Origin of the sequence: Paraburkholderia sp. GAS33 (genome assembly GCF_050436645.1) — a bacterium.
GTDB lineage: Bacteria > Pseudomonadota > Gammaproteobacteria > Burkholderiales > Burkholderiaceae > Paraburkholderia > Paraburkholderia phenazinium_B.
Map to the genome: position 1 here is coordinate 110,995 of NZ_JBNDMP010000007.1, position 229,545 is coordinate 340,539.

The window sequence follows — 229,545 nt, forward strand, 5'->3', positions numbered from 1 at the left end:
GGCACGTTCACACGCACGATGCCCGATACCCGGCGCGCAAATTCTTCGTGGCGCAACCGCGCCGCCACGGTGCCCAGGCGCTCGAACGCGGTGCTCACTTCGCTCAGCAGCGCGGCGCCTTCATCGGTAAGCACAACGCCGCGTGGACGGCGCTCGAACAACGGCAAGCCGAACCAGTCTTCCAGCAGCCTGATCTGCTTTCCGACGGCCCAGTGCGTGACATGCAAATCGGCTGCGGCGCCAGCGAAGCTGCCGTGCCGGGCTACCGCTTCGAAATTGCGCAACGCGTTAAGTGGCGGCAGGTTGTCCCAGCCCTTCGCAGTGGCGCTGTCTCTGCCCATGACGTGACTTTTTCTCTCCATTGACGCGATATTAGCTCAATTGAAGTACATCGTCGCCCTGTCATAAAATTGCCACATGGAGCCTGAACGCCCAACGGCGACGGGCCTTTCCGGTTCGCCTTGTGACAAGAGGATTGATATGCGCTTGCCCGATTTTTCCCCGTCGCTTACACAGCAGACCGACTCAGCGGATCGACAGGCCGCCCCGTCACGCTCGCGCGTGCTGTGGCTCTCGTGCGTCGTGCATGCGATGCACGATGGCTACACAGACATGATCTATGCGTTGCTGCCCGTGTGGCAGGCGGACTTTGGTCTTGATTTTGCCGCCCTGGCGATCCTGCGCGGTATTTATGCCGGCACCATGGCTACCCTCCAACTGCCTGCCGGGCGCCTCGCGCAGTGGCTGGGCAGCCGTGCCACGCTGGCCCTCGGTACTTTGCTGGCTGCGCTCGGCTATGCCGTCGCCGGGATGTCAGGCGGCCTGCTTGGTCTGTGCGTGGCTTTGGCGATTTCGGGCAGCGGTTCGAGCACGCAACACCCGATCGCTTCGGGCGCCGTCTCCCGTACCTACGGGCGCAACGCCCGAGGACCTCTGAGCATCTACAATTTTTCCGGAGACGTTGGTAAATCCGCACTGCCGGCCGCCATCTCGCTGCTCGTGACCATGATGCCGTGGCGCCACGCGTTGTGGATGGTGTCCGCATTGGGCTGCGTAATTGCTGTGGTCATCGCGCTATTTTTCCCGTCTATCCCGCGCGCTGCGCCGGTGGACGTAGAGGCGCCCGATCACCGTCGCAGCACCGCGGGAAGCGGTTTTTCCCTGCTGTTCGCGATTGGTGTGCTCGATACGGCCGTGCGCATGGGGCTGCTCACCTTTTTGCCGTTCTTGCTTAAGGCAAAAGGCGTCTCGCTGCCGATGGTGGGGACTGCGCTAGCGCTGGTGTTTATTGGCGGTGCGGCCGGCAAGTTCGCTTGTGGCTGGCTTGGAGCACGCATGGGCGTGATAGGCACGGTGCTGGTCACCGAGGGCGGTACAGCAGCCTGCATCGTCGCCGTGATGTTTCTCCCACTGGCGCTTACCATGGTGCTGCTGCCGCTTCTGGGCGTGATGCTCAACGGTACTTCCTCGGTGCTCTATGGAACAGTTCCGGAAATGGCGGCCCCCGAACGTACTGAGCGTGCATTCGCGTTGTTTTACACGGGCACGATAGCGTCGGGTGCCATTTCGCCGGTTATCTACGGTCTTCTTGGCGACCGGATCGGCGTACACGGCGCCACTTTTGCCACGGCCCTGACCGCGTTGGCGATCTTTCCGCTGGCGCTCGCACTGCGCCCGCATCTGGCCGTCGAGGAAAGACGGTGAGTCCCGCTCGTGAAGCTGGCGACGCGTATCGCCCGCGCCGCGAACAGCAATCGGCCACCGCTTGCTCCTACGCCTCCCGCTTGCTGCGCCCATACAGGAGCAGCATCGCCGCGATCACCACGCCGTAGATAATCTGGCGTCCTGCCTCTGGCATCTGCGCGACCGAGAGGATCGACTGCAGCAGCGTGATGAGGATCGCGCCGGCGACCGTGCCGAGGTACGAACCGCGGCCGCCCAGAATCGACGTGCCTCCAAGCACGACCGCCGCGATCGCCGGCAACAGGTAAGCATCGCCCATCGACTGCGCCGCTTTCGATGCATAACCCGCGAGCAGCACGCCGCCGAACGCCGCGAATCCGCTGCACACGGCGAAAGCGGCCACTGTCACGAGCCGCGTATTGATGCCTGAAAGATATGCCGCGCGTTCCGTATTGCCGATCGCGTACAGCGTGCGGCCAAAGGTGGTGCGCGACAGCAGGAATATCGTGGCGGCGCCGATCAGCACCCACAGCGCGACGGCATTCGGCACGCCCGGCACGAGCCAGCCTGCAGCGAGCCATCGCATCGCGTGTGGCGCGGAATCCTGCGGCGACGATCCCCCCGTGTAGACGATCATGATGCCTTGCGCGACCGCATTGGTTGCGAGCGTCGCGATCATGGACGGAATGCGTAGCAGCGCGACAAGGATGCCGTTGACGATGCCGATCAGCACGCCGCAACCGATCCCAACCGGAATCGCGAGGATGCCCCCGAGTTCGCCGTGTCCCGCGACGGCGCACGCCATCATCGCGCCGACCGTGATCGTCCACGGCAGCGACAGGTCGATGTGGCCGAGAAGTATCACCATCATCAGGCCGGTCGCGATGATGCCGAGGAACGCGCCCACCTTCAGCTGCAGCAGAATGTATTCCGGCGACATGAAGCTGCGCGAATACATCCCGCCGACGAGCAGCAGCGCGACGATGCACGCGAACGCGATGACGATCGGACGATCGACTTTGCGCGTGAGCCTCGACAGGAACGTGGTCCGGCTGCTTGCGGAAACGTCGCTCATTGAAACCACTCCAGACGGTTGCGCACCCTGAATAGCCCGCATGCTCCGATCGCGACAGCGAGCAGCAGAATCACACCCTGAAAGAGCGGCTGCCAGAGCGCATCGACGTTGAACACGAACAGCAGGTCGCCGATGGAGCGGAATGCAAATGCGCCGAAGATCGCGCCGATCGCGCTGCCTTTGCCGCCGAGCAGCGACACGCCGCCGATGACCACGGCGGCGATCGAGAACAACGCATAGGAGTTGGCACTGCCGAGGCTCGCTTCTCCGGTGTCCGTGAAGAACGTCAGAAAGAGGCCGCCGATCGCGGCGAGCAGGCCAGCCAGCGTATAGCTCGCGAACTTCGCGCGCTGGATCGGCATGCCGGACAGAAAAGCCGCGGACTCGGACGAGCCGGTCGCGTACGCTGCGCGCCCGATTACCGAGCGTTTGAAAGGAATCCAGACGATCACCACAGTCGCGAGCAGAATCAGCAGGCTCGCCGGCACGCCGCCGGTGACCTTGCCGGTCAGTGCGTCGGCGAGGTCCTCGTTGATCGATCCGCCGGGAACCGGGCGCAGCAGTAGCGCCAGCCCATAATAGACGGCGCCCGTCGCGATCGTGGTCACGATCGGCTGCAGACGGCCGAAAATGATGATGATGCCGTTGAGCGCGCCGCACAGCGCGCCGACCGCAAGCACGCCGACGATGCCGAGCGCGCTGTGCAGCGCATCACCCGTGACGATCCACGATCCGACGCAATTCGTCAGCACGAGCGTCATGCCGATCGACAGGTCGATGCCGGCGGTCAGCACGACCAGCGCCTGGCCCATCGACACCAGCGCCAGCAATACCGCCTTGTTCGCTGCCGTCTGAAAGACATTGGACGACAACGTCGATGGATAGTTGAAGAGATAGATCGCGAACATCAGCACGAACAGGCCGAACGCGAACGTCGTCCCGCGATTTTCCGCATACCAGTAACGCAGCCCGCTCATAGCGCGACTCCCGTGGAAGGCGAAACCTGGCCGACGGGCAGGTCCAGTGCACTTGCAATCAGGTTCTGCTCCGTGATCTCCGGCCCGGCAAGTTCCTTCTTGATCCTGCCTTCGTAGAGAACGAGCACGCGATCGCAGCAGCCGATCAGCTCGTCATAGTCGGTCGAATAGAAAACGATGGCGGCGCCTTCATCGGCGAGACGCCTGAGCAATTGATAGATCTCCTGTTTGGTGCCGACGTCGATGCCGCGCGTCGGATCGCTGAGCAGCAGGATTCTTGGCTGCCGGATCAGCCACTTCGCGATGACTACCTTCTGCTGATTGCCGCCCGACAGCGAGCCCACAGCCGCATCGACGCTGAACGACTTGATCGCGAGGAGCTCCATCATCCGGTCGACGAACGACTGCTGGCGATCGCGATCGATCACGCCTGCGGTGGACATGCGATCGAGCGCGGCAAACGACAGGTTCTCGCGCACCGACATCGGCAGCATCAGGCCTTCGGTTTTGCGGTCCTCCGGAATCAGCGCCATACCGATCTGGTTGGCGCGCGCGACCACGGGGCTCGTGATTGACACGGCTTCGCCGTCGATCTCGATCTTGCCCGTGCAGCCGCGCAACACGCCGAATAGGGCGAGCAGCAGTTCGCGCTGACCTTGTCCGTCGAGGCCGCCGAGCCCGAGAATTTCACCGGGCTTCAGCGAAAAGCTGATGCCTTGCAGCGTGTCGTTCCACGCGAGATCGCGACAGGCGAGAACCGGTTCGGCGGCGAGGCGCCGCCCGGGCTCGTCCGCGGGTTTATCCGGGAAGGCGTGCTGATATTTCCGGCCAATCATCATTTCGACAACGTCATTGTCGGTACGCGTGCCCGCCTCGAAGCTCATCACATGACGGCCGTTGCGATACACCGTGCATTCGTCCGCGAGGGCTTTCACCTCGTGCATCCGGTGCGAGATGAAGAGTATCGCGAGTCCCTCGTCGCGCAGACGTTTGAGCACTTCAATGACACGCGCCACGTCGGCCGCGGTCAGGGCCGACGTGGCCTCGTCGAGGATCAGGATGCGCGGCTCGTGCGCCAGCCCCTTCGCGAGCTCGACCATCTGCTGGCGCGACAGCGGCAGGTCGCGGACTTTGGCGAGCGGATTGATGTCGGCCGCGCCTGCGCGGGCGAGCGCTTCCTCGGCCTGGCGACGCTGGGTCCGGCGGTCGATCATGCCGTAGCGTCGCGGCGGATTCGAAGCGAAGATATTGTCCGCCACGCTCAGATCAGGGATCAGCGAGAGCTCCTGATACACGCAGACGATGCCCGCTGCGTTCGCCTCGGAGGGCGACGCGAAGGAGACCTGACGACCGTCGAGGTGCATGGTTCCCTCGTCAGGTTGCACGACGCCGGACATCACCTTCAGCAGCGTGGACTTGCCCGCGCCGTTCTCGCCGAGGACCGCATGGATGCGGCCGCTCTTCACCGCGAGATCCGCGCTATCCAGCGCGACGGCGCCGCCGTAGCTTTTCGACACGCCGGACATCTGAAAGAACGGCTGCTCCTCGTCCTGCCGCATGCTTCATCTCCTGTCCCATGCAAGATGGTTGCCGTCACGTCACAGCACCAACCCGATCACTGGTTGCCCTGGCTCTGCTTCATGATTTCCTGCGCCGAGAAATTGATGCCGCAAGTCGGAAACGAGTTGCCGACGAAGAAGTTATCGGACTCATCCGGGAAATAGTTGACACCTGCTTTCAGTTTCGAATCGTCGGTGACGTCGAGCGGCAGCTTGATCGCGACCGGAATCGTCTGGCCGTCCAGCGCAGCGAGCGCCGTCTTGATCGCCACGGCCACCTGCGCGGGACCGCTACCCGCCGACGTGCACTTCAGGCCCTGGCTCCCATACTGCGCACAGAGCTTGCGAAAGCCGTTCTCCGTTTCGCCGCCGAACGGCACGAAAGGATGCTTCGCGTCGAGCATCGCGCGCACGACACCGGTGTCGCCGCCTTGCGCGGAGATGCCATCGAAATGGCCCTGCACGGCAATCGCGTCGGCCACGGCCTTCTGCGCGACGCCGTCGTCCCACTTGCCGTAGACCTGGACAACGTTCCACTTCTTGCCGGTCGCGTTCAACGTGTTCTGGAAGCCATTGTGCCGGTCGGTATCGACCGATGTGCCCGCCACCCCGCGAATCTCGAGCACCTTGCCTCCGTTCGACACATGGGAGGCCAGCCAGTTGGCCCACAGCACGCCGAGCCCATACTGGTCGACGTCGACGTTGATCGCGTCCTCGCTGTCGAGCGTATTGTCGAACGCGATCAGCACGACACCGGCCTTCTTCGCGCGACGGATCGCGGGTCCGAACGAGGCGGGATTCTGCGCGTCGACGATGATCGCGTCATAGCCGGCATCGATGAAGTTGTTGACGGCCGAGATTTGCGCCGGCACGTCTTCGCCGGTCGAGACGACCTTGAATTCCTTGAGCCTGGCGGCGACGGCTGGTTGCGCCGTGTAGGCCTTGGCTGTCTTGATCATCTGGATGCGCCAGGTGTTCGCGATATAGCCGTTCACCAGCGCGATCCGGTAGGGCCCGCTCTTCTTCGGATATTTGACGAACTTCGTGTCGCTCTTCCATGGGACCATGCATGTGGGATCGCTGGGCGGCCCGGGAACGATCGATGCCTGCGCGAAAGCCGTGCTCGCGCACAGCGCCAATGTCGCGGTCGCCGCCGCTCGAAGCACCTGGATTCCTGAAAGCATGTTGTCTCCTGTCTGTTGGATTGAACTTACCGATTGCCAGCGCACATGGCTTGTCGGGAATGACCGGCACGGTGTGCGTATCGCAGGGAATCTTGCGGACGTGCTGCAGCGGGACTGAATCGGACTCGCCGATCAACGGAATGACCTCTTCAAAGACGTCTCCTCGAGGCAAAACGAAGGATGCGCCTACGCTCCCTATTCGACAGTACTGGCATACCAATCCGCGCGCGATAGTGGTTTACCAGTGCGCACGACGAACCACCCGATCGGGCTGAAACCCGCGCCGGTCATGCGCTTGACGGCCGAAGCCTGCGGCACGAAGACACGGCGTGACATGAAATTGGTGTACCATTTTGGCGAACTTTAGCCGCCACCAGACGGCTTCGACGATTTCGGGAATCCTGGATGGCCGATCTTTCGCACACGCCACCCGGCCGCGCCGCCGACGCGGACGCGGCCGACCGTTCCTATGTCGGGCTGGCAAGACAGATCTACGATCTGATCGAGGGCGGCGACGTTGGGCCGCGTGCCCGCCTGCCTTCCGAGCGCACGCTTGCCGAGCGTTTCGGCGTGAGCCGCACGCAGGTGAGGGAAGCGATCATCGCGCTGGAAGTGCAAGGCGTGGTCGAGGTGCGTGTAGGCTCGGGCATCTATGTGGCCGAAGCACCCGAGGCGCGCCCGGTCTCATTCGAACTACCGCGTGGACCAGGCCCGATCGAGACGCTGCGTGCGCGGGTGGTGATCGAAAGCGAGATCGCTGCGCTCGCCGCGACCGAACGCAAGGATTCGGACCTGGACCGGATCTTCGCCGCCTTACGCGCGATGCGTGAAAACATGGACGACAAGGCCGCGAACGAAGCGGCCGATCGCGAGTTCCATCTCTCGATAGCGCGGGCGACGGGAAACGAAGTGCTCCGCCTCGTGGTCACCGCGATGTGGGACAACTCCCGGGCCGACCCGCTGTGGAAAAAGATCGAGGAGCACTTCCATACGCCCGCGTTGCGGGTAGCTTCACAGGAAGATCATCAGCGCATCTTTTCGGCCATCATGGCGCGCGACGTGACCGCTGCGCGCACGGCAATGCAGGCGCACCTCGCGCGCGTGATCGGAGAATTCACGAAGGCCTGGCGCTAGCCGGATTTTCCCGTTCCAGCCGGCGCGGCGGAGTGGCTCGTGTTACAGCCTCACAGAGTCAGACGAGCACTTGCGGAGTGCAAGAATCGCGGGCATGGCCGCGAGCGAATCGATCAAACCATCGCATTCCAGGGCCGCCGGGCCGTCCGGTCCGGCATAGCCATAGGTCACAATAAACACCGGCAGGCCGGCCGCCCGCGCGGCAATTACGTCGACCGGAGAATCGCCGACCAACACGCTGTTTTCAGGCGCCACGTCGAGCAACCGGCACGCGTGCCACAACGGTTCGGGATCGGGCTTCATTCTGGCGATTGAGTCCCCGGCAACCAGCACATCGAGATAGCGGGCGAGCCCGGTCGTGAGCAGGAGCCGCGCGGCCAGCTCCTGCGGCTTGTTGGTGACGCAGGCAAGCCGGTATCCAAGCCGCTGCAGTTCGCCAAGACCGGCGGCCACGTTGGGAAAAACATGGCCGAGGCGTCCATTGGTCCGCACATAGTGGCGATGGAACACGTTCAGGGCATGGTCTTCGTCGACTCGCCGATCCAGCCCGGCCGCTTCCAGCGAGCGTCGAACCAGGTTGGGCACGCCCTTGCCGATAAAGCCGCTGACTGTCGCGAACGGCAACGGCGCTGTAGCGAATTCGTGGAGCATGCGGTTGACCGCCTCGACGATGTCCGGCGCGGTGTCGACCATCGTGCCGTCCAGATCGACCAGCACGGCGCGGGGGCGCATGCCGGTCACGAAAGACTTCCGCTGCGCACTCATGCCAGCTCGGCCAGCGCGTGGCGATGCCACTGACGCAAGGTGGCCAGGTCGACCCAGCCGGCCGGTTCATCCGGCACAGACGAAGGAATCGGCGCATGGGGCTCGCCCAGGTGAGGCAGCACGGCCAACGCGCCGTCGAAGTCATCCTGCGACGTGTACGCGGTCGGCGTCACGACCGTCGGGACACCGGCTGCGCGTGCCGCGCGCAGCCCATTCGCGGAGTCCTCGAAGGCAACGCAGTCCGCGCCTTTCAGCCCGAGTTGCCGAAGCACGTCGAAGTAGACGTCGGGCGAGGGTTTCTTCGTGCGGGTCGTGCCGGCATCGCAAATGGCGGCAAAGCGGGTGCGCCATGCAGGGCCGAACGGCGCTTGCAGCAGGGCGTCGAGGTTTGCTGGCGTAGTGGTGGTTGCGATTGCCACGGGAAGGGCGGCGGCCTGCGCCTCGCCAATCAGACGCGCAATGCCAGGCCGCAAGGGCAACCCGCCATCCCGCACGCGCGCTGCGTAATGACGGGTCTTGATTGCATGCACGGCGTCGATCACCTCGCTCACGCGCATGCCGTCCGCTTCTTCCGGATCGGCGACGTGCCAGTAACGCAGCAGGCGCTCCTTGCCGCCCGCCACCTTGAGAAGACGCGTATAGAGCGCCTCGTCCCAGAACCAGTCGAGACCGGCTTCGGCGAATGCGGCATTGAAGGCCTGCAGATGGACGGTCTCGGTATCGGCAAGCGTGCCGTCGACGTCGAAGATCAAGGCGTGCATGGTCCGGTCCTCTCGCTGGTTCACGCAGTCACGATAGCGGAGACAGGTGCCGGTTTGAATTCAGAAATTCTTTCGACTCCGATAAGACATCCTTTAATTTGTCGCGGCGAGCGCCTACCGCATCAATTCGGGAAAATCTCCCGTCCGATGCCCGTTGTCAAACGGTCACCCGATGGACTACTTTGCTTGAATGACGCGAGTTTTCGCGGCGCAGCGCTTTTACTACGGAGTACAACAATGCTGGAGACACGGTTTCGTATCACAACCCGCAGGCGTTTTCTCCCTTTCGCGGTCATCCCGGCTGTTGCCACTTCGGTTACCACCGCAGTCACGACGTTAGCCACCGCCGTCACTGCGATCGCGTTCGCCGCGAGCACGGCCTGGGCCGCCGCTCCCACGGCCTACGTGACGAGCGAGAAGGCCGGTGTCGGCGTGATCGATCTGGACCAGATGTCGCTGACAAAGACGTTTCCGGTCGGCGCAGACGGCCCGCGCGGCTTGAGTCTGAACAAGGACGGCAGCCGGCTTCTGGTCGCCAACAAGAATACCGGCGACATGGCGGTGATCGACACGGCTTCGGGCCAGGTCGTGCAGCGTGTGAAGATCGGCAAAAACCCCGAATATGTGCGCGTGCACAACGGCTACGCCTATGTCACCTACGAGCCCGGCGAAGAGGGCGGTCCGCCCGCGGCGAGCGGGGCCAATGCGGGCAATGGCAAACCGGGTGCCGACGACGATGCCAGCAAGCCGCCTGCGGAAATCGCAATTGTCGATATGAAGACGTGGCACGTGATTCGTTCGGTGACGAGCGGCCATGAAACCGAGGGCATCGAATTTTCACGCGACGGCAAGTGGATGCTCGTCACCAACGAGGGCGACGACACGATCTCGGTCTATCAGGCTCGCACGGGCGCGCCGGTCAGAACCGTGAAGCTCGCGGCGGGCGGCCGTCCACGCGGCATTCGCCTGTCGCCGGATGGCAAGGTTTATATCGTCACGCTCGAGTCGCTCAGCAAGTTCGTCGCGGTCGATGCGCACACGTTCGAGGTCCTCAAGACCGTCGATACGAAGCTCGGGCCGTACGGGGTCGCGTTCGGACCGAATGGCAAGCGGCTCTTCGTCGCTGCGGCGCGCGACAAGACGGTCCAGGTTTTCGACGGACACAGCTACGAGCATATCGCCGACGTCCCGGTCGGACAGCGTTGCTGGCACTTCAGCTTCACGCCGGACGGCACGAAGCTGCTGGTGGCGTGCGGGCGCTCCGATGCAGTCTATGTGCTCGATGCGCAGAACTATCAGCCGATCAAGCAGATCGGCGAACTGCCGCTGGCCTGGGGCATCGTTACCTATCCTGCCAGCGACGGATCGATTGAATCGCGCTAGTCCCACGCGTAATGCAGGCCGACGTAGAAACCACGCGGCGCGCCCGGTCCGACGAACTGTTCGTTGATCGGGTTCGCGCCGTCGAACGTATGATTCGGTCCGTTGAAGAAGTTCTCGCCGAGTACGCCGAAGCTTTCGTACTGTTTGTTGAGCAGATTCGATATGGTCGCGAAGATCTGCAGCTGTTTCGTCACCTGGTATGAGCTGTCCAGATCGATCAGGAAGTAGCCGGAAATCTTGCCGTTCACATCCTGATTGTTCTCGTCGCCCTGCGCGTAAATGCCGCCGCGCCAGGTCAGGTTGGTGCCGATGTTCCACTTCGAAAAAGGCGTGTAGTCGAGCCGCAGTTTGACCGTATTCGCCGGAATGCCGGGGATATGGTCGCCCGGCTTGACGGTGATGTTGCCGTTGGCGTCGGCGCTCGAGTTGCTCGGGCTGCTCTCGGTCCAGGTCGAGCGGTAGGTGGCGTCGACGTAGCTGTAACTGGCGCTCACGCCGACCGGCCCCATCTGGCTGCGCCCGGCCAGTTCGACACCCTGGCGGCGGGTCCGCCCGACGTTCTGGAAAAAGCCCTGCGTGCTCGTCGCGCTGCTGATGAACTCGATATCGTTGTCGAGCGTCGTGCTGTACGCCGCGGCGCTCCAGCTCGTGGCGCTGCCGATGCGCCCGCGTGCGCCGATCTCGAAGGTCTTTGAGATCACAGGCTGCAGCGCCGGGTCCGCGACGAAATCGTTCGGCAGCGAGCAGGGGGCGGCCGGATCCGCACAGGTCAACTCGATGGCGGTCGGCGTGCGCATCCCTTCGTTATATGTCGCGTAGGCCGTGAAGTTGCTGGTCGGATTCCAGTTGACGCCGACGGCCGGATTGAAGCGTGAGAACGTATCGTGGCCATCGAGTTGCGGTTGCTGGCCGCTCTCGTCGCCGATATTGGCCTCCGCCCAGTTGTAGCGGCCCGCTACCGTCACCGACCACTGCCTGGTGATGGACAAGGTGTCGGTGAAATAGACACCATAGTTGCCGTCATGGGTTCGGGCATCGGTCTGCTGGGAGAAGCTGCCCACGCCGATCGTGGCACGCGTAGGCGTGAAAAACGCATCCTGCTCCGATTCCGTGTAGTGGGAATTGGCGAGGTCGGCGGCCACGCCTGCGACGAACTGGTTTTGCATGCCGCCAAGCTGCCCGAGCAAGGTCAGTTGCAGGCTTGCGCCGTAGCTCTGGGTGGAAACCGTCGATTTCGCGTTGGTGGCCTGGAGCGTATCGACCGTTCCATCCGGATTCAACGAGCCGAAATCCGTGTTGTTGTTGCTGCTAATGTTGGTGTTGAGGAACTGCCGGTAATAGACGTTACCGCTCAGTTCGACATGGTCGTTGAAGAAGTGATCGCCGGAAAGCGTGGCATAGCCGACGCTGTTCTCATTCTGATCCGGGTAGGTGTAGGGTTGCTTCGGATTGCCAAGGAACGAGCGCGGAATGGTTTGCGTGCCCTGCAGGTCGTTGTCCGCGCCGCCTGCTGAGAACGACAGCGTGGTGTCGGCGTCGGTGTAGCGTAGCTTGCCGAAGGCCTGGCGCAGCCGGCTCGGATTGCGCTCGGCCCAGCCGTCGTCGTTCTGGGCGTCGGCCGTCACGTAGTAATCCAGATTATCCCCAATCGTGCCGCCCTGTTCGATCTGGGCAGTCTTGCGGCCCCACGAGCCGGCCGTCACCTCGGCATCGCCGCCGGGGCTGGTCTTGCCGTTTTTCGTCGTGATCGAAATCGCCCCGCCGAGCGTGTTGAGCCCATAGGTCGGATTCGAACCCGGAATCAGCTGGATCGTGTTGACCGCCTGCTGCGGAAACAGATCCCAGTTCACGACGTCGCCGAAAGGCTCGTTGATGCGCACGCCATCCATGAACACCGAGAGCCCCTGCGGCGTGCCGAGCAGCGGCGATGCGGTGAAACCGCGATAGTTGATGTTGATCTGATTGGGGTTGCCCTGGGCATCGGAGATATCGACGCTCGGCAGGTTCTTCGCGAAGTAATCGACCAGCGTGCTACGGTGCTGGCGCTCGATGTCCTGCGCACGCACCGTCTGCACGTTGGCCGGCACTTGCGACAAGGGCGTGCCGATACCGAGCAGCGGTGTGGTGCCGACCACCACGATGGGCGCGAGCTGCACCGTGGGGGCGCCCGGACTTGCGCCGGCGGCCGCAGGAGACGATGCCGCCACTGGCGGCGCCGTCGTTTCGGCCTGAGCCCACGCCGTGGCGGGAAGGCCCGCCAGGGCGCCGCTGAAGCAGAGAGTGAAGCCGGCACGCCGCCGGAAACGGGGTAAATCCGATAAGCGGGGCGGGCGGCGGGTGCGGGATGGCACGTTCATGGTTTTGTCTCCGGCCGGATTGACGCTATCTTCGATAACGCAGCCGCGTTGCGGCATGCGTAGCGCTTTCTTTCTATGTGTAAAGCTTCGCATACGCCGCCGCGCGAAGCACGGGAGCTTTTCCCGATCTCGGGGGGAAACGTTCCCAAACGCGCCGCAACAAACTGCCGTGTGCGAGCGGCCTGAGTAGAATGCAAACGTGACGGATGCAAAGGTGATGGCAAGCGACCCCTCGAACCCTTCTTCAGCGCGACCCGTTTCGCCGCATTCGACGGTGCGGCGCGACCTTGCGTGGGTGCTCGCGTTGACGGTGCTCGCCGCCGCATTGAGCGTGACATTCGATTTCAGTGAACGCGCCTATCGCTGGACGCGGGGCCTCGAACGCTTCCAGCTCGACGAATTGCCGGGCACGCTGTGTGTGCTCTCCATCTGTCTTGCCTGGTTCGCATGGCGCCGCTATCGCGAGACACGCCGCGAGCTGAGCCGCCGTTGCGCGCTGGAGGAGCAGGCCGAACGCCTGCTCGCCGACAACCGGCGTCTCGCCAATCAGGCCTTGCAGGCGCAGGAACACGAGCGCCACCATCTGGCGCGCGAACTGCACGATGAACTGGGCCAGTACCTGAATGCGATCTCGCTCGACGCCGCGCGCATCCGCGATCTGTCCAGCGGACGCGAGCCGGAAGTGCATCGCGTGTCGCTTGGTCTGATGCAGAGTGCGAGCCATGTCTATCGGCAGATCGGCGGCATGATCCGGCGTTTGCGGCCCATCGGGCTCGACGAGTTCGGCCTGCCGAGCGCGCTCGAGCATTGCGTCGACGGCTGGCGCGAGCGGCTGCCGGATGCGTCGTTCTCGCTGACGATCGAAGGGGATTTTGCGGACCTGAGCGATGCGCTGACCATCACGCTTTACCGGCTCGTTCAGGAAGGGCTGACCAATGTCTCGAAGTTTGCCCGCACCTCACGTGTGGAAGTGTTCATGGTGCGTGCGCCGCGCGAAGCCCGGGAGCCTCAGGACCGGCACGACGCCGGGCGCATTGACGAGATCGTCGTCACGATGGCCGACGACGGTCCCGGGACCGATCTCGAGAAGCCTCGCAGCGGACTTGGCCTGATCGGCATGCGCGAGCGCGTCGAGGCGCTCGGTGGCGAATTTCACGTGGCGAGCAAGCCGCAAGGCGGATTCCTGTTTTGCGCGCGGGTGCCCGCTCATGCAGGGCTTGCCGAACCCGTGAACTGAAGCCCCAGACGATTCGCCATCTGTGCGAGTTGTACGCCGTTGTCGGCGCCGAATTTCTGCCGGATCACGGACTGGTGATTGGCGACCGTCTTCTGGCTGAGTCCCAGTTTCTCGGCGATGCTCGGCAGCGTATAACCCTGCACCAGCAGACGCAGTACCTCGAACTCGCGCGCCGATAACTGCCGTCCGGGCGGCCCATCGCTGAACGCGTTGCGCAGCGCGAGCGCCTGCGAGATATCGGGGCTCAGATAGCTCGCGCGCCGGGCGATGTTGCGCACGGCTTCCACCAGCACGTCGGGCGCACTGGCCTTGGTGACGTAGCCGAGGGCGCCCGCGTCGAGCGCGCGGCGCACGAAGATCGCCTCCTCATGCACGCTGAAGATCAGCACGCGCGCGTCGGGTTCACGCGCGAGCATGCGCCGCATCGCCTCGATGCCGCTTGCGCCCGGCAACGAAACGTCCATCACCACCACGTCGGGCCGCAGCGTGCAAAAACGCTGATAGGCCTGCGCAGCATCGGCCGCCTCGCCGCATACGTGCACGTCGGCATTCAGTTCGAGCAGGCGCCGGTAGCCTTCCCGCACCACCGCATGGTCGTCGACGAGCAGGACGGAGATGTCTCCCGCTGTCATGGTCAGCCTCCTGTGTGGCCGTGGTCGCGGCCGCTCATCTTGCCGCCGGTTTCGCCGCTCGCCGCAGCAGACGCGAGCCGCCGCGAATTGGCGTCGTTGCGAAACAGGATCGGCTGCTCGTGCGGTGGGGTGGCGGCGGCCGCGTGCCGTGCCATGCTCACAACCTTCACCACGCTGTCGTGCGATGGCGATTTGTCGCAGACCGGATCGGCATTGGCCGGGTCGCCCGTCAGCATATACGCCTGGCAACGACAGCCGCCGAGGTCGTGTTCCTTTTCATCGCAACTGCGGCAGGGCTCCTTCATCCAGGCGAGGCCGCGAAAGCGGTTGAACGCGTCGCTCTCGTACCAGATCTCGCGCAGCGGGGTGTCTTTCACGTTCGGCAGCACGAGACCGGGCAGACTGCGCGCGGCGTGACAGGGCAGCGCCGCGCCGTCCGGGGCGACGCCAAGAAACACTGAGCCCCAGCCGTTCATGCAGCGCTTCGGGCGCCGTTCGAAATAGTCCGGCACGACAAAAAAGATCTTGCAGCGATCACCATGCGTGCGGCGGTACCGCTCGACCACCGCTTCGGCTTCGTCGAGCTGTTCGCGCGTCGGCATCAGCTGCGCTTCGTTTTGATGCGCCCAGCCGTAGTACTGCGTGTTGGCGAGTTCCAGATACTCGGCGCCCATCGCCAGCGCCATGTCGATGATCTTGTCGACGTGCGGCAGGTTGTAGCGATGCAGCACGCAATTGAGCACCATCGGAAAGCCGTGCCGTTTGATCGACGCGGCCACGCGTTGTTTCAGCTCGAAGGTGCGGGTGCTGCTGAGGAAGTCGTTTAGCTGCTGGGTCGAATCCTGGAACGACAACTGGATATGGTCGAGGCCGGCTGCCTGCAGGTCGTCGAGACGCTTATCGGTGAGACCGACACCTGAGGTGATCAGATTCGTATAAAAACCGAGCTTGCGCGCCTCGCCCACCAGCACTTCGAGATCGTCGCGCACGAGCGGTTCGCCGCCTGAAAACCCGAGTTGCGCGGCGCCGAGCGCGCGCGCCTCACGTAACACGCCGAGCCACTGCTGCGTGCTGAGTTCGCGGCTGTGATCCGTGTAGTCGATCGGGTTGTAGCAGAACGCGCAGTGCAGCGGGCAGCGATACGTCAACTCCGCAAGCAGCCAGAGCGGCAGCGGGATCCCGCTTGGGACCGCTTGAGACTGGGCAGCGGCGGCAGGCTGTGACAGGTCCGTCATGGCGCTACTCCAGCCAGCCGCGCGACTGCGCGTCGGCGACGAACGCACGCACTTCGGGACCGAGGCCGGTCGTGTTGAACGCCTGCTCCAGGTCGGCAATCAGCGCATTCAGATCACGCGTGCCGTCGCAACGCTTGAGAATCTCTCCCGCGCTCTGATTGAGCTTCACCATGCCCTCAGGATAGAGCAGCACGTGAGCGTTCTGAGCCGGCTCCCATTGCAGGCGAAAGAGCTTGCTGATCGTCAGACAATCGGCGGTTGGCGTGGCGCCGCCGGCGCGTGGCTGGTCGTTCATTGCGGGAAAGCCTTTTCGATCGAGTCGAGCATGGTCCACAGGATGTCGAGCTTGAATTGCAGGATGTCGAGCGCGCGTTCCTGCTGCTCGCGCCGCGTGAAATGATCGAGCGTGACTTCGAGCCCGTGCTGCACGTCGCGCTGCGCAAGCGAAATGCGCGAGCGGAAATACGCAAGACCCGAAGGCTCGATCCATGGATAGTGTTCCGGCCAGCTCGCGAGCCGGTCGCGATGCACCTGAGGCGCGAACATTTCGGTAAGCGACGAGCAGACCGATTCCTGCCACGGTGCGCGGCGCGCGAAATTCACGTAGGCGTCGACGGCGAAGCGCACGCCGGGCGTCACCTGCTTCAACGACCACAGGTCGTCACGCGACAGGCCGACTGCATCGCCAAGACGCGCCCATGTTTCGATACCGCCTTCCTCGTCGCCATAGCCGTCGTGATCGAGAATACGCAGCACCCAGCGGCGGCGCGTTTCGCGATCCGGGCAGTTCGACAGCACGGCCGCATCCTTTAGCGGAATATTGATCTGGTAATAGAAGCGATTGGCGACCCAGCCGCGAATCTGTTCGCGCGAGCAGCCACCGCTATTCATCTTGACGTTGAATGGATGATGGATGTGATACGCCGTGCCTTTCGCGCGCAACTGTGCCTCGAATTCCTCGCGGGTCCAGGCGGGCTGGCTGCCATCTGCGCTCGTCCCTTCACCCTGCTGCGGCGCCGTACCCAAGATGTCTTTTGCGTTCATGCCCTCTCCGTTTGTACTTTATCGCTGCGTTTTCAGACTCCAGCCTGGCTTCGCAGCCTCACGTCATATCTCGAACGTCATTCCGTCGTATGCCACTTCGATTCCGTGTTCAGTGAGGATGCGGCGCTCGGGGCCGTCCTCGACGAGAATCGGATTGGTGTTGTTGATGTGAATCAGCACCTTGCGGACGTGGTGTGCTTCGGGTGCCTCGAGTGAGTCCAGTACTTCGATCATGCCGCCCGGGCCGGACTGCTCCAGATGACCCATATCCGCAGCGGTTTTCTTCGAGAGACCGAGGCGGATCATTTCATCGCCGGTCCACAGCGTGCCGTCGACGAGCAGCAGATCCGCTTCACGCATCGCGGCGAGCACGTGCGCTTCGATCGCTCCGAGTCCGGGCGCGTAGAACGCGCGTTTGCCGGTTTGCCGGTTCGTGAAGACCAGTCCGATGTTGTCGCCGCGCTCGGGCGCATGCCGATGCGGCGAGTAGGGCGGCGCCTTGCTCGACAGCGGCAATGCGTCGATCTGCACGCCGTTAAGGGCGGCAACGGCTAGCGGCGCGCCGTCGAGCGCGATGCGGCGATGCTCGACGCCGCAATAATGCGAGAGGATCGGTGCGACCGGAAAGCCGCTGCGCAGGTCCTGCCATACCGCATCGGTTGCGTAGAGCGGCAGTGGCGTGTCGCGTTCGCGCAGCATCAGCAAGCCGGTGACGTGGTCTATCTGCGCGTCGATCACCAGCACCGCGGCAATCCCGCTATCGCGCGCGCGGCGGGCCGGCTGCAGCTCGGGGTTGGCGGCGATCTGCGCGAGCAGATCGGGTGACGCGTTGACCAGCAGCCAGTCCTCGCCGTTCGCACTCACCGCGATCGACGATTGCGTGCGGCGGGTCGCCTTCAGCGTGCCGCGCCGCACGCCGTCGCAATTGCGGCAATTGCAGTTCCATTGCGGGAAACCGCCGCCCGCCGATGAGCCGAGTACCTTGATCTTCATGGTGCGCGCCGCATCATGGCAGCATCCTCGCGAGCAGGTTGTCGCGATCGATCCATTGGTGCTTGAGCGCGCCCGCGACGTGCAGCGCAATCAGTACGATCAGCGCATAGCCGATTGCCTTATGAAGACCGAAGAACAGTTCGCGCAAGCCCGCATCGTCCCAGCCCCACTGCGGCAGCGCGAGGCCCCAGAAGCGCGTCCCGAAGCGGTTGAACGACGAACCGAGATACCCGCACAGCGGCATCGCGACCATTGCGACGTATAAAAGGCCCTGCGTAGTGCGCGCGGCGGCGCGTTGCCACGGTCGCATCGGCGGCAAGGGCGGCCGGTGGAGGGCCACACGCGCCATGATGCGAAGAAGCACCAGCAGGAAAACCGTCAGTCCGACCGACTTGTGAAGGTTGAGGAGCGTCGCTTTGAGAGGCCAACCCTTTGGCAGTCCGACCATATAGAGTCCAAGCGCGAGCAGGCCGATGATGCCAAGTGCAATCAGCCAATGCAGTGCGATCATCGAGCCGGCATAGCGCGGCGCGGATGCGTCGGCGCCCGGCTGTGCGGGGGGAGAATGCGCCATCGTCATGCCTGTCTCCTTCGTTATCGGGTGTTTCTGTCGAACACTGTCTGACTGCGTGTCATGCGTGTCATGCGTGTCATGCGGGGCGTGCTTGGGGCGGCTAGCTCACGACCAGGATTTCGCCTCGTCCGTCGACCGCGAGATCGCCCGTATAGCGCGTCGGCAAACTCGCTGTGCGCCACTGCGAAAAGGGTGCGATCTCATCGGCGAGACTGCGTACGAGGAGTGCCCAGAACACATCGAAACCGCGACCGCCCTCGGCAAACGTCGGCGGCAAGTGCATGGGCCGCTGGGTGAGCAGGAGGGTGCCGCGCCTCATACCGTATGCATAATGCGCGCCCGCTTGACCGGCAATCCCAATAGTGCCTGCCACAAGCCGCGATGCGGCAAAATCTCCCGCGTTGCCGCCAACCAGCACGAGTCCGCGGCGCATGCGATCGGCGAGCCGCGCGCCCGCGTTGCCGTGAATCGTCAGCGTGCCGCCCGTCATGCCTTCCATGTCGCCGGCGAGGGCGCCGGCGGCGAAGTCGCCGCTATGCCCGGTCACCGTCAGACGGCCGCCGCGCATTTCGCAGCCGGTAAAGTGACCCGCATCGCCCTCGATGTGCAATACGCCGCCCGCCATCTGGAAACCGCTGTAATCCCCGGTCGAGCCGTGCACGACGAGGTGGCCGTCCGCCATGCGCGCGCCGACGCGGTCGAGCCATGGCGCTGCGTTTTCGATCACCAGGGTAGCGCCGGTGTGCGGCGCAGCAGATTCAGCGGCGGCTTCACTGCGCGACACGTCGAACACATCGCCCACGTTACACCTGTCATTGCCCGCGGGTAGGACAATGCGCTCGATTTCCGCCGTGCTCATCGCCGCCAGCGTCGCCGGCAGCAAGGCGGACGCGTCGACGCGGAAGCCGGGTGGCGTTGTCACGCGCAGGGTGATGCGAAGACTCATGCGCGGCTCCCGTCGAAGTCCGCTGCGGCGCTCGCCGCGAGGCTGTGCAGATGGAAGTGGTAAGGTCCCAGCTTGCCGCCGTAGTTGCCCGCCGAAATGCGCAGCAGGCCCGCCGCGCTTCCGAGCCTGACGGCCGCGGCGATACCCGCGCTCATCGCCGCACCGACATCGGCGTCGGTGAGCCCGTCAATCACGATTTCGAGCACGCACCCGACTTCCGCGCCCAGTTCGCTGCGCGCGGAGAGACCTGTGAGGGTTGGACAGAACGCGTCGTTGGTGGACGCGCTCGCGCCCTGGTATTTCGAGCCGACCTTCGATCCCGACCGGACCACGCCGCCGGGGAACGGCATGACCACGTTCGGCAGCCTGCGCATCGCCGCGACCGCGGCTTCGGCGGCGGCGAGTGCGGCGTCGATATCGCGCGCCAGCAGGATCAGGTTGCCGCCGCCCACGGCTTTGACGGTAAGCGCCGTCTCCTCGCAGACGAACTCGCCGTCCATCACCGGCACACGCCAGTAACGCGTGTCGCCGAGCATCTTCGAGATCTGCCAGCCGTCGCCGAAAAAACGCAGCCCGCTGCCGAGCGATGCCCGATCGGAAAGCGGTGCGCGGCTCGTCTCGGGATCGATGCCGCCATACACGGCGGTGGTCGGACAAGTGAGCACGCATTGTCCGACGCGCCGTTCGATCTGTTTGGCCAATTCCTTCGACGACACCGCGAACAGCAGCACCGTCACGCCAGGGCGGCCATCCGGTGTTTCTCCGGCGCTCAGCGTTCGTTCGACGCCGGCCTCGCAGCCGCAGCCGATCACCGAGGTCGCGAACCCTGTCAGCGAGATGGCGGCGTTCATCGCCCACGCCGGCGTGTGGGCGGTGATGACGAGCCGGGTCGCCTTCATCGGAAACGCTTCCGCGAAAGTGGCGTCGATCGTGGTGCCGTTGATCTGCAGGGTCGCCGGGGCGCTCATGGTATGTGGGCCATTGGGTCAGCCGTTCGCGAGACATTCGACGGGCAGCAGCCTGCCGCCGCGGCAGCAGTTGCAAACCTCGTCGTCGCTGATCGCGGCGTGCGCGAAGTTGCTCGCGAGGTTGGCGCCGCTATAGGCGCGCAGTGTCTTCTCGATGCCGCGGTCGAAGTCAGGCGAGACGAAATGGATGCCGCCCGTCGGCGTGGCGACCAGCGTGCCGTCGCAAGCGACGAGTTCGCCGTCCTTGAATACATAGGCCGGCGAGGTGAACATCCGCTCGCGATCCGGGTCGTCGCGATAGACGGCGATGTCCGCCGCAGCGCCTGCGGCGAGATGGCCGCGGTCGCGCAGGCCGAGCAGGCGTGCCGGTCCTGCTCGCGTGATGATGGCAATTTCGTACAGCGAGAACTCGCGCGTCAGTTGTGCCAACGCGCTCGCCACCTGGGCGTCGGCATTAAGCTTTGCGAGCTGCTCATCGCGAAACGACTTATCCATCAGGAGACGGATCAGGTGCGGATAGCTCGTAAACGGGCCGCCGTTCGGATGATCCGTCGTCATCGCGACGCGCCACGGGTCGTCGACCAGCAGGAAGATCTCGAGGCCGACAATCCACTGCAATGCATTCACATAGCTCTGCTCACGATAGCGGAACGGCACCACGCCGCAGCCCGCGTCGCATTCGATGTCGCCGACCACCCACTTGTGCGGCCGCCCGAGCGGTGTGTTGCGGAACTGCATCATCGTGTCACCCGAGGCCGTAACGGTCTGTCCGAAGATGATCTGGCCGACGTCGATCGACACGTTCGGCCGTGCGTTCACCGCCTCTGCGATCTGCCGGGCGCCCGACGAGAATTTTTGCGGACCCTCAGTGCCATAGCTATGAAACTGGATATGCGTGAGATGGATCGGCAGACCGTCGGCGGCATCCATGGTGGCGATGGTCGAATCGATGTTGCCGGGCACGCCCAGATTGCTGGCGTGTACGTGCAGCGGGTGCGGTACGCGCAGCTCGGTCAACGCGCGCGACAGTGTGTGCAGCACATCGCGCGGCGTGATGCCGTAATGCACGTGCGGCTCGTCGACGTTCAGCGAGCGCTGGTTGAACTTGAACGCGGAGATGCCGCCAGGGTTGACGACCTTCACGCCGAGCGCCTTGCTCGCATGGATCGTCCAGCCGATGTAGTCGCGCAGACGCTCGAAATCGTCGCGGGCGGCGAGCATCTGCAGGAACAGCTCGTCGTTGCCGAGCATGACGTACGCGCCGTGATCGATGATCGGGGTGTCGCCCATCTCAAGGTGCGTATGCCGCGCGTTGGAGGGCATCATGGCCGGCTCGAAGGCGGCCGTATAGCCCATCTCGGCGTAGCGGTAGCCGGTCGCGAGCGTGCCGGGCGCGCAGACTCCACATGACGGCAGCCTCAGGTAGCGGCCGTTTGCGTCCTGCACCGCGTCGTACGCGGGTTCGCGCACAGGATCGTTACGATGATCCTCGGGGAGCAGCAGGCGCGCGAGATTGGTCTTGCCGCCGCCGATATGCGAGTGCATGTCGATGCCGCCTGCCATCACGATCATGCCGGTGGCGTCGTATTCGCGATCGGCTGGCGTCGTGGCGGGCACGTCGACGATGCGGCCGTCGCGAATCGCCAGATCGCGGCGCTCGCCGTCGACGCCGTTGGCCGGGTCGAAGATCCTGCCGCCCTTGAGCCGGATGAGACTCATGGCTGCACCTGCGGGGCAGGCGGGGCATCGAGTTGCGCCGCCAGGCGCTCCGCGATCGTTGCCACCGAGGGCAGTCCAACGCTGCGTGCGCAGGCGAGCGGCATCACGACCGGGCCGTCGACGCGAAACAGATGACCGGCGCTATCGATCCCAGGCGTGGCGACCGGAATAAAGACGGTAGCGGCGCCGCGCGCTTTCGCGGCTTCGGCCAGAGCAGGATGGCCAAGCACGATCAGAGGCACCGTCTGATCTAGCGCTTGCGGCCAGACCGGCGGCGCGAAGCTGGCGACCCACAGCAGCGCGTCGATCTCGCCGTTGGCAAGCAGCCGCCCGGTGCGATACCGGTACGGATCGTAGTCGAGCGGCGCCGTGCCGGCGGTCCGCGAGGGCGTCGAGACCCGCGTCCGCAACGGCAGACCCGAGAGCCACGCCACGGTCTGGTTGACCGTCAAGGCGCCGTCATCGCCGCCGAGCGCGAGACAGCCCGCGCGCACGGTGCGGTTGGCTGCCTTGACGATCCGGTTCAAGGCCTCGATGAGCAGGGCTGCGTGCGGACCGGGCAATGCGGCGGGCTCGTAGACCAGCACGGTGTAGTGGGCAGCGGCGATGCGTGCCTGCAGGCGGGCGAGTTCCGCTGCCGTGTCTGCGGCGCTGTCGTACAGCGCACGAGCCGCGCGTCCTTCGCAAAGGGCGGACCAGAGCGCGAGCGTGTCAAAAGGATCGTTGTCCGGAAGAATCGCTTCGGCTCGCGTATTCGCCAGGCCGGCCGCGGCGGGATCGGGCGGACAGCCGACGAACACCAGCTCGCGTGTCTGTTCTGTGCCTGCCAGCGCGCGTGTGAAGAAGCGCGGATAGCGCTGCGACGGCTGGCAATTGAAAAACACCAGCAGGTCTGCACGCGAGCGCACCTCGGACAGCGTGGTGAAGAACGATCCGCGATCCTGCAACGCAAGCGTGGCCGCGCTCATCGCATCGCCGTGCCAATGATCGAGGATGGCGCCGCAGCCCGCGGCCAGCGTGTACAGCGCGCGGGTCCCGGCTACATCGGTGGTCAGCGCGCCGAATAAAGGGCGGCGTGCCGACGACAGGATGCGCGCCGCGCCAGCCAGCGCGGTATCGAGATCCGCGTCGTGTCCGTCGACGCTGCTGCGGCACTGTGCATCCGCGCTGCTGTAGCAGGCGAGCGCCTGGGTGAGGCGCCGGCATTCGGTATCCGGCACGGTGAGCGTGGCGTCGTCATGCGACTCGACTACGAGGTCGTCGCACAGCAGCGGGCAGAACGGGCAAGTCCAGTCGCGCGTTAGCGACGAGGCAGGAACGTGGGCCGTGGCCGATGGGGTCGTGGACGATGGATCGATGGGCGAGAGGTGCATGGCCGCACTTTTAGCAAGCTCCATGCCGATTTGAGTCCAGATGCCATAGCGAGGTGCGCGACGCATCGCGCGCCGCTTATGTGGCCTTGCGCTTAAAAGGATCGATACCGTCGCGATATGCGCGCTGCCCTGCACGCAATGTGTCGGCTGTGCAACGGGCGCGCCGCATTGCTCCGCACAGGTTGTGTGTCAATCTGGAGCAGAGTGTCACAAACGGCACCTTTAGCTTGCCGTTTGTTTACAGCCACGGCTTCTCCGGCGATTGGCATGAAAGTTGTATAGCACGCCTATGTTGATTCGACGAATGGCAGGCCTATACGGCGATCGTGCAGCGCAGACGCCACAAGCCATGCCGAAGCGCCGGTACGGGCCGCCGCTGCCATGTCCTCGCGATGGCGAATGCCGCCCGCGCCGATCACGGCGGTATGCGTGGGAGCATGGGCACGGATACGCTCGAACGTGGCGAGGTCGGGACCGTCGTAGCTGCCTACCTGATCGAGCGTCATCGCGATCACCCTGCGAGGCCACCATGCCGAGGTGTGCCCGGCTGGGGTGAGCGAAGACGTAGCCGTGATCAGTTGACCGGCGCGGTGGTCGAGCGAAAGGATTGGAGAAAGCCCAGCGGTTTCGGCGGCGCGTAGTGCGTCGATGTCGTGCAACGACTCGCTGCCGAACACCGGCACGAGCGTCGCGAGACCGTGCGGAGCAGACTGGCGAGTGCCGTCGAGGCTGTTGCGCCGGATCGTTTCTTCGATACGCGCGAACAGCGCATGCATCGACGCATAGTCGGAATAGCCCGCGTCGAGCCAGATGTCGGTGCCGGGCAGGGCGGCACGTAGTGCAGCGAGCGTCTCGACGTGAGCGCCTTGCTGAAGGATCGCGCCGAGGTCGGCGATATAGAGCGTCCGTGCGCCGCTTGCAGCAAGCAGGGCGCGGGCGATGTGAAGCGGCTCGCTGGTAGCGGCAAGTGGCGAGTGGATCGGCTGATAGGCTGTCCGTTCGCCGCGCACCGCACGTACCACGTGGCCGTCGAGCAGATCGAGAACCGGTATCACCTGCATGGGGGCGCGCTCCTTTGACCAAGATCTTTGTCTTCGAGTATCTCACCGGTGGCGGCATCGATCCGGCACATGCCGGCGCGGGAAGTCTGGCCGACCTGAGCGCGCTGATCGTCGAAGGCCGGGTGATGCGTGACGCACTGGTGAGCGACCTGCAGGAACTCGACGGAGTGGACGTGAGCTTCGCGAGTTCCCGTTTTGAAACCGTCGCATCGTCGCGCGTTCATTGTAGGGCCGCACAAGGCGAGTCGATGACCGCCTTTGTCGCGAGGGTAGCTCGCGAGCACGACTACGCGTGGATCATCGCGCCGGAGTGCGACGGTTTGCTGCTGCATCTGTACGACGCGGTGGGCGCCGCGCGCTGGCTTGGCTGTTCGAAAGAATCGATCCGCGTGGCGTCGAGCAAGAGCGCGACTGCGGCGTGCCTGACGGCGCACGGCATCGCCACGACGCCGGCTGTCGAACCTGGACAGCTCGCCGGGCAGGCCGCCGGACAACCGGGCAGCGGTTGGGTCGTGAAACCGGATGACGGCGCGGGCGGTCTCGATACCTTCGTATTCGACAATTTTGCCGACGCCTGCGCCGAATACGACGCACGTGCCGCCGCCGCGCGCAATCCGGTGCTGCAGGCATGGGTCGACGGCGAGCCGCTCAGCCTCTCCCTGATCTGCCACGGCGACGGCGTTGAACTCGTCAGCATCAACCGGCAGCAAATCAGCCTGAGCGAAGGCGATGCGGCGCAGCAGCAACCGCACATCGTGGAATTCGATGGCGTGATGGTCAACCAGATCGACCTGGCCGGCGACCAGGGCCGCATGCTCGGCGCGCTCGCGCAGCGCGTGGCTCAGGCGCTGCCTGGGCTGCGCGGCTTCGTCGGCATCGACGTGGTGTGGCATGCGTCGCGCGGCCCGATTGTGATCGAGGTCAACCCGCGTCTGACGGTGGCGTATGCCGGGCTGTCCGAGGCGCTCGGCGGCAACCTCGCGCACGCCCTGCTTGCTGCCCACGGCGTGCGTATCGTGGGGTCCGGTCCGGCGGCGCGCAACTGTGGCGCACCGCCCGCCTGCGGAGCGCAGCGATGAGCGCCGGGTTCGGCGCCGATGCAAGCGTCGCTACGGCGGATGGCGCGGCGGTATTCGGCTGGGATGTCGGCGGCGCGCACGTGAAGGTGTCGATGGCCGATGCCGCGGGCGCGGTGCTCGATGTCGCGCAGTGGGCTTGTCCGCTATGGCAGGGCCTCGACCATCTCGAGCGAACCATCGACCTTGTCTTCGAGCGCTGGCCGGCCGCCCGGACTGACGCCCCGCTGCACGCGGTGACGATGACCGGGGAGATGGTCGACCTCTTCGAGGACCGCGCGCATGGCGTGCAGGCCATCGCTGCTGCGCTCGCGCAGCGGCTCGGGCCGCGCTTGCGTTTCTACGCGGGCGACGCCGGCTGGCTCACGCCGCAGTCCTGCGCGGACGGTTGGCGCAGTGTCGCCTCGGCGAACTGGTTGGCCACCGCGAGCTGGATCGCGTCGCGTGTACCCGATGCGCTGCTGATCGACATTGGCAGTACCACCACCGACATCATTCCGATCGCCGGCGGTGGCGTCGTCGCGCGTGCTGCGACGGATGCCGGGCGGCTCGCCACCGGCGAACTCGTGTACCAGGGCGTGGTGCGCACGCCTTTGTGCGGCCTCGCCCAGCGCATCGAGTTCGCTGGGGAGACCGTCAACGTGATGAACGAATGGTTTGCGACCACGGCGGACGTTTACCGCCTCACGGGCGAACTGGCGCCGCACTACGACCTGTATCCGAGCGCCGACCAGGGACCGAAGACGGAAGCAGCCAGCCGCACGCGGCTCGCGCGGATGATTGGCCGGGACGCCCATGAAGCGGGTTCCGGCGAATGGCGCGGGTTCGCGCTGCGTTGGCGCGAACTGCAGTTGCGCGAGATCGGCGCCAATCTGGCGCGCGTGACGGCGGCTCACCCTGAGCTCGCCGCCGCACCGCTGGTCGGCGCAGGGTGTGGACGCTTTCTCGCGGCGGCGCTGGCCAGTATGGAAGCCAGTGAAGCGCCACGCGCGTACATCGATTTCGGCACGCTGGCGGGTGTGCCGGCGAACCGGTCGGACTGGGCCGCAACGTGCGCGCCGAGTGTGGCGATAGCGCTGCTTGCGGCGACTCGCCACTGGGAAGCCGGTGATGCCAGCCGCAGCGGAGCAGCGCGGGCGGCCTTGAGCAGTTGAAGGGAAACGAGCGGAAACGCGCGGAAGAGGACAACGATCATGTGGGTGGTCAAGATCGGGGGCAGCCTGAGTCACGATCCGATGCTTCGCAAGTGGCTCGTCGAGCTATGTGAGGTGGGGGGCGGGCGCGTCGTCATCGTGCCCGGTGGCGGCGACTTCGCGGACAAGGTGCGGCAATACCAGAGCGAGTGGCGCTTCGACGATCTCGCCGCGCACAACATGTGTCTGCTTGCCATGACGCAATACGCGATTCTCATGCAAGGGATATTGCCTGAACTCGTGCTCGCTTCGAGCGAGGCGAAGATCCGCCGCGCGTTGCGCGACGGCCGCGTGGCCGTGTGGGTGCCGACCTCGCTGATGCGCGATACGCCGGACGCGATGAGCAATTGGGACACCACCTCCGACAGCCTTGCCGCATGGCTCTCGACCATGCTCAACGCCGAGCGGTTGATCGTGGTGAAGTCATGCGCCATCTCGGAGAACGAGCGGCTCGAGACGCTGGCGGCCACGGGCGTGGTCGACCGCCGTTTCGTCGACCATGTGATCGAGGCCAATTACGTGGTCGAGATGTTCAACAAGGACAGTGTTGCGCTGATGCGCGACCGGCTGCTGAACATCCCGGTGATCTAGTATTCGTGCCTATTGCTGCGCGGTCTTTTGCGGCATCCTGGGTGCGAGGCAACGGCTTGCGCGCAATCAGGTGCATTAAAGACGTGCAGCGCCGGAGGCCTGGGTGTTCGCCGCGGCGAGCGCGCCGCTTGTCTCTCCAGCAGGACGGTGCAGTGCGGTGGCCCATTGCGCCACGCGTTGCGGATCGAGTCGCGAGCGCCTTCCATCGACACATAATGCCGTGCGAAAACCCGCCACGTCCGGCGCGAGCGCCCGGATCTGCTCGAACTGCGCCCAGCCGAGCGAGCCGGCGATGCCGCTCATCGCGCCGCGCTCGCGCGTGAGCCGCAGCCATTGCGCGAGCGAATCGCCATCCACGTAATCGAACAGTGTGCGGCCGTCCTTGCCGGCGGTGTCGAACATCACCCCGACAAAACCGAGCGTGGCCGTATAGGCGACCAGTTCGCTTTCCATGCCGCTGTCGCACAGCAGCACCGGCACGACCGCAGCCGGCAGATTGGCCAGTTGTTCGAGACAGCGTCGTGCAGACGGACCGGGCGCCACACCCACTTTCACGTAGTCGATGCCTGCATCGCTGACTTCAATGACACGGGTGGCGATTTCATCGAGCGCGTCCGCCGGCACGTCGCCAATCGTTGCGCTAATCGGCTTGACTGGATAACAGGCGCGAAGCTGGCGGACGATATGCGTGATATCGCCGATCGACAGACCGCCGAGCGCGCCCGCGTTCGGTTCCTTCAGGTCGATCAGTTCGGCGCCGGCACGAGCGGCGTCCAATGCTTCGTCGTCCGAGCGGACGCTCGCGAGCAATGCGGTCATCGATATTCTCCGAAAAGGCGGGACAGACTAGTGCGCTATGAGTTCGGCGGCTGAACCGCCGGAAGATTCGAGGCTCTCGCGATGCCGCGCGATCGCGGCGGTGAGCCACCCCCAGGCAGTGAGTTCGGCATCGCCGGCGGTTTTGTCGATGGCGATCTGCAGGTAGGCCATTTCGCGGTCCACCTTGTCGGCCGGCAGCATGAAAAGCCGGCTCACGAGAATCGCGCCTTCTACCACCGCGGCCTGGGCGCGGTTAAAACCGGTGAACGGCGCATGGTTTTCGCGGTGCACGCATTTCATGCGCAGCACCGGGCGCTCCTTGTCGTCGCGCAGTTCGTCGAGTTCGAGTTCAGCGTGCGCCAGCGACCCGGCGAGCCTGATGCTCGCCACACGGCTGGCGGCGACGGTGGGCCAGTCGCTCGCGCAATGCGTGACGCAGCCGGCGAAGATACGGACGTCGGTGGTGAAGTTCAGCACTGCAGCCCGCGACGCGACGATATTGTCGAGCGTGACCGACGGGCGAAACGGCGAGAGGATGACGAAGTCGTCCTCGTAACGGGCCCCCATGGGCGCGATATGAGGACGGCCATCGCACGCTGCTGTGGTGACGATCGTTTCGTGGATCATGGATGGGAACGCGTGTCCTGGCAGCGCCGAAAAGCCGGCCGGTTAGTCAGGGATTACCGCAAATCCGCCGAAGGGCCGCGTGTCGCGGCCCTGGCGGGCTTAACGCGTAGCGACGTACATCGTGATTTCGTAACCAAGACGTATATCGGTGTAGCTCGGAGTCGTCCATTGCATACGTGTTTCCTCCATGTGTTGGTACAGCGTTGCGCCGTCGGCCCGGCGTGATGCCGGACTTCATTGGCGTTGGTTACTACGCAAGCTCCATGCCGGGTTTTCGATGACCTGGCACAAGCGACGTGTGGGCGCGCCGCAATGCAGCGTTTGCCGAATTGCGCCGGTGCGACCACGGTGTGCGCAGCGCGATGCGCTCGCGCCGCGCACTGTTCCGGGAATGCAGCAAAGTGTTCCATGCCGGGCAGCACGGTCCTGTTCTCCTGTCACCCGGTGCTCGCCGATCCCATGCAGATCATTCTCCATCGATCGTTCGCGCATGTGTTGAAAAATCGCTTCGCGTTGTGCAATCGATAACGGATCGGTTAAGTCTGCCAAATGAAATCGTGAATTCTCAGTGACTGCGTTCCTGCATACAGTGCAAACAAGCGCTCCGTTCTTCCGGCAGCGCACCTGTTCACCTTCGAGGATATGTCATGAACGATTTCAGTCAACCGGTCATTGATTCCATACACAAGCCGCGCGACGCGCAGAAACCTCGCGAACGGTACGCCGCGGGCGTCATGAAGTATCGCGAGATGGGCTACTGGCAGCCGGATTACACGCCGAAAGATACCGACATCATCGCGCTCTTTCGCATCACGCCGCAGCCCGGTGTCGATCCGGAGGAGGCGGCGGCAGCTGTGGCCGGCGAATCGTCGACGGCAACCTGGACCGTGGTATGGACCGATCGCCTGACCGCCTGCGACATGTACCGTGCGAAAGCCTACCGCGTCGATCCCGTGCCGGGCGTGAGCGCCGGCGAGCCGCAGTATTTCGCGTACATCGCCTATGAACTGGATCTGTTCGAAGAGGGTTCGGTCGCCAACCTGACCGCCTCGATCATCGGCAATGTGTTCGGCTTCAAACCGCTCAAGGCGCTGCGTCTCGAAGACATGCGCATACCTGTTGCTTATCTGAAGACCTTCCAGGGGCCGCCGACGGGCATCGTCGTCGAGCGCGAGCGGCTCGACAAGTACGGCCGGCCGTTGCTTGGCGCGACCGTCAAGCCGAAGCTCGGTTTGTCGGGCAAGAATTATGGCCGGGTCGTATACGAAGGATTGCGCGGCGGCCTCGATTTTCTGAAGGACGACGAAAACATCAACTCGCAGGCCTTCATGCACTGGCGCGACCGTTTTCTGTTTTCAATGGAGGCGGTGAATCGCGCGCAGGCGGAAACGGGTGAAGTCAAAGGCCACTACCTGAACGTGACGGCCGGCACGATGGAGGACATGTATGAGCGCGCCGAATTCGCGAAGCAACTGGGTTCCTGCATCGTCATGATCGATCTCGTGGTCGGCTGGACGGCGATTCAATCGATGGGGCGCTGGGCGCGCCGCAACGACATGATTCTGCATCTGCATCGCGCGGGCCACAGTACCTATACGCGGCAGCGCAATCACGGCATCTCGTTTCGCGTGATCGCGAAGTGGCTGCGCATGGCGGGCGTCGATCATGCGCATGCGGGCACTGCGGTCGGCAAGCTCGAAGGCGATCCGCTGTCGGTGCAGGGGTATTACAACGTGTGCCGCGAGGCGCACAACGAGGTCGATCTGTCACGCGGGATTTTCTTCGACCAGCCGTGGGCGGGTTTGCGCAAGGTGATGCCGGTGGCCTCGGGCGGCATTCATGCAGGGCAGATGCATCAACTGCTGGACCTGTTCGGCGACGACGCGATCCTGCAGTTCGGCGGCGGCACGATCGGTCATCCGGCCGGTATCCAGGCGGGCGCGGTAGCGAATCGCGTTGCGCTCGAAACGATGGTGAAGGCGCGCAACGAGGGCCGCGACATCGTGCACGAAGGGCCGGAGATTCTCGAAGCGGCGGCGCGCTGGTGCACGCCGCTCAAGCAGGCGCTCGATACGTGGCGGGATGTGACGTTCAACTACGCGTCGACCGACACGCCGGATTTCGCCGCCACGCCGACAGCGGCCTGAGCGGCGGCTATCCAGAGCGGGTAGCGGGTATTCAGGGTTTCTCAATGCGGGTCCGGTAGCAGTGCAGCCGCACTGCGCGGAAAACCGTTGGCGCCGTTTCCGAACGATGCATTCATCAACGAGGTACGTCATGCGTATTACACAGGGTACGTTTTCCTTCTTGCCGGAACTGACCGACGAGGAGATCAGCTTGCAGATCGACTACGCGCTGGGCCAGGGCTGGGCCTGTTCGGTCGAGTACACCGACGATCCGCATCCGCGCAACACCTATTGGGAAATGTGGGGCCTGCCGATGTTCGATCTGCACGATGCGGCCGGCGTGTTGCAGGAAGTGAAGGCGTGCCGCGCGGCGCGGCCGCAGCACTACATCAAGATCAACGCCTTCGATTCGGTGCGCGGCTTCGAGACGATGCGTCTGTCGTTCATCGTCAACCGCCCGGACGAGGAACCGGGCTTTCGCCTCACGCGCCAGGACGGGGTGGGACGTGTGCAGCGTTACGGGCTGTCCGGCTACGCGGGCGACCGGCCCTCGGGTGAGCGATATGTACCGGGGCGCTAGAAGATGAACTGCGCACAGGTGCCCAATGTCGATCTCGCCGCGCTCTATCGCGACTCCGGCATCGGCGACGTGCTGGCCGAACTCGATCGCGATCTGGTCGGGCTCGCCCCGGTGAAGACCCGCATTCGCGAGGTCGCGGCCCATCTGCTCGTCGAGCGGGCCCGCGCTTCGCTCGGCCTCGCAGGCGGCGCGCCGACCCTGCATATGTGCTTCTCCGGCAATCCCGGCACCGGCAAGACCACGGTCGCGCTACGTATGGCCGAAGTGCTGCACCGGCTGGGCTACATTCGCCGCAATCATCTGGTTTCGGTGACGCGTGACGACCTGGTCGGTCAGTACATCGGCCATACCGCGCCGAAAACGCGCGAGGTGTTGAAGCGCGCGATGGGCGGCGTGCTTTTCATCGACGAAGCGTATTACCTGTATCGCCCGGAAAACGAACGCGACTATGGTCAGGAGGCGATCGAGATCCTGCTGCAAACCATGGAAAACCAGCGTGACGATCTCGTCGTGATTCTCGCTGGCTACGCGGCGCGCATGGAAGTGTTCTTCGAGAGCAATCCGGGCTTTCGTTCGCGGATTGCGCATCACATCACGTTTCCCGACTACGACGACGCGGAACTGCTCGACATCGCCGAGCGGATGCTCGCGACGATGCATTACCGCTTCGACGCCGACGCGCGCCGCGCTTTCGCGGACTATCTCGCGCTGCGCACCCGCCAGCCGAATTTTGCTAACGCCCGTTCGGTGCGCAATGCGCTCGACCGTTCGCGGCTGCGTCAGGCCAATCGCCTGTTCGCCACGGCGATGCGGGACGGCGCGGCCATCGACGCCGCCGCGCTCACCCTGATTGCGGCCGCCGACATTCGCGGGAGCCGTGTGTTCGCCGAAACGCTCCCGGCAAGCGACGGGGTGCCTGCGTCCTCTCATACGACGCACGCCGTGCTGGCGCCGCCAGGCTAAACGAAAACCATCCCTCAGGAGATCGCCATGCAAGACGGACGTACGACCCTCTCGAAGTTCCTGATCGACACGCTCGACCGCCAGCCTGGAGCGCAGAACGCGGGCCTTTCGGCGCTCCTGATCGACGTGGCCGCGGCGATCAAGTCGATCTCCGCGATGCTCACCAAAGGCGCGCTTGGCGGCCACTACGGCTCCGCGCATAGCGTCAACACGCACGGCGAGGAGCAGAAGAAGCTCGATGTCGCGACTAACGAGATCTTCGTGCAGCAATGCGAATGGGACGGACTGCTCGCGGCGATGGCGTCCGAGGAAATGGAGGCGGTCTACCCGATTCCGCCGGGCTATCCGCGCGGCGACTATCTGCTTGCCTTCGATCCACTCGACGGTTCGTCGAATATCGACATCAACGGCGTGGTGGGATCGATCTTTTCGGTGCTGCGCAATGAAAACCCGGCGGATTCGCAGGCGCCGGTGGGCGAGTCCGCGTTTCTGCAGCCGGGCCGCGAGCAGCTCGCAGCAGGCTACGCCGTCTACGGGCCTTCGACGATGCTCGTGCTCTCGGTCGGCAACGGCACGCATGGCTTTACGCTGGAGCGCGACATCGGCAACTTCGTGCTCACGCATTCGAACATTCGCATTCCAGAAGACACGGTTGAATTCGCCATCAACGCGTCGAACGAACGCTTCTGGGAACCGCCGGTGCGCCGCTACGTACAGGAGTGCAAGGACGGACGCAGCGGTTGCCGCGCAAGCGACTTCAATATGCGCTGGATCGCATCGATGGTCGCCGAGGTGCATCGCATCCTGATGCGCGGCGGCGTGTTCATGTACCCGCGCGACTCGAAAATACCGGCCATGGAAGGGCGCTTGCGGCTGCTGTACGAAGCCAACCCGATGAGCTTTCTGATCGAACAGGCCGGCGGCCTTTCGATCACCGGGCGCGAACGTATTCTCGACGTCGTGCCGCGCACGCTGCATGGGCGCGTGCCGGTGATCCTCGGCTCGAAGAACGAGGTGGAGCGCATCGAGCGCTATCACGGTGAATACGACCGGGGCGAGGATCGACCCTTCACGTCACCGCTCTTTAGCCGGCGCTCGCTGTTTCTGCCCGGCTTCACGGCTTAAATCATCCGGAGACAAACGCATGTCAAGCAAACACCCGATCGTCGCGGTGACCGGTTCGAGCGGCGCCGGCACCACGACTGTGATGAAGAGCTTTACCCATATTTTCCGGCGCGAAAAGATCAACGCGCAGATCGTCGAAGGCGACGCCTTTCATCGTTATGACCGCAACGGCATGCGCGAAGCCATGAAACAGCACGAGCGGGATGGCGCACCGAACTTCAGCCATTTCGGGCCGCAAGCGAATCTGCTCGAAGAGCTCGAGGCGCTCTTCGCCCGTTATGGAGAAAGCGGCACCGGGAAGTTGCGCCACTATGTGCACGACGAGCCCGAAACGCGGCTCTACAAGCAGGACGCCGGAACCTTCACGCCATGGGAGGAGGTGACGCCGGACACCGATCTGATGTTCTATGAAGGCCTGCACGGGGCGGCGGTGACGGACAGCATCGACATCGCGCGGCATGCGGATCTGCTGATCGGCGTCGTGCCGATCATCAATCTCGAATGGATCCAGAAACTGCATCGCGACCAGACCATGCGCGGCTACTCGCATGAGGCCGTGGTCGATACGATCCTGCGGCGCATGCCTGACTACGTCAACTATATCTGCCCTCAGTTCTCACGCACGCATGTGAACTTCCAGCGCGTGCCGACCGTGGACACGTCGAATCCGTTTACCGCCCGCGAGATTCCGCAGCCGGACGAGAGCTTCGTCGTGATCCGTTTCGCGCGGCCGAAGGGGATCGACTTCCAGTATCTGCTGACGATGCTGCACGACTCGTTCATGTCGCGGCCGAATGTGATCGTGGTGCCAGGCGGCAAGATGGGCCTCGCGATGCAGCTGATTTTCACACCGATGATTCTGCAACTGATCGACCGGCGCTCGCGCGCCTGAGGCGCTGCGCCACATGGTGGGTTGATTTCGTGCAAGGAGAGCTTCGATGAGTACTGTCGCAAAATCCATCGCCACATCCGCAGCATCCGCAGCACCCGTAACACCTGCAGCCGCGGCGACCCGCCTGATGGCCGACGCGCTGCGCATGCTCGCGATCGATGCGGTCGAAGCGGCGAAATCGGGTCATCCGGGCATGCCGCTCGGCATGGCCGAGATCGCCGTCGCGCTGTGGGATCGCCATCTGAAGCACAGTCCGCGCAATCCTGCGTGGCCCGATCGCGACCGCTTTGTGCTGTCGAACGGGCATGGCTCGATGCTGTTGTACGGACTGCTGCATCTCACCGGCTACGACCTGCCGATCGACGAACTCAGGCGCTTCAGGCAATTGCACAGCAAGACGCCGGGGCATCCCGAAGTGGGCGTCACGCCCGGCGTCGAGACGACCACGGGGCCGCTCGGGCAGGGACTGGCCAATGCGGTCGGCATGGCGCTCGCCGAGGCGCTGCTCGCGCGTGAATTCAATCGGGCCGGCCATGCGGTCGTGGACCACCGCACTTACGTGTTTGCCGGAGACGGCTGCCTGATGGAAGGCATCTCGCACGAGGCGGCCTCGCTCGCCGGTACGTTGAAGCTCGACAAGCTCACGGTGCTGTACGACGACAACGGCATCTCGATCGACGGCCACGTCGCGCAGTGGTTCAGCGACGACACGCCGGCGCGTTTTGCGGCCTACGGCTGGCACGTCGAGCGTGACGTGGATGGACACGACGTCGAGGCGGTCGATCGGGCATTGTGTGCTGCGCGCACAGCGGGCCGGCCGACGCTGATCTGCTGCAAGACGGTGATCGGCAAAGGGTCGCCATCGAAAGCAGGGACGCACGATGTGCACGGCGCGCCGCTCGGTGCCGATGAAGCCGCGAACACGCGACGCGCGCTCGGCTGGGAGCATCCGCCGTTTGCGATGCCGGCCGAGGTCCATGCGCTCTGGGACGCCGGCGAGCGGGGCGCCACTGCTGAAACCGACTGGATGAAGCGATTCGAAGCCTATCGTAAGCACTATCCGCATGAAGCCGCTGAGTTCGAGCGCAGGGCGCAAGGCACGCTGCCCGCGCAGTGGCACGATGCGGTCCGCGCGATGTTGCGCGACGCGGACGGCGCGGCGGAGTCGATTGCGACACGCAAGGCCTCGCAGCAGGCGATCGCCGCACTCGCCCGGACGTTGCCGGAATTGCTGGGCGGCTCGGCGGACCTGACCGGCTCGAATCTGACCAACTGGAAAGGAGCGGTCGACGTCCATGCGGACGATAGCGGCCTGCAAGGGGGCAACTATCTGCACTACGGCGTGCGCGAGTTCGGCATGAGCGCGGTCATGAACGGCATCGCGCTGCATCGTGGCTATATCCCGTTCGGCGGCACCTTCCTCACGTTTTCCGATTATTCGCGCAACGCGTTGCGTATGGCTGCGTTGATGAAGCTCCGTTCGATCTTTGTGTTCACGCACGACTCGATCGGCCTCGGCGAAGATGGGCCGACGCATCAGTCGGTGGAACATGCGGCGAGTCTGAGGCTGATTCCGGGGCTCGACGTCTGGCGCCCGTGCGACACCGTCGAAACTGCGCAGGCGTGGGCCTGTGCAGCGGAGCGCGGCGGACCGTCATGCCTGCTGCTGAGCCGCCAGAATCTGCCGTTCGCCGCGCGCAGCGGCGCGCAGATCGAGGCGGTCGCGCGGGGTGGGTATGTCTTGCGCGACTGGGCGGATGCGTCGGCGCAAAACCGCGTTGTCCTGCTCGCCACCGGCTCGGAAGTGTCCCTTGCGCTCGACGCCGTCGCACCGCTGGCCGAAGCCGGTATTGCCGCGCGCGTCGTGTCGATGCCGTCCACCAGCGTGTTCGACCGCCAGCCCGGCGCTTGGCGCGACGCGGTCCTGCCGCCAGGCGTGCCGCGCATTGCGGTCGAAGCGGGGGTTCGCGCGTTCTGGCGGCAATACGTGGGCCTCGAAGGCGGGGTTGTCGGCATCGATACGTTCGGCGAGTCCGCACCCGCTGCCGCGCTGTTCAAGCATTTCAATCTGACCGTGCAGGCGGTGGTGGATGAAGCCATCCGCGTCGTGCAATGCGCGCAACTGGCGCCATCGACATGAACAGGCGCCCACGCGGCGAGCTGATCCGATTCGATTCGACTTCGAGGAGTTTGCAATGGCCTTCATCGCACTGCGGCAACTATTGGACCACGCGGCCGAGCACGGCTACGGCGTGCCCGCGTTCAACGTCAACAATATGGAGCAGATCCAGGCGATCATGCGGGCCGCCGAGGCGACCGCGAGCCCGGTGATCCTGCAGGCGTCGGCGGGCGCCCGCAAGTATGCGGGTGAACCGTACCTGCGTCATCTGGTGCTCGCCGCGCTCGAGGCGCATCCGGATATCCCGCTCGTGCTGCACCAGGATCATGGTGCGAGCCCGGCGGTGTGTCAGCAGGCGATCCGCTCGGGCTTTACGTCGGTGATGATGGACGGCTCCCTGTTGCCGGACCAGAAGACGCCCGCTGCCTACGAGTACAACGTCGACGTGAGCCGCCGGGTTGTCGAGGCGGCGCATGCCGTGGGTGTATCTGTCGAAGGTGAGCTGGGTTGTCTCGGTTCGCTCGAAACCGGCGCGGCGGGCGAGGAGGACGGCGTCGGCGCCGAGGGGCAACTCTCGCGCGACGAGCTGCTCACCGATCCGCGCGAGGCACAGTTTTTCGTGGAGGCGACCGGCGTCGACGCGTTGGCGATTGCGATCGGCACCTCGCATGGCGCCTATAAATTCAGCCGTGAGCCGACAGGCGACATTCTTGCCATCGACCGGATCGTCGAGATTCACGAACGGATTCCGAACACCCACCTCGTGATGCACGGCTCGTCGTCGGTGCCGCAGGAGTGGCTCGCGGTGATCCGCGAATACGGCGGCGAGATTCCCATGACGTACGGGGTGCCCGTCGAAGAAATCCAGCGCGGCATTGCGCATGGTGTGCGCAAGGTCAATATCGATACCGACATCCGGCTCGCAATGAGCGGCGCTATGCGCAAGTCGCTGGCCAATGCCCGCTCGGAGTTCGATCCGCGCGCCGCGTTGAAGGCGGCGACGGCGGCCGCGAGCGCGCTTTGCATCGAACGTTTCGAGGCGTTCGGATGTGCGGGCCAGGCCTCGCGCATCAAACCGCTGCCGCTCGATGCGATGGCGCGCCGCTACCACTAGGTGTGCAGCAGGCCACCGGCGCATGGGCAGTGATGTGATGAATCGGCGCGGCTGGGTTAGCCCTCAGCGCTTTTTCATCGTCTCGCCTGGCGCTTGCCACGCCATGAGATCCTGTTCAGGCCGGTCGATCGCGCAGCCCCAGTCGAGCGGCTGATCCTGATCGAAGCGCTTGCCGAGCCGCCAGGCGATCTCGGCGCGGGCGAGCTGGACGCCCATATAGAACGCGTGGCCGCCGTCGGTTTCGAGATTCAGGTCCGGGTAGAGCGCGAACGGGTCGCCCGCCTGGCGATGTCCGTCGCGGTTGTAAACGTGAATGCCGTCCGCGCTGACCTGGACGCGAAAGTTGGGGTCCCGCACCTCGCGCGCAACCTCGGCGATTTCGGCGGTGCTATACGGAAAAGGGCGTTTGGCGTGAACCGTCGCGAGATCGCTGTTGATGCCCTTAGGCAGCACCTGTGCTTCGCGGGCGGCGTACATCACCCTGCGCGCGACATCGGCTTCCCGGACCGCGCGCCGTGCGTGCAGGCTGACTGACGTGGTGAGCACTGCGCTCACACGTAGCTCCGCTGCCATGCCAAGCAGCACCGCGTTGATGCCGCTCGTATCGGCCTCGGTCAGTTCAGTCACGTTGCCGATGCCCATCATGATGTCGATATCCGGGTAGCGTTCGCGCAACCGGACATAACGCGCAATCGATGCGGCGAGACCGAACGGAATCGGATCGAGAATGGGGTCGGCGAGAAACGCGCGGCCGCGTGCGGCGAGCAGCTCGATCGCGACATCGAGCGAGGCCGGATCTGCCGGCTCGCGGGCGACGAGGATCGGCGTGGACGGTACCTCGTCCGCAATCCAGAGCGTGTCGAGGTTCAGGCTCATCAGATAATCCGCGCCCGCGCGGCCGCCACGCAGCAGTTCGTCGCTGCGCATCGAATCGACGCTCACGCGATACCCCTGAGCTTTGAGCAGGCGCACCGCGTCTTCGAGATGCGGAAACGGCGTTTCGGGCAGGCAACCGATGTCGATTACATCAGCACCTTGCGCGACATACTCGCGCGCACGTACGGCGATGCTATCCAGATCGAGCCGCGGCGCATCGACGATCTCGGCGAAGATACTGGTCTCGTAACGCGTCAGATCGAACGGTTGCGCCTCGCGGCCGAAGAATTGCGGCAAATCCTTGACCTCTTCCGGACCTCGCTCGAACCGCACGCCGTAGTGCCCGGTCAGCGCAGCGAGGTCGCCACGGCAACGCCCGGGCACGATGACCCGCTGCGCCACGAGCGGGACGGGGATGCGGCGGCGAATCAGGTCGGCCGTCATGAGCGCTGCGACCTGCAGGCCGATTTCGCGGATTTCCCAACTGAACGGAGTCGGCGCCATGCTTTCGAGCGTGTGAATCAGGCTCTTTTCGGCGAGCCGGCCAGTCAGGAAGACGATATGGTCCATGTCAATGCACGGCCGGGCAGCGATCGCAGGGAGCGTGGGGGCTGTTCATATAGTCACGCGCGACAGGCGCTCACCGAGCGCCGCTTTCAGTTCATCCAGCGAGCGCACGAGTGTCGTGTATTCGAAGCGCGACAGGCGCTCAACGTTGTCGAGTTCGATCGCCCGCGGACGCAGTTCGACCCATTCGTTCGGGCTTTGCGTCACTACGGTCGGCTCCGTGTCGCACGCAAAGACAATGCCCGGAATGCACTGCTTGCCCGCCTGCGCGTACATGTTGGTCGGTAGCGTGTCGGAGATGCCGAATGCGCATTTGGCCACGGTGTTGCTGGTGGCCGGCGCGATCACCACCGTGTGGTACATGCCGTGGTAGAGCATACCGACCGGCACGCCGCTCGCACTATTGTCGCGAAACACGCGGAAGTGCTTGCGCAGCTTCGGCAGGGGCCAGCTATAGAGCGGCAAGACTTCCTCCGCGGCTGCGGAGAGGAAGAGATCGACGCGCGGCAGTTCGAGCGCGAGCGCGATCGACTCGTCGAGCAGATGGCCTGAGCCTGTTACGCACCAGGCGAAGCGCGCATCGGGCTTGAACTCAGCGAGACGACGAGCGGGCGTCTGGGTCATGCGTCGTCGATGGGCGGCGACTCTTTGGAGAACGAATCGTCGGACGGCATCTCGTCGGCCGGCTCGCCGGCGATTGCCGAGCCGTCGTGCGACAGACGGATATGCAGCCGGCGCATCTTCCGGTACAACGTGTTGCGGCTGATGCCAAGCGCCTTGGCGACGTTGCTGACGTTCCAGCGGTGCTCGTCGAGCAGCGTCAGAACGGTCCCGCGTTCGTTCAACTGGATGGCGTTGAGCGCGGAAAGATCCACTTCGTCGTCCGGATGCGGGTCGACGTCCGGCACCGCCGCGCGCAAAGCCGCCACCGGCCCGTTTTCCGGCATACGTTGGGTGATTTCGCCAGGCAGGTCCTGGCAGCGGATGGGTTGTCCATCGCAAAGCGCAATGGCCATCTGCAATACGTGACGCAACTGGCGTATATTGCCGGGCCATGCATACGTCAGCAATGCCTGCTCGGCTTCCGGGGTCAGCTCGGGCGGATCGTTGTTCGTTTCTTTTTCGAGCAGATGATGGATCAGCGCGAGCTTGTCGACCCGTTCGCTGAGTGGCGGCAGATTCAGTTCAACACCCTTGAGCCGGTAATACAGATCCTCGCGAAACTGTCCGCCATGCACAAGTTCGAGCAGATTGCGGTGACTGGCGCTGATGAGCTGGAAATCGACCTTGATGGTCGTTTCGGCGCCGAGCGGCGTGACCTCGTGTTCCTCGATCACGCGCAGCAGGCGCGCCTGCAACGCGAGCGGCATGTCGCCGATTTCATCGAGGAAGAGCGTGCCGCTATTGGCCTGCACGATTTTGCCGCGCCGTCCTTCGCGCTGTGCGCCGGTAAACGCGCCCGCCCGATAGCCGAACAGTTCGCTTTCGATCAGATTTTCGGGCAGCGATGCGCAATTCACCGGCACGAACGGACCGGATGCGTGTGGGCTGATGCTATGCAGCGCTTGCGCGAAGACTTCCTTGCCGGTACCCGTTTGCCCTCTGAGGATGATCGGAATCTTGCGCTGGACCACTCGCGCCGCGAGCTGGATTTGCGAGGCCATGCGCGGATCGCCGAATTCCAGGTGCGCGATCTGGTCGAGCCGGGCCGGCGCCGGCCGCTTCTCGGGCGCGCTGGCACGCGTCACGGGCGCTGTCCCCGCCACTCGCACGCCACGTTCGGCGCTGCTTTGCGGCGTCTGCGCGACGAGAAAGAAGCGGTTGGTCGCGTTAGCGCTATACACGGTGACCGGATGGAACGACCCGCGGATGCTGCGCGCGATCATGTCCTCGAGCGAAGCATTGAACGCTTCCTCGATGCGCCGGCCACGCAGTTCGCGCAGCGAGCGGAAGCCGAGCTGGAACAGCGCGCTGCGGTTTGCGGCGAGCACCGTGCTGTCGTCCGCCACCGCCAGTTTGCCGCCGTGCAGCGTACCGACGAATTCCGGGCGGCTGTGAAAATGGATCATGTTCGCGTGCCGGTAACGCGCATCCAGCAGACGGTTTTCGATCATCTGCCGCGACATGCCGACCAGCACCAGAGAATGCTGCTGCAGCAGCTTCGAGCGGCTCGTCACATCCAGCACACCGGCAATTTCGCCGCTGTCGTCGAAAATCGGCGCGGCGGAGCAGGTGAGCGACGTATAGCGCGGATAGAAATGCTCGTGCTGGCAGACGGCGATGCAGTCGCGTTCGGCGAGGCACGTGCCCATGCCGTTCGTGCCGGCCTCGCGTTCGCTCCATAGAGCGCCGACGCGAAAGCCGTCTGCGGCGACCGCTTCGGCGAAAGGCACCGACGAAACTTGATGGACGATCATGCCGCCGGCATCGACCAGCACCACCGCAAGTTCGGGATCGGCTAATTGCTGGTAAAGCGTGGTCATTTCGAGCTTCGAGCAGGCGATCAGATCGCCCATTGCCTCGCGGCGCGAACTGAGTTCGTAGTCGGTCAGAACAGGGGGCACGACAAAGCGGGAAGGGTCGAGCTGGAATTCGTTCATGCAGCGCGCCCATGATTGAGCGACGGGGTCGCTCGTCGGGCGGGTCGCCAATTGATGATTGACGACGTTCAAAACTTCACGGACGTGCATGGTGCTGTCAGTGAGCAACGACATGGGGTTTGTCTCCGTTGCGTCAATTCGTCCGTGCCGGCTCACACTGCGTTGCTGCTGCCTTGCTTCGCCATGCGCGTACGAGTGCCGCTTTATCGATACCGTCTTCCCCTCGCGCTACGGTTCTGGGTCCATATGCGCACCGAGTGATTAGTCCTTATACCAAGCATCGGCTTAAAACTCTACGCCGGATGTCGCTCCCGTTCAATAAAAAAGTCGCAATAGCCCTGGATAGCGTGCGCGATTTTTGCTTTTCTCATCATCGTGCCCGAATGACTTCCTCTGCTGGCCGAAGGCGAGGAGAGTGTTGCAGCTTCGGCGCAGAGTGCTTCGCGTGCTGTCACACCTGTGCGGCTACGCGTTTACCCGAGGCGCGTCTTGCAGCGCGGCTTCGGGCCTTTTGCCAACTCGTTTGCAGATTATTTGCCGCGCCGCGGCGGAGTACACCATGGATCGTCTCGATGCCGTTCGTCTTGCCAGTTTCTCCGCTGCCGGGGTGCCGGGCGCCACTGCGCCGTTCGACGCGCCCTCTACCGCCATGCCGTCCGGGCGGATGGACATCGTCTTCATCGAAAACTTTGTTGGTCAGACGATCATCGGTATCGACAGCAGCGAGCAACATGTCCCGCAGCCGGTACGGATGAATCTTGCAATCGGTGTTCCCGCCATTCGTGCCTGCACAACCGACCGCATCGAGGACACGATCAATTATGCGGCGGTACGTAGCGCGCTACATGGGCTCCTTGCGTCGCATGGCGTGCGTTTGCTCGAAGCGCTTGCCGAAGCGGTGGCGCGCCTCCTGATCACCGAGTTCGGCGCTCACTGGGTGCGCGTCGCGCTAGCCAAACCCGCCAAGTTCGATGATGTGTCGGCGGTCGGTGTGCAGATCGAGCGGCAGCGTAGCGATATGCCGCAAACGGCCGCAGGCGTCACAGGTTATGCGTTGCTCGGGACAGGGCTGATTCCGGACTGAGCGCAAAAACGCCGCACGGTGCTGTTGCCAGCACCGTGCGCGCGATTCGCTATTTCAGACGGCCCCGCACATTGGCTCGACTACTTCGCCGCCGTCTTTTCGTGCCCTAGCCCACAACTGCGGTAGGCATCGGTCTGCAATGCGCGGAATTTCTTCGTCTGAGCTTTCGCCTGATCGACCCGAAACTCTGAGCCGCCTTCGCCGCCCAACGTTGCGTACTTGGAGAACGTCGACTGATCGACGAACTCCTCGTAGGGCAGCGCGGTGGCCATCTTGTCGATCACGCACGAACATTTATAGACGTTGGCGAAATCGTGTCCGTTGTCGTCCATGCATCCCAGCACATATTCGACCCGGCCCTGCGTCGGATAGTTGTAACCTCCCGCCGGGGCCGCCGCCGTGGGCGTGTCGCCATCCGCCCACGCGAGCGGTACCGCGAGCGTGATGCAGGCACAGGCTGCCAGCGCACGACATCGTATGCTCATCTCTTGCCTCTATGAGAGGGTCGCTTCACAGCAAAGGTCCGCGCGAGCGCGAACCCTTGCTGCCCCACGCAATCCGGCGCACCGTCAGTTCGGTGCAAACGGATGCGCGACGCTGCCCTTCTTCGCCACGACTTCCGCCGCGCTCGGTTCACCGGCGACAGCGCGCTTGATTGCCTCGCGCGTCGCCTGGTAGTTGAATTCCTGAATCTTCTTGTCGTCGTCGGCCTGCCAGTGAATAAAGACGCCAACGCACAGGAACAGATCGTCCGCTTCGTCCTGCGGGATCGTGCCATCCTCGACGCTGTCCGCCACGGCGAGTGCAACGGCATGCTGCGCAGGACCGAACATCTGCACGGCCTGCTTGGCGCCCTTGATCGTCACCTTGTTGAACAGAATCGTATTCGGCTTGGTGAGCAGGTTCGGCGCGACGACGGCAAGCAGCGATGTGAAGCCATCCTTATTATTGGTGAGTGCATTGCAGAATGCAGTTTCCGCCGCTGAACCTCGCGGTCCCATCAGCAAGTCGATATGTGCGACCTCGTTACCGTCGCCGACGAGCGACTCTCCTATCAGGACGCGATTAATCTTGGCCATTCTGTTCCTCCAATGAGTGGAATAGTGACTTGACGACTGACTGACATGCTCCAGTGACGATGCTGTTGCCCGATCGCCAACTGGCGGGTGAATGCGCAGTGGCACTAACTAACAGGATCCGTGCCAATGCGCTGGCTGCCCGGCTGGTATGAGCTGGGGCCGGCGCCGTCGACGGATGCAAGGCAGCCGGCGACGAACAGCGTCGCCACGGTCAAGTCCGCGCTGGTGCCGGGGTTGATGGCACTAGCCTTCAGTTCTGCGTCCCATGCATCGAGCGGCTGACGCATTTCGTCGGAACGGTTTTGCGCGAGCGAGTGGCGCCACGTCGCGTGCCGTTCGCGTGCCGCAAGCGTGACACTCTGCGCCACGGCAATACCCTGCTTACGCACAATGTGAGAGTCGGGCCACGCGCCGAGGAACGTGAGAAAGACGTTGAGCGTGGCGTTCCGCGGCTGATCGGCAGGCATTTCGCGGAACGCGGCAAGGCCGCTGTCGAAGATGTCGCGAAATCCTTCCGCATATTGGCGCGCGATGCTGTCGCGCCCGGCAGCGAGCGTCATCGCTTCGCGCAGGCCGACCGTCGGCGGCGTGTGGACCGACTGTTCGGGCGTCTCGCCGAGACCGCCGGGATTAGCGAGCGCGATCGCGCGGTACGCGAGGCGCGTGTCGTCGATATCGAGCCGCGCCAGCACGCGTTCGGTCGCGTCGCGCCAGCGGTCGGCCGACAGTGGGCGCAGCGCCGCCTCCAGCGCCGCGGCGAGCGGCGCGACTAGCAGCAGGATGCCGAGGTTCGTGTTGCAGCCGACCGCCTCGCGCGTGCGGGTGACCGCATCGAACACGCGCAGGCCGACCGGCGCGCCGCGTGCGAGGAGCGCGGCGGCGGCCGCTTCCGCGCTGGTGATGAACTGGGCCGCGCGCATGCCGTGTCCGGCGCTTTGCACGCTGACGTTGCCGGGCTTCGGGGTTTCCACATCGAGCCGGCAGGCCGCAAGGAAAGCGGCGTGAACGGGTCCGTACGCGACGGAACAGGGCAACTCAGCCATGGTGTCCATGAAGCGCTACAACGGCCGCCTCATCGGTCTGCGCGGCCCCGGTAACACCGTGGCGCTGCGCGGGCAGCCTGCGCTGGAGCAGGTCGTCGGCGAGTGCTGCCGCGAGATCGATCGATGTGACCGATTGCAGGCCGCGCCATGCGGCTACGCCGTTGACTTCCAGCACGAGCGGCCGGGTGGGGTCATGGGGATCGGGAATCAGGTCGACGCCTGCGTAGTCGAGTCCGAGCGCCTCGGTGGCGCGCACGGCAGTCTGCGCAAGCGGCGCATCGAGTTGCGCCGCTTCACACGCGGCGCCCTGAGCGAAGTTATGGATCCAGCCCTTGCCGCCGACCCGCCGCATCGCCGCCACGGCACGGCCGCCAACCACCAGCACGCGCCAGTCGAAGCCCGGACGGCCGCCATCGATATAGCGCTGCAGATACGCAACCTGCTGATAGGGCTTGAGCGAAGGCAGAGGCGTCAGCGCGCGAGGTTGAGCGCCGCCGCGCGCGCCGAGCCGTTTAAGCCCGTGGCCTTGCGAGCCGAACAGCGGCTTGAGCACGACCTGGCGTCCAGCCGCTGCTTCGCGCATCAATACGCGTTGGGCAAACGCCGCGGATTCGCCGGCCCACGTCGCGGGCGTCGGTACTCCGTTGCGGTGCAGCAGAAAACTGGTCATCGATTTATCGACGCTGCGCTCGATCGCGCGCGCGTCGTTGTAGACGGGGACACCGCATTCGCGCAGCGCATGCAGGATACCGAGCCGCAACGTGACCTGCTCAAAGGTGCCGCCGGCAATGCCGCGCACGAAGACGGCGTCGGGCAGGCCGTGGCCAAAGCCTGGCAGCATCAACCCATGGGGTTCCCATGTCGTGTCGATCCGGCAGTCCGCCAGATCGATGCAGCGCGCCTCCACGCCGCGCGCGCGGAAGGCCTTTTTCAGGCGCCCGGTGTGCCAGCCGGATTCGTCGGTCATGATCGCAATGCGCAGCGCCGCCCGCGCATTGACGGGGTCTACGCCAGAGAAAGAGCCTGGTGCCGGAATGGTCATGGCTTGCCGTTCCATTGCTCGTGCAGCAGCGCCGCGTCGACCCGTCCGCCGTGCCAGGTCGCGCCGCTTTCGAGGCTGCTCACCCACACCTCGGCCGGCGCGAACAGCGCGGGATCGATCTGGTAGAAGTCGTAGTTGAACGAAGTGAAGATGTCAGCGAACGGGCGGCCATAATCGCGCGAGGTGGAGGCGGGCAATTCGGCGGCGAGCTGCTTCGCCACCGCGTCGTGCTTCACGGTGAGATGCACGCGTCCGCCATACAGGATCGCGTCGTTGGTGCGGCCCATCGCCTGGATGCCGTCCGGCGCGGGCGGCGGCAAGGGCGCCGAGCCGCCGCCTTCCACGACTTCGTCGAGCGGTACGCCAAGCACATGGGTTTTGTGCAATGCAACTTCAACGACGCGCGCCACCACCTGTACCGTTCCCGCGACAGAGTGTGTCGGCGTGGTGACAAGCGTTAGCCGCTCGGGCGCGAGGCCGCAATCGTGCAGCACCTTGTCGATCACGACCTGTGGCGGCAGGCGATCCACCTCGAGGACCAGCACACCGCGCTCATGGCGGTCGCGGTAGCCGAGTTCGGCGAATAGCGGCTCCTTCACGGCCAGCGCGCGCGCCGGGCCCGAGCCAAGCGAGAAAAACTTCTTGCCGCCGGTCTGTTCCTTGGTGGCCGACAGGCTCCATCCGGCGTACTGGCTGCCGAGGCAGGCGAGCACGGGCCACGAGGTGCGCACCTCGATCGTGCTGGGCCAGAGCGGCTGCGCATCCAGGTTCTCGCGCACCGTGACGTGGCCGAGGCCACCCATGCAGATGCGCGCAATCAGCACGCCCGCCGCGACGCTGCCGGGCGCAACGACGCCCGCATCCACCAGCACAGTGCCGTTTTCCGTGCGGCTGACGATTGCGCCGAAGCGCGCGGCGTCGTCGACTAGGCGGCTGACGAGACGCTCGCCAAGCGCATTGACGCTCAGCGCGGCAGCGCCGGCGAGCGGTAGCTGAGGGGCCTCAGGAGTGGCATTGGATGAAGGCATAGTCGGGCTCATGGCAGGTTTCGATTCGTTGCAGAACGAGCGCGCGTTGTTTTTCGAGCGCGTGCCGCACCGCGTCCAGCGAAGCCGCGCGCACGAGCAGCGTGCAGACCGGCTGGCCGGCTTCGATCCACGTGCCGGGCATGGGCACGTCGCGGCAGCATGGATCACGCAAACAGGCGTCGCTGAAGCTTTGGGAGACGACGAATGGACGCGGCGCGAACAGCACCTGTTGACCTGCGCGCCACGCTGCGGGCGCCGGCGTCTCAGGCGATGCGGGCGCGGGCAGGCGGCCGTGGCGGCATGCTTCGATATGACACGCGAGCAGTCCGTTCGGCCAGGCATCGGGCGAGGCGGTCTCGTAGAGCGTCATCGTCGACGAGGGGCGGGTGTTGATTTCGAGCAGCTCGAACGTGTCGCCGTCGAGCAGAAAGTCGCAGCTATTGATGCCGGCGAGGCCGGTTTGCGCGCACAGCGCCGCAATCGCTGCCCGCACGCGCGCCTCGACGGCGGGCGGCAGATCGGCCGGACCGAGCGGCCCAATCGATCCAGCGTGGACGAACGGCAGATTGCCCATCTTGCAGGTGAGTTGCTCAGCGAAGCCGAGCACGCGCGCGCTGCCGCGAGCGGCGATAAACAGCGCCGAGAGCGAGCGGCCGCTGCTTCGGCGCTGAAAATATCCTTGCGCAGGCACGTGCGAATCGCTGACCGCCGTGGCCGGTTCGATATGCGTGCCACCGCAACCGTCCGCGTGTTTGATCAGCCAGCCTTGCGCTTCATTGGCCACATCATTGGCGCCTTCATTGGCCACATCAGCGGGCCGCGTGAACGCCACCGGCGGATGCGGAATACCGAGGGCATCCAGCAGCGCAAAAAACCGCCGGGGTTCGCGCACGGCGGCGCTGGCCTCCGCAGGATTGCCGATGAAGCGGGGCAGGCCTCGCGTGCGGCACAACTGCGCGACGAACGGCTCGAGCCCGCTGCCGTCGATCCAGCCGATCAGCCCCGGCAAGCGCGCGGTGCGTTCGAGCGCCGCCACCAGCCGCGCGTAATCGATCGACAGCTGGCCGGCGCCGATGTCGAACCACAGTTCGGCGGCCTCGCGGGTATCGCGGTCGCCGAACACATCGAGCGCGGCGACACGCAAGCCCGCGCGCGCGGCCGACTGCGCGAGCATCCGCGCGGACAGTCCCGCCACCGCGACGAATGGCGCATGCGAGAGCGATGGACGCGAGTTCATGGCGGCTCCGGTCGCGATAGCAATGGCGCGCAGATCGTCACGGGGCGCGCGCTCAACCGAGGCCGGCCGCGACGGCGCGGGCTTCGTCGAAGGCTTGTGGAAAGCCGAGGTAGACCGGCTTGCCGCCCGTGCGCATCTGAATGAAGAGGCGATGCTCCACCTGATATTTGACGTTGCCGATCGCCAGCGCCCCAATGCCGATGGCGCCGCCGGCGGTCGGCACGCCCTCGATCGGCTTGCCGTCGTTCATCACGTTGACGCCCGCAATGCCTTCGGGCGGCACGGCGTTCACATCCGCGGCAATCAGCAGATGGGCGGCATGCGCCAGATCGGCCGTGCTGACCACCTGAACGCCTGCGACGGCAGTGGCGAGTACGATCTCGGCCTCGCCTAACGCCGCGCGCAGTTCTGCCTGCGTTGTCGTGCCCACCCCTTTGGTGACGATACCGAAGCGTTGATTGATATCGTCGCTGACACGCACCGCGCGCGCCTCCCCCGAGTGGCTCGCAATCGACACGTCGGCGCCGAGCGAAGCCGCCATGGCCGCGGCCACGCGACCGACCGCGCCGGTGCCGCCGAGAATCAGCACGCGCTTGCCGCCCAGCTCCATGCCATAGGCCTTGGCCAGATGCCGCTCCACCAGCGCGACGAGCGCGGCGGCAGTCGTGTACGACCCGCTAGGATCGGCGAACACCGACACTTCGAACGGCGGAACCATGGCTTTGCGAGCGGTCTCGAGCATGTCGGCCGCAAGCAGGACATCGCGCCCGCCAATGAAGATGCCGGTGCGTGACACACCTTTCGGACCGCGCGAAAAAATCGCGTCCTGGGTCAGGTTCGCGACCATGCCGGCTTCGACGCTGCAATACGGCACGATGATCTGATAGCCGGCGTCGGCGGCCATGTTCACGTCGAACGGACTCATCTGCGGCGTAGCCGTCAACATGTGCAGGATATAAGGCCTTTCAGTGGGTTTTTCAGTGGTGTCGGACATGGCAGGAGGCTCGTTCAGTGGCGTATCTCATGCAGGGCGCAAGGGAAGGGCTCAAGGCTGCGTGTGTTGCGTGCGGCGGCGTTCGACTGTCCGCGGCGGTGTGGGACCGTGGTGCGTCATGCTGCGTCGATGCGCTGCTGCTGCGGGGCAACGACGCCGCGCACCGTCGCGCCGCGATTGCGTCCCGTGACAATCGTGCATTCGATGTGCGGCATACCGCGCGTGGCGTCGCGGGCCGTGGCGAGCGCACCCTCGGCCTCGCGTGCGTCGGCGACGATCGCAAAGCCGGTCGGCCCCCACGAACTCTGGCCGATGCCCGCGGTTCGCTCCGCGGCCACGGCGCGCAGCGCGCGCTCGACATCGGGGCTTGCGAACACGCCGCCTTGCACGGGGGCAAAGTATTCGCCGATGGTCTGCTGCATTTCCGTCAGGCCCTGCGCGAACGGCACCAGGTTTCGCTCCGCGACGCCGGGCAGAATCTTCATCAGCACGAGGTGGCACAGATGCGCGGCGAGTTTTTGCGGAAAGGGGGCGAGCGCGGCGAGGCCGCGGCGTTCTTCAGCACCGTGCAGGCCTTCGCGGGCGTTGTCGCTGACGAGCAGCACGCGCCAGCTATCCGGAAACGGCTGACGTGCGAGCAGAGGCGGCACACCCGGGTGCAGGTCGCCCGAGGGTCCGCCATCCACCAGCAGGCCGCCGCAGTCGAAGCCGAGCACGCCAATGCCCGAGCGTGCGCCGCGCCCGAGGAGGCTCGCGAGTTCAGCGCTGGTCGCGGTATGGCCGAGCAGACGAACGAAGGCACTGCCGACCGCGAGCGAGAGTTGCGTGCCCGATCCCAGGCCGCTGTGCGCGCGCGGCGTCCGGGTTACCTCGATCGCGACGGGCGTCGGGTCGTAGGCGGCGTGCAGCCGGTCAAGACAGATCGCAATGCGCTCGCGTTCCGCATCGGTCATCGTGCCTTCGATCTGGTCGTGTGCGGCGCGCCGCGCTTCGACCTGGGTGCCGGCGGAATCGATCACGAGTCCGAGGCTGCCGAACGCGCGTCCCAGCGAGGCGTTCGGATCGAGAAAACCCAGATGCAGCCGCGCGGGCGCATCGACCATCACGCAGGCGTCTGGTTGGAGGCGGCGACCGGGAAGCTGCATTGTGCGTGTCCTTATTCGTGCCTGACTTGCCGTGTATGAGCGGGCGCACCCGAAGGGCCGTCGCGGTAACGGCGCGTGCCGTGGCGCAGCGGCCCGGCGGGGCACTTCAAGCGAAAGCCGTACCAGGTGCGCGGGACGGTGCCCTGCGTTAGCTTCCTGACGTGCTTTTCGGCGCGTCGTACTTGATGTAGCGGAAGCGCTGGTCGTCCGTTGGCGTGCCCTCGAGTGGGCCCCCTTCGGTTCCCGGCTGCCACTGGATGAATGATTCGATCTTGCTGGCGAGCGCGAAGTCTTTGTCCGTGATGCCCTTCGCGGAATGCGTCTTCAGTTTCACCGTCACGAATGCATAGGAGACCGTGAGATCCGGGTGATGCCACGCGGCTTCCGCGAGGTGGCCCACCGCGTTCACCACCATCAAGGTCCCTTTCCAGCCCTCGGTGCGATATTTGCGCCGCAACCAGCCATCTTCGAGATACCAGTGCTGTAGCGGGCCAACGAGGCGTTGCTGGATCTCCTCGTCGGAATAGACCTGTTCAGTGTTTGCCATGACCGTTGCTCCGCTCGTGATGAACCGCTCGTAACCGCATGATGCGCTGCAATAGGCGGGCCAGTCACGTGATCGGCTGCGGGCGGAGGGGTTTTGTCGCGGCTTGCCTCCCGACGGACACGCTTCGTATCGCGCAGTGACACAGAATGTCCCACGTGGCGCGACGCAGCCGGTCACGGCCGTGACACCGCTGCGCCGGATGGTGAGTGATCCGAAGCTAACGCGAGGGGGTGGCGCGAATGGACGCAAGACGTGTAGCGAGCGCCGCGCGGCGTATATCGACGAGCTTGTGGCGGCGCGCGATATGCACGCCAGTTCGATTCCGGCATGGAATATGCGTCGGCCGTCATGCGCCGCAAAGTCCGACAATGATCGGGTGAGGGCGCTGATCGTTACCCGCATCCGAGGAGGCGCGCCCGATGCGACGAGGTAGCGTGGGTCATTCGTGAGTTGAACAGCAAGACCATTCTGGAGGAGACATGAACTTACGCACCACGGTTCTTGGGCTCGCGATCCTCGCGTCGGCAGCCTTGAGTTCTATCATTGCACAGGCCGATCCGCAGCTCGACGAGGCCTTGAAGAGTCCGTCCAACTGGGCGGCCCAGGCGGGCGATTATGCGAACCATCGCTATAGCCCACTTAAGCAGATCAACGAAAGCAACGTCGGGAAACTACAGGTCGCATGGACCATGTCGACCGGCGTGCTGCGTGGCCACGAAGGCTCACCGCTCGTGATCGGCGACACCATGTATATCCACTCGCCGTTCCCTAACAAGGTTATTGCAATCAATCTGAAAGACCAGACGTTCATCTGGCAGTACCTGCCGAAGCAGGATGACCAGGTGGTGTCCGTGATGTGCTGCGATACCGTCAACCGCGGGCTCGCCTATGGCGACGGCAAGATCTTCCTGCAACAGGCCGACACCAAACTCGTTGCGTTGAACGCGAAAACCGGCGATGTGGTCTGGACCGCGCAAAACGGCAATCCGAAAGCGGGTGAAACCAACACCAACGCGCCGCACGTATTCGGCGACAAGGTGCTGACCGGCATCTCGGGCGGCGAGTTCGGCGTGCGCGGGCGTCTCATCGCGTATGACATCAAGACCGGCAAACCGGCCTGGACGGCCTACAGCACCGGGCCCGACAAGGACATGCTGATCGACCCCGACAAAACGACGACCTACGCCGACGGCAAGATGGTGCCGGTGGGCGCGGACTCGTCGCTGAAGTCCTGGAAGGGGGACCAGTGGAAACTGGGCGGCGGCACCACCTGGGGCTGGTATGCGTGGGATCCGAAACTCAATCTTGTCTACTACGGCACCGGCAATCCGGGTACATGGAACCCGACGCAACGTCCGGGCGACAACAAATGGTCGATGTCGATCTTCGCGCGCGACCTGAATACCGGAGAAGCCAAGTGGGTCTATCAGATGACACCCCACGACGAATGGGACTATGACGGTGTCAACGAAATGATCCTCTCCGACCTGACGATCGACGGCAAGAAGGTGCCGGCCATCGTTCACTTCGACCGCAACGGTTTTGGCTACACGTTGAATCGTGAGACGGGACAACTGCTGGTGGCCCAGAAGTTCGACCCGGCGGTGAACTGGGCCGACCGTGTGGATCTGCAAAGCGGCAAGCCGATTCGCAACGCAGCGTATTCGACCCAGGCGGCGGGCTCCGATCATAACGTGAAGGGCATCTGTCCGGCGGCACTCGGCTCGAAGGACCAGCAACCGGCGGCGTACGACCCGAACTCGAAGCTCTTCCTCGTGCCGACCAACCACGTGTGCATGGACTACGAGCCGTTCGATGTCGATTACGTGTCGGGCCAGCCGTATGTGGGCGCCACGTTGTCGATGTATCCGGGCCCGAACGACAACAACTCGATGGGTAACTTCATTGCCTGGGATGCTTCGAAGGGCAAGATCGTCTGGTCCAAGCCGGAGAAGTTCTCGGTATGGTCGGGCGTGCTGGCTACTGCAGGCGGAGTGGCGTTCTACGGCACGCTGGAAGGCTACATCAAGGCGGTTCGCATCAGCGACGGCAAGGAACTTTGGCGCTTCAAGACCCCGTCGGGGATCATCGGCAACGTGTTTACCTACGAGTACCAGGGTAAGCAGTTCATCGGTGTCTACTCGGGTATCGGCGGCTGGGCCGGCATCGGCATGGCGGCAGGCCTCGAAAAGTCGACTGAGGGTCTCGGCGCAGTGGGCGGTTACCGCGAACTTGCGAAGTACACGGCGCTGGGCGGCACGCTGTTTGTGTTTGCCATTCCCGGCGGTACTAGCTGAAGGGCAAATCCATGACGGGCTGGCCCACGCCGGGCTGGCTCATCACGGACCAGCCCAGATTGAAACGCGCGACCGGTTTGCTGCCCTTGCGGAGGACTGGGGCCGGTCGCGCCGTCGTCAAACGAGTCGTCTACGGGTCATCTGGCCCGCGCCATGTCACGGATGCGTCGCCAAAGCGCGTCGGGGTGTGGCCTTAATCTGAAGGGAGACATCTGCATATGAAAGGCCGAGCTATCTTGTTGCGGGCGGCATTGCCCGCCGTTTTCCTCGTGCTGCCTGCTGCGTTTGCCCAGACCAATCCCGCGATTGCCCAGGTAACGTACAAGGTGCAGGACGGCAACAAGGTCGACAGCAACACGCTGCAAGGATGGAAGACCTGGCGCGCGCTCGACTGCGAACGCTGTCACGGCGCGCAGCAGCAGGGTATGGTCGGACCATCGCTGATCGACGCGTTCAAGACCCTGGATACGACCGAGTTTCACCGCACCGTATTCGGCGGCCGGGTGGACAAGGGCATGCCCGACTTCAGTTCGAGCCAGATGATGCAGAAGAACTGGCAGAACCTTTACGCGTATCTGAAAGGACGTTCCGATGGCCAGATCAAGCCGGGCGATCTGCAGGCTATCGACGCGAAATAACGCCTACGTCCCTACCTCAGGAGCTTATTGATGCGTCATGGCAAACGAATGCCCGCGCACGTCGCGATCGTCGCGGCCGCGCTGTGCTATGCGGCGATGGCAAGCGCCGCGGTGCAGGCCCAGGGCGAGGCATTGCCCAATAACGATGGCGCCGATGGTGTGCTGCGGGTCTGTGCCGACCCGAACAACATGCCTTTGTCCAACAGCAAAGGCGAGGGCTATGAAAACCGCATTGCGAGCCAGATGGCGAGCGATTTCGGCTACAAGCTCGAGTACACCTATTTTCCGCAACGCATGGGTTTCGTGCGCCATACGTTGCGCGAGAAGGTGCCCGATTCCGACCAGTACAAATGCGATCTGATCATCGGCGTGCCGAAAGGTTACGACATGACCTCGACGACGCAGCCGTATCTGCGCTCCACGTATGCGATGGTATTTAGCAAGCGGCCTGAACTGGCCGGCATCAATACGCCGGACGATCTGCTCAAGCTGCCGCCGGACCAGTTGCACAAGCTGCGCTTCGGCATTTTCTCGCAGACGCCTGCGGTCGACTGGCTGCTCAGTCACAACCTGATCGATCAGGCCGTCTCGTATCAGGTGCAAAGCGGCGACCCGCAGGAATATCCCGGCCAGATGATCGAACACGATCTGCAGGCGGGCAATGTCGACGTGGTGTTCCTGTGGGGGCCGATTGCGGGCTACTTCGCCAAGCGTGCCGGCGATACGGTAAAGCTGGTGCCGTTCCCGCCCGATCCTGGGATCCGCTTCGACTATACGATCTCGATGGGCGTTCGCTACGGCGAAAAAGCGTGGAAGGACAAGGTCGATCAATGGATCGGTGCGAACCATGACAAGATCGACAGCATCCTGACGAGTTACGAAGTGCCGCTTCTAAAGCCCATCGACACGCCGGCCGCCAAGCCCGCGGACGGGTCGCCATGAGGGGTGCAGCGAGGTGCTTGCGCCGCGACTGGCGGCGCGTGCTTGCAGGGTGCATCACGTGCGTGGCCTGTCAGATGCACGCGGTGGCGTTTGCTGCCGGCACGGACGAAATCTCGGCCGCCGAGAAGCTCATCTTCACGACGGATCATCTGCATGGCATCGAACAGCAAACCGAACTTGACTATGCTTTCCTCAGTTCGGACCAGCCGGCGCACAGCACGGATGTCGTCAGGGTGCTGGTGGTCAGTCCGGACAACGCCAAGGGTGACGCCCAGGTGTCCGATCACAGCGGAGCTGTGCCGTTGCCCGATGGCGGTCTGCAGTGCAACCCCGTGATTGTCTATTTCCTCGAGCGCGACATCGCGGAGATGGAGCGTCTGACCGGCGGCCAGCGCCGTTATTTCCAGCAGCGCCTGCGACTCGCGCTCGCCGCGGGGCCGAAGATCGAGACCGTGACGAGCCAGATCGGCGGCAAGTCCGTGAAGGCCCAGCAGATCGTCGTGCAGCCGTACCTGAACGATCCCAACGCAGACCGCTTCGCTCAATACACCGGCAAGCGCTACACGTTCCAGATTGCCGATACCGTGCCCGGCCAGGTCGCGCTGATCCGTACTGACGTACCCGGCGCAAACAACGATTTCGCGCACCCGCTGCAGACGCAGACGTTGAGCTTCCAGGCCGCGTTGCGCAAGCTGCCGCCGCCGCCAAATGCGCCTAATGTGCCCATGAAGCCTTCGGACGGCCCGCGGGCGAGCCGTTAGCGGGGCCGCGCCAAGGTGAATTTCATCCGCTCGCTGACCTTGCGTCAGTTGCAGATCTTCGTCGTGGCGAGCCGTTATACGAGCTTCGCACGAGCCGCGGAGGAACTGCATCTGACCCAGCCGGCGGTGTCGATGCAGATTCATCAACTGGAGGAGGCGGTCGGACTGCGTCTGTTCGAGCGCATCGCGCGCAAACTCACCATGACCGAAGCGGGTGAAAAGCTAAGCCATCACGCGAGCCGGATTCTCGGCGAGATCAAGGATGCCGAAGACGCGATGACCTCGCTCAAACAGGCCGATAGCGGCTCCATCGCCGTGGGCATCGTCAGTTCTGCGACGTATTTCGCGCCGAAGCTGCTGGCCATGTATTCGCACCTGTATCCCAAGGTCGACGTGCACTTCTCCGTTGGTAACCGTGACGCGCTGCTGCGCCTGTTGCAGGACAATGCGATCGATCTCGCCATCATGGGGCGGCCGCCGCCGGAACTCGATACCACGACCGAACCGCTCGCGTGGCATCCGCAAGTGGTGATCGCTCCGTTGAGCCATCCGCTGTGCGGTGCGCAGCGCTTCGATCTGCAGGAACTGCGCGGCGACACCTTTCTGTTGCGCGAACCCGGTTCGGGAACGCGCATGGCTGCGGAGGAAATGTTCAGACAGCATCTTTTCACACCCGCGAAGGTCGTCACGCTCGGCAGCAACGAGACGATCAAGCAGGCGGTCATGGCGGACATGGGGGTGAGCCTGATTTCGCTCCATACGTTGCTATTGGAATTGCGCACGAAGGAAATCGCCTTGCTGGATGTGAACGGCACACCGATCGAACGTACGTGGCAGATCGTGCATCTGCGGGCCAAGCAGTTGTCTCCGACCTGCGTGGTATTCAGGCGGTTTCTGCTCGAGCAGGCCGCCGCCTATCTGGAGCGCGAGTACGCGCCATTCGTCACGCTGCCCGCGAAGTGGGGAGTTCTGAAATGAGCGTTGCCGTTCGGGTACGTACGGCGCTCGCGCGCTGCGTGACGGTTGCTGGCATGGTCTGCGTGACATTCGCCGCCTCGCAGGCGCTCGCTGCGCCGACCTCGATCGCGCTCATGGACTGCGTGCTGATCGACGATAACGCGGCCTACAACGACGCCGAGATCAACCGTATCCAGCAGGCGCGCCTCCAGATGGTCAGTACTGCCTTGCGTGAGCAGTTGCGTACCGGCGGGCGCTATGAGGTCGCCGACAATGGCCCGGCTGCCGGCCTGATCGCTCAACTCGGCGCGTCGCAGGATCTGAATGCGTGCGCCGGCTGCGCGCGGCAGGTAGGCCGCAAGCTCGGCGTCGAGCAGGTCGGCAGCTGCTGGGTCCAGAAAGTCAGCAACCTGATCCTCAATATCAACCTGCACGTCGAAGATGTCGCCAGCGGGACGACCGTATTCCAGCGCTCGGTGGACATTCGCGGCAATACCGATCTGTCCTGGCGCCGTGGCGCCACGGCGCTGGTCGGACTGATGCTCGGCAGTGCAGCAGCGGGCTCGCCGGGTAGCAGCGCATCTCCGCAATAGCGATCAGGATTTTGCAGTAGCGGAACACTCTGTACTTGAAAGGTGTGACAGGGTGACATTGTTTTCCGCGCGAGCGCGTCTGCCGTACGAGCGGGCGCGCTGGCACAGAGTATGCGTCGCTGTCCGGAGTTTTCCGTGAGAAGCCCGTTCGTCTCGCGGCTCAGCCGACACGTCTGCTTCAGCACGACTGCTATAGGGGATTGCATCGATGGGTTCTGGCGAACTGCTTCAGGACTGGCGTCTGCATGCACTGCAAATCGAAGACGAGATCTCGAGAGTCGTGATCGGCCAACCGCAAACCATCCGTCTCATCAATGTCGCCTTGTTTGCCCGCGGTCATGTGCTTCTCGAAGGCGGCGTCGGGGTCGGCAAGACAACCGTGTTGCGTGCGTTTGCGCGGGTCGTGGGTGGCGCATTCGAGCGTGTCGAAGGCACCATCGACCTGATGCCGGGCGACCTCGTCTATCACACGTACGTGGACGCCGAGGGGAAGCCGCGCATCGATCCCGGTCCGCTGCTTCGACACGGCGAGCAGTTGACCACGTTCTTCTTCAACGAAATCAACCGGGCCCGTCCGCAGGTTCAGTCACTGCTGCTGCGTGCGATGGCGGAACGCTCGGTGTGGGCGTTCGATCGCGAATATCGCTTCCCGCATATGACGGTGTTCGCCGACCGCAACAAGGTCGAGAAGGAAGAGACCTTCGAGCTTGCCTCGGCCGCTCGCGATCGCTTCCTGTTCGAGCTTGCCATGCCTACGCCGGCTGAGCCCGACGTGCGGCGCGCGCTGGTATTCGATGCGGCGTTCCATGACGTCGACAGACTGCTTGCACGGCTCTCGCCTGGGATCGTTCCGTGGGAGCAACTGAACCAGGTTGGCGCGGCGATTCAGGAGAGTGTGCAGTCGAGTGAAACGATCGAGCGTTATGTTCTGGACATCTGGCAGGCAACGGAAAAGCCGCAGCTGTTCGATATTGCGCTCGACGGCGTCGATATGGACCGGCTCATCCTGGCAGGGGTAAGCCCCCGAGGCATGAGCGCTCTGTTGCGGGCTGCCCGCGTGGTGGCGTGGCTGGCCAACCGTTCGCATCTGGTTCCCGAGGATATTCACGCGGTGCTGATGCCTGCGCTTGGGCATCGCGTATTCTTCACGCCGATTTATGAACTGCGCCGTCAGGAACTCGCTGAAGCCCTCACTACGCAAATCATGAACAGGCTCGCCGTACCCTGAGCCATGAACGGGACCGCGGAATTTCACTACCGTTTGCCGATGCGCGCCGGCGGATTTCGCCCCGGTTCGCACCCCGGATCAAGCTTCGGCGCCGGCCAGGAATTCGCGATGCACGGGCGTCTGTTCGACTACCCGGATCCGCGCCGCCTGGATCTGCGTGCCAGCCTGCGCGCCGCACGCTCGGAGTGGCTGGTGCGGGTTCATCTGCAGCGCGCCGCGGTGCCGGTGCAGGTGATCGTCGATGTCTCTGCGTCGATGCACTTCGGCACGCGCCAGACGAAGCTGCAGGTAGCCGCGGACTTTGTCGAGGCGTTGGGATACAGCGCATTTCGCGTCGGCGATCAGTTGGGCATGCTGGCCTTCGATACACACGCGCGCGACGATCTCTTCATGCCGGCGCGCTATGGCCGGGGCGTCGGCAATCTGCTCGCGACGAAGTTGCGCGAGACGACGAGCGATGCAACGGGAAGCGGCAGTCTTGCCGGGTTGCGGCGCGCCGCTTCGACGCTGGCTGGAAGGCAGGCGCTGGTCTTCCTCGTTTCCGACTTTCACTGGCCGCTTGTGGAATTGCCCACTGTACTCGACCTGCTGGTGCATGCCTGCGTGGTCCCGATGGTGGTCTGGGACAGCGCTGAGATCGCACCGCCCAGCGGTGGTCTGCTGCTCGCGGTCAACGATGCCGAGTCGGCAGGGCAGCGCACGCTATGGTTGAGAGACAGCGTGCGCGAGCGTTGGTGTGAAGCGGTTGCGCGGCGGCGTGCGGAACTCTCGAAGCTATTCGGCGTGCGCGGCATGCAGCCGTTTTACGTCGAAAGCGCTTTTGATCCCGAGGCCATGTCACGCTACTTTCTGGAGGCGATCGCATGAGACAGCGTGGGCGTCCGATTGGCAGAGCAGGGCGTTTGCATCGCCGGACATGGGTCGCCACGATGTTGACCATCTCGCGAGCGTTCGCATTGCCGTTGGCGTGCGCGCTGACGCTGACGCTGACGCCGGCGATGAGCGTCGACGCGGCCTCGGGCAAGCTCTTCCAGCCGGCGGTTCAGGAGCCGCGCGCATACGGCTACCTGCTCGGCGATGTCCTCACGCAACGTATTCTGTTGCCAACCGGCGCTAACGATGCGGGGCCGGTGGCGCCGCCGTCTATCGGCCGCACCGGTGCGTGGCTCGAGCGCCGGCCTGCCCGCTACGAAACCGATGCTGACGGTCGCCGGTGGATGGCGATCGACTACCAGGTCGTCAACGTCGCACCCACGCTCACGAGGATCGCCTTGCCCGCGCTGAGGTTGACCACGGCATCCGGTGCGACGCTGCAGGTTGCCGAGTGGCCGATTAGCATTGGTCCAATGACGTCCGCCGACGCCTTCGATGCCGGCGATCTGCAACTGATGCAGCCCGACCGGCAAGCTCCTTTGGCGCCGACCGCGCCGCTGCGGCGCCAGGCGAGCGTCGCACTTGGCCTGTTGCTGCTGACTTTGCTCGCGTGGCTGGGCTGGTGGCTGTGGCGCAACTGGCGCGAGTCGGCCCAGTTGCCATTCGCACGCGCCTGGCGGCAAATGCGGCGGCTCGACGGGCCAGGCGCCGATACGTCGGCGGATGCATGGCTCTGCGTGCATCACGCATTGAATGAGACGGCCGGTCATGTCGTTCACGCGGGTTCTTTGCCGAGCCTGTTCGCGCGAGCGCCGTATTTGCAGCCGCTGCGCATACAACTCGAACAGTTCTATCAGCAATCGACCGAACGATTCTTTACGCCTGCGTCGACGGCGGCCTCTTATCCACTCCGGGGGCTATGCCGGTCACTGTATCGCGCCGAGCAGCGCCATGAGCGATGAACATGGCGTTCGATTTGACCTATCCGTGGCTGCTCGTCCTGCTGCCGCTGGCCGCGCTGCCGTTGTTGCGCCAGCGCGCCGACGCGCTCGCCTTCTCCTGGATCGCATGGCTGCCGGACGATCGGGTCGGACAATGGATCGGTTGGATTGGGCGGGGCAGTGCGGCGCTGGCGATGGCCGCCATCGTGCTGGGTCTGGCCGGTCCGGGACGCTCGCATCGCGAGGTGTTGCGTACGGGCAGCGGGGCGCAGATCCTGATCCTGATGGATCGCAGCGCGAGCATGGACGAAACGATGAATAGCAAAGGCGTGGAGTCGCCGGGAGGCGAGTCGAAGAACAAGGTTGCGCGTGCTTCGTTGACGAACTTCATTGCCCAACGGCCCAACGACCGGCTCGCCTTCATGATGTTCGGCACGAGCCCTGTGCTGGCCATGCCGTTTACCTACGACCACCGGGCGATCGACGCGGCAATCGCGGCCACGGCGGTGGGGCGCGGTATGCCCGATACGGAACTCGACCGTGGGCTGCTGGCGGCGATCGGTGAGTTCAATGGGGCGAGGTTCTCGGGCCGCCGGGCGATCGTCCTCGTCTCGGACGGTGGCGCGAAACTCGACGCGCCGGTGCAGCGGCTCATCCAGGATGGACTCCTGCGCAACCAGATCGCGCTTTACTTTATTTACTTGCGCAGTGGCGTCTACAGCCCCGATCTGAACGCCGCGCTTCCCGCGAGCGAGTCTTCAGCCGAGGCCGAACTGCATCGCTACTTCCTGTCGTTAAAGACTCCTTATCGGCTTTTCCAGGCCGGTGATGCACAGGCGATGAAGGACGCGATGGCCGAGATCAACCGGCAACAAAATGCGCTGACTTCATTTGTCGAGCGTTTGCCGCGGCAGGATTTCAGCCCGTATTGTTTCGCCGTGGCGCTTGCAGGCTGCACGCTATTGCTGGCGTTGCGGCTGTTTCAGGTGCGGACCTGGGCATGAAGCGCGCATCGATTCACCTCATCTTCGCGGCCGCCGCGCTGTGCTGCGCCGGGTTGGCGGCGTATGACGGGGTGCGCCTGTGGCACGCACAGCACATCACTCAGGCGATGGCCGCAGCTGCAGGTGAAACAGGCCCGGTAGCGGGCACCACGGCCACGACCGGCACGGCAGGCGCCCCGCGCTACGAGCGAAACGACGGCGCCGCCCGAGAGGTCAGGCTCGCACGCGCGATTGCGCTCTCGAAGGCGGGTGCCTACGATACGGCAGGCCCGCTCTTCGAGGATCTGATCCGCGAGCAGCATCTCGACGAGGTCGGGCGCGCGGCGCTGTTCGATCTTGGCAACATGTACCTGCGTGAGGGCATGGGCCACAGTCCTTCCGGCACGCTCCAGTCGGTCGCCATGGTCGAGGAGGCCAAGGCGCGCTACCGGACTTTGCTGCGTTCGACCCCGGACGATTGGGATGCGCGTTACAACCTCGAACGGGCGCTGTGGCTCGCGCCTGAAGCACGTGCCACGGCCGACGCGCCAGAGGTCAAGGAGCAGCACAACGTCCACCTGCGCGATGCGCAGAGCCAGGATCTGCCGTGAGCTTGCGCGCACTGACACGCGGACTTTATGGCGGGCGCCACTGGATGACATCCGTGGCGCTTCTGTTGCTGCTCGCGGCGGTTGCCATGCCCCGCGTGATACTGCCGCGCGACACGTTCAGCTACATCGTCACCTTCGATATTACGCAAAGCATGAATGTCGAGGACGTCGCGTTGAATGGCGTGCCGGTGAGCCGCCTCGTGTTCGCACGGGCGGCGATGCGAGACGCGCTGGGCCAACTGCCTTGCGGCTCGAAGGTGGGATGGAGTGTGTTCACGGGGCAGCGGACGTTGCTGTTGCTGCCCCCCGTCGAAGTTTGCAGCAACTTTGATGCGCTGTTGTCGTCGCTGGAGGGGATCGATGGGCGCATGCGCTGGACCAACTGGAGCCGGATTGCCGAAGGCGGTATCTATTCCGCCACGCGCGTGGCGCAGGACGTCGGCCAGGGCGCGGCCGTCGTGTTCATCACCGACGGCCAGGAGGCGCCGCCCGTCCTGCCGTCCGATGCGCTGAAGCGGGACATCAACCCCGCTCAGGTCAAGGGCTGGCTGATCGGCGTGGGCGGCGATCAGGCCGCGCCCATTCCGCACACCGACGCCGAGGGTAACCGTGACGGCTACTGGCAGGCAGAAGATGTGATCCAGGTGCCGCCCGTGCCAGGTTCCGCAACGCAGGCCGAAAGTCACGAGGAACTGTCCGAATTGCGCGGGCATTACCTCGCTGCAGTGGCCGGAGGGATCGGCTTTGGATATCGCCGCCTCTTGAGTGCGGAGTCCTTGCGCGAAGCCATGATCGATACGCGATTTGCTCACCGCGAGCCGGTGCCGACCGATTTGCGCTGGTGTCCCGCGCTGCTTGCCTTGCTGTTGCTCACGTGGCGATTTGCGCCGGGCTTCGGCTGGGCCTGGCATCGCGTAACCGGCAGACGCGCGAACCCGTCATATGCAGGCGGTCGCATTTCCTGAAACCTGTCGAGAGTCTGGAAAATCACGTGCGCATCGCCTACGCTTAAGCGAGCCGGCCTTTTCGGACGTGAGGGCATTTCCCCCCATCCATCTATGCGCAGCCGACCCATCCTGACAAAGCAGATTAACGGTTCTAAATCGTACGCTTTTGTTGTTTGAGAGGGTTGTGCCATCCTGTTTTTCTACGCCGACGGTAGCGTGGATGAATGCCGCACTCCAGCGCTGAAATTCTTGAACAACAAAAAGCCGAGGAGACGCTCATGCCATTTATTCGCATTCCCCATGTTATTGGTCTTGTCCTGTTCGCCATCGCATTCGGCTCGTCTGCCGCTTACGCGGCGGACGAGGTTCAAAACAGTTCGACCACGACGACCTCGCCGGTGCCGTCGACGCTGGAGCCCGTGAGCCAGGAACAGCTCGACAGGGCAGCCACCACGTCGAACGACTGGCTGCATTCGAACGGCTCGTACGCGCAGACGCGCTACTACCGTGGTGCACAAATCAACAAGACGAACGTGTCGAAACTCAGGCCAGCTTTCATATTCCAGACAGCTGTCAACGAGTCGATGGAAACGGCGCCGATCGTCTCGAACGGCGTCATGTTCATTACCACTTCGTTTAACCACGTGTATGCGGTCGACGCGGTAACGGGCAAGGAATTCTGGCATTACAGACACAAGATGGGTTCGGTCACGACGTTTTGTTGCGGACCCAACAATCGCGGCGTAGCCATCGCGGGCGAGCGGCTCTACATGGGCACACTCGATGCGAAACTCGTCGCGCTCGACACCAAAACCGGCAACGTGCTGTGGCAAACGCAGATCGCCGATCCCGATGAGGGCTACTCGGAAACGATGGCGCCGGTGGTCGTCGACGGCAAGGTGCTGATTGGCACGAACGGCGGCGAGTATGGCATTCGCGGGTTCCTGAAAGCGTTCGATGCCAACTCCGGTCAATTGCTGTGGACCTTCTATACGATTCCGGAAACCGGCCAGGAAGGCGTGTGGGCCACGAAGGATGCAACCGGCCGCGACGAGAAGCGCGACATCGATGCGGAGAAGAAGCAGTTGAGCGACAAAGGCGGCGACTTCTACAAGACGCTTGGCGGCGGGGTATGGATGGCGCCGGCAGTCGATCGGCAAACGCATACCGTGTTCTTCGTGGTCGGCAATCCGTCGCCTGACCTGTATGGCGCAATCCGGCCGGGAGACAACCTCTATACGGATTCGCTGGTCGCAATCGATCTGGATACCGGCAAATACAAATGGCACTACCAGTATGTGCCGCATGACGTGTGGGACCTGGACGCCGTGAGCCCGCCGATGCTGATCGACGTGCGCGACGAAAACGGCAAGATGATTCCGGGCGTGGTGCATGCGGGCAAGACCGGCCACGTGTACGTTCACGATCGCGCCACCGGACGGCTGATCCGCTATTCGCAGGCGATGATTCCTCAGGAGAACATGTGGACGTTGCCGACCGCCGAGGGCGCGCGGATGCTGCCCGGTGCGAACGGCGGGGTCGAGTGGTCGCCGATGGCGTTCGATCCGCATACGCGTCTCGTCTATGCGGCGAATCTGAATCAGCCGATGACGTATCAGGTCGAGGATGCCGCTTATCCGGGTGGCAGCAAGCTATGGCTGGGCGGTGCGTTCAAGACGATCCCGACCGAGCAGCAATGGGGCAAGCTGTCTGCTGTGAACGTCGACACGGGCAAGGTGGTGTGGGACTACAAGACCGAACAGCCGCTGATTGGCGGCGTGTTGGCAACCGCGGGCGGCCTTGTATTCAACGGCGAAGGCAACGGCTTGTTCCGTGCATTCGACTCCACCACCGGCAAGAAGCTCTGGGAGTTCCAGTGCGGCGCCGGCGTCAATGCGCCCGCGGTGTCGTACATGGTGCATGGTAAGCAGTACGTCGCAGTCGCGGCGGGCGGCAACACACAGCTCGATTTCAAGCGCGGCAATACCGTTCTCGTTTTCGCGTTGCCATGACGATGCGGACGCTGCGCGCAGCAGTGGGTCCGGCTCGCCGCTTATGGACGGCACTCCTGTGCGGCTGGTTCGCCGCCGTGTGGCTGCCGTCGGGCGCGCACGCCGACGCCGAAGCGGGCCAGGCGAAGGCGCAAGCGTGCGTGGCCTGTCATGGGCCGATGGGCAATTCGACCAATCCGGACTATCCGATTCTTGCAGGTCAAAACGCGCGCTATATCTATCTGGAGCTGAAAGACTTCAAGGAAGGACGGCGCAGCGACCCGCGCATGTCGCCGATGGCGGCCAACCTGTCGAAAGAGGACATGCAGGATCTCGCCGACTACTTCGCCGCGCAAAAGCTGGTGCCGGTTCCGTTCAAAACGGACAGCGCCAGCATTGAAGCAGGAAGGAAGAAATCCGCCGAGGTGCTATGCACGATGTGCCATCTGGGCGGCTTCTCAGGGCAGAACGAGATTCCGCGCGTGTCGGGGCAGCAGTATCAATACATCGTCAAGCAACTGCAGGATTTCCGCTCGCACACGCGGACCAACGATGCGGGCAACATGACCAGTGTGACACGCAATCTGACTGACGACGACATTCGCAATCTGGCTGCTTACATCAACAATCTCCAGTAGCTCCAGTGGCGCGGAGGGATACCATGAAAAAGACCGTCATCCGATATATCGCGACTGTGGTTCTGTTGCTGGCCGGTGCATTCGGCGTGTACTTGCCCGTGCATGCGCAGGGCGACGGCGTCGGAGAAACCAACCGGCAACTGCTGGCCGCCGCGAAGGACGGCGACCAGGCGTCGGTTCTCGCGGCGCTTCAGAACGGGGCGGCCGTGGATGCCATGAACCGCATCGGCGACACCGCACTGATCACTGCGTGCAAAAAAGGCGATGTGGCGATGGCGCGCATGCTGATCGATCACGGCGCGAACGTCCAGCACATGGATGCGCCGGGCGTTACACCATTGATGGCCGCAGCGTACGGCGGTTTTGACGAGATCGTTGCGCTGCTGCTCGGGCACGGTGCGGATCTTTCCGCCACGGATCGCATTGGCAAGACCGCCATGGAGTACGCGGCCGGCCAGGGACAAACTAAGGTGGTGAGCCGGTTGCTCGATGCCGGGGTCGACGTGAATCGCACTTACAGGAATGACCTCACCGCGCTGATGTGGGCCGCGGGATACGATCGCGCGGACACCGCCCGGCTGCTGATTGCTCGCGGTGCGGATCGGACGTTAAAGGACAATCGCGGAATGACGGCGCAAGATATCGCAGTGCAGACCAGATCGGATCAGGTTGCCCGTCTGCTTTCTGCGGGCTAGGGCATGCGAGGGCGAAGAAACATTTGAAAAGCCAATGCGTATAATGACCCGACCCATTTACTGGAATAGCGTGGAACGCTACGGAAACCATGATTCGACATATTGTGATGTGGAAGTTGAAGGAATCGGCGGAGGGCGCTTCGCGCGCGGAGAATGCCGTCAAGCTGAAGGAAAAGCTGGAAGGTTGCCGCAACATCGTGCCTGGCATCCTGCATCTGGAAGTGGGTCTGGCCGGAGCAGGCCTCGACTCCACCTACGACGTCGTGCTGGTCTCCGACTTCGCCGACAAGGCATCGCTCGACGCCTACCAGGTTCACCCGACTCACGAAGCGCTCAAGAGCTTCGTCGGCGCAGTGCGCGAATCGCGCGAATGTGTCGACTACGAAGTCTGAGCCGCGGCAATGACTGATTCGCAGAAAGCGGGGGCCGGCGATCCGGGCGAGGGTCGCGATGCATCCGCACCCGCTGCAACCGTTGCCCCCAACGCGCTGCCGGTGCTCGAAAGCCCCTTTGTCGACCATCTCGGCGTGCAACTCGTCAGCGCGGCGGACGGCGTGAGCGAAGTCGTCCTGCCGCTCGCGCCCGATCACATGAACACCTGGGCCGTCGCGCACGGCGGCGTGACGATGACGCTTGCCGATGTCGCGCTGGCAATGGCCGCCCGCAGTCTCGCGGGCGACGGCGTGGGCGTCGTCACGGTGGAGATGAAAGTCAACTTCATGCAGCCGGGGCGCGGCGAATTGCGCGCCACCGCACGCGTGCTGCATCGTTCGACCACAATGGCCTATTGCGAAGGCGAAATCCGCGACAGCGAAGGCCATTTCGTCGCGAAAGCGCTCGGTACTTTCAAGTACATGCGCCGCCTTGCCGTGGGCCGCGAAGTAACGCATCAGCGTCTGCGCAGCGACCCGTCTGCCAAACCCGGTCCTAGCGACGGTTGAACGCATGGCGGGACGTGCCGCTTTGCACGTTCCGCTATGCACGTTCCGCTTTGCGTACCCGCAGATTCACGCTACATCCAGACAATCAAGGAGACGATCGACATGCCCCAGATCAACCGTCAATTCGTGCTCGCGTCGCGTCCACAAGGCGCGGCTACGCCCGACAATTTCAGGCTCGTCGAAACGCCGCTGGAACCGCTTGCCGAAGGCCAGTTCCGCGTGCGCAATCACTATCTGTCGCTCGACCCGTATATGCGCGGCCGTATGAACGACGCCAAGTCGTACGCGGCGCCGCAGCCTCTCAACGAGGTGATGGTGGGCGGGACCGTGGGCGAAGTCATGGAGTCCAGACATCCGAAGTTCGCGGTGGGCGACAAGGTGGTCGCGACGCTTGGCTGGCAGGAATTCGGCACGTCCGATGGTACCGGCGTGCGCAAGGTGGACGACACGCATGTCCCGCTCGCTGCTTACCTGGGTGCCGTGGGCATGCCCGGTGTCACGGCCTGGTACGGTCTGAACCGCATCATCCAGCCCCAGTCCGGGCAGACGGTGGTGGTCAGTGCGGCGAGCGGGGCGGTCGGCGGCGTGGTCGGGCAACTGGCGAAGCTGGCGGGGGCACGCGCGGTCGGCATCGCCGGTGGGGCGGACAAGTGCCGCTATGTAGTCGAGACGCTCGGCTTCGATGCCTGCGTCGACTACAAGGCCGGCAATCTTTATCAGGACCTGAAAGCTGCGACGCCGGACGGTGTCCACGGCTACTTCGAGAACGTCGGTGGCGCGGTGCTCGATGCGACGCTCGCTTGCATGAATGCGTTCGGCCGGATCGCGTTTTGCGGGATGATCGCCGGCTACGATGGCGAGCCGGCGCCGCTCAAGCATCCGGCGCTGATCGTCAGGCAGCGTCTGCTGGTGCAAGGCTTCATCGTCACCGAGCAGCTGGACGTGTGGCCCGAAGCGCTCGCGCAACTCGGCACGCTCGTCGCGCAGAAGAAGCTGCATTACCGCGAGAGCATCGCGCAGGGCCTCGAGAGTGCGCCCGAGGCGTTTATCGGTCTGCTCAAAGGCAAGAACTTCGGCAAGCAGCTCGTCAAGCTGATCTGAGTCGAGTTGATCGGGCTAGGCCCCATTGGACCTCGTTTGAATTTTGACAGGCAACTAGCGGAGACACCTGATGTTCCAGTTCGACGGCAAAGTGGCCGTGATCACCGGCGCGGCGAGCGGTTTCGGGCGTGCCTTTGCGGAGAAGGGCGCGGCCCTGGGCATGAAGCTGGTGCTAGCCGATGTCGACGGCGCCGCGCTCGCGCGAACCGTGGATGATCTGCGCGCGGCCGGTGCCGACGCGATCGGCGTGCCGACCGATGTTTCGGACGCCACCCAGGTCGAAGCACTGGCGCTCGCGGCGCTCGACGCGTTCGGCAAGGTGCATCTGCTGTTCAACAATGCAGGCGTGGGCGTCGGCGGTTTCGTGTGGGAAAGCACCGCGCGCGACTGGGAGTGGGTATTCGGCGTCAACGTGATGGGCGTCGCGCACGGCGTGCGCGTCTTCACGCCGATCATGCTGCGGCAGAACGAACCGGCGCATATCGTCAATACGGCGTCCGTTGCCGGGCTGCTGTCGCCACCGGCGATGGGCGTCTACAACGCGTCCAAGCACGCAGTCGTCTCGCTGACGGAGACGCTCTACAACGATCTGCAGAACGCGGGCGGCCAGGTGAGTTGCTCGCTACTGTGCCCGGCCTTCGTGCCGACCGGCATCGCCGATGCGGAGCGCGCCCGTCCTGAGACCCTGCGCAACGACACGGGTCCGACACGCTCGCAACTCGCCGCCGGCAAGCAGTTGCAGCGGGCAGTGCAGTCGGGCAAGCTGAGCGCGAAGGACGTCGCCGAGATGACGTTCGAGGCGATCGACGCAGGGCGCTTCTACATCATCACGCACGCGGCAATCCTGCCGACTGTCCACCTGCGTCATGAGGACATCGAACAGTTGCGCAATCCGACTGACCCGCTATCGCTCAAGCCAGAGGTCAAGGGACAGTGAGTCGATGCCGCTGAATCCGAAGATCGAGCAGGTGCTCGAGTTGATTGCGCGGACGAAGCGCCCGCCGTACCACGAACTTACCGCGCAACAGGCGCGCGCCTCTTACGAGAAAAGCGCGCCGATTCTGGAGATCCCGTCCGCGCGGATGTTCGCCGTCGAAGATCTGAAGGTGCCGATGCGCGACGGCGCGACGATCCGCGCGCGGCTCTACCAGCCGGCCGAACCGAGCTGGGCGCAGCCGTCACCGGCGCTCGTCTACTACCACGGCGGTGGCTTTACCGTAGGCAGCGTCGATACGCACGACGCCCTGTGCCGGATGTTCGCGCGCGACGCGCAATGCGTGGTGCTCTCGGTCGATTATCGGCTTGCGCCGGAACATAAATTCCCCACTGCAGTGGACGACGCGTTCGATGCGTTGAGCTGGCTTCATGCCAACGCGAGTCTCTATGGCGTCGACCCGGCGCGTATTGCGCTTGGCGGCGATAGTGCAGGCGGCACGCTTGCTACCGTCTGCGCGGTGCTGGCGCGGGACGCCGGATTGCCGAAACCGGTGCTGCAGATGCTGATCTATCCGGGCACGACGGGGTATCAGCAGACCGATTCGCATGCGCGGCTCGCGGATGGTTTTCTGTTGTCGGCTGCGACGATCCAGTGGTTTTTCGAGCAATACGTGCGCGACCCGGGCGATCGCGACGACTGGCGCTTCGCGCCGCTCGACGGCACACGCGATGCGCCTCGATTCGACGGTGTAGCGCCCGCGTGGATTGCGACGGCCGAGTACGATCCGCTCAGCGACGAAGGCATTGCCTACGCGGAAAAGCTGCGCGCAGCAGGCAACGAGGTCACGCTCATGCGCTATGCAGGCATGATCCACGAGTTCTTCAAGATGGGCGGTTTTGTGCCGGACGTCGCGCGGGCTCATGCCGATGCGGTCGCTGCCTTGCGTTCGGCGTTTGGTATGGAGCTGGACTAAGCGCGTCAAGCGAAGTCTTCCCGGCGGTGGCGTGCCTCAGCGTTCGATATTGAACGCGAAGCTACGCTCGAAGTCACCTGGGCGCACCACGCGGTGCGAGCCGTTGTCGTCGCTGCGTTCGACGACCGCCGCACTCAGATGTTTGCCATGCGTGTCATGCGTACCGTGGATGCCGTTCGCCACGACCCGCAAGGCCGTCGTACCGCGCGTGCCGTAATCCGGCGATTCGATAAACGCCGCCGACAGCACCCGCTCCCGTTCGAGCGGGATGCCGGTGGAGGGCAACTGGTCGTCGCGGGCGAGGCGGGTATCGCGCATCAGTTCGATTAGCCCTTCGAGCGGCACGAGCGGGTCCGCCGCGACCAGCGCGCCCAGCTCGGCGCGCTTTCGCACAAGCTTGGGCCACGGTGTATCGAGCACGGCATTCGAGATGCCGTGCGTGCCGGCTTCGAGCAACGCCGGCGGCATGGCCGAGCGGTTGCAGTACCAGCCAAGTTCGCGCCGCGACCAGTCGCCGACCAGCAGGTTAAAGCCGTTGTAGATCTCACCGTCCTGCGCAACCCGCTGCAGGTAATCGAGCGGTGTGAGTTCGGCGGATGGCTCGCCCAGCAGCCAGTGGCTGACCAGCGTGCCGCGTGTGGGCGCATCGGCGCGCATTTCATGGGGCGCGCGGTAATTCGTCAGCGCTGCAAAACGGCCGTCGCGCGTCATGCCAAGCCATGTGCCGCCGCCCACCAGGTCGCGCCCGGCCAGAAGGCTCGGCGCTTCGGTCCACCAGTGCATCGGATCGGCGGTGCGGCGCAAGAATTCGTCGCGATTGGCGGCGAGTGTGAAAAGCGGACCCTCGGCCGCATCGGGCCGCCAGTCGAAGACGATCAGGCACATCGGGGGCAGTCTCCCGCGCCACGGGCATTCGCATCGTTGCGGTCAAACCTGAAATCGGTCGGCAGCGTGCCGCGGAAGGCGCGCAGGCGGGCGAGGAGTTCTTCGTTGGGAGGCTTCGTTTCCAACCTGAACACCGTATCAAACCTCAGTCGGCAACGTATACGGCAGTGCCAGGAAAGTCAGCGCCGGCCCATCAGCCGCGCCAAGGTGAACCGACCCCGACTCGAGCGCGGCGAGCTTGACCTCGACCAGCACGTCCACACCGCCATCCGGCGCCGAAGCGGCATTCACCACCATGCCGCAAGGCTGGCCCGGATCCGCCGAGTGGAACAGCTCCATAGCCGGCGCAACCGTCGCCAGTTCACCCGCCACATTGGCCAGCGACGTGCGCCGTTTGATCGTCCCTCGATACTGGCTGCGCGCCACGACTTCCTGCCCCGGATAGCAACCCTTGCGGAAATTCACGCCGCCGAGCACATCGAAATTGACCATTTGCGGCACGAACTGCTCGACCACCGGCTGGGTGATCCGCGGCTCGCCGGCGCGAATATCGAGCCAGTCCCATACCGCCGCCGACGCACGCGTGAGCTTGCCGTCGAAGAGCGGCAAACGTGCTTCAACCTCGGCTTTCGGCCCGACCCACAGGTAACGCAGCTTCCCGAGCGCATCCGGCACGCGGATCAGCGAGCCGGCGGGCCCGTCCACCTTCACATGCACGCCATCGGGCAGCGCATCGAATACGCCCGACAACACCTTGCGCACGTCGCCCGCGAGGCCCACTACAGCCAGCTCGCCGCTCGCATCCGAAAGCTTCGCTTTAGCGCGCAGCACGAACATCGACAGACGCTTCTGCACGGCGGCCTGAATGTCCTTCGACACCAGCAGGCGGATCGTCTCGCCGCTACGCCAGTTCAGAAACGACGCCAGCAGACGCCCCTTGGCCGAACAGTAGCCCGCCAGACGTGCATTGGCCGCGTCCAGATGCTGGGTATCGTTGGTCAGCTGACCGTGGAGGAAGCTGGCCGCGTCGTCGCCGGTCGCATCGATCACGCCGAACTGCGTGAGCAGCATATAAGCGCCGTGCGCGCCGACAGCGTCGAATTCCTCACGCGAGGGGCGCGGCAGCGGAGGCAGTGCGGCCGGTGCGGCAGCGGCGGTGCCGGGGGCAGAAGCGAGCGGTGCATTCATGGATTCGGGGAACAGTCAATTCTGACTTTGGCTAAGGCAAGCAAGTATTATATGGACTTCAACCAAGCCATGTTCCGCATGTCCCTCCTGAAGAAATGTCTCGATGCCGGCACGATTGTCGTTGCGCTGGCTGCCGCCGGTGTTGCTGGCGTATATCACTGGGCCAACAGCCCGATCAACCTGACACCACCGCAACTCGACGTCACCGTCAAACCGCATAGCAGTCTGCGCAGCGTCACGCTGCAGCTGAACCGCGGCGGCGTGCCGGTCGAGCCGGAACTGTTCGTCGTCATGACGCGCGTGCTCGGGCTGCAGACCCAGCTCAAATCGGGCAACTACGAGTTCAAGAGCGGTGTGACGCCCTACGAAGTGCTGCAGAAGCTTGCCCGCGGCGACGTCAACGAATACGTCGCGACGATCATCGAAGGCTGGACCTTCAAGCGCATGCGTGCCGAACTGGACACCAATCCGGCCCTCAAGCACGACACCGCCGGCATGAGCGATGCCGATCTGCTGAGCGCGATCGGCGCACCGGAAGCCGCAATCGGCAATGGCGAAGGGTTGTTTTTCCCCGACACCTACCTGTTCGACAAGAACACCAGCGACCTCGACGTGTACCGGCGCGCCTATCATCTGATGCGCGAGCGCCTCGACGAAGCCTGGATGGCACGTTCACCAGGGCTGCCGTACAAGACGCCGTATGATGCACTGACGATGGCATCCATCATCGAGAAGGAAACCGGCAAGCCCTCCGACCGGCCCATGGTCGCGGCGGTGTTCGCGAACCGGCTGCGTGTGGGCATGCCGCTGCAGACCGATCCGACGGTGATCTACGGGATGGGTGACGGCTACACGGGCCATCTGCACAAGCACGACCTGCTGGCCGACACGCCCTACAACACGTACACGCGCATGGGCCTACCGCCAACGCCCATTTCGCTGCCGGGCGTCGCGTCGCTGCAGGCGGCGCTGAACCCGGCGCAGAGCACGGCGCTGTACTTCGTGTCGCGCGGCGACGGCAGCAGCATTTTTTCTGACACACTCGGCGATCACAACAAGGCCGTCGACAAATATATTCGAGGGCAATGATGGCGCGGGGCAAATTCATCACATTCGAAGGCATTGACGGGGCGGGCAAGACCACCCATCTCGCGTGGTTTCGCGAGCGCCTCGAAGCGCACATTGCGGCGAGCGGCCGGACCGTCGTCATGACCCGCGAACCTGGCGGCACGGCGCTCGGCGAGTCGCTGCGCGAGATTCTGCTGCACCAGACGATGGACCTCGAAACCGAGGCGCTGCTGATGTTCGCCGCGCGCCGCGAACATCTGGCGCAGGTCATCGAGCCGGCGCTCGCGCGCGGCGACTGGGTGCTGTCCGACCGCTTCAGCGACGCCACGTTCGCCTATCAGGGCGGTGGCCGCGGCCTGCCGCGCGACAAGCTCGAAGCCTTGGAGCGCTGGGTGCAGGGCGGCTTTCAGCCGGACCTGACGCTGTTGTTCGACGTGTCGCCGGACACTGCCAGCGAGCGCCGCAGCTCGGCGCGCGAGCCGGATCGCTTCGAAAGCGAATCGGATGCGTTTTTCACCCGTACGCGCGCCGAATATCTGCGCCGGGCCGAAGAAGCGCCGTACCGGTTCGCTATCATTGACTCCACGCAGAGCATTCCGCAGATTCAGAAACGACTTGAAGAACTGATTACAACGCTTTGATTTTCAATAAATATTAATCAACGTTATAACGGCCCGAAAGTTCGTGTTTTACCTGACAAAACAACGACAACCGATTGAATTTAAAGAGAAACAATGATTTATCCGTGGCAAGCCGATGACTGGAACCGTCTGCAACAGCTACGTGGGCATTGGCCACATGCGTTGCTGCTCCATGGGCAAGCCGGGATCGGCAAGCTGCGCTTTGCGCAGCATCTGGCGCAAGGGCTGTTGTGCGAGGCCCAGCTTCCGAACGGCGAGCCGTGCGGGACGTGCGCCGCGTGCAACTGGTTCGTGCAGGGCAACCATCCGGACTACCGGATCGTCGTGCCCGAAGCGTTAGCCGCCGAAGCCGGTCTCGCCAGCGCGGCCGCTGATGAAAAAGCTGACAAGGCCGACGCCGACGACACCAAAAAGACCCGCGCGCCGAGCAAGGAAATCAAGATCGAGCAGGTGCGCGCACTGCTCGATTTCACTGGCGTGGGTTCGCATCGCGGCGGGGCGCGCGTCGTCGTGCTGGCGCCCGCCGAGGCGCTCAACGTGGCCGCCGCCAACGCGCTCCTGAAAACGCTCGAAGAGCCGCCGGCGGGCGTGGTGTTTCTGATGGTGTCGGCGCGCATCGACCGACTGCTGCCGACCATCATCAGCCGCTGCCGCCAGTGGCCGATGACAGCGCCCGCGCCGGAGATCGCGACGCCGTGGCTCGCCGCGCAGGGCGTGGCCGACGCGCCGGCGCTGCTCGCCGAGGCGGGCGGCGCGCCGCTCACCGCGCTGGCGCTGGCGAGCGACGAGAACCGGACCTTGCGCGACTGGACCCTCAAACAGCTCGCTGCCGGCCCGCAGTGCGATGCGTTCGCGTGCGCCGAGGCGCTGCAAAAGCTGCCGGTGCCGCTCGTGCTCGGCTGGCTGCAGCGTTGGCTGTACGACCTGCTGGCTCAGCGGACCGCTGGGGCACCGCGTTACTTCCCGCAGGCTGCGGCGGCATTGGACCGCTGCGCCGCGCAGACGGATGCCACGGCGTTCGCCCGCTTCATCAAGACCGTGACGCGTCAGCGCGCGGTGGAAAACCATCCGCTGAACGCGCGGCTGGTCTTCGAGGAACTGTTTATTGGCTACCGCGATCTGTTCGCCTGAGGCGGCTGGCCGCCTCCGCTGATCGCTGGTCGCTGGCTCGCTGACACGTCGGCGGGCGAGCGGCGAGGCGGGCCGTACGCGGCCCTGGCCGCGGCGTAGCGCAATGACACGCGATTCGCGGCCCGGCTAAGCCCCGATTGCACCTGTCCATACCTGACTTTTTTCAGAACCACCACCCGACACACCCGCCATCATGAGCCTTTCGTACCGCGACGCCACACTCGACGATCTGCCCGCCATCGTCGCCATCTACAACTCGACCGTGCCGTCGCGCCTGGTCACCGCGGATCTGGAGCCGGTGAGCGTCGAGAGCCGGCTCGCCTGGTTTCACGCCCATGGTCCGGAAAAGCGGCCGCTGTGGGTGGTGGAAGACGGCGACCGGATCATCGCGTGGCTGAGCTTTTCGGATTTTTACGGCCGCCCGGCCTATCTGCGGACGGCCGAGGTCAGCATCTATCTGGACGAAGCAGCACGCGGCAAAGGACTCGGCAAGCAGTTGCTGGCCGAGGCACTGTCGGCCGCGCCGGGGCTCGGCATCCATACCGTGCTGGGCTTCATTTTCGGCCACAATGAAGCGAGCCTGCGCCTGTTCCGCGGCTTTGGCTTTGGCGAGTGGGGTGCGCTGCCGCGCGTCGCGGTGCTGGACGGCATCGAGCGCGACCTGTTGATTCTCGGCCGGCGGATCGATTCCGCTGCCTGATGCACGCTGGCTGGCCCTACACCCATTCGATTCACCGCAGGACACCACCATGTTTGTCGATTCGCACTGCCACATCAACTTCGAAGGACTCGGCGACCGCCTCCCGCAGGTCATCGAGAACATGCGTAGCCACTCGGTCACGCATGCGCTGTGCGTGTCCGTTGACCTCGAAAGCCTGCCGTCCGTGCTGGCGGTTGCCGAGGCGTACGAGAACGTCTTCGCCTCGGTCGGCGTACACCCCGATCATGAGGATGCCCAGGAGCCGAGCGTGGCCGAGCTGGTCGAACTCGCCAGACATCCCAAGGTGGTGGCGATCGGCGAGACGGGCCTCGACTACTACCGCCTCGAAGGCCGCACGATCGCCGACATGGAATGGCAGCGCGAGCGCTTTCGCACTCATATCCGCGCCGCGCATGCCACCGGCAAGCCGCTGATCATCCACACACGCTCGTCGTCGGAAGACACGCTGCGGATCATGGCCGAAGAACGCGCGGGCGAGCCGGGCGGCGTGATGCACTGCTTCACGGAACCGTGGGCTGTCGCCGAACAGGCGCTGGCGCAGAATTTTTACATCTCGCTGTCGGGCATCGTCACGTTCAAGAGCGCGACGGAGGTGCAGGACGTCGCTCGCCGCGTGCCGCTCGAGCGTTTGCTGATTGAAACCGACTCGCCGTACCTCGCTCCGGTGCCTTATCGCGGCAAGCCGAATGAACCTGCGTACGTAAGTTATGTCGGACGCTTCATCGCGCAACAACGCGAGATGCCGGATGCGGCGCTGGCCGCCGCAACGACCGAAAACTTCTTCCGGCTCTTCAGGATTCCCGCAGCAGCCGCCGCGTGAATCTGGAAATTGAATATTATCAACAAGATAGGGACGATTCCTAAAGCTATATATGAATAAATATCTGATCCAGGCCAACGCCCAGAACGCTTCGTCCTCCGTTGTAAACGCCAACTGCACCGGCATGCTCGCGTCGCTGCGCCGAGGCGCTGCCCGCGTGTCGCGCGTCGCGCTGGCCGGCGGCTTCGCCTGCGCGGCGCTCGCCGCTTTGCCGGCTCACGCCGCCCCGGCCGATACGATGATCAAGGCCGTCAAATTCGACGATGTCAGCGAGGTCAACAAGCAGCTTTCGCACGGCATGGACCCGAATCTGACCGATGACCAGGGTATCCCGCTGCTGGTATTGGCTGCCCGCGAGAAGTCCGACAAGGTTGTCGCGGCACTGATCGCCAACCCGAAGACCAACATCGAGATCACGGATAAGGCCGGCGAAAACGCCATGATGATGGCCTCGCTTAATGGCGACATCAACATCGTGCAAACGCTGATCGCGAAGGACGCCGAGGTCAACAAGAAGGGCTGGGCGCCGTTGCACTACGCGGCCGCCAACGGTCACGACGACATCGTCAAGCTGCTGCTCGACCACTCCGCTTACGTCGATGCCGGCTCGCCGAACGGCACCACGCCGCTGATGATGGCTGCGCGCGGCGGCCATGTGTCGACGGTGAAGCTGCTGCTCGACAACGGCGCCGACCTGAATGTAAAAAACCAGATTGGCATGAACGCGCTCGACTTTGCCAAGCAGTACAAGGAACCGGATGTCGTCGAGGGCCTGACAGCGAGAATGCAGCAAACGCAGCAGAAGTAACGTGCCGGCATGCCTCGCATGCAGAAAAACAGTGCAGAATAACGGCTACGGCGCGCTTTGGGGCGCGCCGTTTCTATGCGGCATCAGACCGCTCGATAATCACCCTGGAAGGATCACCATGCTGCGGGCTTTGATTTGCGCCAGTGCGCTTGCCGTACCGCTAACGGCAGCCGCATTCACGGGAGGCGACCTCAACAAGCTGTGCGAGAAAACGGATGTGGCATCGCGTAGCGCGTGCGCTGCGTATATCGAAGGCGCGGCCGACGGCGTCTTCAACACGATCGACGCGATCGGCGGCACCACCGGTCCAAGGGTCGGCCAGTATTTCTGCCTGCCGCCGGACGCGCGCTCGCAACAGCTGACCGATGCGGTGCGCAAGTACATTGCAGAGAATCCAAACGCGGTGGGTTATAACGCCAGCACCGCGATTTCGCTGGGGCTCGGCAAGGCATTTCCCTGCCGAAGCGGCGAGTAACGCGCCGGCTGAATCCACTTCGGAACCGGCTGCGTGAAGCCAGTCCGAGGTGTGCCTGAACCCTGTCTGCGGCCACTGCATGGGGCCCGGCTCCCACCGGGCTTGCAACTGATCGTCCTCGCGACCGGTCGAACTGTCATTTCTTAGCCGCGAACCAGGGCGCCGCGCCAGCGCGCGAGGCCCTCGGAACCAGGAGGACAATAGACATGGGCAGGCTGATCGTCGTATCGAATCGTGTGGCAACCCCGACGGAAACCAAAGGATCGGCCGGGGGGCTAGCGGTCGGCGTATTCGGTGCGTTGAAGGACGCGGGGGGCGTGTGGTTCGGCTGGAGCGGCGACGTCGTCAGCGAAACGGTCGCTAACGCAGGTCCGACGCTCGAGCAGGAAGGTGCCGTGACCTTCGCTACCGTCGGGCTCACGCGCAAGGACTACGATCAGTATTACCGCGGTTTTTCGAACGCGACGCTGTGGCCGGTCTTCCACTATCGCAACGATCTGGCGCGCTACGAGCGCGAAGAATATGCCGGCTACCGGCGCGTCAACGCGTGGCTCGCCCACCGTCTCATCAAGCTGCTCGAGCCCGATGACATCATCTGGGTCCACGACTACCATCTGATCCCGTTCGCCGAAGCGCTGCGCTCCGAAGGCATCACGAACCGCATCGGCTTCTTCCTGCATATCCCGTTTCCCGCGCCGCAGATCCTGCTCAACATCCCGCCGCATGAAGAGCTGGCGAAGTCGCTGTGCTGCTACGACCTGCTCGGTTTCCAGACTGCCACCGACGAGCTCGCCTTTCACGACTACCTCGTGCGCCACGCGCGCGGCAGCGTGACGGCCGACGGTCACGCGGAAGCCTTTGGACGCCGCCTGCGCACGGGTGTCTACCGGATCGGCGTGTTCCCCGACGAGATCGCCGAGCAGGCGCAGCGCTACGAGAGCCGTCAGCATGTGCTCGATCTCAAGCAGAGCCTCGAAGGACGCAAGCTGATCATGAGCGTCGACCGGCTCGATTATTCGAAAGGCCTCGTCGAGCGGTTCCGCGCCTTCGAGCATCTGCTGGAACGCTCGCCGGAGTGGCGCGGCAATGTCACGCTGGTGCAGATCGCGCCGCCCACCCGCTCCGACGTCGCCACTTATCAGCAGATCCGCCAGGACCTCGAATACGAAGCAGGGCGCATCAACGGCCGCTATTCGGGCCTCGACTACACGCCGATCCGCTATCTGAACCAGCGTTATGACCGCTGGAAGCTGATGTCGCTGTTTCGCGAGTCGCAAATCGGCTTCGTCACGCCGTTGCACGACGGCATGAACCTGGTCGCCAAGGAGTACGTGGCGGCGCAGAACCCCGACGATCCAGGCGTGCTGGTGCTGTCGGTCTTCGCGGGCGCGGCGGCTGAACTGAGCGGGGCGCTGCTGGTGAATCCACATGACGCAGTGGGGATGTGCGAAGCGCTGCAGCGTGCGCTGTCCATGCCGCTCGAGGCACGCCAACGGCGTCACGAGATCAATATGGAAGCGCTGCGCAAGAACGATCTCGGTGTGTGGCGCGATTCGTTCCTGCACGACTTGCGCAGCGTCCCGCTGCATGGGGCGGGTGCCGCGGGGCGGTCGTCCTGATGGGTGGCGCGCGGGGTGGCGCGAGCGATGCATCGATGAACGCCGTGTGGCCGGAGGCTTCATGCTGACCACGCTGGCGATTGCCAACTATCGTTCGCTGCGGGAAGTGATCGCGCCGCTCGGTCCGTTGAATATCGTTACCGGGCCCAACGGCAGCGGCAAATCGAGCGTGTATCGCGCGTTGCGGCTACTGGCGATGACGGCGCGCGGCGGTGTGATTGCGTCGCTGGCGCGCGAAGGCGGCTTGCCATCGACGCTCTGGGCCGGCCCCGAACGCTTCTCGCGCGCCATGCTGAGCGGCGATCTGCCGGTGCAGGGCGTGCGGCGCGACGATCCGGTCAATCTGCGGCTCGGCTTTGCCGGCGACCAGTTCGGTTACGCCATCGACCTCGGCTTGCCGACCATCAAGCCGACGACGACGGCGTTCTCGCTCGACCCGGTCATCAAGCGCGAATGCATCTGGAGCGGTCCGCTGCTGCGGCCCTCGGCGATGCTGGTGGACCGCCACGGCCCGACGCTGCGCACCCGTGACGACAGCGGCGAGTGGCAGACCATCCCGCAGCCGGTGGCGAGCTTCGACAGCATGATGACGGAGTTCTCCGACCCGCGCACCGCGCCGGAGATGATCGCGGTGCGCGAGCAGATCCGCTCATGGCGCTTCTACGACCATTTCCGCACCGATAGCGAATCGCCCGTGCGCCTGCCGCAGATCGGCACGCACACGCCGGTGCTGGGCGACGACGGCGCGGATCTCGCCGCAGCGCTGCAGACTATTCGCGAAATCGGCGACGCCGCCGCGCTCGACGACGCTATCGACGACGCGTTTCCCGGCGCCAGCATCGCGGTGATCAACCTCGACGGCCGCTTCGAAGTGACGATGCATCAGCACGGGCTATTGCGTCCGCTCAAGGGCGCCGAGTTGTCCGACGGCACCCTGCGCTATCTGCTGCTGGTGGCCGCGTTGCTGACGCCGCGCCCACCCGCCTTGCTGGTGCTGAACGAACCGGAGACGAGTCTGCATCCGGATCTGCTGCCGGCATTGGCACGGCTGATTGCCCGGGCCTCGCGCCATTCGCAGGTGCTGGTGGTGTCGCACGCGGCGCGCCTCATTGCCGCGCTCGAACGGGAAGAGGGCAGCCAGTCGATCGTGCTCGAAAAGCAGCTCGGCGCTACCCGGATTGCCGGAGCGGATGCGCTCGATATGCCGCCGTGGAAGTGGCCCTCCCGATAAGCCGGGATGTGTTTCCTGACTGTAACAGCGCATAGGAATTGAAAGGTTTGTGGGCTTTTTTGTACGCGATCGGCAATAATCGGCAGTAACCGGTGAAATAAGCCGGCGAAATAAGCGGGTGCAATAAGTACACAAACTGGCGCGAGCAAACGCAACGCCGGTCATTACATTGATTGGAGACATAGGCGCTGGCATACTCGTGCGCCGCTGACATGGCCGTTGCAGGCTGCTGCGCTGGATGTCCGGGCTCAGCGTGGCCAGGCCGTCAGTTTCACGGAGAGACACGATGAGAATTGCTCAGATCGCCCCCTTGACCGAATCGGTGCCGCCCAAGCTATATGGCGGGACCGAGCGCGTCGTGTCGTACATCACCGAGGCGCTGGTAGACCTCGGCCACGACGTGACGCTGTTTGCCAGCGGCGACTCGGTGACCTCCGCAAAACTCGAGGCTGTGTGGCCGCGCGCCCTGCGGCTCGACCCCGGCATCCGGGACCGCATCGCGCCACATATGCTGCTGATGGAACTGGTGCGCCGCCAGGCGGACCAGTTCGACGTGCTCCATTTTCACATGGACTATTACTCGTTCTCGGTGTTCAAACGCCAGGACACACCGTTCGTTACGACGCTGCACGGCCGCCTCGATTTGCCCGAGCAGCAGCCCGTGTTCGACACGTTCAACACCGCACCGGTGATCTCGATATCGAATTCGCAGCGTCACCCCTTGCCGCAGGCCAAATGGCTGACCACGGTGTATCACGGACTGCCCGAGAACCTCTACACGCCGCAACCGGTGGAGCAGAAGTATCTGGCCTTCCTCGGCCGGATCTCGCCGGAAAAGCGCGTCGACACGGCGATCCGCATTGCGGGCCGCTGCGGCCTGCCGATCCGGATCGCAGCCAAGGTCGACAGTGCTGACCTCGAATACTTCGAGCGCGATATCAAGCCGCTGCTGGATCTGCCGTATGTGGAATTTATCGGCGAGATCGCCGATAACCAGAAGGCCGAATTTCTGTCGGGCGCGCATGCGCTGCTGTTCCCGATCGACTGGCCCGAGCCGTTCGGTCTCGTGATGATCGAGGCGATGGCCTGCGGCACACCGGTCATCGGCTTCAATCGCGGGGCCGTGCCGGAAGTACTGGACGACGGCGTGACAGGCTTTATCGTCGAGGACGAGATTGGCGCAGTGGCTGCCGTGAACCGTCTGCACAAGGTGCCGCGTGCCGGCGTGCGCGAGCACTTCGAAGCGCGCTTCACGTCGCACCGGATGGCGCAGGAGTACGTCCAGGCGTATCAGTCGGTGATTCGCGCGCAAAAGCGTTCACGCTTCAAGGTGATCGACACGACCACCACGCCGCGTTGATCCCGGCGCGCGTCTAACAAATAAAAACGGCGATGCCTGCAGCATCGCCGTTTTTGTCTGGGATCGCATCAAGATGCGCGACCCCGGATCCTGCCCGCCTAGATATGCAGGCGCGACACCTTCGTGCCGTTGATCGAGACGTCGCCCATCAGACCAGCATTGGTGAGGATGAACACTTCGACCGGTGCGGTGGCCGTAGTGGTGTCGATCGCGCCGTTCGCGCCCATCTTGACGAGAGCGACTGAGGCATCGCCGCCTGCCGACCAGCCGTCGGTATTGCGGAATTTGTCGAGTGCGTCCTGCGTCATGAACAGGAAGATGATGGCCTTCGACTGCGCGCCGGCCTGCAGGCCGAACGAGCCCGAGACCGTGCTGTAGTAGCCGACCGTGCCGCCGCCGACCTTCAGCGAGCCTTCGCCATACTGGCCGCCGACGATAAAGCCGGCTTGCAGCACCGACGGGAATACCAGTACGCCACGCGCCTTCGACACGAGCTCACGCGAGCCGGGCACCGTCTGGAAGAGGCGCGACATCGTCCCATCGACGCTGGAGTCAATCGACTGCCGCTTCGACATGTTGGTCGCCGCGTTGTCGGGGGTGCCTGACGACGTGGTGCATCCAGCGAGTGCAAGGCTTCCGAAAGCTAGCGCAGCGGTAGTCTTCAGCATGAAGTTTCGTCTTTGCATCGTTTTTCTCCGTCACGGTTCCTGGGTGCAACCACGCTTTTTTACCGGGCTGCCAGGTTAGTTATATCACACGCACGAGTAAAGGGTGCGTTCCCGCTTGCGACGAAAACCCTTGTGGGACGGGCGTTTGCGGCAAATATGAAAAGTCATTGGGGTAACTATGACCGATCACTGGACCGCCTTCGAAGGGCTTCGTACGCACGGAAGGACGCAGAATTTGTGCCTGAGATGGCGGCTCGCCAGCACCGGCGGAGCGGTGTCTTTCGTGCACCCGGCAGGTCGCTTTTTACCGATTTTCAGCGCGACACAGGGCGGTTGAAATAAATATGAAAGGTTAAAGGGTGTGTTGCGCGCACGCCGCAATGCCGACGGTGTTGCGCGATCGTACGGACTCGCCGCGATACCTGACGCCAGCGAGCGGGTGCACGTGCACCCTTCAATGATTCTGCGTGCTTTTGATGGGTGGTGGAGGGCGGCGTAGCGCGCGGCGAACGCCGCCGATCAGCGCCCCGAGGAGAAACAGCGTGATGGCCGGCACGATCCAGTAGCCGACGAACGCGTGCCACAGATACGCGAACAGCGTAGTACGGCGCAAGGAGTATTCGTCGCGGGCCTCCTGCTGACGGGGTGCGTTGGCGCTCAGCACGTCTGCCGGGCAACCTGCCGCGCGTGCCTCATCCGGCTCGCCATGACAGCGGGCGGGGGCACCGGCGGCGCGTTGCGCGTCGGTGAAATTCCACGTGGTCAGGGCGCGATCGAGGTCGACGGCGTTGTAGGCCATTTCCTCCTGGATCTCGCGCACCGCGACGATCGCGACCGGCACCGCCCAAAAGACGATGACGACCAGCCACCGCCTGAACCAGCGGTTTTTCTGTCTCCATACCATTCTTGCCTCCGATCAATGCTCTGTGGCATCAACGACAAGATGGCGGCCCGATGGCGCATGGTGTTTTATAGGTGGGCCGTCTCCGCAGCCATCATAGAAGAAAATGCTGCAATCGGGGCGAACGGACTTTGAAAGGCGGGAAAGCAGCGGGGAAGCCGGGCGCTGCTGATGGCGCAACTAGCGCTGACTGGCGCGGCGGCCTTTATGGTGGCGAGATGGCGGCGCGACAGGCGTGCTCTGCGGACAGTGGCGTCGCGGAGGTGGCGCGGTTCTAACCGCGCCGTGCCTCCGCTACAACGCCCAGAAGAGCCTGGATTCAGCTCTTGTTGCTCAGGCAGGTCGACATGAAGGCCTTGCGATCGTCGCCTTTCTTACCGGCTGCTTGTGTGTTGCACGCCTTCATCTTGTCTTGCTGGGACATCGGCGCGGCGGCCGGTTTCGCCGACAGGCACGATTTCATAAAGGCCTTGCGGTCGTCGCCTTTCTTGTCGCCGGCCTGCTGGTTGCAGGCGGTCATCTTCGACTGCTGACTGTTTTGAGCGAAAGCGGGCGACGCCAACACGGCGCCGAGGACGAGGGCTGCGAGCGCGGACTGGATCTTCATGGGACACTCCATCGGTAGTGAAACTGTTATTGGTAGTCGTACAACCGGGCGTCACAGGCATCCGTTTGCCCATCGCCGTCGTTATTATGGCAAAACTGTCAGGTAAAACGGATGGCAATGTTGGCTGGTTGACAGGCGGCGGGGCAGGTTTTCCCTGGGCGCCCATCCGCTGGCGATCGCCCGTCAATGACACTCAAGACACGCCTGGCATGAGCAAAATGCGCAGATAGTTCGGAATGCAGAATGAATGACGATCGATAACAATACCTTTCAATTTGCTTGTCACGTTTCCCGGTGAACAGAAGCGCGCCCGCATTGGTATAAGCTCGATTCGATCGGTTTCAATTGAAATCCGGAAGAAAATTCCGCCGTTATTCTAAAGCCGCAATATTGACGTGATTGGCTAAACCGGAAATATTTATCCGCTAATTCAGGAGGGATATCCATGCATTACCTGTTGATCTACGACCTCTGCGACGACTATCTCGAACGCCGCGCAAGTTGGCGCGACGAGCATCTGAAACTGGCGCGGGCCGCGGTCGCGCGCGGCGAACTACAGCTTGGCGGAGCGCTCGTCGAGCCGGCTGACAACGCCATCCTGCTATTCGAAGGCGATTCGCCGGCTGCTGCCGAAGCCTTTGCAAACGCCGATCCGTACGTGCGGGAAGGGCTCGTTACGCGCTGGCGCGTGCGTGGATGGATGACGGTGGTGGGTGAGCACGCATCGAATCCGGTCACCTGATCTACGCTGCGCGGCGGTCCCAAACGTGCTCCCGCGCAGAGGCACGGGAGCGGATCGCCAGCCGGCTCGTTGCGCCCTCAACGTGTTGCGGTACCGATACACACGTCTATCAGGCCATAAAAAAACAGTAAAACTTTTCCGTATTCATTTGGCTGAAATAAAGCAGTTCTTTCATCGTGGATGTGCCGCGCGATAGACGGTTGTGCTGTTGCCACTGACGGCATTTCTGCCCCGGCTATTGGAAAATCAACGCGGCAAAAAGCACAAGTTTGTTTCCATCCGTAACACTTGTGTTTGGGATATTCACGGAAACCCTGGTGATGGTATGCTTCCTGCACAATTTCTCCTATGCACGAGTGAGACCACGTTTTGTGCTTCGCGGTGGGGAACAATCGCACTAACGCAGTGCGAAATTCGCGAATCGGCCGGGACGTAAATACATATTTGTGCAACCGAGGACACTACACGGATCGTGAACGCTGAATTCGTGAGATGTCCAAAGCCGCGGCCTGGCCAGGCTGCGTGGAGAACCGCATGTTTTTCGATGAGCTAAGCAATGACGAATGGGCGCAGCTCGCAGCGCTCGTTTCCGATGAGCCGGCGGTCCGTCTCAACCGACGCGGCCGGCCGCGCGCCGAACCACGCATCGTGGCAAATGCAGTCCTCTGGATTCTGACAACCGGTGAGCCCTGGTCGAAACTGCCAGGCCGCTATCCGTCGGGTCCGACCTGCCGTCGCCGTTTTGAGGAATGGCAGGTAAACGGCACGCTCGCCGAAATGGTCCGGCTGCTGTCGCAGACCGGGCGCACTTTCGTGTATGTCCCGCAAGCATCGCCGCCGGCTGCTGCAGCGAACCCCGTGCCGCAACTGGAAACCGTGAGCGTGCGCGACGACAGTCTGCGCGGCGTGTCGTGGAAAAGCCCCGAGTCGTGGCAGACGCCTGCCAATGCGACGCGCGGCTGGCCCTCGCTCGACCCGCTCGCCGACATGACGCGCCAGCTGTCCGGCACGGTGCCGCCGGATGTCGGCGTGCGCACCGAGCCGGCCGTAAGCCGGGCAGCGGAACTGGGCGCCGTACCGCGCCGCTGCGACCATCCGCTGGACACTCCGCAACGTCCGTTGCCGATGAGCCTTGCGGCGCGCGGCATGCAGGTCGTCGACCGGCGCGGCTACGTGATCTACGTCGCGGCTGAACGCGTGCCGAGCGCCATGTATCGCGCGTGGGCGGAGATCGAGCTGGACGGCCGCCGCGTCGAGCGCTCCGGTCTGGTCGGCCCGCGCTTTGCCGACCCCGATGGCGCGCAGGAGTATGCGCTGGAGTGGGCGCGTCAATGGATCGACCGGCAGTATCGCACGGTGGGCGCTGCGGCGAATGTCGCAACCGTCGCGAACGTGGCAGGTGCGGCGTCGTCGGCCGTTGCCGCAGGTGCGGGAAGTGTCGCAGCCGCTGCAGGTTATTCGCGGCCCTTGCCGGCCACCCGTACGATGCCCAATGTGCCCACCGTCAGTTCGGCAGGCGTGCATGCGGACGCGCCGCCAGCTGGGCAAGCACGTGGACAGGCAGGACAGATGAGTGGTCCTAAGAACGGACAAGCGGCGGACAACCAGCTGAATGACGGCCACGTTGGTCAGGCCAGCATCCACGCGCAGGGCCATCATCTGAGCGGTTCTCTTGGTGGGCCGATAAATGGGCCAATAAATGGTCCGATCAGCGGTCCGCTTGGTGGTCCACTGAACGGCCCTATCAATGGCCAGCTGCACGGTCCCTTGCATGGCCCGATCAGCGCACTGCGCGCACCGCTGCGCCGCTACCCCAGCGAAACGCCGGCCGACAACAGCACGTCCGAGCGATTCCCGATGTCCTCAGAGCTCATCTCCCACGCAGGGTGAGCCAAAGAGCAGCCCGCGGCCGGTAGGAGCAACCGCCGCAGGATCCGCATCAATAGCTGGTGATTCGCCGTCAAGGTTACTGGCGTCCGTAAGTGTCGTCGAAGCGCACGATGTCGTCTTCGCCGAGATAGGAGCCGGACTGCACCTCGATCATTTCCAACGGCATCTTGCCGGGATTCTCGAGGCGGTGAGTCGTCCCAAGCGGAATATAAGCTGATTCGTTTTCGGAGACGATAAAGCGCTCTTCACCGCGGGTGACGAGAGCTGTGCCGCGCACGACGATCCAGTGTTCTGCGCGGTGATGATGCATTTGCAGCGACAGACGTGCGCCCGGATTCACGACAATGCGCTTCACCTGGAAGCGCTCGCCGCTGTCCACGGAATCGTAGTGCCCCCACGGACGATGCACCTTGCGGTGATTCGCGGCCACCGCGCCACCCTCGGCGCGAATCCGGCCGACAATCTTCTTCACGTCCTGCACGCGCGATTTATCGGCCACCAGTACGGCGTCGGCGGTCTCGACAACCACGAGGTTCTGCGTGCCGACGCAGGCAATCAGGCGTCCTTCGGAGTGTGCGAAGGTCGACGTCGAGCCTTCGAACATCACCTCGCCGCGTCCCACGTTGCCGGTTTCGTCCTTCGGCAGGATCTGCCAGATCGCATCCCATGAACCCACATCCGACCAGCCGGCCTGCAACGGCAAAACCACGCCGGTCGCAACCGACGGATCGCCGCCAAGCTGTTCCATCACCGCATAGTCGATCGAATTCGACGGCGACGCGCTGAACGCTTCGCGCTGCAGCCGGAAGAAGTCGCCGTCCGCCTTGCCGCCCGCAAAGGCCGCGTCACAGGCTTCGTAAATGCCCGGTTGAAAATGTTTGATCGCCGCAAGCCAGGTTGAGGCGCGCATGATGAAGATGCCGCTATTCCACCAGTACTCCCTGGATTCGACGTAGCGCTGCGCGAGTTCGAGATGCGGCTTTTCGACGAAGCGGTCGAGACGGTGCGCATCGAGTGCGCCGTCACGCTCGAGCGGTGCGCCCAGACGGATATAGCCGTAGCCGGTTTCCGCATGTGTCGGCACGATGCCCATCGTCACGATATGGCCTTCGTAGGCGTGCTGCACGCCGGCGGCGACTGCCGCGTGAAACGCTTCGACATCGGTGACCGCGTGGTCGGCGGGCATGACCACCATGATGCCGTCGTCGTCCTGCGAGGCGATCGACAGGGCGGCTACCGTCAGCGCCGGCGCGGTGTCGCGGCCGGCCGGCTCGAGAATCAGCCGGCTTGCCTTGCCGCTCACGCGCAGCTGCTCGGCGGTGGTGAAGCGGTGTTCTTCATTGGCGACCACGATCAGCTGATCGGCGAGCGGATGCCCGGCATCGAGCGCGTCGAGGCGCCTGGTGGTCGATTGCAGCAGCGAGTCGTCGCCCAGCAAGCCGATCAGCTGCTTCGGATACTGCTCACGCGACATGGGCCACAGGCGGGTGCCAGAGCCGCCCGCCAGGATGACGGGATGAACCTTCAGCTTGACCTTCAGGGATGGGGCGGCGCCTTGCCGGCTGTCGCCGACGGATGCCGTGACCGTTGCTGTCATGGTGATGTGCTCCTCGGGGCTGGGTGAGTACGTCGATTTGTATCACGGCGTAAATAGCCAATAAAAGCTTGATAAATCGAAGTTCCAAAAAACTAATCAAAAGAACCCGCAAAAAATCTCGAAATAATTGATGGTTTATTGCGGCGCAGCAAAAAATCAAAAAAATATTCGCAAAGAAACGTCCTGGATTTTTTTCGGTGGTCAGGCTGCCTAAAAAAGGGGCAGCACAGACAGGTGTCATGACGTGCAAACTTTGCCGAAAACTGTCCGATAAACGCTAGAAATGCCCCCGCCGAGGCGCCAAACAGCCTCCGAATCAGAAAAAATTACCTAAATAATGCAGAAAAAATATTGCATTTCTGACCGATACAATTTGAGATTTTTTACGATCTTGCAGTGCGATTTTTAATGCCCCCTTATCTAGTCCTGTACGGGTATTCACTCATTCTGACTTAGGCCTCTTTTGAATTGGCTTGTAAAGCGCGGTGTGCATGCCCGCTTATCTGACGGACGGAACTTGACTGACCAACTGAGGTGCCGCGCATGCTGAGCGTCCTATCGAGAATCATCGACATCGCCATGGTCGCGCTCGGCGCCGTGCTCGCGGCAGCGCTGCACAACGGCAAATGGCTGTGGCTGGATGACATGCAGAGCGTTTCGCTGGCGTTCGACTGCCTGCTCGTCGTGGTGTTCTTTCCCGCGCTGGGCATTTACCAGTCGTGGCGCGGCAAGCCGCTGATGGACCTGTTGTTTCGCGTCTGCGGCGGCTGGGTGATGGTGGAAATCACCGGCGTGCTGATCAGCTTCAGCCTGCACCGCTCGGACCTGCTGTCGCGCCTGTGGCTCGCGTATTGGGCCGTCGCCACGATCGTGCTGCTGATCGTCACCAAGGCGCTCGTCTACACGATCCTGAAGGGGCTGCGTCGCGAGGGCTTCAATCACAAGGCCGTGGCGATCGTCGGCGGCGCGCCCTACGGCAAGTTTCTGATCGAGCAGATGCGCATTCGCCCGGAGGCGGGCTTTAGCCCCGTGGTGGTCTACGACGAGGACGCCACGATCGATCCGTATCAGGATCCGGACACGGTGCAGGCGATCGAAGGCGTGCCGGTGGAGCGCGAGTTCGCCACGATGATCCAGCTGGTGCGCGGCCGCGCCATCAAGGAACTGTGGCTCGCCTTGCCGATCTCGAAGGAGAAGACGATTCACCGCTTCGTGATGGAACTGCGCAACGACTTCGTGAACATCCGCTTCATTCCGGACGTGCGCAGCCTGACGCTGTTCAGCCAGCCGATGGTCGATCTGCTCGGCGTGCCGGCGATCAACCTCGCGGCCTCGCCGATCACCGATCTGCGGGTGCTGCCCAAGCGCGTGTTCGACCGGCTGTTCGCGTTCGGCGCGCTCACCGCGCTGGCGCCGCTAATGCTGGTTATCGCGGTGATGGTGAAGCTGTCGTCGCCGGGTCCGGTGTTCTTTCGCCAGAAGCGCAAGGGCATCGACGGCAACCAGTTCGAGATCTACAAGTTCCGCTCGATGAAAGTGCACGCCGAGACGGCCGGCAAGATCACCCAGGCGACCCGGCGCGATCCGCGCATCACCGCGGTGGGGGCGTTCCTGCGCCGCACGAGCCTCGACGAACTGCCGCAGTTCATCAACGTGCTGCGCGGCGAGATGTCGGTGGTGGGACCGCGCCCGCATGCGCTCGAACACGACGACATCTACAAGGATCTGGTGAAGGGCTACATGCACCGCTATCGCATCAAGCCAGGCATTACCGGATGGGCGCAGATCAACGGCTACCGGGGCGAAACCGACCGCATCGAAAAGATGATGGGCCGCGTGAAGCTCGACCTGTACTACATGCAGAACTGGACCTTCTGGCTCGACATCAAGATCGTCGTGCTGACGCTGTGGAAGGGGTTTGTGGGCAGCAACGCGTACTGAGAGACGTACCTGGCGCGGACCGGACACATGCGGGCGCAGGCAGAAGCCTGAGCCCGGTTTCAGAACCATTCATATCTCCGAGGTGTAATTCATGAACGTGACGATCATTGGTAGCGGCTATGTGGGCCTCGTGACGGGCGCGTGTCTTGCCGACATCGGCAACGACGTGTTCTGTCTCGACCTCGACCAGCGCAAGATCGACGTGCTGAACAATGGCGGCGTACCGATCCACGAGCCGGGCCTGCAGGAGATCATCGCGCGCAACCGCAAGGCCGGGCGCCTGACGTTCTCGACCGACATCGCCGCAGCGGTGGCGCACGGCGACATCCAGTTCATCGCGGTGGGCACGCCCTCCGACGAAGACGGCTCGGCCGACCTGCAATACGTGCTGGCGGCAGCGCGCAATATCGGCCGCCACATGACCGGCTTCAAGGTGATCGTCGACAAGTCGACCGTGCCGGTCGGCACCGCCGTGCGGGTACGCAATGTGATCGCCGAAGAACTGGCGGCACGCGGCGCGCACCACATGTTCTCGGTGGTATCGAACCCGGAGTTCCTGAAAGAGGGCGCCGCCGTCGAAGACTTCACGCGCCCCGACCGCATCGTGCTCGGCTGCGACGAAGACGTGCCGGGCGAAAAGGCCCGCGAGCTGATGAAGCGCCTCTATGCGCCGTTCAACCGCAACCGCGAACGCACGCTGTACATGGACGTGCGCTCGGCCGAGTTCACCAAGTACGCCGCCAACGCCATGCTGGCCACGCGCATCTCGTTCATGAACGAACTGGCGAACCTGGCCGACCGCGTGGGCGCGGATATCGAAGCCGTGCGCCGCGGCATCGGTTCAGACCCGCGTATCGGCTATGACTTCCTGTACGCCGGCTGCGGCTATGGCGGCTCGTGCTTCCCGAAGGACGTGCAGGCGCTCATCAAGACCTCGATCGAGCATGACCAGGGCCTGCGCATTCTGGAAGCCGTGGAAGCGGTCAACGAAACGCAGAAGAAGATTCTCGCGCACAAGATCGTGGCGCGCCTGGGCGATGATCTGTCGGGCCGCACGTTTGGCGTATGGGGTCTCGCGTTCAAACCCAATACCGACGACATGCGCGAAGCACCGAGCCGTCCGCTGATCGCCGAACTGCTCAAACGCGGTGCCCGCGTCAAGGCCTACGACCCCGTCGCGGTAGACGAAGCGAAGCGCGTGTTCGCGCTCGATCTGCAGCACGTCCCGCAACAACACGCGCGGCTTACCTTCGAAAGCGAAGAAATGGACGTAGCGCGCGGCGCCGATGCGCTCGTGATCCTGACGGAATGGAAGGTCTTCAAGAGCCCTGATTTCGGCAGCCTCAAACAGCACCTGAAAACACCGCTGATTTTCGACGGCCGCAACCTGTACGAGCCGGAGGCGATGCAGGAACTCGGCGTCGAGTATCACGCGATTGGCCGCCAGCACGCGCAGGGCGCCGGGCACACGCCGGCTGCACACGGCCTGAATCATCCGCATCACGACAATCGCGCAGCCCGGTCCGCCGGTGCCGCCGCCACGCAGTGACCTCCAGCAAAGGAGTCCGCCTATGTTAGCCAACGTATTGATTGTCTGTCATGCCAACGTCTGCCGCTCGCCTGCGGCCGAATGGCTTTTCAGGGCGCGGCAACGCAGCGCCGTGGAGGCCGAAGGGCAGGCACGGCGGGCAATCCGCTTTCATTCGGCGGGCATTCGCGCGGTCGACGGCTGGGGCATGGACCCGATGATGCGGCGCCTGCTCGCCGAGCGCGGCGTGACGCCGGGCATGCATCAGTCGCGGCGCATCGACCGTCAGATCGTGCGCGACGCGGACCTGATCCTCGTCACCGAACACCGTCAGGTCAAGGACGTCGAGAAACTCGAGCCGGATGCGCGCGGCAAGGTCTTTCCGCTCGGCACGGAAGCCGACGTCGTCGATCCCTATGGCAGGGCGGAAAACGAATATCGCGCGAGCCTCGTGCTCATCGAACAGTTGGTCATGGGATGGCTAAATAAAATATGCTGAATCGAAATTTTACTGTTGCTCTTTTGCTGACGGTTTTTCTGTCGGCCTGCGCTACCGCACCTGGCAATTACCTCGACACCTCGAGCCTCAAAGAGGATTCGTCGAACAAGCCGGCCCAGACGTATCAGGTCCATCTGATCGACGGCGATCTGGTCGATGCCCAGACCCAGGCGCAGCAGGCAGCGGCGCAGCAGCGTCCGTTGCCGCCCAGCCGGTACACCGACCCGTCTCAATACGTCTACCACGTGGCGCCGCAGGATATCCTGGGCATCACGGTGTGGGATCACCCTGAATTGACGACGCCGAGCGGCAGCACGCTGTCGACCGGCGACAACACCACGCAGACGCTCGCAGGCGCCGTGCAGCAGCCGTATACGACGGCGTTGCCGGGCCAGGCCGACCCGTACGGCCAGACCGTTGCGCCGGACGGCACGATCTACTTCCCGTTCGTCGGACGCGTGCAGGCGGCCGGCAAGACGGTGGGCGACATCCGCAACGAACTGGCGGTGCGTCTGGTGCCGTACATCCGCAATCCGCAGGTGGATGTGCGGGTGCTGTCGTTCCGCAGCCAGAAGGTCCAGGTGACCGGCGAAGTGAAGACGCCCGGGCCGCTCGCGATCAGCGACGTTCCGCTCACGCTGCTCGACGCGATTACGCGCTCGGGCGGCAGCACCTCGATTGCGGATATCCAGCGCGTGCGTCTGACCCGCAACAACAAGCTCTACGTGCTCGACGCCGATAGCGTGCTCGACCGCGGCGACGTGCGGCAGAACGTGATGCTGCAGGCCGGCGACATCGTGAATGTGCCGGACCGCGTGGATAGCCGTGTATTCGTGATGGGCGAGGTCAAGGCGCCGCAGGCCGTATCGATGTTACGAGGCCGCCTGACGATTGCCGATGCGCTCACCCAGGCCACCGGGATTCTCGACACCGACGCGAACCCGCGCCAGATCTACGTGATGCGCGGCATGAAGGACCATCCGACCACGCCGGAAGTCTATCGCCTCGATATGACCCAACCCAACGCCATCATGCTGTCGTCCAAGTTCCAGCTGCAGCCGCTGGATGTGGTCTACGTCGGCACGGCGGCTTCGACGACTTTCAACCGCGTCATCCAGCAGGTGTTGCCGGCGATCCAGTCGGTGTTCTATATCAAGGAACTGACGAACTAGTCGCCTGAAGCTGCCGAAGATCCTGCGTGATGCGAACCCATGCACAGCGCAGGGTCCGAGGCGACCCAACCGGGATGGAATTGTGAGCACTCAACTGAATCCGTATATGGCCCCGCCGGCCAAGACCGAAGAAGAGGACGTCGTCCTCGGTCAACTATTGCAGGTGATTCTCGACGACATCTGGTGGCTGCTTGCCATCGCGATGACGATCGTTGCAATGGCCGGCGTCTACTGCTTCCTTGCCAAGCCGACCTACAAGGCCGACGCGTACGTGCGGGTGGAGGAGTCCGACAACAACTCGCAGGCCCTCACGCAGACGCAGACGGGCGCGATGATTTCGAGCGGCCAGACCTCGCTGCCCACCGACGCCGAGATCGCGATGATCCAGAGCCGTGGCGTGGTCGGCCCGGTGGTTCGCGACGGCAAACTGGACTTCTCGGTCGCGCCGAGGACCTTTCCGTTTCTCGGCAGTCTTGCGGCGCACTTCGCCACGCCTGGTGTGCCGGCCCGTCCGTGGCTGGGTCTTAACAACTACGCGTGGGGCGGCGAACAGGCCGAGGTCGATTCGGTCGAGGTCGACCCGTCGCTCGAAGGCAAGAAGATGGTGATGACCGTGCTGTCCCCTACGTCGTACGAGCTGCGCGACCCGAACGGCAAGCTGTTGCTGCGCGGCGAGACGGGCCAGACGGAGCAGGGCGGCGGCGTGACGATTCTCGTCAACAAGCTGGTCGCGCGGCCAGGCACTGAATTCACGGTGGTGCGCGCCAATGAGCTCGATGCCATCACCGGGTTCCAGTCGGCGATCAAGGTCGAGGAGCAGGGCAAGCAGACCGGCGTGATCGAGATTTCGCTGGAAGACAAGGACCCGGCGCATGCGGCGTTCATTGCCAATGCACTCGCCGAGTCGTATCTGCGCGAGCACATCGCCGCGAAGCAAACCGATGCGACCAAGATGCTCGAATTCCTCAAGAGCGAGGAGCCGCGTCTGAAGAGCGACCTCGAACGCGCGGAAGCGGCGCTCACCGCGTATCAGCGCGAGTCCGGCTCGATCAATGCAAGCGATGAGGCGAAGGTCTATCTGGAGGGCAGTATCCAGTACGAACAGCAGGTCGCCGCCCAGCGCCTGCAGATCGCCTCGCTCGAGGAACGCTATGGCGACGAGCATCCGCTCATCAAGGCTGCGCGTGAACAGATGGCCGACCTCGAAACGCAGCGCGACAAATACAGCGATCGCTTCCGCAATCTGCCGGCCACCGAAGTGAAGGCCGTGCAGTTGCAGCGCGACGCCAAGGTGGCTGAAGACATCTACGTGCTGTTGCTCAACCGGATTCAGGAGTTGTCGGTGCAGCGGGCCGGCACGGGCGGCAACGTGCATATCGTCGACCTGGCATTGCGCCCGGGCACGCCGGTCAAGCCCAAGAAGGCGATGATCCTGTCGGCGGCCGTGATTCTCGGCCTGATCGTCGGGACCGGCTTCGTGTTCCTGCGCCGCAATATGTTCAAGGGCATCGACGATCCGGAGCGCGTCGAGCGCATGTTCCATCTGCCGATCTTCGGGCTCGTGCCGCTCTCCGCGGAGCAGGCCGTGCTGGAGCATTCCGTCGTGCGCGGCGGCAACCGGCTCAGCTCGGTACTGGCCGATGCGCGGCCCAAGGACGTGTGCATTGAAAGCCTGCGCAGCCTTCGCACCTCCATGCAGTTCACGATGATGGATGCGCGCAACCGCATCGTCATGCTCACCGGGCCGATGCCTGGAGTCGGCAAGAGCTTTCTGACCGTCAACCTCGCGGTGCTGCTCGCGCATTCGGGCAAGCGTGTGCTGATGATCGACGGCGACATGCGGCGTGGCGCGCTCGAGCGCTACGTGGGCGGTGCGCAGGTCAACGGGCTGTCGGAGCTGCTGAGCGGACAGATCTCGCTGGAAGAAGCGATTCGCGCCACCGACATCGAAGGCCTCAGCTTCATCTCGTGCGGCCATCGTCCGCCCAATCCGTCGGAACTGCTGATGTCGCCGCGCCTGCCGCAATACCTCGAAGGTCTTGCCAAGCGTTACGACGTGATCCTGATCGATACGCCGCCGGTGCTGGCGGTGACCGACGCGTCGATTATCGGCGGATATGCAGGCTCGACGTTCTTCGTGCTTCGCTCAGGGGTGCATAGCGAAGCCGAGATCGCCGATTCCCTCAAGCGGCTGAAGGCAGCCGGCGTGCACGTGCAGGGCGGCATTTTCAACGCGATGCCGCAACGCGCACGCGGCGGCTACGACCGTGGCTACGCAGCGGTCCAGGAATACCTCAGCGCTTAACAACGGAGCATGACGCGATGAAAGTAACGGTACTGGTTCCCACCTTTCGCCGGCCAGCCGATCTGACGCGCTGCCTCGAAGCGCTACAGCGCCAGTCGCGCGCCCCGGACGAAGTGGTCGTCGTGGCCCGTCCCGACGACATCGCGACGCACACCTGCCTGCGCGATCCGGCGGTCAAGGGTAGGCTGCCGCTTTCGGTGGCACTGGTCGAAACGCCGGGACAGGTCGCCGCGCTCAATCGTGGCCTCGACGTGGCAAGCGGCGACGTGGTTGCCATCACCGACGACGATGCCGCGCCGCGGCCCGACTGGGTCGAGCGGATCGCCGCCGCGTTCGGGAGCGATTCACGCCTGGGTGCGCTCGGCGGCCGTGACTGGGTGCACGAAAAGGGCCGCATTCTCGACGGTGAACGGCCGCTGGTCGGCAAGGTTCTGCCGTCGGGCAAGATCATCGGCAACCACCATCTGGGCGTGGGCGGCGCCCGCGAAGTCGATTTGCTCAAGGGCGCCAACATGAGCTACCGGCGCGCAGCGATCAGCCAGATCCGCTTCGACGCGCGTCTGCGCGGCGCCGGCGCGCAGACGCATAACGACATGGCGTTCAGCATGAGCGTGAAGCATGCCGGCTGGAAGCTCGTGTACGACCCGCGCGTAGCGGTCGATCATTACCCCGCCGAGCGTTTCGACGAAGACCGCCGCGACGCGCAGACCATGATGGCCGTGCGCAACGCCGCCTACAACCTGCATCTGATCCTGCGCGACCAGTTGCCGCCGCTGCGGCGCGAGGCCGCCTGGTGGTGGTACACGCTGGTGGGCACCAAGGTCTATCCCGGCTTCGCCCACGTCGTGCTCGCACTGCTCTCGAAGCAGGGCCGCACGCGGCTCTCGCGCTGGCGTGCGGTGCGCACGGGCGCAAACGAAGCGCGCCGCGCGACGGCCTCGTGACGCGTCGCGATGCGTTCGCCCATCGGTTGCCACAGTGGCGGGCCGTTTGCGCCGAGGCCTTTTCACCCCGCGTCACTCTGCAGACCGGAGTCTGAATGAGCACAAAAGTCAACGTGCATCTGTTTTACGGAGCCGATCCGCGCTTCTATCGCAAGGGCGAGAATATCGGCTGCCTGTATGGCTATCACCACGCCGAATCCGACGAGTTCGCGCTGACCTATTCGCAGGATGCGCGCGAAAGCGCGCCGGTGCGGCTGCTGCGCCGCGGCCTCAAGGCCGTGCTCGGCTTCGATCTGATCCACACGTGGCGCAATCGCGCCGAGATCCTGCGCTCGGACGTGATCTGGACGCATACGGAGCACGAGTATCTGTCGGTTGCCCTGGTGCTGCTGCTGAGCGGGCGCCGCAACGCGCCGCCGCTGTTGCTGGCACAAAGCGTGTGGCTGCTCGACAAGTGGCCCGGCTACGGCATGCTGCGGCGCTGGCTGTATCGCAAGCTGATCGCGCGCGCTGACGTGCTGACGACGCTCGCAAGCGAAAATGCCGAGCTGTGCCAGTGCTACCTCGGCCGCGCAGCGACCCATGTGTACTACGGTCTGAATACCGACGACTTTCCGGTGCAAACGCCGGCCGAATGGCAGGCCCATACGCCGGTGCGGATTGCCGCCATCGGCAACGACCGCGATCGCGACTGGGAAACGCTCATCAAGGCGTTCGGCAACGATCCGCGCTACCACGTCAGGCTCGCCACGCGACGCAAGATTCCGGCAAAGCTGCACGCACCGAATGTGGATATCGCGCCTGCCGCGGGGCTGAAGAAAGCACGAGAGCTGTACGACTGGGCCGATCTGGTGCTGGTGCCGCTGCGGCCGAACTCGCACGCGTCGGGTATTACGGTGATGCTCGAAGCTGCGGCGCTCGGCAAGCCGATGGTGGTCACCGGCGTAGGCGCGCTCGAGGACTACTTCTCACATCAGGCTGCGTCGTACGTGCCGCCGTTCGATTCGCAAGCCATGCGCGAGGCGGTTGACCGGCTGGTTGCTTCGCCATCCGAAGCATTGCGTCAGGCCCAGGCGGCTGCAGAGCAACTGCTGTCGCGCGACCTGACGACGCGCCATTTCGCCATGCAACACGTGCGGATCACCGAAGACCTGCTGCGCCGGCGTGTGGCGCCACACGGCCGTCCGGAGGCGCGTGCCGAAGTGCGAACCGAGGTGCGGACATCGGGCCAGTCCCGCGGAGGCCTCTAACCGATGTCAACGATCACGCGTGCCGCCGCAAGCGGCGCCGTCCGCCGCCTCAAGAGCGACCCGATGGAGTGGGGGCCGCCCGCGCTGCTGTGGTTCATTACCGCGCTACTGGTGGCGGCGCACCAGGGCTCGCTGCTGACGCTTGCCTTTCCGGTGCTCGCCACCATGACCGGGCTGTGGCTGTACTTCAGAAGTCCGGCGCGTTATGTCGGCTTCATGTGGTGGCTGTGGTTCCTCAGTCCCGAAGTGCGGCGTCTCGCCGACTGGTCGAAGGGCGGCTTTACGCCCACCAGCCTGATCCAGATTGCGCCGCTCGCAGTGACGATGATCAGCGGCATAGGGCTGATTCGCCACTACCCGCTGCTTGCGCAGCGGCGCGGCTTGCCGGTGCTGCTGATTCTCGCCGGGCTCGCCTACGCGTTCATGGTCGGCGTTGTCTCGAGCGGGCCGCTCGCGGCGATCTATGACCTCGCCAACTGGCTCTATCCGCTGCTGATCGGTTTTCACATCATGGCGAATACGCGCAACTATCCGGCGTTTCGCGACACCATCGTCAACACCTTCATCTGGGGCATGCTGGTGATGGGCGGCTACGGACTGGTGCAGTTCGTCATCATGCCGCCGTGGGACGCGCTCTGGATGCTCGGCTCGCAGATGAACTCGCAAGGCGACCCCGTACCGATGGGTGTGCGCGTCTTCAGCACGATGAACTCGTCGGGTCCGTTTGCGTTCGCCATGATGGGCGCGATGGTCTACGTGATGGCCGCGAATCACCGCGTGCGCTGGATTGCCGCCGTGCTGGGCTTCTTTGCCTTCGCTTTGAGCCTCGTGCGTTCGACGTGGGGCGGCTGGGTGGTCGCCATGCTGGTCCAGCTGGTCAAATCGAACAACCGGGTACGCGTGCGCATCGTCGGCAGTGCGATCGTGCTGGCCGGCCTGTGTGTGCCCTTGCTGGTAGTGGGCCCGGTGGCCGAGCGGATGCAGACGCGCCTGAACAGTATCGTGAATCTCAAGGACGACCAGAGCTATGCGGCGCGTAACCAGTTCTACGCGACCTTTGCGCAGAAGGCGTTCACCGACGTTTCGGGCGAAGGCATGGGCGCAACCGGCACGTCGACGAAGCTCTCGAACGACGGCGGCCAGCTTGGCCAATACGGCAACTTCGATAGCGGCGTGATGAACATCCCGTTCGTGCTGGGCTGGCCAGGCACGCTGCTATACCTCTCCGGCATCCTGTGGCTGATGGTGCGAGCGTTGCTGGCCTCGTTCAAGATGCGCGACGACAAATTCGTGTCTTCTTCGGTGAGTCTCTCGCTCGCGATCTTCGCGATGCTGGTGTTCACCAATTCGCTGGTCGGCACGGGCGGCCTGCTGCTTTTCATCAGTCTTTTTTCGATCCTCTCCGCCGCGCACTGGCAAAAGCAGCAGCGCATGCGAGAGCTCATTCTCCACGGAGGCACCTGATTGAGAGTCGCCATTGTCACGCATGTCGTGCGCCATAACGACGGCCAGGGTCGCGTCAATCATGAGATCGCGCGCGCGGCACTCGACGAGAATATCGCCGTCACACTCGTCGCCTCGCACGTCGCCCCTGACTTGCTCGCGCATCCGAACGTGCGCTGGGTGCCGGTGAAAATCGGCCGCTGGTGGCCGACCAATCTGTTGCGTCAACAGGTATTCGCCTTCAGGAGCGCGCTGTGGCTGCGCACGCACCGTACCGAATACGATGTGCTGCACGTCAACGGCTTCATCACGTGGGTGCCCGCCGACGTGAACACCGCACACTTCGTGCATAGCGGCTGGTTCGGCAGCAAGTACTACCCGTTCGGGCTGACGAAAGGGGTGTGGTCTGCGTATCAGTTCGTCTATACGCGGGTCAATGCGACGCTCGAGCGCTGGGCATATCGCCGCTCGCGGGTGATTACGGCAGTGTCGCAAAAGGTGGCCGACGAGATCCGCGCGATCGGGTTGACGCCGCGCAACCGCGTCGACGTGATCTATAACGGCGTCGATACTCAGGGCTTTGCTGCCGCCCACGGCGACCGCGCGAAGTTCAATCTTCCGGGCGACGCGTTTCTGCTTCTGTTCGTGGGCGATCTGCGCACGCCGCGCAAGAATCTCGGCACGGTGCTCGAGGCCTTGCGCCATTTACCGCCCGACGTGCATATCGCGGTGGCCGGTTACCTGCCAGGCAGTCCTTACCCGGAACAGGCACGCGCACTTGGCGTGGCCGACCGGGTGCATTTCCTCGGGCTGGTGAAGGAGATGCCGGTGCTGATGCACTCGGTCGACGCCTTTGTGTTTCCTTCGCGCTACGAAGCGATGAGCCTGTCGCTGCTCGAAGCGATGGCAGCGGGCCTGCCGGTCGTCACCGCGCGCACGGCAGGCGGGGCGGAGATCATCACGCCCGAGTGCGGCATCGTGCTCGACGATCCGGACGATCCGAAGGCCCTGGCCGGCGCCATTGCGCGGCTCGCGAATTCCAGCGACGTACGCCGCGCGATGGGTGTCGCGGCCAACGAGCTTGCGACCGGCTTTGGCTGGGCGCGCATGGCGGCACAGTACATCGCGCTGTACCGGCAACTGGCGGGACAGCGGGAAGACCGCCAGCGAGCCGCAACGGCGAGCGAATCCCAGCCGGTCAACTTCAAGGTGGCCGAATGAGCGCCGCCACCGCGACTGCTTCAACCGAAATTTCACGCCACACGAGAGAGCCCGTCATGAAAGCCAGTTCCATCAAATCGTTGCAGATCGGCATGCACTGGTTCCCGGAGCGTGCTGGCGGACTCGATCGCATGTACTACTCGCTGGTGGGCGCATTGCCGGGTGCCGGCGTGGCGGTGCGTGGCGTGGTCGCCGGCTCGGCGCGCGTCGCGGCGGACACGGACGGCGCGATCCAGGGTTTCGGCTCCGCGGCCCAATCGTTGCCGCTGCGCCTGATGGCCGCACGCCGCGCCTTGCGCCGTGAGATTACGCGGCAACGCCCCGACGTGATTTCCTCGCACTTTGCGCTCTATACCTTTCCGGGTCTCGATGTGACGCGGGGCATCCCGCAGGTGTCGCATTTCCAGGGGCCGTGGGCGGACGAGAGCCACGTCGAAGGAGCGGACTCGTTCGGCCAGCGCGCCAAGCGTTATCTGGAACAGTCGGTGTATGCGCGTTCGTCGCGTCTGATTGTGTTGTCCGACGCCTTCGGCAAGATCCTGACGTCGCGCTATGGAATTTCGCCGGAGCGGGTGCGCGTGGTACCGGGCTGCGTGAATGTGGACCAGTTCAATTTGCCGATCACACCGGGTGAGGCGCGGCTGAAACTGCAGTTGCCGCAAGGCCGTCCTATCGTGCTGGCCGTGCGCCGTCTGGTGCGGCGCATGGGGCTGGAGGATCTGATCGATGCGGTAAAGCTACTGAAGAAGCGGGTGCCCGACGTGCTGCTGCTGATCGCGGGGAAGGGGCGATTGCAGGAGGAGTTGCAGACGCGCATCAGCGAGGCCGGGTTGGACGACAACGTCAAGTTGCTCGGCTTCGTGCCGGATCAGCATCTGGCGGCGCTGTATCGCGCGGCCACGATCAGTGTGGTGCCGACCGTGGCGCTGGAGGGGTTTGGACTGATTACGGTGGAGTCGCTCGCCTCCGGCACACCCGTGCTGGTGACGCCGGTAGGCGGCTTGCCGGAAGCCGTTGCAGGGTTGTCGCCGAATCTGGTGCTGCGGGCGACTGGCGCAGAGGCGATTGCAGAAGGCCTGGGAGCCGCGCTCGATGGCAGTCTGAAGCTGCCGGATGCGCAGGCCTGCCGGGACTATGCGCGGGCCAACTTCGACAACTCGGTGATCGCGAAGCGGGTGGCCGCGGTCTATAGCGAGGCGATTGCTTCGGGTGAGACGCATTGACGGTTCGGCCAGGCTGGGGCTCAGGAGAACACCACATGGTCAGGAAGCGAATCCATGCTGTATTCCTTGGTCTGCTGCTCGTCGTGATCGCGCCCGCGTGTTGGGCGCAATACACCACCGACTGGCTGGCGAATACGTATGGGACCGATGCCACCCATGTGGGTAACACCGCGCGCTCGATGTGGGTCGCACCCGAAGGCGTCATCTATACCGCTTCGTTCTGGGATGAGGACGAGGGCGGCGTGGCGATATACCAGAACGGCGCCAGCCTCGGTTCCATCGGCCTTCACAACGATTTTCAGGGGGGCGCGATTACCGGCAATGCCACCTCGATCTTCGCGGCGTTGCAGGGCGGTACCCCTTACGGCAGCGCTGCGGTGGGACGATACAACCGCATCACCAAGACACGCGATCTTGTTATTGACGTCAGCGTGTGGAATGCCGTCAGCAAGGCCGATGTCATTACGGGACTCGCAACGGCGGGCTCGCTGCTCTATGCGAGCGACTTTTTTGACAATCGCGTCCGGGTCTACACCACCGATGGCGTCTTGCAGCGTGACATCGCCGTCTCGAGTCCCGGTGCTCTCGCGTTGGATGGCGCGGGAAATATCTGGGTAGCCCAGAAGAGCGCGGGCACGATTGTCGAATTCACTCCGGCTGGCGCGCCGCTTAACACTATCCAGATGCCCGCCGGCTCGCAACCGTCGGCGCTGTATTACGACGCTTCGTCCGGGCAACTCATGGTGGGCGACGAAGGGCCCGACATGAACATCAAGCTCTACAACATCTCGGGCACGCCGACACTGGCCGGCACGTTCGGCATCCAGGGCGGTTATCTCGACGCGACCCAGGGAGTCAAAGGTCAGGTCGGCGACAAGCGTTTCACCCGCATCGTCGGCATCGGCAAAGACTCGGCCGGCAATCTTTATGTGCTCAACAATCCGTGGGGTGGAAGCTGGGACATGGGGCGCAATGGCGGCACCGACATTCACGCCTACAACAGTGCCGGCAACCTGCAGTGGAAGCTTCAGTCGCTTAACTTCGAAGGCGTCGCTGCGCCGGACCCCTCCACGGATGGCGCCAACTTCTATAGCGGCACCAATATCTACACGGGCACGGCTGGCGGCACCTTCGTTGCGAACACAGTGGATCCGTTCGACTATCCGTCCGATCCGCGCCTGAACATGCAGGATACGGAGCGCGACGAACACTTCGGCCAACTCGTCACCGTCGGCGGAAATCGCATTCTCGTGGCGTCCGGCCAGAATCCCGCCGCCTTCTACTTCTTTCATTTCAACGCAGCGAACGGCTACATTGCCATACCGGACGCAGCGCTTCCCGGTCCTGCGTTCAACACGACATTAGCGGTGACCGCCGGATTCTGCATCGACAGCAGGGGAGACGTGTGGGCCGGTCTGGACCGGACGAACCACATTTACCACTACCCGCTGACCGGCTTCGATGGTGAAGGAAAGCCGACATGGGGGCCAGCCGTCACCATCTCCATTCCGGAGAGCATCCGGCCATTGACGCGCATCATCTACCTGGCGGATAGCGACACCATGATCCTCGCACAGGGCATCCCCGGGAGCGCGGACTGGACGGCGATGCAATCGCGGATCGAGGTGTATCACGGCTGGAGCGCCGGCAATACCACCACGCCCAACCCGGTGATCACCCTGACCAGCGTCAATCCAAAGTCGATGACAGCGGCCGGCAACTATCTCTTCGTCGGCTACGTGCACACCGTACCCAACATCGACGCCTTCAATCTCACCACAGGGCACCTCGATACGACACTGATCAACGCGAACCCGACTGCGGTGTACGTCGGCAACGACGTGGATTCAATGTATGGGCTGAGAGCCTATCTCACGTCCTCGGGCGAGTATGTCGTCACGAAAGATAACTACAACGCCTCCAGCATCATTGTTCACCGATGGACGCCCTGACTGGTATGCGGGGGCGAATGTCATTGTGAAACTCGCATTCCCCGGATTGCCTAAGGTTTTTAGATTTATTGAGCCTATTTTTCAGGTTTTTTTTAGCCTATTTTGCTAGATACCCGCCGTGTGTGAACGCATACGCAGAGCGAACCGGCCGCTGTGCCTCCGCTCATAATCAAGGTGAAGCCATGACGCGCCCCTTTAAAGTTTCTATCTGCCTGCCGACATGCAATCGCCCGGAGCTGATCGTCCAATGCATCGACTCGTGCCTCGCGCAGACGCACGCCAACATCGAGATCGTGATTGGCGACGATTCGAAGGACGACCGGACCCAGCGGCTGATGGCAGCGCAATACCAGCATGACCCGCGCATTCGCTACGTGAACAACGAACCGTCGCTCGGCCAGGCGCGCAATGTCGCCAGCCTGTTTGCGCGCGCGAGCGGCGACAAGATCCTGCTGATCCACGACGACGATTATCTTGCCGAAGACGGCGTCGAGCGGCTGGTTTCACTATGGGACAGACATCCCGATCTGGATGTCGCCTTCGCCGACCAGTACGAAGTGGATCAGGTGGGGCACGTCGATGGTGCGGTCAGCGCAAAGCTCAACGCTGATTTTCACAGAACGAAAAGCACCGAGGGACTGCAGAAAGTGCCCGGCCGCACGGGTCTGATCCAGATGTTCCCGAACAACGGCTGGCTCGCGAACGCAGAACTCGTGAAGCGGGTCAGTTATAAGGAACAGTACGGGACGTGCTGCGACTTTGTCTTCGGCGTCGAACTCTGTCTGGCTGCGAAGCAGATCTATTACCTGAACGAATACGTGTCGTACTACCGCAAGACCGACGTTTCAATCTCGGCGAGCACCCGCGGTTCGACCAATGCGGCACCGGTTTCCGCCTATGCGTTCGTCAGCAGTCTGACGCTTGAGCGCCAGGTTGAACCCGCCCGCACTGTCGCGTTGCGCCGGCTCGTACCGATCGTCGTGTCGGTCTATGCGAAGAATGCCGCGCCGTTCAAGGCACTGCGAATCGCGTTCAGGCATCTGTCCGCGTATAACTACGGCCTCAATGCGCGGCTCTACTTTCATCTGATGCTGATTTCCAGATCGATGCTCTCATCTCGCGCTGGGCGACAGCCAGATGCGCCCACGACCCGGTCCGCCCGCGAAGAATCGCGCACGGAAACGGTTCTCTAATCGACACGGACTGCCATGAAAATTTCGATTGCGATGGCCGCCTATAAAGGCGAGCGCTTTATCCGTGAGCAGCTGGACAGTATCGCCCGGCAGACGCTGCCCCCGTTCGAGCTGGTCATCACCGACGACAGCCCGGACAGTGGAACGCACGACATCGTGGTCGAGTTTTCGCGCCGCGTGTCGTTCCCGGTCCGCATAGTGCGCAACGAACAGCGTTTGGGATTTCACGAGAATTTCTTCAAGGCGATATCGCTATGTCGTGGCGATTTCATCGCGTTCTGCGATCAGGACGACGTATGGACGGACGACAAGCTGGAGCGGGTAGCCAAAGAGTTCGTGGACCCTGAAGTGATGCTGGTGGTTCACGCCGTGAAGGTGGTCGATGCCGATCTCAATGTCCGCCCCGACAACACCGCGAGCCACTGGTCGCACCGTGGTGTCTACGACCCGCTGACGACGAATCCCTGGTACGTGCTTTTCGGCATGTCGACCGTCGTTCGACGCTCCATCTACGAGTACGTCGACTGGCACGATCGGCCCGAGCATCCCGTCGATCCAGGATTTCCGATGTCGCACGATACATGGGCCTGGTTTGTCGCGACGTCGCTGGGAAAAATGGTGGCGTTGGAGGACCAGCTCGCGCTTTATCGTCAACACGACGCCAATAGCTGCGGCATTTCGCCTGACAGGGACATGGGGGAGAAAGTCGCCATGGCCAAGGCGGCTGGGCAGACACACTATCGCAGGATGGGGACGTCGGCCCTGGCGCGAGCGGACAAACTGCGCCACGTGTTGCAAGAAGCGCCCGCACAGATTCGGCAGCGGGCCGCTATTGCAACGGATTACTACCGGAAACTTGGAGAGCGCCTGCTACGCCGGGCCAATCTCTACAGCGCTGCGACGGCGCGGGTCAGCCGAGCGGGTACCGTCGTCCAGTTGCTCGCGTCCGGAGCCTATCGGCCGGTACCTAAGGGAGGTCTGGGGCACCGGGCCTTTTTGAAGGACGTCCATGCGACCGTCTTTCACGTCAGCATCGAATGAAGGATTAAAGCTGAACAAAAGCTCGCGCGGCGCCTCCTCAAACACCACCGCGCGAGCGAAAAGCAGCAACGCTAAAACGTCTCATGCGCCTCGTTGCGCGTAAGATCGGCAGCCACCATCATCTTGCAGAGCTGCTCGAGTTCGGTCTGCGGTTCCCACCCAAGCTTGTCTTTGGCCTTGTCCGCACACCCGATGAGAAGATCCACTTCGGCAGGCCGATAAAATCTGGGATTCACTCGAATGAGGGTCTTGCCGGTGGCGACATCAATGCCGACTTCCCTCTGTTCCTTCCCAGACCATTCGATCTGATACCCAGCCGCCACGAATGCCATTCTCACGAAGTCCCGTACAGTCTCGGTCCGATTGGTCGCAAGCACAAAAGTATCGGGCTCATCGGCCTGCAGCATCCGCCACATCCCCTCGACGTATTCGAGCGCAAATCCCCAATCCCGCTTGGCATCGAGATTGCCGAGCTCGAGCGAATCCTGCTTGCCAAGCTTGATCTTGGCCACCGTGTCGGTGATCTTGCGGGTTACGAACTCGCGCCCACGTAACGGCGACTCGTGATTGAACAGAATCCCGTTACTGGCAAAAATCCCATACGACTCGCGATAATTGATCGTCATCCAGTGAGCAAACAGCTTGGCGACGCCATAAGGACTACGCGGGTAAAACGGCGTGTCTTCGCGCTGCGGCACCGCCTGCACCTTGCCGAACATTTCGGAGGTCGAGGCCTGGTAGTAGCGCGTCTTCGGACTCAGAATGCGAAGCCCCTCAAGCAGATTCAGCGCTCCGATACCCGTCACTTCGGCCGTAGTAACCGGCTGATCGAACGACACCCCAACAAAGCTCTGCGCAGCAAGGTTATAAAGCTCATCGGCCTGCGCCTCTTCAAGCAGCCGCAGCGTCGACCCAAGGTCGGTCAGGTCATGCTCGACGAGCCGCAGGTTAGGATGCCCGGAAACGCCCAGCTCGTTCATCCGCCAGAAATTGACGGAACTGGTGCGCCGATACGTGCCGGTGACCTGATAGCCCTTGTCGAGCAGCAGTTTCGTCAGATACGCGCCGTCCTGACCGGACACGCCGGTGATAATCGCTTTGCGTTGGTTGCTCATGGGTCGCCCTGGAAGCAGTTAAAAAAATCGGAAGATCAGGTGATGGCGCTATCTGCTACGACGAGCCGGCCAGTAACCGCTGCACCAGCGGATCGACTACGCGAAAGTCCTGTTCGGCTTTCAGCCGGTACAACTCAGGCTTCGGATGCGCACCGTCGGACATCATGGTTTGCCAGCCCGGCAACGCCTCGATGTACGCGTACTGATCGACGAGCGGCACGTGCTGCTCGGCCGCGACCCGGCGGGTCATCGCCACCATCGCACCAAGGCGGGCATTGAGCCGGCCATCGGGCATCGGATTCGACGTCTGCAACACAGGCTGTTTGCCAAGCGCGAGCGCGGTTTTCACCAGCGCGGTTTCCGCTTCGTAGAACTGTTCGGGCGTCTGGTTATGCATCACCTCGTTGATGCCGTAGTTGATCGTGACGATCTGCGCGTTGGACGCCGCAAGCCGTTGTGCCCACGGCGGCACGCCGCGGCCCATGCCGTCGCGCAACTGGTAGGCCATCGTGCCGCCCACGCCGAGATTGACGACACTCACGCGTTCGCCGAAGCTGGCATGCAAGGCATCCTGCAGATAAGCCACCGCGTTCTGTGGGCGAGGGAAGCAATGGCCCTCGCTGCAGGAGATGCCGAGCGTGGTCGAATCGCCGTAGGCTTCGACCACGACCTGTGCAGACGTCCCGGCACGGGGCGGCTCGCTCGCGCGCTGCATCGGCGCTCCGTCCGCACTGGCCTGGCCGCATGCCGCAGCCATCAGCAGGGCGCCCGCGGCGCCGCGAAGTTTGCCGAGGAACTTCATGCGCGCGACTGCGGCGCTCGCGACGCGCTGCCCAACGTAGCCCCGGCGCGCTGCGCACGAGAGGCCGGACCATGAATCAGACGCCGCTCGAAAGCGAACCACGTCACGCTGGCATAGGCGAGCGTGATAGCCAGCGCAAGTGCGGCGGTGACATAACGGCTCATATGCAACGGCCACAGCGTGTACAGGATGCTCAGGTGGATCAGATAGATCGTGTAGCTGATCGTACCGATGTAGACCAGCACAGGATTGCACAGGAGGCGCTTGACGATGCCCTGGCTTTGCAAGGCGATGACAACGACCGATGTGCACAGGACCAACGAAACGCTGTAGAGCGCCGCATTCGAAAGCGGCGTGTTTTCGGCGCGAAAGCGCGGATAGTGGATATGTAGCCACGCCAGCACGGCCAGCGCAGCGAAGAAGCCGAGCATGGCGAGCGGCCGGAACGGTTGCAATGCGTTGGGGTCGCGCCGCACGGCCACCGCCAGCAACGCGCCGGCCGCCAGCAGATCCATGCGGAACGGTGTGAGGTAATAGATCGGCCAGAACGAATCGAACCACGGCGTCGCCACGGCACGCAGCACCGGCACGGCAACGATCAACGCAGCGGCGACCCACGCAAGGGCGCGTTCGGGCAGCAACAGGATCACGAAGGGCCAGACAATGTAGAACTGCTCTTCGACGGCGAGCGACCACAGCACGTTCAGGCTGTCATGACCGCTCTGGCCGAGCGCATCGCCGATGTTGGTGGCGAAGAATGCGTACCACTCCCAATGCTTCGCCCAGCCGAAGCCGAACAGCAATGAGGACACCACCATCAGCAGCAGATACGGCGGCAGAATGCGGCGCGCGCGGCGAGCATAGAAATAGCCGAAATACGATTGCCCGCGCGCCTTACGATCCAGCAGGATGCCGGTGATCAGAAAGCCGCTCAAGACAAAAAACAGATCGACGCCCATCCACAGCGGCGCCTTTAGCGCGTGCTGCGCGAACACCGCCAGCACGGCGATCGCGCGCAGGCCGTCGAGCTGCAGGATGCGGCGCGAGTGAGAAGGAGAAGGCGGGGCAGCCAGGGTGCTAACTGTCATGAACCGTCCATGGTGGGCATCGGGTGGGCGTGAGGCGAACTCGTTCGCGGCATGGGCATTGCGTTGCCGGCCTGATTCAGCTGCGAACGGCGCAGGCCACGGAAGTGGGATTCATTCTAAGGAAAAGAAATTGATGAAAAAACGGGAATGAAAAGAACCGGCGGATTGAAAAACCAGAATGATGCTTTCAAAAGTTCAAATCTTTATTTGCCTTTATTTACCGCATTCCGGTGAATATTTTTGAATTATTTTCGAATTTCTTCGCGGCGCGGTTAGCAGGTAATGTGGCCCGGTAACCCTTGACTGGAGGAACACCTTGGCTCGTCTCAGCTTCGCGAAACTGCTGGTTGTCTGGCTTTCTTTTGCAGCTTGCGTTGCCTCAGCCGAAACGGTGCTGAACGCGAAGACCTCCTGGATCGGCAATACCTTCGGTTTTGGCGACGGCACGTGGACGCAGATCAATATCACGGCGATCGCGGTGTCGCCGGACGGCAAGGTCTACACCAACGCTCCATGGGACGAGAGCGGCGCCGAGGCGAGTACCTATCAGAACGGCAAGATGCTTGGATTCGCCGGCGGCACGCACGGCTGGGGTGCAGGCGGCGGTAATGCGATTGCGGTGAACCAGCATTATGTCTTCATGGCTGTTGCGCTTGGCAACGAGAGGGGGCATCTGGTCGGGCAGGGCATCTGGCCGCAAAAGGGCAAGCAGTGGTTCGGCATTTCGCGACGCAAGATCGAAGATCCGAAGCTTAGCGCGCTGTTTCAGCCGGTGGCCACGCTGCCCAATGGCGCGACCGACCCGCACGCGCAAATGGCAGCAGGCTTTCTGGTGGTGAACGAAGTGCCCGCGGGCACCAAGGCCGACATCCAGGGTCTCGCGGCCAACGACACGACGCTGTACGTATCGAACACCACGCAAAATCGCGTCGAAGTCTACGACGCCGAATCGATGCAACGCAAAGCGCAGTGGGCCGTGCATGAGCCGGGGCACATGGCGCTCGCAGCTGACGGCACGCTGTGGGTGATAAGCGGCGCGCTCACCGATGCCACGCCACACGTGGCGCACTACTCGGCGAGCGGCCAGCTTCTCTCCGACACACTGCCATTGCCGGCCGATTCGGTGCCGGTCGACGTCGCACTCGACGCACAAGGCCGCGTGCTCGTCGCCGACAACGGTCCGCGTCAGCAGGTGCTGTTCTTCAGCAAGGAGGGTGGGCGTTACGTGGCATCGGGCACGCTCGGCGAACGCGGCGGCATCTTCGCAGGTGTGGCAGGACAGCCCGGGCCACAGCGCTTTAACGGACTGACCGGCGTCGGGGTCGACGCGCGCGGCAACGTTTATGTGTCCACCAACGGCATGGGCCCGCATTTCGCGCCGCTTGGCGCGGGCCTCGGCGCCACGCTCGAAAGTTACGCGCCGGATGGCAAGCAGCTTTGGCAGGTGCAGGGGCTGCTATTCGTCGATGGCGCGTGGATGGACCCAGCGCGCCCGGACAGCGTCTACACCGGCAACAAGCGCTTTCAACTCGATCTTTCGAAGCCTGCGGGACAGGACTGGAAATACGTAGGCTTCCTGTCGAATCGCTTCAAATACCCGGACGATCCGGTCTTTCATACCGACATGTGGCCGGGTTTGCCGATCGCCCGGCAACTGAAGGGACATACGTTTCTTTATCTGACCGACATGTATGCGGACCATCTGAAGATTTACCGCTTCGATGCTGCGCACGACGGCGAGACGGCGATTCCTTCGGGCTTCATTGCGGGCCGCGAGCGTGGCGTCGCGGGCGTGCCGAACGCACCGCCCGGCGGCGAATGGATGTGGCGCGACACGAACGGTAACGGCAAATTCGACAGTGACGAGTTCACGCCGAACACGAGCGGCACGCGACTCGTCGGCGGCTGGGGCTGGTGGGTCGACAGCAACGGCGACATCTGGCGCACGAGCGTGGTCAAGGGCATCGACCGGCTGCACTTCGGCGGCCTCGATGCGAAGGGCAATCCGGTCTACTCCTATTCGGACATGACCACCTATCCGGTACCGCAGCCGTTCACCGAACTGCGCCGCGCGGTGTACGTGCCGCAGACCGACTCGCTCTATGTGACCGGCTATACGGCCGACATGCCCGTCGATCGGTCCTTCTGGAAAGAGGTGGGCCGCGTGCTGGTGCGCTACGACAACTGGTCGAGCGGCAAGCCGGTCCTGCGTTACTCGATCACGCTGCCATGGGAAACGCATGCCAAACCGGTCGCAACGATCATCGGGCTCACCGTTGAAGGGCAATACGTGTTCGCGGTCGAACCGGTAGGCGCCGTGCATGTGTTCGACAAGGACAGCGGCAAGGAAGTCGGCGTGATCCGGCCGGGGCCCGAGGTGGGCAAGGCCTCGGGCTGGGTCGACGTGCCGAACGGCGTGAGCGCCTACCGGCGCAGCAACGGCGAATACCTCGTGTTCGTGGAAGAGGATGCGCGCGGCAAGGTGATGATGTACCGCTGGAAGCCGTCTTGATGTCAGATTGATTTATTTTCCGGCGCCGCACATTTCGACGCATGACATGCATCGTGCGGCGAATTATTTTTCTGTCGATTTATAGAGAACGGCACGCATTTTTAACGTGCTTTACTCGAAGCAGACTTCATGGGCTTGCATCGCGCGGCTTTTCTATGGCGCGTGCATCGCGGTGCACGCTGCATCGCTGAATCAAAAGGCATCCGATGGACAAAGGCATTCTCAAGAACGTAGGCATCAATTTTTTCGGCCTGGTGTTGCCGACCTTCGTTTCGCTCGTGACAGTGCCGTCGTATATCCGGCTGCTGGGCGTCGAGCGCTATGGCGTGATTGCCCTCGTGTGGACCTTGATCGGCTATTTCTCGATTCTCGATCTCGGCATGAGCATGGCGGCGCAAAACCATATCTCGAAGGCGCTCGCTTCGAAAGACTCGGACGAGTGCGCGCGCGTGTTCTGGAGTGCCACCTGGCTGAATCTGGTGACGGGCATTATCGGCGGCCTGATCATTTATTTCGGCGCATTTCTCTACACCGCCTATTTCAGCAAAGTTTCGCCGGCATTGCAGCACGAGGTCTACATGGCGCTGCCGTGGCTCGCGATTGCGATTCCGATTGCCAACCTCTCGTGGGTGTTTGGCGGCGCGATCAACGGCGCCGAACGCTTTGGCGTCTACAACACCAACCAGACGCTCGGCACCTTCGCGTTTCAGCTGCTGCCTTTAGGTGTGGCGTGGTGGATGGGGCCGAGCCTGCAGAACGTACTGGCCGCCGCGGTGGTGGCGCGTCTGTTCGCCGCGTTGCTGCTCGGACGCTCTGCCTTGAAGGTGCTCAATCTGCGGCGCATTCTGCCGCCGCAACTCGGTGTGGCCAAGGGGCTGTTCAATTTCGGCGGCTGGATGCTGGTGACGAGCGTCGCTTTTATGGTGGCCGATACGCTCGACAAGGTGTTTCTCGGCACCGCCCTCGGCGCTCGCTTCGTGACCTTCTACACGGTGCCGCAGAACCTCGTGACGCGCCTGAATATCGTGCCCACCGCGTTGGGGCGCACGTTGTTTCCGCGTCTGTCCGCCGTCGGCCGCGATCACGCGGACCAGATTGCGCAACAGTCGCTCGAGTTTCTCAACGGCGCCTTTACGCCGATTGCGCTGGGCGCCATTTTCGTGCTCGGCCCGTTCCTGCATATCTGGGTCGGCAATGAGATTGCCACGATCGCCGCCCCTGTGGGCCGCATCCTGATTGTCACGGTATGGCTGGTCGGCCAGGCCAACGTGAGCCGCATCATGATCCAGTCGCAGGTCAATCCGGCGGTGGCGGCGCGCGTCGGCCTGCTCGAATTGCCGGTTTATGCCGCCGGCCTGTGGTTCGGCATCAAGTACTTCGGTCTGACGGGAGCGGCGGTGGCCGTCGGCGGCCGCGCGCTGCTCGACTACGGCGTACTGCTGTGGCTGTCGGCGGTTCGTGCCCGGCCGATCGTGCTCGACATGCTCCCCCATCTCGCGTTCTTGCTGGCAAGCCTGTGGCTTGCGGGCGCCGTGCCTAGTCTCTCGCTGGCGATCGTCGCCGGCACCGTAGTGGCGGCTGTCAACGTGGCGTGGTCCATCACCTCGACGCCTGCCTTGCGCGATCTTGCGCGTTCGCTGCTGTTGCGACTGAATCCGAGGAAAAGCGCATGAACCAGGACGTCCTAGAGGAAGCCGTCATACGGCCCACCCAGCGCAGCGCGCTGGCCGAAGTCGCTACACCGCCCGCACAGCACGCGCCGCCTCGACGTGTGCCGCGCGCGAACAGCCACGTACGCGTGGCGATCGTGCACGACTGGCTCGTCACCTACGCGGGTGCCGAGCGTGTGCTCGAACAGATCGTGGCGTGCTTTCCGGATGCGGATCTGTTCAGCGTGGTCGATTTCCTCGAGGACCGCAGCTTCCTGCGCGGCAAGCCGGTGACGACCTCGTTTATCCAGAAGCTGCCGAAGGCACGCACGAAGTACCGCACGTATTTGCCGTTGATGCCGATCGCGATTGAGCAGCTCGACGTGTCGGCTTACGACGTGGTGATCTCGAGCAGCCATGCGGTCGCCAAGGGCGTGCTGACCGGCCCGGACCAGGTGCATATCAGCTACGTGCATTCGCCGATCCGCTATGCGTGGGATCTGCAGCATCAGTACCTGGAGCAATCGAAGCTGACCAACGGGCCTAAATCCGCGCTGGCTCGGCTGATTCTTCACTACATCCGCAACTGGGATATCCGCACATCGAATTCGGTGGACACCTTTGTCGCCAACTCGCAATTCATCGCGCGGCGCATCCGCAAGGTGTATCAGCGTGACGCGGCTGTGATCTTCCCGCCGGTGGACGTGGAGGCTTTCGTACTGCACGAGCAGAAGGAAGATTTCTATCTGACCGCATCGCGGATGGTGCCGTACAAGAAGATCGATCTGATCGTCGAAGCGTTTGCGCGGATGCCGGAGCGGCGTCTCGTCGTGATCGGCGACGGGCCCGACATGCAGAAGGTGCGCGCGAAGGCGGGGCCCAACGTCGAGATCATGGGCTACCAGCCATTCAAGGTGCTGCAGGAAAAGATGCAGCGGGCCAAGGCGTTCGTGTTCGCTGCCGAGGAAGACTTCGGCATTTCGGTGGTCGAAGCGCAGGCCTGCGGCACGCCGGTGATCGCGTACGGCAAGGGCGGGGCGCTCGAAACCGTACGCGATCTGTCGAACTCGCGGCCCACCGGCATGTTCTTCGAAGATCAGCGCGCCGAGTCGATCATCGCCGCAGTCGAGGATTTCGACGCGCATGCAAGCCGTTTTTCCGCTGCCGATTGCCGTGCCAATGCGGAGCGTTTCTCCGCCGCGCATTTCCGCTCGCGTTTCTTCGCACATGTGCGAGCTGCGGTGCCGGCCCTGCACGGTGCGACGATGCCGGCTTACGAGCCGTACGTTGCGCCACCCGCTGTTGAAACGGCAGCAGGGAATACGCCGCGGATACTGGCGCTCGATCAGAGCGGCGTGCTCGGCGGTGCCGAGTTGTCGCTGCTCGAGATCGTCAAGGCGCTGAAATCGCGAATCGAAGTCGTGCTGTTCGACGATGGGCCATTTCGCACCGCGCTCGATGCGGCTGGCGTGAACGTGCGGGTACTGGATTCCGGTGCGCTGCGCGAGGTGCGCAAGCAGGGCAGCACGCCACCGCTTGGACGTGCTATCAAAGGGGTGGCAGGGCTGGTGAAGGCCACCGTCGCTCGCGCGAAGCATGCCGATGTGATCTACGCGAACACGCAGCGCGCCATGGTGATCGGCGCGCTCGCGGGGCGGCTCGCACGGCGCCCGGTGGTGTGGCACCTGCGCGATATCGTGAGTCCCGAGCATTTTGGCGGCAAGCAACTGAGCATCATCAAGTGGTGCGCGAAGCTGGGTCTCGCGCATGTGATCGCCAATTCAGCCGCGTCAGCGCGTGCGTTTGCCGAGTTGACGCGTTTCGATGAGAAGCGCATCGACGTAGTCTTCAACGGGATTTCGGCCGCACCGTTCGACGCGCTGCGCGGCGTGCCGGTTGCGGCGCTGCGTGCCCGTCTGAAGCTGCCGCAGGACGCGTTCCTCGTGGGCTCGTTCAGCCGTCTCGCGCGCTGGAAAGGCCAGCATGTGCTGCTCGAAGCGATGGTCCTCAATCCGCACATGCATGCGGTGCTGGTAGGGGCGCCGCTGTTTGGCGAAGACGCGTATGAGGCAGAGTTGCGCGCGTTCGTCGCGGAGCATGGACTGGGCGCGCGGGTTCACTTTCTGGGCTTTCAGCACGATATCGCCGCTTGCATGTGTGCGGTCGATGCCATCGCCCATACGTCGATTACGCCGGAGCCGTTCGGCCGCGTGATCGTGGAAGGGATGCTGGCGCAGCGCCCCGTTGTGGCGGCACGGGCCGGCGGCGTGCTGGAAATCGTCGAGGATGGTGTGAATGGCGTGCTATGCACGCCCGGCGATGCAAACGCGCTGGCCGATGTGCTTGCCGAGTTGCGCAGCAATAACGGACTGCGCGAACGGCTCGTCACGAATGGCTACCAGACAGCGTTGGGACGCTTCGGCACCAAGGCTTACGTGAATGGCGTCGAACGGATTCTGAAGGACGTGGCAGGAGGCAAGACGAGAGGTTGAGGCTACGAAGCTCGACGAAGCAGAAGGGCCGCAACGGCAACGTTGCGGCCCTTCTGTCATGCGCGTTCCGACGATTTGCGGTTGCCGGTCTATCGGCGCGTTACTGCGGGCCAGGCCAGCTGGCAGCCTGCGCTGTATCGCTTAGGCGGCGGGCCGCCACTATTGAATCACGGGCGGCTGCCACTGCCGGTTTCACGCCGCCCGCGTAGCAACACGACTGCCCCTGTTCTTCGGCTTGAGGCTCGCGGACCACTTCATCGCAGGCAGCTCGACCAGACGGTAGAACACATAGGCAACCGGCACGGCCACCAGCATGAAGCCGAACGACGGCCAGATCGACAATTGCAGCGCCGAGCGGTAAAGCAGCGACGACAGCAGCACGAAAATCGGCAAGTGAATCAGGTAGAGCGAGAAACTGAAGTCGCCGAACCGCGACAGCACGCGCGTAATGGGCGTATCCACAGCGCGTTGCCGATCCAGTGCCCTGTACAGGTAGAAAGCGAAACCGAGCGCCCAGAACTGGAACGCACCGTACTGGCCGAAGTGAAACGCGACGCAGCCCAGCACCACGAACCCCATCGCGACCGCGTAGAGCCAGTTCGAGGCAGGCCGCTTGTCGAGCGACACAGCGGCCCCCGTGTGGGCCCGCGCGTCGGCAATCCAGGCGCCGAGTGTCCACGAGAACCAGTACGACGTGAAGAACTGCAGGTCGTGCCGCTCGAGCACCAGCGCCGACACGATATTGACAAGCGCGACCAGCGCCAGCACCGGCGTCATGCCGATCCGGCGCCGCAGCGCGAACAGAAGCGGATAAATGACGTAGAACTGCACCTCGAGCGAAAGCGTCCACAGCGCGCCGTTCGAGCCGTACGTCTTGCCGGCTACGCCTTGCAGCGAGAACAGGTTGACGAGAAACGCCTGCAGGCCGATCTCGCGCAACTTGTGGTTGACGGGCGGCAACTGGAAGCTGAACCAGTCGAGCGCGAAGGTCAGCAGCAGCGCGGCCAGCAGCACCGGGTAGATCCGCGCAAAGCGGCGCGCCCAGAAATTGACCGTGTCGAGCCGGTAAACCGGGTTTTGCGCGAGACGCAACGCGCCGCCGCGATGAATGCAATAGCCGCTGATGACGAAGAAAATCGGCACGCCTGCCGAGCCCCAGGCGATCGGAAATGTCAGATAGGCCGCGATGGAGCTGAAACCCAGCGCATGGCCGACAGTCCGGTGAAAGCTTTCCATGCCGACCCAGGCCACCTGGCGGCAATGAAAATAGGCGACCAGCAAGGCGGCAAAGCCGCGCATGGCATCGATGACGTGTTCCTTGCCGGCGCTGTCCACGCGCGAATCGCGCAGCGGGCGAGCCGGGATGGACGCGGAAGCGGGGAGGGAAGCCTGCAGGGATGCGCCACTGGCATCGAAGGCTGAATCGCTCATGCGCGGTCCTTTATCGGGCGAGGGAAGAGGCTAACCGGGGCTAAACGGCTAAACCGGCCAGCGGTTCATACGAACGCGAACCCGTGCGCAAATCGGCCGCTCAAAGGACGCCCTATGCGCACCAGTCGCCGCATGCACATGCTAGAACACCGCCGAGGTAAAAAAATGAATAAAAAATGGCATATCCAGTGGCAAAAAAATTAAATGTGTTTCGATTTGTAATTCGCTGGCAAATCAGCGGTCACAGAATTATTTGCCGATTTTGTCGTGATAGTTTGGTGCCCTGATTCTTCTGACCAGAGGTGGAGTCATGAACCTGCATCTGCTCGCCGGCATTGCCGTGCTTTTGATCCTTGTCGCCGCTTCGGCTTACCGGGAGGCGCTGCGCAATGAACCGATCGGCCGCTTCCGGATGAAACCCGGCAATTTGCCGCCAATGGACGAAAACGAGGAAGGCGCCGCCTGACGCCGCGCGCCGGGCAGTTACCGGCCCGTAAAAATTACGGCATTCGGCCTGTTCCGGCGTAATTGTTTCCTGCGTTGACGTGCAAAGTTAATCACCCGGTGCGATAAAGGCTTATAGATTATTTTTTCACACGATTTACTTTAATTTTGACGAAACGTGAATTAGATTTTAACGACACTTTCGATCAGTTCTATTCGGCGCCCATCCGGCGAACCGCACACTTTCATCAACCGATGTGGGAATGCATACCATGCTGAAAGTTACCAAAGCCGTGTTTCCCGTGGCAGGTCTCGGGACACGGTTCCTGCCGGCCACCAAGGCAAGTCCCAAGGAGATGCTGCCCATCGTCGACAAGCCGCTGATCCAGTATGCAGTGGAAGAGGCGATAGCGGCCGGCATCACCGAGATGATCTTCGTAACGGGCCGCAGCAAGCGCGCCATTGAAGACCATTTCGACAAGTCGTACGAGATCGAGGCAGAACTCGAGGCGCGCGGCAAGGAGCAACTGCTGGAACTGGTGCGCGGCATCAAGCCGGCCAATGTCGATTGCTTCTATGTGCGCCAGGCTACGGCGCTGGGCCTCGGCCACGCCGTGTTGTGCGCGGAAAAACTGGTGGGCGACAGCCCGTTCGCCGTGATTCTCGCCGACGACCTGCTGCACAGCACGCAACCGGTGATGAAGCAGCTCGTCGACGTGTTCAACCACTATCACAGCTCGGTGATCGGCGTGGAAACCATTGCGCGCGAGGACAGCCGCTCATATGGCGTGGTCGACGGCCGCGAGTGGGAAGAGGACGTGATCAAGCTGTCGGGCATTGTCGAAAAGCCGGCACCGGACAAGGCGCCGTCGAATCTCGGCGTGGTGGGCCGGTATGTGCTGATGCCGACCATCTTCAAGCATATCCGCGCGCTCAAGCCGGGTGCTGGCGGCGAGTTGCAGTTGACCGACGCGGTGCAGTCGCTGCTCACGGAAGAGCAGGTGCTGGCATACCGTTACTTCGGCACGCGTTTCGATTGCGGCAGCAAGCTCGGTTACCTGAAGGCGACGGTCGAGTTCGCGTTGCGCCATCCGGAAGTGCGGGCTGAGTTCGAAGAGTATCTGCAGGCCTATTTGCCACTCCATCTCACAGCTGCCGCAGCCTGAAAGCAGCGTCGGGGAACGGGCGCGCGATGCCGTCGGTGGGTTCGCCGAAATCCTGGTAGAACTGATCGACGCTGAATGCGGGCACACCAATGAAAAACGGGCGCCGCAAAATGCGTGGCGCCCGTTAGTTTCGCTCAGCGTCCGGCTATAGAAGAAGCCGCCGGCGCGTTCCTCAGACCTTCTTCACCTCGAGCCGGAACTTGTGCAGCAACGGTTCCGTGTAGCCGCTCGGCTGTTCGAGTCCTTCGAACACAAGCGCCTGTGCCGCCTTGAACGCGATCGTGTCGAAGCTGGGCGCCATTGGCTTGTAGTGCGGATCGCCGGCGTTCTGCTCGTCGACCACCTTGGCCATGCGCTTGAACGTCTCTTCGACGAGCTCACGCGTTACCACGCCGTGGTACAGCCAGTTCGCAATATGCTGACTGGAAATGCGCAACGTCGCGCGGTCTTCCATCAAGCCGACATTGTGAATGTCCGGCACCTTCGAGCAACCGACGCCCTGATCGACCCAGCGCACCACATAGCCGAGAATGCCCTGCGCGTTGTTCTCGACTTCCTGGCGGATGTCATCGGCGCTCCACGTGGCGGCTTCGACCACCGGAATCGTCAGCAGGCCATCCAGCAGCTCGCTGCGCACGCTCGCCAGACCGATCCTCTCCAGCTCCTTTTGCACCGCCTGCACGTCCACCTGGTGATAGTGCAGCGCGTGCAGCGTGGCGGCGGTCGGCGACGGTACCCATGCGGTATTCGCGCCGGCTTTCGGATGCGCGATCTTCTGCTCGAGCATCGCGTGCATCAGATCCGGCATCGCCCACATACCCTTGCCGATCTGCGCGCGGCCACGCAGGCCCGCGGCGAGACCTTCCAGCACATTGCTGCGCTCGTAGGCCGTGATCCATGCAGTCGACTTCATGTCGCCCTTGCGCAGCATCGGGCCGGCTTGCATGGCAGTGTGCATCTCGTCGCCGGTGCGGTCGAGGAAGCCGGTGTTGATGAACGCAACGCGCGCCGACGCCTCGGCGATACATGCGGCGAGGTTGACGCTGGTGCGGCGTTCCTCGTCCATGATGCCCATCTTGATCGTGTTGCGCTCCAGACCGAGCAGATCTTCGACGCGCGCGAACAGTTCGCTCGCAAACGCGACTTCAGCCGGGCCGTGCATCTTCGGCTTGACGATATAGACCGAGCCGGTACGCGAATTCAGGCTGTGCTTGCGGTCGTGCAGTGCGCACAGGGTGGTGATCACCGCATCGAGAATGCCTTCCGGAATCTCGTGGCCATCTTTCGTCAGCACTGCCGGATTGGTCATCAGGTGACCGACATTGCGGATGAACAGCAGCGAGCGGCCATGCAGTACGACCGGCGCCGTGCCGTTGGCTGCCGTGTAGACGCGATCGGCGTTCAGACGGCGCGTGAAGGTCTTGCCGTTCTTCGTGACCTCTTCGGTCAGATCGCCGGTCATCAGGCCGAGCCAGTTGCGGTAGAGCTGGACCTTGTCGTCCGCATCGACGGCCGCGACCGAGTCTTCGCAGTCGATGATCGTGCTCACCGCCGCTTCCATCAGCACGTCCTTGACGTGGGCCGCGTCGGTCTTGCCGATCGAATCCTCAGCGTCGATCTGGATTTCGAAGTGCAGACCGTTGTGCTTGAGCAGGATGGCGGAGGGCGCCGCCTCTTCGCCTTGATAGCCGATGAATTGCGCGGCCGTCTTCAGCGCCGTGGCACCGTTCTTCAGTGCCACGACGAGCTGGCCGTTTTCGATGCTATAGCGGGTGGCGTCCGCATGCGAGCCATGGGCGAGCGGGGCGGCTTCGTCGAGGAAGGCACGCGCACGGGCGATCACGCGAGCGCCGCGCACCGGGTTGAAGGCTTTCTGCTTTTCGGCGCCGTCGGTTTCGGGGATTGCGTCGGTGCCGTACAGCGCATCGTACAGGCTGCCCCAGCGTGCATTGGCGGCGTTCAACGCGTAGCGCTGGTTCGACAGCGGCACCACGAGCTGCGGGCCGGCCTGTTCGGCGATCTCGGTGTCCACGCGGTCGGTCGTGGCCTTGACGTGGGCCGGCACCGGCACGAGATAGCCAATGCTTTCGAGGAAACTGCGGTAAGCGGCCAGGTCGCGCACCGGGCCCGGATGGGCGCGATGCCATTGATCGAGTTCGGTTTGCAGGCGGTCACGCTCGGCCAGCAGGGCGCGGTTCTTGGGTGCTAGGTCGTGCACCAGCGCGTCGAACCCCGCCCAGAAGGCGGCGCTGTCTACACCGGTGCCCGGCAGGGCTTCGTGTTCGATAAACTGGTCGAGATTCGCGGCTACCTGCAGTCCGCTTCGCTTGGTCATGTCAGTCATGGACTGCTCCATCTGATTGGGCTGGGCCGGTGTGGGGTCACCGGCCTGATGGTTCGTTTGCTTGCGCAGGGGCCTTCGCGGTTGGCCTGGGTGGCTGCCTTCCGCGCTTGCCCTGCGCAGTTGCGTTGCTCGTTTGCCTTGCTTGTTTGCCTTGTTACTGCGCTTTGGTCGGTCGTTCTGGTCGGTCGTTTCGCTGGAGTTACAGATTCAGTTCAACCCTTGAGTGCGGCCGCGCCCGCCTTGGCCACCTGCGCGTCCTGGTCCGCCTTGACGCCGGACACACCCACCGTACCGATCACCTGGCCGTCGACGATCACCGGCACGCCGCCTTCGAGCGAGCCCGACAGCGGCGCGCTCAGAAACGCAGTGCGGCCGCCGTTGATCATGTCTTCGTACACCTTGGATTCGCGCCGGCCGAGGGCCGCGGTGCGGGCCTTTTCAACGGCGATATAGGCGCCGACCGGAGCACAGCCGTCGAGTCGCAACAGGCCGAGCAGATGGCCGCCGTCGTCGGCGACCGCAATCGTTACGGCCCACTGGTTCTTCTCGGCCTCGGCTCGCGCGGCGGCGAGAATCTGCGTGACTTCGGCAACGCCCAACACATGTTTCGTCAGCATAATGAATTCCCTGTCTAGGTGATGGTAAGGATCCTTCTACATCTATTCGTCCCAATCCTGCGGCGCGCCCTCATGAGGCGCGCGGTTTGCGTATGGGGTGAGCCGTGCGCGCCGCCGGTCGAGGCGTCGCGGCTACGCTGTGCTTCGGGATTTTACGTCCAAGCGCCGCAGGGCGTGTCGGAACCCGGCGCCGGCGCATCGAGAGCACGGGCGCGCTTGCCGCCCGAGGTCCGTAACGCTGCGTAACCGGAGACTGGCAATGGCAACTGACCAGACAGCACGCCTGCCATATTTTTATGTCAAGCTTTTCACATTCGAATCCGATTGAAAGGTTCTCATCATGTCCCGTCCGTCCCGCGTAGCCTCAACGGCGAGCACCGCGCTGCCGTCGGTCCATACGGCCTATAGCCTGACGCTGCGGGTGCTGCACTGGCTCACCGCGTTGTGCATGTTCGTCGTGATTCCGCTCGCCTGGTACATGACCAGCCTCGATCGCCACGACCCGATGCGGGGCAATTGGATCAACCTGCACAAATCGATTGGCCTGACCGTCCTGCTGCTGACGCTGATCCGCGTGGTCACCCGCCTGTCGGGCAACGCGCCGCCATTGCCGGCTTCGATCCCGGCGTTCGAGCAAACCCTCGCGCATATCGGCCACGGCCTGCTCTACGTGATCCTCTTTGCAATGCCGATTAGCGGATACATCAACTCCTATGGCGGCGGCCATCCGGTCAACTGGTTCTGGCTGTTCCAGGTGCCGGGCGTGGTGCCGCAGGACAAGGCGCTCGGCCATCTCGGCGGGCAGATTCATGCGCTGCTCGCGTGGGCCACTTACGCGCTGATTGCCGGGCATGTGCTGGCGGTGATCTACCATCAGTTGATCGAGCGCGTGGACATTCTCGGGCGTATGACGGGGCGGGCAGCCAGGCGCTGATTTATGCCCAGTTGGGCGCGCGTGCGCGGCGGCTATTACAATCGGCCTCTACACGATCAAATAACGCGCCCCCCATCATGCCAGCCGTCAGCGGTCTTTATGTCTATCCGATCAAGTCGTGCGCCGGTATCGCGCTAAACGAGGCGCGGCTGTTGCCCTCGGGCCTCGAATACGATCGCAACTGGCTGGTGTGTACCCCCAGCGGACAGATGCTGACGCAGCGCAGCCACGGACGTCTTGCGCTGATTCAGGTGGCGTTGGGCGAGAGCGAACTGATCGTCTCCGCGCGAGGCATGCCTGAGTTGCGAACGCCGCTCGCAGCCGAGGCGCTCGAACAGCCCGAACGGTTTGATGTCACCGTCTGGCGAGACACCACGCCCGCGTTCGACACCGGCCCGCAAACGGCGGCCTGGTTCAGCGCTTTCCTCGGCGAACCTGTACGGCTCGCGCGCTTCGATCCGGCCGTGCAGCGCGCGGTGGACCCGGACTGGACGGGAGACATGCAGGCCATCACGCATTTTGCGGACGGCTTTCCCTTGCTGGTCATCGGCGAGGGGTCGCTGGCCGATCTGAACCGCCGTCTTGCCGGTAAAGGCGCGCCGCCGATCCCGATGAACCGCTTCAGACCGAATCTGGTGTTCAACGGTCTCGATGCCTATGAAGAAGACTTCGTGGACAGCCTCACGATCTGGACGGGGGAGGGTGCGGTGCAGGTTCGACTCGTCAAGCCGTGCGCGCGCTGCCCGATGCCCACGATCGATCAGGCGAGCGGAGTACCCGATCCGCTCTGGCCAAACGAGCCACTCGACACGATGAGCGCCTATCGCGCCAATGCGCGGCTCGATGGCGCGCTGACGTTCGGTCAGAATGGGATCGTTTCGACGGGATTCGGGGCGGTGCTGGCGCTTGGCCAGCAGATCGATGCCGAGCTGGCGTTTGACGATTAGGTAGCTAACGTTCGCCGATCAGGATAGTACGGCAGCGGTGCAGCTCTGATGGAGTGTTTCGCGGGACTTTTCCCCGGCGAACCTTAGGAATCCTGCCGTGTTCAACCGAGGCGCAACAGAAAACCAAAAATCTCGAGGGTAATGGCGAGCGCCACGATGGTGACCGGCAATGTCAGAACAATGACCCAGATCATCCGCGACGATCCCGGGGCGCGCCCGGATGGTTTGACCTTGTTCGCTGCTTCGCTTTCGCGTTCAGTCATGACTGGGCGTCCGTTGGTTGATGGGCTGGGGTCAATTATGCATCGCATCCAGGATTGCCGCTGTCTGATTGCAAACGATGCGAGCTTAAGTTCCCTTTAAGATGGGACGCATAAAGTAGTGATGTATGCGGCGTCGCACGAACCGGTCGTTTCATGCACCGCGCAGTCTCCGAGAGTTACGTCCAGTTGCCCCTTGGCTTTGCAGGGGGTGACCTTTGCAGGCCCGGTCCATAGCCGGGCCTTTCTTTTTTTGTGGGCGTGTCGAGCGCCATCCGTCGCATCGGCGATGCGGATGGCGGCCACGCAGCTAGCAGCTGCATGAATCAGGATCAATGACTGATCGACTCGAGCGATAGCCCGCGCGTCGACGGCCCGAGCAGGATCATCACAATGCCGACCAGCATCGAAACGCCGATGAAAGCCGCTACGCCCGCTACCCCATATCCATGCAACAGAATGCCGATTGCGAGTCCCGCAAAGGCAGCGGAGATCCGGCTCCACGAATAGACAAAGCCGATTGCCCGGGCCCGGATCCGCGTGGGAAAAAGTTCGGCCTGATAGCCGTGATACGCGTACGACATGATGTTCGCCGCGAGCGTGAACAGCACGCCCAGCACGATCAGCAGCCATGGTTCGGAGGCCTGGGAAAACACGGCGATCACCACCGCCATCGTAATCAGGCCGCCGCAGATCTGCGTCTTGCGCTCGAACTTGTCGGCAAACCACACGCCCAGCAGCGGCCCGAACGGATTGGCGATGGCAATCACGAATGCATAGCCAAGGCTCGCAGTCACATGAATGCCGCGATGGATGAGGAGGGTCGGCACCCAGGCGGCGAAACCATAGAAGCCGACTACCTGGGCCATGTTGAAGATCGACAGGAGCAGGGTACGTCGACGGTATTGCGGCCCGAAAATCTCCCCATATGAGCCCGTACCAGCCTGCTCGGGCGCGACCGGTTGCGGCGGCGGCAAGACCACACCTTTCTCTGCGGCGACACGACGTTCGATATCTGCGACGATGCGCTCGGCTTCCTCAATGCGTCCATGGCGCGCGAGCCAGCGCGGGCTTTCGGGAATCTTGCGACGCAGGATCCACACGATCACGGCGCCGACAGAGCCGATCAGGATCACCACGCGCCAGTATTCGAGGCCAAGCGGCTGGGTGCCTTTGAGCGCGTAGGCGAGAAAGGCGACCACCGGCACGACCGAGAACGTAATGAACTGGTTGACCGCATAGGCCCGGCCGCGCTCGCCACCGGGGATCAGTTCGGAGATGTAGGTGTCGATGGTGACCAGTTCGACGCCGATGCCGATGCCCGAAATCAGGCGCCAGATATCGAGCGCGAAGCCGGACGTCTGGAAAGCCATGATCACCGTGCAGACCATGTACCAGATCAGCGACCAGGTGAATACGACGCGTCGCCCGAAACGGTCCGCCACGAAGCCGAACGCCACGGTGCCGATCCACAGGCCGGCGAAGGTGGCAAACACGAAAGTCCCGAACCCGGCCACCGCGAGCGGCTGCAGTGCCGCGAAAAATCCCAGCGATTCGGGTTTGAACAGTCCGGACTCGACCATGCCGGGGGCCACATAACCGGTGAAGAACAGGTCGTAGAACTCAAAGACGCCGCCGAGTGAAATCAGGATCACCATGGTCCAGACGCTACGCGAAGGGGGTAACCGGTCAAACCGGGCGGCGATTTCCGCCGCCTGCTGTGTGGACATGAGCGCCTCTTGTTCTAAAGGTTTTGTAAGGTTGACGGCTGAGCGGGTGATGGCTCGCGGCAATTTCGCACGGCGCGGCGTGCGGGCGCAATGCGTGCGAATACGGAGCGAGATGGGTCGGTTGGTTTTGCAAACCGAGCCGCGTAGGTGAAACGATAATGACTCGGTAAATATTCAGACTGAGGCCTGACTGACTCTTTATTGGCCTCTATAATCATCCAATATCGATGCATTAGCGCGTCAAAGGAGTATCGAATCCCAATGACCCAACAGCCCCCTCACGACCCCGCGATTGCCCCTTCAGACGTCGGCGAAGAAGAGAAAGCGCAGCTCCAGTGCTATCGCAGCGGCGCCGCCGCGCGTCTCGCACGCATGCCCGTCACAACGCTGCGGATCTGGGAGCGGCGCTATGGCGTGGTCGCGCCGCCCAAAAGCGCTTCGGGGCAACGCCTCTATTCGTCGCAGGATGTGCAGCGGCTGATCCTGCTGAAGAAATTGGTGGAACGCGGTCACGCGATCGGCTCGATCGCGCGGCTCGAACTCGATCAACTGGATCGCCTCGCGCTGACGTATGCGGAAGCGGCGTTCCCGCCTGGTCCGCTGGATGATGTCGCGGAGTCGACGCTCACGATCGTCGGCACCTCGCTCGCACGCCGTTTGCGCAGTGATCTGCCGGAGTTGCGTTCCGCCAGCCAGCCACGCCTCACCGTGTTCGACGACATCAAGGACGCTCAGGCGCGTCCGCTGAAAACGGATGCGCTGGTGATTCATGTCGCGTCGCTGCACGACGAACTCGTGCAAGCCGTGCTTGGGCTCGGCGAAACGTGTCATGCCAAGGTGCTCGCTGTCGTCTACGCATTCGGTACCGAGCACAGCGTGAATACGCTGCGCTATGCGGGCGTGCGGGTGTATCGCGAGCCGCTTGAGAAGCTGCAGGCACGGCAGATTCTGCGCGACCTGTCACCGCAGACGCAGCCACGCGATGCTGTTGAAGCCTACGCACGTACGCCGCGTCGCTACTCCGACGACGCGCTTGCATCGATCGCCGGGCGCTCGACTACCATCGCGTGCGAGTGCCCGCGCCATCTTGCCGGCCTGATCCAGCAGTTGTCGTCGTTCGAGCAGTACAGCGACGATTGCATGTCGCGCACGCCGGCCGATGCGGCGCTGCATCGCTATCTGGGGGAGGTGGCGAATCGCGCCCGGGCGATGTTCGAGCTGGCGCTCGAGCGGGTGGCGCGGGAGGAGCGGTGGGCGCCGGAGGAGGGTGGTTGAGCGAAGAATGCAGCTTTGCCCGGCACCGATTCCATTTCAAAGTCCACTCACTTCGGATAGCTGACAATCCGTTAGCCAATTCCCGATTCGGTCATCATCGTCCGACGCTGCCGGCGTTCGCCAGTCCCTCCGCCCGCTTTAGCGGCACCATCACCCCAGCGCGCGTATGATCGATACCTACCGTACCCAACATCCCAGTCATCGTTTGCGGAGGAACCTATCGTATGAGCGCGCCTGAAGAAGTCGTATTCCTGCTCGACGTCGACAATACCTTGTTAAACAACGATCAGGTCGTGGCGGATTTACGCGAGCACCTGACCGAACAGTTCGGAACCACGAGCAGCGACCGCTACTGGGAAATCTTCGAAACCTTGCGCAGCGAGCTCGGTTACGCCGATTACCTCGGGGCCTTGCAACGCTACCGGCTGGAACGTCAATGCGACACGCGGCTGATGTTGATGTCGTCGTTCCTGATCGATTACCCGTTCGCCACCCGCCTGTTCCCGGACGCACTTGCGGCAATCGAGAATATGGCCAAGCGTGGGCCTACCGTGATCCTGTCCGATGGCGACGTCGTGTTCCAGCCCCGTAAGATCAAGCAGTCGGGGCTGTGGGATGCGGTGGAGGGGCGGGTGCTGATCTACATCCACAAGGAACGGATGCTCGACGAAGTCGTGCAACGGTATCCGGCAAAGCGCTACGTGATGGTGGACGACAAACTGCGCATCCTCGCCGCCATGAAGCAGATCTGGAAAGAACGGCTGACGACAGTCTTTCCCCGCCAGGGGCACTACGCGCTCGATCCGGCCAATATTGCCGCTTATCCCCCGGCTGACGTAACAGTCGAACATGTCGGAGAACTGGCCACGATGGACCTCAGCGTGCTCTGAAGGCCGGTTGCCATGGCGATACGCACGCACCGTCACCGCTTTGTCATCTGGTTGGCATAACGACCACGCACTATAGGAGAGTGCGGAGGCGGCTATGGGTTGGCCGACCATCCGCGGGCGGCTGATCCACTCGGCCGCCCCACGACAACCATGCAAAAGAAGGCGGCGAACGTTAACACGCTGCCCCTGTCAGATTCGGAGACTGAATGAAGGCGAGCTGCTGCCGTACCTACGGCGGCGGCAACTGCGGGACCCTAACCATGGAGCGACCCGATGGCCGAGATCAATACCCTTTCCCCCTCGACTTCCCCCGTGCTGGACGACGAGACGTTGCGCAAGATGGACCGCTACTGGCGTGCCTGCAACTACCTCGCAGCGGGGATGATCTACCTGCGCGCCAATCCGCTGCTGCGCGAGCCGCTCAAAGCCGAACACATCAAACGCCGCCTGCTGGGCCACTGGGGTTCCGATCCCGGGCAGAGTTTCCTGCTGGTGCATCTGAACCGCCTGATCAAAAAGCTCGACCTCAACGTCATCTATATCGCCGGCCCCGGGCATGGCGCGCCGGCTACCTTGGCGAGCAGCTATCTCGAGGGCCGCTACTCGGAAATCTACCCCGACCGCAGTGAAGACGAAGCCGGCATGCAGCGCTTTTTCCGGCAGTTTTCGTTTCCCGGCGGGATCGGTTCGCATTGCACACCGGAGACGCCCGGCTCGATCCACGAGGGCGGTGAACTCGGTTACAGCCTCTCGCATGGTTATGGCGCGGCCTTCGACAATCCCGATCTGATCGTCGCCGTGATGGTGGGCGACGGCGAGGCGGAAACCGGACCGCTCGCGACCTCCTGGCATTCGAACAAATTCCTCAACCCGATCCGCGACGGTGCGGTGTTGCCGGTCCTGCATCTGAACGGCTACAAGATCGCCAATCCGACGATCCTCGCCCGCATTCCACATGAGGAACTGGAAGCGTTGCTAACAGGCTACGGACACAAGCCGTATTTCGTCGAAGGCGACGAACCGGAGTCGATGCATCAGAAGATGGCGGCCACGCTCGAGCATTGCATCGGCGAAATCCGTGCGATCCAGCAGCAGGCGCGCTCGAGTGGCAGCGCCGTGCGGCCGCGCTGGCCGATGATCGTGTTGCGCTCGCCGAAGGGCTGGACTGGCCCGAAGGAAGTGGACGGCCATAAGGTCGAAGGGTCGTGGCGCGCGCACCAGGTGCCGATTCTCGATCCGGCGACCAACGATGCGAGTCTCAAACTGGTCGAGAGCTGGATGAAGCGCTACCGTCCGGAAGAACTCTTCGACGAAAAGGGCAAGCTCGTCGCCGAACTGCGCGACATGGCGCCGAGCGGCACGCGCCGCATCAGCGCCAATCCGCACGCCAACGGCGGCTTGCTGTGCAAGGCACTCGACATGCCGGACTTCCGCGAATTCGCCGTCGAGGTCAAGACGCCCGGCGCGGAGTACGTGCCGCCTACCGAGGTGCTCGGCAAATTTCTCGGCGAAGTCATGCGCCGCAATATGAGCGACTTCCGCGTATTCGGCCCTGACGAGACTGCCAGTAACCGGCTGACCGCAATCTACGAAGTGTCGGAGAAAACCTGGCTCGCCAAAACCGAACCCAGCGATGCGGATGGCGGCGAGCTTTCGGTGGATGGCCGCGTCATGGAAATGCTTAGCGAGCACACGCTCGAAGGCTGGTTCGAAGGTTACGTGCTGACCGGCCGGCATGGGCTCTTTGCCACCTACGAAGCGTTCGTGCACGTGATCGATTCGATGTTCAACCAGCACGCCAAGTGGCTCGAAAAGTCGAAGCTCGAGTTGAGATGGCGGCAGCCGGTGCCGTCCATCAACCTGCTGATCACGTCGCTGGTCTGGCGTCAGGATCACAACGGTTTTACGCATCAGGACCCGGGTTTTCTCGACGTGGTCACCAACAAGAGTCCGAATGTGGTGCGCATCTACATGCCGCCTGACGCCAACTGTCTGCTGAGCGTGGCCGACCATTGTCTGCGCTCGCGCGATTACGTCAACGTGATCGTCGCCGATAAACAGCCGCATCTGCAGTACCTCAGCATGGACGACGCCGTCACGCACTGTACGAAGGGCATCGGCATCTGGGGTTGGGCCTCCACCGATCACGGCGCCGAGCCGGACGTGGTGATGGCCTGTGCAGGCGACATCCCGACCATGGAATCGCTCGCGGCCGTGGAGATTCTGAAGGAGAAGTTTCCGACGCTGAAGATCCGCTTCGTCAACGTGGTCGATCTGTTCAGGCTGATGCCCGACACCGAGCATCCGCATGGTTTGTCGGACCGCGACTTCGATTCGCTGTTCACGGCCAACAAGCCGGTGATCTTCAACTTCCATTCGTATTCGTCGCTGATCCACAAGCTCACATATCGCCGCACCAATCACGAGAACCTGCACGTGCATGGCTATCACGAGAAAGGCAACATCAACACGCCGCTGGAACTCGCGATCATCAACCAGGTGGACCGCTTCTCGCTCGCAATCGACGTGATCGATCGGGTGCCAGGTCTGCGCGGCGTCGGCGATCATGTGAAGGAGTGGCTGCGCGGTCAGATCATCGAGCATGTCGCGTATGCGCATACCGAGGGTATCGACTGCGAGGAGATCCGCAACTGGACATGGAAGGGCTAAGACGATGCCGGATACTACTGCGAAAAGCGAACCGACCATCCTGGTTCTGAATAGCGGCTCGTCGTCGCTCAAGTTTGGTCTGTTCAAGGCGGTTCACGCTGCCGGCGGCTCGCAGGCCGATCAGGATGACGAAACGTTATTGCTCGAAGGCAGCGCGGAGGGAATTGGCCGAGCGGACGGCAGCCTGAAGATAAAGACAGCCGACGGCACCGTGCTGCTGCAGAAAGACCAGGTGCTGGAGTCGCAAACCGATGCTCTGCAGAGTCTCGCCAGCGTGCTGGCGGACCATGGACATACGCGGCCGGTGGCAGTCGGCCACCGCGTGGTGCATGGCGGCCCGCATCTGCGCGAGCATCAGCTTCTCACACCGGAAGTCAGGCAGCGTCTGCAGGAGGCGGTGCATTTCGCGCCGCTGCATATCCCGCCCGCGCTTGCCTTGATCGATCAGGCGCAGAAGATTTTCGGCGATGCGGCGCATTACGCCTGTTTCGACACCGCGTTCCATCGCACCATGCCGCGCGTGGGTACGCAGCTTGCGTTGCCGCGCCGCTATGCGCAGGCCGGCGTGATTCACTACGGCTTTCACGGTTTGTCGTACGAATCGCTGGTGCGGCGTCTCGGCGCCGATCTGCCTTCGCGGGCGGTGTTTGCGCACCTGGGGAACGGTTCGAGCGTGTGCGCGTTGCGGGATGGGCGCTCTGTGGATACCTCGATGGGCATGACGCCAACCGGCGGCATGCCGATGGGCACGCGTAGCGGCGATCTCGACCCTGGGGTGCTGCTATACCTGATGCGCACCGAGCATCTCGATGCGGACAAACTCGAAACGCTGCTGACACGCCAGAGCGGTCTCGCCGGTTTTACCGACGGCGAGGGCGATATGCAGGCGCTGGAGAAACGCAGCGCCGCGGGCGATGAGGACGCAGAGCTGGCGGTCGAAGTGTTCGCGACGGCGGTGCGTAAATATGTCGGTGCCTACGCGACGTTGCTGGGCGGGATCGATCTGCTGGTGTTTGCGGGCGGCATTGGCGAGCACAGTGCGGAAGTGCGGCGCCGTGTCTGTAACGGGTTGGAATTTCTCGGGTTGAATGCAGACGATCCTGCGGGGAGGGTGCGCGTTCTTCACACCGAGGAGGAGCGGCAGATCGCCCGCCATTGCCGGACGTTGATGCAACACGAGAGGCGTTAGCCGCCGCGGCGCCCGCCGCCGCTCTTGTTGCTTTTGCCGCTTTTCGCAAGCCTGGGCCCGTTGTTAACGGTCTTGTCACCGCTCGCCACCGTGATCTGGTCGGATACCCCTGTCACGCCGAACAGGCGGGTCACATCTTCCAAAGCGGCTGAACGCTGCTCGTCCCGGTCAACCTGACCCAGCAGCGTCACGTGCCCGCGTTCGATCTTTACCTTGAACATGTCCTTTGGCAACCACGCGTCCCACGCGAGGCGCCTGAGCACTTCCACAGCGAGCTGGTCATCGTGCTGTATTTCGGAGTCCACACCGCGAATCTCGATGGCGACAACCACCGCTTTGACACCCTCCACACGCAACGCAGCGCTTTCGGCCGCCTGCTTTTGCCCGGCGTGTTCGACGTAGCCCAGCAGGGTCACGACGCCGGCATCCACCGCGACGGCGGCTCGTCCCGCAGGCACATCCGCCGCGTTTAGCTCGAGCAGCACGGCGCGCTGCAACGCGTCGTCGTTCGAAAGGGCTCGTTTCATGGGACCTCGATCTCCTTGTCCGGCGTCGCCCTGCGTGGGGCGAAAGTGCGACAACCGGGTCTGTTTTCTCATTATGCGTTGTTCCCGCGAGCGGCGTCTTGCTCGTAGCCGCTACCTGCGGCACAGCGCTTGCTCGAACACAGCAAGCGCTGCGGCCCCTGAACGGCCGCGCCGACACATCGACGCGGCCAGGGAGGCCCTCATGTTAGATACCCGTATGCGTGCCGCGGATCACGAGGCGAAGCGGCGTGCCCAAAACGCTGTGTATGACGAAGATCCGGTCGCGGCCCATCGTCAGGACTCTGTAAAAACTGCCGGCGCGGCGCTCGAAGATTTCCTGACTCATGCACGCTTCGACTCAGCGGATCCCGCCGCACTAGGCGTCATCCTGACGCAAATGATCGCAGCCGGTCATGACCGTTTGCCGTTGCCGGGCAGCGGCCACACGCTGGCCCGCTGGCGTGCGTTAGCGGCAGTCGCAGCGCGCGATCTCGGTCTCGTCAAACTGTTCGAAGGGCATACCGACGCCCTCGCGATCCTCGCCGAACTCGAGGCGCCTGCCGCGCCCCCCGGAAGCAGTTGGGGCGTATGGGCAGCCGAGGCGCCCGGCGCCCGCTTGACCGCTACGCCGCTTGCAAACGGCCAATTGCAGCTGGATGGCGTCAAGGCATGGTGCTCAGGCGCACGTGCGCTCAGCCATGCCCTGGTGACCGCATGGTTGGGCGACGAGCCGGTGCTGGCCGCCGTCGCGCTAACCCAACCGTCCGTTTCGATCTCTTCAGACCACTGGCAAGCCGTCGGCATGCGCGCGACCGAAAGCGGCGATGTCCGCTTCGAGCAAACCCGCGCCATTCAGATCGGCACGCCGCGCGACTACGTCAACCGCGCTGGCTTCTGGCAGGGCGGCGCGGGTATCGCGGCGTGCTGGTACGGCGCCGCCGCAGGCATCGCTCACATGACGGCCGACGCCGTGGCGGCTCGCCCCGATGCCCATCGTCTCGCGCACATGGGAGCGGTCGATGTCGCGCTGGCCGGTGCTGCGGCGGTGTTGCGCGCCACTGCCGCGCAGATCGACGCTCGCCCGCGCGCTGACGTCCAGATTGCGGCGTTACGCGCACGCCTGATTGTCGAGGCGGCGGCCACCACGGTCATGACCCACGCGGGCCGCGCGCTCGGCGCCGCGCCGCTATGCCGCAACGAGCGCTTTGCCCGCGCCATGGCCGACCTGCCGGTTTTCCTCAGACAGAGCCACGCCGAGCGCGATCTGGCCGCGCTCGGCGAGCGCGTGCTGTCGGAGCGAGCAGGCGGGATTGGCAATGCCGATTGCCGCGGAGACAGCGGCGCATGGTCGCTCTAGACAGCCCGCTCAAGTCGCTTCAGAAAATGGCGGGACAAACAGGATTGACGATTGATACAGAGCTGGCGCAACGAGCCAGCCCCTGAGCTTTAAAACAAGGTGTCCGAAATGATTTCATCAGGCTGCTACTTCGACTCACTCTATGAAGCCTGCGACGACCCGTGGGGCTTTCGCAACCGCTGGTACGAGCGCCGCAAACGTCTGCTGACGATGGCGCTGCTGCCACGCGAGCGTTATCGGCGCGTCTTCGAGCCGGGTTGCGCAAACGGCGAGCTCTCGGCGCAGCTTGCTGCCCGTTGCGACAGTCTGCTCGCGACCGATCTCAACGAAACCGCGGTGCGCCTCGCAAGCGAGCGCCTCGAGGCGCTGCCACACGTGCTGGTCGAGCGCGGCAGCGTGCCCGACGACTGGCCGGCCGGCAGATTCGACCTGATCGTCATCAGCGAGCTCGCCTATTACCTGAGCTCGCCAGAACTGGAGCGGCTAGCCGAATGCATCAAGGCGGCACTCACGCCGGACGGCACCTTGCTGGCTTGCCATTGGCGCCGCCCCTTCGATGCGGCTCCACAATCGGCGGCATCCGTGCATGCGTTGCTCGATGCGCGCTGCGGACTCACACGGCTCGCGCGTCACGAAGACGCCGACATGCTGCTCGACGTCTGGTCGCGCGACCCGCGCTCGGTGGCCGAACAGGAGGGGCTGGCATGATCGGCATCGTGATCCCTGCCCATAACGAGGAGGCGTGGCTCGCGCGCTGCCTCGCGTCGATTCTCGAAGCAGCGCGCGATCCCGCACTGGGCGGCGAAGTGGTGCGAACGATTGTGGTGCTCGACGATTGCACCGATCGTTCCGCCGAGATCGCCACGTGTTGCGGCGTGGAGACGCTCGCGTTGCAGGCGCGCAATGTCGGCATCGCGCGAGGCGCCGGTGCACAGCGCCTGCTCGCGGCGGGCGCGCGCTGGCTCGCGTTCACCGATGCCGACAGCCGCGTTGCGCCCGATTGGCTGGCGGCGCAGCTGTCGCTCGCTGCGGACGCCGTGTGCGGGTCGATCTGCGTCGACGACTGGGCGGCGCATCCACAGCAGGTGCGCGACTACTTCCGCCAGACCTACGTCGACGCGGACGGCCATCGTCATGTGCATGGCGCCAACCTTGGCGTATCTGCGCAGGCGTATCGTCGGGCAGGCGGTTTCGCGCCGCTCGCCTGCAGCGAAGATGTGGCGCTGGTGGAGCAGTTGCAGGCGAGCGGGGCATGCATCGCGTGGAGCGCGGCGCCGCGGGTCGTGACGAGTGCGCGGCGCGCAAGCCGGGCGCGCGGCGGCTTCGGCGATACGCTGTCCGCATGGGGCGTCAAGCTGGCCGAGCCGTTGTACGGCTATGAAAATTGTCCGACTGCCGCGGCGGAGCCCTTGCCGCCGACGCTGTGCATGGAACCGTGCGAACTGGAGGAGGTTATTGAAATTCGCGATCGGTTCGACGACCCGTGCCTCAAGACCTCGCCTTCGTAAGTTGCGCCGGCGTATCGGGCGCGCCCATGCGGTTGGCCGCGTCGAGCGGCGTCACGCCCGACGCGTCGCGCGCTTGCGGATTGGCGCCGTGGGCAAGCAGCAGATCGACGATCTCGGTGCGATTGAACATGGCCGCGATCATCAACGCAGTGCGGCCGTCCGGCGACGCACCCTCGACATCCGCGCCGCCCGCGAGCAGGGCTTCGACAACCTCCTTGAAGCCCTTGAACGCCGCGCCCGCAATAGGGCTCTGGCCGTTGTCGTTGCGCAGATCAGGATCCGCGCCGTGTTCAATCAGGGCGCGCACCGCATCGGCGTGACCGTGATAGCTCACCAGCATCAGCAGACTGTCGCCTTTCTCGTTGCGCAGATTGGGCGGCACCCCTTTGCCGATCACCGCCGCGAGCGTGGCGGCTTCACCGCGCCGTGCGGCGTCGAAGACTTCGCGTGCGACGTCGAGCAGGTCTGGATCGATGCCGCCATTAGCATCGATTGAAGAGGATTTGGGTTCGTCGTTCAAGGTGGACTCCGTGCAATGCGATCGCAGCAGACGCGGGCGTTGCACGATTCGCATCGCCCGCCTGCTGCGCTCAAGGGTTCGGCTGCGGCTCGTGGCGCCCCTCGTTCGGTTGCGCGCGGCCCTGCGGTTGTTGCTGCGGCTGACCTTGCGGACGTGCCGGCATCTGGGCCGGCGGCCTGCCACCGTTTTCGGGCGGTCTGCCACCGTACTGCTGCTGCGGTTGTCCCTGCGGCTGCTGCGGGGCGCCATGCGGTCCCGCATTCGGACGATACACCGGTTGACCTTGCCCCTGCATCGGCGGCGGGTACGGATGGCCGCCGTTCGGGTAAGGCTGACCCGGGTGAGGCGGCGGCTGATACGGGCGTCCCTGATAGCCGCCGGGCGGCCCGCCATGACGCCAGCGATCGCGATCGCCATACCACGGACGGCCGGCATAGTAGCGGCCCCAGTAGTCGTCGATCGAAAACACGATGATTGGCAGACCGATCACCGCGCCGTAGCTCTGCAGCGGCACTTCGTTGCCTTCGTACGCATACGTGAGGGCGTTGCCGTCGACCCAGCCGCGCAGATCGCCGAGCGCTACATCGCACCATTCGTAATCGCTGACGCAGTCGAACACCTCGACCGGCTGATTGGGCCCAAGGCCGGTTACTACGGGATAGTCGTCGCCGGGTCCTGCCATCAGGTTGATAGGTTGATTCGTGAGCGCATCCACCTGGGCGAAGGCGACGCATGGAAAAGCGAGTGCTGCGGCAAACGCCGCGCGGGTTGCCAGTTTGAGCGTGGCAGTGGGCCGGATTGGCATGAGAAACGCGCCTGAGGTCGCTGTAGTTGGTAGGTGATCAGCGTAGCAGATGGGCGGCGCTTAGGCTGTAAGCGCGCGGGCCGTGGCAGCGCGAAATTGTGTGAATTTGAAACCGGGCGTAACGGCCGTGGGCTTCGGCCTGAAGCGCTGGCGTGCGTTGCATTGAAGTTGCACTGAACGTATCGCCGGCGCGGCCACGAGGATGCTCGCACCGAGGCAGCGCTACAGGCGCTGGTTCGCCTGGCGGATTGATAAGACCATGCGTATACGCTACCGTCGCGCTACCGTCCGGAGCAGGCACGCCGCTTGCTGGCGCTTAGACAGTCGCCTGAGCAGCCGCTCAAGCAACGCATGCCGTTGCGCGGGCGAACCCGCTGCATCTGCGGCAGCTGGCGCCGGTGGTTCGGTGGCTGCAGCCGTGCGGCATTTTCCGCTTTCGATCCTGGAGAAAAACACATGCATATCGTGACGAACGTGGGGCCGCTCGCGGCACTGATTGCGGGCATTCTGATTCTCGTGGTGCCGCGCCTGCTCAATTACATCGTGGCGCTGTATCTGATCATCATCGGCCTGCTCGGCCTGTTCGGCGACCACATTCGCTGATCGACATGGCCGCTGGACGCCCGTTGGCGTCCAGCGATCATCATCCGCCGCGCGTCAGCGCCCGGCACCCGATGCCGCGCGGCCGACGTTGGCCGTAGCGAGCGGCGCTTCGTCGAGACGGCGAAATATCAGCGCCGACACCAGCGTAATCACTCCCATGCAGACGAAGCTCAGACGGAAGCCCATCGCCGCCGAGCCGAGCTGTGCCGCGAACAGCTTCACCAGGCCACCGCCGATCGATACGCCAAGCCCCATCGCCAGCATCTGCACCATCGAAAACAGGCTGTTGCCGCTGCCCGCGTCTTCGTGCGAGAGACCCTTCAAGGTTACGCTGTTCATTGCGGCGAACTGCATGGAGTTACCGGCGCCGAACACGGCCAGCACGATAATTTCGACAAATAGCGGCGTGCCGCGCGAGATCAGTGCGAAGGCCACGATTGCCGCACCGACAATCACCGTGTTGACCAGCAGGAACATGTCATAGCCGTAACGCCGGATAAGCGGCGCGATCCAGCGTTTGGCCACGGTACCGGCGAGCGCGGCCGGCAACATCATCAAGCCCGAATGGAGCGGCGTATAGCCGAGTTGCAACTGCATCAGAAGCGGCAGCAGGAACGGCACCGCACTCGAGCCGACGCGGCACACCAGATTGCCGATCAGGCCGACGCTAAAGTTAGGTTCGCTAAACAGTTTGAGCTTGAACAGCGGATTGGCACGGCGCTTTGCGTAAGGCACATAGGCGAGGGCCGAGACGAGACCCAGCACGAACAGACCCGCGGCCCACGCAGCGCGATGGGTTTGCACCGGTGTCTCCACTGCGAGCGAGAACGCGATCATGCACAGCGAGAGCAGGGCGCAGCCCGCCAGATCGAACGGCGGCGCGGCCGAGGTCGTGCCGCGCGGCAGATAGCGGTGCACGGCAAAGAGCCCGATGGCGCCAATCGGCACATTGATCAGGAAGATCCAGTGCCACGAAATGGCCTCCACGAACCAGCCGCCCAGCGTCGGTCCGACAATCGGACCGACCTGGCCCGCCACGGAAATAAACGCCAGCGCCGACACATACTGCTCGCCGGACACACTGCGTAGCACGGCAAGCCGCCCGATCGGCAACAGCATCGAACCGCCGACGCCTTGCAGTACCCGCGCAATCACCAGTTGTCCGAGCGTGTGTGCGCTCGAGCAGCACAACGAGCCGAGCACGAAGATCAGGATGGCCGCGAAGTAAACCCGGCGCGTGCCGTAGCGGTCGGCGAGCCAGCCGGAGGCGGGCGTGAGCATCGCCATGGTGAGCGTGTAGGCGACGATCACCGGCTGCATGGCCAGCGGTTTTTCGTTCAGGCTGTGCGCGATCGACGGCAAGGCCGTGTTGACGATCGTCGTATCGAGCGACTGCATGAAGAAGCCGGCAGCGACGATCCATAGCAGCGCAGTCTGGGTTGAATCCTTACTCATGTGAACTTCTCGGGGATGCTGGGGCGCCTCGCGCGCCTTGCACCGCAACAAGGCGGTGGGAGTCATTCGATGACGCAACTGACGACGCAAGCATTGGGCAATTAATCGGGATAGCGACATGATATTGACATATACGTCAATCGGGAACCCCACTAGGGACATTGACTGTTATCGGCATTGCCGATAACAATGACGCATGCTCAATCCTATCTGGCTCAAGACTTTTGCCGCTGTCGCCGCGTGTCATAGCTTCACGGAGGCGGGGCGGCAACTCGGCCTCACGCAGTCGAGCGTGAGCGAACACATCCGGCGGCTCGAACAGGAAATCGGCCGGCGGGTGTTCGTGCGCGATACCCACTCGCTCGCCATGACGCCCGATGGCGAGGCGATGCTCGCGCACGCCAGCGTGATCCTGCAGGCGCTGACGCGGGCCGAATCGCAGTTTCGAGCGCCGCGCCTGAAGGGCCGGGTGCGCCTCGGTTCGTCCGATGACGTTGCGCTCGGCCCGCTACCCACCGTGCTGGCGGCGTTCCGCAATGCCCATCCCGACGTGGAACTGGAAATCACCATCGGCATGACCGGCAGGCTTTATGAACTGCTGGACGCGGGTTCGATCGATCTGCTGGTCGGCAAGCGGCGTCTCGGCGACCGGCGCGGCGTGCCGCTTTTCACCGGACGGCTCGAGTGGCTTGCGCGTACCGGTACGCTGGTGGACATGACGCAACCGCTGCCGCTGATCCTCGTGGCGGAGCCGAGCGTCACCCGCGCCGTGGTGCTGGATGCGCTCGCCGAAGCGGGTTTCAGCTGGCAGGTGGTATGCACGAGCAGCAGTCACTCCGGATGCATTGCCGCGGCGCGCGGCGGCCTGGGCATTACCGTGCGGCCGCAATATCTGACGGCACGCGGCCTCGCGGCACCGGTCAACAGTGCGAGCCTGCCGGTTTTGCCGGATGTGGAGTTCATCGCGCTTGCCGCCAGACGGCTCAGCCGCCCTGCGGGCACACTGCTGCAGTTGCTGCACGACAGCGATCTGCGTGGGACGTGGGTCGGCGAGTAGCGTGCTACCTTAAAGCTTCAGCCAACACGGAACTACATGATGTCGACCGCCTCTTCACTCGCACTCCACCGGTTTCCTCGTTTCAGCCTGCTCGAAGGAGCCACGCCTATCCAGCCTCTCGCACGCCTGAACCGGCAGCTTGGCGGTGTCGAAGTGTTCGTCAAGCGTGACGATCTGAACTGGCTTGGCGGTGGCGGCAACAAATTGCGCAAGCTCGAATTTCTGGTCGGCGAAGCCATCGCGCAGGGCGCAGACACGATCATCACGGTCGGCGCGCGCCAGTCGAACCATGCGCGCCTGACCGCGGCAGCGGCGGCGCGAGCCGGTCTGAAGTGCGAACTGGTTCTGACTCGACTGGTGCCGCGGTACGACGACGACTACCTCGAGAACGGCAATATCGTGCTGAATGGCCTGTTCGGCGCCCATGTGCACGACTTGCCGGGCGACGCGAATGCGCTAGCGTTTGCAGAAGAGCGCGCGACAGCTTTACGCGCCGAAGGACGCAAGGTGTATGTCTGTCCGTTGGGTGGATCGAGCCCGGCCGGTTGCCTCGGCTATGCGGATTGCGCGGCGGAAATCGTCGCGCAGTCGGAGCAGATGGGCGTTCCGTTCGATTACGTCGTGGGACCGAACGGCAGTGGTGGCATGCACGCCGGCCTCGTGGCCGGGATGATTGCGCTGGGTCGTACCACGCCCTCAGTCATCGGATACGGTGTGTATGGCCCAGCCGAAGCCGCCCGCGCCGCGACCCTCGACAAGGCCAATCAGACGATCCGCCTGATCGATCCAACGCTCAGCGTGCCCAGTGAAGCGGTGGTTGTCGACGGCAGTCAGCTTGGCGACGGCTACGGGATCCCCACTGAAGCGATGCTGCGGGCGGTGCGACTGCTGGCCTCAACGGAGGGGCTTCTGCTCGATCCCGTGTACAGCGGTAAAGCTTTTGCTGGTCTGTTGGATGGAATCGAGACCGGCGCGTATCGCGCCGGACAGCGCTTGCTGTTCGTGATGACGGGTGGTTTGCCAGGGCTGTACGCCTATCGGAGCGCATTCGAAGGTTCCAGATAACGGCCGGTGCGCGTCTCGGGCCTATCCGTTCAACCAGCGGATGGCATCGTCGACGACCGTATCCCAGTCTCCCGTTAACGTTTGGCGCAGTACGCTGACGTTATCCATCCAGGGCGTGATAGAGCCTTGGCTACCCCAGCGCCAGTCGCAGGAGACCGATGTCAGCACAGCAGTGGGCTTGCCGATCATTGCACTGAGATTGGCAACGCCCGAGTCCACCGCAATGACCGCGTCCAGTTGTTCGATGCAGGCAGCTGTGTCCGCAAAATCTTCGATGCCCGGGTCGTATTGGCCAAGATTGCCCGAGGGAATGCCGGCGAGCGGCTGAGCGGCGGGATGGTGCAGACTCACGAAGTGTATGTTGGGCTCGACTTGCGCATCGCTAACCAGGCGATTCACGGCAGCAAGCGGCAAGCTGCGCGCAGCAGCCCAATAGCGGTCTATGCTGCTGGCCTCGATAAAGTGACGTTGACTGCAATCCCAAAAGAGCCCGACCAGACGCTTCCCGGAGTGTTTCGCCCTCAGGTCTTGCACCCATTCGGCAGCAATATTTCGTTCTGTTAAGGGTGCCTGGATGTAGGGCGTAAAGTACGGCGTGGGCGGCGTCGTGCGCGCTGCAGCCAGCACTGGCAGATGCAGCAATGTGATGTGCAGGTCTGGCGCGAAGGCCCGCACAGCATCCCGTAGCGCTTCGGGTAGCGGGGCACCCCGATCGAGCGGGCGCTCTGCACTGACAACCGTGCATTGAGGCAACGCCGCTTTCATCAGCGCGTGAATCTGGCTGTCGCAACTGACCATAATGATCGCGCCGGCCGCAAGCCAATGCGAAAGGCAGGAAAAGAGCAAAAACTGATCGCCGAAGCCTAGCTGATTCGTGACGAGCAGGCGCTTGCCACGCAGATCCTGTTCACCCGTCCAGCTGGGTACACCGTCTGGTCGATAACTGCCGCTGTTGTCCTGATTGCGCGCGAGCCAGTGGTTGAAACCCTGAGGCAGTCCAGTCTTGAGGAGGGCCTCGCCCAATAGGCGCTCGGCTACTGGGGCCAGAGGGGCGTTATCGGCCGCGGCCCCCTGCCATGCGCGCCGCAACATGGGGATGCCGCGTTCGAAGTCGCCCGCCATCTCAAGACTATGTCCAAGATTCAATTGATAGAAAGTGGTGTTCCAAGGCAGCGACGCGTAGTGAAGCCAGGTTGCGATGGCTTCGAAGTGCCGCCCGAGTAACGTCAGGCAATGCGCGCGCAGGCAGACGAATTCAATGTTCCGGGGATCCAGCGTTAATGCCTTCTCGGCCCATGGCAACAATTCACCGTCACGCTTAAGCTCGATTAGCGCGAGACAAATGTCTTTTAGCGCAGCCAGATCTTCTGGTGCTAGCGCGTGCGCTGCTAACGCCCTTTGCAATGATGCGTCCATTTGTTTACTTATTTATCGATTTATCGGACTGGGCCGAGAAAGCGTCAAATGATAGCGCCGCGCCATAAAAAATCATGGCAAATCTATTATGTTTTACGACAACCGAAAATTCAAAAAAACCGGGGGGTTATTCTGCAGGACTGATTGATGCCGCGTCTCGCACGCCGATGCGCGGCATCCATTAGCTCTTTTAACGCGAATCGCCGTCATGATGCGGGTCGTGCTTATCCTTTTGCTGAACTTCCTTGGGCTCAAGCCGCGTCTTGCCGCCCGTCGACGGTGCGTCGCTTGCCGGGAAACTGTCTTCCACGGCCTGATCGATCTGCGCTTCGCCCTTATCGGCGTGCGGATGCTTCTCGGTGTGCTGCTTCGACATGGTGTGCTCCTTGACTTGAACGATCCGGATCCAACGATACGGGTCAAGGTTACGCAGCAAGCCGCATGCCTCGCGCTTCCGCGAGAATCCAGTCGCGGAACAGCTCCATCGCCGGCGCCATGTGCCGCGATTTCAACCGGGTCAGCCAGTAGCTGCCGGTGCTCACTTCAGCGTCGAACGGGCGCATCAGCAGCCCGTTTTGCAGTTCGCGTCCGAACATGCACGGCGGTGCGAGCGCTACGCCCGCGGCTTGCATGGCGGCTTCCACCATCAGTCGCGACGAGTCGAACACCGGACCGTTGATCGTCCACGGCTCGAGTCCCGCGGCGTCGAGCCAGAGGGTCCATTCATCGGCACGATATGAACGCAGCAGCGTTTCCTTGACGAGGTCGCGAGGCGTGGCGAGCCGTCTGGCAATCTCCGGCGCGCACAGCACGCTCAGCGGAGCGTCGAGCAGCAATTCGTTGTGAGTGCCAGGCCAGATTCCTTCGCCGAAGCGGATCGCGAAGTCGAGCCCCTCCGCGGCGAGATCTACAAGATTGTTGTGGGTCAGCAGCCGCAACTCGACAAACGGATGTGCGTCACGAAACGATTTGAGCCGAGGCATCAGCCAGCCGACCGCGAACGTGCCGACTACTCCCACGGTGAGCACCTCGTGGAAATGCCCGCCCTCGAACTGCTTGAGTACGCTTTCGATGCGTCCGAAGGCGTCGCTCAGCACCGGCAGGAGCGCCCGGCCTTCGTCCGTAATGCCGAGCCCGCGCGGCAAGCGCTTGAACAGCGTCGTGCCGAGCCGCTCTTCGAGCATACGCACCTGCTGGCTGACGGCCGCCTGCGTGACGTTGAGTTCGAGCGCGGCGCGCGTGAAACTCAGATGGCGTGCCGACGATTCGAACGCGCGTAGCGCGTTAAGTGGGAGATGGGGACGCATACGATCCAGACCAAGATTTTCTTTACCCTGGGTCGGATTATCCCCGTTTGTGAGGCGCTCGCAAAGGTGAAACCGTCGCGCTCTGCCGCAACGCCAGCCTGCAGCCGCTAGCCACCACTCGACTTACGCAGACGCACCGGAATCGACTTCGCTGCCGGCACGAGGCTCGATTTCGCGTGATGGTAAAGCGGGATCAGCGGATTGCATTCCGGGTAGTAGCCCATCATGCAGCCCTGCGGAATATCGAACGCATGCACGCGCATGCCGTCGAGTTCGCGCGTGATGCCGTCGTTCGACACCGTGGAAATGCACACCGCGTCGCCTTCTGCAAAGCCGAGCCGAGTCAGGTCGTCACGATGCATCAGCAGCACTTCGCGCGTGCCGGTCACGCCGCGAAAGCGATCGTCCAGACCATAGACCGTGGTGTTGAACTGGCTGTCGCCGCGAGTCGTCATCAGACGCAGCACATCTGGACCGGTGGACGGCATATCCGTGTCCTCATCGAGCGTCTCGGGCACAATGAAATTCGCCTTGCCATTGGGCGTTTTCCACTTCCGCTCGCAGGCGGGAATGGGACGGTGAAAGCCACCCGGTTGCCAGAAACGCTCGTTGAAATCGCGGAACTGGTCGGGATAGGTCTGCTCGATCGCGTCGCGAATCTTTGCGTAGTCGTCCACCCACGCATCCCAGTCGACCCGTGGATTGCGCGGCAGGAGTGCGTTGGCCAAGCCCGCGACAATGGCCGGTTCCGATAGCAGCATCTCGCTCGCCGGCTCCACGTAACCGTGCGAACCGTGAATGCAGGCCGTGCTGTCTTCGACGCTAACCGCCTGATCGCCGCTCGCCTGGCGGTCGATCTCGATGCGCCCAAGGCACGGCAGCAGATACGCGACCTCGCCGTGAATCAGATGGCTGCGGTTGAGCTTGGTCGCAATCTGCACGGTGAGCCGCACCTTGCGCCACGCCGGGTCCATCACATGATGATCGGGGGTCGCGACCTGGAAGTTGCCGCCGAGTCCGATGAAACCTTTTACCTTGCCATCGAGCACACCGCGACACGCTTCAACGGTGCTCATGCCTTTATCGCGTGGCGGCTCGAAGTCGTACAGTTCCGCGAGCTTGTCGAGCGGGGCGAGTTCCGGCTTCTCGGTGATGCCCACGGTACGCTGTCCCTGGACGTTCGAATGGCCGCGAATCGGACAGATGCCTGCACCGGGGCGCCCGATATTGCCGCGTAACAGCAGCAGATTGATGAGCATCTGCACGTTATGCACGCCGCTGCGATGCTGGGTAATGCCCATGCCGTACAGCACGATCACCGCTTGGGCGCGGGCGTATTCGCGAGCGGCTGCTTCGAGCGTGGCGCGGCTCAGATGGGCGTGGCCTTCGATCTCTTCCCAGGTGGTCGCACGCATGGCCGCGGCAAACTCGTCGAAGCCATGCGTGTGCTCGGCGATAAAGGCGGCGTCGAGCACGCGTGGGGTGCCGTTCCGCTGTGCTTCGTCATCCCATTCGATCAACAGTTTGCATAGCCCTGCAATCGCCGCGGCGTCGCCGCCTACTTTGACCTGGTGATACTGGGTGCTGATTTGTGTCGCGCCGGGTGTCAGCATCTCGACCGGTGACTGCGGATTGGCAAAGTCGACGAGGCCGCGCTCCCTGATCGGATTGAACGTGATGATTTCCGCGCCGCGTTTGCGCGCATCCTGCAACTGGTGCAGCATGCGCGGCGCGTTGGTGCCGGTGTTATGGCCGAAGAAAAACAGACAGTCGGCTTTCTCGAAGTCGGCGAGCGTGACGGTGCCGACCGGCGCGCCAATCGCCGGCACGAGACCCACGGAGGTGCTCTCGTGGCACATGTTCGAGCTGTCCGGCAGATTGTTGCTGCCATACATGCGCGCGAGAAGCTGATACATGTACGAGGTTTCAAGCGAAGCGCGACCGGACGCGTAAAACACCACTTCCTTCGGATCCATCGCGCGAAGCTCGCTGGCGATGTCGGCAAACGCATGCTCCCACGTTGTGGGCACGTAGCGATCGCTAGCCGGGTCCCAGCGCATCGGCGCGCCGAGCCGTCCTTGCGATTCAAGTTCGAATCCGGACCACGATTCCAGTTCGCTCAGCGTATGAGTCTCGAAGAATTGCGCGTCGACACGTTTGTTGGTGATCTCCCAGGCCGTGGCCTTCGCGCCGTTCTCGCAGAACTCGAACAGGTGCGGGTCGGCGGGCTTCGCCCATGAACAGCTTACGCAGGCAAAGCCGTCCGGTTTGTTCTGGTGCATGAGCACCTGCGTGCCGTGCAGTGCGACGTGCTCCTGGACCAGGATCGAGGCCACCGCCTTTACCGAGCCCCAGCCGCCTGCAGGGTGCGAGTACTCCTTGATGGGGGCATCTGTGCTCATACTGGCTCCTGGACATTGGGTTGGATGCCAAACATCGGCGCAAAAAGATCCGCAAGAAATGGGCCGCTGAGCTTGATCAACGACCGGGACAACCGCGTTGCACGTGTAGCGAGAATGCCCGACCTCCGTCAGTCGTCGATCGACCACTCCGCGGGGTGCACGCTTGTGCTTGTCATGTGTGCCATCGCCCGCTCAACTGTGTCATTGCGTTCGGGAGCGTGCCAATGCACCTTGAAGCGCTCCTCGAGGACACCGTTTGCTGGATCCATCCGCAAGCCGCGCGACGCCACCCGGCAATGCAGGCGTTCTAGTTCATCGAGCCATCGGGCCCGTTCGCGGGAGGCAACGTCGTAGCGGATGGTGAGCGAAGCACGCAGGTTGCGCGGCAACCGATGTTCGATTTTTGCGAGCGCGCTCAGCACGAACATCCCGAGCACGATCCCGATCACGGCGAGCGCAATCTGCCCGCCGCCGGCGCACAACCCCACCACGGTGACGAACCACAACGTTGCTGCCGTTGTCAGCCCGGTGACCAGACCGTCCTTGCGCAGGATCGCGCCCGCACCGATAAAACCGACGCCGGAGAGGATGCCGAGCGGCAGACGCATGAGGTCGAGCACCGCGAACGAACCTTCGGGCTTGCCGGCCTGCGAGAGCAGCACGTTCATCTGCAGCATCGCGAGGCAAGCGGCGAGACATACGAGCATGGTGGTACGCAGGCCCGCTGCCTTGCCCGATTCGCCGCGATTCAGGCCAAGCAGTGCGCCGGCCAGCAACGCCACCGCAAGCCGGATGGCGAGATCTTGCCAGACTGGGATGAACGGCATTGGCGTCATGAAGATGATTTCCGCTGAACGAAAATTTGCGCGAGGGCGTAACCCTGCGGATGCAACGCGCATGCCATACAGGGGCTAAACGGGCTCGTCGCGATCTTTCGTCATGCTCAGGAACAGCCGTTGCTCGGTGCTCGTTAAACGCTCCCACGCGCGAAGCTGACCGCTGAGCGCAAAGGGATGCGGCGAAGAAAGCCTCTATACAGGGAAGTATGCAGAATGGCGCGACACAAAGCCGACGTAGCCGATGACGAGTTTGAAATCTTCGCGAGTTACCACAGCACGGGAGACGGTCGATATATCGGTGGCCTAAAGGTTATCCGCAAGGCCGACCGGAGAATCCTGTTTCCATTCGAAGGCGCACCGCAGATCGGACCCTACGAAAGCGCGGATGAAGCACGTCATGCCGCGATTGAATACGGCCGCTCGATTGTCGCGGCGGATCGGGCTGCGCCTGAGCCTTGATTTCCGTGTCCGGTACGCGGATCGTCGCAATCGGGGAGGCGGCCACGCCGTTCTCCTTTTTACAAAGTCGATGAGGAATTTGCTGCAACCCCCGTGCCTGGTTTGCCGCTTTCTGGCGAGATAAAGCGGTCCGGTTGTTGCTGCGATGTTGAGGTAGTCATCTAAAGGAGGTTGTGATGCAATACGATACGAAGCCCCAGAACGCAGGACCGCGCGATGAGGATAAGTCGCGAGGCGATACCCGCACGGCGGCACAAAAGGAAGAGGCGGAGCGTACCGATCCGGCGCGCACGCGCCAACGTCCGAAGCAGACTGCGGAGGTGCCGCTCGGCACGGGTGAGCGTAGCGAGCCACCCGGAGGCGGTGGTCGCGAGGCACAGCGAGTGTCACCGGACAAGCAGCGCGGTCATTGATTCACGGCAGCGCTCACAGCACCACTTGCACTCCAAGCTCCACCACGCTGTCGCCATCTAGCCCGTAGTACTCGGCGCTCGATGCCGAATGAAACGACATCGCGGCAAATAGCGATTTGCGCCAGTCCCGCATGGCATCGCCATGATGTCCCTTGACGACTTCCTCGCGCGGCAAAAAGAACGTGGTGTGCTTCGGCTCGTAGCGCCAGTCGCCGAGCCGTCCATTGAGCGAGGCGAGCAATGTGGGCAGATTGGGCCGCTCCACAAAACCATGCCGTGCTACGACCTCGTAGCAGCCGTTGCCGAGGTCACGCGTCTCGATACGGGTTTTTTCGTCGACCCGGGGAGCGGATTCCGAGAGGTTGGTGAAGAAGATCGAGGTCCGATGCAGGACGCGGTTATGGCGTACGTTACTGTGCAGCGCGGCTGGTGTCATGCCGCGCAGATTGCCCGGGTAGACCGCCGTGCCCGGCACACGTGCGAGCGGTTCCGCATCGCCCAACGCTTCGGCCAAAAAGGTTTCCAGCGTCGCCGTCTTCGCGGCGCGCTGCGCCTCTGCCTCACGGCCGCGCTGCCAGGTAGTCATGAGCACGAACATCAGCGCGCCGATCGCGACTGGAAACCAGCCGCCTTGCGGAATCTTGGGCACATTGGCCGCTACCAGCAGGCCGTCTACTACTAGCAACGGCACGCTGACGGCCGCCATCGCAAGGCGCGGCCAATGCCAGACATGTCGCGACAGGCTGATCATCTGGATCGTGGTGGTCAGCATCGTCAGGCCGACGGCAATGCCATAGGCGGAAGTGAGCTTCGCGGACGAGCGAAACGCCAGCACCAGAAACATCACCGCCGCAAACAGGATCAGATTGACGGCCGGCACATACACCTGGCCGCGGTGCTCACGCGAAGTTTCCACCACGCGCATGCGCGGCAGGAAACCGAGTTCGATTGCCTGGCTCGTCATCGAAAAAGCGCCGGAGATCACCGCTTGCGACGCGATCACGGTGGCAAGCAGCGCAATCACGATAGTCGGAATCAGTGCCCAGCCTGGCGCCATCGAGAAGAACGGCTGGTCCTTCGGGCCGGCCTCGTAAAGCTGCGTGGCGCCCTGGCCGAAATATCCGAGGATGATGGAAGGAAACACCACCATCAGCCACGCCACGCGAATCGGACGGCGTCCGAAATGGCCGATATCGGCATACAGCGCCTCCGCGCCGGTCAGCGCGAGAATCACCGCGCCGAGGATCACGAAGGCGATCGTCGGACGTTCCTGCACGAGGTGCATCGCCCACCAAGGCGACAACGCACTCAGGACCTGGGGATGCTGAGCGATCCGGTAAATGCCAAGCGCAGCGAGCCAGAGAAACCACAGCGTCATGACCGGACCGAACCACCGTCCGACCGTCGACGTGCCGCGCTTCTGGAACAGGAAGAGCGCAATCAGGATTGCGACAGCGCCGGGCACGACGAGCGGGGCTAATGCATGATCGATCTGCGGTAGCCCTTCGGCTGCGGACAGCACGGAAACAGCGGGCGTAATCATCGAATCGCCGTAGAACATCGCCGCACCGAACAGGCCGACGAGCAGCAGGATACGGGGCGCCGGCTTGCCGTCCTTGTCGCAGCCGGCGCGCACCAGCGCCGTGAGCGCGACGATACCGCCTTCGCCCTGGTTGTCCGCACGCATCACGTAGCAGACGTATTTCAGCATCACCACGATCACGACGGCCCAGACGATGGTCGACAGGACACCCATGACGATCAGTGGCGTGCTGGCGCCGGCATCGAGCACACCCTGGCGGAACGCATAGATGGGGCTGGTGCCGATGTCGCCGAATACCACCCCAAGCGAACCCAGCACGAGGCTCGAGGTGCCGGGGCGATGATGGGGTTGGTCGGTGCTGCGTTTAGCAGCAGCGTCGCGGGCCGTCGGGCGAGACTCGGTGGAAGAAGTTGACATGGCGCGGCTTGCAGATCTCCTGTGCGCACGGCGATTACCGGCATCAGTGAAATGCGGTAGCAAGACGTGTTCCCTTGCGAGAACAAACCTGTCCCCGCACGCCGGGGCGAGGGCGTCAAAGCAGGCTCATGGCGGCTCAGGCGAGCGAAGAAGGCGTACTCGCAACCAACAGAGCAGGCGCGGTTTGTGCGACACAACGAGCGTTGCTGGACACATTCTGGAGTCGACCATGTATAACGATGCCGAATACGCGCGGGACGTCGCAAACGAACAGTACGAGGTTTTCAGGCTGGATCCTCGCGAGTGGGTACCGAACAATTCCCGGCTGCCCGTCGTGATCTACCGGCGCGCCTTACGCGCCGACAGCGGCGACCTGGCGTCTGCCTTCGAGATTCTCTTCGAACGTAATGACTGGCCGCCGCAGTGGCGCGACGGCATTTTCGACTATCACCATTTCCACGCCACTGCCCACGAAGTGCTGGGCATCGCCTCGGGTTCCGCCGAAGTGATCGTGGGCGGCCCCGGCGGACGCGTCGTGAAAGTCACCGCGGGGGATGCGCTGCTGCTGCCGGCAGGCACCGGCCATTGCCTGCAGGCCTTCTCGGGCCGTTTTCAGGTGGTGGGCGGCTATCCGGCAGGCCAGCAGTGGGATATTCGCCGCGACGCACTGACGCCCGCCGAGCGCGCAGCCATGGAGGCGTTGCCGTTTCCGCCGCGCGATCCGCTCGACGGCACGCACGGTCCGGTCGTCGAACACTGGCTGCATGCTGCTTGAGTCTGTAGTCGCCGCAAGCTTTGAAAGCTGCGTGACGGCAGCAGGCAGGGCATTGCGGCGATTGTTGCGCGGCCGCCGCCTAGTCGTTGCACGCCATACAGTTGGCTATTGCCGCATATCGGAGCATGATCGGACGGTTGGCCGCCACTGGGCCGTTTAAGATGGGCTGTCCCCATGCAGGGCGCCCGTAGCCGGCCGCCCCATGCCGGTCGCTCCGGGCAAGCCTGGCTTTCGGCCCGTTTCCGCAGGAATGTTCAATTGCCGCGCGTCACTTCGACGTCGCCCTTCGTAGAACAGGAGCTTCCCATGCAAAACAATCCCTCCCTCGATAAGCTGTGTATCGACACAATCCGTACGCTATCGATGGATGCCGTGCAAAAGGCGAATTCCGGCCACCCCGGCACGCCAATGGCGCTGGCCCCGGTCGCCTATCACCTGTGGCAAAACCATCTGCGCTATGACCCTGACGAGCCGCTGTGGCCCAATCGCGACCGCTTCGTGCTGTCGGTAGGGCACGCGTCGATGCTCTTGTATTCGCTTCTGCATCTCGCCGGTGTAAAGGCGGTCGACGACGACGGTAAACCGACTGGCAGACCCGCTGTATCGCTCGACGACATCAAGCAGTTCCGTCAACTCAACAGCAATACCCCGGGACACCCCGAATACCGCATGACGACCGGCGTCGAAACCACCACTGGACCGCTCGGCCAGGGCCTCGGCAATAGCGTCGGTATGGCCATGGCCGCGCGCTTCTACGAGACGCGCTTTAACCAGTCCGATGCGCCGCTGTTCGATTACCGCGTCTACGCGCTGTGCGGCGACGGCGACATGATGGAAGGTATCTCGCACGAAGCGGCTTCGCTCGCGGGCCATCTGCAGTTGTCGAACCTGACGTGGATCTACGACAGCAATCGCGTGACGATCGAAGGGCACACGGATCTCGCCTATAGCGACGACGTGGAAGCGCGTTTTCACGGCTACCACTGGCATACGGTCCACGTCACGGACGCGAACGATGCCGCCGCGCTCGAAGCCGCCTTCAACGAGGCGAAAAGCGTGACCGACAAGCCGACGCTGATCGTAGTGAACAGCATCATCGGCTGGGGCGCGCCGAAAAAGCAGGACACCTCGGCCGCACACGGCGAGCCGCTCGGCGACGAGGAAGTCGCCGCCGCCAAGCGCTTTTACGGCTGGCCCGAAGACAAGAAGTTCTACGTGCCGGATGGCGTGATGGCGCGCTTCGCGGACGGCATCGGTACACGCGGCAAGGCGGCGCGTAGCGACTGGCTCGCGAAACTGGACACCTACGGCAAAAAATATCCTGATCTCGCGCGCGAGTTCGCGCAGATCGAGGCGCATGAATTGCCCGATGGCTGGGACACCGATATTCCCACTTTCGAGCCGGACGCCAAAGGCATCGCCACGCGCGAGTCGTCGGGCAAGGTTCTCAATGCGATCGCCGCGCGTCTGCCGTGGCTCATTGGCGGCGCGGCCGATCTTTCGCCGTCCACCAAGACCAATCTGAAGTTCGAAGGGGCGGGCAGCTTCGAGCACGACAGCTACGGCGGCCGCAATCTGCACTTTGGGATTCGCGAGCACGCCATGGGCGCCGCGGTGAATGGCCTCGTGCTATCGAACCTGCGTGCTTACGGCTCGACGTTCCTGATTTTCAGCGACTACATGAAGCCGCCGATCCGGCTGTCGTCCATCATGGAAGTGCCGGCCATCTATGTGTTCACGCATGATTCGATCGGCGTCGGCGAGGACGGTCCGACGCACCAGCCAATCGAGCAGCTGGCGTCGCTGCGCGGCGTGCCGGGTCTGACTGTGCTGCGGCCCGCGGACGCCAATGAAGTGGCCGAGACGTGGCGCGTTGCGTTGTCGAGGCCGCGCCATCCTTCTTGCATCATCCTGACGCGTCAGCCGCTGCCGACATTCGACCGCAAAAAATACGGCTCGGCCGAAGGGGTGCGCAAGGGTGGCTACGTGCTGGCCGATGCCGCCGACGGCAAGAAGCCGCAGGTGCTACTGCTCGCAACCGGCAGCGAAGTGTCGATCTGCGTGGACGTCTACGAAAAGCTGAAGAGCGAGGGTATTGCCGCGCGGGTGGTGTCGATGCCGGCATGGGATATTTTCGAATCCCAGGACGACGCTTATAAGGACTCCGTGCTTCCGCCTGATGTCGACGCGCGGGTTTGCGTCGAACAGGCCGCGGAACTCGGTTGGGACCGCTACGTGGGTCGGCTCGGAGCGAAGGTCGTGATGCATACGTTCGGTGCTTCGGCGCCGTTGAGCGAACTGAAGAAAAAGTTTGGCTTTACGCCGGAACATGTCTACGACGCGGCCAAGCAGCAGATTGCCCGGGTGCAGAAGAAGTAACTTCGCGCCCGGTGAGTCCGAAGGCATTCAGGTTGGCCTGGCAGTTGCAGGCCGCCTGAATGCTTTTTTATTGTGCCGCCAGCTTTTGATCAGCGTTCCTAATTTGCTGGAATCGTCACAACCGGAGCCTTGGTGCTGGTATCGGCCTCGGCGAGCGCCATCAGGTTCTGCACGACGGTGAAGGCGTATTTCGAATCGAAATCATTGCGCTCGACCCAATAGGCCGAGGCGCCGTAGTTGACCACCACATAGGCATCCGCAGGCGGCTTTTCGCCCGAATGCACGATGATGGTAGGCCGCGTTTCTCCACCGATCAGGCCCACCGTCGGCTTGGTCGCACCGCTGCTGATCTGCTCGAGCGGCACCTGTACCTGCGCGCCGAGATCGGTCAGGATGCCGAGCACCGAACGGGTCACCATGGGAATCCGGTCTCCCCGTTCAGACGACGGTCCATAGACGATCTGATAGGTCCGTGTATTCGGCGCGAGATTCAGCAAACGGCGCACGCGCGCCAGGTCGGCGACGCTTTGCGGCGACACGCCGCTGGTCGCCGCGCTCATCGCCAGATAGACGCTCGCTTTGCCGTTCTCCTGGCGCGATTCCACGTTGAGCTCGCCCGCCATCTGCAGACGTCTGAGAGACTGCAGCAACTCGAAGAAGCCCGGCGCGCCCGCGGCATTGTCGCCGCCTAGCGCGCTGCCGTTCTGCAGGCCGCCAATCGATTGCGCTGTGATGCGCAATAACAGGTCGATCGGGATGCCGCCTTCGGCGAGCGGCAGCACCAGTTCAGGTGCGAGCGGCCGGATGTAGGCCGAGGCGAATGCTTCGCCGGTGGTCGGCGAGAAGGTGAAGGTGGGGTGGTTCGAGTAAGACACGCTGCCGGTCGCGAGCGCATAGTTCGGCTCGCTGCCCGAGCCGACGTTTCCAGTCGCGCCGATGGTCGAGTCGAACTGATAGGCCGCGATGATCGAGCTGACCGTCAGGAACGCGGGCGCATCGCCATAACGTAGTCCGACGACTGCGGCCAGGATTTCGCGTTTTTTTGCGTCGCCTAGCGCTCTCGCGTAATCGACCTGATCAGCTCTCAATCGGGTGGGACCCACATGTACGCATGCAGTGGTGAGGCAGGCTGTGCAGAGAACCGCGAGAACCGAGGCTTTTGTCATCATGGGAACGCGAGAGCGGAGCGGGCCGCGTGGGAAATTGGCATCCCAGGCGCAGTAGCAGAGCGTATGCCTGATCGGGGGGTTTTAGCTCAAGCGTCCGTGGTATGGGGATTCGGCGGTGCTGACAGGTAGCTTGCACCGATAAACGCAGCGTAGATTCCACAGATGAATGCAATATTTGCAGAGCGCGAAGTTCAGGGGTGAAACGGCCAACCAGCGATTCCTTTAGATTCCTTTAGACTGGGAGAAGGAAAGGTCCAACCCTTCGTCAACCTCTCATTGCTTCCGAACCGACTTGATGCCAGCAACTCCTGCAGAGGATCTGATCGTTGCCCGTCCGCAGGGCCTCTATTGCCCGCCCGGCGATTTCTACATCGATCCCTGGCAGCCCGTCGACCGTGCGGTCATTACCCACGCCCACTCCGATCACGCCCGCTGGGGCCACACGCGCTATCTCGCCGCTCGGCCAGGCGCGGGTGTTCTGTTATCAAGGCTGCCCGGTATCGATCTGCAAACCGCTGCATACGGCGAGCGTCTCGACATCAACGGCGTAACGGTCTCGCTGCATCCCGCGGGCCATGTACTCGGTTCCGCGCAGATACGCGTCGAACATCGCGGCCGCGTGTGGGTCGCCTCCGGCGATTACAAACTCGATTCCGATCCCACTTGCGCCCCGTTCGAACCGGTACGCTGCGACACCTTCATCACCGAGTCGACGTTCGGACTCCCGATCTATCGCTGGGAGCCGCCGCAAACCGTGTTCGACAGCATCGACTCGTGGTGGCGGCATAACGCTTCAGAAGGGCGTGCGTCGGTGTTGTTCTGCTATTCGTTCGGCAAGGCGCAGCATTTACTCGCGGGTGTCGACGCAGCTATTGGTCCGATTTTCTGCCACGGTGCGCTCGAGTCGATCAATAACGCGTATCGTGCCGAGGGCGTTGCGTTGCCGCCAGTGCGACTGGCCGGTGAAATTGCCGCGAAGGACAAAGCGGTCTTCAAACAGGCGCTCATCGTCGCGCCCCCCTCGGCGCAAGGCAGCCCCTGGTTGAAACGCTTCGGCGATTACAGCGACGCATTTGCATCCGGCTGGATGCGCTTGCGCGGCGCACGCCGCAGACGCGGCGTCGATCGCGGCTTCGTGCTGTCCGATCATGCGGATTGGTCCAGCCTGCACACTGCGATTCGCGAGACCGGTGCTGAGCGCGTGATCGTCACGCATGGCCAGGTGGAACCGATGGTGCGCTGGCTGCGCGAACAGGGTCTCGAAGCAGGCGCCTTCGCCACGCAGTACGGCGACGAGGCCCTCGAAGATGCCGCAAGCGCTGTCGAAACCGCCACGCCAGCCGCATCCGATCCACCGTGAGCCGCGCGTCATGAAACGATTTGCTGCGCTCTACACCGCGCTCGATGCCACCACCTCGACGCACGACAAGCTCGAAGCGTTGACCACCTATTTCAGCGCGGCGGCGCCTGAGGATGCCGCGTGGGCGTCCTATTTTCTGGCGGGCGGCAAACCGCGGCAGTCGGTGCCGACGCGCCTGCTGCGAGAAATCGCCTGCGAGCGCGCAGGTTTGCCGGCGTGGCTCTTCGAGGAGTCGTACCAGGCGGTCGGCGATCTGGCCGAGACCATCGCGCATATTCTGCCGCCGGCGCAGCGCATCTCGGAGTTGGGGCTCACGCAGTGGATCGAGCAGCGCGTGCTGACCTTGCGTGGCGTCGCGCCCGAAGAACTGCGCACGCGGCTCCTCGCGTACTGGGACGAACTCGACTGGGGCGGGCGGTTTCTGCTGACCAAACTGATCGGCGGTGGCTTTCGGGTTGGCGTGGCACGGCAACTGGTGGTGCGTGCGCTCGCCGAAGTGGCAGGCGTCGATCACAAACGAATCGCACAGCGCATGGTGGGCTGGACCGATTCGCAACAAACACCCGATGCCGCACGCTATCTTCGCCTGATAGCACCGGAGCCTACCCATGCAGCAAATGGCGACGCCACGAACGAAGCGGAGCAGGGCACGCCCCTCGGTGCGGCGAACGACAGCGACCTCGGTCTGCCGTACCCATTCTTTCTCGCGCATCCGCTGCAGGCCGAACCGCAGACGCTGGGCGACCCGCAACACTGGCAGATCGAATGGAAGTGGGATGGCATTCGTGCGCAACTGGTCAAACGTGCCGGCCAGGTATGGCTGTGGTCGCGCGGCGAAGATCTGATCACCGCGCGCTTTCCCGAAGTCACCGCGCTGGGCGAAGCGTTGCCGGATGGCTTCGTGCTCGATGGCGAGATTCTGGCGTGGGAACCGGATGCATTGGCGCCGTTGCCGTTTGCCCGGCTGCAACCGCGCATCGCGCGCAAAACCCTCACGAAGAAAATTCTCGCCGATTCACCCGCCGCGTTCCTCGCCTACGATCTGCTCGAAGCACAGGGCAACGATTTGCGCATGACGCCGCTCGCGCAGCGCCGCGCACAACTCGAAGCGCTGGCGGTTTCGCTCGACGGTTCGCAGATCCGCGATCTGCTGCGAGTCTCGCCATTGGTGGAGGCGCCCGACTGGACTGCGCTCGCACAGTTGCGCGACGAAAGCCGGGCCCGCGGCGTAGAAGGCTTGATGCTGAAGGAGCGTCAGTCGATGTACGGCGTGGGTCGCACCAAGGCCTCGGGCACGTGGTGGAAGTGGAAGATCGATCCCTACGCGGTCGATGCCGTGCTGGTCTATGCACAACGCGGACACGGCCGTCGCGCGAGTCTCTACACCGATTTTACTTTCGCCGTATGGGACGAAGCCGATGGCGTGCGCACACTGGTGCCGTTTGCCAAGGCCTATTCTGGTCTCACCGATGAAGAGATGCGCCAGGTCGATGCGATCGTACGCAAAACGACGATAGAAAAATTCGGCCCTGTGCGCAGCGTGACGCCGACGCTCGTGTTTGAAATCGGCTTCGAAGGCATTCAGGCGAGTCCGCGGCACAAGTCGGGCGTAGCGGTACGTTTTCCACGCATGCTGCGCTGGCGCACGGACAAGACGATCGAAGATGCCGATTCGCTGGCAATGTTAAAAGGCTTTATCGACGATCGCTCCGCCTGACGCGAACCCACTCGGGATTTTCCCTGAGAGCCATGCCAGATGCGTGGCGTGATGGCTCTGGTTGCGCACACAAGGGGTTTCCCAGGCTGGTCAGCGCTTGTGCATTTTGATACTTCTTGCTCCTTTGGACCGGTCGCTTCGCCTGCTTGCAGGCACCATCAGGATCGAATCTTGCGGCCGACGTCCGATGTGCTCGCTTGTGGCACAGGGGAGAATGCAGTGACTGCAGACGACGGAATCAATGATAGCGACGACGTAGTGGTGTGGCGGCCAATCGGTGAAGCATTGGCATCGCATCGCCGCGTGCTGGTGGTCGACGACTACCGCGAAGCGGCCGACGCATTGCAATTGCTGCTCAATGCGGATGGTTTCGAATGCCGCGCACTCGAAGACCCTTTGACGGTTTGCGATGTGGCAGGGGACTGGCAACCGTTCGCGGTAGTGCTCGACATCAAGATGCCGGGACTTGACGGTTTAGAGCTCGCACGGCGGCTGCGGGCTCATCCTTCCACGTCGCATATGCTGCTGGTTGCGTGTACCGCGTTCTCATCGGCAAATGATCGGGCTCGAGCGAAAGCTGTGGGCTTCGACGCGCATTGCGCGAAGCCGCTCACGCCGCAGCGTCTGTTACGCGTGCTGGAAGCCGCAACGACAAGCAGGGCAGACGGCCCGCTGTAACTGGCAGCGGCCGATCCCGCGCACCTGCGTACAACCCGCGCTGCAAAAACCCTCTTCATTCAATCAGGCGCGTACTTGAATTCAGGCAGCGCCTCGAGCGACTTCTTCGTAGCCTCGGGCAGCATCACCTGGCGGTTCTCGATCTGCAGCTCGGCAAACGGCACCGCGACCAGGTGCTTGTCCATCCCCAGAAATCCTCCCACCGACAGGATGGCATACGTGCTGTGATCGCCCGGCGCGACGATCAGGTCGTCGAGCGTACCGATGTCATCCTTGTTGCGGTTGTACACCGATGCGCCGTGCAGTTTAGAGGCGCGGTAACCGCTGCCGAGTTGCACGACGTCGGTTCGTTTTTCAGTGACTGCTTGCGGCGCTCCCTGCGCGAAAGCTCCGCAAGAGAGCAGGGCGGCGAGCACACCCGCCGCAAATTGCATCTTCGATGTTCGTGTCATGGTGTCCACCCTCGGGGCGCCTGACGAGGCGCGTCTGGTTTAGTCATGCAAAAGACAGCGCGGACCTACCCAAGTCGCCGTGCTGATTCATGCGCGTAAGAGGTAGAGGCAAAACGCATGCCTTGCCACGTGGCACGATTCAAACAGCGCGTGCTAAACAATGTGCGAAGGGATATCGGCCGTTCGGGACCATAACTTGCTTAAGTTAGTCTTTCGCACAGGCTCCCGTGCAATCACTCCCATCGTCCAAGGAAAAAACATGTCACGTGAGGCCTCCCAAACTCCTCCCGCTCAATACGCCGCACGCATCGCGGAAGGCGTCCCTTACCCGCTGGGCGCGACCTGGAACGGCGTCGGCGTCAATTTCGCATTGTTTTCCGCGCATGCGACAAAGGTCGAACTCTGTCTGTTCGATTCAACGGGCGAGAAGGAAATTGAGCGCATCGAACTTCCCGAATATACCGATGAGGTCTGGCATGTCTTCGTGCCGGATCTGAAACCCGGTGCGATCTATGGCTACCGCGTGCATGGCCCGTATGCACCCGAGGAAGGCCATCGCTTCAATCCGAACAAACTGCTGCTCGACCCGTACGCCAAGGCGCATATTGGCGATCTGAAGTGGGGGCCGGAAATCTTCGGCTACACGCTCGATCACGAAGACGGCGACCTGTCCTTCGACGAGCGCGACAGCGCCCCCTTCGTGCCGAAGTGCAAGGTGGTGGACGCCAATTTCTCGTGGAGCCACCCCGAGCGCAATGCGCTGCCGTGGGAACGCGTGATTGTCTACGAGACGCATGTGCGCGGTTTCACGCAACGCCATCCCGCCGTGCCGGAAAATCTGCGCGGCACGTTCGCCGGCCTCGGCCAGCAACCGGTGATCGACTACATCAAGGGGCTAGGCGTCACCACCGTCGAACTGCTGCCCATCCACATGTACGTCAACGACAGTTATCTGCTCGATAAAGGTCTGACGAACTACTGGGGCTACAACACGATTGGCTTCTTTGCGGCTGACCCGCGTTTTTTCGCGAGCGCGAATGCATCGTTGGAAGAATTCAAGGCGATGGTCGACCGTTTCCATAACGCCAATCTCGAAGTGATCCTCGACGTTGTGTACAACCACACCGCCGAAGGCAACGAACGCGGCCCTACGATCTCGTTCAAGGGCATCGACAACGCTTCGTACTACCGTCTGATGCCGGATGAACCGCGCTATTACATCAACGACACCGGTACCGGCAACACGCTGAACCTGTCCCATCCGCGTGTGCTGCAGATGGTCACCGACAGCTTGCGCTACTGGGTAAGCGAAATGAAAGTGGATGGTTTCCGCTTCGATCTCGCCACGATTCTCGGTCGCGAGCCGCATGGTTTCGATGAAGGCGGCGGCTTTCTCGACAGCTGCCGGCAGGATCCGGTGCTCTCGAGCGTGCGTCTGATTGCCGAGCCTTGGGATTGCGGTCCGGGCGGCTATCAGGTGGGCGGCTTTCCGCCGGGCTGGGCAGAGTGGAACGACCGCTTCCGCGATACCACCCGCGCTTTCTGGAAAGGCGATGAGGGTATGGTGCCCGATCTCGCCAAGCGCCTTACCGGCTCCGGCGACAAGTTCAACCGGCGCGGCCGGCGTCCATGGGCCAGCGTAAATTTCATCGCGGCCCACGACGGCTTCACCACGAACGATCTCGTTTCGTACAACGACAAGCACAACGAGGCGAACGGCGAGGACAACAAGGACGGCCACTCCGATAACAAGTCGTGGAATTTCGGCGTGGAAGGCCCTACCGACGATCCGGATATCCGCCAGCAGCGCGAGCGTCAGAAGCGCAACCTGCTGGCCACGTTGCTGCTTTCGCAAGGTACGCCGATGATCCTCGCCGGCGACGAATTCGGCCGCACCCAGAAGGGTAACAACAACGCCTATTGTCAGGACAACGAGATCAGCTGGCTCGACTGGGAAGGGATCGACGACGACGGGCGCGCGTTGACGGAGTTCGTCAAGAACCTCACCACCTTGCGGCATCGCTTGCCGGTGCTGCGGCGCGGCCGCTTTCTGACCGGCGAATACAACGCTGCCCTGGAGGTGACCGATACCCGCTGGCTGTCGCCGACTGGCGAGGATCTCTCGCAGGAACAATGGGACGACGCCGCGATGCGCTGCTTTGGCCTCGTGATCGACGGCCGTGCCCAGGCGAGCGGCATTCGCCGGCCAGCCTCCGACGCGACACTGCTGCTGGTCCTCAACGCGCATCACGACGTGGTCAATTTCACGTTGCCGGATGTTCCCGAGGGCGATCAATGGACCTGCCTCCTCGACACGAACATGCCGGTACGCGACGAACTGCCGGCATTTTCTGCTGGCGCGTCTTACCAGGTCACCGGCCGCTCGCTGCTGTTGTTCGCGCTCGACGCTTCAAGCCGTGCAACCCAGCGGGTATTGGACGGACTCGAGCAGCAGTTGACCACCGATGATCCCGGCAAAACGAGCTAAGCACGGTCCGTAACGCCAGGTATAGGGCTTGCTGAACATGTAAACGCAGGCACCGCCGCGTGCCTTTGCACTCGCCTGATTCTCTGGTGCAAGCCAGCGAAGAAAATCCAGGCAATGAAGAACGCAGCAGCGGTCGCTCCGACCAAAGCAGGCTCAAGGCAAAACGCCCAGGAGGGCAAGATGGCACAGGACCACGAACTCGAAACGAGCAGCACCGAAGAAAAGATTCGCACCCGCGCGTACTACCTGTGGGAACAGGCGACCGACCCCAAGGGCAACCCGGACGAATACTGGGAGCAGGCGCGTGCTGAAGTCGAGAAGGAATCGATGGGCGCGGAGGGCGACTCGCATACGGGTGTGACGGTAACGCCGACACACAAGGAATAGATGCGGGACTTCGACGACCCACGCTTGACGCGCACGGCGACACGTATTGCTCCGAGCACCGCGCTGGGCATCGAGGGGCTGATCACGCTGGCGGTTGGCGTGTTGGCCGTCGCCGCGCTTTACTTCGCGCGCGACGTGCTGATTCCGATCACGCTCGCGATCCTGCTCAGTTTCCTCGTCGCGCCATTGGCGAATGCGTTGTTGCGTATCCGCCTGGGACACGTCGCCTCGGTGTTTGCCGCGGTGCTGCTGTCAGTCTCGGTCATTGTGCTGCTCGCCAGCGTGATCGGGACTCAGCTCACCGAACTCGTCGCCAACGGGCCGCATTACGAAGCCACCATCGAGCGCAAGCTCGATACCGCGCACAACCTGACCATCGGCAAGCTCGACCGCCTGATGGGCACAGCCGGTCAGGCGCTGCAGCGTGTCACCGAGCCGCAGCAGCAGCCGTCCCCCGCGCCGCCACCGGCCTCGCGCAGTGCCGTGGCGCCATCATCCGATGCACAGGCACCCGCCGCGATGCCCGTCGTGGTGCGCGAGCCGGTGCCCACGCCGTTCGAACTCGCGCGGCGTTTTCTGACACCTGCCATTAGCCCGCTTGAAACCGCGTTTATCGTTTTCGTCGTGACGATCGTGATTCTGCTGCAGCGCGACGATCTGCGTGACCGTGCGATCCGTCTGTTCGGTTCGCGCGATCTGCATCGCACGACGACCGTGATGGACGAGGCCGCGCGTCGTCTGAGCCGCTACTTCGTTTCGCAGCTCGGCGTGAATGCCGGGGTGGGCGTGGTGATCGGCATCGGCCTTTCTCTGATCGGAGTGCCGAGCCCTATCCTGTGGGGCATCATGGCCGCGCTCTTGCGGCTCGTGCCATACGTGGGCATCTGGATTTCGGCCGTGCTTGCCACCGCTCTGGCCGCAGCGGTGAGTCCCGGCTGGTCGATGGCGATCTGGTCGCTGGCGCTCTTCGTAAGCGTCGAAGTGCTGGTTGGGCAAGTGGTCGAGCCTTTGCTGTACGGACACAGCACGGGTCTTTCGCCGTTTTCCGTCGTGGTCGCCGCGATTTTCTGGAGCTGGATCTGGGGGCCTATCGGACTGATCCTCTCCACGCCCTTGACCTTATGTCTGCTGGTATTGGGCCGTCATGTTCGACGGCTCGAGTTTCTCGACGTGCTACTAGGTGATCAACCCGCGCTCACGCCGATCGAGAACTTCTATCAGCGTGCGCTGGCCGGCGATCCGGATGAGGCGCTTGCACAAGCCGAGAGTCTGCTGCGCGAGCGCTCGCTCTGCGCGTATTACGATGAAGTCGCTCTCAAAGGTTTGCAACTGGCGGCCAACGACGTGCAGCGCGGTAGCGTCACCGCCGCGCAACTCGCACGGATCGAATCCACCACTAACGACCTGGCCGAAGGGCTCGATAGCTTCCCCGATCGCGATCCCAGGCTCGATCAACCCGAGGAAAACTGGGCGGCAGTCGGGCCGTCCGACGAACGGTCGCGATTGCCCGTGGATGAAGCGAGCGTCGAGCGCGAAGCCAGAGCGAAAGCGGCGGCGAGCGAAGGTGAAGCGGGCATGGGGGCAGGTCAAGGCACGGCCGGCAACACGAGCGATGAGACGCGTATCCAGCGTGAGCGCGCCGAACGCAATCGGGCTGGCCATCAGGTGCTATGCATCGCCGGACGCGGTCCGCTCGATCAACTGGCGACCAGCCTGCTGCTGCAACTGCTCGGCAAGCACGATCTGAATTGCCGCTCGCTGCCGCATGAAGCCGCGTCGCGCACTGCCATCGATACGCTCGATACGTCGGCGGTGACCATCGTATGCCTGTTCTATCTGAACATCGAGGGTATTCCTTCGCATCTGCGCTATCTCGTGAGGCGGGTTCGTCAGCGCCTGCCTGATGCGTCGATTGTCGTTGGCCTGTGGCCGCAAGGGCAGCCGGAAAAGTGGAGCGACGATCTGCAAAGCGCGATCGGTGCGGACTGCTACGCAACGTCGATGCAGGACATGCTGAATGCGTGCTGCCGGATCGCCGCTACCGTTCCGGTGGAAATGGAACCGGCGCAGACGGTTGACGATATCGCGGCGTAGTTCTGGAAGTACCATCCTCAACCGCCCGGCGCTTTCGCCGGGACCGCATCCGTCGCGCCTGTCGCATTCCCACCAGCTTGCCATCCGCCGCCCAACGCCTTGTACAGTGCCACGAGGTCAGTGCTGACCTGCATGGTTTCCTGCGCGTACTGCTGCTGCGCATCGCTTAACTGCCGTTCTGCGTCGAGCACGTTGATAAAAGTAACGAGGCCCTTGCGGTAGCTGTCGCGCGCGAGTTCGAAGGCGGCCTGCTGCGCCGCGACGCTGTCGCCCAGCGACACCTGGCGCGCCTGATCGGTACGGTAGACAGCGAGGGCGTTGTCGACATCGCGCAACGCCATCAGCACCGTCTTGCGGTAATCCAGTGCAGCCTGCTGCTGTTGCGCTTGCGACAGATGGAGGTTGGCCACCAGCGAGCCGCCCTCGAAGATCGGCAGCGAGATGCTCGGCCCGAATGAATAGAACAGGCTCGACCAGTGTGTCAAACCGCTCGCGTTTGTGGCGCGCGTGCCGACCTGGCCGGTCAGCGAGATATCCGGGTAGAACTGCGCCACCGCGACGCCGACATCGGCGGTGGCCGCATGCAGACTCGCCTCGGCCCGGCGGATGTCCGGACGTCGGCGCGCCAGTGTCGACGGCATGCCGACCGGCACGCTCGGCGGTACAGGCGGCACCGCGGCAGGCGCGGACAGTTCATCCGCGAGCGAGCCCGGCGGCTCGCCGAGCAGATAGGCGAGGCCATTGAGCGCCTGCTGGATCTGCTGATCGTATTGGGGCAACTGCGCCTGGGTCTGCGCGTATTGCGCTGTCGCACTTTTTACATCGAGCTGACTCGCAAGCCCCACCTTCGCCTGACTTTGCGTCAACGCGACGATATCGCGCTGCTGATCGACGAGGCTTTGGGTAATCTGCCGCAATGCCTGGGCGCCGCGCAACTGCATATAGGTTTGTGCGACCTCGGCCTCGAGCGACACCAGTGCGTCGTTGCGGCTTTCCACCGCCTCTTCGGTTTGCGCATGCGCGGCCTCGACCGAGCGGCGTACCCGGCCGAACAGATCCAGCTCCCATGACGCATCGAAGCCGACCTGCCATAGGTTGATCGGCGCGGTCAGCTGGTTAAGGACATTGTTGGCGCCGTTTTCCAGCGTAGCGCCCGCCCCAGGGGCGATCTGGTTGACCGGCGAGTTCGGCGCGCCCAGTTGATCGACCTTGTTGTAGACGCCATCGGATTCCAGAAAGCCCTTCGCGCCGAGCTGTTCGCGCTGATAGCTACCGCTTGCGCGTACGTTGGGCAGACCCTGCGCAGCCGCGCTCTGCTCCTGGGTGCGTGCTTCGACGATGCGCAGCACGGCCTCCTGCAGGTCGAGGTTGTCGCGCGCGGCGCGGTCGATCAGCCCATCGAGCGTCGGGTCCGAGAAGCTGCGCCACCATTGCGGATCGGGATCCGAGTCCATCGTGGGCACGGATGCGGCTGTCGGCGCCGCAGCCGAAGCAGGCGTCGCGGCACGAGCCGCCTCCTCTGAGGCAGCCTGCTGCGGATCGTGCCATTGCGCCGGCGCGTCGGCTTGCGGAGCGTGAAACTGCGGTCCAACCGTGCAGGCGCCGAGCAGCACTGCAAGAGGAAGTGCAACGGGGAGTGCACGCCGGAGCGCGGCACGTCGTACGCGGCGAACGTGGCTCATATCAGTGTCCTCCTCCGCCGCCTGCGGCTTTGGCCGGAGAAAAGAAAAACGTCACGGGAATGACCATGGCGCAGAAAAGTGCGAGGTAGCCGAACACATCCACGTAAGCCAGAATGGTCGCCTGTGAGATGAAGGTCGTATAGAGCTGCCCGGCGGCGGTTTTCATCGCCTGCGCGAGCGGCTGGCCGGTCATGCCGGCAATCGTATGCGCCGTGCGCTGCAGCGTGTCGTTGTAGTTCTGCGAGAGCGTCGTCGTATGGACCGACAAATGCGCCATGCGCGCCTGGGTGCGCTCGCGGATCAACGCGGTGGATAACGAAATGCCGATCGACCCCGCCACGTTACGGAACATCGTAAACAGCGCCGAGGCGTCGTCGTTGAGTTCGCGCGGCACGGTCAGATAGGCGAGCGTCGTAATCGGCACGAACAGAAAACCGATTGCAATCGACTGCGCGCTACGCATCTTGACGAGCGTGTCGTAGTCGACATTCGGCACGAGCGTATGCGAGTAGGCAAGGGCGAGCGCGAGCAGCAGAAAACCGGTCGCCACAAGGAAACGCGTCTGCACGTAGGGCATCGCGCGGCTGATAAGCGGAATCTCCATGACGATCAGAATCGCGCCTGGCGATAGCACGAGCCCCGCCAGCGTCGCGGTATAGCCGAGTTGCTGCTGGGCGAGTTGCGGCACGAGCACGGCGCTGCCATAGAGCATCATCGCAAAGGCCGCCATGGTGATGCAGCCAAGCGCGAAGTTACGATCCCTCATGCACGCCAGATTCACCACGGGCTTCTTCGCATAGAGCAGCCATGCTATCGCCCCCGCTATGCCCGCCACTGCCAGCGCCGCAAAGATGCGAATGAACGTCGACGAAAACCAGTCGTCGTCTTCGCCGCGATCGAGCATCACCTGCAGGCAGCCGAGACCGATCGCGATCAGCGTAATGCCGATATAGTCGATCGACACCTTGCCGCTGTCCTTGTTGCGCCACGGCGGATCTTCGACCAGCTGCATCACGGCGAGCGAGGTGAGAATGCCCACCGGCACGTTGAGCAGGAAGACCCAGCGCCATGAGAAGTTGTCGGTGATCCAGCCGCCGAGCGTCGGGCCCAGCACCGGCGCAACCACGATCGCCACCGCCGAAATCGAAAACGCGCGTCCCCGTTGTTCAGGCGGGAAGGTGTCGAGAATGATCGACTGCTGGTTCGGCTGCAGACCGCCGCCGAAGAACCCTTGCAGCAGCCGGAACACGATCAGCTGCATCAGGTTGCTGGCAATCCCGCACAGGAACGAGCAGATCGTAAACGCCACGATGCAGACCAGGAAATAGCGCTTGCGGCCCATCACCCGGCCAAGGAAACCTGAGATCGGCAACACGATGCCGTTCGCCACCAGGTAGGAGGTCAAGGTCCAGGTCGCTTCGTCGTAGCTCGCCGACATGGTGCCGGCAATATGCGGCAGCGCCACGTTGACGATGGTGGTGTCGAGCACTTCCATGAACGCGGCCAGCGTCACGACGATCGCGATCAGCCATGGATTGCCGGCAGGCTTCCAGTTGGCCTCGCTCATTTCAGGAAGACCTTGGGCGACACCGAAAGTCCGAGGCCGAGCGGCTGATCGCGCGGCATGCCGTCGTCGATCACGATCTTCACCGGCACGCGCTGGACGATCTTGACGAAGTTGCCGGTCGCATTCTCCGCCGGAAAGGCCGAGAAAACCGAGCCGCTGCCGAGCTGCACGCTGTCGATATGGCCATGCAGTTCCAGCTTCGGATACGCATCGACCTCGACGTTCACCTTGTCGCCGGGGCGCATGCGCTCGAGTTGCGACTCCTTGAAGTTGGCCGTCACCCAGACGTCCGGCGTGACGATCGAGAACAGCGACACGCCCGCCTGCAGGAAGCTGCCGTACTGCACATTGCGGCGCGTAACCCAGCCATCGGAGGGCGCCCGCACTTCGCAGTACGAGAGATTGAGGCGTGCCTGCTCGAGCTGCGCCTCAGCCTGCTGAACCTGCTGACGGCGTTCTTCCACCGTCGCCTCGGTCTGCCTGATCTGCTGCGGCACGAGGCTCGCCGTCTGCTGCTGGGCTTGTGCCTGCTGTACGCTGGCGCGGGCGGTTTGCTGCTGCGCGTCGGCGGTATCGATGTTCTGCTGCGAGGTGGCGCGCTGGTCGACCGCATGCTGACGCACGTAGGCGGCCTGCGCCTGCTTCAGGTTGGCCTCGGCCGAAGAGGTTTGCGCCTTGGCCTGCAGGTACTGCGCCGGATACTGCACCCGCGCGATATCGAGCTGGACCTGGGCCGCATTCAATTGCGCCTGCGCGAGCCCCAGTTGAGCCTGGGCGGCGTCCACCTGGGCCTGATACTCGCGCTTGTCGATGACGACCAGCAGCTCGCCCTTGTGCACGTAGACGTTGTCGTTGATCGCCAGCTGGACCACGTAACCCGAGACTTGCGGCGCAATCGTGATGGCGTTGCCGTCGGTGTAGGCGTCGTCGGTGGTGACCTGGTTGCGGGTCGCGAACCACCAGATAAACGCGCCGATCAGCAGGATCACGGCCACTATGGCAAGGATGATCAGCGGCTTTTTGCTCTTGTTCTTTCCGGAGCCATTGGCGTCCTTGCCATCCTTTTCGTCCTTGCCGTTGCCGTTATTGCTGTCCTTGTCGTTTTTGCTGCCGTTGTCGTTCTTGGTGGACCGGTCGTTCGCGCCGTTCTGGCCGCTCGCCGCGCGCCCGGAGTCGCCGGCGCTGGATTGCCGGTCGCGTTGCTGGTCTTCATCACCGTGGGATGGAGCGGTCTGGTCAGACATGACGATTCGTTCCGATAGGGCGGTGCCCGCTGCGGCAGCAATCGTTGTGCCCAGCTGCCTTGCGGATCGCGACGGAACGCCCTTGAACGCCATAGAGCCTGCTGTAAGCGCCATATGTTTGTGTCTGGGCGCGGCCTGTCGTACAGTCAGGCGAAACCGAATTAGGGTCGCGCGCGGTATCGGGCACGTTGCCTGCAAGCCACCCAGTTCGACCTACACTGAATTTATCGATTCGTCAGAGGAGATCGTCACGTGCAACATGCGGAGCGCGCCGTCGTCGACTTACCCCTGCCGTTACGCAACTTTGCTGCAACGCGGCGCATCCTGCTCGTGGTATTGGTCGCCTCGATCCTGTTTCCGCTCGCCTGTCTCGCAGGCTACGGATACTTCGACTATCAGCGCCGGATTGCCGATTCCGACAACATGATCGACCGCCTCGCACGCGTGACCGACGAGCAGGCCGTCAAGGTGCTCGATCTGAACCAGCAGATCATCGCCCGTATTCTCGACCTGCTCGGTGACGACGACGCGGCCGCGATCCGGGCCCACGAAGGCGAGATCTTCCAGCACCTGCGCGAGATTGGCGGCGACTTCCCGCAGGTGGCGGCCATTGCGATCTTCGACCCGGCGGGCAAGCTGCTGGTCAATAGCCGCGTCTTTCCCGCCCCGGACGTCTCGGTCGCCACACGCGACGATTTCCTCTCGGCAAAGGCGATCCGCCCGTCGACGTACTTCTCGCTGCCGATGTACGGGCAGGTCTCGCAGACCGATGTGTTCAACACGACGCTGGCCCGCTCGACGGCAGACGGGCGCTTCCTCGGCGAAGTGTCCATTGCGCTGCGCAGCGACTATTTCTCGCGTTTTTACAGCGACCTGACGGGAGGCGACCCATCGCTCGCGCTCGGTCTGTACCGCCAGGACGGCCAGTTGCTGGTGCGTTATCCGGGCTGGCCACCGGGCACCGAGCTGTCGGCGCATACGCCGTTTACCGATGCGTTGCGCGACAAGGAACTGTTCGGCCACGTGCGGATGACTTCGAGCGTCGACGGGGTGGAGCGGCTGCTGGCATTCCGCCGGGTCGCCGACTACCCGCTGTATGTGATGAGCGCCTACGCCACCTCCGCGATCTATGAGCAGTGGTGGCACCACTTCTTCCTGATCGCCACCATCACGGTGGTGCCGTGCATCGCCATCTGGCTGCTGGTGTTCTTCTCGCTGCGCCAGCTCGAGACCGAGCGTCAGGCCTGGGAGCGCTGGCAGGGCGAAGTGGCGATGCGGCTTTCCGCCGAGGCATCGACCCGTCAGTTGCAACGCATGGGTGCGCTCGGCAATCTGGTGGCCAACGTCGCGCACGACTTCAACAATCTGCTGATGGTCGTCTCGTCGAACATGCAGATGGCCCGCCACAAGGGCTTCAACAACATGGAAAACGAGGTGAAGGCGGTAGAGCGCGCCACCTCGACTGCGGAGGCGTTGACGCGCCGCCTCCTGAGCGTGGCGCGCAAGCAGCCGCTCAAACAGGAGCCGGTCCAGCTGGCGAAATGGCTGCCCGGCGCCGCCCCGCTGATCGACGCGGCGGTGGGCGACAAGGTGCAGGTGAAGCTCAATCTGATGGACGAGATCTGGCGCGTACTGGTCGACCCGACCGAGCTCGAGTTCGCCATCATGAACCTCGCGGTCAACGCGCGCGATGCGATGCCGCGCGGCGGGCGCTTCGCGATTCGCTGCCAGAACGTGCGGCTGGTGTCGAGCGACACATTGCTGCCCGATGGCGAATACGTGCTCATCACCTGTTCCGATGACGGCGAGGGCATGGCCGAGGCGGTGGCGCGCCGCGCCTTCGAGCCGCTTTTCACGACCAAGCTGCACGGTTCGGGCACAGGCCTCGGGCTCGCGCAGGTGCTCGCGATGTGCGAACAATCGGGCGGCACCGCGAAAATAGACAGCGTGTTGGGCAGCGGCACGACGGTGCGTCTGTATCTGCCGCGTTACCGCGAAGCGCGGGCGGCGCAGCCGGTAGTCGCCACGGCGACCGGCGACGACCACTCCGCTGCGCAGGGCGTGGTGCTGCTGGTGGAGGACAACGCGGATGTCGCAGCGGGCATCGCGGCCGTGTTGCAAACTTTCGGATGCGAAGTGCATCACGAAGCGACTGCGGACCGGGCACTCGATGTCCTCACCGCCGGGGAGACTTTCGAACTGGTGCTCTCCGATATCCAGATGCCCGGCAAGCTGAACGGCGTCGACCTCGCGGAACGGGTGCGCACTTCCTGGCCCGCCCAGAAGATCGCCTTGATGACCGGCTACGCCGACGAACTGGAACGCGCCAAACATATCGGCGTGGCGATTCTCGCCAAGCCATTCAATATCGACGAACTGCATGCGCTCGTGACTTGCGAGTGACGGTGAACCGGGTGAGTCTGGTGAACTGGCAGGACTGTCGCAGGTAAGGTCAGCCTCTCCGCTTGAATTTTCTACACGGCGTTGCAACTCCCCAAGGCTGCCGGCGTCGCCGACGCGATCCGGCGGACGCGCGTAGACTCGAGCCCTGTTGTTGCAGGATGGAAAATGCGTGGCCATCGGGCGGCGCATTAGCAGCACATGAGCAGTAAGCGAGCAGCAAATGCGAAGCAACCTTACGGAGATTATTCGATGGAACAGAGATATTTGGGCGCGTCCGGCTTCAAGGTTCCGGTGCTCAGCTTCGGCACGGGAACATTTGGCGGCAAGGGCGAATTCTTCGAGGCTTGGGGCGCAACCGATGTCGCCGAAGCGCGCCGTCTGATCGATATCTGTCTCGACGCGGGCGTGACGATGTTCGACAGCGCCGACATCTATTCGAAAGGCTCGTCCGAAGCTGTGCTCGGCGAAGCGATCAAGGGCAAGCGCGACAAGGTCATCATCTCGACCAAGGCCACCTTCCGTTTCGACGATGGGCCCAACAGTGTCGGCTCGTCGCGCTTTCACCTGATCCAGTCTGTCGACGCCGCCTTGAAGCGTCTGCAGACCGACTATATCGACCTGTTCCAGCTACATGGCTTCGATGCCAAGACGCCGGTCGTCGAAGTAATGTCGACGCTCGACGATCTCGTGCGGGCAGGCAAGATCCGCTATACAGGCGTGTCGAATTTTTCCGGCTGGCATCTGATGAAGTCGCAAGACGTGGCCGACCGTTACGGCTATCCGCGTTACGTCGCGAATCAGGCGTATTACTCGCTGGTAGGACGCGACTACGAATGGGAGTTGATGCCGCTCGGACTCGACCAGGGCCTGGGCGCGGTGGTGTGGAGTCCGCTTGGATGGGGCCGTCTGACCGGCAAGCTGAAACGCGGTCAACCGTTGCCGGAAAAGAGCCGCCTGCATAAAACCGCTGACATGGGTCCGCCGGTGCCGGACGAATATCTGTTCCGCGTGCTCGACGCGATCGACGAAGTGGCGGTCGAAACCGGCAAGACCGTGCCGCAGATTGCGCTGAACTGGTTGTTGCAACGTCCCACGGTTTCGACGGTGCTGATCGGTGCGCGTAACGAAGAACAGTTGCGGCAGAATCTCGGCGCCGTCGGCTGGAATCTGACGGCCGAACAGATGGCGAAGCTCGATGCCGCGAGCGCAGTGCGCCCCGTGTATCCGTACTGGCATCAGGAAGGCTTCGCGGAACGCAATCCGTCGCCGGTGTCAGGTGGAGCGTCGTAATCTGTAGTTGATGGCGGGTGGCCGGCCTTCAGTTCGTGGCGAGATGCCACGGGCTGAAGGCCGATGCTGTTATCCCTTCAGCATTTCAATCATGGTCACCATCAGCGTGAACATGCCGATGCAACCACCTAGCGTCACCGCGCCCTGCATGAAGTGCGACATATTTGAGGTCTCCTCGTGCTTAACGAAGGCCTCAATTTAACCTTAATTGAAAGAATAAAGAAAGCAAAAAGAAAGGTTTGGTGGAATTGAAACACCAGGGATAACCCTTGAACAAGGTCCTGTTTCGAGAACCACCCGTTCCGGTAAATGCCTCTCGGCCTGCACGAGCGACGGATATACTCACAAGCGTCGTCAATCTTCCGGGACAGGGCCGCCTCATGCGCTTCTCACCGCAGCGAACGCTCGCCGCGATCGTGTTGCTGATCGCCACCCAGACCGCTCTCGCGCAAGCGCCGAAAACCGTGTTTCTCGAAAACCTCACGTGGACAGAGGTACGCGACGAGGTGGCGGCAGGCAAGACCACCATCATCATTCCCATCGGCGGCACCGAGCAAAGTGGACCCGACGTCGCGCTCGGCAAACACAACGCGCGCGTCGCGGTGCTGTCGCAGCGCATCGCGCAGGGACTCGGCAATGCGCTCGTCGCGCCTATCGTGGCTTATGTGCCGGAGGGTGGTTATGCGCCGCCCACTTCGCACATGCGCTTTCCGGGCACCATCACGATTCCGGACGACGTCTTCGAAAAGATGCTCGAATCCGCCGCCAACAGCTTCGCTGTGCATGGCTTTAAAAACATCGTGTTTCTCGGCGACCACGGCGGTTATCAGAACGATCTCAGGCAAGTCGTCGCGCAGTTGAACAAGTCGTGGGCCGGCACCTCGACGCGTGCCTTCGTGCCGCCGGAGTACTACGGCACAAGTTCGGACGGCTTCAACGCGATTCTGCGCGAGCATGGCTTTCACGACGACGAGATCGGCACCCATGCGGGACTCGCAGACGTGTCGCTGCTGCTCGCGGTGGCGCCGCAAATGGTCCGGCTCGATAAGCTGCGCAGCGGTCCGAAGCCAGGGGCCGCCGATGGCGTGTACGGCGGCGATCCGCGTCGCGCGACCGCCGAGCTCGGTCAGCAGGGCATCGACGCAATCGTGTCGCGCACTGTGGAAGCAATCAGGAAAGATACGGCGGGGCACTGAGGTGCGTGCGTTGTGCATGGCGTTGTCTGTCGCCTCGTCCTCGTTGTGCTTGCTTTGCCCTTATATGCCGCTCGTTCATGGAGTTCATCGCTATGGCTTACCGGTCCGGTCGCTGGATGCAGCTCGTGTCGCTGGTTGGGGTGGTCCTGTCGGGACTATGGATGACTAGCCTCGCGGCGGCGGCAGCGCCCGCCGTCACGACCGTGGCGGGTATGCCGCCGGTGGTCAACGCGGGCAACCTGTACAGCGAGGCGGGCGTCAATCGCATGAGCGCCGCCGTGGCCGGCGCGCTGCCACGCGTCTATGTGCCCAACCTGCGCTCGAACGATGTCTACGTGATCGATCCGGCCACCTTCAAGGTGGTCGACAAATTTGCAGTCGGCCGTAGTCCGCAGCACGTGGTGCCCTCGTGGGATCTGCAGACGCTGTGGGTCGCCAATAACGCCGAGGGCCGGCTCGATGGCAGCCTCACGCCAATCGATCCGAAAACCGGCAAGCCGGGCAAGGAGGACATGGTCGACGATCCCTACAACATGTACTTCACGCCGGACGGCAAGGAAGCGATCGTAGTGGCCGAGGCGCGCGCCCGGCTCGACTTCCGCGACGCTCACACGATGGCGCTCAAGTCGAGCCTCGAAGTGCCGGAGTGCAAGGGCATCAACCACGCGGACTTTTCGATCGACGGCAAATACGCGCTCTTTACCTGCGAATTCGGCGGCAAGCTGGCGAAAATCGACATGGTGAACCGCAAGGTGCTGGGCTATCTGCAGCTCGACGCCAAGGGCATGCCGCAGGACATCCGGATCTCGCCGGACGGCAAGGTGTTCTACGTGGCGGACATGATGGCCGATGGCGTGTTCGTGGTCGACGGCGATACCTTTACCAAGGTCGGCTTCATCCATACCGGTATCGGAACGCATGGGCTGTATCCGAGCCGCGACGGCACGAAGCTGTACATCTCGAACCGCGGCTCAAACCGTGTGCATGGGCCCAGGCATGGCCCGGGCAGCATTTCGGTGCTCGACTTTGCCACGCGCAAGGTGTTGGTCACGTGGCCGATTCCCGGTGGCGGCAGTCCCGACATGGGCAACGTCAGCGCGGACGGCAAGATGCTATGGCTGTCGGGCCGCTTCGACGATGTGGTGTACGCGATCGACACGACCTCGGGCACCATGCATCTGATTCCGGTCGGCATGGAACCGCATGGCTTGACGGTGTGGCCGCAGCCGGGACGTTACTCGCTAGGGCACACGGGGAACATGCGCTGATGCGGGAGAGGGTAAGGGCAACCAGGGCGCCCGTGCCGATGCCGACACCGACGCAAACCGGTCAGGAGGTCTTCTCTTTTACCCAGTTCTTGGTCTTGTGATACCCGTGGCTCGTCGTGTTCGCGACTGCGTGCCCGGCGGTCTTCGCGCCATGCGCCACTGCATGGCCCGTTGCCTTCGCCCCGTGCGCAACCGCATGACCGGCATCACGGAACGCGTGTCCGGTTTCCTTTCCAGCGGTCTTCACGTCGCTCTTGAATTGATGTGCGGCATCGGAGACGTCCGCATGGGCCATCGGAGTGAGCGTGGCAAATGTCACTGCTATAAGCGCGGTCAGCGCGCTGAGCTTCTTCATCACACAGGTCCTGAAGTAACGCCGGGGCTCGACGCGAGCCCGGCCGTTGAAAGACAGATCAAGGGCAAAACAGGGAAACACTAAAGAGCACCGCTCGCATCGAGCATGACGGCGGCGCGGCCTGTCAGCAGCAGGCGCTCGTCACACCGCAATGCGAAGTGGTACAGAATATTATTCTCGTTGCCGCTCAAGCGCTCGGCTTCGACATTCAAGGGGCCATCCAGCGTATCGAGGCGCGCCACCTGCGCATCGACTTCCCGCACGCTGGCCAGAAAACCTGCCCGCGGACGTTGCTGTCCGGCTGCGCCCAGCAGCGCACCATGAACGGCCATTGCCTGGGCAGCGTACTCGATGCCACACACCGCCGCGAGGCGTCCGTGCGCACGCAGCGGATTATGCACGTCAAGATGACTGGTGGCCATACAGCGGATATGGTCGGCGTCCCACTCCGCGACGTGGTCGAGCAGGCACATCGCGCCGCTGTGCGGGATCTTCGTGGCAATCCACGCGCGGTCGAGCGGCGGTGAAGGCGGCAGGGTTGAAGTCATGGCGTTGTCTACTCGCTAGAACCGTTCGGCACAGTGATATCGAGTTGAAGCTGTACGTCCTGCAGATAATCGAGTACCACGCTCGCTGGGCGCTGTTTCGCCAACGCTTCGAGCAAGGGCAGGGCGCGGGCGGCGGGGTTGCTGCGGCGCATCTGTTCGAACTCCGGCACGGCAAGCACGCTGGCGGGCGTGTCGGTGAGCCGTGCGTCGATGCGCGCCAGCGCGCTGGTATCCGTGCCTGCGGCCGTGCCTACATCCGCACCTTGCACCGGCGAGAGCAGCAGCGCAACGCCGAACGCGTCGGGGACCGGCCGGACGTCGCGCATCGGTGCCGGGTACTCGGTGTCGAAGACGATCAGCAGCGTGGGCACCCCGTCGACCGCCACCTGGCAAAGACTCTCGAGGAGGCCCGCGGCGAAACTGCCGTCGTACGCGCACAGCACGTTGGACGGCGCCATCGCCCGTGTTGCGATGCTCCAGTAGCCGGCCGGCGCGTTATGGACCGAGTTGTGGAAACGGGTGGGCGAGAGCTTGCGGTCGTCGCTCGCGAGCGTCTCGCAGATTGCATGGCAGTTCTGACCATCGCCGCCCGATGCCGAAAACACCGTGGCAAGCGAGGCGGCATCGCGGCCGCTTGCCGCCACCGCTTCATGGCCCACCGCGAGGGCGAGTTTAACGCTGGTGCCGGTGCGGCGCCGCTCGGCGGAGGGCAGGCTGGCCGGTGCCGGCACTACCGTGCGCGCAGCCTCGTAAGGCGCGCGGCCGGCAAGGACGGCCTGGGCTTCGACCCAGCTGGCAAGGCCCGGACCTATCAAACCGACGCTTTCAATGACAGCGCTCAAGGGAATCATCACGCTGCCCTCCCGTTGTTTCCGCTAGTCCCGTCAGATGCTTGATCCGCATGGCTGAACCCGCGGGTGAACAGCAGGCTGCAATTGGTGCCGCCAAAGCCGAATGAATTGCTGAGCACACTACGCAGGCTGGCCGGCCGGCTCGTCAGCAGATAGTTGAGACCCAGCGCTGGATCGGCCTCGCTCGTGTTGATGCCGGCGGGCAGCCACTGCTCGCGCAACGTCAGTGCGGCGATGACGGCTTCCAGCGCTCCCGCCGCGCCGAGCGTATGGCCGGTCGCCCCCTTGGTGGAACTGCAGGGCGTGCCGTCGAACAGCGCGTTGACCGCGAGGCTTTCCGCGGCATCGTTGCTGGGCGTCGCCGTGCCGTGCAGGTTGATGTAGTCGATCCCGGCCGCAGCGATCCCGCTACTCGCCAGGGCTTGCTCCATCGCAAGGCGTGCGCCGAGTCCCTCGGGATGCGGCGACGACATATGGTACGCATCGCTCGATTCGCCGATGCCGGCGAGCAGGATCGCATCGTCGGCAAGCGGGGCGCTTGCGCTGTCGTCTCCATCCGGCACGCGCTCGAGCAACGCAAACGCCGCCGCCTCGCCGATCGAGATGCCGCTGCGATGGGTATCGAAAGGCTTGCAGGGACCATTCGAAAGCAGTTCGAGCGAGTTGAAACCATACAGCGTGGTGAGACACAGCGAATCGACGCCGCCCACCACGGCCGCATCGATCAGCCCAGCGGCGAGCATGCGGCGCGCCGAGCCGAACACTTTGGCGCCCGACGAGCATGCCGACGAAACGACCAGCGCTGGACCCTTCAGCGCGAAATAAGTGCGCACGAAGCTGGCGGACGAATAGGGATTGTGCGTCTCGGCATAGTGAAACCCGGCGGGCAATGCGCCGCTTTGCGGATCGCGCTGCCGGTATGCGAGTTCGGTCTCGAGGATGCCAGCCGTGCTGGTGCCGATAAACACACCGACACGCTCTGCGCCATAACGCTGCGCTGCCGCTGCGACAGCCTGCGCAAAACCGTCCTGCGTGAGGCCGAGTTGCGCGAGCCGGTTGTTGCGGCAGTCGAAGTCGCGCAGGTCGGCGCGCACCGGCTCGACATTGACGCCTTCGACCTCGCCGATCCAGGTGTCGAGCGTCGCGCGCTCGAAGCGGCACGGTGCGAGCCCGCCGCGTTGCTCGCGTAGCGCGGCGAGCGTGGCGTCGAGGCCGCGTCCGGCACAACTCGTGGCGGTGAATTGCGTGAGCAGGAGAGGTTTCACGACAGTTCGGTCCTGTTACGGTTCGATGGAACGGTCCGGGCGGATTGTGCCAACCCCGGGCCGGCCGATGACGCCGAAGTCCTTGCGTCAATGGTAGCAAACGGCAGGCTCGTGCTATCCGGCGTCTCAGGCATCTTCAGCTCCCGGTGCGATTGCAGCGCGCAGCGTCGTGCAACGCAACTGCGCAGCCGCGGCGGCTTCGAGCACGCGAGGCAATACGTCAAGCACCACCGGTTGATTGTGCGCATCGCGGGCCGGATTGCCGTCGTGCACGAGCAGGATGTCGCGCGGCGCGAGCCCGCGCAGCAGCCGCTGTGCCACCACCTCGGCGTCGCGCGTGCGGGTATCGAAGCCGCGCCGGGTCCAGCTCGCCAGATGCAGTCCGAGCCCACACAGCACCGGTTCGAGGAACGGATTGCGCAATCCGGCAGGCGCCCGGAAGAAGAGCGGCCTCGTCCCGGTGATGTCAGTCAACGTCTGTTGCGCCGCCGCGATTTCGCGCTCCAGGGCACGCGGCCCCGTCACCGAAAAGTTATGACGATGCCGCTGACTGTGATTCTCCACGGCATGGCCACGGCCGACGATCGCTTCGACGCAGTGCGGATAGCGGCGCGCCATATCGCCGATGCAGAAGAACGTCGCGCGGGCGTCGTAACGGTCGAGCAGGTCGAGGATGCGCGGCGTGACTTCGGGATTGGGGCCGTCGTCGATGGTCAGCGCGATCTGTCTGCCGGCGCTTTCGGGCAGCGCCGTCCAGTTCAGACCCAGCAGCGTGCTGCGCGGCCACAAACCAGCGGCTACCAGCGCCAGATGCGAGGTGACGAGACTCCCCATCGCCCAAGGCCAGAGCGCCGGCTGTGCCAGGAACGCTGCCGCAGCGCCGACATGCAGCGCGGCCGAGCCGGTGACAAAAGGCGACGGCTTCCAGCGTCGTGCGACGCCAGGCGCTGCATACGAGGTACGCGAGGGCGATGACGTGCGAGGTGTCGTCGAATTCATACTCGCTCTCCAGTACGGCGTGCGGCCGCTTCGATTGGCTCGACTGTTTCTGCTGTTTCGGCCGCGTCGCCCCGCGTGATGGCCGGTGCGAGAATCGCCGAGAACAAAAGGGCGAGGATTGCGCCCGGACCCACGGTCAAACCGAACGCCTTGAGCAGGGGCACACGGGCGAGCACCAGCAGTCCGAAGCCCGCCACGGTCGCCAGATTGGCAATCAGCAGTGAAACCAGAGTTTGCGGGGCAATACTTAGGCCCCCTGTCGAACCACGGTTCGGCTTGTTGAAAAAGAGCGCATAGTTCGAGCCCACGGCGACGATCAGCAACATCCCGATCAGATGCAGGATGGTCAGTTGCTCGCCCGCCAGCGCGAGGCCCGCGCTAACCACCAGCACGGAGGCGATGAGCGGCGCGAGCGTGCGGACCACCGCCTGCGGCGAGCGCAGCGCGATCAGCAGCAGCACGACGATCGCGCCGAGCCCGGCGAGCGACAGATGAATATCCTCGCGCACGTAGTTGATGTAGAGGCGATCGGCTTCTGCCTTCATGTCGACGAAGAGCGCGTCCGGCACCTGGGCGCGCGCCACCGCGGCGCCGATCGTGGCGGCGTCGAGGCTCGGTTCGTCGGGGGCGGCGGTATGCCCCGCGTTCTGCGCGCTATCCGGTGCGCGCAGCGACAGCATCGCGCTCCAGCGGCCTGCGCGTTCGGTCAGGAGAGCGTCGACCGCGAGCGCCATCGAAGTGCCGCGCAGATCCGCGCGCTGCAGCACCGGCTGCTGACGGGCCGCCTGGACATCGGCAATAAACGGTGCGAACGCCTCCGGCTTGACGCTGATAGCCTGATTGGCGACGGCCTCGCGCATCCGCGCCGTCAACTCATCCGCGGACGGCAGGCTGGCGAGACGCGCGCGCTGCGCGGCAACGCTTGGCAGATACAGCGCCGGACTTTCGTAGCCCGCCAGCACGCCCTTGTCCACGAGTGGCTGCAATTGCGCGGACACCTTCTCGGCGCCTTCCAGCACCGCTTCCTGGCTCGCACCCGAGATCACCACCAGATAACGCACGTCGGGCGCGCCGACATCGGCCCGCAGGCTTTCGTCGAGCGCCTGGCTTTGTGCCGACACCGGGCTCAACGCGGACAGTTCGTGACTCCAGACATGCTGGCGATGAAAAGCCAGCGTTGCGACCGACGCCACCAGCAACGCGACCAGCAGCCAGCGCAGACGAGGTGCGGCGGCGGTCAGCGTGGCGAGTCTTGGGCCGAGCGGGGCGACGTCGCGAATCGCGAAACGCGCGCCGCGCAGATGCGGCAGGACGAAACGCGTGACGAGCGCTGCCACTACCAGGCCCGCGATCGAATACGCGCCCAGTTGCACGAGGCCCGGGAAGCCTGAAAACAGCATTGAAGCGAACCCGCAGACCGACGTCAGCATGCCGAGGCGGATGGTTGGCCAGTAGACGGCAATCCAGTTGCGCAGCGTCGCATCTTCGCGCAAGGATGCAGAACCAGCAGCAGACAAGGCACCATGAGCCTGCGCGCGCGAAGACTGCACGAACAGATAGATCGAATAATCGACCGCCTCACCGATCAGCGTGGTGCCGAAGCCGAGCGTCATGCCGTGCACCGTGCCGAACGCGAGGCTGACTGCGGCGAGCCCTGCCGCCACGCCCGACAGTACCGGCAGCAGACCCAGCAGGAGCGTGAGTGGCGAACGGTACACCACCAGCAGCAACGCGACGATCAGCAGGAGGCTAACCACGGAGAGGCGGGCAACGTCATGCTTGATGTTGTCGCGCGTCTCGACTGAAAACACGCCCGGCCCGGTCATTACCAGGCGGAATGCGGACGGATTCGGGACGCTTCGCCTGGCCGTATCGAAAGCCTGTTGCAGCGTGGCCATGGCGCGGGCCTGAGCGTCGGTGTCGGAGCCGGCTCCGGTGGTCTGCACGACCATGACCGCACGCTTGCCGTCGCGCGAGGCCCACACGCCGTCCTGCGACCTCGGTTGCGCGCCGCTATCGAGCCGGTTGACGAGCGCGGCAACTTCGCCGGTCGGATCGTGCGGCAGCAGTTCCTTAGTGAACATGCCCGCCGATGAGCCGAGCAGATCGAGGCTGTCACCGAGCGCCTGATGCAGGCCGTCTGCGGAGAAACGCTGCGGCGTCACCGCAGGACTCAGCACATAGCGATGCTGGAAGATGAACTGCTGGTCGCGCGTCTCGCTGACGGGTTCGCCGTTGTTTACCGAGGCAAACTGCGTGTCGCCGCGCAAGCTGGCGGCCATCTTGCGCGAGAGCGCCGCGCGGGTCGCAGGATCGCCACCTTCGATACCCACCAGAATCAGCCGCGACACCAGGCCGTCGCGCAACTGGTCGACCAGCACGCGCTGGCCGGCGCTCGGCGAGCGCGGCAGGAAAGCGGACAGGTCGGCGGTGAACGTCGTACGGCTGATCACCACCGCGCAGGCCAGCAAAAACACGAGCCATATCAGAACGGCGCGTTGTCGCAGCAGCCGCCCCATGCCACCTGGTGATGTACCGCCGACAGACTGCTCGCGCATCAGTTGGCCGCGTCGTTTTGCAGGCGCATCAGCGAATGATCGCCGTCGGCCTGCTGGATCGCGACGGTATGCAGAACGTCGCGCGTACCCGTCAGCGTAATGGTGCTGATCGTCTTCAGCATGCGGGAATCGAGCGGGGTGAGCGTGAGCGTCCAGTCGTCGCCGGTTCCCGTGACCGCCACCTTATACACCTGCTCGAGCGCGAAACGGTTGCCCGATAAAGTCGCGCGAATGCTTTCGATGAAAGCCGACAGGTCCGGGTACTGCGTCAGCGCGAGTGTGTACTTGTGGCCGTTGCGGGCAATCGTCAGCTTGTCGCCGTCGACCACGAGGTCTTCCGGCTTCGGGTTGTCCGTGCGCTTTTCCAGATGGTCCGGTGCCGTGAACGTCAGTTCGCCTGAGGATGTCACGGGCTCGTTGGCGATCGACAGATACTTCGTTTCCACGAAGCTCGCGCGCCCGGATTTTTTCTGTCCCAGTGTGGACATCAGCCGGTCGAGGTTCCAACTGGTGGCGTCGGTGCTGGCCGCGTTGGCGGCGCCGGCGGCACAGCAGGCGCTGGCAAGCGTCAGCAGCGCGGCAAGCGTCAGCAGCGCGGCAAGCGCGCGAAGCCGGCAGCGCAGGGAAACACGGGGCAGTGGGCGGGCTGCAGTCATGCGTCAGGTATTCCTGCTCGTGGTAGTGATCGTCGTATTGATCGCGGTGAGATCGGCGCTGGACGTCAACGGTGTCGCGAGCCTCCGGCTCGCCTGCCGGGCGACGGGTTCGGCCGTGGCTTCACCGCGTGGCTGAGTTTGCACCGTGGCCGCCACTTCGGGCGCGGTCTCGACCTCGACCCTCGTCGCAGCAACGGTCTGCGGTCCACTCGCGGCTGCGCCGTCGGGAATCGGCTCGGCGTGCCAGAAATCGAAGAAGTTGAACCAGTTGTACGGCGCAGCGCGGCAATGTTTTTCGAGCAATGCCGCGTAGCGCGTCAAGGCGGCCTGCACCTCGGCGCCGCGTTTGCCGCGCTCGACCCTGGAGAAATCCGCCAGCGTTTCGAAGTGAATATCGTAGCGGTTGCCGCCGCGATACAGTCCGGTCATAAAGATGACCGGGCGTTTGAGCATGGCCGCCATATGCAGCGGCCCGAGCGGAAACGCCGCGGGCGCGCCGAGAAAATCGACCCAGCGCATCGAATCGCGGGCGTCACCCAGTATGGTGCGGTCGGCGAGAATGCCGATCATGCTGCCGGTGTCGAGATGCTCACGAACCTTGAGCATCGAATCCACCTGTCCCAGACCGATCACGGCCTGCTTCGCCGCCGGGTTGATGGACGCAAGGATCTTGTTAGTCCGGCGCGCGTTGTCCTCATACATCGTGATGGCGACCCGCAGATTCGGCTGGGTACGCCCGAGCGCCCGCATGACTTCGAAGCTGCCCAGATGCGCACCCATCAGGAACGCGCCGCGTCCTTCGGCCAGCGTGTCGCGCATGACTTCTCTGCCGTGCACGCGCAGGTCGAACAGGTCGAAGCGGTCGTTGAGCAGATAGATGCGGTCGTGGATGGTCGCACCGAACACGATCAGGTGCCGCCAGACGTCGAGCCAGGTCGCCGGTCGTCCGAGGGCGCGCGTGAGATAAGCACGCGACGCTTTGCATGCGGCCGGGGAAAACAGCATGAAATAGGCGCTGGCAGGCGAGAGCACGATACGGCTTACGCGCCGGCCGAGGCGTAGCGACAGCCACGTCATGAGGCGCATCAGCGGAATGTTGCTGCGCTCCTTGCGTTGGGTCCAGGCGGGGCGTTTCATGAGCACACCGCCTCGGTTGCTGGAGCTACTGGCGTGGCCGGGGCGGCTGGCTCCATGCCAGCCAGCAGGCCGCTCGCCACGACGCGGGTTGCGGCGTTGATGGTGAAGCGGATGGCACCGCTCGCCGTGATCTCGAAGCTCAGATCGAGCGGTGTGCCCGGTGTAGCCGGGCCTGGAAATTTGGCGGAACGCAGGCGGCAGGCATCGAGCGACCGGTTCAGCGCGGTGCCGATCGCGCTGATGGCGTGGTCGAGCAACACCACGCCGGGGACGATCGGCTGGCCGGGAAAGTGTCCGGCGAGGGCAGGGTGGTCGGGGGCGATGGTGAAGCGAATCGTTGAGGTGGCGGGGCGCGCGCCGGCGGCCGGGCTTGCGGACGACGCAGCGGCTGCCGGTTGCGCGTGCCGAACGTGTTGTGCCTTCCGGGCCTGTTGCATCCCTTGCATCTGTTGCGTCGATTGAGCCTGTTGAGCCACTAGCGCGGTCAGCACATCACGCGGCAACTTGCCCGTTGCGTTGCGCGGCAGCGCATCCACGAAGTACAGCGGGCGCGGCATGAATGCGGCGTCGATGCGTTCGCGCAGCGCACGCTGGAGACCGGCGGGCGCAAGGCCGGGCGCAACCACAAACGCCGTCAGACGCGTCACCTGCTCACTGCGCCCTGCGCCGGTGATGCCCGAAGTGCCCGCGGTGTTGGCGGTGTCCGCAATCGCAGCAGCAGGTTCGTCCGGCATGAAGAACACACCATCGACCACGCCAGGTATTTCGTTTAACTGATGATTCAGATAACCCAGCGAGGTCCGCTTGCCGGCGATATTGATGAGATCGCCCTTGCGGCCATGCAGCAGAAAACGGCCGGCATCGAGCAGTTCGATCGCGTCGCCCAGCGGTAACGGCGCTTCGAGGTGACCGCCGGACGCCCAGACCGTAGCGTCGCCGTCTCGTGGCTCACCTTCACTTTCTCCGCTCGTATCTTGAGCATCGCCGCTGCGCCGTGTCTCCAGGCTGATGCCCGGATAGAGATCCCAGGCGGCCCCCTGCGCGGTACGGCGCGTCGCGATCTGGCCGCTTTCGGTGCTGCCATAGATCTCAAGCAACGGTGCGCCGATACGTGCCTCGGCGGTGCGCGCGAGTTCCTGCGTGAGCGGCGCAGTCGCGGACAACATCAACGAGACCGGTGGCAGTGCCTGGTCGGACAGCATCAACGCGCGCAGGTGAACCGGCGAAGTGACCAGCACCCGCGGCTGCGGGACGGCAGCGAGTTCGGCGGCGACATCGCCCGGATAGAACGGCTGGCGGTTGCTGAACGCAAAGCCGCCGATCAACGCCAGCAGCACGGTGGTTTCGAAACCGTACATGTGCTGCGGCGGCACCGTGCCGACCAACGTGCAGGCACCCATCCCGAACAGGCCGAGACGGTCCGCCGAGGTGCGCAGGCACTGCACCAGGTTACCCCATGTTTTGCCATGCGGGACCGGCACGCCGGTCGAACCGGAGGTGAACAGATAAGCCATGACACGCGTCGCGTCGATTTGCGGCACGACGGTTTCTGCGGCAGTGGGGAAGAGGGTCGCGGAGTCCGCTAAACCAGCAGAGAAATCCTCGCTGGAAGACCCACAGGACTGCGCAGCAATACCTGCCGACGAAAACCGGAAGCGCGGCAATTCCACGGCGCAGTCGGCGGCATCGTGCAGGCAAAAAGTATCGGGAGCAAACGACGCCAGCTGGCGCACCGCTTCCGGCGTATGCGCGGAAGGCAGCAGGCTGATCTTGCCCGCTACCAGGGCCGCGCAAAGGCCGACCGCGAAACGATAGCGGTCCGTGCACATGTTGAACACATGGCCACCGGCCGGCAGTGCCTTCGCGAGGGCCGCCACGTCGGCGAGAAACTCGCGTACGGAGACCGGCGTGCCGTCGCGCCAGGCAATCGTCTGTGCAGACGACGAGTGGAACAACAAAGGAAAGCTCGGCATAACGTCAGTCAGGGCAGTTACCGTGGCTCCGTGCTACGCCATTCAAGGCTGCGCGGAGGTTTAACCGGATTCATTGTGCGCGTCCGGCCCGGCCGTGCATCGTATGCCGGTAGGCGCGCGCCGTGGCGACCATGCTGGGACGCTGCACGTCCGGCAACGCGACGCGCCGCCATGCATGTTCCGCGACGAACATCGCGGCCACCAGCGGCAGCGTCATGTAGTTGGCGAAGGTTGACCACACGACCACCGGCGCCGCAACGAACAGCAGTGTCGAGAGGGCCGCGATGCCCAGAAAGAACGCGGTCCAGGCAACCGTGATCCGGCGGGTGTAATGAGCAATGGCCGGCGTCAGCTTGCCATGCACCAGCGCGGCAAACTGGCTGCACAGGGGGCGTTGGCCGGCTGCGAGCGTGCGCCCGAATGCGAACGCCATGATAAGGGTGACGGCGAGGTGCTCAAAATAAGCGCCCCATTCGAAGTGACGCACGAGCGGCGCGCGCGCAAACCACAACGCCACGCAGCCGCAGACCCAGCCCGGCAGCAACCAGGCACGCTGCGCCGAGCGGGCCGCGGCGGCCAACGTCAGCAACAGAAGCGGTGCGAGGACGACGGCCAGACCGAAGCCTTGCGCGCCCGGCGTGCTAGCCGCGTAGTGCGTGCCAAGCTCGCATGCCGCGATCACGCCGACCGTCGCCGCGCCGCTCACGATACGCTTTAGCTGAGCCACGACGACCTCCCTCGACGAGCCGCCGGCGCGCTCGCCCCGCGATACCAGTCAGGAATAAGGACAATGTGCTGCATAAGTAGGGGTATTTTTAAAGCCAGTTCGTCCGCTGTCTTGCACGACGCCTGGCCGGTTCTTTCATCACATGAATGGTCGCCGTTTGTCCTCGGCATACCCGTCATCACGCATTTTTCATTCCCGCAGGGGACCTCTTAAAGACCCGCCCGGGCACACGGGGTTCGCACCCGCTTTTGTAACTGTTTGTTTGACCCCGGCCGCGCACGCGGCGGGCGCAATTCTAGCGTACCGTCCGTCCCGGGCGAGGTCCGCGACGGGTTTTGCCTTTCATGGCCTTACAAAAGACGCATGCCGGCCCAAAACTTCATGTAACCCTTTGCCCGTATACGACCGGGGATGGCTTCGTCTAGAATCGCCCCACACTTTACAAACTCGAAGACAGCGGGCAGATCGCCGCTGCGACGGGGTTAGAGGGCCTGCCCATGCGCCAGCCAGGAGGAGCGGCGCAGGGACCCGATACGGGCCGTTCTGCACCCCTTCCACTGGCGTTGATCTCCGGCACACCAAGGCAATGAATAAACTGGAAGAAGAGCTGGCCGCGATGATCGTCGGCGAACTGAATCTCGAAGACGTGCAACTCGACACGGTGACGGCCGACACCCCGCTATACGGCGAAGGGTTCGGACTCGACTCGATCGATATCCTCGAAATCGCGCTGCTGATTTCGAAGAAGTACGGCTTCGAACTGCGTTCGGACAACCCGGACAACGAGAAAATCTTCGCGACGCTCGGCGCGCTCGCTGCGTACGTGGCGACCCATCGCATCCGCTAGCCGCACTCAACCTGCTGTTTGCCATGCGCACACTCCGCCCATCGTCGACCCACCTGGTCATGATTCCGAGCTACAACCCCGGCGAAAAGGTCTATGAAACCGTGCGCAGTGCGCGCGAGAACTGGAACCCCGTCTGGGTGATCGTCGACGGCAGCACGGACGACAGCGCCCAACGGTTGCAGGCGATGGCCGAACACGACGAGGGCTTGCGCGTAATCGTGCTGCCGCACAATCAGGGCAAAGGGGCGGCCGTGCTGACCGGACTTGCACAAGCGTCCAGCCTCGGTTTCACGCACGTTCTCACGATGGATTCCGATGGCCAGCACCCGGCCTATCTGATCGCGAGTTTCATGGCCACCTCGCAGGCACACCCCGGCGCCATGGTGCTGGGCTTGCCGAAGTTCGATTCGAAAGCGCCCTGGTTGCGCGTGTATTGGCGGCGTCTGTCCAACGCCTGCGCCAACCTCGAAACCCTGTGGTCAGGCATCGGCGATTCGCTCTACGGTTTTCGCGTGTACCCGGTCGAGCCATTGCGCGAGGTGATGAGCCGCCATGTGTGGATGAGGCGCTTCGACTTCGATCCGGAAGCAGCGGTGCGTCTGTGCTGGGAAGGCGTGCGGCCCATCAGGATCGAAGCGCCGGTGCGCTATTTCCGCGCCGACGAAGGTGGCGTATCGCATTTCAACTACCTGCGCGACAACCTGCTGCTGTCGTGGATGCATCTGCGGCTCTTCTGCGGTTTCCTGTTGCGCTTGCCGGTGCTGGTGCCGCAGCGGCTCAAACAGCGCCTCGACCAGCGTCTCGAGCAGCGCAGCAGTTAGCTGTGCAATCGATCGCGCAATCGACCGCGCCGTTGTCCCTGCGTTGACCTTCCGGCTTGTGCGGATCAGCCAGCACGTTTTCAGCGCCGCTTCCCCGTAGTACCATCCGGCACGGATATCACCGTCGTCAACACCCTGCCGCGAGGAAGCCCGCGTGTCCCAGTTCGAGCGTCTGACCATTGACGACATCGCCCGTCTGGCGAACGTGTCCCGCACCACCGCGAGCATGGTGCTGAACGGCTATGCCGAGCGCTATCGCATCTCGGCGGCCACCGTCGAGCGGGTGCTTCAGGTCGCCAAAGAGCACAATTTCACGCCGTCGAAGTCGGCGCGCGCGCTGCGCTCGCGCCGCAGCAACACGATCGGCCTCGTAATTCCCGACCTCACCAACTCCGTGCACTCCGCGCTGGCCCAGGCGATGGAATGGCGATGCCGCGAGCAATACAGCTATCAGCTGGTCGTGGTGACCAGCGACGAAGATCCGGTCCGCGAAACCGAAGGGATTGCGCACCTGGTTTCGCATCAGGTGGACGGGCTCGTGGTCGTGCCGTGCACCGCCGATCCGGAGCGCTACCAGAAGTGGGTAAAGCGCCTGCCGCTCGTGTTCGCCGATCGCCGGGTGGAGCAGAGCGAAATTCCCTATGTGGTCACCGATGCGACCGAAATCGTCGCCACGCTGGTGGGCGACGCGCTGAAGCAGGGCGCGAGCGAAGTGGTGTACTTCGGCGGCCAGGCGGAACTGTCGGCAAGCTGCGACCGGCTCGCCGGGTACCGTCAGGCGCTGGCGGCGCACGGCCTGAGCGAGCAGCCCGACTGGGTCCACCAGCGCGACTTCCAGCGCGAATCCGGCCGCGCGCTGATGCAGGACTGGTTCACGACGCACGGGCGCTATCCCCAGGCGCTGTTCGCCGGCTCGATTACCCTGCTCGAGGGCGCGCTGTCGTTCATGAGCGAGGCGCACAAGCTGGCGCAGGCGCCGGGCCGGCTGATGTCGTTCGACGATCATCCGCTGCTCGACTGCCTGCCGCTCGCCATCGACGCCATCGTCCAGGACAGCCGGCAACTCGCCGAACACAGCTTGCGCTGCGTGTTTTCGATGCTGGAAGGCAATGCACATCCCGATTCGCTAAAGGTCCCCGCGCATATTCATTACCGGCGTTCGCAGAATGCGGCAGAGTGAGTTTTAAAGCCTGAAAATGGGTTCATAAAAATAACTTACGAACATGCTCTGAGAAATGGATTAAGCGGCTAATTGCAGAGTCATTTTAAATCACCTGAACATTTCAGCCCGCTTTCTTGCTTGAATATGAAAGAATGAACCGGATAACGGGTCATCTATTGCAATCCCGTCAACGATGAATCAATACCCTCCTTTGCATCAAATGAGTATTTCTCCTCCAGCAATAGTCCGGCAAAGCCTTGAAGGGAAAGGCTTTTAGCCCTTGTAGACTTTTTACGACAGAAATTTTTTTCAGTGTCCTGGAAGAGTCCGGCGCGTTATTGTCCTTTTCGCAATAACCAATCGTTCATCTGCACGGAGAAATGATGAAAAGAATAACGCTGTCCACGCTCTCTCTCGCACTGCTGGGCGCTGCTGGTGCGGCCCATGCACAAAGCAGCGTAACCCTTTACGGCACGATCGATACCGCCGTTACTTTCATCCATAACGCCAATGCGGCTGGCCAGAACCAATGGTCGGTCGGCAACGCCAGCAATGGCGACCTGTCCGGCACCCGTTGGGGCCTGAAGGGTTCCGAAGATCTGGGCGGCGGTCTGAAGGCGATTTTCCAGTTGGAAAACGGCTTTAACCCGAGCACGGGCGGCCTCGCACAGGGCGGCCGCGAGTTTGGCCGTCAGGCATTCGTCGGTTTGAGCGCAGACCAGTACGGCACGTTCACGCTGGGTCGCCAGTACGATCCGCTCGTCGACCTCGTACAAGGCATCACGGCTGACAACTATTTCGGCAGCACCTTCGCGACTGCGGGTGACGTCGACAACTACGACAACAGCTCGCGTACCAGCAACGCGATCAAGTACGTGTCGCCGGTGTTCTCGGGCTTCCAGGTCGAAGGTATGTATGCGCTGGGCGGTGTGGCCGGACAGACGGGTTCGGGACAGACCTGGTCGGCAGCGGCGTCGTATAGCAACGGGCCGATTTCGGTGGCCGCAGGTTACTTCGTTGCCGACAATGAAACGACCGACGGTCTCGTGCGCGCCTCGACGGCCACCGGCTCGGGCTGGGCCAGCACGTCTGACGGCACCTTTGACGGTTCGCTGATCAACCTCGGCCTGCAGAGCGCCAAGTCGATCAATATCGCGCGCGTTGCGGCCCAGTATGTGGCCGGTCCGTTCACGTTCGGCGCAGGCTACAGCAATGCGCAGTACAAGGCGGACGGACAGTCGGCATTTGCCTCGACGGAGAAGTTCAACACCGGACAAGGCTTCCTCGACTACCAGTTGACCCCGGCGATGCTGCTGGGCGTGGGCTACAGCTACACGAAGTCGAGCGGCGAGACGGGCGCGACGTACCACCAGGTTTCGGTGGGCGCGGACTACAACCTGTCGAAGCGCACCGATGTGTATCTGGTGGGCGCATGGCAGCACGCCAGCGGCGATACGCTTGACGCAGCAGGTACGGGTATCGTGGCTGCGCAGGCTTCCGTGGGCTCGTATGGCTACGGCGGTACCAACACTCAGGAACTGGTCAGCCTCGGTCTGCGCCACAAGTTCTGAGCGGGGTGCGCGGATAGCGCAAACCGGGCAGTATAAAAAGCCGGTCGCCAGCGAGAGCTGACGGCCGGCTTTTGTTTGCGTGCGACTCCAGCGGCAGTTTGCCTACGCCTTCTTCTTCAGATGCGGCCCCAGCAGCGACAGATCGGCCGCGCCAAGGCGGTCACTGGCGGTCTGCAGCTGATGCCAGTAGGGGTAGAGCAGAGGAGGGGCGCTGACCTGATCGAGCCGCTCGCGCTGCGCATCGCTCAGCTTGACGTCGGCCGCGCCGAGGTTGTCGCGCAACTGCTTCTCGTTGCGCCCGCCGATGATCACCGAAGCGACTGCCGGACGTCCCAGTGTCCACGCCAGCGCGACCTGGGCGGCGGAGATATTGAGCTCGCCGGCAATCTCGACGAGAGCGTCGACGATGTTCCAGAGGCGGTCCTGATCGCGGATCGGCGGTTCGGTCCAGCCCGCGAGTTGGCGCGTGCCTTCCGGCGTCGTGTCGCGGCGATGCTTGCCCGACAACAGACCGCCGGCTAGCGGACTCCAAACCAGAATGCCGAGCCCCTGATCGAGCGCGAGCGGCGCAAGTTCATATTCCGCTTCACGCGCCTCGAGCGTGTAGTGGATCTGCTGGCTGACGAAACGCGGCAGACGGTCCCGCTCGCTCACGTGCAGCGCCTTCATCAGATGCCAGGCGGAGTAGTTCGAGCAGCCGACGTAACGGATCTTGCCGTGCCGCACCAGCATATCGAGCGCCTCGAGCGTCTCCTCGAGCGGCGTGAGACCATCCCACTCGTGTACCTGATAGAGGTCGATCACATCCGTCTTGAGACGCCGCAGGCTCGCCTCGCACGCTTCGATCAGATGATGCCGGGACAGGCCGCGATCGTTCGGGCCGTCGCCCATCGGAAAGCGCGCCTTGGTAGCGATCAGCACGCCACCTTTGCGCTTGCCGCCGAGCGCCGCGCCGACGATCTCCTCCGACGCGCCGTTCGAATAGACATCGGCCGTGTCGATCAGGTTGACGCCGGCTTCGAGGCACATATCGATCTGCCGGCGCGCCTCTTCGAGACCCACTTCACCGACGCTCGCAAATTTTCCTTTGCCACCCATTGTCATCGTGCCGAGCGTGACGGTCGACACCTTGAGGCCGGAACGGCCGAGTTGACGATATTCCATGATCAGACAATCTCCTATGTAGACACGCCGCGACGCAGGACGTGTGCCTGCGTCGCAGCAAAACCCCTCGTTTCATGCAAGAATCGCGGCCGGGGAAGTGGGCGGAAAAGACGCGGCCAACGCAATCCGGCGCAAGATTGAAACCGCCCGTTAAAAATATCATTGGTGACGAGGAGTAGACAGTTGATTCAGCGTATCTCGCGCTTTTTTACTCAGGTGGTGCATCGCGTGCTGCCTGACCCGCTGATCTTTGCGATCTTCCTGACGATTGCAACGTTCGTGCTGGCCTTTGCCTTGACGCCGAAAGCGCCGGCGGAACTGGTGACGATGTGGGGCGGCGGTTTCTGGAACCTGCTGGCCTTCTCGATGCAGATGGCCATGATTCTGGTGACAGGTCATGCGCTCGCCAGTTCTGGCCCGGTGAAGCGGTTGTTGATCGCCCTGGCAAGTTCGGCCCGCACGCCTGCACAAGGCGTCATGCTGGTGGCGTTTTGCGGCGCGATTGCATGCGCCATCAACTGGGGCTTCGGCCTCGTGCTCGGTGCGATGCTGGCGCGCGAAGTCGCGCGGCGCGTGAAGGGCACCGATTACCGTTTGCTCGTGGCATCTGCATATATGGGCTTCCTCACATGGCACGGCGGGCTGTCAGGGTCGGTGCCGCTGGTTGCGGCCACCAAGGGCAATCCGATGGAAAAGACCATTGGACTGATTCCCGTCTCGCACACGATCTTCACCGGCTACAACGCCTTCATCACGTTTGGTCTGATCGTGCTGCTGCCGATCCTGGCGCGGCTGATGATGCCTAAACCCGAGGACGTCGTGGCGGTAGACCCGGCGTTGCTCGAGGACCCGCCATCCGTCGAACGAAAGCTCCCGGCTGATGCGACGCTCGCCGAGCGGCTAGAGGAAAGCCGCGTGCTGGCGTTGCTGGTAGCGCTGGTGTGTGCGGTGTATCTGGTGGTGCGTACGGTGCAAAAGGGGTTTACGCTCGACATCGATACCGTGAACCTGGTGTTCCTCGCCGCCGGCATGGTGCTGCACAAGACGCCGATGGCATACGCGCGCGCGGTGGGCGCGGCAGCGAAGGGCGCTTCCGCGATCATGATCCAGTTTCCGTTTTACGCCGGGATTCAGGCATTGATGGATCACTCGGGACTGGCCGGCATCATCACCACATGGTTCGTGGAGATCGCCAACGTGCATACGTTCCCGTTGCTCGCGTTCCTCAGTTCAGCGGTAATCAATTTTGCCGTGCCGAGCGGCGGCGGCCATTGGGTGGTGCAGGGGCCTTTCGTCATGCCGGCCGCGCAGGCGCTGCATGCCGACCTCGGAAAGTCAGCAATGGCGATCGCCTACGGCGAAGCATGGACCAATATGGCACAGCCGTTCTGGGCGCTTCCTGCGCTGGCGATTGCCGGACTTGGCGTGCGCGACATCATGGGATATTGCGTAACGGCGCTGCTGTTCTCGGGCGTGGTGTTTGTCGCGGGGCTTTATCTCTTCTAGATTTCTGTTGCAACCGGATCGCTGTTGCTGCTGGCCGCTTCACTGGGGAGGCCCAACTTCATGAACGCCGACGAACCCGTTTCGCCGCCGGGACAACCGGGTCGTCGCCGCGTACTTGTGTGGGATGCGCCGACGCGCCTGTTTCACTGGTTGATGGTGGTACTGGTTGCGGCCGCTTATACGACCTTGAAGCTGAATCTGATCGACTGGCATGTGCGGGCCGGCGAAGCGCTGCTCGCGTTGCTGCTGTTCAGGTTACTGTGGGGCTGCTTCGGCAGCGATACGGCGCGCTTCAGAAATTTTGTGGCGTCACCGGCGGCCGCGGTGCGGCATCTGTCGCACCTGTTTCGCCGCGAGCCGGACGATCAGGTGGGCCATAACGCGGCCGGCGGATGGATGGTCTTGTTGCTGCTCGTGCTGCTCCTGCTTGAGACGCTAAGCGGCCTGTACGTGTACAACGAGGTCGCGGACGAGGGTCCATTGAGCGAATGGGTGCCCGCCTGGATCGCCAGTGCAATTTCCACGCTGCACGGGGTGGTGTGGGATGTGTTGCTGGCGGCGGTCGCACTGCATGTGCTGGTGATCGCACTGTACGCCGTGGTGAAGCGGCACAACCTGCTAAGCCCGATGCTGACGGGCTATAAGGCGTTGCCTTCGAATATTGCCGCGCCGCGGCAGCGGCCAGCGGTGCTGGCACTGCTGCCGCTTGCGATTGGCGCTGCGGTGGTGGTGCTGCTTGCGGCTTATCTCTGACCAGGTCTGCTGCGATGGCTGAAGCGCGGTGCGTCAGTTGCCCTTCGGCGGCATGACCTGGCCGCGGATCTCACCGCCCGGGTTGGTCTTGGTGTGGACGTTGATGTACATATTGCCGGCTTCGAAAATCTGGGCGTCATCCGCGGACAAGGTTGCCTGACCGCTGAGCGGACTCGTCACGGACATATTGCCTTTCTGCGAGATCCACACCTTCACGCCGGCGTTTTTACCGGCAGGAGCCGGGCCGTGAAAATGCGCCATGGTGGCTGGGCTCGTCAAACCGCTGAAGGTGATGTTCCACGTCACGACGTGGGTGCTCGAGTCGTACGTGAGATTGGCGGTGCCGCTGCCGGGAGTTTGCACCGGAGGCACCTGCTGGTCGCCCGTGAGCGGTACGGTAAATGAGACCGGCGCCGCTTGCGCGAGCGACAGCGTGCCCGAGAGTGCGAGACCGGCGAACAGCAGAATGGCGCGCCGCGAGATCGATACTGTCATTGGGTTTTCTCCGTTTTAGGTTTTCCCCCTTGCTGGGCTTTGGACGGCTTCGTTTGGCGCGGAAGCGTCGTTGGCGCCGCGAGTGGCCAAGGGGTTAAGGAAGCATAGACATAAGCGGGCGGTAACACCAGGTGGGATGGGTTGGGGAAAAGGGCTTAGGTGAGGGCGCGGCTGCAGCGGAAGGTTTTGAACGCTGATGTTACTAATGGCGCGCAGTTTCCATTGGCTCGGTCAGGTTCACAGGTAGATGTGTTACCTGTCGGCGTTGCCGTCGCTGGCTGCGCGTCGATGTCGCGTCGCGCTCTTCAATCTGCGCTGTCGGCTCGCTTGCCTCAGATTGCGAAAATCAATCACTTCATTTCCGCATGGATACGAAACGTGAGAGACCGGCGGGGTTGTCGGCCGCTTCAAACTGGATGAGGCTCCGAAGCACGTTTTGTGGGTAGCCTACGAAGAAAAGTTAATTTGACATAAGATAAATTATCGAACTTTTGTTTGTCAGAGCTTTTTAGAAATGTCCGGTTCTGGCTCATTAGAAATGTCCGGTTTCCTGCTCCGGTCCGGCTGCTGCGGCGCATGCTGCGGCATCCCAGCCAGACCTCGACCGGACACTCGCTACGCACGATGTCAACGTCCGTTCGGCTCCGAAGTTGCTGTCGATCTTGAGTTCAGTGCGCCGATCCCCGACGATCTGATGCACGCCGAAGCTGCGCCGCTGCCTGCCAGCGGTCCGCGAACCGCCAGCCCGTTCCAAGGCTGGCGTCACTCACCCCAAGGATCAGGGTTGGCGTTTGGCGCGGCCACCAGCGGGTTTGCCAGCCGGCTTACGAGAACCCGCTGCTGGTTTGCTGGCGGGTTTGCTGCGTGGCTTCTGCACGCCGAATGGGTTACCGCTAGACAAGCTCGTGCCTTTACCCGCGGCCACAGCGCGCTGCGCCGCAGGTTTGTGTTCGTTTTCACCACTTTGCGGGCGCGGTTTTTTGCCAAACACTGCCATGCCGCCCGGCGCAGCTTGCGGCGCTTTCGGCTTCTTGGGCTTTTTCGGTTTCTTGATGATCTGGCCCGTCGCGCTAGTTTGCGGCACGCGGTGTTCGGCTTCAAAACCCGGCTCTTCTTCACGAGGCAGCGTTTGGCGGATCAGCGCTTCAATCGCGGCCAGTTGCGGCGCTTCATCGGCGCACACAAGGGACACCGCCACGCCGCTAGCGCCCGCTCGACCGGTACGGCCAATGCGATGCACATAGTCTTGCGCCACGATCGGCAGATCAACGTTGATCACCAGCGGCAGGTCGTCGATATCCAGCCCGCGCGCAGCCACATCGGTGGCGACCAGCATAGGTACTTCGCCCGTCTTGAAGCGCTCCAACGCACGCAGGCGCGCGGATTGCGGCTTGTCGCCGTGGATGGTGTCGACCGCATAGCCCGCTTCGTCCAGCATGGCCGCGAGGTAATCCACGCCATTGCGGGTTTTGACGAACACCAGCGCGTGCTCCCACTTGTTCTCAGCCACAAGGTGCATGAAAAGGTCAGGCTTGTTCTTTTTATCCACCGGCACCACCCACTGCTTGATCCTGGCGGCCGTGGCATTGGGCGGGCTGACGCTGATATTGACCGGGCCGCGCAGAATGTCCGCCGCCATGGCGCGGATGTCATCGGTAAACGTGGCGGAGAACAGCAGTGTCTGGCGCTGAGCGGGCAAGGCAGCAAAGACAGCGTTGAGTTCACGCGCAAAGCCCAGATCCAGCATGCGGTCGGCTTCATCCAGCACCAGCGTTTGTACTTGATCAAACTGCACTGCGTTCTGGCGATTGAGATCTAGCAAACGGCCTGGCGTGGCAACGAGCACGTCCACGCCTTTGCGCAACTTCATCATCTGCGGGTTGATACTGACGCCGCCGTAGGCGGCCAGAAATCGTAAGTCGAGGCCTTTGCCGTAATCGATAAAGCTTTGCAGCACCTGTTCGGCCAGTTCACGCGTGGGCACCAGCACCAGAACACGTGCGCGGTTGCTGGACACCGCCGGGCCGTGTTGCGCTAGCCGTTGCAACAGCGGCAGCGCAAAACCCGCCGTCTTGCCAGTGCCGGTCTGTGCCGCGGCCATGACGTCCTTGCCACTGAGCACAGCAGGAATCGCCTTGGCCTGCACCGGCGTAGGTGTCTGGTAATTGAGGTCCTGTACATTACGCAGCAAGAGATCGATCAGGCCAAGCGAGGCAAAAGACATCGGCGTATTCCGGGCTAAAGCCGCAATTCTAGCGCGACGAAACCCATTCCTTAACCCGCAATTCACATGCAGCGCCAGCCGCCAAGGTATGCGCCGGCCCATGCGATTCAATCTCAAAGTAAGGCAACGCCGGTGCATTGAACACTTCCATCGGCGCGCCATGCAGGTACCGCGCATCAGCAACTACGTCGAAGCTTCGCAGCAGACGCTTGTTACCCTCCGGTAGCATCAGTCGAACGTCCAGAGTACCGCCCGATGCGTTGATACCAAACTTGAACTCAATGGCGTCGTCGCAGTGGGCTGATAGCACGCCGTCGGCGAAACTCAGGAATCTCGAACCGCGTACGTCACCTATCGGTCCTTTTTCTGGAAACGGCACGATTGCCTCACGCCACTGGTCGCCGGTCTGATCGAGTTGCACACTTACCGAGCCAGGGCGCCGGAGCATCAACACATCCCAGATGCCGCACTCACGAATCTCGCCGGAGCGGTTGATCAATCGATGCACCGTCGTCCAGACGCCGTTTGCTGCAAGCTCGATGCGCCGGGTAATCTGCAGCCCGCTTCGCCCGCACACACCACTGCCCAGTTCCACGCCCATCGAATCCATGCCGTTCCATGTGGCTAGCACACCGTAGGGTCCGCTATCGAGATCGCGCTGCGGCGCGCCATCAGGCCAGTTCGACTCCGGCGCAACCCACGTCTTGCCCCCACCCCATAATGGAAAGCCCCATTCACCACATAAGACTCGCCACTGCTCATCACTGCCGTCCGGTATTTTGCCAGCCAGGGCATCGTTGACGTAGGCGAGCTCCACACCTCCGTGGCGTATGCTTATCAGACGCCCACCAATTGACGGCACTACCGTCAATTCGAGTTCATCCTGAGTCAGAACGAGCGCCTGCCAGCCACGAAAGCAGATCCATCGCAGAGACCGTCGCGACCGCCGGCTCTCGTCAGGCGTTGCCAGAAAATGAGAGATATCACCAATCATCAACCGGTCCTAGCTCTTTTCGATTGGCTTGCTGCGCATCAGACCCACCGTCTCCGGCTGCGCAATCTTGCACATCACTGGCGGTAGTCCACGCGCGATCAGTTCGATATCGGCCAGCGCCCTGCGGCCTATCTCGCGAAGCACCGCGTCAAGCGCTCCGGCCTGATGTGGCGATAGCAGCACGTTGTCCAGCGAACGTGCGCGGTGATTTTTCGGCAATGGTTCAACAGGAAATACGTCGGTTGCCACCCGGATGTGGCCCTGCCCGGCGACGTCGAGCATCGCATCGAAATCGACCACACCAGCACGACTCACGAGGACAAATGCGGAGCCAGGTCTCATGGACATGAACTGCTCGCGTGTCAGAAAGCCCTGATTTTGCGACGTTACGCCAGCTACTACGAAAACGACCTGCGACTCACGCAGCACATCCTCGAGCGTCGCTGGTTGGCAACCCAACGACTCGATGTAGGCCGCTGGCAGCCAGGGATCAAATGCGCGCACCGTTCCGCGAAAGGGAGCGACGAGTGGCAAGATCGCGCGTCCCAGATCGCCCATGCCGATGAAACCTATGGGTGCTTCGTAGAGAGAAAACGCGTCACGGTTTGCCTCAAGGCCATACTGCTCGCTATTGTGGCGAAAGCGCCGGTCCGCCTGGCTTATGCCACGCGCCAGGTCGATCGCCATGCCAAGCGCCGCCTCAGCTACCGGCTCAGCGAAGACGGGACTCACGTTCAGGACCCGGACACCCTGCCGGAAACACTGGGCATAGTCGACGTTCGGCAGGAAGTTACCCTCCACGTTGACAATGGCCCGCAGATTCTTCATCCGGTTCAACCGGTCAACAGGAAGATCGAACTGGCCGACGACAATATCGGCCTGCACCACATGTGCGTCGAAGATTGCATCGTCGACGACGCCATCTTCGTGGAGGTAGACCTCACCGAGGTCGCGCAGCCGCGCAAGATCGGAAGCACTAAAGATATCCGCGACCGCGCGCGGCGCCGGTGCAATGAAAAGTCGCATGGACTTGACTGCCTGATTCATGGAAACTCCACAAAAACAACTGTAGTTCGCGTGTATCGCCAATCCGCGTTATCACACGGACAATCTGCAATACTGATCACGCACTCGAACAAAGGCGACGGGCTAGCGCCTGCGGCGCGTGAAAAGCTTATCGGCCGTTACCGCCGCGATGATCAGTACACCCATCACGATCTGCTGGTAATAAGACTCGACATTCATGATGTTCAGGATGTTATTGATAACGCCGATAATCAGCCCGCCAATCACTACGCCTGCGATTTGCCCACGCCCGCCGAAAAAGCTGGTGCCGCCGATGATCGCCGAGGCGATGGCGAAGGTTTCGAACCCTATCCCCGCATTGGGCTCGGCTGCCCCAGTTCGCGCGGTCGTGACAATGCCGGCAATACCCGCGCACGAGCCTGAAATAACGAATACGACGAGCGTGTGCAGTTTGACGCTGATTCCGGAATAGAACGCTGCCTGCGCGTTGCCGCCAAGCGCATAGAGGTTACGCCCGAGTTTCGTATATCGCGTGATGAAGAACAGGAAACCGGCAACTGCAGCGGCGATGATAATCGGCACGGGTACACCGAACGCACGTCCTGCAACGACGTCGCCAAACCCTCGATCAAAACCGAATACTGAACGCGAATCGGAAATGATCAGCGTGACTCCACGATAGATCGCCGCAGTGCCGAGCGTGATGATGAAGGGGTGCAATTGCGTGAGATTGACCAGCGCGCCATTGACAGCGCCCAGCAGTGCGCCCACGCCGACACCTCCGATCAGTACCGCCAGCCAGACAGGCATTCCAGCCATCATCAGCTTGGCCATCACCATGCCGGAGAGCGCCAGTACCGACCCTACCGAAAGATCGATTCCAGCGATCAGAATCGTAAAAAACACGCCGCAAGCGAGCAACACCATCACAGCGCTTTGCAGCAATACCTGCACGAGATTTTCCCGGGCCAGGAAGTACTGCGGTGAGGCAATGCTGCAGAAAATCAGCAGGAGCACCAGAATGCCGAAGGTGCCGTAGCTCTGCCACAGGCTTGCGAAGTCGCGCCGCGACGCGCGTTCGAGCGGCAAGCCCGAGGTGTTCGACTGGTTCATTTTGTCCCCTTCCCGTTTGTTCATGACGTGGCGATCTTCATGATCGATTCCTCAGTAGCGTCGGCATTGACAAGGGTGTCGGCCACCGTGCCGTCGCGATAGACTGCAATGCGATCACACACCGCGATCAATTCCGGCAGCTCCGACGACACCATCAGGATCGCTCTACCCTCGTTGGCGAGCGTGCGCATGATTGCGTAAATCTCGGACTTCGCGCCAATGTCGATCCCACGCGTCGGTTCATCGAAGATAAACAGATCACTTTGCGCCGCGAGCCACTTTGCGATAATCGCTTTCTGCTGATTTCCCCCGGAGAGTTCGGTGATGTTTTGAGTCGGCGTGGCGCAGCGAATCCGTAAGCGATCCTTGTAAATCAGTCCAAGCTCACGCTGCCGCCCAAGGTCGATCCGGCCGAGCGACAACGCACGTCGTGTGCTGCGTAACGCAGGCGCGATGAAGATGTTCTCTTCGATGCTCAGATTGTGAAAGAAGCCCGTCGCGCGGCGGTCTTCCGTAACGAAAGCGAGCCCCTGCTTGACCGCCTGATACGGGGAATCAACCACAATGTCGCGCCCGTTCAGCGCCATGCGACCGCCTGACTTGCTACGCACCCCGAAAATGGTCTCCATCAATTCGCTGCGGCCCGACCCCATCAATCCGGCAAAGCCGAGGATCTCCCCGCGATGTACGTCGAATGAGACGTCGCGTACCCTGCCATCACAAGAGGACAGACTGCGCACAGAGAACACGATTTCAGCGGCTCTCGTTGCGTCGCCCGGCCGTCCATGGACGATTTCGCGCCCCACCATCAGCGAGACAAGACGCTCGGTCGAGGTGGCCCTGGCGTCGTATGTACCCACGTAACGTCCGTCCTTTAGCACCGTCACGCGATCTCCGATTATCGGAATCTCCTTTAGCTTGTGCGAGATATAGACTATGCCAACACCATGGCGCTTCAGTTCAGCAATCACTTCGAAAAGCCGGCCGACCTCAGTGTCGGTCAGTGACGAAGTAGGTTCGTCCATGATGATCAAACGCGCTTCGCTGGCCAGCGCCTTGGCGATTTCCACCTGCTGCTTCTCGGAGATGCTGAGGTCGCCCACGAGCGTATTCGGGTCACGCTCGAGGCCGACGCGTGCCAATACGTCGCGCGCCTTGCGTTGCATCGTTCGACGGTCAACCACCGCAATGCCCAGGCGTCGTATAGTTGGAATTCGCCCGACGAACAGATTTTCCTCGATGCTGAGATAGTCGATAACACTTAGCTCCTGATAGATCAGGCAAATGCCGAGCTCAGTGGACAGCGTCGGCGAAAGCTTCGTGTACTCCACACCGCCTGCGACGATCTTGCCCGACGTCGGCTCGTAGATTCCGCTCAGCAGCTTCATCAAGGTCGACTTGCCCGCACCGTTTTCACCCAGAAGCACATGCACTTCGCCAGCCCTGACGTCGAAGCTGACGTCCTTGAGCGCCACTGTGCCAGGAAATACCTTCGACACACCGCGCACTTCCACCAGAACTTCGTTCATCTTCACTTCGCTCCGCGACTGAAGCGTGGCGCGCGCTGGCGCCACGCGAGACTCATTTGGTCACCAGGTGCGATTCGATCGGGAAAAAGGTCGGTGCGGTATCGGCGCTGATCGCGGGCTTCGTTTTCAAGGCGTCAAGCAGCAGGTCGACTGCCTTCGCACCCATCGCTTCAGAATCCTGGGCAACGGTCGCAGTCAGCTCACCGTGCTTTACCGAATCGATCGCCTCAGGTACGCCATCGGTGCCCACGACAATCACCTTGCCAAGCTTGTCGCCGTTCTTGACTGCCTGCACCGCGCCAAGGGCCATCGTGTCGTTGGCCGCGTAAATCGCCTTCAGGTCCGGATTCCGTTGCAGAATATTGGTCGCCACGTCGAGCGCTTTCGAGCGGTCCCAGTCGGCCGGTTGACTGGCAACTACCGTCACGTTCGCAGCTTTTGCGAAAGCCTGTTTTGCGCCGTCACGACGCGCGTCTCCCGTCACATTGCCGGCCTTACCTTCAACGATTGCAACCTTGCCACCCGCTGCGCCCAGCTTCTGGACAATAAAGTTGCCCGCCTTGTTGCCGAGTGCGACGTTGTCGGTCGCGATGAAGGCCAGGACCGAGCCGCCTGCAGCTTTCAGCTGGCCCGGGTCAATCTTTTCGTCGATATTGACGACATAGATGCCCTTCTTCGTTGCATTGGCAACGGATTGAACCAGACTTACCGCTGTGATCGGTGCCACACCGATGGCTTTGTAGCTCTTGTTCAGCGCGTCTTCGAGAATCCGCTGTTGCCCCTGAATATCGTCCTCGCTATTGCCAGCGAACACGTCCACTGTAACGCCTTTGGATTTCGCTTCCTTGAGCACACCATCGCGCATTGCTACCCAATAGGGGTTCGACAAGGTCTTAAGCACGATAGCGATGTCAGCCGCGTGTGCAGGGGTCCAGGCGGTTAGCGTGATGGCCAGTGCTGCAGCGCCAGCCGTAAGAAGGTTGCGTTTTTTCGTATTCATTCTGCGTCTCCTGATGTGCCGCATAGGCGGTCGTTATTCGGTACAAAAAGCCGTACCGCGTGTTTTGTTGCATGGGTTTCCTGTCTTGCGCGGGAGTTGACGCCTGACGCACTAATGGATGGCCTGCCAATGTCCCTCTCGACTCGACGCGAGCGCTGCTTCGACGATGCGTGCCGAGCGCCAGCCATCCTCAAAAGTTGGCAGACCGATGCACGTCTCGCCACGAATGGTCGCGTAGGTGTCGGCGACGAATGCCTCAAAGCATTGGGCGTAACCTTGTGAGTGACCGGCTGGCAAGGTCGCGAGCCGACGTTGTTCGGCGCTGCCGCGCGAAGGGTCACGTACCAGCAACCGGCTTTCGTCGCGTGCACCGACCCAGAGCCGCTCGGGTTCTTCCTGATCGAAGGTGATGCTCGCGCGTGCCCCGTCGATTTCGAACCAAAGCCGATTCTTGCGTCCGGCTGAGACCTGACTGATGGTCAACGTGGCGAGGACGCCATTCGCCGTACGCAGTAACGCACCCGCCACGTCTTCGGTCACCACTGCTTCGGTCGCGGCAGATTTGCTATCCGTGCTCTCTGAGCCAGATGAGAAAGTACGCGCCGTATGCGTCGGGCGCCTCGCCACAGTGGTTTGCAAGGTCGCAGCGACCGATGCAAAACGCTCTCCGCTCACCCATTCGATCAGATCGCACCAGTGGGATCCGATGTCGGCAAACGCGCGAGACGCACCACCTTGGGCTGAATCGACGCGCCAGTTCGTATCGGATGCGCCAAGAAGCCAGTCCTGCAGATAGCTGCCGTGGATCAGTTGCAATGCGCCGACAGTTCCGTCCTGAACCAGTGCGCGCGCTTCACGCACCATCGGATGGTAACGATAGACAAAGGGAATCGTCGCAACGCGACCGCTTTTGCGCGCCGCAACAACAAGCGCGGATGCATCACGTTCAGTGGTAGCGAGGGGCTTCTCGCAGACCACGTGCTTGCCGGCTTCGAGTGCCGCAAGCGCCAGCTGAAAATGGCTCGCATTCGGCGTGCAGATGTGCACGACATCCACGGCGCGATCTTCGATTGCTTCAACCGCTGACCGATACGCCCGTGGGATAGCATGCCGCGCCGATGCCTCCACTGCACTGGCTTCGCTCGATGCGGCTATACCGCATACGGTGGCTCCGGCGAGCCGCGCCGCGCGCGTATGCACCGCCCCCATCATGCCCGCGCCGATGATCGCGACGTGAAGCGACTCCGTCATTCGATTCTCCGTTTTGTTCACGGAAGCACGATATCGAGTGAAGGGAACAGGCGACAATTTGTATTATTTAATTCGATTGCCGACATAAATACTGCGTCTATGGGGGATGCAACGGGGCCTTGCTGCGTCGGATCGGAGAAAGTAAGCTCGCTGCAAACAGGACCGCTCATGACCGACCGCACACTCTCTTCCCTGCCTTCTCGGCTGGCTACCTTCGATCGCGCCTTCCGGCTCGAGGAGTACGAAGTCCACAGCAAGCTCGCGCAACTCATTGCTTCGTCTCAGGGTGTCAGCCGGGCGGACCTCGCGCGTCTTACGGGGTTTGCGCGATCAACCATTTCGCAACTGGCCCAGCCCTTGATCGATGCGGGACTCGTCAAGGAACAGGCAGCGGGCGCTGCGAGCCGCGGACGGCCCGGCACGATGCTCGTACTCAATCCGCGTGCAGGACTCGTACTGGTTGCCGACATGGGCGCGACACACGGTCGCCTCGTGATCTCCGACCTCGCGCAACGCAGACTCGCCGAAACGGTCTTCAGCGTTGACATCGCGCTAGGTCCGGAGCCGGTACTCGATCTCGTGATCGAAAGGTTCCGGCAGATGCTTGCCGAGCATCATCTCGCCGATCTCGCCATACGTAGCGTAGTGGTGGGGTTGCCAAGCCCGGTCGATTTCGGGCGGGGTGTCTGTGTACGGCCACCTATCATGCCTGGCTGGGACGAATTTCCTGTGTCCGAGTATCTGCAGGCACGCCTTAAGGCGGCGGTGCTGGTGGACAACGACGTGAATCTCATGGCACTCGGCGAGGCGCGCACACGTCCGGCCGGCCAGTCGCCCTTGCTGTTTGCAAAGGTATCGACCGGGATCGGCTGCGGTGTTGTCACAGCGGACGGAAGTCTGCATCGCGGCGCAGACGGATCCGCGGGCGACATCGGCCATATCCGCGTTCCAGGACGAGACGATGTGATCTGCGGATGCGGCAACATCGGTTGTGTAGAAGCGGTTGCTTCTACAACGGCCGTGTTGCGCAGCCTGCGCCAGTTACCCGACGCGGGCGCGGACACTATCGACGATCTGGTGCGGCTCGTACGTGCAGGCGACCGTCACGCGATCAGACTGGTGCGGGAAGCTGCAGCGGAAATTGGCGAGGTCATCGCAATGGTCGTGCATATGTTTAACCCCGCCGCGATCGTACTGGGTGGCCGCATGGCACGCATCAGCGACGATCTGCTGGCCGGTGTGCGCGCAGTCGTCTACCGGCGCGCGTTGCCACTGGCTACACGCAGCCTTCTGATTGAGAATACCGCGCTGAATCAGTATGCAGGTGCCATCGGTGGCACTGTGCTTGGTATCGAACATGCCCTTGCGCCTCAGTGCATCGCGTCCATTCTGGACGGCATAACCAACCGATAGCCCATTCCGGCTTTCGGTGGGCGATCGATGACCGACATAGCAATTTGACGAACTTCAGAGCCTGTACACCCGTTCTGCATTGTCGTGGAACAGCGCGCGCCGCTCGTCGGAAGAGAATTCTTTCGTGATCTCCTCGAATGCATCGAAGACTGCGTCGTAACTGCTAAAAAGCTTGTCGACCGGGAAATTGCTCGCAAACATACAGCGATCCGCACCGAACGCCTCGATCGCATGCAGAACAAATGGGCGGATGCTGTCAACCGTCCATTTCCAGTCGCCCATCCCCAGTCCGGATATCTTGCAGAAAACATTCTGAGCCGATGCGAGCGACCTCATGCCCTGCTTCCAGCCCTCGATCTCTTCCGGCGTCCGGTCAACCGGCATGCCGGTGTGGTTGAGCACCATCGGTGTATCCGGAAAGTCGCGCGCCAGCGCCAGCGCATCTTCCATCTGGGTGTAGTAAAGCTGCAGGTCGAAGGACAAATTGTGACGTTTGAGCAGCGCATACCCTTTACGCCATTGTGGATCGCTCATCAGGCGAGGGTTCTCGATAAACGTCTTCACCGGATCGCGGTGGAAGTTCAGGCATTGGCGAATACCGCGTACGTTCGCATACTGGCAGTGCTCTTCGATCACGGCCTGCGCTTTCGGTGCTGACAGGTCCGCGAATCCGACGATACCGTGCGGATAGCCGTGCACGTCGGCGACGCTCTGAAGCCAACGCGTTTCCGCGACCGGGTCGTTGTGATCGTACTCGACCTGAAGATGAACCGTCTTCACGACGTTCTGATTCCTGATGTCGGCCAGGAAGTCGTCGATCAGATAGTCCTTGCGAATAGCGGTGTAATCACCGAATACGCGCTTGAGCATCGGCCCCTGCAGCCAGGGGTAGGTACCGGTCCTGAGATCGTAAAGATGATGATGTGGGTCGATGATGGGCAGATTGTCCATGGTGTCTTCCGTATGAGGTCGGTCGGCGTTGAAGCGCCGCTCGCGAAATGCGAGCGACGGATCCGCGGCGCGTCCTGCTGAAGCATTAGTATTGACCCGCTGACGGCGGATAGACCCTTTTGACGGTTGCCTGTGCGTCCGGCTGGTCAATCGTCTCCTTCGTCACGAGGGGTTCCTTGAGCGCCAGTTCCTGAGTGGTCGGCTTGTGATTCAGCGCATTGAAGACCTGTGTAGTCGCATCGATCCCCTGTCCTACGGCCTCCTGCAAGTAGATACCCTGGATCTGCCCATCGCGCAGCAGCTTGATCGTCGTCGGGCTGCCGTCTGCCGTGACCACCGCTACCTTGCCGACGCTGCCGCGCGTCTGCAGCGCCTTCGCAGCGCCGGTGGCGGCTTCGTCATACATGCCGTAGATTGCCTTGACATCAGGATGCGCCGTGAGAACGTCGTTGGCCTGCTGGACTGCCTCGTTGACGGTCAGCCCGTGGGTCTCGAGTACCTGCGCAACGTCACAGCCACCGCTCTTGAACGACTCCTGGGCGCCCTTCATGTATTTCTGCGCATTTTCCCGGTCCTGCGGCAACGATAGCACCGCCACCTTGTTGCTGCCTCGATCCTTCGCGAGCTTGCAGACGTACGCACCCTCGGCTTTGCCGGTGTCGTAGTTGTTCGCGGTCACAGCTGACGTGTAGTCAGTTTCACCGGCCTGCGGCCCAATACCCGCAAATGCCACCGGCACGGACTTTGACTTCAGCAGCCGCAGCACGGGAGGCGTACTGGTCGAACTGACCGGTCCCATCACGATTGCGCTGACTCCGCGTGTCAATGCGGTGCGAACATTGTCCATCTGCCTGGCCGGCGAATTCTCGGACGTGAACTCCACGTAGTTCATGCCCAGCTCCTGTGCCCTTTGCTTGACGCCATAGGCAACCCATTGCCAGTACGAAATGTCCAGCGACGGCGCGATATACGCGATGGTTTGCTTGTCCTGCGCGACCGACATCTGCGACGCGAGTCCCGCGGCGAGCGTCAGTGCCGATGCTGCAATAAACCTTGCGAGCGGCTTGCCCGAAAACCCGCTTCCTGATTTTGACACGCGCTTATCCATCATTGTCTCCTTGACTGCTAGCGTGAGTGAACCCGTGCCTAACGCCGGGCTTTGGTTACGCGGTCCACGAGGACCGCAACGAGAATCACGACACCGGTCACGGTGCCTTGCCAGAAGCTGTTGACGCCAATGAGGTTCGCGCCGTTCTGAATGATCGTGATCATCAGCGCACCGAGCAGCGCGCCAATCGCCGAACCGGTGCCGCCAAAGAGACTCGCACCGCCAATGACGACCGCTGCGATCGCCTGCAACATCAGGCTCGACCCTGCTGTGGCTTCCGCGTTGCTGATGTATGACACGCTGACTATGCTTGCGAACGAAGCGAACAGTCCCGAAAGCAGATAGGCACCGAGCCGTACGCGATTGACGGGAATCCCGATGACGCGTGCCGAAGAACTGCTGCTGCCGATGGCATACAGCCACCGGCCCGCGACGATCTTGCGCAGACTGAACTCGATGGCGATGAGCAGTAGCACGCACCACAAAGCGTAATTGGGTAGGCCGGGAATCAGCGTTCCCGAATTCAGCAGCCAGTAGTCGGGGTTGGAGATGGGCAACGAATGGCCATCCGTCACGATGAATGAGAGACTGCCCGCAATCGCATAGGTGCTGAGCGTTACGACGAATGGCGCAAGTCCAACGAATGTAACGAGCGCACCGTTAATGGCGCCGATAAGGAGACCTACCGACAATCCGGCAAGACTACTGACGATCGCACCGTAACCGTGCGCCATGACAAGACCGGTGACCATACCGGTAAGCGAAAACACCGAACCCACTGACAGATCGATGCCGCCCGTAATGATCACGAGCAGCACGCCGAATGCCATGATGACGAGCGGTGCGGCCGCTTGCGTAACATTGGATATATTGCCGCCGGACAGTGCCGCCGGGACGATCATGCCGACCGCGAGTTCGATCACGATGATCGCAATCGCAATAGCAATCTCGGTGCGATACGCCGAGAACAGGCGACGACCCGTGCCGCCTTGCCGCACGTGCCCCTCCGCGATCGAATGAGTGACTGATTTCATGACTGTCTCCAGGTAGATATCGTTCTTTCACCAACCGAGCCTAGGCGGCCATGCCTGTTGCGGTGGCGAGCTGAGTTTCATTGACGTCGGCGTGCCGCAGAACCTCGGTTGGCTTACCGTCGAGATCGAAAGCGAGCACGGTGTCGCATAGTTCGACCAGCTCGATGTATTCGGTGGACCACCAGACGACCGTGGTTCCCTGCTCCGCCATCTTTCGAATCAGCGTGTAGATCTCGCGCTTCGTGCGGATGTCGACGCCGCGCGTCGGCTCCTCGAGCACCAGCAGCTTCGGACTCAGCAACAGCCAGCGGGCAATCAGCAGTTTTTGCTGGGTGCCGCCGCTCAACGTAGCGGGCAGATCCCAAAGCGAGCCCGCGCGGATCTTCAGCGCTTCGAGTAGTTGCGCGCTCTGTGCAATTTCGGCGCGTCCCACGACATTGCGTCGGTTGACGACACGCGCTGCCGCAACGAGGTTGTCCACAATCGGCAGAGTGGCGAGGATGCCCTTGTTCGAGCGATCCCCCGACACGAATCCGACGCCATCGCGCGCACCGGCTGAGGGATGCGAATAACTGACGCGGGTACCATCTCGTGTGATAGTCCATGCGCCCGCGGGTGTGATACCGGTCAGCGCATCGATCAGCGACGACGGACCAACTGGCGCACCCGCAAGGCCGATAATTGCGCCTCCCGGAACTTCAATTGCCACGCCGTCTCGCTCGATGCGAAGCGTGCCGCCGGCAGCAGCATGCGCGACCGGCGCGTTGTCATCGCCATCTTGCGCCAGTGCTTCGTTTGAGCTCCGCTGGTTCGCCACCTCTATGAAATTCGCCGGCGCTTCTTCCACCACGACGTTTTGCCCCATGCATTCGACGATCTCACGGTCTGTGATCGCATCCAGTGCGATGCGGTCGACCGCGGTCTTGCCGTCACGGATAATGGTGCAGACGTCCGCAATCTGGCGAATCTCGCGCATGCGATGGGATACGAACAGCACGGCGAGGCCGGTGTCGGCAATCAGCCGGCGTATCACCGAAAACAGGCGGCCCGTTTCCGCAGCGGTCAGATTCGCAGTGGGCTCGTCGAGCAACAACAGCTTCGCACCAGATTCCAGCGCACGGGCTATCTCCACCAGTTGTCGCTCGTGCAACGTCAAGCCACTGACCGGTCTCGCCGCCGATTCGCGCGCGAAGTGTGGATCGATCAGCGAAAGCGCTTCGATCGCGATGCCCATTGCCGCGCGTTCGCTGTATTTCGCCGTACCACGACGCAGCCGCGGCATGGCGATGTTCTCGGCCACGGACAGATGCGGCAGAAGCGCCAGTTCCTGATTGACCACCGCGATCGTGCCCGCTGCGACGTGACCGCCTACGGATGCACCGATCGCTTGCCCGTCGAATTCAAGCGCACCACCGTCGCGCTCAAACTGACCGGAGATGATCTTGATCAGCGTCGATTTGCCCGCGCCGTTGCCCCCCAGAAACGCGTGAACTTCGCCGGGCGCGATCGAAAGATCGAATCCCTTCAGCACGCTAGTGGGTCCGAAGCTTTTGATGATCGAGCGCGCTGTCAGCAAGTAGTGTTGCTCTGCCATGGGGTGTCTCCTGCGGCGATTGCCCCGCGAGGCTGCACACTTTGTTTGTCTTGCGACGAGTGTTGTCAGCGCAGCGGTAATAAGAGGTACGTATAGCTAACGGACGCGTTAGCGTGATGCTGGCGGAATCGTCGAAGTGGTCAACCAACGGGCGAGTTGCGCGGAGCCAAGGTCCCTTATGTGTGCGTCGACTGATCGCGCTTTCAGCCGGAAAGTCGGATAATTCATTGCTGTCTCCTACGCAGTTGTTGCACTGCGCAATGTCTGTGTATGGTTTGCCGCGTCGCCACCCTGTAAATTGCCGGGTCAGCAGCGGGAGCGCTGTGGCTCCCAGGTTGTGCGGCTTGTTGACAGAATGGCAGCGCAGATGGCGTGCGAACAAGGCGGTTTCATTCAACTGCATCTGAAATAAATTCAATATGCGCATTCCACCGGTGAAAGCCATCATCGCTTTTGAGAGCGTGGCCAGGACGAAGAGCGTCAACCGCGCGTCTGAAGAATTGGGGCTTACCGCATCGGCGGTAAGCCATCAGGTCAGCAATCTCGAGTCGATCATCGGCCAACCTCTCTTCTATCGATCCGGCCGCGGCCTTGTGCTGACGCCTACTGGCGAGCGTTACCTGTCCGATGTGACGGGGTCGCTCGCGGACCTTAGTCGCGCAACCGAGCGCGCATCGAGCCGTGCCGATGTCGAAATTCTGCGAGTGCATTCCAGTCCAAGCTTCGGGCTCATGTGGCTGCTGCCACGGCTCGAGTCGTTTCAGAAAGCCAACGGGGATATCCAGCTGAATCTGGCCTGCTCGTATGAAGACGTATCGTTCACGAGCGGCTATTACGACATCGACTTGCGCCACGGCTATGCCCACTGGCGAGATCTGGAAGTGAAGACGCTACGTGGCGAATTTATCGCGCCACTTGCTTCTCCTCGGTATCTGGAAAGCAACCCCGTGGAAACCCCCGACGATTTGCTGAAGCATCGTCTTATCTACTCAGAGACGCCGCTCGTGCAGTGGAAGCAATGGTTTGGGCGTACCGGTGTGTCTGCCGCTCACAAGACCTTCGACTTTTCGTTCGACAGGTCCTACATGTCGCTGGAGACGGCTGCGCTTGGATTGGGCATCGCGCTGGAAAGCCTGATGCTCGCGTCTGTCCGGATCAAGGAAGGCGCGCTCGTGCCGGTATTCGACAGTACGCATGCAGTTGAAGTGGGCGCGCATCACCTCGTGTACCCACCTCAAAACGCAGAACTGCCGCGTGTCACGCGTTTCATTGCGTGGATCGAGCGGGAGATTGGCCAGATGGAACGTCCCGCCTAGCCCCCGAATTCCTCCTGCAGCACCAGGGTATTCCAGCACCCGGATCGACCGGATGAATGCGGACGCCGTGCGTATGCGGCGTCACGCCAAGGTTCCCGCTCCTCAGCACGTCACCTGAAAATTTCTCACGCACAGTTGAGCAGTACCTCGTTGATGCGACCAGCCGTGCAGTAGACACTTCGGCCATCACATCAACACTCAGGAGACAACGATGCTGCTCGAGAACAAGGTCGTAATCGTTACAGGTGCGGCTTCGCCACGCGGAATCGGCAAAGCAGCCGCCAGGGCCCTCGCTGCACAGGGCGCGCACGTTGTGATCCTCGACCTGCGCGAAGAAGACGCAAAGCAGGCCGCGGCCGATCTCGGCGACCCTCACCTCGGCCTCGCCTGCGACGTCACCGATAAGGCCGCGTGCTTGTCAGCCGCGAAGGCGACGATCGAACGGTATGGCCGCATCGACGGCCTCATCAATAACGCTGGCATCACGCAGCCGGTACGCACACTCGATATCAGTGCCGAAGGCTTCGATGCCATCGTCGACGTCAATCTGCGCGGCACGCTCTATATGTCGCAAGCGGTCCTGCCGGTCATGAAAGAACAGAAAAGCGGCAGCATTGTTTGCATGTCGTCGGTCTCGGCCCAGCGGGGAGGAGGTATTTTTGGCGGGCCGCACTACAGCGCCGCGAAGGCGGGTGTCCTCGGTCTTGCACGCGCGATGGCCCGCGAGTTCGGTCCCGACAGTATCCGCGTCAACTCGATCACACCGGGTCTGATCCAGACAGATATCACCGGTGACAAGCTCACCGCGGAAATGCGGGTCGACATTCTCAAGGGGATTCCCCTTGGCCGGCTCGGCGATGCCGCCGACGTGGCTAACGCATGCCTCTTTCTGGTCAGCGACCTCTCGACCTACCTCACGGGAATCACGCTCGATGTGAACGGCGGCATGCTTATTCATTGATGACGGCGTCCCTTGCGGAAAGGGACGTTGCATCCCAGGCACCCGGGCTAACCCGAGGTCATGGAAGGAGACAAACATGAAATCGAAGTACACCGCTTCGCCCGTCGCAGACGATGTCCTGCCACAGACAAGCTCGACCAGCTTCGAGTCGAGAACCTACGCGAAGGTCAGCCGGAGGCTCATCCCGTTCCTGATGTTGTGCTATCTCGGCGCCTATCTCGACCGGGTCAATGTTGGTTTCGCGAAGCTGCAGATGCTCAATGATCTGCGCTTTAGCGAAACGGTCTACGGCATGGGCGCGGGTATCTTCTTTCTCGGCTATTTCCTGTTCGAGGTGCCGAGCAACCTGGTTCTGCATCGCGTCGGGGCACGCAAGTGGCTCGCCCGGATCATGCTGACGTGGGCGGCGATCTCCGCCTGCTTCATTTTCGTCAAATCGCCGACGGCCTTCTACGTGCTCCGTTTTCTGCTTGGCGTCGCGGAGGCTGGTTTCGCGCCCGGCGTGATCCTCTATTTGACCTACTGGTTTCCGGCCGCACGCCGGGCCAAGGCCCTATCGCTGTTTTTCATGGCGATTCCCCTCGCCGGCATGATCGGTGGTCCGCTATCGGGTTGGATCATGCACTCGCTTCAGGGCACCCTGTCTCTTGCTGGCTGGAAGTGGCTGTTCCTTCTTGAAGCGTTGCCCTCCCTCGTGCTGGGTGTCGCGATCCTGCTGTATCTCGACGACAGCATTGCCAAGGCAAAGTGGCTAAAGGAGTCCGAAAAGAACCTGCTCGCACGCAATGTCGTCAGCGACAACCAGCACAAGATTGCGCACATTTCAGTCAAATCGTTCATAGGCGATCGCCGTTTGTGGTTGATGGCGGCAATCTACTTTTGCGTCGTGCTGGGCCAGTATGGCCTCACCTTCTGGCTGCCGACCATCATCCGGAAGTCAGGCGTGGCCGATCCGCTGTGGGTAGGCTTCTTCACCGCGATTCCCTATCTGTGCGCCATCATCGCGCTGCCACTCGTGGGAATGAGCGCGGATCGGTGCCGCGAACGAAGGCTGCATCTCGCGATACCGATGCTGGTTGCCGCCGCAGGTTTCGCGGTACTGCCTGCACTTGGCAGCGTACCGGCATCCATCGTCTGTCTGAGCATCGCGGCAGCCGGCATCCTGGCGTCGTCCTCTCAGTTCTGGTCGTTACCGACGGCTTTACTCGGCGGCATGTCCGCTGCTGCCGGAATCGCAGCCGTGAACTGCATCGCCAATCTCGCAGGCTTCTTCTCCCCGGCCATCGTTGGCTGGCTGAACGACCTGACAGGGAAATCGACCGCGGGGCTGATCTTCATCTCGCTGGCTATCACACTGGGAGCCTGCCTCGTCTTCCTGGTGCCCGCAAAATCAGTGAACCGCTGAGCCTCTTTCCACCCCTTTCCGACTGATCACAGGAGACCATATGAACAGTCCGTCCAACGTGCCCACGGCGGCTCTTGCCGAACACGCTTATCGTATCCGCAGGAATGCACTGTTGATGGGTGAAGTGCAGGGCCAGGGCTATATCGGGCAAGCGCTCGACATAGCGGATGTGCTGGCCGTCGCTTACTTCGGCGCCATGCGATATCGCCCGGAGGAGCCAGAGTGGGACGACCGCGATCGCTTCCTGCTGTCCAACGGGCACTACGCCATCGCGTTGTATGCCGCGCTGCTCGAGGCAGGTATCCTGCCGCAGGAAGAGCTCGAAACGTACGGTAGCGACGACAGCCGTTTGCCAATGTCCGGCATGGCCAGTTATACGCCCGGCATGGAGATGTCAGGTGGCTCGCTCGGCCACGGCTTGACCATCGCGGTTGGCCGTTGCCTGGGGCTCAAGCGAAAAGGATCGCAATCGTTCGTGTACACGCTGTTTTCGGACGGCGAACTGGACGAAGGTGCGATCTGGGAAGGCATCATGTCCGCAGCGCACTGGAAACTCGACAACCTGATCGCTATCGTCGACGTCAACAACCAGCAGGCCGACGGCCCCTCGACACAGATCATGTCGTTCGAACCCCTCGTCGAAAAACTGCAGGCGTTCGGATGGTTCACGCAGCGTGTCGACGGCAACGACATCGCCGCCGTGGCTGCCGCATTCGAAGCGGCCCGTCAGCACCCTGCTGCACAACCTCGCATGATCATCGCCGATACGCGTATGGGATGTGGCGTGCCGTTCCTGGAACAACGCGAGAAGAACCACTTTATCCGCGTCGATGAGCATGAATGGCAATTGGCGCTTCAGGCACTCGAAGCTGGGAGAAAAGCATGAGCAATGCAACGATGAACAAGCCGCGCCTGAAAACGTCAGCGATGATTGCGTCAATCGCCGGCGAAGGACAGGTCACGCGTTCGGCGCCTTTCGGTCACGCTCTGGTGGAGTTGGCCCGGCAGAAGACAAACGTGATCGGCATGACGGCCGACCTCGGCAAATATACGGACCTGCATATCTTCGGCAAGGCGTTTCCTGAGCGCTACTATCAGATGGGGATGGCGGAGCAGTTGCTGATGGGCGCAGCAGCGGGGCTCGCGCACGAAGGTGCGCAACCGTTTGTTACCACGTACGCGGTATTCGCGACACGCCGCGCCTATGACTTCATTCATCAGGCGATCGCCGAAGACAATCTCGATGTGAAGATTGTCTGCGCATTGCCTGGGCTGACGACGGGCTACGGTCCCAGCCACCAGGCCGCTGAAGATCTCGCGTTGATGCGCGCCATGCCGAACATAACCGTCATCGATCCATGCGATGCACTGGACATCGAGCAAATGGTGCCCGCGATGGCGGCGCACAAAGGACCGGTATATGCGCGCCTGTTACGCGGCAACGTACCCGCAGTACTCGACGAGTACGATTACACCTTCGAGCTAGGCAAGGCCAAGATGCTGCGCGACGGTGCTGAAGTACTGATCATCTCGTCCGGCATCATGACGATGCGCGCACTGGAAGTAGCCAAGGTGCTTGAACGCGATCGGATCGGTGTAGGAGTTCTTCATGTGCCGACGATCAAGCCGCTCGACACAGAGACAATTCTACGTGAAGCTCGGCGCTCCGGCCGGCTCGTCGTCGTAGCGGAGAATCACACCGTGATAGGCGGTCTGGGTGAAGCCGTGGCTGCGGAACTGGTGCGCTCGGGTGTCTCATGCCCATTCAGGCAGGTGGGGCTTCCCGACGCGTTCCTCGCTGCCGGTGCGCTGCCCACGCTCCACGACCGTTACAGGATTTCGACCTCTACAATGGCAGAATCGATCAAAGCCTGGCTGACCTGAGTAACCTTGGCTGAACTGGCGCGCCAGGTACTGGCCACGACGACTTCACCCGTTCTGGATCAGATTGACCGCGCGCTGGCTCTGCTCATGGCAGGAGTGCCTGCTTCGGATGCATAGGTCGCAGGTCATCCGGGCTGTCATCGAGGAGCGACTGATGCCTTGGCGCGCTGCTGAACAGCTTGGGCTGAGCGTGCGTCAGGATCAGCCGCCGCCGGATTATGCTCCGGTCGACGCGACCGGCCGCGCAACCCCAGCGACTCAAGCCAGTTGCTGCGCGAGCGTCCTGGTTAGCGGCGTAGTGACGTTGCCCGTGTGCCGTGTCGTGACCGACTCGATCAGGACGATCCAGCATTCGTCTTCTGCCACGGGATTGTGTAGCACGCCACGCGGCACGACGTGCATGTTCCCTTGCGCCAGGGGCACCACACGCCCATTCTCATACTCCATGCGCAGATTGCCGCGCACGATATAGAACAGTTCGTCCTCGCCGTCGTGGCTGTGCCATGCAAGCTCGCCACGCACCTTCGCGACCTTGACATATTGGTCGTTGACCTGTGCCACGACCTTCGGCGACCAGAACTCGTGTATCGAATCGAAGGCAGAAAGCAGATCAAAGGATTCGGCAAACAACATCGTGTTCATCTTTTTCATCTCCACATTGGAATGATCGATACCGCGAGCAAAATCGCCATCGATACATTCAAAAGCCGCCATTGCGCCGGTGTCTTCAATAGCCGTGCAAGCAGCACACCCGCAGCACACCAAAGACACAACGACACGGACGCGGCCAACACGAACGCGCCGCCGAGCAGTGCCGCGAGATGCAGTGGCCCTTCTGCCAACATGGCGAACGACGCCGCTGCCCCCAGCGCCATCGCCCAAGCCTTGGGGTTGAGCAAAAGTAAGCCGGCACCGCCGATGAAGGTAGTCGGCAGAACAGCGCCGTCATTCGTCACAGGCGCCCCACTACGCGCGATTTTTATCGCCAGCCAGAGCAGATAAGCAGAGCCGATGGTTTTCATGCCGGTCTGCAGGAATGGCGCGGCAAGCAGGATGCCCGCCAGGCCGGCTGCCGCCGCCGCTGCCAACGCGCCGAGCCCTACCGCAATGCCCGCGAGCAGAGGTGTGGAACGGACGAACCCGAAGCGTGCGCCCGACGCAGTCGCGAGCGTTGTCGCGCCGCCCGGTGAAATCGTGGCGACGGTGACGAAGAGGACGAGCGGTGCGATCGATAGAGCAGGCATGGCGATCCCTAAATGAGACCGCAGTGTAGGCAACCGCTGGGCATTAGTGAAACGAAGAATACTGATGCCATTCATTACGGGACATAATGTCTGTATGAACAGGAATCTCGACATCACCCTCGTCCGCACGTTCGTGACGGTGGCCGATACCGGCAGCATGACGGTCGCGGCGAATATCCTTCATCTGACGCAAGGCGCGGTCAGCCAGCAGATCAAGCGGCTGGAGGAAACCTTCGATTGTGTCCTGTTCGAGCGCGACGGGCGCCGGCTCGAACTATCGCCCGTCGGCGAACGTTTTCTCGGCAAGGCGAAGCGCCTGCTCGGCATGAACGACGAGATCTGGGTCGACATGACGGCGCACCCGGTGTACGGCAAGCTCAGGGTCGGCGTTCCGTATGATCTGGTCGGAACGCACTTTCCACCGGTGTTCAAGGCGTTCAGCGAGGCTTATCCGAACGTCGAGGTATCACTGGTGTGCGCAACGTCTCCTGAACTGAGCGACGCGATGGACGTCGGTTCGCTCGATCTCGCGGTCGTAGAGGAAACTGCTGGTGTGGCGAGCGGCGAATGCCTGCGCGTCGAGCAGCTCGTGTGGGTCGGCGCGCGCGGCGGAAACGCGCATCTGAAACGGCCGCTGCCTATCTCGATGGTCGCCGATTCCTGTGGCTTCAGGCCGGTGGTGCTGGCGGCACTTCGCGACCAGGGCATCGAATGGCGCACCGTGTTCGAGAGCGGCACCCTCGAGGCCACCACCGCCACCGTACGCAGCGACCTGGCTGTTACCGCATGGCTCGCCTCGACCATCCCCGCCGACCTCGAGATTCTGAGTGGCGACGATGATCTCCCTGGCTTGCCAAACTTTTCGATTAATCTGCGCCTGCCGTCAGTCGTGCCACCTGCTGCGCAGGAGTTTGCGCGGTATGTGCGCGAGCGGTTGGTGCGGATTTCATAATCGACGAACTGAACTCGGGGACAAGTCTTCGCCGCAGCAAGCGGCTGCTTACGGAAGCACTTCGTTCGGCGTGGCGCTGAACGAGATGAACCGGGCAATGGACCACTTGCCATCGGGCTGCCGTTTGAAAATGTCCATCCCCGCTTCGGTACTCACGCTCGACTTGCCCCCCTTCTGCGCAGTAAGTGTCCAGAACAGCCGGACTATGGCGATATCCCCGGAAACAATGATCTCGCGAAGATCGGGACTGTCGTAGTGAAGTTGCAACTCAGGTTTTGCCAGCACAGCCTTTAGCCGCCCGCAGAGCGCGTCCCGGCTACCATCAGGCGCCTCGGGAACGGTCGAAATCAGATCGGGGGCGAACAGGTCGCAGACCCCTGCAGCATCGCGAGCGTTGAACGCCTCCGTCCAACGCTGCAGCCGATTCGTGATGGCGGCCGTGTCTGAATCCACGTCCGCGCGAGCTGAAGTCGCCGCGCCGACGGCGGTTAACACGATGGCCATCGCCAGCAGCAATCTGCTCATGGGAGGTCTCCAATCAATCGGTCGCGACGCCGGTTCAGAGCCACGCCAAGCCGGCGCGGACCTGCGCGTGAGCATCGTCCGTCAGCGGCTCGCCATGGGCCAGTACGACTTGCTCGAACGGCCAGGCGAGCAGCCGATCCACACAGGCGCGAGCCCGCTTGCGGTCGCGATAGACCAGACGCAGGAGGGGATGCCAGCCGACGTGACCGAGCACGCCACCCAGGCGCAAGTAGTTGCGCGTTAGCCAATGCGGCGACACGCGAAAGTTCTCGATCAGATCGCAGGTGATTAGTGTGCGCGTTGCCGGGTGATAAAACACCGTCTCGCCGAGCATGGAGCCTTCAATCGTCAGCAGTTCGAGATCGTTACGCCACTCGGGATGCGGCTGGTCCGTCAGCGTCGCGCCGAAACGCAGGTCCCGGCGCTTGCGTTGCAAGGCGACTGGACCATGCAGCAGTGCCTGTGGATACGTGGCCACTGCTTCTGACGCGTACATATGGTGAAACAGGTTTGGACAGACGATATGCGCGACTGGCCCGAGCGCGTCGATCTCACTGCGAAGCTGCTCTGGGAGCGCGACGGGCGAATGCAGCAGCAGCTTGCCCGATGACAGGCGAATCACAGTCATTCGCGTGCCGAGGTGCAAACCGATGAAAGAATGATGAACCGAAGCGGTCCAAATATTCTTTGCCAATTCCTGCAGCACCGGCGCCACCCCCGACAATGTGTAAATCTGACCATTCTCGACGGTTACGTTCGCTACCGTCAAACGAGTACTAACCCGAGTGATCAAGAGTCTGCACGCTGCCTTCACTGCGACTATCCGCGTTCGCGAACCTCAGCCTCATCTCTACCGCACACATCCTTGCACACCCTCCCCCTGGTAAATCCTTTATCCCCTTAGGGAAAAGCAACGGTACTGCTGAAGACATTGCGCATATCTTCCGGACAGCATCGCTTCAGATTCAAGGTGCACCCAGTGTGGAGGCACCGTATATATCGGTCAAATCGATCGAAAATATTTCAAGTTATTAGGCCGACAGATATCAGGAATGCGGGAGTGTTGCGTGTCCCTCCCTGCCGCTTAATATCCATCGCACTTATTTAACAACCAATTTTTAATCGATTTGCCTGATTCGCCAGATAGCCCTACGCTTTCCGAACTACCGCATGCAGCGTTGCGTGCGACCTGCTTACTTCTCGCCACAAGCGCCCAGCAAGACCATGGAAACAACCACACTCAGCGTTCGGGTCGACGCCGTTCACGACGAAGCAAGCGACATCCGCTCGTTTAGCGTCTCGCGTATCGACGGCCTGCCGTTCAATCGCTACGAACCCGGCGCGCATATCGATGTGACGAGCCCTGCCGGCGTCACACGCCAGTACTCGCTGTGCGGCGACCCCGCGCGGCACGATGTGCACACTTTTGCGGTCAAGCGCGAGACGCAGTCGCGAGGGGGTTCCCGCTCACTGCACGACGAAGTCAAGGTCGGTAACGAACTGACGATCGGCGCTCCGCGCAATCTTTTCCAGTTATGTCCCGACGCCAGCGACCATGTGTTGATCGCGGCGGGCATCGGTATCACGCCTTTGCTCAGCATGGCGTATCAGCTAGTCCGGCAGCATGCCCCGTTCATCCTGCACTACTTCGCGCGCAGCGAGCAACACGCCGCCTTCCTGCCCCTCCTGTCGAGCGCACCATTTGCGGGTCACGTGCAGTTTCACTTCGGCGTCGAACGTGACAAACTGGATGCGGTGTTGAGCTCATGTATCGCCGACGTCCGCGAAGGCACGCATCTCTACACTTGCGGGCCCGCGCCGTTCATGGACCGCGTGGTCGAGATCGGCTCAACTCGTCTGAGCGAGGACGCGGTTCATCTGGAACGCTTCGCAGCGCCTGTGGCCGCCGGCAATGTCGAAAGCGGCCTTGACACGTTCGAGGTCAGGATTGCGAGCAGCGGCGTTACTGTGCGTGTCGATGCATCCACGTCGATCGTCGACGCGTTGGCGGAAATCGGCATCGAAGTGGAAACGTCGTGCGGTGAAGGCATCTGCGGCACCTGCATGGTCGACGTCGCGAGCGGAGAGCCGGAGCATCATGACCATTGTCTTAGCAAAGCGGAGCGCGCAAGCGGCAAGGTGATTTGCTGCTGCGTATCGCGCTCGAAATCGGCGGTACTGGTGCTCGACCTTTGAGTTTTCGATCGACGTGGCCAATCCACCCAACCAGGCGCGCACCACGAGTAACGCCACGCCGGCCGCCTATGCAAGCGGCAGCGAGAAACGGCATTCGAGACCGCTTTGCGCGACCGGTTTCGTGCATATCTGACCACCATAGTGCGTCACGACGGTGACTTTCGATCTGCGGCCTTACAAGGTGGGCTGGCTGGCATCGGTAAAGCCGTCCTGCTGGTGACGCCCCCTGTCGCCCTGGCGCCGGGGAATGCAGAGGGAAGCGCAGATGCCGTGTTTAGCGCCGCCGCCATAGCTGCGCTGTGGCTGGAGAGGGTCATCTTTTCCATTGCCGTAATGCTCAGACGTTCAATACCCTGGTGGCCTCCTGGTCTGGTTAGCGTTGCTAACTATTTGCGATGCACTTCCGGACCAGGCTCCGCCATGTCGCCAGGAGAAAGGCAACTCACCCTCATTCCTGGCTCGGCTGCCTCTATGTCGCCTAGCGGAATCGCTCGGGACGAAACGGATAGGGATCGGCAACAGGCGTTGCGCCCGTCATCATTTCCGCCAGCAGGCGGCCTGACACGGGGCCGAGTGTCAACCCGTGATGGTTGTGGCCAAACGAGAACCAGAGCCCGCGATGACGAGGTGCAGCTCCGATAACCGGCCGCATATCCGGCGTACAGGGACGCAGGCCAAGCCAGGGCGCGTTGTCCAGCCGCTGGCCGAGGCCGAAGATGGGTCGGGCAATGTGCTCCGCCCGACCCAGTTGAATGCCCGTCGGCGCCGCCTCACGTCGGGCGATCTCCACGCCGGTCGTCAACCGCAGGCGTCCTTGCATGGGCGCGATCACGTAGCCTTTCTCCGTGTCGACAAGCGGCACGGAGAGCATCGCCCGGGTGGGCTCGTAATGCATGTGATAACCGCGCTTCGCCCGCAGCGGTATGCGATAACCGAGCGGTGCGAAAATCTTGTCGGACCATGGTCCGAGGGCTACTACAACCTCCCTGGCGCTGACCATGCCTTGCGATGTCTGCACGGTCCATGCGTCGGCCTGCTGGCGCAGCGTGGTCGCCTCGCCGGTCAAAAGCTGGCCGCCACCTTCCTCGAACAGTCGCGCGTAGCCCTTCGTCAACGCGCCGGGGTTGGCAACGCTCGCCGGATCTTGCCAATGCAACGCGCCACTGAATCCCGGTGCGAGACCGCATTCGCGCGCCTGGAGTGCGGCGGCATCGAGCGGTGTCACGCGCAATCCATGGGTACGCGCTTTCGCTTCGGCTACTTCGGATTGCCGTTCAAATTCTGCCTCCGTGCGGAATGCCTCGAGCCAGCCGCCGTGATGCACGAGGCTGGCAAGGCCTGCGCGTGCGATCAACGCATCGTGTTCGACGACGCTTCGCCGGATCAACGGAAACATGTCACGCGCAGCAGCTTCGAGGCGGCTCGGGGACGACTCCCACCAGAAGCGCGCGAGCCACGACGCAAACGTCGGCAGCGCCTTATAGTCCCAGTAAAGGTCCGTCGATTGATTGCGCAGATAGCGCAGCAGCGTAGCGGGATGGCGTGGAAAGGCATAGGGCACGACGGATGAGCTTTCGATCAGCCCGGCATTGCCGAAGCTGGTCTCCTCACCCGGGCCGCGCCGGTCGACGAGTGCCACGCGGCGTCCGCGATCCTGCAGATGCAGCGCGCTCGACACGCCAACCATTCCGGCTCCCAGCACGATCACATCGAAATCCATCCGCTCGCTCCAATTGCCATGCCACTCACTGCTTCGCGATGATGTCGCGCTTGTGCGTCAACGACAACATCTCCGTATTCGAGGACATGAAGCATCTCATCGATCGCGCGGTTTCAGGCGCCGGAGTGCTGCCAACTACGTTGCCAACGTTCCTGGCATGGAACGGCGACCCGCCCCGCTCATTGACGGCTCGCCGCTCCAACCTCGAGCAGCGCCAGCGCCGGCCGCACGACTCCCTCCAGCAGCGCACGGTCCGGCCTGGTCCGGGCAAGCACCCGTATGCCGAGATGAACGCCCAGCAGCAACCGCGCAAGATCGTCGGCGGACTGTGCAGTCGAAATCTCGCCGGCCTGCTGGCCGGCGTGCACACAGCGCTGGAAAAACGCTTCTACGGCCACCAGCACGTTGGCGATCGTCGCCTGAAAGCCCGCGTCGTGTGGCGCGACCTCGAGCGCCGAATTCACCAGCAGGCATCCCTTACGATCCCTGTCGCTAACCGAGCGTTCGACAATCTCCCGAAAGAACGCCTTGATGGCATCGAGCGGCGGCAGGTTGACCTCGAATCTCGACACCCGGTCGCCGAAGCTTCTTGCAATGTAGTGTGTCAACGCCCGCTCGAACAACGAGCGTTTGTCCCCAAACGCGTTGTAAAGACTTGCCCCCGTTATTCCCATGCACTGCGCGAGATCCCGCACAGTGGTCGCCTCGTAGCCATAGACCCAGAACTGGTGGGCGGCGGCATCGAGGACCTCATTTTCATCGAATTCCCGTGGTCGGACCATGCTCCCTCCAGCCATCGTGTCGCGTCTCGCCGGTCGCGATTGCAACGTCACATACATTGCGATATTCTAAATCATCCGATCTAAAATAACCTGATGTAATGGCAAAGCTCCTTTGCCATCACACCACAGCCATCACGCATCCATCTGGCGGCCTGAGAACGCAAGGCACAGGAACATCATGACCGTGTACTCCGCAGAGGAGCGTCTGAGAACATTGTTTGTCGCGGGCCTTGCAGGCGACGCATCGCAGTACCGCGCATTCCTGTCCGAACTGACGCGTCACCTGCGAGGCTTTCTTCGCAAGCGGATTCCGCAACTTCACGACGACGTCGAGGATCTCGTCCAGGAAATCCTGCTAGCCGTGCATAATGCACGTCATACGTACCGTCCGGATGAGCCGCTGACCGCGTGGGTCCACGCGATCGCGCGTTATAAACTTATGGATTTCTTCAGAACGCGTGCGCGACGGGAGTCGTTGCACACGCCCCTTGACGAGCACGATGACATTTTCGCCGAGGTCGACGACGAACCGGCCGACGCCCGCCGCGATATCGGGAAACTGCTGGACCACCTGCCGGACAAGCAGCGGCTCTCGATCGTGCACGTCAAGCTGCAAGGACTTTCGGTTGCGGAGGCCTCCCGGTTGACGGGGCTATCGGAGTCGGCCGTCAAGGTCAGCATCCACAGGGGGCTCAAGGCTCTGGCCACATACGTCCGGAGAATCGCATGAGAACGGATGATCTCGTCGGACTGCTCTCGACCGGCATCACGCCCGTAAAAGGTGGCACTGCGGGCCGTCGGTTCGGCATCGCCCTGCCGCTCGCCGCTATTGGCGCGACGCTATTGATGGCTACGGTATTTGGCATTCGCCCCGATCTGGGCGCCATCGTCAAAACCCCGATCTTCTGGGAAAAGCTCGCGTTCCCGCTATGCATTGCAATCGGCGCCCTGGTTGCGACCGTGCGGCTGGCGCGCCCCGGCGCCAGGATTGGAGCCGGATGGCCTGTCATGGCGACGCCAGTGGTCATCGTCTGGATTGCCGCAATGGTCGTCGTCGTCAGTATCGCGCCGCAATACCGCTTGCCGGCGATACTCGGGCAGACCTGGCGCACCTGTCCGTTCAATATCCTCCTGCTGTCCGTCCCGGGTTTCATTGCCATCTTCTGGGCGGTCAAGGGACTGGCTCCCACCCGGCTACGATTGGCTGCCGCCATCTCTGGCCTGCTGGCGAGCTCGACCGCCACGGTCGCGTACTGCTTTCATTGCCCCGAGATGAGCCCCGCGTTCTGGAGCGTCTGGTACGTGGCCGGCATGCTGCTTCCAGTCGCGCTCGGGGCCGTTCTGGGCCCCAAACTGCTTCGGTGGTAGGCGACGGTAATCGGCACCTGGAAATGCTCTGCCGGCTCGTTGATCGGGCCGTCTGCTTTCGTCGTACCGTAGCGCCTTGGCGCCGAATGCAAAAAAATAAATTTCCCCTGTAACCGGACATCTCCAGATCACGAATTAGATGACGTATCCAGCACGGGTACTCCTCTATTTCAACTTCTGGAGAATTTCCATGTCCGCCAAAGCCACTGTCAGCTCCACCCTGCTCGCCGGCGTTGTCGCAAGCCTGCTCGCTTCGGCCGCCCATGCAGCACCGCTCACCAGTGCGGAAGCTAGCGCCGCTGTCGCCGCTCACAAGGAAAAGTGCTACGGCGTCGCGCTCAAAGGTCAGAACGACTGCGCCGCCGGTCCCGGTACCACCTGTCAGGGTACGTCCGCGATGGATTTCCAGGGCAACTCTTGGAAGTTCGTTCAGGGCGGCACCTGCACGAATATCCAGGTGCCCGGTGGCGGCCACGGCTCGCTGACTCCGCTGAAGTCCTGATCCTCCCGACCGCAAAAGCCAGAACAGGACAGGAGGCGGCCATGACCGATTTCACCCGAACGACGCAACCCGGACCCGACGGGCGCGGCCGTCCTCCCCATGCACCGGCCGCCGCGCAGCACCTTGTCGGCACCAGTTTCAAGCACGAACATCTTGCCGATATTTTCGCGGACGGACTGAAAGACGGCTTCTTCGAAGTCCACGCAGAAAACTATATGGGGGCTGGCGGTCCGCCGCATCGGCTGCTTGCTGCGATCCGCGAGCACTATCCGCTCTCGATCCACGGTGTCTGCATGTCGATCGGCGGCCCTGGCGCGCTGGATGCGGCTCATCTCGCGCGCTTTCGCGATCTGGTTGCACGCTACGAACCCGCGCTGGTGTCGGAGCACCTCGCATGGTCCTCACATGGCGGCCAGTTTTTTAACGACCTGCTGCCTTTGCCGTACGCAAAAGAAACGCTCGAGCACGTGTGCGAACACATCGAGCAGGTGCAGAACGCGATCAAACGCCCCATCCTTCTTGAGAATCCGTCGACCTATGTCGCTTTCGCGTCCTCGACGATGAGCGAAACCGACTTCATCCGCAGCGTCGTTCAACGCACCGGTTGCGGCTTGCTGCTGGACATCAATAACGTTTTTGTCTCGGCAACCAATCACGGCTTTTCAGCCGCGGCGTATCTCGACGAATTGCCGTTTGATCGGGTGGGCGAAATACATCTGGCCGGACATAGCGAGCAACGCGACGACGAAAACGAACTGCTGCTGATAGATAGCCACGACCGCGCTATTTCTGAGCCCGTCTGGAATCTGTATAGGGATGTCGTATCGCGTACTGGACCAAGGCCGACGCTGATCGAATGGGACAGCAACCTTCCTGCCTGGCCCGTGTTGCGAGATCAGGCCATGACCGTCCGGCAAATCATCGTCGAACACGAGACGTCACTCGCGGAAGCGCCTTGCCATGGAGGTTGAAAATCGTCGGTGCCTCTCGTACGCGTTACCGCCCCCAGTCGGTACGCGGTACATGGGGTATCTGTTGTTCCTCGTACAGCCGGTAGACAAGCTCGAGCATTTCCCGAATGTCACGCGACTCGTCCAGCGCACGCATGCTCATTATGATTGGTGATACAAGCGTGGGGTCGTCCAGTTCCTTGTAGCTCACATCGTCACGCTTGAGGCCATATACGCTGCTGGGAACGACAGCAATTCCTTCCCCCGCGGCTACGAGACCCAGTGCAATTTGTAGCTCCCGTACTTCGTATATCCGGCGCGGCTTGAGCGCACGGTCGTGGAAGGCCGAAAGCACCTGGTCTGCATAGCTGGGTCGCGGCGCCTTGGGGAAAATAATCAGCGTCTCGTTGACCAGATCTCCAAGCGCGAGGGCTGGCTTGACGAGAGAAAGTGGATGCCCCTCGGGCAGCGCCACAATCATTTTCTCCTCACGAAGAATCACCCGGCGGATATTCGCATCCTCATGACGGATACGCCCAAATCCGATATCGATTACGCCGTCTTTCAGCGCTCTGAACTGGTCCATCGTCGACATCTCGTGAAGACTGAGTTCGACGGTCGTGTTCTCGTCGCGGAAGCGACGGATGATTTTCGGCAGCATTCCATACAACGTCGAACCCACAAAACCGACCGAAAGGCTGCGCTCGATGTTGCCCACGCGCCTCGTCATGGATTCCAGTTCGGCTGTCTGAGCCAGCACCTGCACTGCGTGGGAATAGAAGAACTTGCCCGTCTCCGTCAGCTTCAGCGGACGCGAGTTGCGCTCGAATAGCTGCACGCCAAGGATCTCTTCCAGTTGTTGTATCTGACGACTCAATGGCGGCTGGGCGATATGCAGCCGCTGCGCCGCACGCGTGAAATTGCGCTCCTCGGCAACGGCCACGAAATAGCGAAGGTGTCGCAACTCCATCTCTATACCTCCAGGATATAGCCCGATACCCAATCAGTGTTGGACGGTGCCTTTTGGCGTCCATTATTCTGCATTTACAGGGCGTTTCGGAACCCGATTATACCTTTCAGGCATTCTGGGTCACCTTGCATCAAGGGTTAACCCGGCAAAAAAAATTCAGAGCAAGGACAACCAGATTGTCCTTCGCCTGGAGCACGCATAGAGGAGCACACATGTCAGCCATCATTGACAAAGCCAGACAGCTGGATGAGCTGCTGCACACCGCTGTTCAGGAGGACAAAGGAAGTGGCGTATTCCGTTGCCGGCGCGACATCTTCACCAACGCCGATCTGTTCGAGCTCGAGATGAAACACATCTTCGAGAACAATTGGGTGTACCTGGCGCACGAAAGCCAGATTCCCAATCACAACGATTACTACACCACGTGGATTGGCCGTCAGCCCGTGGTTGTCACCCGCGACAAGAGCGGTGAACTGCACGCCGTCATCAACGCCTGCGCGCACAAGGGTGCGATGCTGTGCAGACGAAAGCATGGCAATAAAGGCAGCTTCACCTGTCCGTTCCACGGCTGGAGTTTCTCCAATACAGGCAAGCTGCTGAAGGTGAAGGATGCGAAGACCACCGAATATCCGGTGCAATTCAATACCAATGGCTCGCATGACCTGAAAAAAGTCGCTCGTTTTCAGAACTATCGCGGCTTCCTTTTCGGCAGCCTTAACGCGGACGTTTTGCCGCTGGAGGACTACCTCGGAGAGGCCAGGATCATCATCGACCAGATCGTCGACCAGGCGCCAGACGGACTCGAAGTACTGCGCGGCAACTCCTCGTACATCTACGACGGTAACTGGAAGATGCAAATGGAGAACGGCTGTGACGGCTACCACGTCAGCACGGTGCACTGGAACTACGCCGCGACGATGGACCGGCGCAAGGTCGATGGAACCAAGGCAGTGGATGCGAACGGCTGGAGCAAATCGGTAGCGGGCGTGTACGGGTTCGAACACGGCCACATCCTGCTGTGGACCAACACGATGAATCCCGAAGTGCGCCCCGTCTACCAGCATCGCGAAGAAATCGCGGCGCGCATCGGTGAAGCGAAGGCGAAATTCATCGTCGGCCAGACCCGGAATCTGTGCCTGTATCCGAACGTGTTTCTGATGGACCAGTTCAGTACGCAGATTCGCGTAGTGCGCCCGCTCGCCGTGGACAAGACCGAAGTCACCATCTTCTGTTTTGCGCCGAAGGGTGAAAGTGCTGCCGAACGCGCTACGCGGATCCGCCAGTACGAGGACTTCTTCAACGTCACGGGAATGGGCACCGCAGATGACCTCGAAGAATTTCGCGCGTGCCAGGCCGGTTATGCCGGGACCGCTGCGTTGTGGAACGACCTTTCGCGCGGCGCGCCGTTGTGGGTCGACGGCCCGGACGAGAATGCCCGGAGCATGGGTCTCAAGCCGCTTGTTTCAGGCGAGCGTAGTGAGGACGAGGGGGTCTTTGTGTGCCAGCACGAATACTGGGTGCAAGCGATGAACCAGGCACTGAAGAAGGAGCAAGAGGAGGCGCTGACATGAATTTCGACTACCAGACAATCTGCGCCACCCTGTACCGTGAAGCGCGTCTGCTCGATGACCGTCAGTGGGACGAGTGGCTGGCCTGCTACGCGGAGGACGTTTCCTACTGGATGCCGGCATGGGACGACGACGACCAGCTTACCGATGACCACGAGAGCCAGATCTCACTGATGTATTACCCGGATCGGGGTGGCCTTGAAGACCGCGTGTTCCGCATCAAGACCGAGCGCAGCGGTGCATCGATGCCTGAACCGCGCACCAGCCACAGCGTGACGAATGTGGAAGTGATGGCCGAACGCGGCAATGAAGTCGATGTGCGCTACAACTTCAACACGCTCAATCACCGCTACAAAACTACCGACCATTTTTTCGGCACGATGTTCGTCACCTTGCGAAAGGCCAATGACGACCTGCTGATTTCCAGCAAGAGAATCGTGCTGAAAAACGACTACATCCGCCAGGTGCTCGACATCTATCACGTTTGATTGGCATGTCGGGACGGGTGGGAAATGAAGGAGACAACATGTCCAGCTACAACATTGCCCTGAATTTCGAGGACGGCGTGACCCGTTTCGTGGAATGCAATGCCGGCGAAAAGGTGCTCGATGCGGCCTTTCGCGCGAGGATCAACCTGCCGATGGATTGCTCCGATGGCGTGTGCGGCACCTGCAAGTGCCGCGCCGAAAGCGGCCAATACGATCTGGGCGACGATTATATCGAGGACGCCCTGAGCGACGACGAGAAGAACAGCGGTCTCGTCCTCACCTGCCAGATGGTGCCGCAAGGCGACTGCGTGATTGCGGTGCCAGCGTCGTCCCATGCCTGCAAGACCGGGCAGAGCCGGTTCGCCGCGACGGTATCGAAGGTCGAGCAGCACAACGATGCTGCCGTCGTTCTCGAACTCGAGGTGGAGGCAACGGCACCGGCATTTCTGCCGGGCCAGTACGTCAATATCGATGTTCCCGGCAGCGGCCTCCATCGTTCGTATTCCTTTTCGTCGGCGCCCGGTGAATCAAGAATCAGTTTTCTGATCAAAAAGATCCCCAATGGCGTGATGAGCACCTGGCTCGAATCGGCACAGCCAGGCAACAAGGTGGAGCTGACCGGGCCGCTTGGCAGTTTCTATCTGCGTGCCGTGCAGCGCCCGTTGTTGTTCCTCGCCGGCGGTACGGGCCTGGCGCCGTTTCTGTCGATGCTGGAAGTGCTGGCGCGCGCCGATACGCAACAGAAGGTTCACCTCATTTATGGCGCGACGCGGGATCTCGACCTGGTGCAGGTCGATGCCATTGAATCGTACCTGGAAAAGTTGCCGAATTTCACCTACAGCACCGTCGTGGCCAGCACGGACTCGGCCCATCCCCGCAAGGGCTGGGTGACGCAGCACATCCCGGCAGAGGCCTTGAACGATGGCGATGTCGACGTCTACCTGTGTGGGCCACCGCCGATGGTCGATGCAGTCCGCAAGTATTTCGACGACAACGGGCTGAAGCCCAACAGCTTCCACTACGAGAAGTTCACGCCGAACGCAGCACCGGGGACCCCATGAGCACGCAACGATTTTCCGGCAAGGTCCTGGTGGTCACCGGCGCAGCCCAGGGCATTGGTCGCGCTGTGGCACTTCGTGCGGCCGCCGAGGGCGGCAAGGTGCTGTTCGTCGACCGCGCCGACTTCGTTTGCGAAGTGGCCGCCGAAGCGAACGGCGCTGACACGGCGGGATTCGTTGCCGACCTCGAAACGTATGAGGGCGCCGCATCTGCGATGGCTTTTGCGGCGCGGCAGTTTGGCGGCATCGATATTCTGGTCAACGGTGTCGGTGGTGCGATTCGCATGCGTCCGTTCGCCGAGTTCGAACCCGCACAGATTGACGCGGAAATTCGCCGCTCGCTCATGCCGACGCTGTACGCCTGCCATGCTGTGCTGCCTCACCTGCTTACGCGCGGTAGCGGAACCATTGTCAATGTTTCATCGAACGCCACGCGGGGTATCCGCCGCGTGCCGTATTCGGCGGCCAAGGGTGGTGTCAACGCGATGACGCAGTCGCTGGCAATGGAATACGCGGAGCACAACATCCGCGTCGTCGCCACTGCGCCTGGCGGGACCGACGCGCCTCCCCGGCGCGTTCCTCGCAATCTGGCCGGCGACAGCGAGCAGGAAAAAGTCTGGATGGGCGATGCGGTGAAGCAGGTTACCGACTCGACCTTTTTGAAGCGCTACGGCAGCATCGACGAACAGGTCGCGCCTATTCTGTTTCTCGCTTCGGACGAGGCGAGCTATATCACCGGTACGGTGCTGCCGGTCGCGGGCGGCGATACAGGCTGACCGACAGGTGCACTTCCGTCTTCTCTAACGGCACCGGGAATGCTCTGCCGGCTCGTTGATCGGGCCGCCTGTTTTCGTCGCACCGTAGCGCCGTAGCGCCGTAGCGCCGAATGCAAAAAAATAAATTTTCCCTGTAACCGGACACCTCCAGATCACGAATTAGATGACGTATCCAGCACGGGTACTCCTCTATTTCAACTTCTGGAGAATTTCCATGTCCGCCAAAGCCACTGTCAGCTCCACCCTGCTCGCCGGCGTCGTCGCAAGCCTGCTCGCTTCGGCCGCCCATGCAGCACCGCTCACCAGTGCGGAAGCTAGCGCCGCTGTCGCCGCTCACAAGGAAAAGTGCTACGGCGTCGCCCTGAAAGGTCAGAACGACTGCGCCGCCGGTCCCGGTACCACCTGTCAGGGTACGTCCGCGATGGATTTCCAGGGCAACTCATGGAAGTTCGTTCAGGGCGGCACCTGCACGAATATCCAGGTGCCCGGTGGCGGCCACGGCTCGCTGACTCCGCTGAAGTCCTGATCCTCCAGACCGCAAAAGCCAGCACAGGACAGGAGGCGGCCATGACCGATTTCACCCGAACGACGCATCTCGGACCCGACGGGCGCGGCCGCCG

At 62.9% G+C, this 229,545-nt stretch carries 206 protein-coding genes and 1 pseudogene (1 of these 207 only partly in view); 114 read left to right on the forward strand and 93 right to left on the reverse strand.

Features of this window, described 5'->3' with window-relative positions; all coding sequences use genetic code 11:
• Positions 1–362: the 5' end (the start) of a LysR substrate-binding domain-containing protein gene (locus P3T24_RS21955; protein ID WP_429437801.1), read on the reverse strand. 613 nt of this gene lie to the left of the window's left edge; the window shows 362 of its 975 coding nt (coding positions 1–362); the start codon lies at positions 360–362; its stop codon lies beyond the left edge, outside the window.
• Positions 363–480: 118 nt separating this feature from the next.
• Here P3T24_RS21955 and P3T24_RS21960 point away from each other — a divergent pair, with 118 nt between their 5' ends.
• Positions 481–1,704 carry an MFS transporter gene (locus P3T24_RS21960; protein WP_429438188.1) on the forward strand — a complete coding sequence of 408 codons (1,224 nt, stop codon included), beginning with the start codon at positions 481–483 and terminating at the stop codon, positions 1,702–1,704.
• A gap of 67 nt (positions 1,705–1,771) precedes the next feature.
• Here the strand turns inward: P3T24_RS21960 and P3T24_RS21965 are convergent, their stop codons facing one another.
• Genes P3T24_RS21965 through P3T24_RS21980 form a run of 4 tightly spaced genes read right to left on the reverse strand, consistent with a single transcriptional unit; the run spans position 1,772 to position 6,478 of the window.
• Positions 1,772–2,758 (reverse strand): ABC transporter permease, encoded by a 987-nt coding sequence (locus P3T24_RS21965; protein ID WP_429288430.1) that lies wholly within the window; start codon positions 2,756–2,758, stop codon positions 1,772–1,774.
• Positions 2,755–3,735 (reverse strand): ABC transporter permease, encoded by a 981-nt coding sequence (locus tag P3T24_RS21970; protein WP_429405247.1) that lies wholly within the window; start codon positions 3,733–3,735, stop codon positions 2,755–2,757. The genes P3T24_RS21965 and P3T24_RS21970 overlap by 4 nt, the downstream gene beginning before the upstream one ends.
• Positions 3,732–5,294, reverse strand: a complete 1,563-nt coding sequence (locus P3T24_RS21975; protein WP_429437803.1) for a sugar ABC transporter ATP-binding protein — start codon at positions 5,292–5,294, stop codon at positions 3,732–3,734. Before P3T24_RS21975 ends, P3T24_RS21970 begins: the two co-directional genes overlap by 4 nt.
• Before the next feature lie 56 nt (positions 5,295–5,350).
• Complete coding sequence (locus P3T24_RS21980) at positions 5,351–6,478, reverse strand: sugar ABC transporter substrate-binding protein (protein WP_429288427.1); 1,128 nt, start codon at positions 6,476–6,478, stop codon at positions 5,351–5,353.
• A 405-nt stretch (positions 6,479–6,883) separates the two neighbouring features.
• Between P3T24_RS21980 and P3T24_RS21985 the strand changes: the two genes are divergently transcribed.
• Complete coding sequence (locus tag P3T24_RS21985) at positions 6,884–7,612, forward strand: FadR/GntR family transcriptional regulator (RefSeq protein WP_429437806.1); 729 nt, start codon at positions 6,884–6,886, stop codon at positions 7,610–7,612.
• A 42-nt stretch (positions 7,613–7,654) separates the two neighbouring features.
• On the opposite strand, the gene gph is transcribed toward P3T24_RS21985, so the two are convergent.
• Together gph and P3T24_RS21995 are read right to left on the reverse strand one after the other, a co-directional pair.
• Positions 7,655–8,344 carry a phosphoglycolate phosphatase gene (gene gph, locus P3T24_RS21990; protein WP_429438190.1) on the reverse strand — a complete coding sequence of 230 codons (690 nt, stop codon included), beginning with the start codon at positions 8,342–8,344 and terminating at the stop codon, positions 7,655–7,657.
• 29 nt (positions 8,345–8,373) lie between these two features.
• Positions 8,374–9,138 carry an HAD family hydrolase gene (locus tag P3T24_RS21995; protein WP_429437808.1) on the reverse strand — a complete coding sequence of 255 codons (765 nt, stop codon included), beginning with the start codon at positions 9,136–9,138 and terminating at the stop codon, positions 8,374–8,376.
• Between the two features lie 237 nt (positions 9,139–9,375).
• Between P3T24_RS21995 and P3T24_RS22000 the strand changes: the two genes are divergently transcribed.
• Complete coding sequence (locus tag P3T24_RS22000) at positions 9,376–10,521, forward strand: beta-propeller fold lactonase family protein (protein WP_429437811.1); 1,146 nt, start codon at positions 9,376–9,378, stop codon at positions 10,519–10,521.
• Here the strand turns inward: P3T24_RS22000 and P3T24_RS22005 are convergent.
• The gene (locus P3T24_RS22005) at positions 10,518–12,878 is read right to left on the reverse strand and encodes a TonB-dependent receptor (protein ID WP_429437814.1); all 2,361 of its coding nucleotides are present in this window, start codon (positions 12,876–12,878) and stop codon (positions 10,518–10,520) included. The genes P3T24_RS22000 and P3T24_RS22005 overlap by 4 nt on opposite strands.
• Positions 12,879–13,095: 217 nt before the next feature.
• Here P3T24_RS22005 and P3T24_RS22010 point away from each other — a divergent pair, with 217 nt between their 5' ends.
• Complete coding sequence (locus P3T24_RS22010; protein ID WP_429437816.1) at positions 13,096–14,115, forward strand: histidine kinase; 1,020 nt, start codon at positions 13,096–13,098, stop codon at positions 14,113–14,115.
• Here the strand turns inward: P3T24_RS22010 and P3T24_RS22015 are convergent.
• From P3T24_RS22015 to P3T24_RS22065, 11 genes are all read right to left on the reverse strand, one after another.
• Positions 14,085–14,747, reverse strand: coding sequence for a response regulator (locus P3T24_RS22015; RefSeq protein WP_074264716.1), 663 nt, complete (start codon positions 14,745–14,747; stop codon positions 14,085–14,087). The genes P3T24_RS22010 and P3T24_RS22015 overlap by 31 nt on opposite strands.
• A gap of 2 nt (positions 14,748–14,749) precedes the next feature.
• Positions 14,750–15,982, reverse strand: a complete 1,233-nt coding sequence (pqqE, locus tag P3T24_RS22020; RefSeq protein WP_429437818.1) for a pyrroloquinoline quinone biosynthesis protein PqqE — start codon at positions 15,980–15,982, stop codon at positions 14,750–14,752.
• A 4-nt stretch (positions 15,983–15,986) separates the two neighbouring features.
• Positions 15,987–16,277, reverse strand: coding sequence for a pyrroloquinoline quinone biosynthesis peptide chaperone PqqD (gene pqqD, locus P3T24_RS22025; RefSeq protein ID WP_429437820.1), 291 nt, complete (start codon positions 16,275–16,277; stop codon positions 15,987–15,989).
• Complete coding sequence (gene pqqC, locus P3T24_RS22030; protein WP_429405232.1) at positions 16,274–17,026, reverse strand: pyrroloquinoline-quinone synthase PqqC; 753 nt, start codon at positions 17,024–17,026, stop codon at positions 16,274–16,276. Before pqqC ends, pqqD begins: the two co-directional genes overlap by 4 nt.
• Positions 17,027–17,089: 63 nt before the next feature.
• Positions 17,090–18,019, reverse strand: a complete 930-nt coding sequence (pqqB, locus tag P3T24_RS22035; RefSeq protein ID WP_429437823.1) for a pyrroloquinoline quinone biosynthesis protein PqqB — start codon at positions 18,017–18,019, stop codon at positions 17,090–17,092.
• A 13-nt stretch (positions 18,020–18,032) separates the two neighbouring features.
• Positions 18,033–18,599, reverse strand: coding sequence for a cytochrome b (locus tag P3T24_RS22040; RefSeq protein WP_429288417.1), 567 nt, complete (start codon positions 18,597–18,599; stop codon positions 18,033–18,035).
• Between the two features lie 94 nt (positions 18,600–18,693).
• Entirely contained in the window at positions 18,694–19,539 is an 846-nt protein-coding gene (locus P3T24_RS22045) for a formylmethanofuran dehydrogenase subunit C (protein ID WP_429437825.1), read from the reverse strand.
• Positions 19,536–20,507, reverse strand: a complete 972-nt coding sequence (gene fhcD, locus P3T24_RS22050; RefSeq protein WP_429437827.1) for a formylmethanofuran--tetrahydromethanopterin N-formyltransferase — start codon at positions 20,505–20,507, stop codon at positions 19,536–19,538. The genes P3T24_RS22045 and fhcD overlap by 4 nt, the downstream gene beginning before the upstream one ends.
• An 18-nt stretch (positions 20,508–20,525) precedes the next feature.
• Entirely contained in the window at positions 20,526–22,226 is a 1,701-nt protein-coding gene (locus tag P3T24_RS22055) for a formylmethanofuran dehydrogenase subunit A (protein ID WP_429437830.1), read from the reverse strand.
• Positions 22,223–23,599 carry a formylmethanofuran dehydrogenase gene (locus tag P3T24_RS22060; RefSeq protein ID WP_429438192.1) on the reverse strand — a complete coding sequence of 459 codons (1,377 nt, stop codon included), beginning with the start codon at positions 23,597–23,599 and terminating at the stop codon, positions 22,223–22,225. The genes P3T24_RS22055 and P3T24_RS22060 overlap by 4 nt, the downstream gene beginning before the upstream one ends.
• Positions 23,600–23,886: 287 nt before the next feature.
• Complete coding sequence (locus tag P3T24_RS22065; RefSeq protein ID WP_429437832.1) at positions 23,887–24,660, reverse strand: HisA/HisF-related TIM barrel protein; 774 nt, start codon at positions 24,658–24,660, stop codon at positions 23,887–23,889.
• 14 nt (positions 24,661–24,674) lie between these two features.
• Here P3T24_RS22065 and P3T24_RS22070 point away from each other — a divergent pair, with 14 nt between their 5' ends.
• From P3T24_RS22070 to P3T24_RS22080, 3 genes are read left to right on the forward strand one after another with little or no spacing between them, the layout of a single operon-like run.
• Positions 24,675–25,739 carry an ATP-grasp domain-containing protein gene (locus P3T24_RS22070; RefSeq protein ID WP_429437834.1) on the forward strand — a complete coding sequence of 355 codons (1,065 nt, stop codon included), beginning with the start codon at positions 24,675–24,677 and terminating at the stop codon, positions 25,737–25,739.
• Complete coding sequence (locus P3T24_RS22075) at positions 25,736–26,890, forward strand: hydantoinase/oxoprolinase family protein (protein WP_429437836.1); 1,155 nt, start codon at positions 25,736–25,738, stop codon at positions 26,888–26,890. The genes P3T24_RS22070 and P3T24_RS22075 overlap by 4 nt, the downstream gene beginning before the upstream one ends.
• Positions 26,891–26,929: 39 nt before the next feature.
• On the forward strand, positions 26,930–27,520 hold the full coding sequence (locus tag P3T24_RS22080) for an aspartate kinase (protein ID WP_429437839.1): 591 nt from the start codon (positions 26,930–26,932) through the stop codon (positions 27,518–27,520).
• A gap of 75 nt (positions 27,521–27,595) precedes the next feature.
• On the opposite strand, the gene P3T24_RS22085 is transcribed toward P3T24_RS22080, so the two are convergent.
• The 3 genes from P3T24_RS22085 to pqqA all read right to left on the reverse strand — a co-directional run bounded on the left by P3T24_RS22085 (position 27,596) and on the right by pqqA (position 29,155).
• Positions 27,596–28,339, reverse strand: a complete 744-nt coding sequence (locus P3T24_RS22085; protein WP_074264703.1) for a (5-formylfuran-3-yl)methyl phosphate synthase — start codon at positions 28,337–28,339, stop codon at positions 27,596–27,598.
• A gap of 27 nt (positions 28,340–28,366) precedes the next feature.
• Complete coding sequence (locus tag P3T24_RS22090) at positions 28,367–28,966, reverse strand: DUF447 domain-containing protein (RefSeq protein WP_429288409.1); 600 nt, start codon at positions 28,964–28,966, stop codon at positions 28,367–28,369.
• A 99-nt stretch (positions 28,967–29,065) separates the two neighbouring features.
• The gene (gene pqqA, locus P3T24_RS22095) at positions 29,066–29,155 is read right to left on the reverse strand and encodes a pyrroloquinoline quinone precursor peptide PqqA (protein WP_429437842.1); all 90 of its coding nucleotides are present in this window, start codon (positions 29,153–29,155) and stop codon (positions 29,066–29,068) included.
• A 458-nt stretch (positions 29,156–29,613) separates the two neighbouring features.
• Between pqqA and P3T24_RS22100 the strand changes: the two genes are divergently transcribed.
• The 7 genes from P3T24_RS22100 (at position 29,614) to fba (ending at position 37,885) form a co-directional block, all read left to right on the forward strand.
• Positions 29,614–31,113, forward strand: a complete 1,500-nt coding sequence (locus tag P3T24_RS22100) for a form I ribulose bisphosphate carboxylase large subunit (protein WP_429437845.1) — start codon at positions 29,614–29,616, stop codon at positions 31,111–31,113.
• A gap of 130 nt (positions 31,114–31,243) precedes the next feature.
• On the forward strand, positions 31,244–31,672 hold the full coding sequence (locus P3T24_RS22105; protein WP_074264699.1) for a ribulose bisphosphate carboxylase small subunit: 429 nt from the start codon (positions 31,244–31,246) through the stop codon (positions 31,670–31,672).
• Between the two features lie 3 nt (positions 31,673–31,675).
• Positions 31,676–32,635: a CbbX protein gene (gene cbbX / locus P3T24_RS22110; RefSeq protein WP_429437847.1), complete on the forward strand. Its 960-nt coding sequence runs from the start codon at positions 31,676–31,678 to the stop codon at positions 32,633–32,635.
• 27 nt (positions 32,636–32,662) lie between these two features.
• Positions 32,663–33,760, forward strand: a complete 1,098-nt coding sequence (locus tag P3T24_RS22115) for a class 1 fructose-bisphosphatase (protein WP_429437850.1) — start codon at positions 32,663–32,665, stop codon at positions 33,758–33,760.
• 19 nt (positions 33,761–33,779) lie between these two features.
• Entirely contained in the window at positions 33,780–34,652 is an 873-nt protein-coding gene (locus P3T24_RS22120) for a phosphoribulokinase (protein WP_074264696.1), read from the forward strand.
• Positions 34,653–34,779: 127 nt separating this feature from the next.
• Entirely contained in the window at positions 34,780–36,792 is a 2,013-nt protein-coding gene (gene tkt / locus P3T24_RS22125) for a transketolase (RefSeq protein WP_429438194.1), read from the forward strand.
• 55 nt (positions 36,793–36,847) lie between these two features.
• A complete protein-coding gene (gene fba / locus P3T24_RS22130; RefSeq protein WP_429437853.1) occupies positions 36,848–37,885 on the forward strand; it encodes a class II fructose-bisphosphate aldolase in 1,038 nt (345 codons plus the stop codon).
• A gap of 63 nt (positions 37,886–37,948) precedes the next feature.
• Here fba and P3T24_RS22135 read toward each other — a convergent pair whose 3' ends face one another.
• The 3 genes from P3T24_RS22135 to P3T24_RS22145 are packed head-to-tail and all read right to left on the reverse strand — an operon-like array spanning position 37,949 to position 42,042.
• Complete coding sequence (locus P3T24_RS22135; protein ID WP_429437856.1) at positions 37,949–39,331, reverse strand: DUF6513 domain-containing protein; 1,383 nt, start codon at positions 39,329–39,331, stop codon at positions 37,949–37,951.
• A 45-nt stretch (positions 39,332–39,376) separates the two neighbouring features.
• On the reverse strand, positions 39,377–39,952 hold the full coding sequence (locus P3T24_RS22140) for a flavoprotein (protein ID WP_429437859.1): 576 nt from the start codon (positions 39,950–39,952) through the stop codon (positions 39,377–39,379).
• Positions 39,949–42,042: a sigma-54-dependent Fis family transcriptional regulator gene (locus P3T24_RS22145; RefSeq protein WP_429405200.1), complete on the reverse strand. Its 2,094-nt coding sequence runs from the start codon at positions 42,040–42,042 to the stop codon at positions 39,949–39,951. Before P3T24_RS22145 ends, P3T24_RS22140 begins: the two co-directional genes overlap by 4 nt.
• 445 nt (positions 42,043–42,487) lie before the next feature.
• Between P3T24_RS22145 and P3T24_RS22150 the strand changes: the two genes are divergently transcribed.
• On the forward strand, positions 42,488–43,012 hold the full coding sequence (locus tag P3T24_RS22150) for a dihydroneopterin aldolase (RefSeq protein ID WP_074264691.1): 525 nt from the start codon (positions 42,488–42,490) through the stop codon (positions 43,010–43,012).
• An 80-nt stretch (positions 43,013–43,092) separates the two neighbouring features.
• Here P3T24_RS22150 and P3T24_RS22155 read toward each other — a convergent pair whose 3' ends face one another.
• The 9 genes from P3T24_RS22155 to P3T24_RS22195 all read right to left on the reverse strand — a co-directional run bounded on the left by P3T24_RS22155 (position 43,093) and on the right by P3T24_RS22195 (position 51,127).
• The gene (locus tag P3T24_RS22155; protein ID WP_429437861.1) at positions 43,093–43,497 is read right to left on the reverse strand and encodes a hypothetical protein; all 405 of its coding nucleotides are present in this window, start codon (positions 43,495–43,497) and stop codon (positions 43,093–43,095) included.
• A gap of 84 nt (positions 43,498–43,581) precedes the next feature.
• Positions 43,582–44,091, reverse strand: coding sequence for a formaldehyde-activating enzyme (fae, locus tag P3T24_RS22160; protein ID WP_074264689.1), 510 nt, complete (start codon positions 44,089–44,091; stop codon positions 43,582–43,584).
• A 104-nt stretch (positions 44,092–44,195) separates the two neighbouring features.
• Positions 44,196–45,134 (reverse strand): triphosphoribosyl-dephospho-CoA synthase, encoded by a 939-nt coding sequence (locus P3T24_RS22165; RefSeq protein WP_429438197.1) that lies wholly within the window; start codon positions 45,132–45,134, stop codon positions 44,196–44,198.
• The gene (locus P3T24_RS22170) at positions 45,127–46,176 is read right to left on the reverse strand and encodes an ATP-grasp domain-containing protein (protein ID WP_429437863.1); all 1,050 of its coding nucleotides are present in this window, start codon (positions 46,174–46,176) and stop codon (positions 45,127–45,129) included. The genes P3T24_RS22165 and P3T24_RS22170 overlap by 8 nt, the downstream gene beginning before the upstream one ends.
• Complete coding sequence (gene mch, locus P3T24_RS22175) at positions 46,173–47,204, reverse strand: methenyltetrahydromethanopterin cyclohydrolase (protein WP_429437866.1); 1,032 nt, start codon at positions 47,202–47,204, stop codon at positions 46,173–46,175. Before mch ends, P3T24_RS22170 begins: the two co-directional genes overlap by 4 nt.
• Complete coding sequence (locus tag P3T24_RS22180; RefSeq protein WP_429437868.1) at positions 47,179–48,441, reverse strand: ATP-grasp domain-containing protein; 1,263 nt, start codon at positions 48,439–48,441, stop codon at positions 47,179–47,181. Before P3T24_RS22180 ends, mch begins: the two co-directional genes overlap by 26 nt.
• Before the next feature lie 52 nt (positions 48,442–48,493).
• Positions 48,494–49,435, reverse strand: coding sequence for an NAD(P)-dependent methylenetetrahydromethanopterin dehydrogenase (locus P3T24_RS22185; protein WP_429437869.1), 942 nt, complete (start codon positions 49,433–49,435; stop codon positions 48,494–48,496).
• Positions 49,436–49,551: 116 nt separating this feature from the next.
• Complete coding sequence (locus P3T24_RS22190) at positions 49,552–50,580, reverse strand: beta-ribofuranosylaminobenzene 5'-phosphate synthase family protein (protein ID WP_429437871.1); 1,029 nt, start codon at positions 50,578–50,580, stop codon at positions 49,552–49,554.
• Positions 50,581–50,728: 148 nt separating this feature from the next.
• Positions 50,729–51,127 (reverse strand): 4a-hydroxytetrahydrobiopterin dehydratase, encoded by a 399-nt coding sequence (locus P3T24_RS22195; protein ID WP_429405188.1) that lies wholly within the window; start codon positions 51,125–51,127, stop codon positions 50,729–50,731.
• Positions 51,128–51,606: 479 nt separating this feature from the next.
• Between P3T24_RS22195 and P3T24_RS22200 the strand changes: the two genes are divergently transcribed.
• The 20 genes from P3T24_RS22200 to P3T24_RS22295 all read left to right on the forward strand — a co-directional run bounded on the left by P3T24_RS22200 (position 51,607) and on the right by P3T24_RS22295 (position 70,174).
• The gene (locus tag P3T24_RS22200) at positions 51,607–53,424 is read left to right on the forward strand and encodes a methanol/ethanol family PQQ-dependent dehydrogenase (RefSeq protein ID WP_074264680.1); all 1,818 of its coding nucleotides are present in this window, start codon (positions 51,607–51,609) and stop codon (positions 53,422–53,424) included.
• 218 nt (positions 53,425–53,642) lie between these two features.
• Positions 53,643–54,062, forward strand: a complete 420-nt coding sequence (locus P3T24_RS22205; RefSeq protein ID WP_429437874.1) for a c-type cytochrome — start codon at positions 53,643–53,645, stop codon at positions 54,060–54,062.
• 30 nt (positions 54,063–54,092) lie between these two features.
• Entirely contained in the window at positions 54,093–55,004 is a 912-nt protein-coding gene (locus P3T24_RS22210; RefSeq protein ID WP_429288393.1) for a substrate-binding domain-containing protein, read from the forward strand.
• Positions 55,001–55,765 carry a hypothetical protein gene (locus P3T24_RS22215; protein WP_429437876.1) on the forward strand — a complete coding sequence of 255 codons (765 nt, stop codon included), beginning with the start codon at positions 55,001–55,003 and terminating at the stop codon, positions 55,763–55,765. Before P3T24_RS22210 ends, P3T24_RS22215 begins: the two co-directional genes overlap by 4 nt.
• A 15-nt stretch (positions 55,766–55,780) precedes the next feature.
• Positions 55,781–56,743 carry a LysR family transcriptional regulator gene (locus P3T24_RS22220; RefSeq protein ID WP_429437878.1) on the forward strand — a complete coding sequence of 321 codons (963 nt, stop codon included), beginning with the start codon at positions 55,781–55,783 and terminating at the stop codon, positions 56,741–56,743.
• Entirely contained in the window at positions 56,740–57,315 is a 576-nt protein-coding gene (locus P3T24_RS22225; RefSeq protein ID WP_429437880.1) for a DUF3280 domain-containing protein, read from the forward strand. Before P3T24_RS22220 ends, P3T24_RS22225 begins: the two co-directional genes overlap by 4 nt.
• A gap of 208 nt (positions 57,316–57,523) precedes the next feature.
• Entirely contained in the window at positions 57,524–58,543 is a 1,020-nt protein-coding gene (locus tag P3T24_RS22230) for an AAA family ATPase (protein WP_074264674.1), read from the forward strand.
• 3 nt (positions 58,544–58,546) lie between these two features.
• Positions 58,547–59,410, forward strand: a complete 864-nt coding sequence (locus tag P3T24_RS22235) for a DUF58 domain-containing protein (protein WP_429437883.1) — start codon at positions 58,547–58,549, stop codon at positions 59,408–59,410.
• A gap of 62 nt (positions 59,411–59,472) precedes the next feature.
• Positions 59,473–60,378 (forward strand): calcium incorporation protein MxaA, encoded by a 906-nt coding sequence (locus P3T24_RS22240; RefSeq protein ID WP_429438199.1) that lies wholly within the window; start codon positions 59,473–59,475, stop codon positions 60,376–60,378.
• Positions 60,375–61,361, forward strand: coding sequence for a vWA domain-containing protein (locus P3T24_RS22245; protein ID WP_429437885.1), 987 nt, complete (start codon positions 60,375–60,377; stop codon positions 61,359–61,361). The genes P3T24_RS22240 and P3T24_RS22245 overlap by 4 nt, the downstream gene beginning before the upstream one ends.
• On the forward strand, positions 61,358–61,951 hold the full coding sequence (locus tag P3T24_RS22250) for a tetratricopeptide repeat protein (protein WP_429437887.1): 594 nt from the start codon (positions 61,358–61,360) through the stop codon (positions 61,949–61,951). Before P3T24_RS22245 ends, P3T24_RS22250 begins: the two co-directional genes overlap by 4 nt.
• Positions 61,952–61,995: 44 nt before the next feature.
• On the forward strand, positions 61,996–62,916 hold the full coding sequence (locus tag P3T24_RS22255; RefSeq protein WP_429438202.1) for an MxaL protein: 921 nt from the start codon (positions 61,996–61,998) through the stop codon (positions 62,914–62,916).
• A 260-nt stretch (positions 62,917–63,176) separates the two neighbouring features.
• Positions 63,177–64,910, forward strand: coding sequence for a pyrroloquinoline quinone-dependent dehydrogenase (locus P3T24_RS22260; RefSeq protein ID WP_429437890.1), 1,734 nt, complete (start codon positions 63,177–63,179; stop codon positions 64,908–64,910).
• Positions 64,907–65,527 carry a c-type cytochrome gene (locus P3T24_RS22265; protein WP_429437893.1) on the forward strand — a complete coding sequence of 207 codons (621 nt, stop codon included), beginning with the start codon at positions 64,907–64,909 and terminating at the stop codon, positions 65,525–65,527. Before P3T24_RS22260 ends, P3T24_RS22265 begins: the two co-directional genes overlap by 4 nt.
• Positions 65,528–65,550: 23 nt before the next feature.
• The gene (locus P3T24_RS22270; protein ID WP_074264667.1) at positions 65,551–66,222 is read left to right on the forward strand and encodes an ankyrin repeat domain-containing protein; all 672 of its coding nucleotides are present in this window, start codon (positions 65,551–65,553) and stop codon (positions 66,220–66,222) included.
• Between the two features lie 89 nt (positions 66,223–66,311).
• Positions 66,312–66,614 carry a Dabb family protein gene (locus P3T24_RS22275; RefSeq protein ID WP_074264666.1) on the forward strand — a complete coding sequence of 101 codons (303 nt, stop codon included), beginning with the start codon at positions 66,312–66,314 and terminating at the stop codon, positions 66,612–66,614.
• 9 nt (positions 66,615–66,623) lie between these two features.
• Complete coding sequence (locus P3T24_RS22280) at positions 66,624–67,163, forward strand: PaaI family thioesterase (protein ID WP_429437895.1); 540 nt, start codon at positions 66,624–66,626, stop codon at positions 67,161–67,163.
• A 102-nt stretch (positions 67,164–67,265) separates the two neighbouring features.
• On the forward strand, positions 67,266–68,264 hold the full coding sequence (locus tag P3T24_RS22285) for an NADP-dependent oxidoreductase (RefSeq protein WP_429437898.1): 999 nt from the start codon (positions 67,266–67,268) through the stop codon (positions 68,262–68,264).
• A 70-nt stretch (positions 68,265–68,334) separates the two neighbouring features.
• Positions 68,335–69,201 (forward strand): SDR family oxidoreductase, encoded by an 867-nt coding sequence (locus P3T24_RS22290; protein WP_074264664.1) that lies wholly within the window; start codon positions 68,335–68,337, stop codon positions 69,199–69,201.
• A gap of 4 nt (positions 69,202–69,205) precedes the next feature.
• The gene (locus P3T24_RS22295) at positions 69,206–70,174 is read left to right on the forward strand and encodes an alpha/beta hydrolase (RefSeq protein WP_429437900.1); all 969 of its coding nucleotides are present in this window, start codon (positions 69,206–69,208) and stop codon (positions 70,172–70,174) included.
• A gap of 36 nt (positions 70,175–70,210) precedes the next feature.
• On the opposite strand, the gene P3T24_RS22300 is transcribed toward P3T24_RS22295, so the two are convergent.
• Together P3T24_RS22300 and P3T24_RS22305 are read right to left on the reverse strand one after the other, a co-directional pair.
• A complete protein-coding gene (locus P3T24_RS22300; RefSeq protein ID WP_429437902.1) occupies positions 70,211–71,059 on the reverse strand; it encodes an NRDE family protein in 849 nt (282 codons plus the stop codon).
• A gap of 138 nt (positions 71,060–71,197) precedes the next feature.
• The gene (locus P3T24_RS22305; RefSeq protein ID WP_429288382.1) at positions 71,198–72,247 is read right to left on the reverse strand and encodes a YgfZ/GcvT domain-containing protein; all 1,050 of its coding nucleotides are present in this window, start codon (positions 72,245–72,247) and stop codon (positions 71,198–71,200) included.
• A 78-nt stretch (positions 72,248–72,325) separates the two neighbouring features.
• Here P3T24_RS22305 and mltG point away from each other — a divergent pair, with 78 nt between their 5' ends.
• The 10 genes from mltG (at position 72,326) to P3T24_RS22355 (ending at position 82,121) form a co-directional block, all read left to right on the forward strand.
• Complete coding sequence (gene mltG / locus P3T24_RS22310) at positions 72,326–73,336, forward strand: endolytic transglycosylase MltG (protein ID WP_429438205.1); 1,011 nt, start codon at positions 72,326–72,328, stop codon at positions 73,334–73,336.
• Complete coding sequence (gene tmk, locus P3T24_RS22315; protein ID WP_429288499.1) at positions 73,336–73,956, forward strand: dTMP kinase; 621 nt, start codon at positions 73,336–73,338, stop codon at positions 73,954–73,956. Before mltG ends, tmk begins: the two co-directional genes overlap by 1 nt.
• Positions 73,957–74,049: 93 nt before the next feature.
• Complete coding sequence (locus P3T24_RS22320) at positions 74,050–75,087, forward strand: DNA polymerase III subunit delta' (protein ID WP_429288381.1); 1,038 nt, start codon at positions 74,050–74,052, stop codon at positions 75,085–75,087.
• 193 nt (positions 75,088–75,280) lie between these two features.
• Complete coding sequence (locus P3T24_RS22325) at positions 75,281–75,787, forward strand: GNAT family N-acetyltransferase (RefSeq protein ID WP_074264658.1); 507 nt, start codon at positions 75,281–75,283, stop codon at positions 75,785–75,787.
• 49 nt (positions 75,788–75,836) lie between these two features.
• Complete coding sequence (locus tag P3T24_RS22330) at positions 75,837–76,628, forward strand: TatD family hydrolase (RefSeq protein ID WP_429437904.1); 792 nt, start codon at positions 75,837–75,839, stop codon at positions 76,626–76,628.
• Positions 76,629–76,752: 124 nt separating this feature from the next.
• Positions 76,753–77,436: an ankyrin repeat domain-containing protein gene (locus tag P3T24_RS22335; RefSeq protein ID WP_254368902.1), complete on the forward strand. Its 684-nt coding sequence runs from the start codon at positions 76,753–76,755 to the stop codon at positions 77,434–77,436.
• A 118-nt stretch (positions 77,437–77,554) separates the two neighbouring features.
• On the forward strand, positions 77,555–77,911 hold the full coding sequence (locus tag P3T24_RS22340) for a Rap1a/Tai family immunity protein (protein ID WP_074264655.1): 357 nt from the start codon (positions 77,555–77,557) through the stop codon (positions 77,909–77,911).
• Positions 77,912–78,117: 206 nt separating this feature from the next.
• Positions 78,118–79,530 (forward strand): alpha,alpha-trehalose-phosphate synthase (UDP-forming), encoded by a 1,413-nt coding sequence (otsA, locus tag P3T24_RS22345; protein ID WP_074264654.1) that lies wholly within the window; start codon positions 78,118–78,120, stop codon positions 79,528–79,530.
• Positions 79,531–79,591: 61 nt separating this feature from the next.
• Entirely contained in the window at positions 79,592–80,761 is a 1,170-nt protein-coding gene (locus tag P3T24_RS22350; RefSeq protein ID WP_429437907.1) for an AAA family ATPase, read from the forward strand.
• A 286-nt stretch (positions 80,762–81,047) separates the two neighbouring features.
• The gene (locus P3T24_RS22355) at positions 81,048–82,121 is read left to right on the forward strand and encodes a glycosyltransferase family 4 protein (RefSeq protein ID WP_074264652.1); all 1,074 of its coding nucleotides are present in this window, start codon (positions 81,048–81,050) and stop codon (positions 82,119–82,121) included.
• A 98-nt stretch (positions 82,122–82,219) separates the two neighbouring features.
• On the opposite strand, the gene P3T24_RS22360 is transcribed toward P3T24_RS22355, so the two are convergent.
• The 3 genes from P3T24_RS22360 to P3T24_RS22370 all read right to left on the reverse strand — a co-directional run bounded on the left by P3T24_RS22360 (position 82,220) and on the right by P3T24_RS22370 (position 84,297).
• On the reverse strand, positions 82,220–82,807 hold the full coding sequence (locus tag P3T24_RS22360; RefSeq protein WP_074264651.1) for a BPSL1445 family SYLF domain-containing lipoprotein: 588 nt from the start codon (positions 82,805–82,807) through the stop codon (positions 82,220–82,222).
• Positions 82,808–83,243: 436 nt separating this feature from the next.
• Complete coding sequence (locus P3T24_RS22365; RefSeq protein ID WP_074264650.1) at positions 83,244–83,693, reverse strand: hypothetical protein; 450 nt, start codon at positions 83,691–83,693, stop codon at positions 83,244–83,246.
• Positions 83,694–84,009: 316 nt separating this feature from the next.
• Entirely contained in the window at positions 84,010–84,297 is a 288-nt protein-coding gene (locus P3T24_RS22370; RefSeq protein ID WP_074264649.1) for a PsiF family protein, read from the reverse strand.
• Positions 84,298–84,742: 445 nt separating this feature from the next.
• Between P3T24_RS22370 and P3T24_RS22375 the strand changes: the two genes are divergently transcribed.
• Both P3T24_RS22375 and P3T24_RS22380 read left to right on the forward strand, forming a co-directional pair.
• Complete coding sequence (locus P3T24_RS22375) at positions 84,743–85,039, forward strand: YciI-like protein (protein ID WP_429437909.1); 297 nt, start codon at positions 84,743–84,745, stop codon at positions 85,037–85,039.
• Positions 85,040–85,573: 534 nt separating this feature from the next.
• Complete coding sequence (locus tag P3T24_RS22380) at positions 85,574–86,929, forward strand: transposase (protein ID WP_429437912.1); 1,356 nt, start codon at positions 85,574–85,576, stop codon at positions 86,927–86,929.
• 76 nt (positions 86,930–87,005) lie between these two features.
• Here the strand turns inward: P3T24_RS22380 and P3T24_RS22385 are convergent, their stop codons facing one another.
• Entirely contained in the window at positions 87,006–88,526 is a 1,521-nt protein-coding gene (locus P3T24_RS22385; RefSeq protein WP_429405154.1) for a mannose-1-phosphate guanylyltransferase/mannose-6-phosphate isomerase, read from the reverse strand.
• Positions 88,527–89,069: 543 nt separating this feature from the next.
• On the opposite strand from P3T24_RS22385, the gene P3T24_RS22390 reads away from it, so the two are divergent.
• The 13 genes from P3T24_RS22390 (at position 89,070) to P3T24_RS22450 (ending at position 106,238) form a co-directional block, all read left to right on the forward strand.
• Positions 89,070–90,467: an undecaprenyl-phosphate glucose phosphotransferase gene (locus P3T24_RS22390; protein ID WP_074264645.1), complete on the forward strand. Its 1,398-nt coding sequence runs from the start codon at positions 89,070–89,072 to the stop codon at positions 90,465–90,467.
• A 91-nt stretch (positions 90,468–90,558) separates the two neighbouring features.
• Complete coding sequence (locus P3T24_RS22395) at positions 90,559–92,016, forward strand: UDP-glucose dehydrogenase family protein (RefSeq protein WP_074264644.1); 1,458 nt, start codon at positions 90,559–90,561, stop codon at positions 92,014–92,016.
• 22 nt (positions 92,017–92,038) lie between these two features.
• The gene (locus tag P3T24_RS22400) at positions 92,039–92,494 is read left to right on the forward strand and encodes an exopolysaccharide biosynthesis protein (protein ID WP_074264643.1); all 456 of its coding nucleotides are present in this window, start codon (positions 92,039–92,041) and stop codon (positions 92,492–92,494) included.
• Positions 92,488–93,666, forward strand: a complete 1,179-nt coding sequence (locus tag P3T24_RS22405; protein WP_074264642.1) for a polysaccharide biosynthesis/export family protein — start codon at positions 92,488–92,490, stop codon at positions 93,664–93,666. The genes P3T24_RS22400 and P3T24_RS22405 overlap by 7 nt, the downstream gene beginning before the upstream one ends.
• Positions 93,667–93,772: 106 nt before the next feature.
• Entirely contained in the window at positions 93,773–95,971 is a 2,199-nt protein-coding gene (locus P3T24_RS22410) for a polysaccharide biosynthesis tyrosine autokinase (RefSeq protein WP_429438207.1), read from the forward strand.
• Between the two features lie 17 nt (positions 95,972–95,988).
• Entirely contained in the window at positions 95,989–96,915 is a 927-nt protein-coding gene (locus P3T24_RS22415; protein ID WP_429288373.1) for a glycosyltransferase family 2 protein, read from the forward strand.
• A 95-nt stretch (positions 96,916–97,010) separates the two neighbouring features.
• A complete protein-coding gene (locus P3T24_RS22420) occupies positions 97,011–98,165 on the forward strand; it encodes a glycosyltransferase family 4 protein (protein WP_429437915.1) in 1,155 nt (384 codons plus the stop codon).
• A 3-nt stretch (positions 98,166–98,168) separates the two neighbouring features.
• Positions 98,169–99,629: a glucose-6-phosphate isomerase gene (locus tag P3T24_RS22425; RefSeq protein WP_074264639.1), complete on the forward strand. Its 1,461-nt coding sequence runs from the start codon at positions 98,169–98,171 to the stop codon at positions 99,627–99,629.
• Positions 99,630–100,829 carry a glycosyltransferase family 4 protein gene (locus P3T24_RS22430; protein ID WP_429437918.1) on the forward strand — a complete coding sequence of 400 codons (1,200 nt, stop codon included), beginning with the start codon at positions 99,630–99,632 and terminating at the stop codon, positions 100,827–100,829.
• Between the two features lie 56 nt (positions 100,830–100,885).
• On the forward strand, positions 100,886–102,052 hold the full coding sequence (locus tag P3T24_RS22435) for a glycosyltransferase family 4 protein (RefSeq protein ID WP_074264637.1): 1,167 nt from the start codon (positions 100,886–100,888) through the stop codon (positions 102,050–102,052).
• A gap of 35 nt (positions 102,053–102,087) precedes the next feature.
• Positions 102,088–104,004: an SMP-30/gluconolactonase/LRE family protein gene (locus P3T24_RS22440; protein ID WP_429437921.1), complete on the forward strand. Its 1,917-nt coding sequence runs from the start codon at positions 102,088–102,090 to the stop codon at positions 104,002–104,004.
• A gap of 182 nt (positions 104,005–104,186) precedes the next feature.
• Entirely contained in the window at positions 104,187–105,197 is a 1,011-nt protein-coding gene (locus P3T24_RS22445; RefSeq protein WP_429437924.1) for a glycosyltransferase family 2 protein, read from the forward strand.
• Between the two features lie 15 nt (positions 105,198–105,212).
• Positions 105,213–106,238: a glycosyltransferase gene (locus P3T24_RS22450; RefSeq protein ID WP_074264634.1), complete on the forward strand. Its 1,026-nt coding sequence runs from the start codon at positions 105,213–105,215 to the stop codon at positions 106,236–106,238.
• 71 nt (positions 106,239–106,309) lie between these two features.
• Here the strand turns inward: P3T24_RS22450 and gmd are convergent, their stop codons facing one another.
• The 3 genes from gmd to P3T24_RS22465 form a co-directional block, all read right to left on the reverse strand.
• Positions 106,310–107,353, reverse strand: coding sequence for a GDP-mannose 4,6-dehydratase (gene gmd / locus P3T24_RS22455; protein ID WP_429437926.1), 1,044 nt, complete (start codon positions 107,351–107,353; stop codon positions 106,310–106,312).
• A 55-nt stretch (positions 107,354–107,408) separates the two neighbouring features.
• Positions 107,409–108,068 (reverse strand): SGNH/GDSL hydrolase family protein, encoded by a 660-nt coding sequence (locus P3T24_RS22460; protein ID WP_429438210.1) that lies wholly within the window; start codon positions 108,066–108,068, stop codon positions 107,409–107,411.
• A gap of 83 nt (positions 108,069–108,151) precedes the next feature.
• The gene (locus P3T24_RS22465; protein ID WP_429437928.1) at positions 108,152–109,243 is read right to left on the reverse strand and encodes an acyltransferase family protein; all 1,092 of its coding nucleotides are present in this window, start codon (positions 109,241–109,243) and stop codon (positions 108,152–108,154) included.
• Positions 109,244–109,583: 340 nt separating this feature from the next.
• Between P3T24_RS22465 and P3T24_RS22470 the strand changes: the two genes are divergently transcribed.
• From P3T24_RS22470 to P3T24_RS22480, 3 genes are all read left to right on the forward strand, one after another.
• The gene (locus P3T24_RS22470; protein WP_074266077.1) at positions 109,584–111,755 is read left to right on the forward strand and encodes a hypothetical protein; all 2,172 of its coding nucleotides are present in this window, start codon (positions 109,584–109,586) and stop codon (positions 111,753–111,755) included.
• A gap of 206 nt (positions 111,756–111,961) precedes the next feature.
• Positions 111,962–113,428, forward strand: coding sequence for a flippase (locus tag P3T24_RS22475; RefSeq protein ID WP_074264631.1), 1,467 nt, complete (start codon positions 111,962–111,964; stop codon positions 113,426–113,428).
• Positions 113,425–115,896: a glycosyltransferase family 4 protein gene (locus tag P3T24_RS22480; protein ID WP_429437929.1), complete on the forward strand. Its 2,472-nt coding sequence runs from the start codon at positions 113,425–113,427 to the stop codon at positions 115,894–115,896. The genes P3T24_RS22475 and P3T24_RS22480 overlap by 4 nt, the downstream gene beginning before the upstream one ends.
• Positions 115,897–116,088: 192 nt before the next feature.
• Here P3T24_RS22480 and P3T24_RS22485 read toward each other — a convergent pair whose 3' ends face one another.
• Complete coding sequence (locus P3T24_RS22485) at positions 116,089–117,327, reverse strand: acyltransferase family protein (protein WP_429437931.1); 1,239 nt, start codon at positions 117,325–117,327, stop codon at positions 116,089–116,091.
• A 310-nt stretch (positions 117,328–117,637) separates the two neighbouring features.
• Here P3T24_RS22485 and P3T24_RS22490 point away from each other — a divergent pair, with 310 nt between their 5' ends.
• On the forward strand, positions 117,638–117,793 hold the full coding sequence (locus tag P3T24_RS22490; protein ID WP_167379387.1) for a hypothetical protein: 156 nt from the start codon (positions 117,638–117,640) through the stop codon (positions 117,791–117,793).
• 250 nt (positions 117,794–118,043) lie between these two features.
• Positions 118,044–118,937 carry a UTP--glucose-1-phosphate uridylyltransferase GalU gene (gene galU / locus P3T24_RS22495; protein WP_074266076.1) on the forward strand — a complete coding sequence of 298 codons (894 nt, stop codon included), beginning with the start codon at positions 118,044–118,046 and terminating at the stop codon, positions 118,935–118,937.
• A gap of 172 nt (positions 118,938–119,109) precedes the next feature.
• Here the strand turns inward: galU and P3T24_RS22500 are convergent, their stop codons facing one another.
• Both P3T24_RS22500 and P3T24_RS22505 read right to left on the reverse strand, forming a co-directional pair.
• Positions 119,110–121,281, reverse strand: a complete 2,172-nt coding sequence (locus tag P3T24_RS22500; RefSeq protein WP_429437933.1) for a malate synthase G — start codon at positions 121,279–121,281, stop codon at positions 119,110–119,112.
• Between the two features lie 212 nt (positions 121,282–121,493).
• Positions 121,494–121,898 carry a heme-binding protein gene (locus P3T24_RS22505; protein ID WP_074264627.1) on the reverse strand — a complete coding sequence of 135 codons (405 nt, stop codon included), beginning with the start codon at positions 121,896–121,898 and terminating at the stop codon, positions 121,494–121,496.
• A 340-nt stretch (positions 121,899–122,238) separates the two neighbouring features.
• On the opposite strand from P3T24_RS22505, the gene P3T24_RS22510 reads away from it, so the two are divergent.
• Together P3T24_RS22510 and P3T24_RS22515 are read left to right on the forward strand one after the other, a co-directional pair.
• Positions 122,239–122,832, forward strand: coding sequence for a cytochrome b (locus P3T24_RS22510; RefSeq protein ID WP_429437935.1), 594 nt, complete (start codon positions 122,239–122,241; stop codon positions 122,830–122,832).
• Positions 122,833–122,909: 77 nt separating this feature from the next.
• On the forward strand, positions 122,910–123,779 hold the full coding sequence (locus P3T24_RS22515; protein WP_429437937.1) for an MOSC domain-containing protein: 870 nt from the start codon (positions 122,910–122,912) through the stop codon (positions 123,777–123,779).
• A 101-nt stretch (positions 123,780–123,880) separates the two neighbouring features.
• Here the strand turns inward: P3T24_RS22515 and P3T24_RS22520 are convergent, their stop codons facing one another.
• Both P3T24_RS22520 and P3T24_RS22525 read right to left on the reverse strand, forming a co-directional pair.
• Positions 123,881–124,042: a hypothetical protein gene (locus P3T24_RS22520; RefSeq protein WP_429437939.1), complete on the reverse strand. Its 162-nt coding sequence runs from the start codon at positions 124,040–124,042 to the stop codon at positions 123,881–123,883.
• Between the two features lie 329 nt (positions 124,043–124,371).
• Positions 124,372–125,769 (reverse strand): MFS transporter, encoded by a 1,398-nt coding sequence (locus tag P3T24_RS22525; protein WP_429437941.1) that lies wholly within the window; start codon positions 125,767–125,769, stop codon positions 124,372–124,374.
• A 261-nt stretch (positions 125,770–126,030) separates the two neighbouring features.
• On the opposite strand from P3T24_RS22525, the gene P3T24_RS22530 reads away from it, so the two are divergent.
• From P3T24_RS22530 to P3T24_RS22545, 4 genes are all read left to right on the forward strand, one after another.
• On the forward strand, positions 126,031–127,044 hold the full coding sequence (locus P3T24_RS22530) for a MerR family transcriptional regulator (protein ID WP_429437944.1): 1,014 nt from the start codon (positions 126,031–126,033) through the stop codon (positions 127,042–127,044).
• Positions 127,045–127,268: 224 nt separating this feature from the next.
• Positions 127,269–127,934: an HAD family hydrolase gene (locus tag P3T24_RS22535; RefSeq protein WP_074264624.1), complete on the forward strand. Its 666-nt coding sequence runs from the start codon at positions 127,269–127,271 to the stop codon at positions 127,932–127,934.
• A 273-nt stretch (positions 127,935–128,207) separates the two neighbouring features.
• Positions 128,208–130,604, forward strand: a complete 2,397-nt coding sequence (locus P3T24_RS22540; RefSeq protein WP_429437947.1) for a phosphoketolase family protein — start codon at positions 128,208–128,210, stop codon at positions 130,602–130,604.
• 4 nt (positions 130,605–130,608) lie between these two features.
• On the forward strand, positions 130,609–131,793 hold the full coding sequence (locus tag P3T24_RS22545) for an acetate/propionate family kinase (RefSeq protein ID WP_429437949.1): 1,185 nt from the start codon (positions 130,609–130,611) through the stop codon (positions 131,791–131,793).
• On the opposite strand, the gene P3T24_RS22550 is transcribed toward P3T24_RS22545, so the two are convergent.
• The gene (locus P3T24_RS22550) at positions 131,790–132,320 is read right to left on the reverse strand and encodes a BON domain-containing protein (RefSeq protein WP_429437951.1); all 531 of its coding nucleotides are present in this window, start codon (positions 132,318–132,320) and stop codon (positions 131,790–131,792) included. The two genes, P3T24_RS22545 and P3T24_RS22550, sit on opposite strands and share 4 nt — an antisense overlap.
• Positions 132,321–132,522: 202 nt before the next feature.
• Between P3T24_RS22550 and P3T24_RS22555 the strand changes: the two genes are divergently transcribed.
• From P3T24_RS22555 to P3T24_RS22565, 3 genes and pseudogenes are all read left to right on the forward strand, one after another.
• Positions 132,523–133,677, forward strand: a complete 1,155-nt coding sequence (locus P3T24_RS22555) for an acyl-CoA dehydrogenase (RefSeq protein ID WP_429437953.1) — start codon at positions 132,523–132,525, stop codon at positions 133,675–133,677.
• 108 nt (positions 133,678–133,785) lie between these two features.
• Positions 133,786–134,385 carry a class I SAM-dependent methyltransferase gene (locus P3T24_RS22560; RefSeq protein WP_429405117.1) on the forward strand — a complete coding sequence of 200 codons (600 nt, stop codon included), beginning with the start codon at positions 133,786–133,788 and terminating at the stop codon, positions 134,383–134,385.
• Positions 134,382–135,029 (forward strand): annotated as a pseudogene (locus P3T24_RS22565) (glycosyltransferase); the annotation flags it as partial. The gene P3T24_RS22560 and the pseudogene P3T24_RS22565, both read left to right, overlap by 4 nt.
• Before the next feature lie 136 nt (positions 135,030–135,165).
• On the opposite strand, the gene P3T24_RS22570 reads toward P3T24_RS22565, so the two are convergent.
• Together P3T24_RS22570 and P3T24_RS22575 are read right to left on the reverse strand one after the other, a co-directional pair.
• A complete protein-coding gene (locus P3T24_RS22570) occupies positions 135,166–135,678 on the reverse strand; it encodes an ankyrin repeat domain-containing protein (RefSeq protein WP_429438213.1) in 513 nt (170 codons plus the stop codon).
• A gap of 97 nt (positions 135,679–135,775) precedes the next feature.
• Positions 135,776–136,510 carry an SH3 domain-containing protein gene (locus P3T24_RS22575; RefSeq protein ID WP_429437955.1) on the reverse strand — a complete coding sequence of 245 codons (735 nt, stop codon included), beginning with the start codon at positions 136,508–136,510 and terminating at the stop codon, positions 135,776–135,778.
• A gap of 456 nt (positions 136,511–136,966) precedes the next feature.
• On the opposite strand from P3T24_RS22575, the gene P3T24_RS22580 reads away from it, so the two are divergent.
• The gene (locus tag P3T24_RS22580; RefSeq protein ID WP_074264617.1) at positions 136,967–137,113 is read left to right on the forward strand and encodes a DUF3096 domain-containing protein; all 147 of its coding nucleotides are present in this window, start codon (positions 136,967–136,969) and stop codon (positions 137,111–137,113) included.
• Positions 137,114–137,167: 54 nt separating this feature from the next.
• On the opposite strand, the gene mdtD is transcribed toward P3T24_RS22580, so the two are convergent.
• Positions 137,168–138,634: a multidrug transporter subunit MdtD gene (gene mdtD, locus P3T24_RS22585; protein WP_429405111.1), complete on the reverse strand. Its 1,467-nt coding sequence runs from the start codon at positions 138,632–138,634 to the stop codon at positions 137,168–137,170.
• Between the two features lie 130 nt (positions 138,635–138,764).
• Between mdtD and P3T24_RS22590 the strand changes: the two genes are divergently transcribed.
• Positions 138,765–139,625 (forward strand): LysR family transcriptional regulator, encoded by an 861-nt coding sequence (locus P3T24_RS22590; RefSeq protein ID WP_074264615.1) that lies wholly within the window; start codon positions 138,765–138,767, stop codon positions 139,623–139,625.
• A 39-nt stretch (positions 139,626–139,664) separates the two neighbouring features.
• Positions 139,665–140,690, forward strand: coding sequence for a D-cysteine desulfhydrase family protein (locus P3T24_RS22595; RefSeq protein ID WP_429438216.1), 1,026 nt, complete (start codon positions 139,665–139,667; stop codon positions 140,688–140,690).
• Positions 140,691–140,711: 21 nt separating this feature from the next.
• Here the strand turns inward: P3T24_RS22595 and P3T24_RS22600 are convergent, their stop codons facing one another.
• The 5 genes from P3T24_RS22600 to P3T24_RS22620 all read right to left on the reverse strand — a co-directional run bounded on the left by P3T24_RS22600 (position 140,712) and on the right by P3T24_RS22620 (position 146,651).
• Complete coding sequence (locus tag P3T24_RS22600; RefSeq protein ID WP_429437958.1) at positions 140,712–142,106, reverse strand: hypothetical protein; 1,395 nt, start codon at positions 142,104–142,106, stop codon at positions 140,712–140,714.
• Positions 142,107–142,296: 190 nt separating this feature from the next.
• Complete coding sequence (locus tag P3T24_RS22605; RefSeq protein ID WP_429288347.1) at positions 142,297–142,482, reverse strand: hypothetical protein; 186 nt, start codon at positions 142,480–142,482, stop codon at positions 142,297–142,299.
• A gap of 49 nt (positions 142,483–142,531) precedes the next feature.
• Positions 142,532–143,422, reverse strand: a complete 891-nt coding sequence (locus tag P3T24_RS22610) for a LysR substrate-binding domain-containing protein (protein WP_429438219.1) — start codon at positions 143,420–143,422, stop codon at positions 142,532–142,534.
• 98 nt (positions 143,423–143,520) lie between these two features.
• On the reverse strand, positions 143,521–145,815 hold the full coding sequence (locus P3T24_RS22615; protein WP_429437961.1) for an FdhF/YdeP family oxidoreductase: 2,295 nt from the start codon (positions 145,813–145,815) through the stop codon (positions 143,521–143,523).
• A 128-nt stretch (positions 145,816–145,943) separates the two neighbouring features.
• Positions 145,944–146,651, reverse strand: coding sequence for an MgtC/SapB family protein (locus tag P3T24_RS22620; protein WP_429437963.1), 708 nt, complete (start codon positions 146,649–146,651; stop codon positions 145,944–145,946).
• A 216-nt stretch (positions 146,652–146,867) separates the two neighbouring features.
• Here P3T24_RS22620 and P3T24_RS22625 point away from each other — a divergent pair, with 216 nt between their 5' ends.
• Both P3T24_RS22625 and P3T24_RS22630 read left to right on the forward strand, forming a co-directional pair.
• Positions 146,868–147,113 carry a DUF6723 family protein gene (locus P3T24_RS22625; RefSeq protein WP_074264609.1) on the forward strand — a complete coding sequence of 82 codons (246 nt, stop codon included), beginning with the start codon at positions 146,868–146,870 and terminating at the stop codon, positions 147,111–147,113.
• Between the two features lie 176 nt (positions 147,114–147,289).
• A complete protein-coding gene (locus P3T24_RS22630; protein WP_429437965.1) occupies positions 147,290–147,526 on the forward strand; it encodes a hypothetical protein in 237 nt (78 codons plus the stop codon).
• Between the two features lie 13 nt (positions 147,527–147,539).
• Here P3T24_RS22630 and P3T24_RS22635 read toward each other — a convergent pair whose 3' ends face one another.
• The gene (locus P3T24_RS22635; protein ID WP_429437968.1) at positions 147,540–149,486 is read right to left on the reverse strand and encodes a potassium transporter Kup; all 1,947 of its coding nucleotides are present in this window, start codon (positions 149,484–149,486) and stop codon (positions 147,540–147,542) included.
• Between the two features lie 229 nt (positions 149,487–149,715).
• Between P3T24_RS22635 and P3T24_RS22640 the strand changes: the two genes are divergently transcribed.
• Both P3T24_RS22640 and tkt (P3T24_RS22645) read left to right on the forward strand, forming a co-directional pair.
• Positions 149,716–150,261 carry a cupin domain-containing protein gene (locus tag P3T24_RS22640; RefSeq protein ID WP_429437971.1) on the forward strand — a complete coding sequence of 182 codons (546 nt, stop codon included), beginning with the start codon at positions 149,716–149,718 and terminating at the stop codon, positions 150,259–150,261.
• A 306-nt stretch (positions 150,262–150,567) separates the two neighbouring features.
• Entirely contained in the window at positions 150,568–152,640 is a 2,073-nt protein-coding gene (tkt, locus tag P3T24_RS22645; protein ID WP_429437974.1) for a transketolase, read from the forward strand.
• Between the two features lie 98 nt (positions 152,641–152,738).
• On the opposite strand, the gene P3T24_RS22650 is transcribed toward tkt (P3T24_RS22645), so the two are convergent.
• A complete protein-coding gene (locus P3T24_RS22650) occupies positions 152,739–153,809 on the reverse strand; it encodes a hypothetical protein (RefSeq protein ID WP_429288340.1) in 1,071 nt (356 codons plus the stop codon).
• 295 nt (positions 153,810–154,104) lie between these two features.
• Between P3T24_RS22650 and P3T24_RS22655 the strand changes: the two genes are divergently transcribed.
• The 3 genes from P3T24_RS22655 to P3T24_RS22665 all read left to right on the forward strand — a co-directional run bounded on the left by P3T24_RS22655 (position 154,105) and on the right by P3T24_RS22665 (position 157,564).
• Positions 154,105–155,169 (forward strand): ligase-associated DNA damage response exonuclease, encoded by a 1,065-nt coding sequence (locus P3T24_RS22655; protein WP_429437977.1) that lies wholly within the window; start codon positions 154,105–154,107, stop codon positions 155,167–155,169.
• A 10-nt stretch (positions 155,170–155,179) separates the two neighbouring features.
• A complete protein-coding gene (locus tag P3T24_RS22660) occupies positions 155,180–156,886 on the forward strand; it encodes an ATP-dependent DNA ligase (protein ID WP_429437980.1) in 1,707 nt (568 codons plus the stop codon).
• A 219-nt stretch (positions 156,887–157,105) separates the two neighbouring features.
• Positions 157,106–157,564, forward strand: coding sequence for a response regulator (locus tag P3T24_RS22665; RefSeq protein ID WP_074264601.1), 459 nt, complete (start codon positions 157,106–157,108; stop codon positions 157,562–157,564).
• A 59-nt stretch (positions 157,565–157,623) separates the two neighbouring features.
• On the opposite strand, the gene P3T24_RS22670 is transcribed toward P3T24_RS22665, so the two are convergent.
• A complete protein-coding gene (locus P3T24_RS22670) occupies positions 157,624–158,016 on the reverse strand; it encodes a PRC-barrel domain-containing protein (protein ID WP_074264600.1) in 393 nt (130 codons plus the stop codon).
• A gap of 259 nt (positions 158,017–158,275) precedes the next feature.
• Between P3T24_RS22670 and glgX the strand changes: the two genes are divergently transcribed.
• The 3 genes from glgX (at position 158,276) to P3T24_RS22685 (ending at position 162,985) form a co-directional block, all read left to right on the forward strand.
• Positions 158,276–160,504, forward strand: a complete 2,229-nt coding sequence (gene glgX / locus P3T24_RS22675; protein WP_429437983.1) for a glycogen debranching protein GlgX — start codon at positions 158,276–158,278, stop codon at positions 160,502–160,504.
• Between the two features lie 180 nt (positions 160,505–160,684).
• Positions 160,685–160,891 (forward strand): DUF2934 domain-containing protein, encoded by a 207-nt coding sequence (locus tag P3T24_RS22680; protein WP_429405091.1) that lies wholly within the window; start codon positions 160,685–160,687, stop codon positions 160,889–160,891.
• Positions 160,892–162,985 carry an AI-2E family transporter gene (locus P3T24_RS22685; protein ID WP_429437986.1) on the forward strand — a complete coding sequence of 698 codons (2,094 nt, stop codon included), beginning with the start codon at positions 160,892–160,894 and terminating at the stop codon, positions 162,983–162,985.
• Between the two features lie 17 nt (positions 162,986–163,002).
• Here P3T24_RS22685 and P3T24_RS22690 read toward each other — a convergent pair whose 3' ends face one another.
• The 3 genes from P3T24_RS22690 to P3T24_RS22700 are packed head-to-tail and all read right to left on the reverse strand — an operon-like array spanning position 163,003 to position 167,478.
• Positions 163,003–164,667: an efflux transporter outer membrane subunit gene (locus P3T24_RS22690; protein WP_429437989.1), complete on the reverse strand. Its 1,665-nt coding sequence runs from the start codon at positions 164,665–164,667 to the stop codon at positions 163,003–163,005.
• Position 164,668: 1 nt separating this feature from the next.
• Positions 164,669–166,234, reverse strand: coding sequence for a DHA2 family efflux MFS transporter permease subunit (locus P3T24_RS22695; RefSeq protein WP_429405085.1), 1,566 nt, complete (start codon positions 166,232–166,234; stop codon positions 164,669–164,671).
• Positions 166,231–167,478 (reverse strand): HlyD family secretion protein, encoded by a 1,248-nt coding sequence (locus tag P3T24_RS22700; protein ID WP_429437991.1) that lies wholly within the window; start codon positions 167,476–167,478, stop codon positions 166,231–166,233. The genes P3T24_RS22695 and P3T24_RS22700 overlap by 4 nt, the downstream gene beginning before the upstream one ends.
• Before the next feature lie 252 nt (positions 167,479–167,730).
• Here P3T24_RS22700 and P3T24_RS22705 point away from each other — a divergent pair, with 252 nt between their 5' ends.
• From P3T24_RS22705 to P3T24_RS22720, 4 genes are all read left to right on the forward strand, one after another.
• Complete coding sequence (locus P3T24_RS22705) at positions 167,731–169,881, forward strand: ATP-binding protein (protein ID WP_429437994.1); 2,151 nt, start codon at positions 167,731–167,733, stop codon at positions 169,879–169,881.
• A gap of 249 nt (positions 169,882–170,130) precedes the next feature.
• Complete coding sequence (locus tag P3T24_RS22710; RefSeq protein WP_429437996.1) at positions 170,131–171,171, forward strand: aldo/keto reductase; 1,041 nt, start codon at positions 170,131–170,133, stop codon at positions 171,169–171,171.
• Between the two features lie 380 nt (positions 171,172–171,551).
• On the forward strand, positions 171,552–172,367 hold the full coding sequence (locus P3T24_RS22715; protein ID WP_429437999.1) for a creatininase family protein: 816 nt from the start codon (positions 171,552–171,554) through the stop codon (positions 172,365–172,367).
• Positions 172,368–172,483: 116 nt separating this feature from the next.
• Positions 172,484–173,635 carry a hypothetical protein gene (locus tag P3T24_RS22720; RefSeq protein WP_429438222.1) on the forward strand — a complete coding sequence of 384 codons (1,152 nt, stop codon included), beginning with the start codon at positions 172,484–172,486 and terminating at the stop codon, positions 173,633–173,635.
• A gap of 61 nt (positions 173,636–173,696) precedes the next feature.
• On the opposite strand, the gene P3T24_RS22725 is transcribed toward P3T24_RS22720, so the two are convergent.
• From P3T24_RS22725 to P3T24_RS22770, 10 genes are all read right to left on the reverse strand, one after another.
• Positions 173,697–173,990, reverse strand: a complete 294-nt coding sequence (locus tag P3T24_RS22725; protein ID WP_074264590.1) for a hypothetical protein — start codon at positions 173,988–173,990, stop codon at positions 173,697–173,699.
• Positions 173,991–174,070: 80 nt separating this feature from the next.
• Positions 174,071–174,538: a hotdog family protein gene (locus P3T24_RS22730; protein ID WP_429438001.1), complete on the reverse strand. Its 468-nt coding sequence runs from the start codon at positions 174,536–174,538 to the stop codon at positions 174,071–174,073.
• Positions 174,539–174,546: 8 nt separating this feature from the next.
• Entirely contained in the window at positions 174,547–175,389 is an 843-nt protein-coding gene (locus tag P3T24_RS22735; RefSeq protein ID WP_429438224.1) for a beta-ketoacyl synthase chain length factor, read from the reverse strand.
• On the reverse strand, positions 175,389–176,654 hold the full coding sequence (locus P3T24_RS22740) for a beta-ketoacyl-[acyl-carrier-protein] synthase family protein (protein ID WP_429438004.1): 1,266 nt from the start codon (positions 176,652–176,654) through the stop codon (positions 175,389–175,391). The genes P3T24_RS22735 and P3T24_RS22740 overlap by 1 nt, the downstream gene beginning before the upstream one ends.
• A 126-nt stretch (positions 176,655–176,780) precedes the next feature.
• A complete protein-coding gene (locus P3T24_RS22745; protein ID WP_429438007.1) occupies positions 176,781–177,653 on the reverse strand; it encodes a polysaccharide deacetylase family protein in 873 nt (290 codons plus the stop codon).
• Positions 177,650–180,211 (reverse strand): MMPL family transporter, encoded by a 2,562-nt coding sequence (locus tag P3T24_RS22750; RefSeq protein WP_429438008.1) that lies wholly within the window; start codon positions 180,209–180,211, stop codon positions 177,650–177,652. Before P3T24_RS22750 ends, P3T24_RS22745 begins: the two co-directional genes overlap by 4 nt.
• Positions 180,211–180,867 carry an outer membrane lipoprotein carrier protein LolA gene (locus P3T24_RS22755; RefSeq protein WP_429438011.1) on the reverse strand — a complete coding sequence of 219 codons (657 nt, stop codon included), beginning with the start codon at positions 180,865–180,867 and terminating at the stop codon, positions 180,211–180,213. The genes P3T24_RS22750 and P3T24_RS22755 overlap by 1 nt, the downstream gene beginning before the upstream one ends.
• 3 nt (positions 180,868–180,870) lie before the next feature.
• Positions 180,871–182,004, reverse strand: coding sequence for an acyl-CoA synthetase (locus P3T24_RS22760; protein ID WP_429438014.1), 1,134 nt, complete (start codon positions 182,002–182,004; stop codon positions 180,871–180,873).
• A complete protein-coding gene (locus tag P3T24_RS22765; RefSeq protein WP_429438016.1) occupies positions 182,001–183,977 on the reverse strand; it encodes an AMP-binding protein in 1,977 nt (658 codons plus the stop codon). Before P3T24_RS22765 ends, P3T24_RS22760 begins: the two co-directional genes overlap by 4 nt.
• 70 nt (positions 183,978–184,047) lie before the next feature.
• Positions 184,048–184,704: a hypothetical protein gene (locus P3T24_RS22770; RefSeq protein ID WP_074264582.1), complete on the reverse strand. Its 657-nt coding sequence runs from the start codon at positions 184,702–184,704 to the stop codon at positions 184,048–184,050.
• A 586-nt stretch (positions 184,705–185,290) separates the two neighbouring features.
• On the opposite strand from P3T24_RS22770, the gene P3T24_RS22775 reads away from it, so the two are divergent.
• The 4 genes from P3T24_RS22775 (at position 185,291) to P3T24_RS22790 (ending at position 189,105) form a co-directional block, all read left to right on the forward strand.
• Positions 185,291–185,551: a phosphopantetheine-binding protein gene (locus P3T24_RS22775; protein WP_074264581.1), complete on the forward strand. Its 261-nt coding sequence runs from the start codon at positions 185,291–185,293 to the stop codon at positions 185,549–185,551.
• 23 nt (positions 185,552–185,574) lie between these two features.
• Complete coding sequence (locus P3T24_RS22780) at positions 185,575–186,372, forward strand: glycosyltransferase family 2 protein (RefSeq protein ID WP_429288335.1); 798 nt, start codon at positions 185,575–185,577, stop codon at positions 186,370–186,372.
• A 154-nt stretch (positions 186,373–186,526) separates the two neighbouring features.
• Complete coding sequence (locus tag P3T24_RS22785) at positions 186,527–187,552, forward strand: substrate-binding domain-containing protein (protein WP_429438019.1); 1,026 nt, start codon at positions 186,527–186,529, stop codon at positions 187,550–187,552.
• Between the two features lie 365 nt (positions 187,553–187,917).
• Entirely contained in the window at positions 187,918–189,105 is a 1,188-nt protein-coding gene (locus tag P3T24_RS22790) for a porin (RefSeq protein ID WP_074264578.1), read from the forward strand.
• Positions 189,106–189,207: 102 nt separating this feature from the next.
• On the opposite strand, the gene P3T24_RS22795 is transcribed toward P3T24_RS22790, so the two are convergent.
• Positions 189,208–190,269 (reverse strand): aldo/keto reductase, encoded by a 1,062-nt coding sequence (locus P3T24_RS22795; RefSeq protein WP_074264577.1) that lies wholly within the window; start codon positions 190,267–190,269, stop codon positions 189,208–189,210.
• Positions 190,270–190,452: 183 nt separating this feature from the next.
• Here P3T24_RS22795 and P3T24_RS22800 point away from each other — a divergent pair, with 183 nt between their 5' ends.
• Both P3T24_RS22800 and P3T24_RS22805 read left to right on the forward strand, forming a co-directional pair.
• The gene (locus tag P3T24_RS22800; protein WP_074264576.1) at positions 190,453–191,775 is read left to right on the forward strand and encodes a TIGR00366 family protein; all 1,323 of its coding nucleotides are present in this window, start codon (positions 190,453–190,455) and stop codon (positions 191,773–191,775) included.
• Positions 191,776–191,835: 60 nt separating this feature from the next.
• Positions 191,836–192,528 (forward strand): cytochrome b/b6 domain-containing protein, encoded by a 693-nt coding sequence (locus P3T24_RS22805; protein WP_429438022.1) that lies wholly within the window; start codon positions 191,836–191,838, stop codon positions 192,526–192,528.
• A gap of 33 nt (positions 192,529–192,561) precedes the next feature.
• Here P3T24_RS22805 and P3T24_RS22810 read toward each other — a convergent pair whose 3' ends face one another.
• The 8 genes from P3T24_RS22810 to P3T24_RS22845 form a co-directional block, all read right to left on the reverse strand.
• The gene (locus P3T24_RS22810) at positions 192,562–193,023 is read right to left on the reverse strand and encodes a CHRD domain-containing protein (RefSeq protein ID WP_429288330.1); all 462 of its coding nucleotides are present in this window, start codon (positions 193,021–193,023) and stop codon (positions 192,562–192,564) included.
• A 778-nt stretch (positions 193,024–193,801) separates the two neighbouring features.
• A complete protein-coding gene (locus P3T24_RS22815) occupies positions 193,802–195,247 on the reverse strand; it encodes a DEAD/DEAH box helicase (RefSeq protein WP_074264573.1) in 1,446 nt (481 codons plus the stop codon).
• A 28-nt stretch (positions 195,248–195,275) separates the two neighbouring features.
• A complete protein-coding gene (locus P3T24_RS22820) occupies positions 195,276–196,064 on the reverse strand; it encodes a hypothetical protein (protein WP_429438025.1) in 789 nt (262 codons plus the stop codon).
• A 186-nt stretch (positions 196,065–196,250) separates the two neighbouring features.
• The gene (locus P3T24_RS22825) at positions 196,251–197,288 is read right to left on the reverse strand and encodes a hydroxyacid dehydrogenase (RefSeq protein ID WP_429438028.1); all 1,038 of its coding nucleotides are present in this window, start codon (positions 197,286–197,288) and stop codon (positions 196,251–196,253) included.
• A 102-nt stretch (positions 197,289–197,390) separates the two neighbouring features.
• Positions 197,391–198,380, reverse strand: coding sequence for a D-allose ABC transporter permease (alsC, locus tag P3T24_RS22830; protein WP_074266071.1), 990 nt, complete (start codon positions 198,378–198,380; stop codon positions 197,391–197,393).
• Between the two features lie 20 nt (positions 198,381–198,400).
• Positions 198,401–199,909 carry a sugar ABC transporter ATP-binding protein gene (locus P3T24_RS22835; protein ID WP_429438030.1) on the reverse strand — a complete coding sequence of 503 codons (1,509 nt, stop codon included), beginning with the start codon at positions 199,907–199,909 and terminating at the stop codon, positions 198,401–198,403.
• A gap of 52 nt (positions 199,910–199,961) precedes the next feature.
• Positions 199,962–200,909 (reverse strand): D-allose transporter substrate-binding protein, encoded by a 948-nt coding sequence (gene alsB / locus P3T24_RS22840; protein WP_429405044.1) that lies wholly within the window; start codon positions 200,907–200,909, stop codon positions 199,962–199,964.
• Between the two features lie 111 nt (positions 200,910–201,020).
• On the reverse strand, positions 201,021–202,160 hold the full coding sequence (locus P3T24_RS22845; RefSeq protein ID WP_429438033.1) for a Gfo/Idh/MocA family protein: 1,140 nt from the start codon (positions 202,158–202,160) through the stop codon (positions 201,021–201,023).
• 168 nt (positions 202,161–202,328) lie between these two features.
• Here P3T24_RS22845 and P3T24_RS22850 point away from each other — a divergent pair, with 168 nt between their 5' ends.
• Positions 202,329–203,573, forward strand: coding sequence for an ROK family transcriptional regulator (locus tag P3T24_RS22850; protein WP_074264568.1), 1,245 nt, complete (start codon positions 202,329–202,331; stop codon positions 203,571–203,573).
• A gap of 54 nt (positions 203,574–203,627) precedes the next feature.
• Here the strand turns inward: P3T24_RS22850 and P3T24_RS22855 are convergent, their stop codons facing one another.
• The 4 genes from P3T24_RS22855 to P3T24_RS22870 are packed head-to-tail and all read right to left on the reverse strand — an operon-like array spanning position 203,628 to position 208,260.
• Positions 203,628–204,674 carry an amidohydrolase family protein gene (locus tag P3T24_RS22855; RefSeq protein ID WP_429438036.1) on the reverse strand — a complete coding sequence of 349 codons (1,047 nt, stop codon included), beginning with the start codon at positions 204,672–204,674 and terminating at the stop codon, positions 203,628–203,630.
• Positions 204,610–205,620 (reverse strand): substrate-binding domain-containing protein, encoded by a 1,011-nt coding sequence (locus tag P3T24_RS22860; RefSeq protein WP_254368837.1) that lies wholly within the window; start codon positions 205,618–205,620, stop codon positions 204,610–204,612. The genes P3T24_RS22855 and P3T24_RS22860 overlap by 65 nt, the downstream gene beginning before the upstream one ends.
• Before the next feature lie 50 nt (positions 205,621–205,670).
• Positions 205,671–206,666 (reverse strand): ABC transporter permease, encoded by a 996-nt coding sequence (locus tag P3T24_RS22865; RefSeq protein WP_074264565.1) that lies wholly within the window; start codon positions 206,664–206,666, stop codon positions 205,671–205,673.
• Between the two features lie 40 nt (positions 206,667–206,706).
• A complete protein-coding gene (locus P3T24_RS22870; protein ID WP_429438040.1) occupies positions 206,707–208,260 on the reverse strand; it encodes an ATP-binding cassette domain-containing protein in 1,554 nt (517 codons plus the stop codon).
• Positions 208,261–208,679: 419 nt separating this feature from the next.
• On the opposite strand from P3T24_RS22870, the gene P3T24_RS22875 reads away from it, so the two are divergent.
• From P3T24_RS22875 to P3T24_RS22895, 5 genes are all read left to right on the forward strand, one after another.
• Positions 208,680–209,576, forward strand: coding sequence for a LysR substrate-binding domain-containing protein (locus tag P3T24_RS22875; protein ID WP_074264563.1), 897 nt, complete (start codon positions 208,680–208,682; stop codon positions 209,574–209,576).
• Positions 209,577–209,787: 211 nt separating this feature from the next.
• Positions 209,788–210,537, forward strand: a complete 750-nt coding sequence (locus tag P3T24_RS22880) for an SDR family NAD(P)-dependent oxidoreductase (protein WP_074264562.1) — start codon at positions 209,788–209,790, stop codon at positions 210,535–210,537.
• A gap of 76 nt (positions 210,538–210,613) precedes the next feature.
• A complete protein-coding gene (locus P3T24_RS22885; protein ID WP_429438043.1) occupies positions 210,614–211,942 on the forward strand; it encodes an MFS transporter in 1,329 nt (442 codons plus the stop codon).
• A 40-nt stretch (positions 211,943–211,982) separates the two neighbouring features.
• On the forward strand, positions 211,983–212,828 hold the full coding sequence (locus P3T24_RS22890; protein WP_429438046.1) for a transketolase: 846 nt from the start codon (positions 211,983–211,985) through the stop codon (positions 212,826–212,828).
• Positions 212,825–213,826: a transketolase family protein gene (locus P3T24_RS22895; protein WP_429438049.1), complete on the forward strand. Its 1,002-nt coding sequence runs from the start codon at positions 212,825–212,827 to the stop codon at positions 213,824–213,826. Before P3T24_RS22890 ends, P3T24_RS22895 begins: the two co-directional genes overlap by 4 nt.
• Positions 213,827–214,084: 258 nt before the next feature.
• Here the strand turns inward: P3T24_RS22895 and P3T24_RS22900 are convergent, their stop codons facing one another.
• Together P3T24_RS22900 and P3T24_RS22905 are read right to left on the reverse strand one after the other, a co-directional pair.
• Complete coding sequence (locus tag P3T24_RS22900; protein ID WP_429438051.1) at positions 214,085–214,468, reverse strand: cupin domain-containing protein; 384 nt, start codon at positions 214,466–214,468, stop codon at positions 214,085–214,087.
• Positions 214,469–214,473: 5 nt separating this feature from the next.
• Positions 214,474–215,070 carry a LysE family translocator gene (locus P3T24_RS22905; RefSeq protein WP_429438227.1) on the reverse strand — a complete coding sequence of 199 codons (597 nt, stop codon included), beginning with the start codon at positions 215,068–215,070 and terminating at the stop codon, positions 214,474–214,476.
• Between the two features lie 94 nt (positions 215,071–215,164).
• Between P3T24_RS22905 and P3T24_RS22910 the strand changes: the two genes are divergently transcribed.
• Positions 215,165–216,022: a LysR substrate-binding domain-containing protein gene (locus tag P3T24_RS22910; protein WP_429438053.1), complete on the forward strand. Its 858-nt coding sequence runs from the start codon at positions 215,165–215,167 to the stop codon at positions 216,020–216,022.
• A 48-nt stretch (positions 216,023–216,070) separates the two neighbouring features.
• On the opposite strand, the gene P3T24_RS22915 is transcribed toward P3T24_RS22910, so the two are convergent.
• Positions 216,071–216,547 carry a YybH family protein gene (locus P3T24_RS22915; protein WP_429438056.1) on the reverse strand — a complete coding sequence of 159 codons (477 nt, stop codon included), beginning with the start codon at positions 216,545–216,547 and terminating at the stop codon, positions 216,071–216,073.
• Positions 216,548–216,581: 34 nt separating this feature from the next.
• Positions 216,582–217,361: a DUF4336 domain-containing protein gene (locus P3T24_RS22920; protein ID WP_429438059.1), complete on the reverse strand. Its 780-nt coding sequence runs from the start codon at positions 217,359–217,361 to the stop codon at positions 216,582–216,584.
• A gap of 410 nt (positions 217,362–217,771) precedes the next feature.
• On the opposite strand from P3T24_RS22920, the gene P3T24_RS22925 reads away from it, so the two are divergent.
• Positions 217,772–218,743 carry a PDR/VanB family oxidoreductase gene (locus P3T24_RS22925; RefSeq protein WP_429438062.1) on the forward strand — a complete coding sequence of 324 codons (972 nt, stop codon included), beginning with the start codon at positions 217,772–217,774 and terminating at the stop codon, positions 218,741–218,743.
• Positions 218,744–219,221: 478 nt separating this feature from the next.
• Here P3T24_RS22925 and P3T24_RS22930 read toward each other — a convergent pair whose 3' ends face one another.
• The gene (locus tag P3T24_RS22930; RefSeq protein ID WP_429438065.1) at positions 219,222–220,463 is read right to left on the reverse strand and encodes an NAD(P)/FAD-dependent oxidoreductase; all 1,242 of its coding nucleotides are present in this window, start codon (positions 220,461–220,463) and stop codon (positions 219,222–219,224) included.
• Positions 220,464–220,642: 179 nt separating this feature from the next.
• On the reverse strand, positions 220,643–221,245 hold the full coding sequence (locus P3T24_RS22935) for a TetR/AcrR family transcriptional regulator (RefSeq protein ID WP_429438068.1): 603 nt from the start codon (positions 221,243–221,245) through the stop codon (positions 220,643–220,645).
• A gap of 178 nt (positions 221,246–221,423) precedes the next feature.
• Between P3T24_RS22935 and P3T24_RS22940 the strand changes: the two genes are divergently transcribed.
• From P3T24_RS22940 to bufB, 4 genes are all read left to right on the forward strand, one after another.
• Positions 221,424–221,975 (forward strand): sigma-70 family RNA polymerase sigma factor, encoded by a 552-nt coding sequence (locus P3T24_RS22940; RefSeq protein WP_429405019.1) that lies wholly within the window; start codon positions 221,424–221,426, stop codon positions 221,973–221,975.
• Entirely contained in the window at positions 221,972–222,613 is a 642-nt protein-coding gene (locus tag P3T24_RS22945; protein ID WP_429438071.1) for a DUF1109 domain-containing protein, read from the forward strand. The genes P3T24_RS22940 and P3T24_RS22945 overlap by 4 nt, the downstream gene beginning before the upstream one ends.
• A gap of 190 nt (positions 222,614–222,803) precedes the next feature.
• Positions 222,804–223,115, forward strand: coding sequence for a BufA1 family periplasmic bufferin-type metallophore (locus P3T24_RS22950; protein WP_074264537.1), 312 nt, complete (start codon positions 222,804–222,806; stop codon positions 223,113–223,115).
• A gap of 41 nt (positions 223,116–223,156) precedes the next feature.
• The gene (bufB, locus tag P3T24_RS22955; RefSeq protein WP_429438074.1) at positions 223,157–224,086 is read left to right on the forward strand and encodes an MNIO family bufferin maturase; all 930 of its coding nucleotides are present in this window, start codon (positions 223,157–223,159) and stop codon (positions 224,084–224,086) included.
• Between the two features lie 25 nt (positions 224,087–224,111).
• On the opposite strand, the gene P3T24_RS22960 is transcribed toward bufB, so the two are convergent.
• Positions 224,112–225,035 carry a LysR family transcriptional regulator gene (locus P3T24_RS22960; RefSeq protein WP_074264542.1) on the reverse strand — a complete coding sequence of 308 codons (924 nt, stop codon included), beginning with the start codon at positions 225,033–225,035 and terminating at the stop codon, positions 224,112–224,114.
• 212 nt (positions 225,036–225,247) lie between these two features.
• Here P3T24_RS22960 and P3T24_RS22965 point away from each other — a divergent pair, with 212 nt between their 5' ends.
• The 5 genes from P3T24_RS22965 to P3T24_RS22985 all read left to right on the forward strand — a co-directional run bounded on the left by P3T24_RS22965 (position 225,248) and on the right by P3T24_RS22985 (position 229,451).
• The gene (locus P3T24_RS22965) at positions 225,248–226,606 is read left to right on the forward strand and encodes a Rieske 2Fe-2S domain-containing protein (RefSeq protein ID WP_429438230.1); all 1,359 of its coding nucleotides are present in this window, start codon (positions 225,248–225,250) and stop codon (positions 226,604–226,606) included.
• Positions 226,603–227,091 carry a benzoate 1,2-dioxygenase small subunit gene (gene benB / locus P3T24_RS22970; RefSeq protein WP_429405012.1) on the forward strand — a complete coding sequence of 163 codons (489 nt, stop codon included), beginning with the start codon at positions 226,603–226,605 and terminating at the stop codon, positions 227,089–227,091. The genes P3T24_RS22965 and benB overlap by 4 nt, the downstream gene beginning before the upstream one ends.
• A gap of 38 nt (positions 227,092–227,129) precedes the next feature.
• A complete protein-coding gene (benC, locus tag P3T24_RS22975) occupies positions 227,130–228,152 on the forward strand; it encodes a benzoate 1,2-dioxygenase electron transfer component BenC (protein ID WP_429438076.1) in 1,023 nt (340 codons plus the stop codon).
• Positions 228,149–228,925, forward strand: coding sequence for a benzoate diol dehydrogenase BenD (gene benD, locus P3T24_RS22980; protein WP_429438078.1), 777 nt, complete (start codon positions 228,149–228,151; stop codon positions 228,923–228,925). The genes benC and benD overlap by 4 nt, the downstream gene beginning before the upstream one ends.
• Before the next feature lie 214 nt (positions 228,926–229,139).
• Positions 229,140–229,451 (forward strand): BufA1 family periplasmic bufferin-type metallophore, encoded by a 312-nt coding sequence (locus tag P3T24_RS22985; RefSeq protein WP_074264537.1) that lies wholly within the window; start codon positions 229,140–229,142, stop codon positions 229,449–229,451.
• Positions 229,452–229,545 lie beyond the last annotated feature (94 nt).

Excerpts from the sequence above, each read along its gene's own strand:
- P3T24_RS21960 (WP_429438188.1), top strand. The coding sequence starts at position 481 with ATGCGCTTGCCCGATTTTTCCCCGTCGCTTACACAGCAGACCGACTCA.
- P3T24_RS21965 (WP_429288430.1), bottom strand. The coding sequence starts at position 2,758 with ATGAGCGACGTTTCCGCAAGCAGCCGGACCACGTTCCTGTCGAGGCTC.
- P3T24_RS21970 (WP_429405247.1), bottom strand. The coding sequence starts at position 3,735 with ATGAGCGGGCTGCGTTACTGGTATGCGGAAAATCGCGGGACGACGTTC.
- P3T24_RS21975 (WP_429437803.1), bottom strand. The coding sequence starts at position 5,294 with ATGCGGCAGGACGAGGAGCAGCCGTTCTTTCAGATGTCCGGCGTGTCG.
- P3T24_RS21980 (WP_429288427.1), bottom strand. The coding sequence starts at position 6,478 with ATGCTTTCAGGAATCCAGGTGCTTCGAGCGGCGGCGACCGCGACATTG.
- P3T24_RS21985 (WP_429437806.1), top strand. The coding sequence starts at position 6,884 with ATGGCCGATCTTTCGCACACGCCACCCGGCCGCGCCGCCGACGCGGAC.
- gph (WP_429438190.1), bottom strand. The coding sequence starts at position 8,344 with ATGCGCCCCCGCGCCGTGCTGGTCGATCTGGACGGCACGATGGTCGAC.
- P3T24_RS21995 (WP_429437808.1), bottom strand. The coding sequence starts at position 9,138 with ATGCACGCCTTGATCTTCGACGTCGACGGCACGCTTGCCGATACCGAG.
- P3T24_RS22000 (WP_429437811.1), top strand. The coding sequence starts at position 9,376 with ATGCTGGAGACACGGTTTCGTATCACAACCCGCAGGCGTTTTCTCCCT.
- P3T24_RS22005 (WP_429437814.1), bottom strand. The coding sequence starts at position 12,878 with ATGAACGTGCCATCCCGCACCCGCCGCCCGCCCCGCTTATCGGATTTA.
- P3T24_RS22010 (WP_429437816.1), top strand. The coding sequence starts at position 13,096 with ATGGCAAGCGACCCCTCGAACCCTTCTTCAGCGCGACCCGTTTCGCCG.
- P3T24_RS22015 (WP_074264716.1), bottom strand. The coding sequence starts at position 14,747 with ATGACAGCGGGAGACATCTCCGTCCTGCTCGTCGACGACCATGCGGTG.
- pqqE (WP_429437818.1), bottom strand. The coding sequence starts at position 15,982 with ATGACGGACCTGTCACAGCCTGCCGCCGCTGCCCAGTCTCAAGCGGTC.
- pqqD (WP_429437820.1), bottom strand. The coding sequence starts at position 16,277 with ATGAACGACCAGCCACGCGCCGGCGGCGCCACGCCAACCGCCGATTGT.
- pqqC (WP_429405232.1), bottom strand. The coding sequence starts at position 17,026 with ATGAACGCAAAAGACATCTTGGGTACGGCGCCGCAGCAGGGTGAAGGG.
- pqqB (WP_429437823.1), bottom strand. The coding sequence starts at position 18,019 with ATGAAGATCAAGGTACTCGGCTCATCGGCGGGCGGCGGTTTCCCGCAA.
- P3T24_RS22040 (WP_429288417.1), bottom strand. The coding sequence starts at position 18,599 with ATGACGATGGCGCATTCTCCCCCCGCACAGCCGGGCGCCGACGCATCC.
- P3T24_RS22045 (WP_429437825.1), bottom strand. The coding sequence starts at position 19,539 with ATGAGTCTTCGCATCACCCTGCGCGTGACAACGCCACCCGGCTTCCGC.
- fhcD (WP_429437827.1), bottom strand. The coding sequence starts at position 20,507 with ATGAGCGCCCCGGCGACCCTGCAGATCAACGGCACCACGATCGACGCC.
- P3T24_RS22055 (WP_429437830.1), bottom strand. The coding sequence starts at position 22,226 with ATGAGTCTCATCCGGCTCAAGGGCGGCAGGATCTTCGACCCGGCCAAC.
- P3T24_RS22060 (WP_429438192.1), bottom strand. The coding sequence starts at position 23,599 with ATGCACCTCTCGCCCATCGATCCATCGTCCACGACCCCATCGGCCACG.
- P3T24_RS22065 (WP_429437832.1), bottom strand. The coding sequence starts at position 24,660 with ATGCAGGTGATACCGGTTCTCGATCTGCTCGACGGCCACGTGGTACGT.
- P3T24_RS22075 (WP_429437836.1), top strand. The coding sequence starts at position 25,736 with ATGAGCGCCGGGTTCGGCGCCGATGCAAGCGTCGCTACGGCGGATGGC.
- P3T24_RS22080 (WP_429437839.1), top strand. The coding sequence starts at position 26,930 with ATGTGGGTGGTCAAGATCGGGGGCAGCCTGAGTCACGATCCGATGCTT.
- P3T24_RS22085 (WP_074264703.1), bottom strand. The coding sequence starts at position 28,339 with ATGACCGCATTGCTCGCGAGCGTCCGCTCGGACGACGAAGCATTGGAC.
- P3T24_RS22090 (WP_429288409.1), bottom strand. The coding sequence starts at position 28,966 with ATGATCCACGAAACGATCGTCACCACAGCAGCGTGCGATGGCCGTCCT.
- pqqA (WP_429437842.1), bottom strand. The coding sequence starts at position 29,155 with ATGGAGGAAACACGTATGCAATGGACGACTCCGAGCTACACCGATATA.
- P3T24_RS22100 (WP_429437845.1), top strand. The coding sequence starts at position 29,614 with ATGAACGATTTCAGTCAACCGGTCATTGATTCCATACACAAGCCGCGC.
- P3T24_RS22105 (WP_074264699.1), top strand. The coding sequence starts at position 31,244 with ATGCGTATTACACAGGGTACGTTTTCCTTCTTGCCGGAACTGACCGAC.
- cbbX (WP_429437847.1), top strand. The coding sequence starts at position 31,676 with ATGAACTGCGCACAGGTGCCCAATGTCGATCTCGCCGCGCTCTATCGC.
- P3T24_RS22115 (WP_429437850.1), top strand. The coding sequence starts at position 32,663 with ATGCAAGACGGACGTACGACCCTCTCGAAGTTCCTGATCGACACGCTC.
- P3T24_RS22120 (WP_074264696.1), top strand. The coding sequence starts at position 33,780 with ATGTCAAGCAAACACCCGATCGTCGCGGTGACCGGTTCGAGCGGCGCC.
- tkt (WP_429438194.1), top strand. The coding sequence starts at position 34,780 with ATGGCCGACGCGCTGCGCATGCTCGCGATCGATGCGGTCGAAGCGGCG.
- fba (WP_429437853.1), top strand. The coding sequence starts at position 36,848 with ATGGCCTTCATCGCACTGCGGCAACTATTGGACCACGCGGCCGAGCAC.
- P3T24_RS22135 (WP_429437856.1), bottom strand. The coding sequence starts at position 39,331 with ATGGACCATATCGTCTTCCTGACTGGCCGGCTCGCCGAAAAGAGCCTG.
- P3T24_RS22140 (WP_429437859.1), bottom strand. The coding sequence starts at position 39,952 with ATGACCCAGACGCCCGCTCGTCGTCTCGCTGAGTTCAAGCCCGATGCG.
- P3T24_RS22145 (WP_429405200.1), bottom strand. The coding sequence starts at position 42,042 with ATGTCGTTGCTCACTGACAGCACCATGCACGTCCGTGAAGTTTTGAAC.
- P3T24_RS22150 (WP_074264691.1), top strand. The coding sequence starts at position 42,488 with ATGGATCGTCTCGATGCCGTTCGTCTTGCCAGTTTCTCCGCTGCCGGG.
- P3T24_RS22155 (WP_429437861.1), bottom strand. The coding sequence starts at position 43,497 with ATGAGCATACGATGTCGTGCGCTGGCAGCCTGTGCCTGCATCACGCTC.
- fae (WP_074264689.1), bottom strand. The coding sequence starts at position 44,091 with ATGGCCAAGATTAATCGCGTCCTGATAGGAGAGTCGCTCGTCGGCGAC.
- P3T24_RS22165 (WP_429438197.1), bottom strand. The coding sequence starts at position 45,134 with ATGGCTGAGTTGCCCTGTTCCGTCGCGTACGGACCCGTTCACGCCGCT.
- P3T24_RS22170 (WP_429437863.1), bottom strand. The coding sequence starts at position 46,176 with ATGACCATTCCGGCACCAGGCTCTTTCTCTGGCGTAGACCCCGTCAAT.
- mch (WP_429437866.1), bottom strand. The coding sequence starts at position 47,204 with ATGCCTTCATCCAATGCCACTCCTGAGGCCCCTCAGCTACCGCTCGCC.
- P3T24_RS22180 (WP_429437868.1), bottom strand. The coding sequence starts at position 48,441 with ATGAACTCGCGTCCATCGCTCTCGCATGCGCCATTCGTCGCGGTGGCG.
- P3T24_RS22185 (WP_429437869.1), bottom strand. The coding sequence starts at position 49,435 with ATGTCCGACACCACTGAAAAACCCACTGAAAGGCCTTATATCCTGCAC.
- P3T24_RS22190 (WP_429437871.1), bottom strand. The coding sequence starts at position 50,580 with ATGCAGCTTCCCGGTCGCCGCCTCCAACCAGACGCCTGCGTGATGGTC.
- P3T24_RS22195 (WP_429405188.1), bottom strand. The coding sequence starts at position 51,127 with ATGGCAAACACTGAACAGGTCTATTCCGACGAGGAGATCCAGCAACGC.
- P3T24_RS22200 (WP_074264680.1), top strand. The coding sequence starts at position 51,607 with ATGAACTTACGCACCACGGTTCTTGGGCTCGCGATCCTCGCGTCGGCA.
- P3T24_RS22205 (WP_429437874.1), top strand. The coding sequence starts at position 53,643 with ATGAAAGGCCGAGCTATCTTGTTGCGGGCGGCATTGCCCGCCGTTTTC.
- P3T24_RS22210 (WP_429288393.1), top strand. The coding sequence starts at position 54,093 with ATGCGTCATGGCAAACGAATGCCCGCGCACGTCGCGATCGTCGCGGCC.
- P3T24_RS22215 (WP_429437876.1), top strand. The coding sequence starts at position 55,001 with ATGAGGGGTGCAGCGAGGTGCTTGCGCCGCGACTGGCGGCGCGTGCTT.
- P3T24_RS22225 (WP_429437880.1), top strand. The coding sequence starts at position 56,740 with ATGAGCGTTGCCGTTCGGGTACGTACGGCGCTCGCGCGCTGCGTGACG.
- P3T24_RS22230 (WP_074264674.1), top strand. The coding sequence starts at position 57,524 with ATGGGTTCTGGCGAACTGCTTCAGGACTGGCGTCTGCATGCACTGCAA.
- P3T24_RS22235 (WP_429437883.1), top strand. The coding sequence starts at position 58,547 with ATGAACGGGACCGCGGAATTTCACTACCGTTTGCCGATGCGCGCCGGC.
- P3T24_RS22240 (WP_429438199.1), top strand. The coding sequence starts at position 59,473 with ATGTTGACCATCTCGCGAGCGTTCGCATTGCCGTTGGCGTGCGCGCTG.
- P3T24_RS22245 (WP_429437885.1), top strand. The coding sequence starts at position 60,375 with ATGAACATGGCGTTCGATTTGACCTATCCGTGGCTGCTCGTCCTGCTG.
- P3T24_RS22250 (WP_429437887.1), top strand. The coding sequence starts at position 61,358 with ATGAAGCGCGCATCGATTCACCTCATCTTCGCGGCCGCCGCGCTGTGC.
- P3T24_RS22255 (WP_429438202.1), top strand. The coding sequence starts at position 61,996 with ATGACATCCGTGGCGCTTCTGTTGCTGCTCGCGGCGGTTGCCATGCCC.
- P3T24_RS22260 (WP_429437890.1), top strand. The coding sequence starts at position 63,177 with ATGCCATTTATTCGCATTCCCCATGTTATTGGTCTTGTCCTGTTCGCC.
- P3T24_RS22265 (WP_429437893.1), top strand. The coding sequence starts at position 64,907 with ATGACGATGCGGACGCTGCGCGCAGCAGTGGGTCCGGCTCGCCGCTTA.
- P3T24_RS22270 (WP_074264667.1), top strand. The coding sequence starts at position 65,551 with ATGAAAAAGACCGTCATCCGATATATCGCGACTGTGGTTCTGTTGCTG.
- P3T24_RS22275 (WP_074264666.1), top strand. The coding sequence starts at position 66,312 with ATGATTCGACATATTGTGATGTGGAAGTTGAAGGAATCGGCGGAGGGC.
- P3T24_RS22280 (WP_429437895.1), top strand. The coding sequence starts at position 66,624 with ATGACTGATTCGCAGAAAGCGGGGGCCGGCGATCCGGGCGAGGGTCGC.
- P3T24_RS22285 (WP_429437898.1), top strand. The coding sequence starts at position 67,266 with ATGCCCCAGATCAACCGTCAATTCGTGCTCGCGTCGCGTCCACAAGGC.
- P3T24_RS22290 (WP_074264664.1), top strand. The coding sequence starts at position 68,335 with ATGTTCCAGTTCGACGGCAAAGTGGCCGTGATCACCGGCGCGGCGAGC.
- P3T24_RS22295 (WP_429437900.1), top strand. The coding sequence starts at position 69,206 with ATGCCGCTGAATCCGAAGATCGAGCAGGTGCTCGAGTTGATTGCGCGG.
- P3T24_RS22300 (WP_429437902.1), bottom strand. The coding sequence starts at position 71,059 with ATGTGCCTGATCGTCTTCGACTGGCGGCCCGATGCGGCCGAGGGTCCG.
- P3T24_RS22305 (WP_429288382.1), bottom strand. The coding sequence starts at position 72,247 with ATGAATGCACCGCTCGCTTCTGCCCCCGGCACCGCCGCTGCCGCACCG.
- mltG (WP_429438205.1), top strand. The coding sequence starts at position 72,326 with ATGTCCCTCCTGAAGAAATGTCTCGATGCCGGCACGATTGTCGTTGCG.
- tmk (WP_429288499.1), top strand. The coding sequence starts at position 73,336 with ATGGCGCGGGGCAAATTCATCACATTCGAAGGCATTGACGGGGCGGGC.
- P3T24_RS22320 (WP_429288381.1), top strand. The coding sequence starts at position 74,050 with ATGATTTATCCGTGGCAAGCCGATGACTGGAACCGTCTGCAACAGCTA.
- P3T24_RS22325 (WP_074264658.1), top strand. The coding sequence starts at position 75,281 with ATGAGCCTTTCGTACCGCGACGCCACACTCGACGATCTGCCCGCCATC.
- P3T24_RS22330 (WP_429437904.1), top strand. The coding sequence starts at position 75,837 with ATGTTTGTCGATTCGCACTGCCACATCAACTTCGAAGGACTCGGCGAC.
- P3T24_RS22335 (WP_254368902.1), top strand. The coding sequence starts at position 76,753 with ATGCTCGCGTCGCTGCGCCGAGGCGCTGCCCGCGTGTCGCGCGTCGCG.
- P3T24_RS22340 (WP_074264655.1), top strand. The coding sequence starts at position 77,555 with ATGCTGCGGGCTTTGATTTGCGCCAGTGCGCTTGCCGTACCGCTAACG.
- otsA (WP_074264654.1), top strand. The coding sequence starts at position 78,118 with ATGGGCAGGCTGATCGTCGTATCGAATCGTGTGGCAACCCCGACGGAA.
- P3T24_RS22350 (WP_429437907.1), top strand. The coding sequence starts at position 79,592 with ATGCTGACCACGCTGGCGATTGCCAACTATCGTTCGCTGCGGGAAGTG.
- P3T24_RS22355 (WP_074264652.1), top strand. The coding sequence starts at position 81,048 with ATGAGAATTGCTCAGATCGCCCCCTTGACCGAATCGGTGCCGCCCAAG.
- P3T24_RS22360 (WP_074264651.1), bottom strand. The coding sequence starts at position 82,807 with ATGCAAAGACGAAACTTCATGCTGAAGACTACCGCTGCGCTAGCTTTC.
- P3T24_RS22365 (WP_074264650.1), bottom strand. The coding sequence starts at position 83,693 with ATGGTATGGAGACAGAAAAACCGCTGGTTCAGGCGGTGGCTGGTCGTC.
- P3T24_RS22370 (WP_074264649.1), bottom strand. The coding sequence starts at position 84,297 with ATGAAGATCCAGTCCGCGCTCGCAGCCCTCGTCCTCGGCGCCGTGTTG.
- P3T24_RS22375 (WP_429437909.1), top strand. The coding sequence starts at position 84,743 with ATGCATTACCTGTTGATCTACGACCTCTGCGACGACTATCTCGAACGC.
- P3T24_RS22380 (WP_429437912.1), top strand. The coding sequence starts at position 85,574 with ATGTTTTTCGATGAGCTAAGCAATGACGAATGGGCGCAGCTCGCAGCG.
- P3T24_RS22385 (WP_429405154.1), bottom strand. The coding sequence starts at position 88,526 with ATGACAGCAACGGTCACGGCATCCGTCGGCGACAGCCGGCAAGGCGCC.
- P3T24_RS22390 (WP_074264645.1), top strand. The coding sequence starts at position 89,070 with ATGCTGAGCGTCCTATCGAGAATCATCGACATCGCCATGGTCGCGCTC.
- P3T24_RS22395 (WP_074264644.1), top strand. The coding sequence starts at position 90,559 with ATGAACGTGACGATCATTGGTAGCGGCTATGTGGGCCTCGTGACGGGC.
- P3T24_RS22400 (WP_074264643.1), top strand. The coding sequence starts at position 92,039 with ATGTTAGCCAACGTATTGATTGTCTGTCATGCCAACGTCTGCCGCTCG.
- P3T24_RS22405 (WP_074264642.1), top strand. The coding sequence starts at position 92,488 with ATGCTGAATCGAAATTTTACTGTTGCTCTTTTGCTGACGGTTTTTCTG.
- P3T24_RS22410 (WP_429438207.1), top strand. The coding sequence starts at position 93,773 with ATGGCCCCGCCGGCCAAGACCGAAGAAGAGGACGTCGTCCTCGGTCAA.
- P3T24_RS22415 (WP_429288373.1), top strand. The coding sequence starts at position 95,989 with ATGAAAGTAACGGTACTGGTTCCCACCTTTCGCCGGCCAGCCGATCTG.
- P3T24_RS22420 (WP_429437915.1), top strand. The coding sequence starts at position 97,011 with ATGAGCACAAAAGTCAACGTGCATCTGTTTTACGGAGCCGATCCGCGC.
- P3T24_RS22425 (WP_074264639.1), top strand. The coding sequence starts at position 98,169 with ATGTCAACGATCACGCGTGCCGCCGCAAGCGGCGCCGTCCGCCGCCTC.
- P3T24_RS22435 (WP_074264637.1), top strand. The coding sequence starts at position 100,886 with ATGAAAGCCAGTTCCATCAAATCGTTGCAGATCGGCATGCACTGGTTC.
- P3T24_RS22440 (WP_429437921.1), top strand. The coding sequence starts at position 102,088 with ATGGTCAGGAAGCGAATCCATGCTGTATTCCTTGGTCTGCTGCTCGTC.
- P3T24_RS22445 (WP_429437924.1), top strand. The coding sequence starts at position 104,187 with ATGACGCGCCCCTTTAAAGTTTCTATCTGCCTGCCGACATGCAATCGC.
- P3T24_RS22450 (WP_074264634.1), top strand. The coding sequence starts at position 105,213 with ATGAAAATTTCGATTGCGATGGCCGCCTATAAAGGCGAGCGCTTTATC.
- gmd (WP_429437926.1), bottom strand. The coding sequence starts at position 107,353 with ATGAGCAACCAACGCAAAGCGATTATCACCGGCGTGTCCGGTCAGGAC.
- P3T24_RS22460 (WP_429438210.1), bottom strand. The coding sequence starts at position 108,068 with ATGCAGCGCGCGAGCGAGCCGCCCCGTGCCGGGACGTCTGCACAGGTC.
- P3T24_RS22465 (WP_429437928.1), bottom strand. The coding sequence starts at position 109,243 with ATGACAGTTAGCACCCTGGCTGCCCCGCCTTCTCCTTCTCACTCGCGC.
- P3T24_RS22475 (WP_074264631.1), top strand. The coding sequence starts at position 111,962 with ATGGACAAAGGCATTCTCAAGAACGTAGGCATCAATTTTTTCGGCCTG.
- P3T24_RS22480 (WP_429437929.1), top strand. The coding sequence starts at position 113,425 with ATGAACCAGGACGTCCTAGAGGAAGCCGTCATACGGCCCACCCAGCGC.
- P3T24_RS22485 (WP_429437931.1), bottom strand. The coding sequence starts at position 117,327 with ATGAGCGATTCAGCCTTCGATGCCAGTGGCGCATCCCTGCAGGCTTCC.
- P3T24_RS22490 (WP_167379387.1), top strand. The coding sequence starts at position 117,638 with ATGAACCTGCATCTGCTCGCCGGCATTGCCGTGCTTTTGATCCTTGTC.
- galU (WP_074266076.1), top strand. The coding sequence starts at position 118,044 with ATGCTGAAAGTTACCAAAGCCGTGTTTCCCGTGGCAGGTCTCGGGACA.
- P3T24_RS22500 (WP_429437933.1), bottom strand. The coding sequence starts at position 121,281 with ATGACTGACATGACCAAGCGAAGCGGACTGCAGGTAGCCGCGAATCTC.
- P3T24_RS22505 (WP_074264627.1), bottom strand. The coding sequence starts at position 121,898 with ATGCTGACGAAACATGTGTTGGGCGTTGCCGAAGTCACGCAGATTCTC.
- P3T24_RS22510 (WP_429437935.1), top strand. The coding sequence starts at position 122,239 with ATGTCCCGTCCGTCCCGCGTAGCCTCAACGGCGAGCACCGCGCTGCCG.
- P3T24_RS22515 (WP_429437937.1), top strand. The coding sequence starts at position 122,910 with ATGCCAGCCGTCAGCGGTCTTTATGTCTATCCGATCAAGTCGTGCGCC.
- P3T24_RS22520 (WP_429437939.1), bottom strand. The coding sequence starts at position 124,042 with ATGACTGAACGCGAAAGCGAAGCAGCGAACAAGGTCAAACCATCCGGG.
- P3T24_RS22525 (WP_429437941.1), bottom strand. The coding sequence starts at position 125,769 with ATGTCCACACAGCAGGCGGCGGAAATCGCCGCCCGGTTTGACCGGTTA.
- P3T24_RS22530 (WP_429437944.1), top strand. The coding sequence starts at position 126,031 with ATGACCCAACAGCCCCCTCACGACCCCGCGATTGCCCCTTCAGACGTC.
- P3T24_RS22535 (WP_074264624.1), top strand. The coding sequence starts at position 127,269 with ATGAGCGCGCCTGAAGAAGTCGTATTCCTGCTCGACGTCGACAATACC.
- P3T24_RS22540 (WP_429437947.1), top strand. The coding sequence starts at position 128,208 with ATGGCCGAGATCAATACCCTTTCCCCCTCGACTTCCCCCGTGCTGGAC.
- P3T24_RS22545 (WP_429437949.1), top strand. The coding sequence starts at position 130,609 with ATGCCGGATACTACTGCGAAAAGCGAACCGACCATCCTGGTTCTGAAT.
- P3T24_RS22550 (WP_429437951.1), bottom strand. The coding sequence starts at position 132,320 with ATGAAACGAGCCCTTTCGAACGACGACGCGTTGCAGCGCGCCGTGCTG.
- P3T24_RS22555 (WP_429437953.1), top strand. The coding sequence starts at position 132,523 with ATGTTAGATACCCGTATGCGTGCCGCGGATCACGAGGCGAAGCGGCGT.
- P3T24_RS22560 (WP_429405117.1), top strand. The coding sequence starts at position 133,786 with ATGATTTCATCAGGCTGCTACTTCGACTCACTCTATGAAGCCTGCGAC.
- P3T24_RS22575 (WP_429437955.1), bottom strand. The coding sequence starts at position 136,510 with ATGCCAATCCGGCCCACTGCCACGCTCAAACTGGCAACCCGCGCGGCG.
- P3T24_RS22580 (WP_074264617.1), top strand. The coding sequence starts at position 136,967 with ATGCATATCGTGACGAACGTGGGGCCGCTCGCGGCACTGATTGCGGGC.
- mdtD (WP_429405111.1), bottom strand. The coding sequence starts at position 138,634 with ATGACTCCCACCGCCTTGTTGCGGTGCAAGGCGCGCGAGGCGCCCCAG.
- P3T24_RS22590 (WP_074264615.1), top strand. The coding sequence starts at position 138,765 with ATGCTCAATCCTATCTGGCTCAAGACTTTTGCCGCTGTCGCCGCGTGT.
- P3T24_RS22595 (WP_429438216.1), top strand. The coding sequence starts at position 139,665 with ATGTCGACCGCCTCTTCACTCGCACTCCACCGGTTTCCTCGTTTCAGC.
- P3T24_RS22600 (WP_429437958.1), bottom strand. The coding sequence starts at position 142,106 with ATGGACGCATCATTGCAAAGGGCGTTAGCAGCGCACGCGCTAGCACCA.
- P3T24_RS22605 (WP_429288347.1), bottom strand. The coding sequence starts at position 142,482 with ATGTCGAAGCAGCACACCGAGAAGCATCCGCACGCCGATAAGGGCGAA.
- P3T24_RS22615 (WP_429437961.1), bottom strand. The coding sequence starts at position 145,815 with ATGAGCACAGATGCCCCCATCAAGGAGTACTCGCACCCTGCAGGCGGC.
- P3T24_RS22620 (WP_429437963.1), bottom strand. The coding sequence starts at position 146,651 with ATGACGCCAATGCCGTTCATCCCAGTCTGGCAAGATCTCGCCATCCGG.
- P3T24_RS22625 (WP_074264609.1), top strand. The coding sequence starts at position 146,868 with ATGGCGCGACACAAAGCCGACGTAGCCGATGACGAGTTTGAAATCTTC.
- P3T24_RS22630 (WP_429437965.1), top strand. The coding sequence starts at position 147,290 with ATGCAATACGATACGAAGCCCCAGAACGCAGGACCGCGCGATGAGGAT.
- P3T24_RS22635 (WP_429437968.1), bottom strand. The coding sequence starts at position 149,486 with ATGTCAACTTCTTCCACCGAGTCTCGCCCGACGGCCCGCGACGCTGCT.
- P3T24_RS22640 (WP_429437971.1), top strand. The coding sequence starts at position 149,716 with ATGTATAACGATGCCGAATACGCGCGGGACGTCGCAAACGAACAGTAC.
- tkt (WP_429437974.1), top strand. The coding sequence starts at position 150,568 with ATGCAAAACAATCCCTCCCTCGATAAGCTGTGTATCGACACAATCCGT.
- P3T24_RS22650 (WP_429288340.1), bottom strand. The coding sequence starts at position 153,809 with ATGATGACAAAAGCCTCGGTTCTCGCGGTTCTCTGCACAGCCTGCCTC.
- P3T24_RS22655 (WP_429437977.1), top strand. The coding sequence starts at position 154,105 with ATGCCAGCAACTCCTGCAGAGGATCTGATCGTTGCCCGTCCGCAGGGC.
- P3T24_RS22660 (WP_429437980.1), top strand. The coding sequence starts at position 155,180 with ATGAAACGATTTGCTGCGCTCTACACCGCGCTCGATGCCACCACCTCG.
- P3T24_RS22670 (WP_074264600.1), bottom strand. The coding sequence starts at position 158,016 with ATGACACGAACATCGAAGATGCAATTTGCGGCGGGTGTGCTCGCCGCC.
- glgX (WP_429437983.1), top strand. The coding sequence starts at position 158,276 with ATGTCACGTGAGGCCTCCCAAACTCCTCCCGCTCAATACGCCGCACGC.
- P3T24_RS22680 (WP_429405091.1), top strand. The coding sequence starts at position 160,685 with ATGGCACAGGACCACGAACTCGAAACGAGCAGCACCGAAGAAAAGATT.
- P3T24_RS22685 (WP_429437986.1), top strand. The coding sequence starts at position 160,892 with ATGCGGGACTTCGACGACCCACGCTTGACGCGCACGGCGACACGTATT.
- P3T24_RS22690 (WP_429437989.1), bottom strand. The coding sequence starts at position 164,667 with ATGAGCCACGTTCGCCGCGTACGACGTGCCGCGCTCCGGCGTGCACTC.
- P3T24_RS22695 (WP_429405085.1), bottom strand. The coding sequence starts at position 166,234 with ATGAGCGAGGCCAACTGGAAGCCTGCCGGCAATCCATGGCTGATCGCG.
- P3T24_RS22700 (WP_429437991.1), bottom strand. The coding sequence starts at position 167,478 with ATGTCTGACCAGACCGCTCCATCCCACGGTGATGAAGACCAGCAACGC.
- P3T24_RS22710 (WP_429437996.1), top strand. The coding sequence starts at position 170,131 with ATGGAACAGAGATATTTGGGCGCGTCCGGCTTCAAGGTTCCGGTGCTC.
- P3T24_RS22715 (WP_429437999.1), top strand. The coding sequence starts at position 171,552 with ATGCGCTTCTCACCGCAGCGAACGCTCGCCGCGATCGTGTTGCTGATC.
- P3T24_RS22720 (WP_429438222.1), top strand. The coding sequence starts at position 172,484 with ATGCAGCTCGTGTCGCTGGTTGGGGTGGTCCTGTCGGGACTATGGATG.
- P3T24_RS22725 (WP_074264590.1), bottom strand. The coding sequence starts at position 173,990 with ATGAAGAAGCTCAGCGCGCTGACCGCGCTTATAGCAGTGACATTTGCC.
- P3T24_RS22730 (WP_429438001.1), bottom strand. The coding sequence starts at position 174,538 with ATGACTTCAACCCTGCCGCCTTCACCGCCGCTCGACCGCGCGTGGATT.
- P3T24_RS22735 (WP_429438224.1), bottom strand. The coding sequence starts at position 175,389 with ATGATTCCCTTGAGCGCTGTCATTGAAAGCGTCGGTTTGATAGGTCCG.
- P3T24_RS22745 (WP_429438007.1), bottom strand. The coding sequence starts at position 177,653 with ATGAATTCGACGACACCTCGCACGTCATCGCCCTCGCGTACCTCGTAT.
- P3T24_RS22750 (WP_429438008.1), bottom strand. The coding sequence starts at position 180,211 with ATGCGCGAGCAGTCTGTCGGCGGTACATCACCAGGTGGCATGGGGCGG.
- P3T24_RS22755 (WP_429438011.1), bottom strand. The coding sequence starts at position 180,867 with ATGACTGCAGCCCGCCCACTGCCCCGTGTTTCCCTGCGCTGCCGGCTT.
- P3T24_RS22760 (WP_429438014.1), bottom strand. The coding sequence starts at position 182,004 with ATGAAACGCCCCGCCTGGACCCAACGCAAGGAGCGCAGCAACATTCCG.
- P3T24_RS22765 (WP_429438016.1), bottom strand. The coding sequence starts at position 183,977 with ATGCCGAGCTTTCCTTTGTTGTTCCACTCGTCGTCTGCACAGACGATT.
- P3T24_RS22775 (WP_074264581.1), top strand. The coding sequence starts at position 185,291 with ATGAATAAACTGGAAGAAGAGCTGGCCGCGATGATCGTCGGCGAACTG.
- P3T24_RS22780 (WP_429288335.1), top strand. The coding sequence starts at position 185,575 with ATGCGCACACTCCGCCCATCGTCGACCCACCTGGTCATGATTCCGAGC.
- P3T24_RS22790 (WP_074264578.1), top strand. The coding sequence starts at position 187,918 with ATGAAAAGAATAACGCTGTCCACGCTCTCTCTCGCACTGCTGGGCGCT.
- P3T24_RS22795 (WP_074264577.1), bottom strand. The coding sequence starts at position 190,269 with ATGGAATATCGTCAACTCGGCCGTTCCGGCCTCAAGGTGTCGACCGTC.
- P3T24_RS22805 (WP_429438022.1), top strand. The coding sequence starts at position 191,836 with ATGAACGCCGACGAACCCGTTTCGCCGCCGGGACAACCGGGTCGTCGC.
- P3T24_RS22810 (WP_429288330.1), bottom strand. The coding sequence starts at position 193,023 with ATGACAGTATCGATCTCGCGGCGCGCCATTCTGCTGTTCGCCGGTCTC.
- P3T24_RS22815 (WP_074264573.1), bottom strand. The coding sequence starts at position 195,247 with ATGTCTTTTGCCTCGCTTGGCCTGATCGATCTCTTGCTGCGTAATGTA.
- P3T24_RS22825 (WP_429438028.1), bottom strand. The coding sequence starts at position 197,288 with ATGAATCAGGCAGTCAAGTCCATGCGACTTTTCATTGCACCGGCGCCG.
- alsC (WP_074266071.1), bottom strand. The coding sequence starts at position 198,380 with ATGAACCAGTCGAACACCTCGGGCTTGCCGCTCGAACGCGCGTCGCGG.
- P3T24_RS22835 (WP_429438030.1), bottom strand. The coding sequence starts at position 199,909 with ATGAACGAAGTTCTGGTGGAAGTGCGCGGTGTGTCGAAGGTATTTCCT.
- alsB (WP_429405044.1), bottom strand. The coding sequence starts at position 200,909 with ATGAATACGAAAAAACGCAACCTTCTTACGGCTGGCGCTGCAGCACTG.
- P3T24_RS22845 (WP_429438033.1), bottom strand. The coding sequence starts at position 202,160 with ATGACGGAGTCGCTTCACGTCGCGATCATCGGCGCGGGCATGATGGGG.
- P3T24_RS22850 (WP_074264568.1), top strand. The coding sequence starts at position 202,329 with ATGACCGACCGCACACTCTCTTCCCTGCCTTCTCGGCTGGCTACCTTC.
- P3T24_RS22865 (WP_074264565.1), bottom strand. The coding sequence starts at position 206,666 with ATGAAATCAGTCACTCATTCGATCGCGGAGGGGCACGTGCGGCAAGGC.
- P3T24_RS22870 (WP_429438040.1), bottom strand. The coding sequence starts at position 208,260 with ATGGCAGAGCAACACTACTTGCTGACAGCGCGCTCGATCATCAAAAGC.
- P3T24_RS22875 (WP_074264563.1), top strand. The coding sequence starts at position 208,680 with ATGCGCATTCCACCGGTGAAAGCCATCATCGCTTTTGAGAGCGTGGCC.
- P3T24_RS22880 (WP_074264562.1), top strand. The coding sequence starts at position 209,788 with ATGCTGCTCGAGAACAAGGTCGTAATCGTTACAGGTGCGGCTTCGCCA.
- P3T24_RS22885 (WP_429438043.1), top strand. The coding sequence starts at position 210,614 with ATGAAATCGAAGTACACCGCTTCGCCCGTCGCAGACGATGTCCTGCCA.
- P3T24_RS22890 (WP_429438046.1), top strand. The coding sequence starts at position 211,983 with ATGAACAGTCCGTCCAACGTGCCCACGGCGGCTCTTGCCGAACACGCT.
- P3T24_RS22895 (WP_429438049.1), top strand. The coding sequence starts at position 212,825 with ATGAGCAATGCAACGATGAACAAGCCGCGCCTGAAAACGTCAGCGATG.
- P3T24_RS22900 (WP_429438051.1), bottom strand. The coding sequence starts at position 214,468 with ATGAACACGATGTTGTTTGCCGAATCCTTTGATCTGCTTTCTGCCTTC.
- P3T24_RS22905 (WP_429438227.1), bottom strand. The coding sequence starts at position 215,070 with ATGCCTGCTCTATCGATCGCACCGCTCGTCCTCTTCGTCACCGTCGCC.
- P3T24_RS22910 (WP_429438053.1), top strand. The coding sequence starts at position 215,165 with ATGAACAGGAATCTCGACATCACCCTCGTCCGCACGTTCGTGACGGTG.
- P3T24_RS22915 (WP_429438056.1), bottom strand. The coding sequence starts at position 216,547 with ATGAGCAGATTGCTGCTGGCGATGGCCATCGTGTTAACCGCCGTCGGC.
- P3T24_RS22925 (WP_429438062.1), top strand. The coding sequence starts at position 217,772 with ATGGAAACAACCACACTCAGCGTTCGGGTCGACGCCGTTCACGACGAA.
- P3T24_RS22930 (WP_429438065.1), bottom strand. The coding sequence starts at position 220,463 with ATGGATTTCGATGTGATCGTGCTGGGAGCCGGAATGGTTGGCGTGTCG.
- P3T24_RS22935 (WP_429438068.1), bottom strand. The coding sequence starts at position 221,245 with ATGGTCCGACCACGGGAATTCGATGAAAATGAGGTCCTCGATGCCGCC.
- P3T24_RS22940 (WP_429405019.1), top strand. The coding sequence starts at position 221,424 with ATGACCGTGTACTCCGCAGAGGAGCGTCTGAGAACATTGTTTGTCGCG.
- P3T24_RS22945 (WP_429438071.1), top strand. The coding sequence starts at position 221,972 with ATGAGAACGGATGATCTCGTCGGACTGCTCTCGACCGGCATCACGCCC.
- P3T24_RS22950 (WP_074264537.1), top strand. The coding sequence starts at position 222,804 with ATGTCCGCCAAAGCCACTGTCAGCTCCACCCTGCTCGCCGGCGTTGTC.
- bufB (WP_429438074.1), top strand. The coding sequence starts at position 223,157 with ATGACCGATTTCACCCGAACGACGCAACCCGGACCCGACGGGCGCGGC.
- P3T24_RS22960 (WP_074264542.1), bottom strand. The coding sequence starts at position 225,035 with ATGGAGTTGCGACACCTTCGCTATTTCGTGGCCGTTGCCGAGGAGCGC.
- P3T24_RS22965 (WP_429438230.1), top strand. The coding sequence starts at position 225,248 with ATGTCAGCCATCATTGACAAAGCCAGACAGCTGGATGAGCTGCTGCAC.
- benB (WP_429405012.1), top strand. The coding sequence starts at position 226,603 with ATGAATTTCGACTACCAGACAATCTGCGCCACCCTGTACCGTGAAGCG.
- benC (WP_429438076.1), top strand. The coding sequence starts at position 227,130 with ATGTCCAGCTACAACATTGCCCTGAATTTCGAGGACGGCGTGACCCGT.
- benD (WP_429438078.1), top strand. The coding sequence starts at position 228,149 with ATGAGCACGCAACGATTTTCCGGCAAGGTCCTGGTGGTCACCGGCGCA.
- P3T24_RS22985 (WP_074264537.1), top strand. The coding sequence starts at position 229,140 with ATGTCCGCCAAAGCCACTGTCAGCTCCACCCTGCTCGCCGGCGTCGTC.